The 221478-nt window shown below is 69.9% G+C and carries 222 protein-coding genes and 2 tRNA genes (2 of these 224 only partly in view); 106 read left to right on the top strand and 118 right to left on the bottom strand.

From position 1 onward, the window contains the following. From MCBMB27_RS00520 to MCBMB27_RS00530, 3 genes are all read right to left on the bottom strand, one after another. Positions 1-210, bottom strand: partial view of a hypothetical protein gene (locus MCBMB27_RS00520; protein ID WP_043755691.1) — the 5' portion only. Its footprint begins 162 nt before the window's first position; the window shows 210 of its 372 coding nt (coding positions 1-210); it begins with the start codon at positions 208-210; the stop codon falls past the left edge of the window. A gap of 106 nt (positions 211-316) precedes the next feature. After that, positions 317-550, bottom strand: coding sequence for a hypothetical protein (locus tag MCBMB27_RS00525; RefSeq protein WP_043383304.1), 234 nt, complete (start codon positions 548-550; stop codon positions 317-319). Between the two features lie 149 nt (positions 551-699). Beyond that, positions 700-1335, bottom strand: a complete 636-nt coding sequence (locus MCBMB27_RS00530; RefSeq protein ID WP_051976090.1) for a carboxymuconolactone decarboxylase family protein — start codon at positions 1333-1335, stop codon at positions 700-702. A gap of 163 nt (positions 1336-1498) precedes the next feature. On the opposite strand from MCBMB27_RS00530, the gene hrpB reads away from it, so the two are divergent. The 7 genes from hrpB to MCBMB27_RS00565 all read left to right on the top strand — a co-directional run bounded on the left by hrpB (position 1499) and on the right by MCBMB27_RS00565 (position 8785). Continuing rightward, positions 1499-3964 carry an ATP-dependent helicase HrpB gene (gene hrpB / locus MCBMB27_RS00535; RefSeq protein ID WP_075379626.1) on the top strand — a complete coding sequence of 822 codons (2466 nt, stop codon included), beginning with the start codon at positions 1499-1501 and terminating at the stop codon, positions 3962-3964. Between the two features lie 47 nt (positions 3965-4011). Further along, the gene (locus tag MCBMB27_RS00540) at positions 4012-4437 is read left to right on the top strand and encodes a PaaI family thioesterase (protein ID WP_075379627.1); all 426 of its coding nucleotides are present in this window, start codon (positions 4012-4014) and stop codon (positions 4435-4437) included. A 74-nt stretch (positions 4438-4511) separates the two neighbouring features. Further along, the gene (locus MCBMB27_RS00545) at positions 4512-5735 is read left to right on the top strand and encodes an SMP-30/gluconolactonase/LRE family protein (RefSeq protein ID WP_075381838.1); all 1224 of its coding nucleotides are present in this window, start codon (positions 4512-4514) and stop codon (positions 5733-5735) included. Between the two features lie 294 nt (positions 5736-6029). Further along, positions 6030-6614 (top strand): DUF1285 domain-containing protein, encoded by a 585-nt coding sequence (locus MCBMB27_RS00550; RefSeq protein ID WP_075379628.1) that lies wholly within the window; start codon positions 6030-6032, stop codon positions 6612-6614. Further along, positions 6611-7282, top strand: coding sequence for a CoA pyrophosphatase (locus MCBMB27_RS00555; RefSeq protein WP_043351712.1), 672 nt, complete (start codon positions 6611-6613; stop codon positions 7280-7282). Before MCBMB27_RS00550 ends, MCBMB27_RS00555 begins: the two co-directional genes overlap by 4 nt. 10 nt (positions 7283-7292) lie before the next feature. Beyond that, positions 7293-7550 carry a DUF6111 family protein gene (locus MCBMB27_RS00560; protein ID WP_043755696.1) on the top strand — a complete coding sequence of 86 codons (258 nt, stop codon included), beginning with the start codon at positions 7293-7295 and terminating at the stop codon, positions 7548-7550. Further along, on the top strand, positions 7547-8785 hold the full coding sequence (locus MCBMB27_RS00565; RefSeq protein WP_083683299.1) for a CCA tRNA nucleotidyltransferase: 1239 nt from the start codon (positions 7547-7549) through the stop codon (positions 8783-8785). Before MCBMB27_RS00560 ends, MCBMB27_RS00565 begins: the two co-directional genes overlap by 4 nt. 7 nt (positions 8786-8792) lie before the next feature. On the opposite strand, the gene MCBMB27_RS00570 is transcribed toward MCBMB27_RS00565, so the two are convergent. The 7 genes from MCBMB27_RS00570 to MCBMB27_RS00600 all read right to left on the bottom strand — a co-directional run bounded on the left by MCBMB27_RS00570 (position 8793) and on the right by MCBMB27_RS00600 (position 15666). Beyond that, positions 8793-9194 (bottom strand): F0F1 ATP synthase subunit epsilon, encoded by a 402-nt coding sequence (locus MCBMB27_RS00570; protein WP_043383318.1) that lies wholly within the window; start codon positions 9192-9194, stop codon positions 8793-8795. Positions 9195-9343: 149 nt separating this feature from the next. Beyond that, the gene (gene atpD / locus MCBMB27_RS00575) at positions 9344-10798 is read right to left on the bottom strand and encodes a F0F1 ATP synthase subunit beta (RefSeq protein WP_043383320.1); all 1455 of its coding nucleotides are present in this window, start codon (positions 10796-10798) and stop codon (positions 9344-9346) included. A 42-nt stretch (positions 10799-10840) separates the two neighbouring features. Further along, on the bottom strand, positions 10841-11731 hold the full coding sequence (locus tag MCBMB27_RS00580) for a F0F1 ATP synthase subunit gamma (protein ID WP_043351709.1): 891 nt from the start codon (positions 11729-11731) through the stop codon (positions 10841-10843). Between the two features lie 134 nt (positions 11732-11865). After that, entirely contained in the window at positions 11866-13398 is a 1533-nt protein-coding gene (atpA, locus tag MCBMB27_RS00585; RefSeq protein ID WP_043383323.1) for a F0F1 ATP synthase subunit alpha, read from the bottom strand. Positions 13399-13452: 54 nt separating this feature from the next. Then, the gene (locus MCBMB27_RS00590; RefSeq protein WP_043356492.1) at positions 13453-14025 is read right to left on the bottom strand and encodes a F0F1 ATP synthase subunit delta; all 573 of its coding nucleotides are present in this window, start codon (positions 14023-14025) and stop codon (positions 13453-13455) included. A gap of 217 nt (positions 14026-14242) precedes the next feature. Continuing rightward, positions 14243-14932, bottom strand: coding sequence for a DsbA family protein (locus tag MCBMB27_RS00595; protein ID WP_043383325.1), 690 nt, complete (start codon positions 14930-14932; stop codon positions 14243-14245). Positions 14933-15039: 107 nt separating this feature from the next. Further along, positions 15040-15666: a 2-hydroxychromene-2-carboxylate isomerase gene (locus tag MCBMB27_RS00600; RefSeq protein WP_043383327.1), complete on the bottom strand. Its 627-nt coding sequence runs from the start codon at positions 15664-15666 to the stop codon at positions 15040-15042. A gap of 201 nt (positions 15667-15867) precedes the next feature. On the opposite strand from MCBMB27_RS00600, the gene MCBMB27_RS00605 reads away from it, so the two are divergent. Next, a complete protein-coding gene (locus tag MCBMB27_RS00605; RefSeq protein WP_075379629.1) occupies positions 15868-17106 on the top strand; it encodes an argininosuccinate synthase in 1239 nt (412 codons plus the stop codon). A 32-nt stretch (positions 17107-17138) separates the two neighbouring features. Here the strand turns inward: MCBMB27_RS00605 and MCBMB27_RS00610 are convergent, their stop codons facing one another. Next, a complete protein-coding gene (locus MCBMB27_RS00610; protein ID WP_043356500.1) occupies positions 17139-17783 on the bottom strand; it encodes a hypothetical protein in 645 nt (214 codons plus the stop codon). A gap of 155 nt (positions 17784-17938) precedes the next feature. Between MCBMB27_RS00610 and MCBMB27_RS00615 the strand changes: the two genes are divergently transcribed. Beyond that, positions 17939-18172 carry a hypothetical protein gene (locus MCBMB27_RS00615; RefSeq protein ID WP_075379630.1) on the top strand — a complete coding sequence of 78 codons (234 nt, stop codon included), beginning with the start codon at positions 17939-17941 and terminating at the stop codon, positions 18170-18172. 597 nt (positions 18173-18769) lie between these two features. Here the strand turns inward: MCBMB27_RS00615 and mtgA are convergent. After that, a complete protein-coding gene (gene mtgA, locus MCBMB27_RS00620) occupies positions 18770-19414 on the bottom strand; it encodes a monofunctional biosynthetic peptidoglycan transglycosylase (protein WP_043356502.1) in 645 nt (214 codons plus the stop codon). 160 nt (positions 19415-19574) lie between these two features. On the opposite strand from mtgA, the gene MCBMB27_RS00625 reads away from it, so the two are divergent. Continuing rightward, entirely contained in the window at positions 19575-20546 is a 972-nt protein-coding gene (locus tag MCBMB27_RS00625) for a polyprenyl synthetase family protein (RefSeq protein ID WP_043356504.1), read from the top strand. 305 nt (positions 20547-20851) lie between these two features. Here MCBMB27_RS00625 and mmsB read toward each other — a convergent pair whose 3' ends face one another. The 4 genes from mmsB to MCBMB27_RS00650 form a co-directional block, all read right to left on the bottom strand. Then, positions 20852-21979, bottom strand: a complete 1128-nt coding sequence (gene mmsB / locus MCBMB27_RS00630; protein WP_236952972.1) for a multiple monosaccharide ABC transporter permease — start codon at positions 21977-21979, stop codon at positions 20852-20854. A 95-nt stretch (positions 21980-22074) separates the two neighbouring features. After that, a complete protein-coding gene (gene mmsA, locus MCBMB27_RS00635; protein ID WP_075379632.1) occupies positions 22075-23610 on the bottom strand; it encodes a multiple monosaccharide ABC transporter ATP-binding protein in 1536 nt (511 codons plus the stop codon). Between the two features lie 101 nt (positions 23611-23711). Then, positions 23712-24773, bottom strand: a complete 1062-nt coding sequence (chvE, locus tag MCBMB27_RS00640; RefSeq protein ID WP_075381840.1) for a multiple monosaccharide ABC transporter substrate-binding protein — start codon at positions 24771-24773, stop codon at positions 23712-23714. An 876-nt stretch (positions 24774-25649) separates the two neighbouring features. Beyond that, a complete protein-coding gene (locus MCBMB27_RS00650; protein WP_043383338.1) occupies positions 25650-26399 on the bottom strand; it encodes an SDR family oxidoreductase in 750 nt (249 codons plus the stop codon). Between the two features lie 216 nt (positions 26400-26615). Here MCBMB27_RS00650 and MCBMB27_RS00655 point away from each other — a divergent pair, with 216 nt between their 5' ends. From MCBMB27_RS00655 to mutS, 5 genes are all read left to right on the top strand, one after another. Beyond that, positions 26616-28349, top strand: coding sequence for a patatin-like phospholipase family protein (locus tag MCBMB27_RS00655; protein ID WP_075379634.1), 1734 nt, complete (start codon positions 26616-26618; stop codon positions 28347-28349). Between the two features lie 101 nt (positions 28350-28450). Then, positions 28451-28654, top strand: a complete 204-nt coding sequence (locus MCBMB27_RS00660; protein ID WP_043356522.1) for a hypothetical protein — start codon at positions 28451-28453, stop codon at positions 28652-28654. Between the two features lie 70 nt (positions 28655-28724). Next, positions 28725-29582, top strand: coding sequence for an alpha/beta fold hydrolase (locus tag MCBMB27_RS00665; RefSeq protein ID WP_043356524.1), 858 nt, complete (start codon positions 28725-28727; stop codon positions 29580-29582). A 249-nt stretch (positions 29583-29831) separates the two neighbouring features. Further along, positions 29832-30125 (top strand): hypothetical protein, encoded by a 294-nt coding sequence (locus tag MCBMB27_RS00670; RefSeq protein WP_043356526.1) that lies wholly within the window; start codon positions 29832-29834, stop codon positions 30123-30125. Between the two features lie 130 nt (positions 30126-30255). After that, on the top strand, positions 30256-32973 hold the full coding sequence (gene mutS / locus MCBMB27_RS00675) for a DNA mismatch repair protein MutS (protein ID WP_043356527.1): 2718 nt from the start codon (positions 30256-30258) through the stop codon (positions 32971-32973). A 37-nt stretch (positions 32974-33010) separates the two neighbouring features. Here mutS and MCBMB27_RS00680 read toward each other — a convergent pair whose 3' ends face one another. After that, positions 33011-33439, bottom strand: a complete 429-nt coding sequence (locus tag MCBMB27_RS00680) for a response regulator (RefSeq protein ID WP_043356529.1) — start codon at positions 33437-33439, stop codon at positions 33011-33013. 57 nt (positions 33440-33496) lie between these two features. Then, positions 33497-34543 carry a histidine kinase dimerization/phosphoacceptor domain -containing protein gene (locus MCBMB27_RS00685; RefSeq protein ID WP_043356531.1) on the bottom strand — a complete coding sequence of 349 codons (1047 nt, stop codon included), beginning with the start codon at positions 34541-34543 and terminating at the stop codon, positions 33497-33499. Positions 34544-34777: 234 nt separating this feature from the next. Between MCBMB27_RS00685 and MCBMB27_RS00690 the strand changes: the two genes are divergently transcribed. The 3 genes from MCBMB27_RS00690 to MCBMB27_RS00700 all read left to right on the top strand — a co-directional run bounded on the left by MCBMB27_RS00690 (position 34778) and on the right by MCBMB27_RS00700 (position 37872). After that, the gene (locus tag MCBMB27_RS00690) at positions 34778-36166 is read left to right on the top strand and encodes an AmpG family muropeptide MFS transporter (protein WP_043383348.1); all 1389 of its coding nucleotides are present in this window, start codon (positions 34778-34780) and stop codon (positions 36164-36166) included. 25 nt (positions 36167-36191) lie between these two features. Further along, positions 36192-37130 (top strand): EcsC family protein, encoded by a 939-nt coding sequence (locus tag MCBMB27_RS00695; RefSeq protein WP_043356534.1) that lies wholly within the window; start codon positions 36192-36194, stop codon positions 37128-37130. Between the two features lie 82 nt (positions 37131-37212). Then, on the top strand, positions 37213-37872 hold the full coding sequence (locus MCBMB27_RS00700; protein ID WP_083683302.1) for an MgtC/SapB family protein: 660 nt from the start codon (positions 37213-37215) through the stop codon (positions 37870-37872). A 93-nt stretch (positions 37873-37965) separates the two neighbouring features. On the opposite strand, the gene ilvA is transcribed toward MCBMB27_RS00700, so the two are convergent. The 5 genes from ilvA to MCBMB27_RS00725 form a co-directional block, all read right to left on the bottom strand. After that, positions 37966-39558 (bottom strand): threonine ammonia-lyase, biosynthetic, encoded by a 1593-nt coding sequence (gene ilvA / locus MCBMB27_RS00705; RefSeq protein ID WP_075379635.1) that lies wholly within the window; start codon positions 39556-39558, stop codon positions 37966-37968. Between the two features lie 24 nt (positions 39559-39582). Then, complete coding sequence (locus MCBMB27_RS00710; protein ID WP_043356538.1) at positions 39583-39930, bottom strand: diacylglycerol kinase; 348 nt, start codon at positions 39928-39930, stop codon at positions 39583-39585. Continuing rightward, the gene (locus tag MCBMB27_RS00715; RefSeq protein WP_043356540.1) at positions 39927-40985 is read right to left on the bottom strand and encodes an AbrB family transcriptional regulator; all 1059 of its coding nucleotides are present in this window, start codon (positions 40983-40985) and stop codon (positions 39927-39929) included. The genes MCBMB27_RS00710 and MCBMB27_RS00715 overlap by 4 nt, the downstream gene beginning before the upstream one ends. Before the next feature lie 110 nt (positions 40986-41095). After that, the gene (locus MCBMB27_RS00720; RefSeq protein ID WP_075381841.1) at positions 41096-42586 is read right to left on the bottom strand and encodes an argininosuccinate lyase; all 1491 of its coding nucleotides are present in this window, start codon (positions 42584-42586) and stop codon (positions 41096-41098) included. Between the two features lie 93 nt (positions 42587-42679). Beyond that, complete coding sequence (locus MCBMB27_RS00725) at positions 42680-43615, bottom strand: LysR substrate-binding domain-containing protein (RefSeq protein WP_053609983.1); 936 nt, start codon at positions 43613-43615, stop codon at positions 42680-42682. Between the two features lie 133 nt (positions 43616-43748). Here MCBMB27_RS00725 and MCBMB27_RS00730 point away from each other — a divergent pair, with 133 nt between their 5' ends. Then, positions 43749-45338: a catalase gene (locus MCBMB27_RS00730; RefSeq protein WP_043356544.1), complete on the top strand. Its 1590-nt coding sequence runs from the start codon at positions 43749-43751 to the stop codon at positions 45336-45338. Between the two features lie 85 nt (positions 45339-45423). Next, on the top strand, positions 45424-45900 hold the full coding sequence (locus tag MCBMB27_RS00735; protein WP_043356545.1) for a cupin domain-containing protein: 477 nt from the start codon (positions 45424-45426) through the stop codon (positions 45898-45900). Here MCBMB27_RS00735 and MCBMB27_RS00740 read toward each other — a convergent pair. From MCBMB27_RS00740 to MCBMB27_RS00770, 7 genes are all read right to left on the bottom strand, one after another. Then, on the bottom strand, positions 45852-47096 hold the full coding sequence (locus MCBMB27_RS00740; RefSeq protein ID WP_075379636.1) for an MFS transporter: 1245 nt from the start codon (positions 47094-47096) through the stop codon (positions 45852-45854). The two genes, MCBMB27_RS00735 and MCBMB27_RS00740, sit on opposite strands and share 49 nt — an antisense overlap. Further along, positions 47093-48748 (bottom strand): apolipoprotein N-acyltransferase, encoded by a 1656-nt coding sequence (lnt, locus tag MCBMB27_RS00745; protein ID WP_075379637.1) that lies wholly within the window; start codon positions 48746-48748, stop codon positions 47093-47095. Before lnt ends, MCBMB27_RS00740 begins: the two co-directional genes overlap by 4 nt. Positions 48749-48812: 64 nt before the next feature. Next, on the bottom strand, positions 48813-49946 hold the full coding sequence (locus tag MCBMB27_RS00750; RefSeq protein ID WP_043345718.1) for a hemolysin family protein: 1134 nt from the start codon (positions 49944-49946) through the stop codon (positions 48813-48815). Positions 49947-49982: 36 nt separating this feature from the next. Further along, positions 49983-50462 (bottom strand): rRNA maturation RNase YbeY, encoded by a 480-nt coding sequence (ybeY, locus tag MCBMB27_RS00755; RefSeq protein WP_043383933.1) that lies wholly within the window; start codon positions 50460-50462, stop codon positions 49983-49985. A gap of 2 nt (positions 50463-50464) precedes the next feature. Beyond that, positions 50465-51571, bottom strand: a complete 1107-nt coding sequence (locus MCBMB27_RS00760) for a PhoH family protein (protein ID WP_043345723.1) — start codon at positions 51569-51571, stop codon at positions 50465-50467. Between the two features lie 37 nt (positions 51572-51608). After that, positions 51609-52946, bottom strand: coding sequence for a tRNA (N6-isopentenyl adenosine(37)-C2)-methylthiotransferase MiaB (gene miaB, locus MCBMB27_RS00765; protein ID WP_075379638.1), 1338 nt, complete (start codon positions 52944-52946; stop codon positions 51609-51611). Between the two features lie 167 nt (positions 52947-53113). After that, positions 53114-54850 carry an L-lactate permease gene (locus MCBMB27_RS00770; RefSeq protein ID WP_075379639.1) on the bottom strand — a complete coding sequence of 579 codons (1737 nt, stop codon included), beginning with the start codon at positions 54848-54850 and terminating at the stop codon, positions 53114-53116. 262 nt (positions 54851-55112) lie between these two features. Here MCBMB27_RS00770 and MCBMB27_RS00775 point away from each other — a divergent pair, with 262 nt between their 5' ends. Then, entirely contained in the window at positions 55113-55379 is a 267-nt protein-coding gene (locus MCBMB27_RS00775; protein WP_236952859.1) for a pentapeptide MXKDX repeat protein, read from the top strand. Between the two features lie 123 nt (positions 55380-55502). Here the strand turns inward: MCBMB27_RS00775 and MCBMB27_RS00780 are convergent, their stop codons facing one another. From MCBMB27_RS00780 to MCBMB27_RS00795, 4 genes are all read right to left on the bottom strand, one after another. Then, entirely contained in the window at positions 55503-56372 is an 870-nt protein-coding gene (locus MCBMB27_RS00780) for a lysophospholipid acyltransferase family protein (RefSeq protein ID WP_075379641.1), read from the bottom strand. 4 nt (positions 56373-56376) lie between these two features. Beyond that, entirely contained in the window at positions 56377-56892 is a 516-nt protein-coding gene (locus MCBMB27_RS00785; protein ID WP_043345740.1) for a GNAT family N-acetyltransferase, read from the bottom strand. Next, positions 56889-57563, bottom strand: a complete 675-nt coding sequence (gene tsaB / locus MCBMB27_RS00790) for a tRNA (adenosine(37)-N6)-threonylcarbamoyltransferase complex dimerization subunit type 1 TsaB (RefSeq protein WP_075381842.1) — start codon at positions 57561-57563, stop codon at positions 56889-56891. Before tsaB ends, MCBMB27_RS00785 begins: the two co-directional genes overlap by 4 nt. Before the next feature lie 357 nt (positions 57564-57920). Further along, positions 57921-58487: a NifU family protein gene (locus MCBMB27_RS00795; protein WP_075379642.1), complete on the bottom strand. Its 567-nt coding sequence runs from the start codon at positions 58485-58487 to the stop codon at positions 57921-57923. 186 nt (positions 58488-58673) lie between these two features. On the opposite strand from MCBMB27_RS00795, the gene MCBMB27_RS00800 reads away from it, so the two are divergent. From MCBMB27_RS00800 to MCBMB27_RS00815, 4 genes are all read left to right on the top strand, one after another. Next, positions 58674-59132 carry an atp-dependent helicase gene (locus MCBMB27_RS00800; RefSeq protein WP_335633064.1) on the top strand — a complete coding sequence of 153 codons (459 nt, stop codon included), beginning with the start codon at positions 58674-58676 and terminating at the stop codon, positions 59130-59132. A 122-nt stretch (positions 59133-59254) separates the two neighbouring features. Next, positions 59255-59692, top strand: coding sequence for a DUF2934 domain-containing protein (locus MCBMB27_RS00805; protein ID WP_075379643.1), 438 nt, complete (start codon positions 59255-59257; stop codon positions 59690-59692). Positions 59693-59861: 169 nt separating this feature from the next. Then, entirely contained in the window at positions 59862-60527 is a 666-nt protein-coding gene (locus MCBMB27_RS00810; protein ID WP_053609976.1) for an HAD family hydrolase, read from the top strand. 190 nt (positions 60528-60717) lie between these two features. Next, on the top strand, positions 60718-60924 hold the full coding sequence (locus MCBMB27_RS00815) for a hypothetical protein (RefSeq protein ID WP_043351410.1): 207 nt from the start codon (positions 60718-60720) through the stop codon (positions 60922-60924). Positions 60925-60939: 15 nt separating this feature from the next. Here the strand turns inward: MCBMB27_RS00815 and MCBMB27_RS00820 are convergent, their stop codons facing one another. The 3 genes from MCBMB27_RS00820 to MCBMB27_RS00830 form a co-directional block, all read right to left on the bottom strand. Next, positions 60940-61227, bottom strand: coding sequence for a hypothetical protein (locus tag MCBMB27_RS00820; RefSeq protein ID WP_043383910.1), 288 nt, complete (start codon positions 61225-61227; stop codon positions 60940-60942). 109 nt (positions 61228-61336) lie between these two features. Next, positions 61337-61630: a hypothetical protein gene (locus MCBMB27_RS00825; RefSeq protein WP_053609975.1), complete on the bottom strand. Its 294-nt coding sequence runs from the start codon at positions 61628-61630 to the stop codon at positions 61337-61339. Between the two features lie 168 nt (positions 61631-61798). Then, entirely contained in the window at positions 61799-62179 is a 381-nt protein-coding gene (locus tag MCBMB27_RS00830) for a DUF6481 family protein (RefSeq protein WP_043351405.1), read from the bottom strand. An 828-nt stretch (positions 62180-63007) separates the two neighbouring features. Between MCBMB27_RS00830 and MCBMB27_RS00835 the strand changes: the two genes are divergently transcribed. From MCBMB27_RS00835 to MCBMB27_RS00880, 10 genes are all read left to right on the top strand, one after another. Beyond that, positions 63008-63202, top strand: a complete 195-nt coding sequence (locus MCBMB27_RS00835; RefSeq protein WP_075379644.1) for an AtzG-like protein — start codon at positions 63008-63010, stop codon at positions 63200-63202. Continuing rightward, entirely contained in the window at positions 63199-64596 is a 1398-nt protein-coding gene (locus tag MCBMB27_RS00840; protein ID WP_075379645.1) for an AtzE family amidohydrolase, read from the top strand. Before MCBMB27_RS00835 ends, MCBMB27_RS00840 begins: the two co-directional genes overlap by 4 nt. Beyond that, positions 64596-64979 (top strand): oxalurate catabolism protein HpxZ, encoded by a 384-nt coding sequence (gene hpxZ / locus MCBMB27_RS00845; protein WP_043351400.1) that lies wholly within the window; start codon positions 64596-64598, stop codon positions 64977-64979. The genes MCBMB27_RS00840 and hpxZ overlap by 1 nt, the downstream gene beginning before the upstream one ends. Before the next feature lie 109 nt (positions 64980-65088). Beyond that, the gene (locus MCBMB27_RS00850; protein ID WP_053609973.1) at positions 65089-66711 is read left to right on the top strand and encodes an ABC transporter substrate-binding protein; all 1623 of its coding nucleotides are present in this window, start codon (positions 65089-65091) and stop codon (positions 66709-66711) included. A gap of 258 nt (positions 66712-66969) precedes the next feature. Then, on the top strand, positions 66970-67923 hold the full coding sequence (locus tag MCBMB27_RS00855) for an ABC transporter permease (protein ID WP_043383901.1): 954 nt from the start codon (positions 66970-66972) through the stop codon (positions 67921-67923). A 14-nt stretch (positions 67924-67937) separates the two neighbouring features. Next, positions 67938-68873, top strand: a complete 936-nt coding sequence (locus MCBMB27_RS00860; RefSeq protein ID WP_043351394.1) for an ABC transporter permease — start codon at positions 67938-67940, stop codon at positions 68871-68873. Then, positions 68870-69925, top strand: a complete 1056-nt coding sequence (locus MCBMB27_RS00865) for an ABC transporter ATP-binding protein (RefSeq protein ID WP_075379646.1) — start codon at positions 68870-68872, stop codon at positions 69923-69925. Before MCBMB27_RS00860 ends, MCBMB27_RS00865 begins: the two co-directional genes overlap by 4 nt. Before the next feature lie 8 nt (positions 69926-69933). Continuing rightward, positions 69934-70983, top strand: coding sequence for an ABC transporter ATP-binding protein (locus MCBMB27_RS00870; RefSeq protein ID WP_418287721.1), 1050 nt, complete (start codon positions 69934-69936; stop codon positions 70981-70983). An 88-nt stretch (positions 70984-71071) separates the two neighbouring features. Next, the gene (locus MCBMB27_RS00875) at positions 71072-72331 is read left to right on the top strand and encodes a hypothetical protein (protein ID WP_075381844.1); all 1260 of its coding nucleotides are present in this window, start codon (positions 71072-71074) and stop codon (positions 72329-72331) included. 266 nt (positions 72332-72597) lie between these two features. Next, the gene (locus MCBMB27_RS00880) at positions 72598-72924 is read left to right on the top strand and encodes a hypothetical protein (protein ID WP_075379647.1); all 327 of its coding nucleotides are present in this window, start codon (positions 72598-72600) and stop codon (positions 72922-72924) included. Here MCBMB27_RS00880 and pdxR read toward each other — a convergent pair. Then, positions 72899-74404: a MocR-like pyridoxine biosynthesis transcription factor PdxR gene (gene pdxR, locus MCBMB27_RS00885; protein WP_075379648.1), complete on the bottom strand. Its 1506-nt coding sequence runs from the start codon at positions 74402-74404 to the stop codon at positions 72899-72901. The genes MCBMB27_RS00880 and pdxR overlap by 26 nt on opposite strands. A 98-nt stretch (positions 74405-74502) precedes the next feature. Between pdxR and MCBMB27_RS00890 the strand changes: the two genes are divergently transcribed. Together MCBMB27_RS00890 and MCBMB27_RS00895 are read left to right on the top strand one after the other, a co-directional pair. Next, positions 74503-75129, top strand: coding sequence for an FMN-binding negative transcriptional regulator (locus MCBMB27_RS00890; protein ID WP_053609969.1), 627 nt, complete (start codon positions 74503-74505; stop codon positions 75127-75129). Next, the gene (locus tag MCBMB27_RS00895; protein WP_075379649.1) at positions 75126-75842 is read left to right on the top strand and encodes a GNAT family N-acetyltransferase; all 717 of its coding nucleotides are present in this window, start codon (positions 75126-75128) and stop codon (positions 75840-75842) included. Before MCBMB27_RS00890 ends, MCBMB27_RS00895 begins: the two co-directional genes overlap by 4 nt. A gap of 7 nt (positions 75843-75849) precedes the next feature. Here MCBMB27_RS00895 and MCBMB27_RS00900 read toward each other — a convergent pair whose 3' ends face one another. Beyond that, positions 75850-77397 (bottom strand): GMC family oxidoreductase, encoded by a 1548-nt coding sequence (locus MCBMB27_RS00900; protein ID WP_075379650.1) that lies wholly within the window; start codon positions 77395-77397, stop codon positions 75850-75852. Continuing rightward, positions 77394-78842 carry an alpha/beta hydrolase gene (locus tag MCBMB27_RS00905; RefSeq protein WP_075379651.1) on the bottom strand — a complete coding sequence of 483 codons (1449 nt, stop codon included), beginning with the start codon at positions 78840-78842 and terminating at the stop codon, positions 77394-77396. Before MCBMB27_RS00905 ends, MCBMB27_RS00900 begins: the two co-directional genes overlap by 4 nt. A 125-nt stretch (positions 78843-78967) precedes the next feature. On the opposite strand from MCBMB27_RS00905, the gene MCBMB27_RS00910 reads away from it, so the two are divergent. Beyond that, complete coding sequence (locus MCBMB27_RS00910) at positions 78968-79720, top strand: GNAT family N-acetyltransferase (protein ID WP_075379652.1); 753 nt, start codon at positions 78968-78970, stop codon at positions 79718-79720. A 49-nt stretch (positions 79721-79769) separates the two neighbouring features. Here MCBMB27_RS00910 and xseA read toward each other — a convergent pair whose 3' ends face one another. The 6 genes from xseA to MCBMB27_RS00940 form a co-directional block, all read right to left on the bottom strand. Further along, a complete protein-coding gene (xseA, locus tag MCBMB27_RS00915) occupies positions 79770-81464 on the bottom strand; it encodes an exodeoxyribonuclease VII large subunit (protein ID WP_075379653.1) in 1695 nt (564 codons plus the stop codon). A gap of 80 nt (positions 81465-81544) precedes the next feature. Further along, positions 81545-83017 carry an MDR family MFS transporter gene (locus tag MCBMB27_RS00920; protein ID WP_075379654.1) on the bottom strand — a complete coding sequence of 491 codons (1473 nt, stop codon included), beginning with the start codon at positions 83015-83017 and terminating at the stop codon, positions 81545-81547. 164 nt (positions 83018-83181) lie between these two features. Continuing rightward, positions 83182-84498 (bottom strand): MFS transporter, encoded by a 1317-nt coding sequence (locus tag MCBMB27_RS00925; RefSeq protein WP_053609963.1) that lies wholly within the window; start codon positions 84496-84498, stop codon positions 83182-83184. Beyond that, entirely contained in the window at positions 84498-84704 is a 207-nt protein-coding gene (locus MCBMB27_RS00930; RefSeq protein ID WP_075379655.1) for a ribosome modulation factor, read from the bottom strand. Before MCBMB27_RS00930 ends, MCBMB27_RS00925 begins: the two co-directional genes overlap by 1 nt. Positions 84705-84771: 67 nt before the next feature. Further along, positions 84772-85029: a DUF6894 family protein gene (locus MCBMB27_RS00935; protein WP_043351991.1), complete on the bottom strand. Its 258-nt coding sequence runs from the start codon at positions 85027-85029 to the stop codon at positions 84772-84774. 109 nt (positions 85030-85138) lie between these two features. Beyond that, the gene (locus tag MCBMB27_RS00940) at positions 85139-85402 is read right to left on the bottom strand and encodes a hypothetical protein (RefSeq protein WP_043351989.1); all 264 of its coding nucleotides are present in this window, start codon (positions 85400-85402) and stop codon (positions 85139-85141) included. A gap of 539 nt (positions 85403-85941) precedes the next feature. On the opposite strand from MCBMB27_RS00940, the gene MCBMB27_RS00950 reads away from it, so the two are divergent. Together MCBMB27_RS00950 and MCBMB27_RS00955 are read left to right on the top strand one after the other, a co-directional pair. Next, entirely contained in the window at positions 85942-86958 is a 1017-nt protein-coding gene (locus tag MCBMB27_RS00950) for an NAD-dependent epimerase (protein ID WP_075379657.1), read from the top strand. 246 nt (positions 86959-87204) lie between these two features. Continuing rightward, on the top strand, positions 87205-87570 hold the full coding sequence (locus MCBMB27_RS00955) for a c-type cytochrome (RefSeq protein ID WP_024831013.1): 366 nt from the start codon (positions 87205-87207) through the stop codon (positions 87568-87570). A 66-nt stretch (positions 87571-87636) separates the two neighbouring features. Here the strand turns inward: MCBMB27_RS00955 and MCBMB27_RS00960 are convergent, their stop codons facing one another. The 3 genes from MCBMB27_RS00960 to MCBMB27_RS00970 form a co-directional block, all read right to left on the bottom strand. Continuing rightward, the gene (locus MCBMB27_RS00960) at positions 87637-88155 is read right to left on the bottom strand and encodes a MarR family winged helix-turn-helix transcriptional regulator (protein WP_043383865.1); all 519 of its coding nucleotides are present in this window, start codon (positions 88153-88155) and stop codon (positions 87637-87639) included. A 128-nt stretch (positions 88156-88283) separates the two neighbouring features. Next, positions 88284-89228, bottom strand: a complete 945-nt coding sequence (locus MCBMB27_RS00965) for a site-specific tyrosine recombinase XerD (RefSeq protein WP_091955083.1) — start codon at positions 89226-89228, stop codon at positions 88284-88286. Further along, positions 89225-89377 (bottom strand): hypothetical protein, encoded by a 153-nt coding sequence (locus MCBMB27_RS00970; protein ID WP_043351982.1) that lies wholly within the window; start codon positions 89375-89377, stop codon positions 89225-89227. The genes MCBMB27_RS00965 and MCBMB27_RS00970 overlap by 4 nt, the downstream gene beginning before the upstream one ends. 255 nt (positions 89378-89632) lie before the next feature. On the opposite strand from MCBMB27_RS00970, the gene MCBMB27_RS00975 reads away from it, so the two are divergent. From MCBMB27_RS00975 to MCBMB27_RS00995, 4 genes are all read left to right on the top strand, one after another. Then, entirely contained in the window at positions 89633-90244 is a 612-nt protein-coding gene (locus MCBMB27_RS00975; protein ID WP_051044824.1) for a shikimate kinase, read from the top strand. A gap of 19 nt (positions 90245-90263) precedes the next feature. After that, positions 90264-91409 carry a 3-dehydroquinate synthase gene (aroB, locus tag MCBMB27_RS00980; RefSeq protein WP_043755786.1) on the top strand — a complete coding sequence of 382 codons (1146 nt, stop codon included), beginning with the start codon at positions 90264-90266 and terminating at the stop codon, positions 91407-91409. A 110-nt stretch (positions 91410-91519) separates the two neighbouring features. Next, positions 91520-91595, top strand: a tRNA-Thr gene (locus MCBMB27_RS00985). An 809-nt stretch (positions 91596-92404) separates the two neighbouring features. After that, a complete protein-coding gene (locus MCBMB27_RS00995) occupies positions 92405-93883 on the top strand; it encodes a methyl-accepting chemotaxis protein (protein ID WP_075379660.1) in 1479 nt (492 codons plus the stop codon). Between the two features lie 112 nt (positions 93884-93995). Here the strand turns inward: MCBMB27_RS00995 and MCBMB27_RS01000 are convergent, their stop codons facing one another. Continuing rightward, on the bottom strand, positions 93996-94466 hold the full coding sequence (locus tag MCBMB27_RS01000; protein WP_075379661.1) for a hypothetical protein: 471 nt from the start codon (positions 94464-94466) through the stop codon (positions 93996-93998). A 345-nt stretch (positions 94467-94811) separates the two neighbouring features. Here MCBMB27_RS01000 and MCBMB27_RS01005 point away from each other — a divergent pair, with 345 nt between their 5' ends. Next, entirely contained in the window at positions 94812-95228 is a 417-nt protein-coding gene (locus MCBMB27_RS01005; protein WP_075379662.1) for a hypothetical protein, read from the top strand. Positions 95229-95236: 8 nt separating this feature from the next. On the opposite strand, the gene MCBMB27_RS01010 is transcribed toward MCBMB27_RS01005, so the two are convergent. Both MCBMB27_RS01010 and MCBMB27_RS01015 read right to left on the bottom strand, forming a co-directional pair. Beyond that, complete coding sequence (locus tag MCBMB27_RS01010) at positions 95237-95434, bottom strand: hypothetical protein (protein ID WP_043351974.1); 198 nt, start codon at positions 95432-95434, stop codon at positions 95237-95239. Positions 95435-95574: 140 nt separating this feature from the next. Continuing rightward, positions 95575-95946: a hypothetical protein gene (locus MCBMB27_RS01015; RefSeq protein ID WP_043351972.1), complete on the bottom strand. Its 372-nt coding sequence runs from the start codon at positions 95944-95946 to the stop codon at positions 95575-95577. A 165-nt stretch (positions 95947-96111) separates the two neighbouring features. Between MCBMB27_RS01015 and MCBMB27_RS01020 the strand changes: the two genes are divergently transcribed. Continuing rightward, complete coding sequence (locus tag MCBMB27_RS01020; RefSeq protein ID WP_075379663.1) at positions 96112-96312, top strand: hypothetical protein; 201 nt, start codon at positions 96112-96114, stop codon at positions 96310-96312. 311 nt (positions 96313-96623) lie between these two features. Here MCBMB27_RS01020 and MCBMB27_RS01025 read toward each other — a convergent pair whose 3' ends face one another. The 9 genes from MCBMB27_RS01025 to MCBMB27_RS01065 form a co-directional block, all read right to left on the bottom strand. Beyond that, entirely contained in the window at positions 96624-96902 is a 279-nt protein-coding gene (locus tag MCBMB27_RS01025) for a DUF6894 family protein (protein WP_043383849.1), read from the bottom strand. A gap of 467 nt (positions 96903-97369) precedes the next feature. Then, positions 97370-98083 carry a hypothetical protein gene (locus MCBMB27_RS01030; protein ID WP_091955081.1) on the bottom strand — a complete coding sequence of 238 codons (714 nt, stop codon included), beginning with the start codon at positions 98081-98083 and terminating at the stop codon, positions 97370-97372. Positions 98084-98143: 60 nt separating this feature from the next. After that, entirely contained in the window at positions 98144-99898 is a 1755-nt protein-coding gene (locus MCBMB27_RS01035) for a complex I subunit 5 family protein (RefSeq protein ID WP_043383845.1), read from the bottom strand. Then, positions 99895-100302 carry a sodium:proton antiporter gene (locus tag MCBMB27_RS01040; RefSeq protein ID WP_043351959.1) on the bottom strand — a complete coding sequence of 136 codons (408 nt, stop codon included), beginning with the start codon at positions 100300-100302 and terminating at the stop codon, positions 99895-99897. The genes MCBMB27_RS01035 and MCBMB27_RS01040 overlap by 4 nt, the downstream gene beginning before the upstream one ends. Then, complete coding sequence (locus MCBMB27_RS01045) at positions 100299-101075, bottom strand: MnhB domain-containing protein (protein ID WP_075379665.1); 777 nt, start codon at positions 101073-101075, stop codon at positions 100299-100301. Before MCBMB27_RS01045 ends, MCBMB27_RS01040 begins: the two co-directional genes overlap by 4 nt. After that, a complete protein-coding gene (locus tag MCBMB27_RS01050) occupies positions 101072-101323 on the bottom strand; it encodes a Na(+)/H(+) antiporter subunit B (RefSeq protein ID WP_043383840.1) in 252 nt (83 codons plus the stop codon). Before MCBMB27_RS01050 ends, MCBMB27_RS01045 begins: the two co-directional genes overlap by 4 nt. Next, positions 101320-101604 (bottom strand): monovalent cation/H(+) antiporter subunit G, encoded by a 285-nt coding sequence (locus MCBMB27_RS01055; protein WP_075379666.1) that lies wholly within the window; start codon positions 101602-101604, stop codon positions 101320-101322. The genes MCBMB27_RS01050 and MCBMB27_RS01055 overlap by 4 nt, the downstream gene beginning before the upstream one ends. Further along, a complete protein-coding gene (locus MCBMB27_RS01060) occupies positions 101601-101852 on the bottom strand; it encodes a monovalent cation/H+ antiporter complex subunit F (protein WP_043351953.1) in 252 nt (83 codons plus the stop codon). The genes MCBMB27_RS01055 and MCBMB27_RS01060 overlap by 4 nt, the downstream gene beginning before the upstream one ends. Next, positions 101849-102337, bottom strand: coding sequence for a hypothetical protein (locus tag MCBMB27_RS01065; protein WP_075379667.1), 489 nt, complete (start codon positions 102335-102337; stop codon positions 101849-101851). Before MCBMB27_RS01065 ends, MCBMB27_RS01060 begins: the two co-directional genes overlap by 4 nt. 131 nt (positions 102338-102468) lie before the next feature. Here MCBMB27_RS01065 and MCBMB27_RS01070 point away from each other — a divergent pair, with 131 nt between their 5' ends. Next, the gene (locus MCBMB27_RS01070; protein WP_075379668.1) at positions 102469-103038 is read left to right on the top strand and encodes an NUDIX domain-containing protein; all 570 of its coding nucleotides are present in this window, start codon (positions 102469-102471) and stop codon (positions 103036-103038) included. 202 nt (positions 103039-103240) lie between these two features. Further along, complete coding sequence (locus tag MCBMB27_RS01075; RefSeq protein WP_053609953.1) at positions 103241-104410, top strand: acetyl-CoA acetyltransferase; 1170 nt, start codon at positions 103241-103243, stop codon at positions 104408-104410. Between the two features lie 232 nt (positions 104411-104642). Here the strand turns inward: MCBMB27_RS01075 and MCBMB27_RS01080 are convergent, their stop codons facing one another. The 3 genes from MCBMB27_RS01080 to MCBMB27_RS01090 all read right to left on the bottom strand — a co-directional run bounded on the left by MCBMB27_RS01080 (position 104643) and on the right by MCBMB27_RS01090 (position 107123). After that, positions 104643-105935 (bottom strand): O-acetylhomoserine aminocarboxypropyltransferase/cysteine synthase family protein, encoded by a 1293-nt coding sequence (locus MCBMB27_RS01080; RefSeq protein ID WP_053609952.1) that lies wholly within the window; start codon positions 105933-105935, stop codon positions 104643-104645. Between the two features lie 59 nt (positions 105936-105994). Next, positions 105995-106381 (bottom strand): response regulator, encoded by a 387-nt coding sequence (locus tag MCBMB27_RS01085; protein ID WP_043351947.1) that lies wholly within the window; start codon positions 106379-106381, stop codon positions 105995-105997. 85 nt (positions 106382-106466) lie between these two features. Beyond that, positions 106467-107123 (bottom strand): alpha/beta hydrolase, encoded by a 657-nt coding sequence (locus MCBMB27_RS01090; protein WP_043351944.1) that lies wholly within the window; start codon positions 107121-107123, stop codon positions 106467-106469. A gap of 273 nt (positions 107124-107396) precedes the next feature. Here MCBMB27_RS01090 and MCBMB27_RS01095 point away from each other — a divergent pair, with 273 nt between their 5' ends. From MCBMB27_RS01095 to MCBMB27_RS01150, 12 genes are all read left to right on the top strand, one after another. Next, the gene (locus MCBMB27_RS01095; protein WP_075379669.1) at positions 107397-108566 is read left to right on the top strand and encodes a cysteine desulfurase family protein; all 1170 of its coding nucleotides are present in this window, start codon (positions 107397-107399) and stop codon (positions 108564-108566) included. 68 nt (positions 108567-108634) lie between these two features. After that, the gene (sufB, locus tag MCBMB27_RS01100; protein WP_043351940.1) at positions 108635-110104 is read left to right on the top strand and encodes a Fe-S cluster assembly protein SufB; all 1470 of its coding nucleotides are present in this window, start codon (positions 108635-108637) and stop codon (positions 110102-110104) included. A 25-nt stretch (positions 110105-110129) separates the two neighbouring features. Further along, positions 110130-110369 (top strand): cytoplasmic protein, encoded by a 240-nt coding sequence (locus MCBMB27_RS01105; protein WP_075379670.1) that lies wholly within the window; start codon positions 110130-110132, stop codon positions 110367-110369. A 15-nt stretch (positions 110370-110384) separates the two neighbouring features. Beyond that, positions 110385-111137: a Fe-S cluster assembly ATPase SufC gene (sufC, locus tag MCBMB27_RS01110; protein ID WP_043351937.1), complete on the top strand. Its 753-nt coding sequence runs from the start codon at positions 110385-110387 to the stop codon at positions 111135-111137. 3 nt (positions 111138-111140) lie between these two features. Then, positions 111141-112463: a SufB/SufD family protein gene (locus tag MCBMB27_RS01115; RefSeq protein ID WP_075379671.1), complete on the top strand. Its 1323-nt coding sequence runs from the start codon at positions 111141-111143 to the stop codon at positions 112461-112463. A gap of 187 nt (positions 112464-112650) precedes the next feature. Next, a complete protein-coding gene (locus MCBMB27_RS01120) occupies positions 112651-113895 on the top strand; it encodes a cysteine desulfurase (protein ID WP_075379672.1) in 1245 nt (414 codons plus the stop codon). A 52-nt stretch (positions 113896-113947) separates the two neighbouring features. Continuing rightward, positions 113948-114331 (top strand): SUF system Fe-S cluster assembly protein, encoded by a 384-nt coding sequence (locus MCBMB27_RS01125; protein WP_043351932.1) that lies wholly within the window; start codon positions 113948-113950, stop codon positions 114329-114331. A gap of 245 nt (positions 114332-114576) precedes the next feature. Next, positions 114577-114906, top strand: coding sequence for a hypothetical protein (locus MCBMB27_RS01130; protein WP_075379673.1), 330 nt, complete (start codon positions 114577-114579; stop codon positions 114904-114906). A 299-nt stretch (positions 114907-115205) separates the two neighbouring features. After that, positions 115206-115517, top strand: coding sequence for a hypothetical protein (locus MCBMB27_RS01135; protein ID WP_043351929.1), 312 nt, complete (start codon positions 115206-115208; stop codon positions 115515-115517). A 271-nt stretch (positions 115518-115788) separates the two neighbouring features. Beyond that, positions 115789-116040 carry a beta/alpha barrel domain-containing protein gene (locus MCBMB27_RS01140; RefSeq protein WP_043351927.1) on the top strand — a complete coding sequence of 84 codons (252 nt, stop codon included), beginning with the start codon at positions 115789-115791 and terminating at the stop codon, positions 116038-116040. Positions 116041-116216: 176 nt separating this feature from the next. Further along, on the top strand, positions 116217-117149 hold the full coding sequence (locus MCBMB27_RS01145; RefSeq protein ID WP_043351926.1) for an ABC transporter ATP-binding protein: 933 nt from the start codon (positions 116217-116219) through the stop codon (positions 117147-117149). After that, entirely contained in the window at positions 117146-117925 is a 780-nt protein-coding gene (locus tag MCBMB27_RS01150; protein WP_043351924.1) for an ABC transporter permease, read from the top strand. The genes MCBMB27_RS01145 and MCBMB27_RS01150 overlap by 4 nt, the downstream gene beginning before the upstream one ends. 4 nt (positions 117926-117929) lie before the next feature. On the opposite strand, the gene MCBMB27_RS01155 is transcribed toward MCBMB27_RS01150, so the two are convergent. Next, positions 117930-118694, bottom strand: a complete 765-nt coding sequence (locus tag MCBMB27_RS01155; protein ID WP_075379674.1) for an alpha/beta fold hydrolase — start codon at positions 118692-118694, stop codon at positions 117930-117932. 116 nt (positions 118695-118810) lie between these two features. Between MCBMB27_RS01155 and MCBMB27_RS01160 the strand changes: the two genes are divergently transcribed. Then, positions 118811-119653, top strand: coding sequence for an FkbM family methyltransferase (locus MCBMB27_RS01160; RefSeq protein ID WP_075379675.1), 843 nt, complete (start codon positions 118811-118813; stop codon positions 119651-119653). Here the strand turns inward: MCBMB27_RS01160 and sfsA are convergent. After that, positions 119640-120353, bottom strand: coding sequence for a DNA/RNA nuclease SfsA (sfsA, locus tag MCBMB27_RS01165; RefSeq protein WP_043351919.1), 714 nt, complete (start codon positions 120351-120353; stop codon positions 119640-119642). The genes MCBMB27_RS01160 and sfsA overlap by 14 nt on opposite strands. 77 nt (positions 120354-120430) lie before the next feature. Between sfsA and MCBMB27_RS01170 the strand changes: the two genes are divergently transcribed. Further along, positions 120431-121171 carry a competence/damage-inducible protein A gene (locus MCBMB27_RS01170; RefSeq protein ID WP_043755823.1) on the top strand — a complete coding sequence of 247 codons (741 nt, stop codon included), beginning with the start codon at positions 120431-120433 and terminating at the stop codon, positions 121169-121171. 50 nt (positions 121172-121221) lie between these two features. Next, positions 121222-122091, top strand: coding sequence for a formate/nitrite transporter family protein (locus MCBMB27_RS01175; protein ID WP_075379676.1), 870 nt, complete (start codon positions 121222-121224; stop codon positions 122089-122091). A gap of 206 nt (positions 122092-122297) precedes the next feature. Here the strand turns inward: MCBMB27_RS01175 and MCBMB27_RS01180 are convergent, their stop codons facing one another. The 7 genes from MCBMB27_RS01180 to MCBMB27_RS01210 form a co-directional block, all read right to left on the bottom strand. Next, positions 122298-122783: a F0F1 ATP synthase subunit B family protein gene (locus tag MCBMB27_RS01180; protein WP_170861837.1), complete on the bottom strand. Its 486-nt coding sequence runs from the start codon at positions 122781-122783 to the stop codon at positions 122298-122300. 16 nt (positions 122784-122799) lie between these two features. Then, a complete protein-coding gene (locus MCBMB27_RS01185; protein WP_043351914.1) occupies positions 122800-123378 on the bottom strand; it encodes a F0F1 ATP synthase subunit B family protein in 579 nt (192 codons plus the stop codon). 146 nt (positions 123379-123524) lie between these two features. Further along, on the bottom strand, positions 123525-123752 hold the full coding sequence (locus tag MCBMB27_RS01190) for a F0F1 ATP synthase subunit C (RefSeq protein ID WP_007566773.1): 228 nt from the start codon (positions 123750-123752) through the stop codon (positions 123525-123527). Between the two features lie 75 nt (positions 123753-123827). After that, positions 123828-124583 (bottom strand): F0F1 ATP synthase subunit A, encoded by a 756-nt coding sequence (locus MCBMB27_RS01195; protein WP_043351912.1) that lies wholly within the window; start codon positions 124581-124583, stop codon positions 123828-123830. Positions 124584-124657: 74 nt separating this feature from the next. Next, entirely contained in the window at positions 124658-125032 is a 375-nt protein-coding gene (locus MCBMB27_RS01200; RefSeq protein WP_043351911.1) for an AtpZ/AtpI family protein, read from the bottom strand. A gap of 191 nt (positions 125033-125223) precedes the next feature. Next, on the bottom strand, positions 125224-125868 hold the full coding sequence (locus MCBMB27_RS01205; RefSeq protein WP_075379677.1) for a DsbA family protein: 645 nt from the start codon (positions 125866-125868) through the stop codon (positions 125224-125226). 89 nt (positions 125869-125957) lie between these two features. Then, a complete protein-coding gene (locus MCBMB27_RS01210) occupies positions 125958-126440 on the bottom strand; it encodes a DUF721 domain-containing protein (protein ID WP_043383805.1) in 483 nt (160 codons plus the stop codon). A gap of 120 nt (positions 126441-126560) precedes the next feature. Between MCBMB27_RS01210 and mutY the strand changes: the two genes are divergently transcribed. Further along, complete coding sequence (gene mutY / locus MCBMB27_RS01215) at positions 126561-127895, top strand: A/G-specific adenine glycosylase (RefSeq protein WP_075379678.1); 1335 nt, start codon at positions 126561-126563, stop codon at positions 127893-127895. A 209-nt stretch (positions 127896-128104) separates the two neighbouring features. Here the strand turns inward: mutY and MCBMB27_RS01220 are convergent, their stop codons facing one another. After that, positions 128105-129295, bottom strand: coding sequence for a site-specific DNA-methyltransferase (locus tag MCBMB27_RS01220; protein ID WP_269466602.1), 1191 nt, complete (start codon positions 129293-129295; stop codon positions 128105-128107). 585 nt (positions 129296-129880) lie between these two features. Between MCBMB27_RS01220 and MCBMB27_RS01225 the strand changes: the two genes are divergently transcribed. The 4 genes from MCBMB27_RS01225 to MCBMB27_RS01240 all read left to right on the top strand — a co-directional run bounded on the left by MCBMB27_RS01225 (position 129881) and on the right by MCBMB27_RS01240 (position 132855). Then, entirely contained in the window at positions 129881-130231 is a 351-nt protein-coding gene (locus MCBMB27_RS01225) for a septal ring lytic transglycosylase RlpA family protein (RefSeq protein ID WP_051044822.1), read from the top strand. Between the two features lie 123 nt (positions 130232-130354). Further along, positions 130355-130669, top strand: coding sequence for a polyhydroxyalkanoic acid system family protein (locus tag MCBMB27_RS01230; RefSeq protein WP_043351901.1), 315 nt, complete (start codon positions 130355-130357; stop codon positions 130667-130669). Between the two features lie 80 nt (positions 130670-130749). After that, positions 130750-130986, top strand: a complete 237-nt coding sequence (locus MCBMB27_RS01235; RefSeq protein WP_075379679.1) for a hypothetical protein — start codon at positions 130750-130752, stop codon at positions 130984-130986. 66 nt (positions 130987-131052) lie between these two features. Further along, on the top strand, positions 131053-132855 hold the full coding sequence (locus MCBMB27_RS01240) for an ATP-binding cassette domain-containing protein (protein ID WP_043351897.1): 1803 nt from the start codon (positions 131053-131055) through the stop codon (positions 132853-132855). Between the two features lie 94 nt (positions 132856-132949). Here the strand turns inward: MCBMB27_RS01240 and MCBMB27_RS01245 are convergent, their stop codons facing one another. Further along, on the bottom strand, positions 132950-133135 hold the full coding sequence (locus MCBMB27_RS01245; RefSeq protein WP_075379680.1) for a DUF3606 domain-containing protein: 186 nt from the start codon (positions 133133-133135) through the stop codon (positions 132950-132952). 204 nt (positions 133136-133339) lie between these two features. Here MCBMB27_RS01245 and MCBMB27_RS01250 point away from each other — a divergent pair, with 204 nt between their 5' ends. Next, on the top strand, positions 133340-134839 hold the full coding sequence (locus tag MCBMB27_RS01250) for a carboxypeptidase M32 (RefSeq protein WP_075379681.1): 1500 nt from the start codon (positions 133340-133342) through the stop codon (positions 134837-134839). Positions 134840-134878: 39 nt separating this feature from the next. Here MCBMB27_RS01250 and MCBMB27_RS01255 read toward each other — a convergent pair whose 3' ends face one another. After that, a complete protein-coding gene (locus MCBMB27_RS01255; RefSeq protein WP_075379682.1) occupies positions 134879-138355 on the bottom strand; it encodes an ATP-binding protein in 3477 nt (1158 codons plus the stop codon). A 22-nt stretch (positions 138356-138377) separates the two neighbouring features. After that, entirely contained in the window at positions 138378-139616 is a 1239-nt protein-coding gene (locus tag MCBMB27_RS01260) for a metallophosphoesterase family protein (RefSeq protein WP_075379683.1), read from the bottom strand. Between the two features lie 269 nt (positions 139617-139885). Between MCBMB27_RS01260 and MCBMB27_RS01265 the strand changes: the two genes are divergently transcribed. Further along, complete coding sequence (locus tag MCBMB27_RS01265) at positions 139886-140671, top strand: endonuclease/exonuclease/phosphatase family protein (RefSeq protein ID WP_236952974.1); 786 nt, start codon at positions 139886-139888, stop codon at positions 140669-140671. On the opposite strand, the gene MCBMB27_RS01270 is transcribed toward MCBMB27_RS01265, so the two are convergent. The 4 genes from MCBMB27_RS01270 to MCBMB27_RS01285 all read right to left on the bottom strand — a co-directional run bounded on the left by MCBMB27_RS01270 (position 140589) and on the right by MCBMB27_RS01285 (position 143892). Next, entirely contained in the window at positions 140589-142025 is a 1437-nt protein-coding gene (locus MCBMB27_RS01270; RefSeq protein WP_043755835.1) for a phospholipase D-like domain-containing protein, read from the bottom strand. The genes MCBMB27_RS01265 and MCBMB27_RS01270 overlap by 83 nt on opposite strands. A gap of 66 nt (positions 142026-142091) precedes the next feature. Continuing rightward, complete coding sequence (locus MCBMB27_RS01275) at positions 142092-142403, bottom strand: hypothetical protein (protein WP_043356346.1); 312 nt, start codon at positions 142401-142403, stop codon at positions 142092-142094. A 137-nt stretch (positions 142404-142540) separates the two neighbouring features. After that, complete coding sequence (locus MCBMB27_RS01280; RefSeq protein ID WP_043383785.1) at positions 142541-143350, bottom strand: enoyl-CoA hydratase; 810 nt, start codon at positions 143348-143350, stop codon at positions 142541-142543. 176 nt (positions 143351-143526) lie between these two features. Next, positions 143527-143892: an AMP-dependent synthetase gene (locus tag MCBMB27_RS01285; RefSeq protein ID WP_236952860.1), complete on the bottom strand. Its 366-nt coding sequence runs from the start codon at positions 143890-143892 to the stop codon at positions 143527-143529. A 378-nt stretch (positions 143893-144270) separates the two neighbouring features. On the opposite strand from MCBMB27_RS01285, the gene MCBMB27_RS01290 reads away from it, so the two are divergent. Continuing rightward, entirely contained in the window at positions 144271-144696 is a 426-nt protein-coding gene (locus MCBMB27_RS01290; RefSeq protein ID WP_043353176.1) for a hypothetical protein, read from the top strand. A 15-nt stretch (positions 144697-144711) separates the two neighbouring features. Here the strand turns inward: MCBMB27_RS01290 and MCBMB27_RS01295 are convergent, their stop codons facing one another. Beyond that, positions 144712-145401 (bottom strand): uracil-DNA glycosylase, encoded by a 690-nt coding sequence (locus MCBMB27_RS01295; RefSeq protein WP_075379684.1) that lies wholly within the window; start codon positions 145399-145401, stop codon positions 144712-144714. 284 nt (positions 145402-145685) lie between these two features. Here MCBMB27_RS01295 and hemH point away from each other — a divergent pair, with 284 nt between their 5' ends. Continuing rightward, positions 145686-146768 (top strand): ferrochelatase, encoded by a 1083-nt coding sequence (hemH, locus tag MCBMB27_RS01300; RefSeq protein WP_043353172.1) that lies wholly within the window; start codon positions 145686-145688, stop codon positions 146766-146768. Between the two features lie 93 nt (positions 146769-146861). Beyond that, the gene (locus MCBMB27_RS30115) at positions 146862-147020 is read left to right on the top strand and encodes a hypothetical protein (protein WP_164706403.1); all 159 of its coding nucleotides are present in this window, start codon (positions 146862-146864) and stop codon (positions 147018-147020) included. A gap of 294 nt (positions 147021-147314) precedes the next feature. On the opposite strand, the gene MCBMB27_RS01305 is transcribed toward MCBMB27_RS30115, so the two are convergent. Then, positions 147315-148232 (bottom strand): peptidylprolyl isomerase, encoded by a 918-nt coding sequence (locus MCBMB27_RS01305; protein ID WP_043353171.1) that lies wholly within the window; start codon positions 148230-148232, stop codon positions 147315-147317. 261 nt (positions 148233-148493) lie between these two features. On the opposite strand from MCBMB27_RS01305, the gene secA reads away from it, so the two are divergent. The 7 genes from secA (at position 148494) to MCBMB27_RS01340 (ending at position 160649) form a co-directional block, all read left to right on the top strand. After that, positions 148494-151388 carry a preprotein translocase subunit SecA gene (secA, locus tag MCBMB27_RS01310; protein WP_075379685.1) on the top strand — a complete coding sequence of 965 codons (2895 nt, stop codon included), beginning with the start codon at positions 148494-148496 and terminating at the stop codon, positions 151386-151388. A gap of 7 nt (positions 151389-151395) precedes the next feature. Beyond that, complete coding sequence (bioD, locus tag MCBMB27_RS01315) at positions 151396-152067, top strand: dethiobiotin synthase (protein ID WP_043755838.1); 672 nt, start codon at positions 151396-151398, stop codon at positions 152065-152067. A 126-nt stretch (positions 152068-152193) separates the two neighbouring features. Next, positions 152194-154137, top strand: coding sequence for a potassium transporter Kup (locus tag MCBMB27_RS01320; RefSeq protein ID WP_075379686.1), 1944 nt, complete (start codon positions 152194-152196; stop codon positions 154135-154137). Between the two features lie 307 nt (positions 154138-154444). Beyond that, complete coding sequence (locus MCBMB27_RS01325) at positions 154445-154849, top strand: hypothetical protein (RefSeq protein ID WP_043353166.1); 405 nt, start codon at positions 154445-154447, stop codon at positions 154847-154849. Positions 154850-155008: 159 nt separating this feature from the next. Beyond that, positions 155009-156409, top strand: coding sequence for an adenosylhomocysteinase (gene ahcY / locus MCBMB27_RS01330; RefSeq protein WP_075379687.1), 1401 nt, complete (start codon positions 155009-155011; stop codon positions 156407-156409). Positions 156410-156784: 375 nt separating this feature from the next. Continuing rightward, on the top strand, positions 156785-159379 hold the full coding sequence (locus MCBMB27_RS01335; protein ID WP_043353163.1) for a sensor histidine kinase: 2595 nt from the start codon (positions 156785-156787) through the stop codon (positions 159377-159379). 37 nt (positions 159380-159416) lie between these two features. Beyond that, entirely contained in the window at positions 159417-160649 is a 1233-nt protein-coding gene (locus MCBMB27_RS01340) for an MFS transporter (RefSeq protein WP_075379688.1), read from the top strand. Positions 160650-160859: 210 nt separating this feature from the next. On the opposite strand, the gene tolB is transcribed toward MCBMB27_RS01340, so the two are convergent. From tolB to tolQ, 4 genes are all read right to left on the bottom strand, one after another. Beyond that, positions 160860-162197: a Tol-Pal system beta propeller repeat protein TolB gene (gene tolB / locus MCBMB27_RS01345; RefSeq protein WP_043387949.1), complete on the bottom strand. Its 1338-nt coding sequence runs from the start codon at positions 162195-162197 to the stop codon at positions 160860-160862. 66 nt (positions 162198-162263) lie between these two features. Beyond that, positions 162264-163592, bottom strand: a complete 1329-nt coding sequence (gene tolA / locus MCBMB27_RS01350; protein WP_075379689.1) for a cell envelope integrity protein TolA — start codon at positions 163590-163592, stop codon at positions 162264-162266. Positions 163593-163601: 9 nt separating this feature from the next. Beyond that, entirely contained in the window at positions 163602-164048 is a 447-nt protein-coding gene (locus MCBMB27_RS01355; protein ID WP_043349109.1) for an ExbD/TolR family protein, read from the bottom strand. Between the two features lie 27 nt (positions 164049-164075). Then, the gene (gene tolQ / locus MCBMB27_RS01360) at positions 164076-164792 is read right to left on the bottom strand and encodes a protein TolQ (protein ID WP_043349106.1); all 717 of its coding nucleotides are present in this window, start codon (positions 164790-164792) and stop codon (positions 164076-164078) included. 309 nt (positions 164793-165101) lie between these two features. Between tolQ and MCBMB27_RS01365 the strand changes: the two genes are divergently transcribed. Beyond that, entirely contained in the window at positions 165102-165890 is a 789-nt protein-coding gene (locus tag MCBMB27_RS01365) for an HpcH/HpaI aldolase family protein (protein ID WP_075379690.1), read from the top strand. 105 nt (positions 165891-165995) lie between these two features. On the opposite strand, the gene ybgC is transcribed toward MCBMB27_RS01365, so the two are convergent. From ybgC to ruvB, 4 genes are all read right to left on the bottom strand, one after another. Continuing rightward, on the bottom strand, positions 165996-166448 hold the full coding sequence (gene ybgC / locus MCBMB27_RS01370; RefSeq protein WP_170861898.1) for a tol-pal system-associated acyl-CoA thioesterase: 453 nt from the start codon (positions 166446-166448) through the stop codon (positions 165996-165998). Between the two features lie 90 nt (positions 166449-166538). Continuing rightward, positions 166539-167264: a DUF4142 domain-containing protein gene (locus MCBMB27_RS01375; protein ID WP_043755843.1), complete on the bottom strand. Its 726-nt coding sequence runs from the start codon at positions 167262-167264 to the stop codon at positions 166539-166541. A 52-nt stretch (positions 167265-167316) separates the two neighbouring features. Beyond that, entirely contained in the window at positions 167317-167457 is a 141-nt protein-coding gene (locus MCBMB27_RS29345) for a hypothetical protein (RefSeq protein ID WP_159020286.1), read from the bottom strand. A 175-nt stretch (positions 167458-167632) separates the two neighbouring features. Then, positions 167633-168688, bottom strand: a complete 1056-nt coding sequence (ruvB, locus tag MCBMB27_RS01380) for a Holliday junction branch migration DNA helicase RuvB (protein WP_043349101.1) — start codon at positions 168686-168688, stop codon at positions 167633-167635. A 235-nt stretch (positions 168689-168923) separates the two neighbouring features. On the opposite strand from ruvB, the gene MCBMB27_RS01385 reads away from it, so the two are divergent. Next, positions 168924-169154 carry a hypothetical protein gene (locus MCBMB27_RS01385; protein ID WP_075379691.1) on the top strand — a complete coding sequence of 77 codons (231 nt, stop codon included), beginning with the start codon at positions 168924-168926 and terminating at the stop codon, positions 169152-169154. A gap of 148 nt (positions 169155-169302) precedes the next feature. Further along, the gene (locus tag MCBMB27_RS01390; RefSeq protein WP_043755846.1) at positions 169303-169692 is read left to right on the top strand and encodes a hypothetical protein; all 390 of its coding nucleotides are present in this window, start codon (positions 169303-169305) and stop codon (positions 169690-169692) included. On the opposite strand, the gene MCBMB27_RS01395 is transcribed toward MCBMB27_RS01390, so the two are convergent. Next, the gene (locus MCBMB27_RS01395) at positions 169664-170020 is read right to left on the bottom strand and encodes a hypothetical protein (RefSeq protein WP_075379692.1); all 357 of its coding nucleotides are present in this window, start codon (positions 170018-170020) and stop codon (positions 169664-169666) included. The genes MCBMB27_RS01390 and MCBMB27_RS01395 overlap by 29 nt on opposite strands. Before the next feature lie 73 nt (positions 170021-170093). Here MCBMB27_RS01395 and MCBMB27_RS01400 point away from each other — a divergent pair, with 73 nt between their 5' ends. Continuing rightward, entirely contained in the window at positions 170094-170990 is an 897-nt protein-coding gene (locus MCBMB27_RS01400; RefSeq protein WP_043349093.1) for a GGDEF domain-containing protein, read from the top strand. 212 nt (positions 170991-171202) lie between these two features. Continuing rightward, the gene (locus MCBMB27_RS01405; RefSeq protein WP_043349091.1) at positions 171203-171889 is read left to right on the top strand and encodes a LuxR C-terminal-related transcriptional regulator; all 687 of its coding nucleotides are present in this window, start codon (positions 171203-171205) and stop codon (positions 171887-171889) included. 35 nt (positions 171890-171924) lie between these two features. Here the strand turns inward: MCBMB27_RS01405 and MCBMB27_RS01410 are convergent, their stop codons facing one another. Beyond that, positions 171925-173178, bottom strand: coding sequence for a DNA topoisomerase IB (locus MCBMB27_RS01410; protein ID WP_075379693.1), 1254 nt, complete (start codon positions 173176-173178; stop codon positions 171925-171927). A gap of 136 nt (positions 173179-173314) precedes the next feature. Between MCBMB27_RS01410 and MCBMB27_RS01415 the strand changes: the two genes are divergently transcribed. The 4 genes from MCBMB27_RS01415 (at position 173315) to MCBMB27_RS01430 (ending at position 176573) form a co-directional block, all read left to right on the top strand. Further along, positions 173315-174478 (top strand): glycosyltransferase, encoded by a 1164-nt coding sequence (locus MCBMB27_RS01415; RefSeq protein ID WP_075379694.1) that lies wholly within the window; start codon positions 173315-173317, stop codon positions 174476-174478. Further along, entirely contained in the window at positions 174454-175140 is a 687-nt protein-coding gene (locus MCBMB27_RS01420; protein ID WP_052083544.1) for a class I SAM-dependent methyltransferase, read from the top strand. The genes MCBMB27_RS01415 and MCBMB27_RS01420 overlap by 25 nt, the downstream gene beginning before the upstream one ends. 163 nt (positions 175141-175303) lie before the next feature. Then, on the top strand, positions 175304-175891 hold the full coding sequence (locus tag MCBMB27_RS01425) for an NAD(P)H-dependent oxidoreductase (protein WP_078947308.1): 588 nt from the start codon (positions 175304-175306) through the stop codon (positions 175889-175891). A gap of 67 nt (positions 175892-175958) precedes the next feature. After that, a complete protein-coding gene (locus tag MCBMB27_RS01430) occupies positions 175959-176573 on the top strand; it encodes a cytochrome b (protein WP_075379695.1) in 615 nt (204 codons plus the stop codon). A 51-nt stretch (positions 176574-176624) separates the two neighbouring features. Here MCBMB27_RS01430 and MCBMB27_RS01435 read toward each other — a convergent pair whose 3' ends face one another. Then, on the bottom strand, positions 176625-177512 hold the full coding sequence (locus MCBMB27_RS01435) for an AprI/Inh family metalloprotease inhibitor (RefSeq protein WP_075379696.1): 888 nt from the start codon (positions 177510-177512) through the stop codon (positions 176625-176627). Next, positions 177509-178480, bottom strand: coding sequence for a 2-hydroxyacid dehydrogenase (locus MCBMB27_RS01440; RefSeq protein WP_043354484.1), 972 nt, complete (start codon positions 178478-178480; stop codon positions 177509-177511). The genes MCBMB27_RS01435 and MCBMB27_RS01440 overlap by 4 nt, the downstream gene beginning before the upstream one ends. Positions 178481-178722: 242 nt before the next feature. Here MCBMB27_RS01440 and leuC point away from each other — a divergent pair, with 242 nt between their 5' ends. Both leuC and MCBMB27_RS01450 read left to right on the top strand, forming a co-directional pair. Next, positions 178723-180135, top strand: coding sequence for a 3-isopropylmalate dehydratase large subunit (gene leuC / locus MCBMB27_RS01445; protein ID WP_043388616.1), 1413 nt, complete (start codon positions 178723-178725; stop codon positions 180133-180135). 67 nt (positions 180136-180202) lie between these two features. Beyond that, positions 180203-180287: transfer RNA gene (locus MCBMB27_RS01450), tRNA-Leu, on the top strand. A gap of 823 nt (positions 180288-181110) precedes the next feature. Here MCBMB27_RS01450 and MCBMB27_RS01455 read toward each other — a convergent pair. Beyond that, positions 181111-183819, bottom strand: coding sequence for a bifunctional diguanylate cyclase/phosphodiesterase (locus MCBMB27_RS01455; RefSeq protein ID WP_236952861.1), 2709 nt, complete (start codon positions 183817-183819; stop codon positions 181111-181113). Between the two features lie 325 nt (positions 183820-184144). On the opposite strand from MCBMB27_RS01455, the gene MCBMB27_RS01460 reads away from it, so the two are divergent. After that, positions 184145-184447 (top strand): head-tail connector protein, encoded by a 303-nt coding sequence (locus tag MCBMB27_RS01460; RefSeq protein WP_075379698.1) that lies wholly within the window; start codon positions 184145-184147, stop codon positions 184445-184447. A gap of 189 nt (positions 184448-184636) precedes the next feature. Beyond that, the gene (locus MCBMB27_RS29350; RefSeq protein ID WP_158498440.1) at positions 184637-184792 is read left to right on the top strand and encodes a hypothetical protein; all 156 of its coding nucleotides are present in this window, start codon (positions 184637-184639) and stop codon (positions 184790-184792) included. A gap of 1001 nt (positions 184793-185793) precedes the next feature. Here MCBMB27_RS29350 and MCBMB27_RS01465 read toward each other — a convergent pair. Then, positions 185794-186183 carry a hypothetical protein gene (locus MCBMB27_RS01465; RefSeq protein WP_043388622.1) on the bottom strand — a complete coding sequence of 130 codons (390 nt, stop codon included), beginning with the start codon at positions 186181-186183 and terminating at the stop codon, positions 185794-185796. A gap of 159 nt (positions 186184-186342) precedes the next feature. Here MCBMB27_RS01465 and MCBMB27_RS01470 point away from each other — a divergent pair, with 159 nt between their 5' ends. After that, positions 186343-186957 (top strand): NIPSNAP family protein, encoded by a 615-nt coding sequence (locus MCBMB27_RS01470; RefSeq protein ID WP_075379699.1) that lies wholly within the window; start codon positions 186343-186345, stop codon positions 186955-186957. 229 nt (positions 186958-187186) lie between these two features. Here MCBMB27_RS01470 and MCBMB27_RS29355 read toward each other — a convergent pair whose 3' ends face one another. From MCBMB27_RS29355 to MCBMB27_RS01480, 4 genes are all read right to left on the bottom strand, one after another. Beyond that, entirely contained in the window at positions 187187-187576 is a 390-nt protein-coding gene (locus tag MCBMB27_RS29355) for a hypothetical protein (protein ID WP_139231583.1), read from the bottom strand. A gap of 31 nt (positions 187577-187607) precedes the next feature. Continuing rightward, complete coding sequence (locus MCBMB27_RS29360; RefSeq protein WP_139231584.1) at positions 187608-187799, bottom strand: hypothetical protein; 192 nt, start codon at positions 187797-187799, stop codon at positions 187608-187610. Next, positions 187796-188881 (bottom strand): PepSY-associated TM helix domain-containing protein, encoded by a 1086-nt coding sequence (locus MCBMB27_RS01475; protein ID WP_236952862.1) that lies wholly within the window; start codon positions 188879-188881, stop codon positions 187796-187798. The genes MCBMB27_RS29360 and MCBMB27_RS01475 overlap by 4 nt, the downstream gene beginning before the upstream one ends. A 129-nt stretch (positions 188882-189010) precedes the next feature. Next, a complete protein-coding gene (locus tag MCBMB27_RS01480; RefSeq protein WP_075379701.1) occupies positions 189011-191248 on the bottom strand; it encodes a TonB-dependent siderophore receptor in 2238 nt (745 codons plus the stop codon). A gap of 693 nt (positions 191249-191941) precedes the next feature. On the opposite strand from MCBMB27_RS01480, the gene MCBMB27_RS01485 reads away from it, so the two are divergent. Continuing rightward, the gene (locus MCBMB27_RS01485; protein WP_075379702.1) at positions 191942-192997 is read left to right on the top strand and encodes a zinc ribbon domain-containing protein; all 1056 of its coding nucleotides are present in this window, start codon (positions 191942-191944) and stop codon (positions 192995-192997) included. A gap of 112 nt (positions 192998-193109) precedes the next feature. Here the strand turns inward: MCBMB27_RS01485 and MCBMB27_RS01490 are convergent, their stop codons facing one another. After that, complete coding sequence (locus tag MCBMB27_RS01490; RefSeq protein ID WP_075379703.1) at positions 193110-194186, bottom strand: tartrate dehydrogenase; 1077 nt, start codon at positions 194184-194186, stop codon at positions 193110-193112. A gap of 256 nt (positions 194187-194442) precedes the next feature. On the opposite strand from MCBMB27_RS01490, the gene MCBMB27_RS01495 reads away from it, so the two are divergent. From MCBMB27_RS01495 to MCBMB27_RS01510, 4 genes are all read left to right on the top strand, one after another. After that, positions 194443-195177, top strand: a complete 735-nt coding sequence (locus MCBMB27_RS01495) for a response regulator (protein WP_043388629.1) — start codon at positions 194443-194445, stop codon at positions 195175-195177. Next, on the top strand, positions 195177-196550 hold the full coding sequence (locus tag MCBMB27_RS01500; protein ID WP_075379704.1) for a sensor histidine kinase: 1374 nt from the start codon (positions 195177-195179) through the stop codon (positions 196548-196550). The genes MCBMB27_RS01495 and MCBMB27_RS01500 overlap by 1 nt, the downstream gene beginning before the upstream one ends. Before the next feature lie 184 nt (positions 196551-196734). Further along, complete coding sequence (locus MCBMB27_RS01505; protein ID WP_053610959.1) at positions 196735-196998, top strand: GCG_CRPN prefix-to-repeats domain-containing protein; 264 nt, start codon at positions 196735-196737, stop codon at positions 196996-196998. Between the two features lie 69 nt (positions 196999-197067). Continuing rightward, a complete protein-coding gene (locus tag MCBMB27_RS01510; RefSeq protein ID WP_075379705.1) occupies positions 197068-197415 on the top strand; it encodes a GCG_CRPN prefix-to-repeats domain-containing protein in 348 nt (115 codons plus the stop codon). A 57-nt stretch (positions 197416-197472) separates the two neighbouring features. Here the strand turns inward: MCBMB27_RS01510 and MCBMB27_RS01515 are convergent, their stop codons facing one another. From MCBMB27_RS01515 to MCBMB27_RS01530, 4 genes are all read right to left on the bottom strand, one after another. Further along, positions 197473-198459: an inorganic phosphate transporter gene (locus MCBMB27_RS01515; protein ID WP_043350779.1), complete on the bottom strand. Its 987-nt coding sequence runs from the start codon at positions 198457-198459 to the stop codon at positions 197473-197475. Positions 198460-198474: 15 nt separating this feature from the next. Further along, entirely contained in the window at positions 198475-199116 is a 642-nt protein-coding gene (locus tag MCBMB27_RS01520) for a DUF47 domain-containing protein (RefSeq protein WP_053610957.1), read from the bottom strand. A gap of 135 nt (positions 199117-199251) precedes the next feature. After that, on the bottom strand, positions 199252-199509 hold the full coding sequence (locus tag MCBMB27_RS01525) for a hypothetical protein (protein ID WP_043350773.1): 258 nt from the start codon (positions 199507-199509) through the stop codon (positions 199252-199254). Between the two features lie 106 nt (positions 199510-199615). Beyond that, positions 199616-199828: a hypothetical protein gene (locus MCBMB27_RS01530; RefSeq protein WP_043350771.1), complete on the bottom strand. Its 213-nt coding sequence runs from the start codon at positions 199826-199828 to the stop codon at positions 199616-199618. 482 nt (positions 199829-200310) lie between these two features. Here MCBMB27_RS01530 and MCBMB27_RS01535 point away from each other — a divergent pair, with 482 nt between their 5' ends. Continuing rightward, entirely contained in the window at positions 200311-200508 is a 198-nt protein-coding gene (locus MCBMB27_RS01535) for a hypothetical protein (RefSeq protein WP_043350768.1), read from the top strand. Between the two features lie 122 nt (positions 200509-200630). Here MCBMB27_RS01535 and murI read toward each other — a convergent pair whose 3' ends face one another. Then, complete coding sequence (gene murI / locus MCBMB27_RS01540) at positions 200631-201506, bottom strand: glutamate racemase (RefSeq protein WP_043388640.1); 876 nt, start codon at positions 201504-201506, stop codon at positions 200631-200633. Positions 201507-201769: 263 nt separating this feature from the next. On the opposite strand from murI, the gene egtB reads away from it, so the two are divergent. From egtB to MCBMB27_RS01555, 3 genes are read left to right on the top strand one after another with little or no spacing between them, the layout of a single operon-like run. Beyond that, positions 201770-203038, top strand: a complete 1269-nt coding sequence (egtB, locus tag MCBMB27_RS01545) for an ergothioneine biosynthesis protein EgtB (RefSeq protein WP_075379706.1) — start codon at positions 201770-201772, stop codon at positions 203036-203038. Between the two features lie 18 nt (positions 203039-203056). Further along, the gene (gene egtD, locus MCBMB27_RS01550) at positions 203057-204031 is read left to right on the top strand and encodes an L-histidine N(alpha)-methyltransferase (RefSeq protein ID WP_075379707.1); all 975 of its coding nucleotides are present in this window, start codon (positions 203057-203059) and stop codon (positions 204029-204031) included. 21 nt (positions 204032-204052) lie between these two features. After that, positions 204053-205117 carry an adenylate/guanylate cyclase domain-containing protein gene (locus MCBMB27_RS01555; RefSeq protein WP_075379708.1) on the top strand — a complete coding sequence of 355 codons (1065 nt, stop codon included), beginning with the start codon at positions 204053-204055 and terminating at the stop codon, positions 205115-205117. Positions 205118-205168: 51 nt separating this feature from the next. On the opposite strand, the gene MCBMB27_RS01560 is transcribed toward MCBMB27_RS01555, so the two are convergent. The 5 genes from MCBMB27_RS01560 to MCBMB27_RS01580 form a co-directional block, all read right to left on the bottom strand. Next, the gene (locus MCBMB27_RS01560) at positions 205169-206467 is read right to left on the bottom strand and encodes a flavin monoamine oxidase family protein (protein ID WP_075379709.1); all 1299 of its coding nucleotides are present in this window, start codon (positions 206465-206467) and stop codon (positions 205169-205171) included. Between the two features lie 61 nt (positions 206468-206528). After that, positions 206529-206813, bottom strand: a complete 285-nt coding sequence (locus MCBMB27_RS01565) for a hypothetical protein (RefSeq protein ID WP_043350748.1) — start codon at positions 206811-206813, stop codon at positions 206529-206531. A gap of 91 nt (positions 206814-206904) precedes the next feature. After that, positions 206905-209394, bottom strand: coding sequence for an ATP-dependent Clp protease ATP-binding subunit ClpA (gene clpA / locus MCBMB27_RS01570; protein ID WP_043388654.1), 2490 nt, complete (start codon positions 209392-209394; stop codon positions 206905-206907). Between the two features lie 37 nt (positions 209395-209431). After that, positions 209432-209818: an ATP-dependent Clp protease adapter ClpS gene (gene clpS / locus MCBMB27_RS01575; protein ID WP_043352001.1), complete on the bottom strand. Its 387-nt coding sequence runs from the start codon at positions 209816-209818 to the stop codon at positions 209432-209434. A gap of 189 nt (positions 209819-210007) precedes the next feature. After that, complete coding sequence (locus MCBMB27_RS01580) at positions 210008-210280, bottom strand: phasin family protein (RefSeq protein WP_236952864.1); 273 nt, start codon at positions 210278-210280, stop codon at positions 210008-210010. Between the two features lie 413 nt (positions 210281-210693). On the opposite strand from MCBMB27_RS01580, the gene MCBMB27_RS01585 reads away from it, so the two are divergent. Then, positions 210694-212163, top strand: coding sequence for a D-alanyl-D-alanine carboxypeptidase (locus MCBMB27_RS01585; RefSeq protein ID WP_043352005.1), 1470 nt, complete (start codon positions 210694-210696; stop codon positions 212161-212163). A gap of 104 nt (positions 212164-212267) precedes the next feature. On the opposite strand, the gene MCBMB27_RS01590 is transcribed toward MCBMB27_RS01585, so the two are convergent. From MCBMB27_RS01590 to MCBMB27_RS01600, 3 genes are read right to left on the bottom strand one after another with little or no spacing between them, the layout of a single operon-like run. Next, entirely contained in the window at positions 212268-213038 is a 771-nt protein-coding gene (locus MCBMB27_RS01590; RefSeq protein WP_075379710.1) for a J domain-containing protein, read from the bottom strand. Positions 213039-213041: 3 nt separating this feature from the next. Beyond that, on the bottom strand, positions 213042-213290 hold the full coding sequence (locus tag MCBMB27_RS01595; RefSeq protein WP_043755915.1) for a hypothetical protein: 249 nt from the start codon (positions 213288-213290) through the stop codon (positions 213042-213044). After that, a complete protein-coding gene (locus tag MCBMB27_RS01600; protein WP_043352011.1) occupies positions 213287-214417 on the bottom strand; it encodes a S1C family serine protease in 1131 nt (376 codons plus the stop codon). Before MCBMB27_RS01600 ends, MCBMB27_RS01595 begins: the two co-directional genes overlap by 4 nt. 414 nt (positions 214418-214831) lie before the next feature. Between MCBMB27_RS01600 and MCBMB27_RS01605 the strand changes: the two genes are divergently transcribed. Then, positions 214832-215047 carry a hypothetical protein gene (locus tag MCBMB27_RS01605; RefSeq protein ID WP_043352013.1) on the top strand — a complete coding sequence of 72 codons (216 nt, stop codon included), beginning with the start codon at positions 214832-214834 and terminating at the stop codon, positions 215045-215047. A gap of 230 nt (positions 215048-215277) precedes the next feature. Here MCBMB27_RS01605 and MCBMB27_RS01610 read toward each other — a convergent pair whose 3' ends face one another. Further along, positions 215278-218715, bottom strand: coding sequence for an SbcC/MukB-like Walker B domain-containing protein (locus tag MCBMB27_RS01610; RefSeq protein WP_043755917.1), 3438 nt, complete (start codon positions 218713-218715; stop codon positions 215278-215280). 176 nt (positions 218716-218891) lie between these two features. Between MCBMB27_RS01610 and MCBMB27_RS01615 the strand changes: the two genes are divergently transcribed. Beyond that, entirely contained in the window at positions 218892-220568 is a 1677-nt protein-coding gene (locus MCBMB27_RS01615; RefSeq protein ID WP_075379711.1) for a methyl-accepting chemotaxis protein, read from the top strand. Between the two features lie 166 nt (positions 220569-220734). On the opposite strand, the gene MCBMB27_RS01620 is transcribed toward MCBMB27_RS01615, so the two are convergent. Further along, positions 220735-221361, bottom strand: coding sequence for a DUF4194 domain-containing protein (locus tag MCBMB27_RS01620; RefSeq protein ID WP_043345479.1), 627 nt, complete (start codon positions 221359-221361; stop codon positions 220735-220737). Then, positions 221354-221478, bottom strand: partial view of a Wadjet anti-phage system protein JetA family protein gene (locus MCBMB27_RS01625; RefSeq protein WP_075379712.1) — the end only. Its footprint extends 1246 nt past the window's final position; the window shows 125 of its 1371 coding nt (coding positions 1247-1371); its start codon lies beyond the right edge, outside the window; its stop codon occupies positions 221354-221356. Before MCBMB27_RS01625 ends, MCBMB27_RS01620 begins: the two co-directional genes overlap by 8 nt.

Below are 221478 nucleotides of genomic sequence, written 5' to 3' on the forward strand. Positions count from 1 at the left end.
CGGGGCGGGGGCGTAGCCGTAATCGGCATAGCCATAGCCGTAACCAGGCGCCGCATGGGCCTGGGTTGCGGCGCCGATCAGCGCGCCGGCCGCGAGGCCGCCGATGATGCCCGCCGCGATGGCGCCGCCGCCGCGGGCTTCGGCGGTCGTGGAGGCCAGGGAGCCCGCGCCGATCAGCGCGGCGGCCGAGAGCAGAGCGATGCGTGTCATGACCTGTCTCCAGAAAACCGGGGACCGCCTGCGGCGTCCCGGATCACGAGAGAGACAGTGCCAAACCCGCGCTGCACCGAAGCTGAAGCCGCCCTGCAGCAACTGTTCAGCTTGTCGGCGCGCCCTCCGGATCCGGGGCGGTCCGGATGTACCCGCGGGAGATCAGGCGGCTGCGCTCACGGGTGCGCCGCTCGGCCTCCATCAGGTCGGACAGAGCGTCGGCGATCGCGCACCGCAGGGCGATGCCGGCATCGCCGCCGGCAAAGCCGAGATACGCGGTGCTGATCGCCTCGACGGGGCACACGTGATCATCGCGCTGGGCCAGGACCTGGGTCAGCATCGGGTTCTCCTTCGTTGCGTCCGGGAACGAAAAGAGAACAAGCCATACGGGTTAACGTTCCGTCAACGTCGCCCCGGCGGTTCGCGCAACGCCCTCCGAACCCTGTGGAAAACACCGATTTCCCAGCTGACGGCTGTGGATAAGCCGGCTCACTCGGGCAGGCGCGGCAGGGGCTTGCCGTCCGCGGGAATCGCATAGCGCGCCGCATTCAGCTCCATGGCCAGGAACGTGTAGTAGCCCGAGATCGCCGCCAGATCGACGACACCGGGCTTGCCGAACCGGGCCTCGGCCCGCGCGAAGGTCGCGTCGGAGACGCGCTTGGTGTCCTGCAGTTCCGCGGTGAAGTCGTAGACGATGGTCTCGTCGTCGCTCATCTTCGCAGGCCGGCGGCCGTCGCGGATCGCCGCGATGATCTCGGGGGCGATACCGGCCTTCTCGGCGATCGGCGCGTGGACGTACCATTCGTAATCCTGCGTCCAGCGGCGGGCGGTCATCAGGATCACCAGTTCCGAGAGCGTGGTGCCGATCTTCGGCTTGAAGCGCAAGTAGTCGCCCATCGACCGGGCCAGCGTCATCACCTCCGGGGAATACATGAGCGGTTCGAACGGCCCGAAGGGCGGCTTGCCCCGGGCCTGCGCGAAGGCCTCGGCCGCCTGCTTCTGCTCGGGGCTGTAGTCCTTCGGCGGGATGGTCGGCAGCCGGTCCTGCGCCTGCGCGGCGGCCGTCGCCAGCGGCAGGGCCAGGGAGAGGGCGGCGAGCGTCAGCGCGCGGCGGAAGGGGTTCATCGGTTCTCTCATTCTGGGTGTTGTGCCGTCAGGCCGCACGATCGCGGCAGCGCCGTCCATATGCCAGGGTCCGCACGGCGAAGACCGTGTCGAAACCCGCGCGGCGTCACGGGCCCGCCAAGCCGGTTGCGCTCGACGCCGCGCCGCGCCATCAGCGGCCGCGATGGCCGGCTCCGCATCCATGCTGCCGATCGAGGCGGCGCTCCCCGATCTGCGTCGCGCGCTCGCCGCGCGGAATGCCGCCGTCCTGGTAGCCCCTCCCGGAGCCGGCAAGACGACCCGCGTGCCCCTGGACCTGCTGGGGGCGCCCTGGCTCGACGGGCGCAGGATCATCCTGCTCGAGCCGCGCCGCCTCGCCGCCCGGGCAGCGGCCGCCCGCATGGCGCAGACGCTCGGCGAGCCGGTCGGCGGGACCGTCGGCCTTCGGGTCCGCCTCGGCTCGAAGATCTCGGCGCGGACGCGGATCGAGGTCGTCACCGAGGGCGTCTTCACCCGCATGATCCTGGACGATCCGGAACTCTGCGGGATCGGCGCGGTCCTGTTCGACGAGTTCCACGAGCGCTCCCTGGACGCCGACCTGGGCCTCGCGCTGGCGCTCGACGCGCAGGCCGGCCTTCGGGAGGATCTGCGGATCCTCGTCATGTCGGCGACCCTCGACGGCGCCCGGGTCGCGCGGCTGCTGGACGACGCGCCCGTGGTCGCCTCCGAGGGCCGCGCCTTTCCGGTGGAGACCCGATACGCGGAGCGCGATCCGAACCGGCGGATCGAGGATTCGATCGCCGAGGTGACGCTGAGGGCCCTGCGGGCGGATCCCGGTTCGATCCTGGTGTTCCTGCCCGGACAGGCGGAGATCCGCCGGACCGTCGACCTGCTGGCCGAGAAGGTCGGACCGGACGTGCAGCTCGCGCCCCTCTACGGGGCGCTGACACCCGCCGAGCAGGACCGCGCCGTCGCCCCGGCGGCCGCCGGAACCCGGAAGGTCGTTCTCGCGACCAGTATCGCCGAGACCTCGCTGACCATCGAGGGCGTCCGGATCGTGGTCGATTCGGGACTGGCTCGGGTTCCGGTCTACGAGCCGGGCCTGGGCCTGACCCGTCTGGTCACGGCCCGTGCCTCCCGCGCCTCGGTGGACCAACGCCGCGGCCGCGCCGGCCGCACCGAGCCGGGCCTGTGCTGGCGCCTCTGGTCCGAGGCCGGCACCAACGCCCTCGAACCGTTCACGCGGCCGGAGATCCTGTCCGCCGACCTCGCCGGGCTGCTCCTCGACTGCGCCGCCTGGGGCGTGACCGATCCGGGCACGCTCGCCTTCCTCGACCCGCCCCCCGCGCCGGCCCTGACGGAGGCCCGCGCCCTGCTGACCGAACTGGGGGCGCTCGATGCCGATGGGCGCCTGACGCCGGTCGGCGCGCGCCTGCGAGCCCTGCCGCTGCCGCCGCGGCTCGCCCGTATGGTGACGGTCGCGGCCGGAAACGGCCACGCACGGGCCGCCGCCGACCTCGCCGCCGTGCTGGTGGAGCGCGGCCTCGGGGGGGACAGTCTCGACCTCGACGAGCGGGTCGAGCGGTTCCGCCGCGACCGCGGCGGACGCGCCGCCGACATGCGCCGGCTCGCCGACGGCTGGGCCCGGATCGCCGGGGCAGGAAATTCCACGCTCCCGGATGCCGGCCCGGTCGCCGCCGGCCCGCTCCTGGCGCTCGCCTATCCCGACCGGGTGGCCCGGGCGCGCGGCCGCGACGGCGAGTTCGTGATGGCGAGCGGACGGGCCGGTCGCCTCGACCCGGCGAGCCCGCTCGCCCGCGAAACCTATCTGGTGATCGCCGATCTGGCGGGATCGGCCGCGAGCGCCCGGATCCTGGCCGCGGCGGCGATCGGGGCCGAGGCGATCGAGCGCCTCTTCGTCGACCGGATCGACTCGCGCACCGAGATTGCCTTCGACCCGCAGGCCGCCGCCCTGCGGGCGCGGGCGGTCCGGCGACTCGGCGCGGTCAGTCTCGGGTCACGGCCGCTGCCGGTGCCGTCCGATCCGGAAAGCGCCGAGATCCTGGCGCGGGGCATCGCCGATCTCGGGATCGAGCGACTGCCGTGGACGCCGGCCCTGGCGCAATGGCGCGCCCGGGTGATTTTCCTCCACGCCGCCGAGGGCGACACCTGGCCGGACCTGTCGGACGCGGCGCTGGCCGGAACCGCGGAGACGTGGCTGGCGCCGTCCCTCGTGGGGCGCGCCGCCCTCGCGTCGGTCACCGCGGACGATCTCGCCGGCGCCCTCCAGAACCTGGTGCCCTGGGCGCTGCGCGCCCGGCTGGACGCGGAGGCGCCGACCCACGTGGAGGTCCCGACCGGCTCGCGCATCCCGGTGGATTACACGGCCGAGGAACCGGCCCTGGCCGTCCGGGTCCAGGAGCTCTTCGGCCTCGACCGGCATCCCCGCGCCGGTGGACGCCCGCTCGTCCTGCACCTGCTGTCGCCGGCCCAGCGGCCGATCCAGATCACCCGCGATCTGCCCGGGTTCTGGCGCGGATCCTGGGCGGCGGTGCGGTCCGAGATGCGCGGCCGCTATCCGCGCCATCCCTGGCCGGAGGATCCGCTCAGCGAGGCGCCGACCCGCCGGGCCAAGCCGCGCGGAACCTGACGGCCGCAACGCCCTTCCTCCGCATCGACACCAACGGATCGGACGCGATGACCACGGACACGACCGCTTTCGACCCCGAAGCCGCCGGCTGGGCGCTGGTGGAGGACAAGGGCTTCATCGCCCATGTCGGTCCGCTTCATGTCCGCGGCACCGACGGCGCCTACGCGTTTCGGGCCGAGCAGAAGCACGCCAACCTGATCGGCGTGGTCCATGGCGGCATGCTCATGAGCTTCGCCGACCGCGCGCTGGGCGAGACCGCGATGCAGGCCGCGGGCGGCGCCAATTGCGTGACGATCCAGCTGGAGATGAAGTTCATCGATGTCGGCCGCCTCGGCGACTGGATCGAGATCCGGCCGCAGGTGGTCAAGCGCACCGGCTCCCTCGTGTTCATGCGTGGCGACGTCCGCGACGACACGCGCCTCCTGGCCTCGGCGGACGGCGTGTGGAAGATCCTGCGCCGCCGCCCGGATTGACCATCTTAGGACATCTGTCCTAGCTTGCCGCCGCGCGTCGCGGCGTTCCGACCGAATGCGCAATGGAGGATCGCATGCGATCGTCGCAGACCGACACATCCGGCGTCGAGGCGAAGCGCGGTCCGGCTCGACCCTCCCGACGCGCGATCCTCGCGGGGTTGGCGGCCTTCGCCGCAACGCCCGACGGAGCGGAGGCGCAACCCGAGCCGCCCAGCACGGTGACCAATCCGCCGCGCGACTTCCGGCCCGGCGCGGCCCCCACCACCTACTTTACCGATCCGGACGTCGTCGCGGTCGACCCGGCCTTCGAACCCTACATCGTGCCGAACAGCGCCATCCGCCGGCTCTGGACCGGCGCCCTCTGGGCGGAGGGGCCGGCCTGGAACGCCGTCGGCCGCTACCTCGTCTGGAGCGATATCCCCAACAACCGGCAGATGCGCTGGCTGGAGGAAGACGGGCACGTCTCAGTCTTCCGGATGCCAAGCAACAACGCGAACGGCAACAGCTTCGATCATCAGGGGCGGCAGATCAGCTGCGAGCACGCCACCGGTCGGGTCGTGCGCTACGAACTCGACGGGGCGGCGACGATCCTGGCCGATGCGTTCGACGGCAAGCCGCTCAACTCGCCCAACGATGTGGTCCAGCATCCGGACGGCGCCTACTGGTTCACCGATCCGCCCTACGGCGCGCTGCTCTACGAGGGGCTGCCGGACGCGGCGGGCGGCCCGAGCAATCCGCAGGGCCATCTCGACCCGCGGCTCGGCCAGCCGGCCGGGACAGCGCCCCGGCGGCGGGTGCTGCCCAACGCGGTCTACCGCATCGACCCGTCGGGGCGGATCGACCGGGTGCTCACCGACGATGAGGTGCCCGATCCGAACGGCTTGTGCTTCTCGCCCGATCACCGGACGCTCTACGTCTGCTCCACGGGGAAGGGACCGGGGGATACGGGGCCCGGCGGCAAGGGCGAGATCTACGCCTTCGATGTCGGAGGCGGGGCCTTACTCTCGAACAAGCGCCTGTTCTCGGATTGCATCGTGGACGGCGTGAAATGCGGCCCCGACGGCCTGCGGGCCGATGTCGATGGCAATCTCTGGATCTCGAGCAATGCCGGCCGGGCCGTAGGCTACAACGGCGTCACCGTCTGGTCGCCGAAGGGCAAGCTCATCGGACGGATCCGCCTGCCGGAGGTGTGCGGGAACCTCACCTTCTGCGGCCCGAAGCGCAACCGCCTGTTCATGGCGGCCAGCCAGTCGCTCTATGCGCTGACGGTGAACACGCAGGGTGCAGGGCCGGCCTGAGGATTCGGGTGCGCCCCGCAGCGCTCCGCGGCGGCAGGCGACCCACCACTCACGCCCTCTCGCTGGGGTGCCCGCGGCAGTGGGCCTCGAACGAACAGCCCGCGTGTGATCCCAGAAGCCCTCCGTCGAGGCATCCCCGCCGGGGCCTCAGGACGAGGGCGCGGATCGGTGAGCCGGCCTTCGCGCATGCGTGCGTCGGGCCGGACAACGCGGCCCTGCGATCGGGACCGGATCCGGCGGGATCCTTCGGCCGGCCATGGCTGACGGCGCACCGGCACGCTATCTGTCATGGGTATGAGCGTGGATCCCGCCCCCGACCCGACCTTGAGCCGCCTCAGCGCGGCCCTCGGGGACCTTCCCAAGCGCGGCCTGCCGCCCGTGGAACGCTGGGACCCGCCCTTTTGCGGCGCCATCGACATCCGCATCGCCGCCGATGGAACGTGGCACCACAACGGTTCGCCGATCCGGCGGGACAAGCTGGTCAAGCTGTTCGCCAGCATCCTGCGGCGCGAGCCGGATGGCCGGACTGTCCTGGTCACGCCGGTGGAAAGCGTCGGGATCACCGTCGAGGATGCGGCCTTCGTGGCCGTCGAGATGGCCGTCGACGGCACGGGAGCGGACCGGCGCCTCTCCTTCCGTACCAATGTCGACGATCTGGTGAGCGTCGACGCGGAGCACGCCCTGCGCTTCGAGGAGGGGCCGGACGGTGCCCTGAAGCCCTACCTCCATGTCCGCCGCGGGCTGTGGGCGCTCGCGACCCGGGCGCTCACCTACGACCTTGTGGATCTCGCCGAGGAACGCCTCGTCGACGGGAGGCCCTGGCTCGGCCTGTGGGCTGGCGGCACCTTCCACACCATCGCACCGGTCGCCGCCGCGTGAGCGACCCGCTCGCCGAGTTTCTCGCCCGCGCTGCGGCCGGCCTGTCGCCGGATCCGCCGGGACCGGACGATCCGACCTCCAATCCCCGCGGCGACCACAGCCTCGATCCGGATGGCACGGCCGTGATGCCGCCGCCACCCCATCGCCGGGCCGCAGTCCTCGTCCCGGTCGTGCGCCGCGCGGACGGTCCGAGCCTCATCCTCACCATGCGGGCGGCCAACCTGCGCGACCATTCCGGACAGGTCGCGCTGCCGGGGGGCAAGATCGATCCCACCGATCCCGGCCCCGCGGATGCGGCCCTGCGGGAGGCCTTCGAGGAGATCGGGCTGCTGCCCGCGGCCGTGCGGCTGCTCGGCTATCTCGACCCGTACCTCTCGGGCACCGGATTCCTCGTGACCCCGGTGATCGGCTTGGTCGATTCCGAGGTAACCCTGACGCCGAACCCTGCCGAAGTGGCCGATGTCTTCGAGGTGCCATTCCCGATTCTTATGGATCCGGAACGCTATCGCCTGCGCTCCCGCGCCTGGCAGGGCCGCGAGCGCTGGTTCTACGCCTTGACCTACGGCGAGCGGCTGATCTGGGGTGTCACTGCCGGGATCCTGAACAATCTCCGGGAACGGCTCTATCCGGAAACGGAGTCGGGCGACGTCGGTCGCCCGGCGCGATAGGCTGCCAGGCATGCTGCGCCGCGTCCTCGAAGAGTTTGGCCTCTTCCTCGTCCCCTTCGCCCTCTTCCTGGTCTACCTGCTGCTGTCCGGCCGCAACCCTCTGCGCCGGGTGCACTGGGACCCGCACCTGTTCCGCCTCGTCCTGGCCGGGCTGGCGGTGGTGATCGGCACGCTCGTCTACGAGGGGCTGTTCTCCGAGCGTCGCCCGGCGGGCTACGTGCCCACCCACATGGAGAACGGCCGCCTCGTACCCGGTGGATTCCGGTGAACCGCGCGCTCGACCAAGCCGGTCTCATGGCCTTGCTCGACCGCCCGGGCGTGCGCCGCGTGCTCGCGGCCCTGGATGCCCCCGGTGCCGAGACCCGCCTGGTCGGCGGCTGCGTGCGCGACGCGCTGCTCGGCGTGCAGACCGCCGACATCGATATGGCGACCACCCTGCGGCCCGAGGCGGTGATGCATGCGGCGCAGCGGACGCGCGGCCTCAAGGCGGTGCCGACCGGGATCGAGCACGGGACGATCACCCTGGTGACCGAAGATGGGCCCATCGAGGTCACAACCCTGCGCGAGGACGTCGAGACCGACGGACGGTACGCCGTCGTCCGCTTCGGCACGGACTTCCTCCGCGATGCCGAGCGCCGGGACTTCACGATCAACGCGCTCTCGCTCGGTGCGGACGGAACGCCGCACGATCCGGTGGGCGGCCTGCCCGATCTCGAAGCCGGGCGGGTGCGCTTCATCGGCGATCCGGCGACCCGCATTCGCGAGGACGCCCTGCGGATCCTGCGCTTCTTCCGCTTTCAGGCGCGTTTCGGCGCCGGGGCGCCCGATGCGGCGGCGCTCGCCGCCTGTGTGGCCGCGCGGGACAGTCTGGACCGGCTCTCCCGCGAGCGCGTGCGGGCGGAGTTCCTGAAGCTGCTGGCGGCCTCCGGCGTTCCGGCCATGGTGGCGACGCTGAGTGCGACCGGCCTGCTGCAGCGGATCACCGGCGGCGTCGGTGAACTCGGGCGGCTGGAGCGCGCCGCCGCTGCGGGATTGTCTCCGGTGATGCGCCTCGCGGCCCTCTCGGTCGGGGCTCGGCACGACGCGGATCAGCTGCGCGAGCGGCTGCGTCTCTCGAAGAGCGAGCACGGACAGCTCATCGGCTACGCGGAAGCGCTGGCCGATCTCCACGGACGTGCGGTGCTGGATGGGGTCGCGGCGCGGGCGCTTGCGGCCGGGCACGGCCTGTCGCGGCTGGCAGACGTGCTGGCGATCCTGGCGGGAGAGCCGAGGCCTGCCGTAACGGAGACGGCGATCAGCGCCTTTGAAACCCTCAAGGGGGAGGGGGCGTCGCCGGCCTTTCCCCTGGCGGGGGCGGATCTGGTCGCGGCCGGCGTGGCGCCGGGTCCCGGGATCGGGCGTGGGCTGGCCACCGCGCGGAAAGTCTGGCTGGAGTTGGGCTGCCCGACGGATGCCGAGGCGCGGGCCGAACTCCTGGCGCGGGCGCTGGAGGGCGCCCGCTGAACGAGGCTCAGAGCTTCAGGAGCGCCTTGGTCTCCTGGAGCTGGACGATCTGGCCGTTCAGCTCCTCGCGCTTCTGCAGATCCTCGGTGGCGTCACGCTGCATCTCGATGGCCTCGATGTCGCGGTCGAGGGATTCGTGCGTCAGCTCCTCGATCGGCGCAGCACGCTCGGCGAGCACGGTCACGGCCGTCGGCCCGATATCGGCGAAGCCGCCGCGAACGTAGATCCGCTTGCCGCTGCCCTGGCTCTCGGTGACCACGATGACGCCGACCCGCAGGGAGGTCAGCACGGGCGCGTGGCCCGGCAGCACCGTCATCTCGCCCTCGACGCCGGGCAACTGCACGGCGCTCACCTCGCCGGAATACAGCGTCCGCTCGGGGCCGACGAAATCGAAGTGGAAGGTGGCCATCTCAGGACGATCCCGGATCCGCAACAAGCTCTCCTCCCCGTGCGGGGAGGAGTTGGAGGTGGGGGTGGTTCAGGATGGAGCGCAGCGGCTTCGCCTGCACCATCCCCACCCCCGATCCCTCCCCGCGAGGGGGAGGGGAGGGCGTCGTCTTACGCGGCCTTCATCTTCTTGGCCTTCTCCTGGGCCTCCTCGATGGTGCCGACCATGTAGAAGGCCGCCTCCGGGAGGTCGTCGTAGTCGCCGTTCACAAGGCCCTTGAAGCCCTTGATGGTGTCCTCGAGGGCGACCTGCTTGCCCGGCGAGCCGGTGAACACTTCGGCCACCGAGAAGGGCTGCGAGAAGAAGCGCTCGATCTTGCGGGCGCGGGCCACGGTCAGCTTGTCCTCCTCGGACAGCTCGTCCATGCCCAGGATCGCGATGATGTCCTGGAGGGCCTTGTAGCGCTGCAGGGTCTGCTGCACCCGGCGGGCGACGTCATAGTGCTCCTCGCCGAGGATGGTCGGCGACAGCATGCGCGAGGTCGAGTCCAGCGGGTCCACCGCCGGGTAGATGCCCTTCTCGGCGATCGAGCGCGACAGCACGGTCGTGGCGTCGAGGTGGGCGAACGAGGCGGCCGGCGCCGGGTCGGTCAGATCGTCGGCCGGCACGTAAATGGCCTGCACCGAGGTGATCGAGCCCTTGGTCGTGGTGGTGATGCGCTCCTGCAGGGCGCCCATGTCGGTGGCCAGCGTCGGCTGGTAGCCCACCGCCGACGGGATGCGGCCGAGAAGCGCCGACACCTCGGAGCCCGCCTGCGTGAAGCGGAAAATGTTGTCGACGAAGAACAGCACGTCCTGGCCGTCGTCGCGGAACTGCTCGGCGATGGTCAGGCCGGTCAGGGCGACGCGCGACCGGGCGCCGGGCGACTCGTTCATCTGGCCATAGACCAGGGCGCACTTGGAGCCCTCGGCGGAGCCATGCTCCTTCGGGTCCACGTTCACCTTGGACTCGATCATCTCGTGATAGAGATCGTTGCCCTCGCGGGTGCGCTCACCCACGCCGGCGAACACCGAGTAGCCCGAGTGCACCTTGGCGATGTTGTTGATCAGCTCCATGATCAGCACGGTCTTGCCGACGCCGGCGCCGCCGAACAGGCCGATCTTGCCGCCCTTCGCGTAGGGGGCGAGCAGGTCCACCACCTTGATGCCGGTGACGAGGATCTGCGCCTCGGTCGACTGCTCGGCATAGGAGGGGGCCGGCTGGTGGATGGCGCGGTAGGTGTCGGCCTGGACCGGACCGGCCTCGTCGATCGGCTCGCCGATGACGTTCATGATGCGGCCGAGCGTGTTCATGCCCACCGGAACCTTGATCGGCTCGCCGGTGTCCGTGCATTCCTGACCGCGGGTCAGGCCCTCGGACGTGTCCATGGCGATGCAGCGGACAGTGTGCTCGCCGAGCTGCTGGGCGACCTCGAGGACGAGGCGGGCGCCGTTGTTCTTGGTCTCGAGGGCGTTCAGGATCTCGGGCAGGTGGCCCTCGAACTGCACGTCGACCACGGGGCCGATAACCTGGGTGATCTTGCCGACCTTGTTGGAGCCGGCGCCGGGGAGTGCGGTGTTCGCCATCGTTAACCTACCCTTCAAGCTGTGCGTTCAGGTGGCGGAGCCTCAGAGGGCTTCCGCACCCGAGATAATCTCGATGAGTTCCTTGGTGATCATGGCCTGACGCGTCCGGTTGTAGATCAGCGTCTGCTTCTTGATCATCTCGCCCGCGTTGCGGGTGGCCGAATCCATGGCGCTCATGCGCGCGCCCTGCTCGGAGGCGGCGTTCTCCAGGAGCGCCCGGTAGATCTGCACCGTCAGGTTCTTCGGCAGCAGCGTCTCGAGGATCGCCTCCTCGGAGGGCTCGAACTCCAGCGCGGCGTTGCCGGCCGCAGCCTTCGCGGTCGTGTCGACCGCGGGCAGCTCCGCGGGGATCAGGCGCTGCGCGGTCGGGATCTGCGAAATGACCGAGCGGAACTCGGAGTAGAACAGGGTCGCGACGTCGAACTCGCCGTTCTCGAAGCGGGTCAGGATCTTGTCGGCGATCCCGGCCGCGAACTCGTAATCCACCGGGCGGTTGCCACGGATGTCCATGCTCTCGACGATCTGGTCGCGGTACTGCCGCCGCAGCGCGTCGAGGCCCTTCTTGCCGACCGTCATGATCTTGACGGTCTTGCCCTCGGCGGCGAGCTTCTGCGCGTATTCGCGCACCGCGAGGCGGACGATCGACGAGTTGAAGGCGCCGGCGAGGCCGCGGTCGCCCGTGCACACGACGAGCAGGTGTGTCTGCTCGGACCCGGTCCCGGACAGGAGCCGCGGGGCGCCGACGCCGCCGACGAGATTACCTGCGAGATTGCCGAGCACGGCCGACATCTTCTCGGCATAGGGACGGCCCGCCTCGGCGGCCATCTGCGCACGGCGCAGCTTGGCGGCGGCGACCATCTGCATGGCCTTGGTGATCTTCTGCGTCGCCTTCACCGAGGTGATGCGGTTGCGCAGGTCCTTCAAACTCGCCATCGGGTGAGGTCCAGGTCCGTTCTATGGGCCTCTCCTTCCCTCGGCGGGAAGGAGCCGGAAATTCGGGCGGTGCAGCGCGGATCGCAATCCCCCTGCACCACCCAAGATCCCTCCCCACGGGGAGGGGCCTCACATCAGCCGATCGACTTGGCGACGCTCTCGACGACGCTCTTCAGCTTGCCGGCGTTCTCGTCCGACAGGTCCTTGGAGGCGGCGATGGAGTCGAGCAGGTCCTTGTGCTTCGAGCGGAGCGTGCTGAGCAGCGCGTCCTCGAACGGGCGGACCTTGCTGACCGGCATCTTGTCCAGATAGCCGTTCACGCCGGCGTAAATCACCGCGACCTGCTCTTCCATCTTCAGCGGCGAGAACTGCGGCTGCTTCAGGAGCTCGGTGAGCCGCGAGCCGCGGTTCAGGAGCGCCTGGGTGGAGGCGTCGAGATCGGAGCCGAACTGCGCGAAGGCGGCCATCTCGCGGTACTGCGCGAGCTCGCCCTTGATCTTGCCGGCGACCTTCTTCATCGCCTTGGTCTGGGCCGAGGAGCCCACCCGCGACACCGAGAGGCCCACGTTCACCGCCGGGCGGATGCCCTGGTAGAACAGGTCGGTCTCGAGGAAGATCTGACCGTCGGTGATCGAGATCACGTTGGTCGGGATGTAGGCCGACACGTCGTTGGCCTGGGTCTCGATGACCGGCAGCGCGGTCAGCGAGCCGTTGCCGGCGGCGTCGCCCATCTTGGCGGCGCGCTCCAGCAGGCGGCTGTGGAGGTAGAACACGTCGCCCGGATAGGCCTCGCGGCCCGGCGGGCGGCGGAGCAGCAGCGACATCTGGCGGTAGGCCACGGCCTGTTTGGAGAGATCGTCATACACGATCACGGCGTGCATGCCGTTGTCGCGGAAGTATTCGCCCATGGCGCAGCCGGCGAACGGCGCGATGAACTGCATCGGGGCCGCGTCGGACGCCGTGGCCGCGATGACGATGGAGTATTCCAGGGCACCTTGGTCCTCCAGCACCTTCACGAACTGGGCCACCGTCGAGCGCTTCTGGCCGATGGCGACGTAGATGCAGAAGAGCTTGGCCTTCTCGTCGCCGCCGGCGGCATGGCCGGGCTTCTGGTTCAGGATCGTGTCCAAGGCGATGGCGGTCTTGCCGGTCTGGCGGTCGCCGATGATCAGCTCGCGCTGGCCGCGGCCCACCGGGATCAGGGCGTCGATCGCCTTCAGGCCCGTGGCCATCGGCTCGTGCACCGACTTGCGCGGGATGATGCCCGGAGCCTTCACGTCGACGCGGCGACGCTCGGTGGAGACGATCGGGCCCTTGCCGTCGATCGGGTTACCGAGGGCGTCGACCACGCGGCCGAGCAGGCCCTTGCCCACCGGCACGTCCACGATGGCGCCAGTCCGCTTGACGGTCTGGCCTTCCTTGATCTCGCGGTCGGAGCCGAAGATCACGATGCCGACGTTGTCCTGCTCGAGGTTCAGGGCCATGCCGCGCACGCCCGACTCGAACTCGACCATCTCGCCGGCCTGGACGTTGTCGAGGCCGTAGGCGCGGGCGATGCCGTCGCCGACGGACAGGACCTGCCCGACCTCGGAGACCTCGGCTTCCTCGCCGAAGTTCTTGATCTGCTCTTTCAGGATCGCGGAGATCTCGGCGGCGCGGATGTCCATACTCGGGCCTCTGTCGCTGATGCGTCTATGCGTGTTCGGATCGGATGGGGGCGCTTAGCGCGCGGCCCGCATCGCGAGGCGGATACCGTTGAGCTTGGTCTTGAGGGAGGCGTCGACCATGCGCGAGCCCATCTTCACGACGAGGCCGCCGATCAGGCTGGGATCGACCACGAGATCGACGTCGACCTCGGCCTTCGCGATGTCGCGCAGCGACGCCTTGATCTCCTCGATCACCGCGTCGGAGGGCTTCTCGGCCACCCGCACCTGGGCGCGGACGATCCCCTTCGAATCCTGAACCAGGCTCCGGAAGGCGCTGATCATGTCCGGGAGGGCGAAGAGCCGCCGGTTCGCGGCCGCGAGGCGGATGAAGTTGCCGGCGAGACCGCCGATTTCCGCCTTTTCGAGCACGGCGCCGATGGCGGCTGCCTGCTCCTCGGCGCTGAAGACCGGGCTGCGGATGAGGCGGCGGAGATCCGCGCTCTCCTTCAGCAGCGTGTCGAATTGATTGAGGGATTGGGCGACCGCGTCGACCTGGCGCTCGTCGCGCGCGAGCTCGAACAGGGCGGAAGCGTACCGGCCCGCCACGCCTGCGACCAGGGGACCAGCCTCGGAACCGTTCTGCGCCACCCGTCGCTCTCTTCTCTGGTTGCCCGCCCGCTCCGCGCGCTCCGGCAGGAGCGCGGTGCGTGACCGTTCGGGACGTGGGATCGTGCCGGCAACGGACAGGGTCAAGACCTGTCCTCGCGGCGCGGCGACCGCCTAGCATGCCAGCATGGCCGCACGCAACACGGCAGGCGCACCGCGCAGCGCGTGACGACGGCGGAAGTGTGACGCCGGAGCTGCCTCAGCAGGCGAGCCGGTCGCAGCGCCGGACGCTGGCGATCATCTGCGCCATGGCGCGCGCGCCCGGATGGCCCAGGATGCCGTTGTTGCCGAGCACGTAGGACGGCGTTGCGTAGAGGCCGAGATCCGCCGCCATGCGCATCTGGCTCTTGAGCGCCGCGCGCACCTCCTCGCTGTCGGCGATCGCCTCGACCTCCGCCTGGGGGATCCCCAGCGCGGCCGCGGCGGCGAGCGCCCCGGGCCCGTCGATGCGGCCGGGCTTGCCGAGCAGCGTCTGATAGAAGCGCCAGGCGGCGTCCGAGCCGAGCATGCGCTGCACGGCCAGCATCACCTTGGCGGCCTGAGCCGATTGCGGCGACAGGATCGGGTTGTGGACAAGCCCGATGCGCAGGTCCGCGTCGCCGGCGTGCAGAGCGACCACGTCGGCGGCGGCCTTCCGGCAATACGGGCAGTTGAAGTCGAAGAATTCGTAGAGCGTGGTCGCGGCGTCCCGCGGTCCCACGTAGGTGACCCCGCGCAAGGCCGGAATCTGCCCGGTGATCTCGCCCGGCAGGATCGAGTTCGCCACCGCCTTGCCGTCATCGCCCGTGACCGCGACGCGCTGGCCATAGGATTGCGCAGCCGCCCGCCCGAAACCCGAACCCAGCAGGATGCCGGCGGCGGCGAGGATCAGGCGACGGGAAACAGGCATGGGACACGTCCAGGGCATCGGGGTCCCGCTCCGGTCGCGCCGAAGCGGAGCGGGACCAGAACCAGGGAGGCGAGTCGGTTTGATGGCATATCGGCGTGACGGTGGCGCTACCGCAGCCCCTTCGGCCGGTCGCCGGTCGCCCAGGCCAGCGCCTGCTCCAGGCGGTCATTGCCCCAGAACAACTCGCCATCATCGGCCAGGAACGTGGGCGCCCCGTAGATCCCACGGGACCGCGCCTCCTCGACGCTGACCCGCAGCTTCGTCTTGTTGGCCTCCGCGGCGGCGGCGCGCACGGTCTGGGTCCCGTCGAGCCCGAGCGAATCGACGATCTGGGCCACGGCCGCGGGCTCCGCGATCGAGCGGCCCTCGGCGAAACTCGCGGTGAACACCGCCTTCGAGAACGGCACGAGCCAGTCCTGGTCCTGGCCCAGGATCGCCACCCGCACGGCACTGAGGCTGTTCTGCGGAAACTGCGCGGGGCGCGTCACTGGCGGCAGGCCGAGCCGTGCAGCTTCGCGCTCGACGTCCCGCCACATGTTCTTGCCCTTGGCCGGGTAGAGATTGAAGGGCGAGGTCGTCCAGCCCTGCGCCGCGAAGAGCGGCCCGACCAGGAACGGGCGCCACCGGATCGCCACGCCCGCCTCGGACGCCGCCGCCTCGACGCGCATCGCGGCGAGGTAGGAGTAGGTGGAGGCGAATTCGTACCAGAACTCCAAAATTGGCTGGCGCGCCATAGACTTCGCTTCTCCGATGCACTCTTGCGGCGATGACGACTGGCAACGCCCGCGCCATTTCTCGCACGGCCGCAAGGCCACCGTGAGGCGAAACGCGGCCGATCTCTCGCCATCAGAGCTACGCGCGAGACGGCGCGCCGGTTGCAGGCCGGTGACACCCGCGATAAGCCGCTGACGCCCCGCCTCAGTTCCGGAAGTCGCATGTCCGTTCCCGCGAAGAGCCCCGTGAAGAAGGTCGTGCTGGCCTATTCCGGCGGCCTCGACACATCGATCATCCTGAAGTGGCTGCAGACCACCTACGGCTGCGAGGTCGTGACCTTCACGGCCGATCTCGGCCAGGGGGAGGAGCTGGAGCCGGCCCGCCACAAGGCGGAGCTGCTGGGCATCAAGCCCGAGAACATCTTCATCGAGGATCTGCGCGAGGAGTTCGTCCGCGATTACGTCTTCCCGATGTTCCGGGCGAACGCCGTCTACGAGGGCGTCTACCTGCTCGGCACTTCGATCGCCCGGCCGCTGATCGCCAAGAAGCAGATCGAGATCGCCGAGAGGGTCGGGGCCGACGCGGTCTGCCACGGAGCGACCGGGAAGGGGAACGATCAGGTCCGCTTCGAACTCGGCTATTACGCCCTGAAGCCGGATGTGACGGTGATCGCGCCCTGGCGCGAGTGGGACCTGCGCTCCCGTGAGCAGCTCATCGCTTTCGCCGAGCAGCACCAGATCCCGATTGCCAAGGACAAGCGCGGCGAGAGCCCCTTCTCGGTGGACGCGAACCTCCTGCACGCCTCATCCGAGGGCAAGGTGCTGGAGGATCCGGCGATCGAGGTGCCGGACTACGTCTACTCGCGCACCCTCTCCCCCGAGGAGGCCCCCGACCAGCCGACCGTCGTCACGATCGGCTTCGAGCGCGGCGACGCGGTCTCGATCGACGGGGAGGCGCTGTCGCCCGCGAACCTGCTGGCGAAGCTCAACGAACTCGGCCGCGCCAACGGCATCGGCCGGCTCGACCTCGTCGAGAACCGCTTCGTCGGCATGAAGAGCCGCGGCATGTACGAGACACCGGGCGGTACGATCCTGCTGCCGGCGCACCGCGCCATCGAATCGATCACCCTCGATCGCGGCGCCGCGCACCTGAAGGACCAGCTCATGCCGCAATACGCGGAGCTGATCTACAACGGCTTCTGGTTCTCACCGGAGCGCGAGATGCTCCAGGCGCTGATCGACAAGAGCCAGGAGAAGGTCACCGGTACGGTGCGGCTGAAGCTCTACAAGGGCGGCGTCCACGTGATCGGCCGCGAGAGCCCGCACTCGCTCTACGACCAGGATCTCGTGACCTTCGAGGAAGGCGCCGTCGCCTACGATCACCGCGACGCGGCGGGCTTCATCAAGCTCAACGCGCTCCGGCTGCGCACCCTGGCACAGCGCAAGAAGCGCGAGGGCTGAGGCTCGCCGGCGCCCGCCGACGCCGCAGCGCGTCAGGCGGGCTGCCAGCCGGCAGCCGACCGCCGGAAGGCGCCGGGCCCGAGATCGGCGTAGCGCAGGAAGATCTGCAGGGCCGGCTGCAGCTCGCGATGGAGGCGCACCAGCCGCGCCTCCGAATCGTCGTCGTCGTTCGCGGCCGCCCCGGCCACCGCGGCGAGATGGCGTGTCATGGCGGCGGTGTAGGAGGCGTCTTCGCCGTAGGGCCGCTGCGGGTCGACGTGCGGAACACCCTGCGCCGCGTTCCAGCCGACGTTGAGCCGGGGGATCAAGGCAAGGTGCTCCGGAGTCACCGCGAAGGTGATGACATCCGGCGTCTCGCCGGTCGCCGCATCCCGGAAAACGTCGCCGACCGCGCCCGGATCGAGCTTCGCCAAGCCATTGTGGTACTGGTATCGACCCGGCTTCAGCTGCGCGTTCTGAACGAAGACGGCGAGGCCGTCCTCGAGCGACCGGTGCTCCTCCTCGGCGCCCTCGTCGTCCCCGGTGACGTTGGCGATGTCGCCGTCGCGATCCAGGCTGCCATAGGGCGCCGCCGGGTGAACGGTCGGCGCCCCGGGCTCGGCGCCATCCCAGGCAACGACCATCCGGCGGATCAGGGCGATGCGCTCCAGGCTCAGGTCGTAGACGGCATCGCTCATCGTGTGTGGGTCCGCGTCCTCAGGGGGTGACGCTCCTCTTACAGACCGGATTCGGCCGTTGCTACCGCTGCCGACCCCGATGCTCTTTGAGTGAGCAGGCCCGGCCGAGGGATGTACCAAGCGGCTCTCCCAACTCTGCGAAGGCGGCTCCGCGTATGATCCGCTCAACGGTCCTCACCAGCGATCGCAGCCACGCCGTTCGCCTCGTGAAAGCGGGCACAGTTCCGGCCGACGTCCATCCAGCCGATATCGTGGAGATCGGGCGTTCGCGGGCGATTGTGCCGGAGGGGCACCAGTGGAAAGATCTGTTTCGGTATGAGCCGCGCGCCGGCGACGAATCGATTACAGAACGCGAGAACCTGCCCACGGATTGGCATAAGATTTTCTGATTTTTGGGATATTTACGATACAAATATTTGCATTAAAGCCGCAATGTCATATTGCTCGCCGCATAATATCAACTCAATATAATGGCGTAGCAATTCCTTATCTTGAGCTTACGCCGGGGAAGTACCCGTACGACGCGGGAAATTCTCATGCCAAGCTGAGCGTCGGACGGCGATCACGCATTTCGTTGCGCGGCGCGAGGCAGCGCCCTTCGCCGACAAGGCAGCGGCCGATTGTGGACACGTTCGCGCCGAGCTGCAGCGGGGCGGCACGCCCCGCAACGCGTACTTTACACAAAGTGACGCGCCCGGCGCGAACCCTTCGGACTTCAGACGGGCACGCAGCGCGCCCGGATTGAAAGCGGGATCGGCTATGGTTCGATCCGCCGCCGCTGAAGACCGGATTGCGGACTCGCGCCGATTGCGGACGGCGCGGCTGTCCGGGCGCACGGCACGGACGATGCCGCAACGCTCGGTCCGGGGCTCTGGACTCAGCCGGATCCGCACGACTGAAGCTCACCCGCTGTTGGCCAGGCATCCGTCCCGTCAGCGGCGGCCCCGGGACAGCCGACGATCGCGCCCCTGACCGGGACCGGGCCGCTACCGCCGCACGCAGCCGGTGAGCCCATCGATCTGACCCATCATGGCCTGGATCCGCGCTGCGCGGCGGCGCACGCCTGGAGAGGGGCGACCGGCGCTGCGGGTGATCGGATTGGGCAGGACGGCGGCGAGGAGGGCGGCCTCGTTCCGGGTCAGCCGGCTCGCGTCCTTGCCGAACCAGTGCCGGCTCGCCGCCTGCGCCCCGTAGATACCGTCGCCCCACTCGGCGACGTTGAGGTAGATCTCCATCATCCGGCGCTTGCCCCAGAGCGTGTCGAGCGCCAGCGCCAGCGGGATCTCGACCGCCTTGCGGATGTAGGACCGGCCCGGCCACAGGAAGACGTTTTTGACCGTCTGCATGGCGATGGTCGAGGCGCCGCGGCTCGGCGAATCCTCATCGTCGACCACGTCGCGGATCGCGCCGAAATCGACGCCGTGATCGAGGCAGAAGCGCTGATCCTCGGAGGCGATCACCGCCAGCGGCAGGACGGGCGCGATGCCCGAGAGCGGGACCGGATCGCGGCTCACCGGTTGAAGCGTCAACCACCGCCCGAGCATCAGGGTCGACGGCGGCATCACCGCGCTATAGACGAGCGCCAACGTCAGCGTGAGGACGAATCCGATCGCGGGGAGCAGGAGCAGCATCCCGACGATCCGGCGGACCGGGCGGGAGCGCCGCGGGCGCGCGAGCGGAAGGTCACGACCTGCCGTCTCTCGCCTGCGTCCCGCCCCATCCACCGTGAGTTCGTTCCCGCTCAACTGACGCTCGATTGGTTTCTAAGGCCAGGACCGGACGTAGCGCCCGATGACCCCGACCCCCTCAACGCAGGCACCGACCGGTTCGGTCAAGGCAGGCACGCCAGCCGTCGATTTTACCCACAGGTTGACGGAGGTCGCCGGGAAGGTCGAGACCTTCCTGGTCGAGCGCCTCGGACCGGACGTCGGCCCCGGCGAGATCGCACGGCCGTCCCGCCTGATGGAGGCCATGCGCCACGCGGTGCTCGGCGGCGGCAAGAGGCTGCGGCCGTTCCTCGCCATCGAGACGGCGCGGATGCTGGGCGGATCCGAAGCTGCGGCCCTCGCCGCCGGGGCGGGGGTCGAGCTGATCCATTGCTACAGTCTCGTCCACGACGATCTGCCGGCTATGGACGATGACGACATGCGCCGCGGCAAACCGACGGTGCACAAGGCCTATGACGAAGCCACCGCCATCCTGGTCGGCGACGCCCTGCAGACTTTGGCCTTCGAGATCGTGGCCGATCCGACCTGGCAGCCGGAGGCGCGGATCCGCGCCGACCTCGTCCTCGGCCTTGCCCGTGCCTCGGGCCTGGGCGGCATGGTCGGCGGCCAGCTTCTCGACCTCACCGCCGAGGGCCGGTTCGGCGTTGCCAACATGGACGTGGACGACACCCTGCGGATGCAGGCGATGAAGACCGGGGCGATCCTGGCCTTCTCGGTCGAGGCCGGCGCAATCGTCGGCGGCGCCGACGAGAGCCAGCGGGCCGCCCTGCTGCGCTACGGCCTCGCCCTGGGCCAGGCCTTCCAGATCGCCGACGACATCCTCGACCGGGAGGCCTCGCCGGAGGCCATGGGCAAGGCCACCGGCAAGGACAAGGATGCCGGCAAGGCGACGCTGGTCGATCGTCTCGGCATCGACGGCGCGCGCGCCGAATGCGACCGCCTCGTCGGTGTCTGCGAGGACGCGGTCTCGTCTTGGGGCGAGGGCGCGCGCATCCTGCGGGACGCCGCCCGCTTCACGGTGGCGCGCAAAACCTGAGCGTTTCGGCAGTGCCGTCCCCTATCGGCGTCGATCCGGTGGGGGGAGGAGGAAGGCCGGACGGGTGAAGCCGCCCGGATCAGGCGCGGCGGCTTCGTGGGTCCGGTGCGCCGCCGCGAGAGCCGCAGGGCGGCGCTGGCCTGCGGGACATGGGCGCCCGCGGGGCTGCGGGCCTTGCGACCGCAGCGCATCGGCACAGATCGGCACCGTTCCATTCGGATCCGGGGGAAGCGGACCCGCGCGGGCCGATCGCCGCTTGCGCGGACGTGGTCCGGTCTCGGTCTGTCGCGGCGCAGACCGGCTGTTCAGAGCCGGTTGTTCTTGTTGTGGACATCCAGGCACACGGCGGCGAGCAGTACGACGCCCTTGATCACCTGCTGCCAGTCGACGCCGATTCCCAGGATCGACATGCCGTTGTTCATGATGCCGATGATGAACGCGCCGATCACCACGCCTGACACCTTGCCGATGCCGCCGGCCGCCGAGGCGCCGCCGATGAAGCAAGCCGCGATCACGTCGAGCTCCAAGCCGACGCCGGCCTTCGAGTTCGCTGTGTTGAGTCGGGCGACGAAGATCATGCCGGCGAGGCCGGCGAGCGCACCCATATTGGCAAAGGTCAGGAAGGTGAGGCGCTCGGTCTTGATGCCGGAGAGGCGGGCCGCCTTGATATTGCCGCCCAGCGCATAGATCCGGCGCCCGATCGTCGTCCGCGTGGTGACGAAGCCGTAGAGCATCACCAGCGCCAGCAGGACGAGCAGGACGTTGGGCAGGCCCCGATAGGCACTCATCTGCCACGCGAAGGCAAGGATGAGGACGGCGGTGACACCGTTGCGGCCGATGAAGCTCGCCACGCTCTGCGCCGCCTCTCCGGTCCTCACCTGCGCCTGCCGCCGCCGCCAGTTCAAACCGACCAGCGAGGCGACGAAGACAAGCGCGATCAGGAGGGACGTCGCGGGTCCGGCGAAGTTGGAGAGGAAGCCCTTGGCCAGCAGCTGGAACACTTCCGGAAAGGGGCCGATGGAGGTGCCCTGCAGCAGCACCTGGGTCAGGCCTCGGAACACCATCATCCCGGACAGGGTGACGATGAAGCTCGGTATGGCGAGATAGGCCACGAAGTAGCCCTGCAATCCGCCGATGACCGCGCCGACCGCGAGGCACAGAAGGGAGGCGGAGAGCGGGTCGAAACCGAAGCGGACCATCAGCAGCGCCGCGAGCGCGCCGACGAAGCCGACCACGGATCCGATCGACAGATCGATGTGGCCGGCCACGATGACGAGCAGCATCCCGAGCGCCATCACGACGACGTAGCTGTTCTGCAGGATGAGGTTCGTCAGGTTCAGCGGCTGGAACAGGACGCCGCCGGTGGCGACTTCGAAGAACACCGTGATCACCGCCAGCGCGAAGAGCAGCCCGTAGGTCCGCAATTGCGTCATCGGCAGCCGGCCGCGTCGGCCCCGCGGCTCGCTTGCGGCCGTGTCGCCGCCAACGTCGCCGCCGGGAAGCATGGACTTGCTCATCGTGATGTCGGTCATCCGTTCAGGCCCTTGGAGCGCATGATCGCGCGCATGATCGCTTCCTGGCTGGCCTCGGCGCGCGAGAACTCGGCAACGAAGCGTCCCTCGTTCATGACGTAGATGCGGTCGCAGAGGCCGAGCAGCTCCGGCATCTCCGAAGAGATCATCAGGACACCGCGCCCGTCTTCGGCCAGTTCGTTGATGATGCTGTAGATTTCGTACTTGGCGCCGACATCGATGCCCCGGGTCGGCTCGTCGAGGATCAGCACCTTGGGCTGGGTGAACAGCCACTTGCTCAGCACGACCTTCTGCTGGTTGCCGCCGGACAGATTGACGGTCTGCTGCGTCACCCCGAAGGAGCGGATGCGCATCTTGGTGCGATAGCCGCCGGCGACCCGCTGCTCGGCCTCCTCGTCGATCACCGTCGCGGTCGAGATTCCGGGAAGGTTCGCCAAAGTCGTGTTCCGGGCGATGTCTTCGCCCAGCACGAGCCCGAGCTGCTTGCGGTCCTCGGTCACATAGGCGATGCCCGCAGCGATCGCCCGGTCGATCGTCGAGACGTCGACTTCGGCGCCGTCGATCCGGACGGTGCCGCGGACGCCCTGACCGTAGGAGCGGCCGAAGAGGCTCATGGCGAGTTCCGTTCGGCCCGCGCCCATCAGGCCGGCGATCCCGACGATCTCGCCCCTGCGCAGGGTCAGGCTGACGTCGCGCACCACCGCGCGATCGCCGTGAAGCGGGTGGTGAACGGTCCAGCCGCAGACCTCCATCAGAAGGTCGCCGATCCGCGGCGTCCGCACCGGATAGCGGTTCTCCAGTGTGCGACCGACCATGGCCCGGATGATGCGGTCCTCATCGACCGCGCCGCTGCGGCAGTCCAGGGTCTCGACGGTGGTGCCGTCGCGCAGGACGGTGATCCGGTCGGCCACCTTCGCGATCTCGTTGAGCTTGTGGGAGATCAGGATCGACGCGATGCCCTGCGCCTTGAAGCGCAGCAGAAGCTGCAGCAGGGCTTCGCTGTCCGTCTCGCTGAGGCTCGCGGTCGGCTCATCGAGGATCAGCAGCTTGACCTCCTTGGAGAGCGCCTTGGCGATCTCCACGAGTTGCTGCTTGCCGACACCGAGATGGGTGACGAGGGTGTCGGGGCTCTCATCGAGGCCCACCATCGCCATCAGCTCACGCGCCCGAGCGGAAACCCGGCCCCGGTCGATGATCCCGAAGCGGGCCGGCTCGTTGCCGAGGAAGATGTTCTCGGCGATCGACAGATAGGGGACCAGGGCCAGTTCCTGGTGGATGATGACGATTCCGAGGCGCTCGCTGTCGGAGATGTTCCGGAACTGGCCGGGCCGGCCCTCATAGGTGATGCAGCCCGCGTAGGATCCGTGGGGATAGACGCCGCTCAGAACCTTCATCAGCGTCGATTTCCCGGCACCGTTCTCGCCGACGAGTGCGAGGATCTCGGCGGGCTCGACGGTGAGGTTGACGTCGTCGAGGGCCTTCACGCCGGGGAAGGTCTTGGAGATTCCCCGCATTTCGAGGACGGGCTGCATGCGACGCCTACCAGCTCGGACTGCACCTTCGGCCCCCGCGCCGGCTCGTGCGGCGCGAGGATGGGAATCGCCGGAGCCGGCGGGCTCCGGCCAGGCTTCGATCACTTGAGCTGGTCGAGGGTGTAGTAGCCCGTATCGACGAGGGCCGATTTCCAGTTGGCCTTGGTGACGATCACCGGCGTCAGCAGGTAGGACGGGACGATCTTCTTGCCGTTGTTGTAGGTCTTCACGTCGTTGACCTCGGGCTGCTGGCCAGCCTCGATGGCGTCGATCATCGCCACCGTCACTTTCGCCAGATCCCGGGTGTCCTTGAAGATCGTAGCCGTCTGCTCGCCCGCGATGATCGACTTGACCGATTGCAGCTCGGCATCCTGGCCGCTGACCACCGGCAACGTCACACCGCCGGACCCGTAGCCCACGCTCTTGACCGAGGAGAGGATGGCCGTGGAGATGCCGTCATAGGGCGACAGCACGGCATCGAGATGCGTGGTGCCGTAATAGGCCGAGAGCAGGTTATCCATCCGGGCCTGGGCAGTCGCCGGATCCCACCGCAGGATCGAGACCTTGTCCATGCCGAACTGGCCCGAGCGGACCACGAGCTTCTTCGAATCCAGGTATGGTTTCAGCACCGACAGGGCGCCGTCGTAGAAAAAGTATGCGTTATTGTCGTCGGGCGAACCGCCGAACAGCTCGATGTTGAAGGGCCCCTTGCCCTCCTTCAGCCCGAGGGCGTCGACAATCGACGTGGCCTGCTGAACGCCTACGTTATAGTTGTCGAAAGTCGCATAGTAATCAACGTTCGGCGTTCCCTTGATCAGCCGGTCATAGGCGATGACGGTGACGCCCCGTTCATGGGCCTTGGCCAGGACATCACTCAGGGTCGTGCCGTCGATGGAGGCGACCACCAAGATCTTTGCCCCCTTGGTGAGCATGTTCTCGATCTGGGCGAGCTGCGTCGGGATGTCGTCGTCCGCGTATTGCAGGTCGGGTTTGTAGCCTTTGGCCTTCAGCAATCGGACGATGTTGTTGCCGTCGTCGATCCAGCGCTGGGAGGATTTCGTCGGCATGGCGACACCGATGGGATCGCTGCCCGCGGCCTGTGTTGATGTCACGGCGAGCGCCCCCAGAAGCGCAGCACTCAGTATTGACGGTCCGGAGCGCAATTTCTTCTTGGCTATCCGGGAAATCCACTGCTTGATGATCATGATTTTCCCCCTTCTTATCGTTATATTTATCCGATCAAATTGACGATCTTGCTTTGCCGAGATCGCTAAATACGAAACCAATGAACCGTTTTATTGGTATAATCACCAATGCAAACGGTCGTACACTGTAATACAGCTGACGTATTGCGCACGAAACGGCCGCACATATCTATTCGCCGGACCCATTGAGACTTTTTGACCGGGCCTGGGGCTCTTCAAAAGGTCGCCTACCGGAACCGCCGACGTCAGCGCGCAGGACGCGCGATCTCCTCTCCTATGGGGTTGGCTGCATCCAACCCGTTTTTAGCGACCAATTTGTATGAGTTATGGATTGGGCCGTCAATCGGCCCGCTTGGCTTTGCGCGTCAAAAATACGTGGCTATGCCGGGCGCGAGAGCCATGCGCGGCAGGTCGAGTGTCAGGGCGCTGACGGCCGCCTCTCGGCCACGATCGGGCGACCATCGGACACGACAAGGTCGCCTGTCGGGGTCACCGCTTCGCTGTCGCCGTGCTGCATGGCATCCCGACCGGACAGGAGAAGATTGCGACGACGTGATCGGCCCGGCCGGCTCGCCGGATCGATTCAGGGGTCACCTTCATGCGCAACGCGCTGTGCGTGCTTCGCGCGATCAGCGAAGTTCCGGCGGCCGCGATCGCGATCCGCCACTGGAACGAGGCTCGACCATGGGGCCGCGGGGCGACCGGCGCGACCATGTCCGGTCGGTTCTGGGCATAGCGCTCAAAACGCACCGCAGGAGGCGTACCTGGACAACACCGGGCTGACCCCGGGGGCCGCCCATCGACGGCGGCCGACCGTCGCGAATCCGGGGCGGCTCAGCCGCGCCCGACGAACGGCATCTTGGTGGCCATGATCGTCATGAACTGCACGTTCGCCTCCAGCGGCAGGCTCGCCATTGAGAGCACCGCCTGACCCACATGGTCGGGATCCATCACCGCCTCGGCACGCAGGGAGCCGTCCGCCTGCGGGACACCGGCCTTCATCTTTCCGCCCATGGGCGTATCGGCATTGCCGATGTCGATCTGTCCGCAGGCGATGTCATAGGCGCGCCCATCGAGGGAAGTCGCCTTGGTCAGCCCCGTCACGGCGTGCTTGGTCGCCGTGTAGGCGATGGAATTCGGCCGGGGCGCGTGCGCCGAGATCGAGCCGTTGTTGATGATCCGGCCGCCCCGGGGATTCTGATCGCGCATGATCCGAAAGGCATGCTGCGTGCACAGGAACAGGGCGGTGAGGTTGGTATCGACCACCTGCCGCCAAGTCTCGAGCGGCAGATCCTCCAGCGGAACCGCCGGGGCGCCGATGCCGGCATTGTTGAACAGCAGGTCGAGGCGGCCGAATTCCGCCCGCGTGCGGGCGAACAGGGCGGCGATCGAGTCGGGATCGGTCACGTCGGTGGACACCGCGAGTGCCCCGTCGCCGATCTGCGCCGCGACGTCGTCCAGGGGCTCCCGACGCCGCCCCGAAAGCACGACGCGCCATCCGGCGCCGGCGAGGGCCAGGGCGGCAGCCTTGCCGACCCCCGTCCCAGCCCCGGTCACGATCGCGATTCGCTCAGCCGTCGACATGCGTTCCTCCCGGTTCCGGCGTTGCTCCGCCTGTAGCGGATGGCCGGCGCGGCGCGAAGAGATCAGCGTTTCAGATGCGCGCCGCGGTCACGGTGCGTAGCGACGGGACGCCTGCTCTATGGTGGCGCGTCGCGCGCCGGACGGGGAGGGGGACGGAACGATGGGGCTCAGTGTGTCGCCAGGGCTGCGCCAGACGATCGCCGCGGCGGTGGCAGGGTGAGCGCCCCCGAGATCCCGTTCCTGGCCGGGCTCGACGCGGCGGCGGTAGCGGCCGTTCGGGCCCGCATGGTGCCGGTTGCGGTTCCGGGTGGCCGGATCCTGTTCGAGCAGGGCGAGACCGGAAACGCCCTCTACACGCTCGTCTCCGGCGTGGTCGGCGTCTCCACCCGCGACCACGCCGGTCGGCCGACCCGGATCGCGCGCCTGCGCCCCCCCGAAACCTTCGGCGAGATGGCCCTGCTGTCGGACGCTCCGCGGGCGGCCACCGTGGTGGCCCTGCGCGATTCGCATCTCCTGCGGCTCACCCGGGATGCCTTCGAGGCGGTCATCGCCGAGCATCCGCACACGCTCCTCTACTTCGCCCGGATGCTCGCCGACCGCCTGCGGGCGATCTACGATGGCCATTCGGTCCACCATGCGCCGCGAATCTTCACGATCCTGGCCGTGACGGAGGGGCCCGATCCGGCCCATGTTGCGCGGCAACTCGCCGGCGCCTTCGACGCCCTGCTGCCCGGCGCAACCGGCTGTCTCACCGACTGGCCGGAGGGGGCTGACGAGGCCTGGTTCCAGGCCTTCGAGGGCGGCCATGCGCGCACGATCTTCGCAGCGCACGACATCGACTGCCCCTGGTGCCGGCAGAGCCAGCGGCGCGGCGACCACGTCCTGCTCCTGGCCGAGCCCGGCGCGCCGCCGCGGCCCGGCGCGGCAGCCTATCTCGACCGGGTCCGCTCCGATTGGATCCGGATGGATCTCGTCGTCCGCCAGGATCCGGCGGCCCGGCGCCCGAAGCCCCTGCATCCGGAGGTCGCCGCCCTGCCTGCAGCGATGCGAATCCAGCTTCGAGACGGCAATCGGGGCGATCTGCATCGCCTCGCCCGGCTCGCCAGCGGCGCCGCACGGGGCCTCGTCCTCGGCGGGGGCGGAGCGCGCGGGCTGGCCCATCTCGGGGTGCTGAAGGCCCTCGACGAGGTCGCCTGCACGCCGGATTTCGTCGGCGGGACCAGCATGGGCGCGATCATCGCGGCGAGCCTCGCCATGGGCTGGAACGTCGCGGAGATCCAGGCGCAGATCGAGGCGTTCTTCGCCACCAGCAATCCGATCAACGACTACACGCTGCCGCTGCACGCCCTGACCCGCGGCGCCAAGGTCGATACCGGTCTCGCGGCGCGTTACGGGGGGGTGTGCATCGAGGATCTCTGGCTGCCGTTCTTCTGCGTCTCGTCGAACCTGACCACCGGCAGCACCATGGTGCATCGCTCGGGCGACCTGCCGAAAGCCCTGCGGGCCAGCATCGCGATTCCCGGCCTCCTGCCGCCGGTGCTCTGCGACGAGGGCGTCCTGGTCGATGGCGGCATGATGAACAACCTGCCGGCGGATGTCGCCGCCGGGCTGGAGCGCGGACCGGTTCTGGCCGTCGATGTCGGGACCGACCGGGCGTTCCAGGACATGCCGCAGCGCGGCTGGAGCGGCCGGCTCGTACGCAAGCTGATCGGCTCGCCGCTGGCGATGCCGGGTCTGGCACCGCTGCTGCTGCGCGCCGCAACCGTGTCGAGCGACGCCCAGAGCCTGATGGCGGCGGCGCACGCGACCGCCGTGCTCAAGCCCCAGCTCTCCGGCATCGATCTGCGCGCCTGGTCGCGCTTCCGCGAATCGGCGGAACTCGGCTACCGGGAAACCCGCGCCGGCCTTGCGACCGGGAGGCTCGCGCGCTGGCTCGACCCGGTGCGCTGAGATGTCCGCGTGCGGCGGCGCACGCGCGGGTCCCTCGGCCCTGTAACTCCGGGCATTCGGTGACGATGTCTCCTACAGGATGTCCTTTGGAGATCAGAGCCATGCCCCACACTGCGACGCCTCCGACCGACACCGTGACCGGTTCCGAGCGGGACCGGACCGCTCCGGACGATCGCTCCGCACCGCACGCCCTGCTGCACGGGGCCGCCTTCGTCCTCCTGTGCCTCTGGACCCGGACTGCGCCGGAGCGCCTGCGCGACCAGCTCTCGCCTGAGGCGGAAACCTGCGGCGCGCTCGGCTTCTGAGCGGATCGGATCTGGACGCGGAGGCGTTTCCCGCCGCCGGCGAGGCGGGCAGGACGGAGCGCACGAGAACATGACCGTCGCGGGTGTGAGGTTGCGCCGGGTCGAGTTGCCGGAGGTGGGCCTGAACGTGGCCGAGGCGGGTCTCGAGACAGGACCGCCGACCATCCTGCTGCACGGTTTTCCCGAATTCTGGTTCGGCTGGCGCCATCAGATCGGGCCTCTCGCCGAGGCGGGTCTGCGGGTGATCGCGCCGGACCAGCGCGGCTACGGCCTCAGCGACAAGCCCGCGGGGATCGCCGCCTATCACCTGGATCGTCTGGCAGGCGACGTTCTGGCCCTGGCTGACGCCTATGGCGCTCCCACGGTCCGCCTGGTCGGCCATGATTGGGGCGGCCTCGTCGCGTGGTGGGTGGCGAGCCGCCATCCCGAGCGGATCGACCGGCTGGCGATCCTCAACGCGCCGCATCCCGCCGTGGTCGGCACCTACATGCGGCACCATCCGGGCCAGTGGCTGCGCAGCACCTATGTCGGCCTGTTCCAGATCCCGCACCTGCCCGAACGGCTGCTCACGGCCGATCGCTGCCGGGCCCTGCGCCGCGCGCTGACGACCACAAGCCGCCCCGGCGCCTTCGCGCAGGCCGACCTCGACCGCTACGTCGAGGCGTGGCTGCAGCCGGACGCGATGACCGGCATGCTGAACTGGTACCGGGCCCTGGTGCGACTTCCCCGGGCGCGGCCGCCCCGGGTCCGCGTCCCGGCGTTGATCCTCTGGGGGCGACGGGACACCGCGCTACAATCCGGCTTGGCGGAAGCCAGTCTCGCTCTCTGCGACGCGGGGCGCATCCAATGGTACGCGCAGGCCAGCCACTGGCTGGCGCATGAGGAACCCGCTTCGGTCAGCGCCGACCTCCGCACCTTCCTGTGCTGAACCCGTGTTCTGAACCACCGAGCGAACACGGCTTCTCGCCCGCCGCCCGGGCTGAGGTGAGAGCCGAAATCAATGCACGGACGGGTATCGCCGATCCCGGCACCGTCCCGCCCGGAGACGCGACGGCTGCCGCATCGGTCCGCACGCCGTCCAAAGAACGGGTATTATTTTTAACGCCCTGATCCGGAACATTACGATCACTTGTTTCTTAGCTGGTGGCTCATAGAAGCTGATCGGAGCTACTCCACGATGTCTGTTCGTTCTTTTCTAACCGCGGGTGTGGTCTTCGGTGGCCTTCTGGCCGGAACCGTCGCGTCGCAGGCCGCGCCGGCGATGGCGCAGCCCGGTCTGACGGGATCTGATATGGTCGAGACCGTTGCGATGCATCGGCATTACCGCATGCACCGCCATCACTCGGCCCGGCACCACCGCCGGATGCGGCGCATGAACACGATGCGCCACGGCGACCCGAACGCCCGCAATCCGTCGCGCCCCGGCTACCAGCAGCAGCTCGGCAACACCACGGGCGGCCCGCGCCACTGAGTTCCTAACGGCGCTCGGACCCGCGCTGCGTGCGTCGGATCCGGGCGCCATCCACCGGCGATACGCCTTCTCCCCAGCTGCGTCGGCTTGAGCGGCCTGATTCGCCGTCGACGCTCTGCTAAGAGGCGGCATGGCCCGAACCGCCGTCCGCCCCGCCGCCGATACGACGCCCACGCCCGGTCTGGACCCGGCCGGCGCCACGCCGATGATGGCGCAATACATCGAGATCAAGGCTGCGAATCCGGACTGTCTCCTGTTCTACAGGATGGGCGACTTCTACGAGCTGTTCTTCGAGGATGCGGAGATCGCGTCCCGGGCGCTCGGCATCGTCCTGACGAAGCGCGGCAAGCACGCGGGCAGCGAGATCCCGATGTGCGGCGTGCCGGTCGACCGGTCCGACGACTATCTGAATCGCCTCATCGCCCTCGGTCACCGGGTGGCGGTCTGTGAGCAGACCGAGGATCCGGCCGAGGCCAAGAAGCGTGGGCCGAAATCCGTGGTCCGCCGCGAGGTCGTGCGGCTCGTCACCCCCGGCACGATCACCGAGGATCGGCTCCTCGACCCGGCCCGGGCGAACCTGCTCCTGGCGATCGGCCGCCGGAAGACCGGTGAGGGTGCCGTCGCCTACGGCCTCGCCGCGGTGGACATCTCCACCGGCCGCTTCTCCTTGAGCGAGGTCGCGGGCGGCGACCTGTCCGGTGCCATTGCCCGGCACGACCCGCGGGAGATCGTCCTGTCGGAGGCGATCCACGCCGATCCGGCCCTCGCGCGGATCTGGCAGGAGAGCCGCGCCGCGATCGTGCCCCTGGCCCAGGCCGAGCTTGAGCCCGCGGCCGCCGAGCGGCGCCTGCGCGAGCAGTACGGGGTCTCGACCCTGGAGGGGTTCGGCCAATTCACCCGGGCCGAGATCGCGGCGGCCGGGGCCGCGCTGCTCTACATCGGCCGCACGCAGCTCGCCGCGCGACCACCGCTCACGGTTCCGACCCGCGAGGATGGCGGCGCGACCCTGGCGATCGATGCGGCGACGCGCGCCAATCTCGAACTCACCCGCACCCTGTCGGGCGAGCGGACGGGAAGCCTGCTCGCCACGATCGACCGGACCGTGACGGCAAATGGTGCCCGGCTGCTGGCCGAGCACTTGGCCGGCCCGCTCACCCATCTCGACGCCATTACCCGGCGGCACGCGGCGGTGGCCCATCTGGTCGAGGACGGCCGCCTGCGCGGCAGCCTGCGCGACGCCCTTGCGCGGGCCCCCGACCTCGCCCGGGCGCTGTCGCGAACCGGCCTCGGCCGTGCGGGACCGCGCGACCTCGCGGCCATCCGCGACGGCCTCGCCGTGGCGGCGGATCTCGGCGCCCGACTCGCTGCGATTCCCGACCTCCCGGAGGATCTCGCCCGGCTGGCCGAGCATTTGGCGGAGGCCAACCCGGACCTCATCGCCACCCTGGCGGCGGCGCTGGCCGACGATCTGCCGCTGAGCCGGCGCGACGGCGGCTTCGTGCGGGCGGGGTATCATCCGGAGATCGACGAGGCGCGGACCCTGGGTCAGGATTCCCGCAAGGTGATCGCCGCCTTGCAGGCACGCTACGCCGAGCAGACCGGCTGCCGCACCCTGCGGATCAAGCACAACAACCTCCTGGGCTTTTTCATCGAGGTTCCGCAATCCGTCGGCGAGGCCTGCCTGAAGGGTCTCCAGAGCGAGTTCGTCCACCGCCAGACCATGGTGGACGCCATGCGCTTCACCAGCGTCGAACTGGGCGAACTCGAGTCGAAGATCTCGGGCGCCTCCGACCGGGCGCTCGCCCTGGAAGCGGCCGTCTTCGACGACCTCGCGGCCCGCGTCTTGGCTCAGGCCGAGGCCATCGCCGAGGTGGCCGAGGCCCTCGCGGGTCTCGATGTGGCGGCGAGCCACGCCGAACTCGCCGTCGAACTCGACTGGCGCCGGCCCGTCGTCGATGAGTCCTTGAGCTTCGTCGTGGTCGGCGGGCGCCATCCGGTGGTCGAGGCGGCTCTGCGCCGGGCGGGCGAGCCGTTCATCGCCAATGATTGCGACCTGTCGGGCGATACCCGCGGCCGGATCCGCCTGATCACCGGCCCGAACATGGGCGGCAAATCGACCTTCCTGCGCCAGAACGCGCTGATCGCCGTGCTCGCCCAGATGGGCGCCTTCGTGCCGGCTGCGGAGGCGCGCATCGGCCGGGTCGACCGGCTGTTCTCCCGGGTCGGCGCCGCGGACGACCTCGCCCGTGGCCAGTCGACGTTCATGGTCGAGATGGTCGAGACCGCCGCGATCCTGAATCAGGCGACCCGGCGCTCCCTGGTGATCCTGGACGAGATCGGCCGCGGCACCGCGACCTTCGACGGCCTGTCGATCGCCTGGGCGTGCCTGGAGCATCTCCACGAGGTGAATGCCTGTCGGGCGCTCTTCGCGACGCATTTCCACGAGTTGACCGCCCTCGGTGACCGGCTGGCGCGGCTGGACAATGCGACCCTGAAGGTGGCCGAGCATCGGGACGGCGTCGTGTTTCTGCACGAGGTCGTGCCCGGCGTCGCCGAGCGCAGCTACGGCCTGCAGGTGGCGCGGCTCGCAGGTCTGCCGGGCAGCGTCGTGACCCGGGCCGGGGCGATCCTCAAGAGTCTCGAGAAGGCCGAGATGGGCCGCCCCGCGCGCGCGCGGATCGACGACCTGCCGCTCTTTGCCGCCCTGGCGCCACCACCGCCGCCGGAGCCGCCGCAGGAGGACCCGCTGGGCGCGCTCCTCGACGCCATCGACCCCGACGCCCTGACGCCGCGGGAAGCGCTGGATGCGCTCTACCGGTTGAAGCGCGAGCGAGCGACGCGAAGCTGAGACGGCGAAGCCCCGTAGCGACGCGCCTCGACGCGCGTCAGACGGGCGCGGGCGAGAACCCGTCCGGACAGGCCGGCCCGTGGCGACCGGCCCGGCGATCGGCCACGTAGTCGAGGGTGCTGGCCACGACGCGCTCGGAATAGGGTTTCGCGATCACGCCGATCGCCCCGGCGAAATCCGCCGGAATGCGCTTGGCGTTGGCGGTCATGAACACCACCGTGGTGCGTCGGTCGGCCGAGAGCGCCCTGGCGACGTCGATTCCGGTCGGACCGTCGACGAGGTGGATGTCCACGAGCGCAACGTCGGGCGCGGTGGAGCGGCCCATGGCGATCGCCTCGGTGGCGTTGCCGGCGACACCGACCGTGACATGCCCGAGATCGTCCAGCAGGCATTCCAGCTCGAGGGCGATCAGGGCCTCGTCCTCCACCACGAGGATGCGGAGCGCGGCGGCGTTCCCGGTCCCCATGCGTTCATCGTCCTCCGGCCCCGTGGCCGCCGAGCTTGAAGCCTGCACGTCGATTTCTCAAGCCGGCTGCTGGAGCGGGATATCGATGTCGACGGTCGTGCCCGGACCGGCATCCGCCCAGGCGATGGTCCCGCGCATCTGCCGGACCACCATCTCCACCAGATTTCGCCCGAAGCCGGCCGGATTCGGAGCCGCCGCGGCGACACCGACGCCGTCGTCGCGAATCGTCATATGCATCCCTCTCTCGGTGCGGCGGGCGACGATCGACACGCGTCCCTCCCGCTCGCCCGGGAAGGCGTGGCGCAGGGCGTTTGCCGTGAGTTCGTGGATCATCAGGGCCAGGGGCGCCGCCATCGCGGCAGCTACGGCGATCGACTCGACGTCGGCCTCGACCCGGCGCCGCTCCGGATCCAGGCCGGCATTCATGTCGGCCAGGAACTCGGCCGCGAAGTCGCCGAGGTTGAAATGCGTGCAGTCGCCCTCGGAATACAGCATCCGATGGGCTGTCGAGAGCGCGCCGATCCGCTCGGCCATGCCTTGGAGCGCGTCCCGCGCCTCGCCCTCGGGCGTTCGCCGGGCCTTCAGCAGCATCAGCGAGGAAATCACCTGAAGATTGTTCTTAACCCGGTGATCAACCTCGTGCAGCAGGGCCGTCTTCTGCTCAAGGGCGGTGGTCAGATCCTGGGTCCGCGCGTTGACGAGGCGCTCCAGCTCGTCGTTGGTGCCGCGCATCGACACTTCCATCTGGTGGACATAGGTCATGTCCGCCTGGGCGGCATAGAAGAAGGCGAGACCCTCGGCGTCGTTCACCGGCGTGATGGTCATCGCGTTCCAGAAGGTCGTCCCGTCCTTCCGGTAGTTGAGCAGCTCGACGGAGATCGGCTCCGCGGCCTGTACGGCCGAGCGGATCCGCTCGACCGTGAAACGGTCGGTGGCCGGACCCTGCAGCATCCGGCAGTTGCGCCCGACGATCTCGTCAGCGGTGTAGCCTGTCACCTGCAGGAATGCGTCGTTCGCCCAGGCGATCGGGTTGTCCGGAGCGCGGGCATCGGTGATCACCATGGGCGACGGGCTGCGCGCGAACGCGTCGACGAGCGTCGCCAACGGCGGAGCGGACTCGGATCGGAGACTCAACGCATCATTCCACGACTGGGCGGCGTGCCCGTTCGTCCGGCGGCGCCTCCAACACGCCGCGATCCGTGGGACGTGGACACCGCGTTAAGCAAGCTTCTACCAAGATTGAGGCGCAACACATCACGATCCAGCGAAAACCGGTGCGGCGTAAGGCTGCCACGATTTCGCGAGATCAAGGCCACGAAGGCTCAGGAGTTCCATGCCATGGCGAACCAGCCACAGGCGATGCGTCGCTTCCGGCTCCGCGACATCGTCGAGGACCGGCGGATCGTGCTCATGCTGGCTCTCGGATTCTCCTCGGGCCTGCCGCTGCTCCTGGTCCTCGGCACCTTCACGCTCCGCCTCGCCTTCTCGGACATCGACGTGCGGGCGATCGGCCTGTTCAGCTACGTGGCGCTGCCTTACTCGCTGAAGTTCCTCTGGGCGCCCGCGATCGACAGGCTGAACGTTCCGGTGCTGAGTGCCCGCCTCGGGCGCCGCCGGGCCTGGATGGTGACCACGCAGGCCGCGGTCGCCCTGTGCCTGACCCTGATGGCCTTCTCGGATCCGAAGACCAACCTCGCGCTCCTGGGACTCGGGGCCTTCCTGGTGGCCTTCTGCGCGGCGAGCCAGGATGTGGTGATCGACGGCTGGCGCATCGACGCCGCCGGCAGCGACTTCCAGGGTATCCTGGCGGCGACCTCGAACCTCGGTTACCGCCTCGGCCTGATCACCGCCGGCGCGGGCGCGCTGTTCATCGCCTCGGCGGGGGGCTGGACGCTGGCCTACCTGATCATGGCGGCGCTCATGCTGGTCGGGATGATCGCCGCCCTGCTGGCCCCGGCCTTCGACAGGCCTCGCACGGTTCAGGCGGAGACGCCCGGCCGCTCCCGGTTCTGGTCGATGCGCCGCGCCGTGCTGGAGCCGCTCACCGAGCTGCACGGCCGGTTCGGCGGCGCGCTCTGGGGCATCCTCCTGCTCGTGGCCTTGTTCCGGCTCCCCGATTTCCTGTCCGGCGTGATGGCGAGCCCGCTCTACCGGACGCTGGGCTTCGACCTGAAGGAGATCGCCACCGTCACCAAGCTCTACGGCATCTGGGTCGGCATCGCGGGCGGGTTCGCGGGCGGATGGGCCCTGGCCCGGCTCGGCCTGTTCCCCACGCTGCTGCTGGGCGCCTTCCTGGCCGCGTCCTCGCACCTCGCCTTCGCGTGGCTGGCGGCCGGCGCGCCCGAGATCTGGCGCCTGACGGTCGCCATCTCGATCGAGAATTTCTGCGGCTCCTTCGCCGGCATCGTGCTCATCGCCTACATGTCGAGCCTCACCAGCCCGGCCTACGCGGCGACGCAGTACGCGCTGTTCTCCTCGCTCTACGCGCTGCCGGGCAAGCTGATCGCGGGCTCGTCGGGTTTCGTGGTCGCGGCGATCGGCTATCCGGCCTTCTTCGTCATGACCTCCCTCGTGGGTATCCCGGTCCTGGTGCTCTGCGTCGCGGTCGGGCGCAGGACCGGGCAGGCGGAGGCCGCGGCGGCACCGGCGCGGGATGCGCAGGAGGCGGGGAACCGCATCCCGGGGCCCGAGCTTCCTACCACGGCGCGCGCGCCAGGGGCGGCGTGAGCACGACAGATCCAGGGATTCACGGATGAGCACGAGCGACCTCACCTTAGCCGGCGAGACGCTGCCGGCGGCGACTCCAGAAAAGACGCTGAGCGACGCGGACCTCGCCGCCCTGCGCCGCGCCGTGCAGGTGCTGGAGCGTCCGAGCCTCGCGGGGCGGCTCTCCGCGGCGGCCGGCGCGCCCCTCGACATCATCGGCCGATCGCTGCCGGCTCCGGTCACCGAAGCCGTCAGCCGCAGCACCGAGGCGGCCATGCGGGGGGCGCTGCGCGTCGCCCTGGCGACGCTGCCGCGCCGGGAACTCGTTCCGGCCGAAGGGGAGGGCCTCGGTTCCGTCGCCGCCAAGGCCGAGAGCCGGTTCGCGCAGCTCCTCGGCTCGGGCGACGCCAAGCACAAGGCGATGGCGGCACTGTCCGGCGCGGTCGGAGGCGCGTTCGGCCTCGCGACGCTGGCCGTCGAGCTTCCGGTCTCGACCACGCTGATGCTGCGCTCCATCGCCGAGATCGCCCGGGAGGAGGGCGAGGATCTCGAGACCCCCGAGGGGGCGCTCGCCTGCGTCCAGGTCTTCGCCCTCGGCGGCCGGGCCACGGCCGAGACCGAGGCGGGCGCGGCGCTCACCGAGAGCGGCTACTTCGCCGTCCGCGCGGCCCTGGCCAAGACGCTGTCGGAGGCGGCCCGCTATGCCGGCAGCAAAACGCTCCTCGACCAGTCGGCCCCGGCGCTGATCCGCTTCACCGCACAGATCGCCGCGCGCTTCGGTCTGGTCGTGTCCCAGAAGGTCGCCGCGCAGGCGGTGCCGATCCTCGGCGCCTTCGGCGGGGCGGCGGTCAACACGGCCTTCATGAACCATTTCCAGTCGACCGCCCGCGCGCATTTCACGGTGCGGCGCCTGGAGCGGTCCTACGGGGCCGCCACGGTGCGGGCCGCTTACGAAGTCGAGAAGGCGGCCCTCGGGATCGCTTGATCCGCCCACGGCAAAGCCGCAAGGATCCGCGCCATCCGCACGGGGCGGAGAAACGGAGGCGGCTCTGATCGGCAACGGCGAGATGGTGGCCCGGCTGGCGTTGGCGGCCCTGTTCGGCAGCGTGATTGGCCTGGAGCGCGAGCGCCTGCTCTGGGCCGCAGGCCTGCGGACCCACATGCTGGTCTGCGTCGGCTCCTGCCTGATCATGCTGGTCTCGGCCTTCGGATTCGCCGACGTGCTGGGCACCGCCCACGTGGTGCTCGACCCCTCCCGGATCGCCGCGCAGGTGGTCTCCGGCATCGGCTTCCTCGGAGCGGGGACGATCCTGTTGCGCGGCGAGGTGGTGAAGGGTCTCACCACGGCGGCCAGTCTCTGGGGCGTGGCGGCGATCGGGCTGGCGATCGGCAGCGGCCTCTACGTGCCGGCCCTGGCCGCGACGGCACTCATCGTCGGCATCCTGGCGGGTGTGAAGCCCTTCGAGCAGCGCTGGCGCGACCGGATGCGCGCCCAGACCCTTCGGCTGACCGCCCGAAAAGGCGCGATGTCGATCGACACCGTGCAGGCGGCGACGGGCGAGCGGGCCTCACGGGTCCGGACCTTCACGGTCCATCCGGGTCCTGATGCGGACCACGAGGAAGTGACGATCACGTTCGTGCGTCTGTCCCGGACGAGCTTCGAGGCCATCGCGGCAAAGCTTCGGGCGATGCCCGATGTCGCGTCGGTGGAGGTGGCCGAAGAATGACCGCGCCCGACGCTGCCCCTCGATCATGAGAACAGCGACGTGACTTGAAGGCGCGCGACGAGAGCCCCCAGGGACAGCCTGGGCTGAGGGGGCTCAGGCCGCCCCGGCGCCCTCGCCGTCAAGGAACAGGCGGTAGGCCGGGTTCTCGGTCTCGTCGGTGGCCGGGTAACCGAGGGCGTCGATGGCGGCGTCGAACCGGGCGCGCTCGGGCGGCGGCACCGCGATCCCGGCGAGCACCCGGCCGTAATCGGCGCCGTGGTTGCGGTAGTGGAACAGCGTGATGTCGAAATCCGGCCCGAGGGCGTCGAGGAACTTCATCAGCGCACCGGGCCGCTCCGGGAACTGGAAGCGGAACAGCCGCTCGTGCGCGACCCCGACGGCACGGCCGCCGACCATGTAGCGGACATGGACCTTGGCCATCTCGTTGTCGCTCATGTCGAGGACGCGATAGCCGGCCTCGCGCAGCGAAGCGATCAGCGCCTGCTTCTCGCGCTTGCCGCCGCTGACGTTGATGCCGACGAAGATCTGCGCCTCCGAGCCCGGCGCATGGCGGTAGTTGAATTCCGTGATCGCCCGCGGTCCGAGGGCGTTGATGAAGGCGCGGTAGGCGCCGGGGCGCTCGGGGATCGTCACGCCGATCAGGACCTCGCGCTGCTCGCCGATCTCGGCGCGCTCGGCGATGTGGCGCAGGCGGTCGAAATTCAGGTTCGCCCCCGAGGAGATGGCGATCAGCGTGCCGTCACCGCCCTCGCGCTCGGCATACAGCTTGGCGCCGGCGAGGCTCAGCGCCCCGGAGGGTTCCGACACCGCGCGGGTGTCGTCGAAGATGTCCTTGATCGCCGCGCACATGGCGTCGGTATCGACGGTGATGACCTCGTCGAGATGCGCGCGGCAGAGCCGGAAGGTCTCCTCGCCGGCCTGACGCACGGCGACGCCGTCGGCGAACAGGCCGACACTGGGCAGGCTGACCCGCGTGTCGGCCGCCAGTGCCGCGGCCATGCAGGCGGCGTCCTCCGGCTCGACACCGATCACCTTGGTGCCCGGCCGCAGATACTTCACGAAGGTGGCGACGCCGGCAGCGAGCCCGCCGCCGCCCACCGGCACGAAGATCGCCTCGATCGCGCCGGTATGCTGCTCCAGGATCTCCTTGCCGATGGTGCCCTGGCCGGCGATCACGTCGGGATCGTCGAAGGGGTGCAGGAAGGTCAGGCCCTGCTCGGCCTCGAGGGTCTTGGCCTGTGCGAGCGCCTCGTCGAAGGCGTCGCCGTGCAGAACGACCTCGGCCCCCCGGGCCCGGCAGGCATCGACCTTGATCGACGGGGTGGTGCGCGGCATCACGATCACGGCGCGCGCCCCGAGCTTGGCGGCGGCCAGCGCCACGCCCTGCGCGTGGTTGCCCGCCGAGGCGCAGACGACGCCGCGGGCGATCTGGTCCGGACTGAGGCCGGACATCTTGTTGTAGGCGCCGCGCAGCTTGAACGAGAAGACCGGCTGGAGATCCTCGCGCTTCAGCAGGACCGGCCGCCCGAGCCGCTGCGTCAGCCGGGGCATCGGGTCGAGTGGGCTCTCGATCGCCACGTCGTAGACGCGGGCGGTGAGGATCTTGCGGATGTAGTCCGTCACGGTGTGGAGTCTCGGCCGATGCGCGGGGCTGTGCCGGCCAGATAGACCCTCCGGCCCGCGGATGCGAGCGCGCCCACGCGCGGCAGGTCAGCCCAGCCGCTCGACCAGCGCCGCCACCCACACGAGCAGCGCCGCCATCTGGGCCATGAAGGTGCCGGCGGAGGCGAGGTCCTTCACCGTACCGATCATCGGGTGATGCCCCGGATGGACGTGGTCGCAGAGCTTCTCGACGGCGGTGTTGAGGAATTCGGCGGCCAGCATCAGCAGCAGGCTGACCATCAGGGCGACCCGCACCCAGAGTGTCGCGCCGAGGAACAGGGCGACCGGCACGCCGAGAGCCAGGAGCAGGAGTTCCTGCCGCACGGCCCGCTCGGTGCGCGCGCCGTGGCGCAGGCCGCGCCAGGAATTCAGAAAGGCGAGAACCAGGGCGTTCATCGGATGGCGGTCTCCGGCACGGACCGGCTGATCCACTTGGCGAGCAGCGGACCGGTGAGCAGCACTACGAACAGGCGCAGGGTCTGGACCGCCAGCACGAAGGAGACGTCCGCCTTCGAGCCGACGGCGATGATCGCCACCGAATCGAGGCCGCCGGGACTCGTGGCGAGGACTGCGGTGAGCAGGTCGATGGGCAGCAGCAGCGTCAGCCCCCAGCCCCAGGCCGCGCAGAGGGCGATGACCGAGAAGGTCGCCGCCAGGATGCCGGGCAGGGCGGTGAATGTCAGGCGCAGCGTCTCCCGGGTGAAGCGCAGGCCGACATAGATGCCGATGCAGGCATAGGCGAGTTCGAGGAGGGGCACCGGCAGCGCCATGCGCACGAGCCCGGTGGCGTGGAGGAGGCTGCCGAGCACCATCGGGCCGATCTGCGCGCCGGCCGGCACCCGCAGGGCGAGCGCCGCGCCCGCGCCCACGATGGCGACGGCCAGCGTCGCGAAGACGGAGAGTGGCCCGGTCACCTCGGCGACGCCAGCCGAGGCCCCGGGAACCGGCGTCTCCATCAGGAAGCGGGCGGCCAGCGAGGCCGAGAACACCACGGCCGCGACGCGCACGTATTGCATGAAGGCCACGAGGCGCGGATCGGCACCGAAATCCTCGGCCATGGCGACCATGGCGGAGGCGCCGCCGGGGGACGATCCCCAAGCCGCGGTGGTCCCGGGCAGCACGCGCAGGCGGGTCAGGATCCAGCCGACCAAGCCGCTGACCGCGACGGTGACCAGCACGACCGCGACGATGAGCGGCCCGTCCTCCACCAGGGTCTGGGCGATCTGCCCGGTGACCGCATGCGCCACGAGGCAGCCGATCGCCGCCTGGGAGGCCTGGAAGGCGGCCCGGGGCACGCGGAGGCGCGAACCGCCGACCCCGAACGCGATGGCCGCGATCATCGGCCCGAGCAGCAACGCGGCCGGGAACTGCGCCTGCATCAGGCCGTATGAGACGGCCGCGGACGCGGCGGCGAGGGCGGCCCAGAGGCCGAGGATGCGGAGAGGGAGCAAGGCGACCGATCGGGAGAGGCCCGCTTCAGACGGCAGGCGTCAGGCGCGCGCTATAGCGCAATATTGGCCCTGTCACGGCAGAGTTTCGACACGGCCGCCCCGCGCAATCGTCAGGGCTCGTGGGTCAGGGCGGCGAAGGCGGTGTCGAGGCGTGCCCGGGCGTCGGCCAGGCCCTTGCGGCGGTCATCGCGCCATGCCCGATCGGCCTCAAGCCGCTCCCGGGCGCGGGCCAGCATGCGCCGGACCTCCGCGGGCTGCGGGCCGCCGAGGCCCGCAGCCGCGTCGATCATGCCCCGGGCCGACAAGGCCGCCCGGAAGCGCGCCTCGTCGAGGGGCAGGTCCGGCTTCAGGCCCGTCCCGGCGGCGGCCTCGGCGTAGATCCGCCGCACCTCCGCGAACGGGAGATCGGCGGGTCGCAGATCGTGGCTGCGGCCGTAGCTCACCAGCTCGGAGGCGAAGTGGTGGCCGAGCCGGAACGGCACGTCCGCCTCGCGCTGAAGCGTGTCGGCGAGTTCTGTGGTGGTCGAATAGTCGGCGGCGACCTCCTCGGCGGCCCGCGCCCGGTCCACGACCAGCCCGTCGAGGACGCGGGTCCAGCGCCGGCACAGCTCGGCGGCCTCGGCGAGCGTCCGGCCCGGCGGCTCAGCCTGGTTACGCTTGTAGTCCGGCATCCCGGAATCGACGTTGTGCGCCATGATGACGAAGGCCTGCGCGGCCCCGACCACGTCGCTCGCCTTCATGCGCAGGCCGTACAGGGCGACGGGATTGCGCTTCTGCGGCATGATGCTGCTCGGCCCGGTCAGCGCCCCCTCCCGCAGCAGGATCCACGGCCGGGTCTGGTGATACTGGGCGTAGAGGTCCTGCGCGAAGCTGCCGGCCGTAGTGGCGAGTGTCGCGGAAAGCCCGGTCAATTCCAGGCCCATATCCATCGGCGCGAGCTGACCGGCATCGTAGCTGTTCTCCACGGGTGCATCGAACCCGAGCAGCTCGGCCAGGCGCTTGCGGTCCACCGGGAAGCTCGACGTCCCGAGGGCGGCCGCGCCCAGGGGTGACAGGTTGAGCCGCGTCCAGGCCTCGCGGAGGCGCTGCGCATCGCGGGCAAGGACGGCCGCGTAGCCGAGATAGAGGTGGCCGAGCGTCGTCGGCTGGGCCTGCACGCCGTTTGTATAGGCCGGGACGATCGTGTCGGCCTCGCGGTCGGCCACGGCCAGCAAGGCCCCCCGGGTCTCGTCCAGGGCCTGGGCGAGGGCGAGGAGGCGGTCGCGCTGCTCAAGCTTCAGCACCGTCGGGATGATGTCCTGGCGGCTGCGCCCCGAATGCATCCGGGTGGCCTCCGGGCCGGCAATGGCGGTGATCAGCGGCTCGATCCGGAGATAGTCGTCCGGCCGTTCCGCGCCGGGCTTGGCGGCGTCGGCGGCGACCTGATCGAGCGCGCGGGCGATGGTCGCGGCCAGGGGGCGCGGGACGATACCGGTCTCGGCTGTCATCACCAGGGAGGCGCGGTTGATCTGATCGATCCGGGCGAAGCTGTCCGTCGGCGCGGCGTGGGCGCCGAGGGGGGCGAGCAGCGCCAGAATTGCCCCGATCATCCTGCGCCGCATCGGCCCGTTCCCCATGCCCTGATCAGTCCTGATAGACGCGCCAAGCGCGACCGTCTTCATCACAGCGGGGCCAGGTGCCCGCGACACCGCCGCTCACGCCACAGCGTCGTCGCCCCGGCAGGCCGTGGTTCCGGGCGGCGCGTGCGCCCGGAAGAAGGCGGCGAGGTTCGCCAGTCCCGCGGCGCGGGGATCGCTCGCCCGCCAGACCAGCGCGATGGTCCGGCCGGGACCGTCGACATCGAAGGCCCGGGTGACCGTCAGGCCGCTGGGATCGGGGCTGGCGGGCACCGCGAGGGCCGGAAGCAGCGTGTAGCCGGCGCCGGCGGCCACCATCGAGCGAAGCGTCTCCAGGCTGGTGGCATGGCGGCCGACCGACGAGCCGGCGCCGCAGGCCGCGATCGTCTGGTCGCGCAGGCAGTTGCCCTCATCGAGCAGCAGCAGGTCCGGCCCTGCGATCTCGGTCGCCGAGAGCGCGCCGCCCCGGGCCAGGGCGTGCTCGGCCGGGCAGGCGAGCCAGAACGGCTCGACGAACAGCGGCGAGACCGCGAGACCGTTGGAGGGCAGCGGAAGCGAGACCAGGGCCGCGTCGATGCGGCCGTCGCGCAGGCCCTCGACGATGTCGGCGGTCCGCGATTCCGACAGAGAGAGCGTCAGCAGCGGGTACTGCTCGCGCAGCGGTCGCAGCACCAGCGGGAAGAAATAGGGACCGAGCGTCTGGATCGCCGCCAGGATGAGGCGTCCGGTGAGCGGCGAGCCGCGGCCCTCCCTGGCGAGCGCCAGAAGCCGCTGCGCCTCCGCCAGGACGACGCGTGCCTGCCGGATGATGGCTTGGCCCGCTTCGGTCAGCAGGATCCGCCGGTTCGACCGCTCGAACAAAGTCAGGCCGAGCGCGGTTTCCAGCTTGCGGACCTGCACGCTCAGCGTCGGCTGGCTGACATTGCAGCGTTCGGCGGCCCGGCCGAAATGCCCCTCGTCGGCCACCGCGACGACATATTCGAGATCCCGGAGGGAGAGGCCAGCGAGATTCATAGGCTGTATCTATCAGAACCTTTGTGACGATGCATTTGCCTCGGGGTCATGCCGGGGTCATAACCTTTTTCCAGAACGGTTCCAGGCTGGCCTCGGCCCCCGAGAGCCTTCGCTGAACGGAGAGACGATACGCATGAGCGATCAACGCCCGATCCTGACCACCCGCCAGGGCCATCCGGTCCGGGACAACCAGAGCACCCGGACGGTCGGTGAGCGCGGCCCGGCGACGCTCGAGAACTACCAGTTCATCGAGAAGATCACGCACTTCGACCGCGAGCGTATCCCCGAGCGCGTCGTCCACGCCCGCGGCGCCGGCGCCCACGGCTGGTTCGAGGCCTACGGTAAGATCGGCGACGAGCCGGCCTCCAAATACACCCGCGCCCGCGTGCTCACCGAGACCGGCGTGAAGACGCCGATGTTCGTGCGCTTCTCCACCGTCGCCGGCGCCAAGGAGAGCCCGGAGACCGAGCGCGACCCGCGCGGCTTCGCGGTGAAGTTCAAGACCGTCGACGGCAATTGGGACCTCGTGGGCAACAACCTCAAGGTCTTCTTCATCCGCGACGCGATCAAGTTCCCCGACATGATCCACGCGTTCAAGCCGGACCCGGTGACGAACCGCCAGGAGGCGTGGCGCTTCTTCGACTTCGTGGCCCAGCACCCCGAGTCGATCCACATGGTGACGCACCTGAAGTCGCCCTGGGGCATCCCGGCCAATTACCGCGAGATGGAAGGCTCGGGCGTCAACACCTACAAGCTGGTCAACGACCAGGGCGAGGCGGTGCTCTGCAAGTTCCACTGGATCCCCAAGCAGGGCGTCCGGAACCTGACCTCGCAGCAGGCCTCAGAGATCCAGGCCAAGGATGTCGGCCACGCGACCCGCGACCTGTACGACAACATCAAGGCCGGCAACTTCCCCGAGTGGGAATTCGCCGTGCAGATCATGCCGGACGGCCCGAACGACCACCTGTCGTTCGACCCGCTGGACGACACGAAGCTGTGGCCTGTGGACCAGTTCCCGCTGCTGCCGTGCGGCCGGATGGTGCTCGACCGCGTGCCGGACAACTTCTTCGCTGAGGTCGAGCAGTCGGCCTTCGGCACCGGCGTCCTCGTCGACGGCGTCGACTTCTCGGACGACAAGATGCTGCAGGGCCGGACGTTGTCCTACTCCGACACGCAGCGCTACCGCGTCGGGGCCAACTACCTCCAGCTGCCGATCAACGCGCCGCAGCCCGGCGTGAAGGTCTACTCGAACCAGCGCGACGGCCAGATGGCCTACACAGTGGACGGGACGGGCCCGAACAAGCACATCAACTACGAGCCCTCGACCCTGGCCGAAGGCCTGCGCGAGGCGCCGAAGCCCGCCAAGGACTATCACCAGCCGGTCCAGGGCAATCTCGGCCGCTACCAGACCTCGCGCACCGAGGACGACTACACGCAGGCCGGCGTGCGCTACCGCTCCTTCGCGGATTGGGAGCGCGACGACCTGATCGCCAACCTCGTCGCCGACATGAAGCAGTGCCCGGAGCCGATCCAGCTGCGGATGGTCTGGCACTTCTGGCACGCCGACGAGGATTACGGCCGCCGCGTCGCCGAGGGCGCCGGGATCGACCTAGAGAAGGCCAAGGCGCTGCCGCCGCTGCCGGGGCGCGCCGCTCCCGGCAAGCGCCTGCAGTCCGAGACCTACACGGACGGGTCGCAGGCCCACCGGGTCGCCGCGGAGTAAGCGTCGCGGGTCCGCCGCCCATCGAAGCCCCGCGCGGTCATCCGGCCGCGCGGGGTTCTTGTTTGAACCTCCGGCGGGGACGGCGATGGCGAGTGTCGTGCATCGAGGGCTTGGCCCGAACGCCGTCATCGGCGGCATGCGGATCTTCTATCTGGCGCGCAGCGACGAGACGGCCGACGCCATGGGTGTCTATCGGGTCGAGATGGATCCACGGACGCCGGGAGCCGGGCTGCACCGCCACGCCCGGTTGACCGAGACCTTCTCGGTCGAGGCGGGCCGGCTCGCCCTTCATGTCGACGGCGCGGATCACGACCTCGGACCGGGCGACTTCGCGCTGATTCCGCCCGGCATTGCCCACGCCTTCGCCAATCGCAGCGACCGGCCGGTGCGCTTCACGCTGAGCTTCGCGCCGGCGCTGGGCCGCGAAGGCTTCTTCGAGGGGCTGGCCCGGCTGGCCGCGGCGGGGCGTCTCTCGGATCGGGCGGCAATGGCCGACCTGATGGCGCGCTACGATCAGGAACCGCTGGCCGGTTTCGCGGCCTGGAGCGAGGTCAGCGGCTGAGCCGCAATGTTCCGCGCCTGGGGTTCGCCCGCGCAGACCTTGCGGTCCCGGCCGGCGGCTTGACCGATCAGGATCGCCGCGACGGCGATGGCGACGAACAGGGCACCCGGCACGCCCCAACCGCCCGTGGCCTCATGGGCCAGGCCGAAGACCAGCGGCCCCAGGCAGGCGCCCGTATAGCCGATGCCCTGCGCCATGGCCGAGAGTCCTGCGGCGCTCGCCGCGTCGGCGGCGCGTAGGACGATCAGGGTGAGACCCAGGCCGAAGCAGCCCCCGATCCCGAAGCCGAGTGCGCCGGCGGCGGGAATGCGCAAGGATTCCGCGCCGAAGGCCAAGACCAGGAACGCCACGACGGTGAGGCCCGGGATGGCGACGATCCAGGCCCGCTGATCGCGGGCGCGGGCGGCCAGCATGGCGGTCAGGAGCGCGCCGGGCGCCTGAACCAGGGTTGTCAGCGAGGCGTAAAGCCCTGCATCCAGCGGCGTGAGACCACGGCCCTGCAGCAGCAGCGGCAGCCATCCGAACAGGATGTAGGCGAGCGACGATTGCAGGCCCATGAAGCCCGTCACCCACCACGCCAGCGGGTCGCGGAGCAACCGCCCGGCGGAGGGCGCGGCGGTCGAGGTCGTCCGACGGGCGAAGGGGATCCACACGAAGGCGGCGGCGAGCGCCGGCAGGGACCAGATCGCCAGGGCGGAAGGCCAGCCGCCCCCGAGGGCGTGCTCCACCGGCACCGCCGCCCCGGCGCCCGCGGCCGCGCCGAGGCACAGGGTCATCGTGTAGAGGCCGGTCATCAGGCCGCCGCTGGCAGCGAAATCACGCTTCACCAGGGCCGGCAGCAGGACGTTGTCGAGGCCGATCCCGATGGCGGCCAGCGCCGTTCCGGCGAAGAGCGGCACGAGACCGCCCAGGCCGCGAAGCGCCAAGCCGGCGACCAGGATCGTCGAGCCCGCGAGCACGGCGAGGTCGGGCCCGATCCGGCGGATCAGAGGCGCGGCCAGCGCACAGGCGATGCCCAGGCACAGGACCGGCAGCGTGGTGAGGATGGCGGCGCCCCCGGCACCGAGGCCCGTCCCGTCCCGGATCGTCGCCAGCAGGGGGCCGACCGTGCTGAGCGCCGGACGCAGGTTGAACGCCACCAGCATCAGCGCGAGACCGAGCAGGAACCGGTTCGCGGTGGCGCGCTCCGCGCTCACGGCCGACGCCGCGCGACCACGGCACCGCCGAGGCAGGCGGCGAGCATCAGCGCGAAGGCGGCATCGCCGAACCGACCGTAAAGCGTGCCGCCGACGATGCGTGCGGGCAGATCTGCGTCGAGCCACGTCTCCTCGTCCAGCCGGGTGCGGGCGACGATGCGGCCATGCGGATCGATCACGGCGGAAATCCCGGTGTTGGCATCCCGCACGAGGGGCATTCCCTCCTCGACGGCGCGCAGGCGCGCCTGGGCGAGGTGCTGGCGCGGACCGGGCGTGTCGCCGAACCACGCGTCGTTGGTGACGTTCAGGATCAGCCCCGGCGGCTGCGGCGACGGCGCAGCACGCCCGGCCGGTAGGATCGCGCCCGGGAAGATCGCTTCGTAGCAGATGGTCGCCGCCACCGGCGGCAGACCCGGAACCGTCAGGATGCGCTGCCCGGCGAGCGTCCCGGCCGAGAACCCGCCGGGTATCGCCACGAACTGGCGCAACCCCACGGCCCGCAGGGCGGCGTCGAGGGGCGCCGGAAGGTACTCACCGAAGGGGACGAGGTGGACTTTGTCGTAGCTGTCGGAGATCTTGCCGTCGGACCCGATCACCATGACGGCGTTGAAGTAGCGCAGGCGCTCGCCCGGCAGCGGCTCCTCGGCGCGGGCCGCGCCGGTGATCAGCTCCTGCCCAGGCTTCAGCCCCGCCGCGACCTTGGCCAGGGCGTCGGGATCGCGCTGGATGAGGAACGGGAAGGCGGATTCCGGCCAGACGATGTGGGTCGGCTCCGGCGCTCCGGCCTCCGTCGGACGCTGGCTCAGCTCGATGTAGCGGTCGACGATGTCGGTCCGGTTCTCCGGCCTGAACTTGGCATCCTGGGGCAGGTTGGGCTGGACGAGTCGCAGCCGGACACCGGCCACCACCGGATCGGGCGGGCCGAGTCGCTCGGCCCCGTAGAGCGCCAGGCCGACGAGCACGATGGCGGCCGCGGCGCTCGGCCCGAACCGGCCGCGGAGCCCCCCGCCGTTGGCGAGGGTCGCGGGTGCGGCGCAGACGAGCACGGCCAGGATGCACAGGCCGTAGAGCCCGATCACGGCAGCCCATTGCATCAGCCAGAGATTCTGGGCCAGCGCCATCCCGAGGGTGTTCCAGGGAAAGCCCGTGAACACGTGGCCGCGCAGCCAGTCGGCGGCGCCGAGCCCGAAGGCGAGGGCGGCGATCCGCGCCGCGCCCCGGCTCCACAGCAGGCCCGCGGCGCCGAACCCGGCGCCGTAGAACAGGCCGAGGGCGAAGGGCAGACCGACAACGCCCAAGGGCAGGGCCCAGAGGAACTCGTCGGCCTCCACCAGGAAGGCCTGGCCCAGCCACCAGAGTCCGGCGGTGAGGTAGCCGAAGCCCCAGGCCCATCCGACCAGGAAGCAGGGCCAGAACCGCCGGAGGGTGGTCCGCCCGGAGGCGGCCCCGTCCTGCAGCCAGACCGCGACCGTCAGGGACAGGGCAAGGGCCGGCAGGATCCCGTAGGGCGGCATGGCCAGCGCGCCGAGCGCGCCCGCGAACCACGCCAGCCCGAGGCGGCGCCAGCCGGTCAGATGCGTGATCGCCAGCACAGCGCCCGGCACATGCGCGCGCTCCGGATCGGGCAGGGGATCCCGCATCGGCCCGCGCATGGATGCACCGGCCGCTGCGGGCGACCGGGCGAAACCGTCTGCCAGACCCGTCACGCCACGACCGTCACGGGTGCGGCGTCTCGGCGACCGGGGGGCTCGATGGCGGGGGCAGGGCGAGCGGCACGACGGTCCCGATCCGCGCCGCGCCCTTGTGGAACCGCAGGCGCTTCAGACGCCGCGGATCGGCGTCGAGCACCTCGAATTCGAGATCGCCCGGACCGGCGATCAGCTCGCCCCGCGACGGGACGCGGCCCGCCAGCGTCACGATCATGCCGCCCAGCGTATCGATCTCCTCGGCCATCTCGCCGACCGCCGCCACGAGGTCCACGCCCGTCACCTCGGAGACCTCGGCCAGCGGCGTGCGCGCGTCGGCCACGAAGACCTCGCCCTCGCCGTCGACGCGCTGGACGAAACTGTCCTCCGCGACGTCGTGCTCGTCCTCGATGTCGCCGACCACGACCTCGATCAGGTCCTCGATGGAGATCAGCCCGTCGGTGCCGCCATACTCGTCGATGACGAGCGCCATATGGGTGCGGGTCGCCTGCATGCGCACCAGCAGGTCGATCGCCGGCATGGAGGGCGGGACGAACAGGACCGGCCGCTGGATGCGCGTCGCCGCCAGGGTCGTCGTCAGGTCGACCTTTCCGAGGTCCAGGCCCCGCGGCACCCGCGGAGCCGGCCGGCGCGGCCGCGGTGCGGCCGCCGCATCCGCGGTACCGTCGGCCACGGTCTCCGCGGGCTTCACGACCGCGGCGGCACTGCGCCGGGCCGGCTCGGCCTTGGCGGCGATGTGATCGACGAGGTCGCGGATGTGGACCATGCCGCGGGGGTCGTCGAGGGTCTCGCCATAGACCGGCAGCCGGGAATGACCGGCCGTGCGGAACAGTTTGAGCAAGTCGCCGAGACTCGTGTCGTTCGACACGGCGACGATGTCGGCCCGGGGGACCATCACGTCGTCGACGCGCACCTTATGCAGGCCGAGGACATTCTTGAGCATGACACGCTCAAGCGGCGTGAGGCCGCTCTCGCCGGCATCCGGCTCCGCCAGCGCCTCCTCAAGACCCTCGCGCAGCGAATCGCGCGGCTTGAGATGAAGTGCCTGGAGCAGGCGGTCGTACCAGGGCTCCCGATGCGGGGATTCACCCTCGGTGGAACTGGGCGCGGCCAGGGCCGCGCCGCGACTTCGATCGTTGCTCATGTCTCTCGGGTCTGGGGTCGATCGGGCGTCGCGCGCTCAGGCATAGGGATCCGGGATGCCCAGCGTCGCGAGAGCCGCGACCTCAAGGGCTTCCATGGCATCGGCCTCGGCCTCGCCGATCTCGTGGTCCTGACCGAGACAATGCAGGATGCCATGGACGAGCAGATGGGCGAGGTGATTCTGGAGCGGCTTCGACTGCTCCGCACTTTCGCGCACCAGGGTCTCGTAAGCAAGGACCACGTCGCCGAGGGGCGTCGGAACGCCGGGATGCACCGGCTGCGGAGCGGCGGGGAAGGACAGGACGTTGGTCGGCTTGTCCTTGCCGCGCCAGGTCCGGTTGAGGTCCTGCACCGCGGCATCGTCGGCCAGCAGGATGCTGACCTCGACAGGTCCGTCCGGCCGGTCGGGGGCGATGGCGAGGCCGGCTTCCACGGCGCGCGTGACCCGGGCTTCGAGGTCCGGGATCGCCGTCTCCCAGCGCGCGTCCTCGACGGCGAGATCGATCGCGTGCGGCATGCTCACGCCAGCGGCCGTCGGCGGGGATTGGGATTGCGGTCGGCCTCGGCGCTGCCGTGGGCGGCGCGCTCGTAGGCGGTGACGATCCGGCGCACGAGGTCGTGGCGGACCACGTCGACGTCCTTGAACCGCACGCGCCCGATCCCCTCGACGCCGTCCAGGACGCCGACCGCTTCCACGAGGCCGGATTTCTGGCCCGGCGGCAAATCGATCTGGCTGGGATCGCCCGTGATGATCATGCGGGACCCCTCGCCCAAGCGGGTGAGGAACATCTTCATCTGCATGGAGGTCGTGTTCTGCGCCTCGTCGAGGAGCACCACGGCGTTGGTGAGGGTGCGGCCACGCATGAAGGCCAGCGGCGCGATCTCGATCGTGCCGGTCTGCAGGCCGCGGTCGACGTGACGCGCCTCCATGAAGTCGTAGAGGGCGTCATAGATCGGCCGCAGGTAGGGATCGACCTTCTCGCGCATGTCGCCGGGCAGGAAGCCCAGGCGCTCCCCGGCCTCGACCGCCGGACGCGACAGGATCAGCCGCTCGGCATGGCCCTGCTCCAGGAGCGATACGGCGTGGCCGACCGCGAGCCAAGTCTTGCCGGTCCCGGCGGGCCCCTCGGCGAAGACCAGCTCATTGGTGCGCAGGAGCTTGATGTACTCGTCCTGTGCCGGATTGCGGGCCCGCACGGCGCCGCGCTTGCGCGTTGCGATCTGCTCGAAATGCGGCGTGTCGGCCTCGGCGGCGATCGCCGCCGCCGGGAACAGGGTCGCCTGGGCGGTGGCTTCGCGGATGGCGCCGTCGACGTCGCCGAGGCTGAGGGTGCTGCCGCCGGTCCGCACCCGGGCGTAGAGTTTCTGGAACACCCGCCGCGCCGTCTCGACGGCGTCGGCGGGGCCCTTGATGACGAGATGGTTGCCGAGGGCCGTGGCGGTCACGTCCAGCCGGCGCTCGATATGGGCGACGTTCTGGTCGTATTGGCCGAAGACGAGGCTCGCGAGGCGGTTGTCGTCGAAAGTCAGCGGCACCTCGACCGCCTCGTCCGATCCGGCCGGCAGCGCCGCCGGGCCGCGACCCCGGAGCGCGCCGCGCGCACCCCCACCGTCCGACGCGCTCAATCCGTCATCCTCGCCATCCGTCCGACCGTTCCGATCCTCACGCCGCCGCAGCCTCCGAGACGAGTTCCCCGAACAGGCTGTTGGCGCCCGCCTCGGTGATCCGCACCGGCACCACCTGTCCGATATGGTGCGGCGCGGCGTCGAACTGGACGGCCAGCAGGTGCGGCGTCTTGCCCGCGACCTGACCCGGGTGCCGTCCCGGCTTCTCCACCAGCACGTCGAAGACCCGGCCCTCGGCCGCCCGCTGATAGGCGTGCCGCTGGCTGTCGAGGAGCGCCTGCAGCTCGGCGAGCCGCGCGGCCATCACGGCCTCAGACACCTGATCGGTGCGGTCTGCGGCCGGCGTCCCGGGACGGGGGCTGTACTTGAACGAGAATGCGCTCTCGAACCCGACGTCGCGCACGAGCCGCAAAGTCTCGGCGAAATCCGCATCGGTCTCGCCGGGGAAGCCGACGATGAAATCGGAGGACAGGGCGATGTCCGGCCGCACGGTCCGGATCCGGTCGATCAACCGGCGATAAGCATCACCGGTGTGCTTCCGGTTCATGGCGGCGAGGATCCGATCCGACCCCGACTGCACCGGCAGGTGCAGGTAGGGCATCAGGGCCGGCACCTCGGCATGGGCCCGGATCAGGGCCTCGTCGAAGTCGTTCGGATGGCTCGTCGTGTAGCGGATCCGCGCGATGCCGGGGATGCTGGCCACCGCCCGCACCAGCGCGGCAAGACCCACGGGCGCGCCGTCGGGCCCGTCGCCGTGATAGGCGTTGACGTTCTGACCGATGAGGGTGATCTCGCGTACGCCCCCTTCGGCGAGCTTCTCGGCCTCAGCGAGCACGGCCGCCACGGACCGCGAGACCTCCGCACCCCGGGTGTAGGGCACCACGCAGAAAGCGCAGAATTTGTCGCAGCCCTCCTGCACGGTCAGGAAGGCCGAGGCCCCGAGGGTCCGCCGACGGGGCAGGTGGTCGAACTTGTCCTCGACGGGAAATTCGGTGTCGACGACGCGGCGCTCGCGGGACCGTGTCAGGAGATCGGGCAGGCGGTGATAGCTCTGCGGCCCGACCACCACGTCGACAGCGGGCTGCCGCGCCTGGATCTCGGCGCCCTCGGCCTGGGCGACGCAGCCGGCTACGACGATGCGGGTGTCGAGGCCTTTCGCCTTCCGCTCACCCTTCAGGACGCGCAGCCGCCCGAGTTCGGAATAGACCTTCTCGGCAGCCTTCTCGCGGATATGGCAGGTGTTGAGGACCACGACATCGGCGTCCTCGACCGAGTCGGTCGCCGTGTAGCCCTCGGCGCCCAGGACGTCGGCCATGCGGGCCGCATCGTAGGCGTTCATCTGGCAACCGTAGGATTTGACGTAGGCCTTCTTCAACGCGCGCCGTCCTGAACCAATCCGCTTCAATCCCCACGCCCGTCCCGCGACGCGGGCCGGCGCGTGGCCTGTAGCACGGATCGCGCGGCCCGTCGCGGCGCCAAAACACGACCGGCCGCCCGAAGGCGGCCGGTGCAACGGTGCGGCGGAGGATTCCTCCGCCGGCCTCAGTGGGCCGCCGGCGCGGCGGCGGGCAGGTCGATGACCATCTGCTGGAAGAAGGGCACGTAGGCCTGCAGCATCACGAACAGGCCGACCAGGCAGGCGAGCGCGATCGAGTGCCAGAACACGAAGCGCAGGATCTTGCCTTCCTGGCCGAAATAGCCCGTGGCCGTGGAGGCGACGACGATCGACTGGGCGTCGATCATCTTGCCCATGACGCCGCCGGACGAGTTCGCCGCCGCCATCAGCACGCCGGACAGGCCGAGCTGCTCGGCCGTGATCCTCTGGAGGCCGCCGAACAGCACGTTCGAGGCCGTGTCCGACCCGGTGAGCGCCACGCCGAGCCAGCCGAGGAGCGTCCCGAAGAACGGGTAGAGGATGCCGGTTCCGGCGAAGGCGAGGCCGAGGGTCGCATCGACGCCCGCGTAGCGGGTGAGGACGCCGAGCGCGAGCATCGCCGAGATCGTGATCAGCGAGTACCGCAAGGCCCAGATGGTCTCGAAATACGCCGTCACGAGGCGCACCGGCGAGAACCGCATGATCAGGCCGGAGATGATCGCGGCGATCAGCACGCCCGTGCCGGTGTAGGACATGTAGGTGAACAGGAAGACCGCGCCCTCGGGCACCGGCTTGGCCACCACCGGGGGCACCTTCATGATCACGTTGTGCAGGCCCGGCACCTCGTACTTCCAGGTGAAGATCGGGTTGACGATGCCCTTGAACCAGCCGGTTCCCCAGATGGCGACGACCACGGACAGGATGACCCACGGCACCCAGGCCCAGAGGATATCGCCCTGGGACGCCGTGCGTGCGCCGATATGGACCGGGGGCGTGCCGGGCACGCCGGCGCCGAGCGCCACGGGGCGCGGGCCGGCCACGGCGAGCGACGGATCGTGCCCGCGCAGCGCCGGCGACGTCCAGATCTCGCGGGGCTGCCAGACCTTCAGGAACAGAACCAGGGCCAGCATCGAGGCGATCGAGGCGCCGATATCGACGATCCAGGGATTGACGTAGTTCGAGATCAGGAACTGCGCGACCGCGAAGGAGGCGCCGCAGACCAGGATCGGCGGCCACACCCGGATCATGCCGCGGAAGCCCGCGAACACCCAGATCAGCCAGAACGGCACGATCAGCGAGAACAGCGGCAGCTGCCGGCCGATCATCGCGCCGAGGATCTCCGGCGGGTAGCCGGTCACCGAGGCGAGTCCCTGGATCGGCGCGCCGAGCGCCCCGAAGGCCACCGGCGCGGTGTTGGCGATGAGCGACAGGCCCGAAGCGGCGAGCGGCGAGAAGCCGAGGCCGATCAGGATCGCGCCGGTGACGGCGACCGGGGTGCCGAAGCCGCCCGCGCCCTCGAAAAAGGCGCCGAACGCGAAGGCCACCAGCAAGAGCTGCAGGCGCCGGTCGGCCGTGATGCCAGCCACCGATTGCTGCAGGATCGCGAACCAGCCCTTCTCCACCGTCAGCCGGTAGAGGAAGATGACGTTGAGGATGATCCAGCCGATCGGGAAGAAGCCCGTGACCATCCCGAGGATGGCCGCCCGGCTGGCGAGATCGGTCGGCATGCCGAAGCCGACGATGGCCACCAGCATGGCGAGGCCGAGGGCGATGACGGCCGCAATATGGGCCTTCACGCGCCCGCTGGCGATCATGGCGAGCAGTGCGATGACCGGCACTGAAGCGGCGAGCGTCGAGAGCCAAGCGCTCCCGAACGGATCGTAAACCTGATTCCAGGTTTGCAACGGGCGTCCTCCACAAATCCCGACTGTTCCGGGTTGCGGCCTAGCTAGCAGACGGGTTCGACCCGCTCAATGCGCTGCATCATGTATTCCGGGGTCGTGCCTCTGGAGCTTCGGAGATCTGAGGCCCCAAGATCTCGCATCCCGCCTGACGTCCGCGCGGGTCCGACGCCGGAACGGGCCTGTTCGGGCGCTAACACACTCGCCCGACGAACGTTTTCTGCAGCCCCGTAACCGCGGGCCGAAGACGGCCGAACGTCCGGATGTGCTGCATGATCAGCACAGTTCGCGAGGTTTCGACATGCGCAACGGGTTACAGCTCTCCGCCGCCTTCTTCGCCGCCGCGCTGGCCGCGGCTCCGGCCGTAGCGGAGACCATGAACAAGGATGCGATGAGCAAGAATTCCATGGCCAAGGACAGCATGGCCAAGGACTCCATGCATAAGGGAGCCATGGAAAAGTCGGCTCCCATGGGAAAGACCGATGCCATGGACAAGGGTCCGATGAGCCGGAGTGACGCACCGAAGCGGTAGAGCACGGCAGACGCGCGGCGGAGACCGGCCGGGATCGGCAGATCCGTCGCGCGTCTCGAACCGCGCTAACCACGACCGCGGCGCCGGGGACCACCTGCCGAGCCCGCGGTCGAACGGCTCCGCTCAGACCGTCGCAATCTCCTGACCCTGGAGGCCGCGGTCGCTGGCCGCTGGCCGGACATTCGGCGCGGGCGCGGCCCCGTCGCCGCCCGCGCCGATGCCCCGCAGGGCCGCGCGCACCTCGGCCTCCGCGGCGGCCGTGGCGGCCTTCCGGTCGGTTGTCGCCTCGAAGACGATCGGCGCCCCCCAGACGACGTGCACGTCGATGGGGCCGCCCTGCACGAAGGCGGCGAGGTGGGGGGCCAACTCCATGTCCCCGTACCAGGCGATCTCGGCGCGCTCGGCCCGCGTCACCGGCAGGCCGTTGCGACGGGGATAGGTGATGGCCAGCGGCTGGAGGCGCACCCGGCCGCGCCCGGCCTCGGCTTGCAATGCCGCCCGGGCTGCGCCGACCAGGGAGGAGCGGAACGGCAGGAGCCGGGTTCCGTCGCCGGTGGTCCCCTCCGCGAACAGAACGACGAGCTCCCCTTCGGCCAGCCGATGACCCATGGCGGTGCTGACGGTGGCGGTTGCCCCGCGCCGCTGCCGGTCGATGTAGATCGTCCGCTGCAGCCCCGCGAGGGCGCCGATCAGCGGCCAGCCGGCGATCTCGGACTTCGCCACGAAGGAGAGCGGCCGCAGCGAGCCCACCGCGATGATATCCAGCCACGAGACGTGATTGGCGAGCACCAGGGCCGCCTCGCCGGGATCAGGGGGTGTTCCGCTCTGCATGACCCGCACGCCGAACAGGCGCAGGAAAACGCGGTGGAACAGGACCGGCGCCAGGGCCGCGCGGCGACGCAGCAGCCGCAGGGCGATCCAGTGCGGAGGCCCCAGCACCGCGAAGGCGAGGCCGAGAGCCGCGACGCGCCAAGCGATACCGAGGCGGCTCACGGCGTCACAGATCGGCGCTCATCGTCAGCGCAGTCGCCCGGCTGCCATCGGCCTTGAGATAGTAGCCCGTGCGCGAGCCCACCTGTCGGAAGCCATGGCGCGCGTAGAGCCGCAGGGCGGGGGCGTTGCCCTCGTCGACCTCCAGATGCACCCGGGCAACCCCGGCGAGGGCGAGGCTCGACAGGTGCTCGCGGAGCAGCTTGCGGCTGTGGCCGCCGCCGCGCAGCGCCGGGGACAGGACCACCGTCAGGATCTCGGCCTCGTCGGCCGCCCGGCGCGAGAGCACGAAGCCGTGGAGCGTGCCCGCACGCCACAGGGCGTGCGCCTGGGTCGAACGCTCGCAGAGCATGCGCTCGAATTCGTGGGCCTCCCAGGGGCGCGCGAAGGCGGTCGCGTGGAGCCGGGCGAGGGCAGGGGCCTGCGCCGCGTCGCGGAGCGGGGCGACGTAAGGCTCCGGGGTCAGCGCGTCCCACCACGCGAACCACCAGTCGAAGGGCCAGAAAGGCAGCGGGCGGGTCATCGCCGTGCGATCCGCGCATGATCCTGCGGCCGGGCATCCGGCCCGCGCAGGTAGAGAGGCCGTGCCAGCGCCTGCGCCGGGTCTGCGACGAGACCGAGGGAGGCTACCGACGCGATATCAGGGCCGGATACGTTGGCGACGCGCGCCGCTACGCCGCGTTCGGCGAGCGCCGTGGCCAGCATCGGTGCACCGGAGCCCGTGAGCACCACCGGGCCGGAACCCAGCTGCTCGGCCGCCGCCTCGACGGCGAGGTGCGCGGGGGCGAGGCCGTCGCCGGGACCGAGGGCCTGGACGAAGACGGCGCCGTGGCGGGCATCGATCACCGCCGCGATCGTGCCCTCGACGGTCTCCGCCAGGAGGGGAGCGAGGAGAGCCGAGAGGGTGCCGACGCCGACGACCGGCTTTCCGGTGGCGAGTCCGATGGCCCGGGCCGCCGACAGGCCGACCCGCAGCCCGGTGTAGCTGCCCGGCCCGACCGTCACGGCGACGCGGTCGATCGCCTCAAATCCGCCCTCGACCCGGGCGATTACCCGCTCGATCAGCGGCAGCAGCGATTCCGCGTGGCCGCGCGCCATCGGCAGCGCCTCGGCGGCGAGGGGCGCCTCGGATTCCTCCGCCATGACGCAGGCGGCGCAGGTGTCCAGCGCTGTGTCGATGGCCAGGATACGCACGCTCACTCCCACAGGACGGTCCGAACCGGCCGCTTCCTCCTGCGTCACGACGGACGCGAAGAGTCTCAAGCGTTAGAGCAAAACCGCCGCTTCGTCAGCGGCGGGGGAGACCGAGCCGGCTCTTCGGCGGTCGAGTGTTGCCGGCTTGCGCCGCTCGGCCTGCACACTGGGAGACCCCGAGGCCGCACCAAGGCCGCACGCCTTCTCGCTCGGCGCGCGGCGGCGGCACGGATCACGCCCTATGGTGCCGGCGACGACGCGCGTCACCCGCTTGAGACGCAGAGTCGACGGCCATGGGAAAGCTCGTGGGCGATGCCGGCCGGCAGGATCCTCGAGCTATACCGCGGAAACGGATCTTCAGATCGCCTGGACTTCGCGGATCTCCGGCAGGAAGTGCCGGAACAGGTTCTGCACGCCGTGCCGCAGGGTCGCCGTGGAGGACGGACAGCCCGAGCAGGCGCCCTTCATTTCCAAGTAGACCACGCCCTCCTTGTAGCCGCGGAAGGTGATGTCGCCGCCGTCGCCCGCCACCGCCGGGCGCACCCGGGTCTCGAGCAGGTCCTTGATGGTCACGACGGTGTCGTGGTCGGCCTCGTCGTAGAACTCGTCGCTGGGCTCGATCTCGCCGTGGCTGCCCTCGGCCATCACGGGCACGCCGGACTGGAAGTGCTCCATGATCGCACCGAGCACCGCCGGCTTCACCAGCGCCCACTCCGAGCCGTCCTCGGCCTTGGTCACGGAGATGAAGTCGTGCCCGAAATAGACGCCCGCCACACCCGGGACGGTGAACAGCGCCGCAGCCAGGGGCGAGCGGGCGGCGGCCTCGGGATCCCGCGCCTCGAAGGTCGATTCCGGAAGGACGACACGGCCGGGCAGAAACTTCAGGGTGGCCGGGTTCGGCGTGGCTTCGGTCTGGATGAACATGGTGGGATCACTCCGCTGCGCCGGTTCAAGGCCGGCCGGGACAGGCGCCGCGAGGCACCGCCTTCCATGTGGACCGGCAAGCGGATTTTCTCAACCGGTCGTGGCGTCCGCGCCCGTCGACGAGAGTGGACATTCCTGCAGCGGCGCGACAGGACGGGCGGAATCGGGATGCCAGAGGAGCCGGCAGTGGACGTGACCGCGGACCAGACCCTCGCGCAGGAATTGCTGAAGGATCTGCGCGAGACACAGATCAAGCTGGAAGCCGCGCGGACGGAGGCGGCATCGCTCAAGGTGCTGCTGGCGTTGCGCACCCATCAGCACGACCAGGCCTGGCAGGACGGGCGGCGCCTGGCGGCCGCGCTCGAAGACGCGGAGGCGCGCACGAAGGCGGCCACCGAGCAGGACGCGGCGCGGGAGAACACCGCGTCGGCCGAAGCCGTGGCGATGGCCGACGAGCGCACCGAGGCGGTCCGGACCGTGCTGTCGGCCGTCCTCGCGAGCATCGGCCAGCGCGCCCTCGACCGGCGCCGGTTCCAGGAGATGATCGCCCGGGCCGGACGCGAGGCGCCGGATCAGGGACCCGGTGCGGCTCGCCACGCGGTGCTCCTGACCGAGGCGCGGCGGGTGCTCGGGATCGCCGAATAGGCCGCGGGCACGTTCGCTCGGAGGGGGGCCGCGTCCGGCTCCCGGCCCCGGCGGGCAGGGTTAACCGACGCTTAACCCGGCTCTCCCATCGTCGATCCCGGGACGGACAGGAGATCGACTGCATGCTGATCAGCGAGCACCAGGTGCGCGAATGCGCCTACTACATCTGGGAGAACGAGGGCCGGATTCACGGCCATGCGGCCGCCCACTGGATCCGCGCAGAAGCCGAGCTGCGCGCCAACGCGATGCTGGCGGCCGGCGTCGCCTCCAAGACGGTCGAAGCTCCGAAGGCCATCAAGGCCGCCGCTGCGAAGACCGCTTCGGCCAAGCCCGCGGCCGCCAAGTCTGCGGCCGCCAAGTCTGCGGACGCCAAGCCTGCGACCACGAAGTCGGCCTCCGCTAAGCCGACCGCCGCCAAGCCGACCGCTGCCAAGCCCGCGGCCGTGAAGGCCGCCGCGAAGCCGGTGGCCCCGAAGACCGTTCGCGCGTCCAAGGCGGCGGTGACCGCCGGCCTCGCCGCCAAGGCGAAGCCTGCCCGGACCGCAGCCTCGATGCACTGACGGGCCGGCGCCGCCGCGCCGATGACGTTTCAGGAGCCCGCTTCCCGAGGGGAGGCGGGCTTCCGTCGTTCCAGCATCCGGGTCCGCGGGTCCGGTCTCAAGGAACAGGCTGGCCCCGGCCCGGTTGTCCGGCCGAACGCGGGCGCCGGGCACCGCGAGGGGGCTCGCGATGCGCGCGGCGATTTTCGACATCGACGGAACGCTGCTCGACAGCGTCGATCTGCATGCCCGGGCCTGGGTGGAGGCCTTCGCGCATTTCGGGGTGACGACCGACCCGGCGGAAGTGCGGCGACAGATCGGCAAGGGCGGCGACGAGTTGATGCCCGTCTTCCTGTCGCAAGAGCGGATCAGGCGCGAGGGCGAAGCGATCGAGGCGTACCGCTCGGACCTGTTCAAGCGGCGCTACCTGCCGGATGTGCGGCCCTTCCCCGGTGTCCGCCCGCTGTTCGAGCGCATCCACGAGGCCGGCCTGACCATCGCCCTGGCCTCGTCCGGCAAGCGTACCGAGGTGGATCGCTACACCGAGATCCTCGGGATCGGCGATCTCGTGGACGTCGCCACCAGTGCGGACGATGCCGACCGCTCGAAGCCGCATCCTGACATCTTCCAGGCCGCCTTGCGGAAGCTCGACGGCGTGGCGCCGGACGCGGCGCACGTCGTCGGCGACACGCCCTACGATGCCGAGGCCGCTGCAAAGGCGGGACTGCCCACGATCGGCCTACTCTGCGGCGGCTTCCCGGAAGCGGATCTGACCGCTGCGGGCTGCGTGGCGATCTATCGAGATCCCCAGGACCTGCTCGCCGGGTTCGCGTCCTCGCCGCTGGCCGGCACCTGAAATCGCGATCGGGCAAGCCGATTCGGACTCTCAGCCCGAGTCGTCCACACTTTACCGCCGCGCTGTTGCCCCACGGTGACGGAGACTGATGCCGGCTACGTAATCGCGCGAAAGGGGCTGGTGTCCGTCGATCGAAAGGCGTAGCGACCCGCCCGCCAATCTGGACTCTTTCGAAGGACGAGCGCCTCGCATGCCCCAGACTCATCAGGCCGGCCCGGCACCGCGCTACGTTCCGGCCGCCAAGTCCCTGCCGGAGCAGATCGCCGACGCCGTCGCGTGTCGTTCGACCCCGCTCAGCCATTTGCTGCGCCTGATGGCCGCGCTCGATGCCGAAGGTGGCAACGAAGCCCTGCGTCTCCGCCTCCGCGCGCGGATCGGCGCGCCGCTCGACGCCTGACAGCGCCGCCGCCGCTCAGCGGCGTCGGCTGCGATGCCGCCGACCACCGCGCCGGGCCGCCGGCGCGGTCACCTGTGCGACGCGCTTCATGCAGGCGAAATAGATTCGCCGCCCGATCTCCTCGAGTTCCAAACCCTGAGGGTTCGGCGTGGAGAACACCTTGGCGCGGGCCTCAAGGCGGCATGCCGCATCCTCGGGGCTCCGAATCGGAGGCTCTGCGCGGGCCGTTCCACAGCTCAGCGCCGATGCGATCCAGACCGCGGCGAACATCGACACGCGGGTGCTTTCGAGGATACGCGGCATACTGATGTTCAGGGCTCACACGCTCAAGACGTGAGAAATAGCGCGTCTTGCTGAGCCGTGAAGCTTCGCCAGAGTGCTGGCCTGACCGAAAAACGCGGGCGTGCCCGGCTTACGGGACAACCCAGAGACACCGCCCCGCATCGGCAACACTCATGCACTCGTAAGGCGCCCCGCCGATCAAGGCCCGTTGCTCGACGGCGCCGATGGCGCTGCGCGGGATGCGGCGGCAACCGGTCTCCCCAAGCGCTTGACGCTCGGCACCCGCGGCAGCATCGATCCGGCGTGCGGAGATCAGCGTCTCGCAGGCGGTCACCGTCTCCGAATCCTGCGCGTGGGCCTGTTCGGCGGCGAGGAGGATCGGCAGAGCGCCGACGATGAGGGCCAGTTTCGTCCAGGATTGCATCGCGACCTCGGCTGCGCCCGCCGAGCGAGGACGTCGCGGGTTCGACCGGCCCCAACGCGCGGGCACACGCAGCGGTTGCCGAGCGGGCATGCCCCAAAACGCGAAGACGCCCGCCTGGCGGGCGGACGTCTTCGGTTTCCGTGGCGTGAAGGAGCCGTCGGTGCGCGTTCAGCGCTTGGTCTTGACCTTTGCCTTGCGGGCCGCGTAGCGCGCATCGCGCTGGGCCTTCTTGGCAGCCAGTTCGGCCGACTTGCGCTCCTGCGCCGCGGCCAACTCGGCGGCCTCGCGGGCGAGTTGGGCGGCGAGTTCCGCCTCCTCCCGCTGACGCTTCTCTTCGGCGGCCTGCCGCTCGGCAGCGATCCGGGCCGCCTCACGCTCGCGGGAACGCTCCTCGCGGGCCTTGGCGATCTCCGCGCGGGCCTTCGCCTTGGCGATCACCTCCGGATCATCGGCCGGCGGCCGGGCCTTGAACTTGGCCAGCAAGGCGGCCTTGGCGTTCTGGGAGTTCTGACGACGGTCGTCGAAATTCCTGTAGTCGAATGCGCTCATCTGACCTTTCTCAGTTGGGTACGTCTCGCGTGTCGCGGGGACATCCGGCGGGGCCGGGCACGTACGGAGTCTGCCGGTTCCAACGCCATCCCCGCGCCCCGGAACCGCACCGATCCATCGGCTGTACCGATGGTCCGACCCGAACGCTCGGCGTGCGTCAGAACGCTCGGGTCGGACCATTGTTTCGAAGATCGCAGAGCCCTTAACCAGAGCTCCCCGTACGATGCAATCGTCGGAACCTGCGCAGGCGGGCGACAAAGCGACAATCCACGCCGTCTCTGTAAGAGTTTCGTCCGGCGATGCGGAAAAACCTCAAGCCGAGGGCTGAGCCGCAAGGTCGGCACGCCCGCGTGCGGCTCCCGTCGTCCTGCAGGTCTGACTGTGCATGATGTAGGTAGGTCGCGTGCGCGCTGAGAACAAGGATTGAACGTTCGCAATCCACCGACACATGGACAGCCGGGCCCGGACGATGCGGCCTCAGGCTATACATGCGCGGTCTTGCTTCCGGGCAGAGCATTCTTCGATCGCAAAGCAGACCTGCAAAATCGGCAGTCTATAGGAGGTCTTGGCTAGCCGGACACGTGCAACGGCCACCGAAGCCACCTCGACCGGAGGCCGGGCTCGCCAGATCCCGGTCCTGCTTACGACGCGACGCCCAAAGCGCGGGCAACTGACCGCGCCGCCCGCGGATGCCGCGTCGCGTTCGTCGATATGCTCAAAATTTAGGCACAATCGGATGCCGATCGGCAGATCTGTCGCGGCCTGCGCGGCACAAGGCCTGCTTCCCCCCCGAGACCTGCCTGAATCGACATCACACCGAAAGCAGCGATGCCCGAGACCTGCCCGCCCTTCGATCCCGAGAGCTATGCCGCCGTCACGGCAGCGCTGCTCGGCCTCCCGCTCGATCCCGCCTGGATGGGGCCGATCACGGCCAATCTCCGTGTCCTGGCCGCGGCGGCCGCGTTGGTGGAGGCGTTACCCCTCGCCGACGAGATCGATGCGGCGCCGAGGTTCGAAGCGTGAGCGCATACGAGCTTTCGACGGCCGTCGCGGTCGCCGCGGCCATCACCGACGGCCACACCACCGCACGGCAGGTCGTCACGGCGGCTCTGGACCGGATCGGGCGGCTGGACGGCCGGATCGGCGCCTTCACCGACGTGGTGGCTGCCCGCGCCCTGGCCAAGGCCGACGCCCAGGATGCCGCGCTGAGTGGCGGAGCGAAGCCGGGACCGCTGACCGGCGTGCCGTTCGCGGTGAAGAACCTGATCGACATCGCGGGCCTGCCCACCCGCGCCGGATCGAAGATCAATCGCAAGCGGCCTCCGGCCGAGCGGGACGGTGCCCTGGTGCGGCGCCTGGAGGCGGCGGGAGCCATCCTCGTGGGCGCCCTCAACATGGGCGAATACGCCTACGACTTCACAGGCGAGAACGTCCACGACGGCGACGCCCACAATCCGCACGCCCTCGATCACATGACCGGCGGCTCGTCCGGCGGCTCAGGCGCGGCCCTCGCCGCCGGCATGGTGCCCCTGACGCTGGGCTCGGACACCAACGGATCGATCCGCGTCCCCGCCGCCTTCTGCGGCTGCTTCGGCCTCAAGCCGACCTACGGCCGGCTGACCCGCGCGGGCAGCTTCCCTTTCGTGGGGAGCCTCGATCATCTCGGGCCCCTGGCCCGGAGCGTGACCGACCTCGCGCTCGCCTACGACGTGATGCAGGGCCCCGATCCGGACGATCCGGTGGCGACGCTCCGGCCGGCGGAGCCGGTCCTTCCGCATCTCGATGCGGGGATCGATGGCCTGCGCATCGCGGTGGCTGGCGGCCATTTCGCGCGCGGCGGCGACCCGGACGCCTTCGCGGCGGTTGCGCGCGCCGCCGAGGTCCTGGGTGCGCGCGGCACGGTCGAGTTGCCGGAAGCGCACCGCGCCCGCGCGGCCGCCTACCTGATCACCGCCGCGGAGGGCGCGACGCTGCACCTCGACCGCCTGCGGACGCGCCCGCAGGATTTCGATCCGGCGGTGCGGGACCGGTTGATCGCCGGGGCCATGATCCCGGCCCCCCATGTGGAGCGGGCGCAGCGGTTCCGCCGCTGGTACCGGGCGCGGGTGCTGGAGCTGTTCGAGACCGTCGACGTGATCCTGGCCCCGGCCACGCCCTGCCGGGCGCCGAAGGGCGGACAGACGCACTTCGTCCTCGACGGCGTCACGCTGCCGGTGCGTGCCAATATCGGCGTGTTCACGCAGCCGATCTCGTTCATCGGCCTGCCGGTGGTGGCGGCACCGATCCGGCTGGACGCCGGATTGCCCCTGGGGGTCCAGGTGATCGCCGCGCCCTGGCGCGAGGATCTCGTCCTGCGCGTGGCGCGTCACCTCGAACGAACCGGCGTCAGCACGGCGCCGATCGCGGAGCTTGCCTGATGATCATCGACGATCCCGCCGTGAAAGCCGAGGTCGAGGCCGCGTTCCGGGCCTACGAGACGGCACTGACGACCAACGACGTCCCGACCCTCGAGGCCCTGTTCCGGGACGATCCGCTGACCATCCGCTACGGCATCGGCGAGAATCTCTACGGCATGGACGCGATCCGCGCCTTCCGCCGGGCCCGCTCGCCGGTGGGCCTGGAGCGCACCCTGGCGCAGACGCAGATCACCACCTACGGGCGCGACTTCGCCACCGCGATGACGCTGTTCGCCCGCGCCAGCGCGCCGGGCAAGATCGGCCGCCAGAGCCAAACCTGGGCGCGCTTCCCCGAAGGCTGGCGGGTGGTCGCCGCCCATGTGAGCCTGATCGACGCGCAATAGCCACGACACGCTCCCTGCATGCAGGACGATCCGTCTGGCCGCAGGCTTGCATAAGGTCGAGCGTATCCCGGGCCCTCAGGCTCGGGCCAACGTGAGCACCCGACGCAAGATGCTGTCCCGTCTGAGAAAACTCGGCGCCCGTGCGGCGCTGGCCGGCGCCCTGGCGCTCTCCGCGAGCACCGCTGCCCTCGCGCAGGGAACGCTGCGGATCGGCATGACCGCCTCCGACATCCCTCTCACCACCGGCCAGACCGACAATGGCGGCGAGGGCATGCGGTTCATGGGCTACACGGTCTATGACGGCCTGATCAATTGGGACCTGTCGAGCGCCGAACTGGCCTCCGACCTCGTGCCGGGCCTCGCCACCAGCTGGGGCGTCGACGCCACCGACAAGACCAAGTGGACCTTCAAGCTCCGGCCGGGCGTGAAATTCCACGACGGCTCGGACTTCACCGCCGACGCGGTGGTCTGGAACCTCGACAAGCTCCTGAAGGCCGACGCGCCGCAATACGACCCGCGCCAATCCGCCCAGGGCAAGACCCGCATCCCGGCGGTGGCGAGCTACCGGGTGGTCGACCCGCTGACCGTCGAGATCACCACCAAGGCCCCCGACGCGACGCTGCCCTACCAGATCGCCTGGATCATGATGTCCTCGCCCGCCCAATGGGAGAAGCTCGGCAAGTCCTGGGACGCCTTCGCCAAGCAGCCCTCGGGCACCGGTCCGTGGAAGCTGACCCTGTTCGCCCCGCGCGAGCGCGCCGAGATGGTGCCGTTCAAGGAATACTGGGACGCGAACCGCGTCCCGAAGCTCGACAAGCTCGTGCTGATCCCGCTGCCGGAGGCCAATGCCCGGACCGCAGCGCTCCGCTCCGGTCAGGTGGACTGGATCGAGGCGCCCGCTCCGGACTCGGTGGCGTCGCTGAAGAGCGCCGGCTTCACCGTCGTCACCAACGCCTACCCGCATAACTGGACGTGGCACCTCTCGCGCGTCGAGGGCTCGCCCTGGAACGACATCCGCGTGCGCAAGGCGGCAAATCTCGCCATCGATCGCGACGGTCTGAAGGAACTGCTCGGCGGCCTCGCGATCCCCGCCAAGGGCTTCATGCCGCCCGGCCATCAATGGTTCGGCCATCCGACCTTCGATGTGAAATATGACCCCGACGCCGCCAAGAAGCTGCTCGCCGAAGCCGGCTACAGCCCCGCGAAGCCGCTGAAGCTGAAGGTGGCGATCTCGGCCTCGGGCTCGGGCCAGATGCAGCCGCTGCCGATGAACGAATTCGTCCAGCAGAACCTCGCCGACGTGGGCATCCAAGTCGATTACGAGGTGGTCGAGTGGAACACGCTCATCAACATCTGGCGGGCCGGCGCCAAGGCCGACATCTCCCGCGGCGTCTCGGCGATCAACTACTCGTACTTCATCCAGGATCCGTTCACCGGCTTCATCCGCCATCTGCAGTGCAACTTCGCCCCGCCGAACGGCACGAACTGGGGCTATTATTGCGACCCTGCGATGGACAAGCTGTTCGATCAGGTCCGCAACACCTTCGACAAGGCCGAGCAGACCAAGGTCCTGGAAAAGATCCACGAGAAGTATGTCGACGACGCGCTGTTCATCATGATCACGCACGACGTCAATCCGCGGGCGATGAGCCCCAAGGTCAAGGGCTTCGTCCAGGCGCAGAACTGGTTCCAGGACTTCTCGAAGATTACGATGGCGACGGCGGGGCGGTAGCGCCGCCGTCGTGCCTGCGAGCTATCGGAGGCACGGAGCGGGTTTTCTGGAGGGGCGAGCTCCCTCTCCCATGCGGGAGAGGGACAGGGTGCGGGGTGCGACCTCTCCGGAGGGACCTGATCCCTCACCCCAACCCTCTCCCGCACGGGAGAGGGGGGATTGTCGCGCCTCGCAAGGACCGAAGCGTGATCTTCGAAGGCTCTCCACGGCGGGGGCGACCGGACGGCGACAAAATATCGGTGGGCCAAAAGGCGAATAATGCTGCTCTACATCCTCAAACGGCTGGTCTACGTGACGCCCGTGGCGTTCGGGGTCAGCGTCGTCTGCTTCCTCCTCGTCCATCTCGCGCCGGGCGATCCCCTGAGCGCGGTCCTGCCCGCCGACGCCACCCAGGCGACCATCGACGAGATGCGGGCCGCCTACGGGTTCGATAAGCCCCTGCCGGTCCAGTACCTGATCTGGCTGTGGCACGTGCTGCACGGCGATCTCGGCACCTCCATCGCCACGGGCCGGCCGGTGCTCGGCGAGGTCAGCCGCGCCGTGGTGAACTCGCTGATCCTCGCCTCCGTGGCGACCGTGATCGGGTTCACCTTCGGCACCCTGTTCGGCTTCGTGGCGGGCTACCACCGCAACTCGCTGGCCGACCGGGCCGCCTCCGCCGTCTCGGTCTTCGGCGTGAGCGTGCCGCATTACTGGCTCGGCATGGTCCTGGTGATCGTGTTCTCGGCCAATCTCGGCTGGCTGCCGCCCACCGGCGCCGGGCCCGACGGCTCCGGCAACTGGCGGCCCGACTTCGAGCACCTGCGCTACCTGATCCTGCCGGCGATCACGATGTCGGTGATCCCGATGGGGATCATCGCCCGCACGGTCCGGGCACTGGTGGCCGACATCCTGTCCCAGGACTTCGTCGAGGCCCTGCGCGCCAAGGGCATGGATGAGCGCGGCGTGTTCCGGCATGTCGTGCGCAACGCCGCCCCGACGGCGCTGGCCATCATGGGCCTGCAGCTCGGCTACCTGCTGGGCGGCTCGATCCTGGTCGAGACCGTGTTCGCGTGGCCGGGCACCGGCTTCCTCCTCAACGCCGCGATCTTCCAGCGGGACCTGCCCCTACTGCAGGGCTCGATCCTCGTGCTGGCGATGTTCTTCGTGGCCCTCAACCTGCTGGTGGACGTGATGCAGACCGCCCTCGACCCGCGCATCGAGCGCGCCTGACCCGGAGCCCGATGATGACTGCTCCCGTCACCGCGGCCTCCGTGGCCCTCGACGGCGGCGTGCTTGCCGCCGAGGACGTGACCCACGGGCCGGAGGCCGCCTTCGCCCCGTCGCGGGGCTTCTGGGGCCATGTCGGCCACCGTCTGGTGCGCGACCCCGTCGCCATGGGCGCCGGCGCCGTGATCCTGATCGTCGTGCTCATCGCGATCCTCTCGCCATGGATCACCCCGATGGATCCCTACAAGGGCTCCATGCTGCGCCGCCTGAAGCATGTCGGCGACGCCACCTACTGGCTGGGCTCGGACGAGCTCGGCCGCGACATGATCAGCCGGCTGATGCTGGGCTCGCGGCTGTCGCTGTTCATCGGCGTCACCCCGGTGCTGATCGCCTTCGTGATCGGCTCCGGCATCGGCATCCTAGCGGGCTATGTCGGAGGCTGGACCAACACGATCCTGATGCGCACCATCGACGTCTTCTTCGCGTTTCCGTCCGTGCTCCTCGCGATCGCGCTGTCCGGGGCGCTCGGCGCCGGCATCTTCAACTCGATCGTCTCGCTGACCTGCGTTTTCGTGCCCCAGATCGCCCGGGTGGCGGAGAGCGTCACCACGGGCATCCGCAAGCGCGATTACATCGACGCCGCCAAGCTGTCGGGCGCCTCGGCCCTGACGATCATGCGCGTGCAGGTGCTGGGCAACGTCGTCGGGCCGATCTTCGTCTACGCGACCAGCCTGATCTCGGTCTCGATGATCCTGGCCTCCGGCCTGTCGTTCCTCGGCCTCGGCGTGCGCCCGCCCGAGCCCGAATGGGGCCTGATGCTGAACACCCTGCGCACCGCGATCTACGTCAACCCGGTCGTGGCCGCCCTCCCGGGCGTCTGCATCTTCATCGTCTCGATCGCCTTCAACCTGTTCTCGGACGGGCTCCGGTCCGCCATGGAGATTCGCCAGTGAGCGTCATCCCGGACGCACCCGACCCGTTCGCCCGCGACCGCGGCGGACCCGCCCAGCCGCTCCTGTCGGTCTCGGGCCTCATCAAACACTTCCCGGTCCGCAAGGCCGGCGGAAAGAAGCAGGTGGTCCGCGCCGTCGACGGCGTCGACTTCGACGTGCTCAAGGGCGAGACGCTGGGCATCGTCGGCGAATCCGGCTGCGGCAAGTCGACCACCGCCAAGCTGCTGATGGGCCTGATCGAGCGCGATTCCGGCCAGATGTTGTACGACGGTCAGGCCATCGGCGAGCGCACCATGCCGTGGCGGGCCTACCGCCGTCAGGTCCAGATGGTCTTCCAGGACAGCTACGCCTCGCTCAATCCGCGCATGACCGTGGAGCAGTCGATCGCCTTCGGCCCGAAGGTGAACGGCGTGCCCGGCCGGGAGGCGGTGGAGCGCGCCCGCGCGCTGCTCGCCCGGGTCGGCCTGGAGCCGAAACGCTTCGCCGGGCGCTACCCGCACGAGATCTCCGGCGGCCAGCGCCAGCGGGTCAACATCGCCCGCTCCCTCGCCCTGGAGCCGCGGCTCGTGCTGCTCGACGAGGCGGTCTCGGCGCTCGACAAGTCCGTGGAGGCGCAGGTCCTGAACCTGCTCCTCGACCTCAAGGCCGAGTTCGGCCTGACCTACATCTTCATCAGCCACGACCTGAACGTCGTGCGCTTCATCTCCGACCGGGTGATGGTGATGTATCTCGGCCGGGTTGCGGAGATCGGGCCGTCCGACACGGTGCTCGACGCGCCGGCGCATCCCTACACCGAGGCGCTGCTCGCCTCGATGCCGTCGCTCGATCCCGACAACCGCACCCAGGCCGCGTTGCTGGCCGGCGACCCGCCGAACCCGATCGACCCGCCCCCGGGCTGCCGCTTCCACCCGCGCTGCGCCCTGGCGGAGGGCGTGTGCAGCCAGAAGGAACCGCCCCTCGACGCGATCCGGCCCCTGCACCGTGTCGCCTGCCTCGCCCGTCAGCCCGGATCGGGCCATTCCGCGGCCCGCGCAGACGCGCTCGCCGCATGAGCATGCCCATGAGCACGCCGATGAGCACGCCGATCTCTTCCTCAGAACCCGCAGTCGTCCTCAAGGACCTGCGCGTCGCCTTCGGCAAGGTTCAGGTGGTCGACGGCGTCGACCTCACCGTGGAGCGCGGTCAGGCGATGGCGCTGATCGGCGAATCCGGTTCCGGCAAGAGCGTCACGCTCCGCGCGATCCTTCGCCTGTTCCCGGAAGGGCGCAGCCGCATCGAGGGCCGGATCCTGGCCGCCGACAGGGACGTACAGGCGCTCACCAAGCGTCAGCTCGCCGATTTCCGCGGCGGCGACGTCTCAATGATCTTCCAGGAGCCGTTGCTCGCCTTCGACCCGGTCTACACCGTGGGCCGGCAGATCACCGAGGCGATCCTGCGCCACGAAACGATCTCCAAGGACGAAGCCCGGAAGCGGGCGCTCGCCCTGTTCGAGCGGGTGCGGATCCCGAGCCCGGAGCGGCGGCTCGACAACTACCCGCACGAGATGTCGGGCGGCATGCGCCAGAGAGCGATGATCGCGCTGGCGCTGGCCTGCCGGCCGCAGGTGCTGCTCGCCGACGAGCCGACCACGGCGCTGGACGCCACGGTGCAGATCCAGGTGCTGCTGCTCCTGCGCGAGCTCCAGCGCGACCTCGGCCTGTCGATCATCATCGTCACCCACGATCTCGGCGCGGCCGTGGAGGTCGCCGACCGGATTGCCGTGATGTACGCCGGCAAGATCGTCGAGACCGGCACCGCGCATCAGGTGGTCCTGGACCCGCACCACCCCTACACGATCGGCCTTCTGCGCAGCCGGGCGGAAGGGGCGCTGGCCAAGGGCTCTCGGCTCGAGACCATCCCGGGCAGCCCGCCCGACCTCGCGAACCGCCCGCCGGGCTGCCCCTTCGCGCCGCGCTGCTTCCTGGCCGAGGAGCGCTGCCGCCGGGAGATGCCGCCGGTCGCCGAGATCGCTCCCGGCCACCGCGTCGCCTGCTGGCGGACCGAGGAGGCCTCGGCGGCCTACCGGGCCGGCCCGACGCCCGTGCGCGCCGCCGAGCCGGTCCCGGCCTGACCTCGACGCCCCCGCGCCGAGGCTTTATCCGGCTCGGCGCGGTCCCGCGGTGGCGGACCGCGTCCGATCCGGCCGCGCGGGCATCACGATGAGCCAAGTCCTCTCCGAGCCAGTCTCGTCCGAGATCCTGCTCGTTCCCCGGGGCGAGGCCGGGCACTTCCTGACGGCGGCCCTCGGCTGGCTGGGCAAGCGGATCACCGTCACGGCCCAGCCCGGCACGGCGAATCACGTCCTCTGCCTCCCCGTCCTCGATTTCGTGCGCCTCGGCTTTCCGGAGGCGAACGGCCGCCTCGACCTCCTCGAACCGGGAGACGCCGAGAACCTCCGCGCCGGGCGCGCCGCGCTCCTCCTCGATCTCTCCAACGAGGGGCCGGGCCTGCACGCGCCGACCTTCGAGGCGCTTCACCGCAACCTCGCGGGGCTCGACATCCCGCGCGATCGGGTGATCCTGGTCACGCAGAACCGGCTGCTGCGGCTCGATTACGAGCGGCTCTACGGCGAGGGCCTGCGGTTCTGGACCTTCGAGTTCTTCCCGCTCCAGGTTGCCCTCTGGCTGGACGCCGAGGCGGGTCCGAGGCTCTTCCCCCAGCATGCCCTCGATCGCACCGGCTACACGCCCTTCGCCCGCGCCTCCGGCCCGGCCCGCTTCCTCTGCCAGAACGCGGCTTTGCGCTGGCACCGGGTGCTGCTCTACCGGTGGTTCCAGCTCAACGGGCTGGACAGGGACGGGCTGATCTCCTTCCACGGCATCGGCGAGGACAACCCGAAGGCGGGCGGCATCAACGTCTTCCACGCTCCGCCTGAGATCGAGGCGGCTTTCGGCCCCCTGCTCGCCGATGTCGGCAGCTGGATCCCGCGCCGGGCGCGGCGGATCGATGCCGATCAGGGCACCGACATGGTCATGACCCTCGACACCGGCGCCTACGCGGAGTGCGACCTGACCGTCATCTCGGAGACCGACTTCTTCGAGCTGGGTGTCGAGCGCATCACCGAGAAATCCATCAAGGCGGCGGCGACGGGCCTGCCCTTCGTGATGGTGGGCGCGCCGCGCGCCGTCGAGCGGCTGTCCGAACTCGGCTTCCAGACCTTCGGCGGCCTGATCGACCACCAGTACGATTTCGCGGCCGAACCGGCCGAGCGCCTGCCGCTCGTGTTCCGGTCGATCGAGCGGGCCTGGGCGACGTGTCGGGGCGACCGGGCGCGCTGGCATCGTCTGGCCCGGGAGCAGGCTGAAGCCAATGTCGCCCATGCCCGAACCGGATTGCTGCCGCAGCTCGACCGGGTGATGGTCGCCCCGCTGATCGTGCGCCTGGCCCGGTTCATGGAAACGGGCGCGATCGTGCACTGACGGCACTCCGACCGTGACCGCAGCCCCTCTGTCGCCGGACCGCCATTGCACCACCTGCGGGCGCGGGCACTACATCGCCGTCCAGTTCTGCCCCTTCTGCGGCGCCGCCCAGGAGCCGCCGCGTTCTGGCCCGGATGACGGGCCCGTCCCCGCGGTCCACGTCCTGCTGGTGCCGTCACCGGAATTGGACCGACCGGCGCGCGCGACGGCGCCGTCCACCCCGGAAGCCCTGCTTCCCCCAGCGCCTCCATTGCATCGACCGCCGCGTGCCGCGGCCCCGCCGGGTCGTGCTGGCGCTCTTCACCATCGGCGCGCTCGCGTGGCTCGCGCAGGGCAGGCGGACGGGGCGTCCCGCGCCGGTCCGGATCACGGCTCAGGCCGGCTGGACGCCTGTGACCCTCGCGCCCTTCCGGGGCGCAAGGCTGCTGCGGGTCACGGGGGAGACCGCCTTCAGCCTGCGCATCGACGGGGAACGCATCGTGCGCGTCGCACCGGACCGCGGCGCGACTGTCCGGATGAAGGCCCTGCGGAGCCTGGACGTGCGGGCCGCCCAGGGGCGCACCGTCGTCACGCTGACACCGCGACCGGAGTGATCGGGACGGCGCGCAGGGTCTCCGCCAGGCGCAGCACGGCCGGGTCGATCGCCCGCTCCGGCACAGCGGCATAGCCGAGCAGCAAGCCCGGCTCCGCCGGCCCGGCATGATAGGCCGAGAGCGCGACCGCGGAGATTCCCGCCCGGCCGAGTGCGGCTGCGGCAGCCACGTCGGTGAGGGCTGCGCCCCAGGCTGGCCCCGGCCGGGCGATGACGTGCATCCCGCCCTCCATGGGGGCGATTGCGGCGACATCCCCGGCATGGCGGCGCGCGGCCTCGATCAGCGCCTCCTGGCGCAGGGCGTAGAGGCGTCGCGTCCGGCGGAGATGGCCGGCGAGGTGTCCGTCCTCGATGAACCGGGCCAGCGCCCACTGACCGATCCCGGGCGGGGCGGGCCCCGTCTCCGCGAGGGCCTGATTCACCGGCGCCACGAGCCCGCGCGGCAGCACGAGATAGCTCAAGCCCAGTGCGGGGAGCAGCAGCTTGGAGAAGCTGCCGACATAGATCACCCGTCCACCGCGATCGAGGGCGCGCAGGGGCGCCAGCGGACGCCCGGCATAGCGATAGGCTCCGTCGTAGTCGTCCTCGACGATCCAGCCCGAGACCGCCTCGGCCCAGGCCAGGAGGTCGAGGCGGTTCTCCAGGCTCATGGCGTACCCGAGGGGGTAATGGTGGGCCGGCGTCACCACCGCGAGCCGCGCCTCCGCCGCCGGCGCGGCGGCCAGGGCCACCGACAGGCCGCCGGGACCGACCGGGACGGGCACCGGGCGCAGGCCGGCGCTGGCGAGGGCCTGCGCGATGCCGGGGAAACCCGGCTCCTCGACCAGGGCGGTCTCGCCGGGATCGAGCAGCAGCTCGGCGAGCAGGCGCAGGCTCTGGCGGATGCCCGCCGTGACGATGACGTCCTCGGGCTCGCAGGCGACGCCGCGGGCCTGTGCCAGATAGGCGGCGATGGCGCCGCGCAGGGCCGGCGATCCGCGCGGGTCGGGCTTCTCCGTCGGACCGTGGCGCCACTCGGCCTGGAGCAGGCGAGCCCAGACCTCGAACGGGAAGGCGTCCTGCGCAGGCCGGCCGAGGGCGAAGGCGTCGGGCACGCCCGGCCCCGCCAAGTAGCGCCGTGCCGGAGCGGAGACGAGGCGGGCACCGCGGCGCGACAGGTTCGGGGCCGGCTCGGCGCCCGGTCGCCGAATCGGGCTTGGCGCGGGAAGCGCGTCGTCGGGAAGGGTCGCGGCGACGCGCGTCGCCGAGCCCGGCCGCGCCGTCAGGTAGCCCTCGGCGGTCAGCTGCTCCAGCGCCAGGACCACGGTTCCGCGCGCGCAGCCGAGATCGGCCGCCAGGACCCGCGAGGCCGGAAGCCGGGCCCCGCGCGGCAGGCGGCGGTCGAGGATCGCGGCGCGCAGGGCCTCCCGGAGCTGTGCGTGCAGCGGCGTCGAGGCAGCGGCATCCAAGGCCAGCGTCAGCGGCAGGGGGCTTCGGGACATGGCGCAAACTGGTCCAGTCGCAGTTCGAGAATTGGACCTTTTGCCTGGACCGCCGAACGGTCAAGCACGCGTGGGCATCACCGCCGCAGGACGGACCCATGTACCAGCCGCCTCACTTCCGGGACGATTCGCGCGCCGCTCAGCACGCGCTGATCCGCGCCTATCCCCTCGGCCTGCTGATCACGGCCGGCTCGGGCGGCCTGACGGCGAACCCGATCCCGTTCCTGCTGGATGAGGCCGGGCCGCACGGCGTGCTGCGGGCGCATATCGCCCGCGCCAACCCGCAGGGCCTGGATCTCGCTGCGGTGGAGGAATGCCTGATCGTGTTCCAGGGGCCGCAGGGCTACGTCACCCCGAGCTGGTACGCGAGCAAGCGCGAGCACGGCCGCGTCGTCCCGACCTGGAACTACGCCACCGTCCATGCCTGGGGCCGGCCGCAGGTGATCGAGGATGTGGAGTGGCTCGGGCGCCAGGTCGCCGACCTCACCGCCCTGCGCGAATTGCCGCGGGCCGAGCCGTGGGCGGTGGCCGACGCGCCGGAGCCCTTCGTGGCCGCCCAGGTCCGGGGAATCATCGGCATCGAGATTCCGATCACGCGGATCGAGGGGAAGTGGAAGATGAGCCAGAACAGGCCCGAGGCCGACCGACACGGGGTCATCGCGGGGTTGCGCGCCGAGGGCGAGGCGGGTCTCGCCGGGCTGGTCGCCGAGCGGAGCGGCCTGTGAGCGCGCGCCTCAACGCCTTCGGCCAACCCATCGGCCCGGCGCTGCCGGACTGGAGCCCGCGTCCGCGCCCGCCGCGGACGCCGATGGAGGGCCGCACCTGCCGGCTCGTCCCGCTCGACGCCGCCGCCCATGGCGAGGCCCTGTTCGAGACCTACAGCGCTGCCCCCGACACGCGCGGCTGGACCTACCTCGGCGACGAGATGCCAAAGAGCGCGGCGGCCTACCGGGCGCGGCTGGAAACCCAGCAGACAAGCGAGGATCCGCTGTTCTACGCGATCCTCGATCCCGCGCGCGGCGACGCGCTCGGGATCGCCTCGTATCTCCGGATCGATCCGGGTAACGGCGTGATCGAGGTCGGCCATCTCCATTTCGGGCCGCGCCTGCAGCGCTCGCCCGCCGCCACGGAGGCGATGGCGCTGATGATGACCCGGGCCTTCGACGAACTCGGCTACCGGCGCTACGAGTGGAAGTGCGACAGCCTCAACGCTCCGTCCCGGGCGGCGGCATTGCGGCTGGGCTTCACCTTCGAGGGCATCTTCCGCAACGCCGTCGTGGTGAAGGGCCGCTCCCGCGACACGGCGTGGTTCTCGATCACCGCCGCGGAGTGGCCGCGGGTCCGCGCCGGCTTCGCCGCATGGCTGGACCCGTCGAATTTCGACGGGGAGGGCCGGCAGCGGCACGGGCTCGCGGACCTGCGCGCCGCTTCGGGCTGAGGCATCCTCAGGCCCGACCGGCCAGGAACGCCTCCGCACTGCGCAGGCTGAGCGCCATGATGGTCAGCGCCGGGTTCGCCGCGAGCGAACTCGGGAAGGTCGAGCCGTCGCAGATCCACAGGTTGTCGATGTCGAAGCTGCGGCCGTGCGGATCGACGACGGCGCTCGACCCGTCGCGGCCCATCCGGCAGGTCCCGAGCGTGTGGGCGACGCGCTCCAGCACCCAGATGTCCTCGGCCCCCGCCTCCTCCCAGAGCCCGCGCATGACCTTCGTGGCATGCGCGTTCAGGCGGTCCTCGTTGGTGCCGTAGCCGAAGCTGATATGGGCCTTGCGCATCCCGTGCGCGTCGGTCTCGTCGGCGAGTGTCAGCACGTTGGCGTCGCAGGGCAGGGTCTCGCCGTTGATGCCGATGCCGGCGAGGCGGTTGTAGCGATCGAGGTAGTCGAGGAGCGGCTTCCCCCACAGGCCGCGCCCCCGCGCCACCGCATTGCCGAAGGTCACCGGCACCACGCCGAGGCTCTGGATGAGGTAACCGCCGGCGAAGTCGGCGCCGGCGCGGATGAAATCCTCGGTGATCAGCGAGGACGGATAGCCCCGGTTCATCCGGACCTCGTTGTCGAAGGTGCCCCAGACCTGGGTCGCCACGTGCCCCATGTAGTTGCGCCCGATCTGGCCGCTGGAATTGGCGAGCCCGAGATTGAGCAGCAGGCGCGGAGTCTCGACGGCCCCGGCACAGAGGAAAACGGCGCCGCACCGCTGCCGGCGATCCTCGCCATCCTGGCGGTAGACCACGCCGGTGACCCGGCCGTCGGCAGCGCGCTCCAGGCCGTGGACGAAGGCCTCGGCCCGGATCTCGGCACCGTGGGCCACCGCGTACGGCAGGTAGGTCACGTCCATGCTCGCCTTGGCGCCCGTGCGGCAGCCCTGGTGGCAGAAGCCGCAATTGATGCAGGCGTTGCGGCGGGGTCCGTCCTCGGACTGGAAATCCTGGGAGACCACGGCGGCGGGCGCGTCCGCCCACCGGATGCCGCGGGCCTCGCAGGCCCGCGCCATGATGTCGGCCGGGCCATTCCGCGGGACCGGGGGCAGGGGATAGCGCCGGCCGGCATCCCACGGATAGCTCGGCGCGCCCGACACGCCGAGAAACCGCTCCACCCGCTCGTAGAACGGAAGCAGGTCGTCGTAGGTCAGCGGCCAGTCGACGCCTTCGCCGGTCTCCGTGTGGAGCCTCAGGTCGCGGGTATCGGCCCGGGGCACGAAGGCGCCCCAGTGAAGCGTCGAGCCGCCGACACCCGTGCCGCTGTTATTCGCCCCGAAGGCCTCCGGGGTCGCGCCGCCGCTCAGCCGCTCCTCGGTCCAGTAGATCTCGTCCGCCAGCGTCTCGTCGAAGGCGAAGCGCTCCGGCGTGAAGTTCGGTCCGGCCTCCAGAGCCACGACCCTGAGGCCCGCGGCGGCGAGGCGCGCGAGGAGCGGCGCGCCGCCCGCGCCAGTCCCCACCACGACCGCATCGACGACGTCGTCCGCGCGGTAGGTCCGCATGCCCGCGAGATTCATCGTCCTGCCTCCGTCTGCAGCGCTTGGGGCTCCCAGGGTTCCGGCGCGTCGAGCCCGACCGCGTGGAAGCCCGGCAGGCCGTCGGCGATTTCTCCCGGCCGGTCGCCGCCGGCACCGATGCCCGAGAAGCCGATCCGGGCCAGCGCCGCCGGGTGGCCGAGCCAGAGCCGCACCGCGTCGGCGCGGAGATCCTCGAACCAGAACCGCATCCGGTCGCCGTCGAGCCGGCCTTCGAGGGCGTCCGGGACCGTCAGATCCCCACGCTGGCAGAGGGTGAGCAGCGCGTCCTGCCGTGGCGCGTCGAGGGTTGTGAACGGGCGGCCCTGCGCGGCCCGGGCTGCGGCATCCAGGGTGCGCAGGGCGGCGCGGTAGGCGTCCGCGTCCGGCGGCAGGGCCGAGAAGCGCCAGCCGTCGCCGGCGCCGGACGCCAGCCGCCGATCGAGGCGGGCTGCGAGATCGAGATGCGGCACCGGCATCACCCGGGCGAGGGCGGCCCGCAGGATCGCGAGTTCCACAGGGTCGAGGGCCACCGGTCGATAGGCGGGGTCGTCCGGCGCGGCGCGCTCCGCGAGCGCCTGGCGCAGGCGGCCGTTGACCCGCTCGGAGGCGATCAGCGCCGCGTAGTCCGGCGCCACCGTCGGGGCCGCCTCAACCGGTCGGCGGGGCCGGTCGTCGAAATGGGCGCGCAGCCCGTCGGCCAGGGCGGCCGGCCGCTCCAGCGGCAGGAGATGGCCGACGCCGTCGACCGTCACGAGGCGATGATGTGCGAGGTGGGGCGCCGTCAGGGCCTGCTGCGCGTCCGGTCCGAGGTCGGCGTCCTCGGATCCGGCCAGAATCAGCGCCGGGGTGCGCAGGACGCCGACGCGGCGGCACCAATCCTCGTTGGCGCCCGCCTCGAGCCAAGCCTTCCAGGCGGCCGGCGCGGCCCGCAGGACGTCGGCTACCGCCCGTTCCTCGGTCTCAGGGTCCAGCCGGTCGCCGACATTCGCGCGTACGAAGGCCTGAGCCTCGCGCCGCCGCGTCTCGGGATCCGCGTCGATCCAGGCGAGCATTTTGGCGCGCCGGTCCTCCGGGATCGGCTCCGGGCTCGGCGGCGAGCCGGAGACCAGGATGAGATCGGTGAGGCCGGTCAGGCCCGCTTCGCCATCCTCGGCCCGGCGCGCCAAGGCCAAGGCGACCTTGGCCCCCATGCTGTGACCGGCGATCCCGAACCGGGCCGGAGCCCGCGCGCGGATGGCTTCGGCCACGTGATCGGCCATCGCGGCCACGTGATCGGCCATCGCGGCGACGGAATAGCCCGGCGTGCCGGCGGCATCGCCGAAGCCCGGCAAGTCGACCGGCACACATGTCAGCGGCGTCCCCGCGAGGGCACGCGCCAAAGGCTCCCAGCTTCGGGCGCTGCCCCCCAGGAAGTGAAGGCAGAACAGGACTTCAGGTTCGGACATTGCGGAGACATCGCGCGGGGCCAGAGTGCTTCAAGCGTACGCGACGCCGCATGGCCGACGTTTTGCCCCGGACCGAACGGTCAAGCCGGGACGGCGTGCGATCAGGGCATACGGAGGAGACCGTGGTGACGGATCTTGAACAGGCTTGGCGCGTGGAAGAAGCCTGCCTCAACGCCTGGCCGAGCCCGCGCGAACTCCTGATCCACGGCTACCTGCTGCGCGCCGCGGGCGGGCGTTCGAAGCGGCAGAATTCCGTGACCCCCATGCGGGGGAGCGGCGCGCCCGGACCGGCCATCGAGGCCGCGCGCGCCATCTACGAGCGTCTGGGGCGGCGCGCGATCTTCCGGATTCCGGCGATCGCCCCGCAGATGGAGCCGCTCCTGTCCCACGCGGACTTCGCCGTCGTGGACGAGACCTGCACGCTGCTCCGCGCGCTCGATGACCTGCCGGCGGTGCCTGAGCCGGCAGCGACGGTCGCCGCCGTCCCCGGTGAGGACTGGCTGGCGGTGCGCGATGCCGTGAACCACGCGGACGCCGCAGCCGCGCAAGTCTTCCGCGACACCGTCGCCGCCCTGTCCCTGCCGCGGGCCTTCGCGGCGGCCTTGGCCGAGGGCGGGATCGGCGCGATCGCCTTCGGGGTGCTCGACGGTGGTTGTCTGGTCATCGAGGCGGTGGCCACCCCCGAACCCCTGCGCGGCCGCGGCCATGCCCGGCGCGCCGTGGCCGCGCTGCTGCGCTGGGGGAGGGCGGAGGGCGCCCGGGCGGCCTGCCTGCAGGTCGTCGCGGCGAACACGCCGGCGCGGGCGCTCTACCGCGCCCTCGGCTTCGAGCGCGAACTGTACCGCTATCACTATCGGGTCGGTCCGGAGCCCGGCTGAGACGCGAGCCGGATCGCGGCCCAGTCCCGCACCCGCTCCGGCCGTGGTCTCAGGCGTCGAAGAGCGAGCCCTGCCGCGTCGGGGCAGGGCGCGTGCCGGTCCGCCTGCCCGGCGTTGCCGGCGAGGCCGCGCCGCGACGCGCGGGCTTCGCCGACGGGGATGGATCGGACGTCCCGGACGGATCGGCCCCGTCGGGCACGGCCGTCACGGTCCCGTCGGCGAATTGCAGACTGAGGCGGGTGGCCACCGCCGCATCCGCGGCGCGGCGCATCGGCAGCCCCGCGGCATCGCGCACCAGCACGTAGCCGCGGTCGAGCACGGCGCGGTAGCTGAGCGAACCGAGCAGGCCCGCCAGCCCGTCCAGACGGTCGCGGCGGCGCTCGATGCTGCGCGCCCCGGCCTGGGCGAGGCGCTCCGACAGCGCGTGCAGGCGGTCGGTGTGGCGCGCCTGCAGCGCCCGGGCCCGTTCCAGGCCGGCCTCCCGCGCGACGACGAGGCGCCGCCCGAGCTGGATCAGGGCTTCGCCCTTGCGCTGGACGTCGTTGCGCAGGGCATTGAGCGGCCGGTGGTCGATCCGCGCCAGCCGCGCGCGGGCGTTGGCGAGGACCACGTCGGGCGAGCGCCGGGCCATCCGGTCGAGGAGGAGCTGGAGCCGCGCGCGATGGCGGCTGGCGCCCGCCGCGAGGGCCGGGGCGAGGCGCGCCTCGGCGAGGTCGAGCCGCTGGCGCTTGGCCGCCAGCAGGGCGTCGGCACTGGGCAGAGCACGCCCGAGGGCGCGCAGATCCGACCGGTCGCGGTCGATCCGGCGCCCGACCGCCCCTCTGCCGCGGGCGGAGAGGTCCGCCACCGTGGCGATCAGGTCGGCGCGGACCGGCACCGCCATCTCGGCGGCGCCCGTCGGGGTCGGCGCCCGGCGGTCGGACACGTAGTCGATCAGCGTGGTGTCGGTCTCGTGCCCGACCGCCGAGATCAGCGGGATCGCGCTCTCGAAGGCGGCGCGGACGACGCATTCCTCGTTGAAGGCCCAGAGATCCTCGATGGAGCCGCCGCCGCGAGCGACGATCAGCACGTCCGGGCGCGGGATCGCGCCGCCCGCCGGAAGTGCGTTGAAGCCGCGGATCGCGGCCGCGACCTCCTCGGCCGCGCCGTCGCCCTGGACCCGCACCGGCCAGACCAGGACGGGCCGCGGGAACCGGTCCTCCAGCCTGTGGAGGATGTCGCGGATCACCGCGCCGGTCGGCGAAGTGACGACGCCGACGACCTGCGGCAGGTAGGGGATGGGCCGCTTGTGCTCGGGGGCGAACAGCCCCTCGGCGGCGAGCAGCTTCTTGCGCTCCTCCAGAAGAGCCATCCAGGCCCCGAGACCCGCCGGCTCCAGGTTCTCGATGACGATCTGATAGGAAGACTTCCCGGGAAAGGTGGTGATGCGACCGGTGGCGACGACCTCCAGCCCCTCCTGGGGGCGCTGGCGCAGGCGGCCGAACACACCCTTCCAGACCACCGCGTCGATCCGCGCCTGCCCGTCCTTCAGGGAGAAATAGGCGTGGCCCGAGCCGTGCTGGCCGCGATAGCCCGAGATCTCGCCGCGCAGGCGGACATGGCCGAAGGCGTCCTCCAGCGTGCGTTTCAGGGCACCGGCCAGTTCGCCCACCGACCATTCGGGCTGGTTGGCATTGAGCACGCGGGTCGGCGGGATATCCGCCGCGGGCTGGGCTGCGGGGCGCGGGGGCGGCACGAGGGGCATGGCCGGACGCTAGGGGGCTCCGGCAGGACAGTCAAAGGTCCGCTGTGGAGATGCGGTCGTTCGGCCGGAGCGCTGCGACGCTACTCCACGGCGAGTTCGCGCGGACGGTCCGAGATCGCCACCCGCGGAACGAGGAGCGACAGGAGCAGCGTCAGCACCGCCACGACGAAAACCGTCCAGAACGTGCCGTGCAGGGCGTGCTGCAGCCCGTGCCGGATGGCTTCGCCGCCGGCGCCGAGGCTGCCGGGATCGTCGAGCAGGCGGCGGAGCTGGTCGGAATTCACCGCCGGGCCGCTCGACGGGTGCGCCAGCCGGTAGTTCAGCACGGCGCCCAGCACGGTGGCGCCGAGGGTCGAGCCGAGATTGCGCGAGAAGATGTTCGAGGCCGTCGCCGCCCCGCGCTGCGCCCAGGCGACGCTGTCCTGGATGATCACGATGGCGGCGGTGGACAGGAAGCCCATGCCGAGCCCCATCACCACGGAGCCGCAGGCCGCCACCACGGGGGATGTGTCCGGCCCGAGCGCCACGAAGGCGATCGCGCCGAGGGGCAGGAGGGTCGCGCCGACCAGCAGGATCGGGCGCAGGCCGAACCGCACGAAACTGCGCGCCGCCGTGGTGGCGCCGATCGGCCAGCCGAGGACCATCAGGGTCAGCGTCAGGCCGGCGATGAGGGGCGATTGCCGCAGAACGCCCTGAACGTACATCGGCAGGAACGCCGTGAGCCCGATCACCGTCATGCCGGAGAGCAGCGTCGCGGTGTTGGCCGTCGCGATGGGGCGCTGCATCCACAGGCGGATGTCGAGCATCGGATCCGGGGCGCGCCGCTCCTGGACGACGAACAGGATCGCGGCCACCACGAAGGTCAGCGCCGGCCACAGGGCGGCTTCGGCCGATTCACCGGCCTCGGTCAGCGCGAGCATCAGCGCCGCGATGGCCGCGGTGAACAGGGCCGCGCCGATCACGTCGATCTGGCGGCTGCGGCGCTCGACGCCCTCGTGGAGGAAGCGCAGGAACAGGCCGGCCGCGATCACGCCGATCGGCAGGTTGATCCAGAAGATCCACGGCCAGCTCAGATGGCCGATGATCAGGCCGCCGACCAGCGGCCCGGCCACCGACGAGATCCCCCAGACACTGGCGAGGAAGCCTTGGACCCGGCCGCGCTCGCGGGCCGAATACAGGTCCCCGACGACGGTCAGGCTCACCGGCTGGATCGCCCCCGCGCCGACGCCCTGCACGAGGCGGAACAGGATCAGCGAGGGCATCGACCACGCGAGCCCGCACAGCAGGGAGCCCGCGAGGAACACCGCGATGCCGAACAGCAGCACCGGCCGGCGCCCGTAGAGGTCCGACAGCTTGCCGAACACCACCGTGGTGGCCGTCTGGGTCAGCAGGAAAGAGGCGAACACCCAGGCGTAGAGGTGGAGGTCGCCGAGCTGTCCGGCGATCTGCGGCATCGCCGTCGAGACGATCGTCGCCTCGATGGCGATCATGAACATCGCCGCCATCACCGCGGCGAGGACCAGCGGGCGGCGCGTCTCGGAAGGCTTCGGCATGGCGCCGGTCTAGGCCCCACGAGCGTGCCGACCTAGCCTCGAAACCGGCGACCGGTTCTCGGGCCGCGAGAGCCGTGCGCGAGCGCACATACACCGGCACCTGGCCCCGCGGCCCATGCATGGGCATGGCGCCGCGATGCTCAGGGCGCATGCGGCCGGTCTGTTCAGGCCTCCGCGTCGGCGTCGAGGTCCCGCCCGCGTGTCTCCGGCAGCAGGAAGGCGGCAACGGTCCCGACGAGGCTGAACGCGGCGAGATAGTAGGCCGGCGCGAGCCGGTCGCCGGTCGTGGCGATCAACCAGTTCACCACGTAGTTGGTGCTGCCGCCGAACACCGAGACCGAGACCGCGTAGACGATCGACAGCCCGGCGCTGCGGACGGCCCGCGGCAGCGCCTCCGGAATGCCGACGATCACCGCGGCGGCGTTGATGGAAGACAGCGCCGACAGCAGGAAGGTGACCGCGTAGACGCTGGCGGCGCTCGGCGCCTGCACGACCCAGGCGAAGGCCGGAACCGCCAGGATCAGGATCAGCGCGCGCGGCCAGATCATCACCGGCCGCCGCCCGACTCGGTCGGCGAGCCAGCCGCCGAGCAGCGGGAAGATCACGGAGGCGAGCCCGAGCGCGATCGGCACCGCCGTGGCGGCCGTCTCGCTCAAGCCGAGCGTCGCGCCGGCGAAGACCGGCATGTTGGTGCCGACTGCGTTCGACACGGTGGAGGCGGCGATGACCAGGAAGGTCAGGCCCAGCAGCCGGCCATGCTCCCGCAGCAATCGACCGACCACCGCCAGAGTCGAGGCGGCCGCGTCCGGATCCTCCTCGGCGCCGGCCGTCTCCGGCAGATGACTGCGGATGACGAGGCCGACCGGCACCACGCACAGGCCGAGGGCGAACATCAGCCGCCAGCCCCATTGCGCCATGGCCTGGTCGCCGAGGACGAACGCCAGGGCGGTCGCGAAGATCCCGGCGAACAGGGCCGCACAGCCCTGGCTGGCGATCTGCCAACTTGTCACGAAGCCGCGCTTCTCCGGCGGCGCCGCCTCCAGCAGGAAGGCGGTGGACGGGCCGACCTCGCCGCCGAGGGCGAGCCCCTGCACGAGCCGTCCGGCGATGACGATCACCTGTGCCCAGCCGCCGATCGTCGCGTAGGCGGGGCAGGCGGCCAGCATCAGCATGCCGACCGCCATCAGCGCGATGGTGATCAGCATCGCGGGCTTGCGGCCGGCACGGTCCGCGAAGGCGCCGATCAGCACGCCGCCGATGGGCCGCATGACGTAGCCGATGCCGAACAGGGCGAGCGACGCCAGCAGGCTGTGGGTCGGATCGTTTGCCGGGAAGAAGGCCTCGCCGATCGGCTTGGCGAAGAAGGCGTAGACCGTGAAATCGTAGAATTCGAGAGCATTGCCCAGGACGACGGCCCCGACCGACTTGCGGTCGAGCGTAGGATGATGTGCGCCGGGATGCGGTGCGGTCCGAGCGTCCATCAGCGGGCCGACCCGTCGACCGGGTGCCTGGCGAAACCGCCGGTCACGGATTCTGCGCCATCCGCCAGGGCTTCGTCATGACCGGACAGCCGGAGCGCGGGCGCTTCCGTCTCCTCCGCGCAGGCGCGGGCTTTCGCGGCCAAGCCCTTGGCGGATGCGGCTCGGCCGAGCGCGCGGGCATCGAGATCGTTCGGGGGCGAATCCATTCGGGCGCAGCTCCGTATCGGTAGGCTGCGCCGCGATGTAGGGCGCGGATCGCGCGCGTCGTCGCTCTCAGTGACGCGTCGGATCCTCCGACGGCGGAAGCACGACGGCCTCGCTGAACGGGAATTCCAGCACGACCTCGCCGTCATCGTCCATGACCACGAGGCATGCGGTCATCAGCCGGGCCTGGTTCTGCGGATTGCGCAGGGCGGCGCGGATCGTCTCCTGGGCCATCTCCCACGCCGCGTCCGGATCGCGCAGCTCGGTCCCGGTCGGGTCGGAGACGACATCCGCGCCGATATGCGTATGGAAGAAGTACCGCGGCATGGCTTTTACCGGCTCGGAGGCGTCCGCCAGGGCGGAGCGATCCGCGATAGGTGGGGATCGCCGGTCCTTGGACCAAACCGCAGCGTAGGCCGCCCAGCCGCGCCCGTCTTCAGCCGTTCGCGGCGCGTCTGTCCGGTGCGGACGGGACCGGGCGGAGGGCCCGCACTTGGCCGGTGACGCCGGCCGCGCGGTGCTGCTTCTCCATGGCCATGAGCGGACGCAATTCCGGCTCGGCGAAGTCGAGGAGCTTGGCGTTGCGCCAGCGCGGCTTACCGGAGCCGCGGCCGAACCAGCGGGGACGCTCTTCCTCGACCAGCAACACCAGTCGCCCCGTCCAGGTCTTTCGGAACCAGAAACGCCCCGTCAGAGACATCGCTCAATCCTTGCAGCAGAGCCGCCCCCGTCTTGGTGCCTCAATAGCGAACTCGGCGGTTCGCGTACGGTTAGAAGAAGCAGAAGGCCCGACGAAATCCCGCTATCCACAGCAGCCGGCGCAGCGGCACGGCGGGGAGCGCCTACCGTGCGAAGTGCCGGAGGGAGAGTGCCAGGACGACGAGCCAGACGCCCCCCGAAACGGCGAACACGAACCCGCGGAGGATCGCTGTCTCCAGCGCCGCGTGCGCCGAGCGCCGATCCGGTGTTCGTGACACGCCGCCCCTGCGCGAAGGCTCGGGACGCGCTCCGACCGGCCGCTGCTCCGGCACGGCGAGCAGGCGCGTCAGGCTGTCCGGGAGCGGTCGCGGGTTTGTCTGCACGGCACCCGCGAACCTACAGGGCTCAGAGCCGGGGCGACAAGCCGTGCAGGGGCATCCCGGATCGCCGCTCCCGGCGCCCGCTGCGATCCGATTTGTCGGCTTCCGGCCCCATGCTACAGCGCGCGTTCGGCGGGCTTGTCCGCCCGTCGGTCCGCGGATGTCACAGCCCCCTGTCTTGATCACCGGCGTCGCCGGCTTCATCGGGAACCAGCTCGCTTTGCGTCTCCTCGAGTCCGGCCGCCAGGTCGTCGGACTCGACAGCGTCAACGCCTATTACGACGTGCGGCTCAAGGAGGCCCGGCTTTCCCGTCTCGCGGGCTTCGAGGGCCACAGCTTCACGCGGCTCGACCTCGCGGACCGGGACGGCCTCGACGCGCTGTTCCGCCGGCACGACTTCCGGACGGTGATCCACCTCGCCGCCCAGGCGGGCGTGCGTCACTCGCTCACCGATCCCCATGCCTATGCGGCGAGCAACCTCGTCGGCTTCCTGAACATTCTGGAGGCCTGCCGCCACGGGGGTGTGGAGCATCTGCTCTACGCCTCATCGAGTTCCGTCTACGGCGGCGGCACGACCATGCCGTTCTCGGTGCATCAGAACGTCGACCATCCGCTCAGCCTCTACGCCGCGACCAAGAAGGCGAACGAGCTGATGGCGCACAGCTACAGCCATCTCTACGGGCTGCCGACCACCGGCCTGCGGTTCTTCACCGTCTACGGCCCCTGGGGGCGGCCGGACATGGCCCTGTATCTGTTCACCCGCGCCATCCTGGCGGGCGAGCCGATCCGGGTGTTCAACGAAGGGCAAATGCTCCGTGACTTCACCTACATCGACGACATCGTCGCGGGGATTCGGGCTCTGACGGAACGGCCGGCCACGCCAAACCCCGCCTGGAGCGCTGCCGAGCCGGATCCGGGGACCAGCGCCGCCCCCTACCGGATCTACAACATCGGCAACAACGAGCCGGTGGCGCTTCAGGAGATGATTGCACTCCTTGAGGTGGCCCTGGGCCGCAAGGCGGAGAAGATCCTGCTGCCTATGCAGCCGGGCGATGTTCCGGCGACCTACGCCGACATCGACGATCTCGTGCACGAGACCGGATTCCGCCCCGCCACGCCGTTGAAGACGGGCATCGGGCACTTCGTCGATTGGTATCGGACCTACCACGGCGTCTGAGACAGGCGCGGTGAGCGCGCGACCGGCCGCCGGCGGCCGGACGGGGCTTCCGGCCATCCGGGGAGCCAAACCGGCCGCACCGTGTTGAGGCAGGCGGCGCGCCGGGTCGGCCGCCGATCTGAACACGGGCGACGGCTTTGCCAGACTAGGCCGTTGCGCCCGCCGGGCAGATTCATTTAGAGCTATTCCAGGCAGGCAAGCTCTGCCCGCATCGCTGCCGCAACGGTGGCCAACAGGAGGAAATCCATGCGTTCACTCGTTTTCGGCGCCGTCCTTGCCGTTGTCATGCCGCTCGCGGCACAGGCCCAGGAGGCCGGGGATGCGGCCGCCGGCGAGAAGGCGTTCGCTCCCTGCAAGGCGTGCCACAATTTCCAGAAGAACGGCGTGGGCCCTGATCTGAAGGGTGTCGTCGGCCGCAAGGCGGGCACCTACGAGGGTTACAACTACTCCGCCGCCCTGAAGAACTCGGGCATCACCTGGGACGAGGCCAACCTGCACGAGTGGCTGAAGAACCCGAAGGCGAAGGTCCCGGGCACCAAGATGATCTTCCAGGGCTATCCCGACGACAAGAAGATCAACGACGTCATCGCCTACCTCAAGACGCAGTCCTGAGAGGCGAATCCGCGCAAGCCAGAACCGGGAGCGACCGCGCGGTCGCTCCCGGGCCGGGTGCGGTCCCTAGTCGGACGCGAGACCTGCCTGAAGGCTCAACCTGAGGGTAACGAGATCGTGAAGGAGATCCTTGCGACCCTGGATGTCGAAGCCGGTCAGGCCGCCCGCCTCGTCGGGGATGCAGGCCAGTTCGTCGCGCAGGGCTAGGCCGGCCGGGGTGAGGAAGATGCTGACCTGACGCTCGTCGACCCGGTCGCGGGCACGGCGAACCCGGCCCGAGGCCTCGAGGCGCTTCAGAAGCGGCGTCAGCGTACCTGAATCCAGGAACAGACGATTGCCGATCTCCTTCACCGAAAGGCCGTCCTGCTCCCAGAGCACCAGCAGGACGATGTATTGCGGATAGGTCAGCTCGTAGCGCCCGAGAAGGTTTCTGTAGGCGCGACCGAAGGCATGCGCGGCGGCGTAGACCGCGAAGCACAGCTGATTGTCGAGGCGCTGCCGCTCCTGCTGCGAAGGCTGATCGGCACGCGTGTGCCCCGCCTGATCCAGCTCAGCGCCGATCTGCGAGGCCGAAGGGCCTGACATAGGAAAACTCTCTCTGGTAAAGGCTGGCTCGCGTACCGGTATGGCGAAAGGCCCCTCTTAGGCATTTCGCATAACCTATACAATTGGGGCGATCGACCAGGATTGCCACGCGTTCTGTGCGGTGATCCTCAGCCATCCATCAACGGATGCAGATCGCGGACCATCGCCTTCAGGCGTTCATCGAGCACGTGCGTGTAGATCTGCGTTGTCGAGATGTCGGCATGACCGAGCAGCTCTTGGACGATGCGCAGGTCGGCCCCGTTCTGCAGGAGATGGCTGGCGAAGGCGTGACGGAGCACGTGGGGGCTGACGCGGTCCGGATGCAGGCCGGACGCCGCAGCGAGCGTCTTCAGGTCGCGGGCGAAGGCCTGCCGGGTGAGATAGCCGCTGTCGCTGTCGGCGGGGAACAGCCACGCGGAGTCCTCCGGCACCGCCGGAAGATGGGCCGACATGGCGGCGCAGGCCGCCTCGGTCAGGGGGACCAAGCGCTCGCGGCCGCCCTTGCCCTTGATGAAGAGGTAGCGCTCGCGGCTCACGCCCGCCGCGCGCGGCAGCGCGACGAGCTCGGAGACGCGCAGGCCCGTGGCGTAGAGCAACTCGAGCAGGCACACCATCCGGCGTGCCCGGCGGGCCGGCCCCGGCGGCTGCTCGGCGGCGGCGGCCGCCTGCGCGGTGGCGAGCAACCGGTCGACCTCCGCGATGGAGAGCACCTTGGGCAGCGACCGTCCCCGGCGCGGTCCGGAGACCGCGACGCTGGGATCGCTCTCGGCGCCCCCCTCGGCGTACAGGAACTTGTGGAAACCGCGCACGCAGGACAGGCGCCGCGCTGCCGAGGAGGCCTTGAGGCCGCGGGTCTCGAGATCGATCAGGAAGGCCCGGAGCGTGCCGGAATCCACGGCGTCGAGCGCGGTCCCCGACCGGGCGAGGTAACCGAGATAATCCTCCAGATCGCGCCGGTAGGCGGTCAGGGTGTTGAGGCCGGCACCGCGCTCGGCGGCCAGCATGTCGAGATAGTCGGCGGCCTCGGGGCAAAGCGCCCGGCCGGCATCGCCGGAGACGTCCGACCCGCTCAACGGTTGCCGGGCTGGAGCTTCGAGGCGGGGATGGAAACAGTCATCTCCCGCGGCGTCGGCTGGACGAAATTCGCCAAGGCGAACATCGCAGCGAAAACCAGACCCGCCAGGATCGCGAGGGTGGCGAAGAAACGGAATAGGGTCGGCACGTCGGTCGAACCTCGGGCAGACGGGCGCTAGCGGCGGGAAGGGGGACGGGCGAGGGCTGTCTCCGAGCCGCCGCGGGTGCTCGGGTTCGACCACGCGAACGCGGCGCTGACAAGGCCTACAACGACACAGCGATGCGTTTCGCAGCCCGCTTGAATCGCGCTAAGAGCCTGCCGCAGGATGGAGGCAGCCCGGCGACAGGCGCTCGGGGGCCGGTGAGGAGGCGGGGACGCCACACGGATGCGATGCAGGAGTCGATGCAGGAGGCCATAAGCGAGGAGGCGGCGGGTGAACCGATCGAGGCGCGTCTGCGCCGTGCGCTCGGCCTGCGCTCGATCGTGCTCGTCGGCCTCATGGGGGCGGGCAAGAGCACCGTCGGCCGGCGCCTGGCGAGTCGCCTCGGGCTGATCTTCAAGGATGCCGACATCGAGATCGAAGCGGCGGCCGGCCTGACGATCCCCGACATCTTCGCCATCTATGGCGAGCCGAGCTTCCGCGACGGCGAGGAGCGGGTGATCTCGCGGCTTCTCCGGGCCGGCCCGCTGGTCCTGGCGACCGGCGGCGGCGCCTACCTTCGCGAGGCGACGCGCGCCCGCATCGCCGAATCCGCGGTCTCGGTGTGGCTGAAGGCCGATCTGGACGTGCTGATGCGGCGCGTGCGCAAGCGCGGCAACCGTCCGCTGCTGCAGACCGAGGACCCGGAGGCGACGATGCGGGACCTGATGGCCGTGCGCCACCCGGTCTACGCCGCCGCCGACGTGATGGTCATCTCCCGGGAGGTGTCGCACGACCGGGTCGTCCAGGATGTGCTGGAAGCGCTGGACGCCCATCTCAGCGGCGAAGGCTCCGTCCCCGTTGCCGCCCAGTGAGACCCGAGCGAACCGCCCCATGACCGAGCCGACGCCCCGTCAGGACCTCCTGACCGTCCACGTGCCCCTCGACGCCGGCCGCGCCTACGACATCCTGATCGGCCGCGGGCTGATCGACACGGCCGGCGCCGCCGTGGCCGCGCTCGGGGGACGCCGCGCCGCCATCGTGACGGACGCCACCGTCGGCGCCCTCTATGCCGCGCGGCTTCGCACCAGCCTGGAGCGCGCCGGCCTTCAGGCGGGCGTGGTGACGGTGGCACCGGGCGAGGCGTCGAAGTCCTATGCCGGCTTTGCGGAAGTCTGCGACGGCCTGCTCGCCCTCAAGGTCGAGCGCGGCGACCTTGTCGTGGCCCTGGGCGGCGGCGTGGTCGGTGACCTCGCCGGCTTCGCGGCCGCCACCCTGCGGCGGGGCGTGCGCTTCGTGCAGGTGCCGACGAGCCTCCTTGCCCAGGTCGATTCCTCGGTGGGCGGCAAGACCGGCATCAATGCGCCGCTGGGCAAGAACCTGATCGGCGCCTTCCACCAGCCGCGTCTCGTCCTGGCCGATACGGCCGCCCTCGACACCCTCTCCGAGCGCGAGATGCGCGCCGGCTATGCCGAGGTCGCCAAGTACGGGCTGATCGCCGATCCGGGCTTCTTCGACTGGTGCGAGGCGAACTGGCGCGGGATCTTCTCCGGCGGCCCGGAGCGCGAGCAGGCGGTCGCCTCCTGCTGCCGGGCCAAGGCCGCCGTCGTCACCCGGGACGAGCGGGAGGACGGGGAGCGGGCGCTGCTCAATCTCGGCCACACCTTCGGCCACGCCCTGGAGCGCCTGACGGGCTACGATTCCGCCCGGCTGGTGCATGGCGAGGGCGTGGCGATCGGGATGGCGCTCGCCTTCCGCTTCTCGGCCCGGCTCGGGCTCTGCGGCGGGCAGGATGCCGGCCGCGTCGCCAACCATCTCGCCCTCGCCGGGCTGCCGACCCGTCTGCAGGCGGTCCCGGGCGGATGCGGCACCGTCGAGTCGATTCTCGACGCGATGACGCAGGACAAGAAAGTCCGCGACGGCGCGCTGACCTTTATCCTGGCCCGCGGGATCGGCCAGAGCTTCATCGCCCCGGGCATTGACCGGGCGGCGGTGGCGGCCTTCCTGGAAGACGAACTGGCGTCGCATCGAGACCTCTGAAGTGCTCGATAGTCGGCGGTGGCCTTGCCTAACGCAGGCCGTGCCGCTATGAGCCTGCCACGTCCGGCGCCGCACACTGCGTGCGTCGGTCACGGTTCCTCGGGACCAGGGCCGCAATAGCTCAGCTGGTAGAGCACCTCATTCGTAATGAGGGGGTCGGGGGTTCGAATCCCTCTTGCGGCACCACCACTTAGCCCTGCGCTTGCTGACCGAATGACCGGCCCGGCATGCATATGGCAGGCAGCATGGCGAACAACCCAACCATCTCAGAGCTGCGCTAGGCCGCCGTTGTCAGCGGCCAGGACATCGACGCCGCCGTCGATGCGGTGCCGGCCGAGCTCGTCACCGAATCGTATCCGCTCGCGAAGGCTGGGCGCCGATCTCGTCGAGCCCCTCCGCGCGCACACCTGGGCGACCGAGGCGCTGATCGCCGACAAGCCGGCGCGCCTGGAGGCCAACGGCTCAGCCATCAGCCAGAAGCAGCGGACTGCGATCCCGGGGTGCTCCGCGAGGGCCGCTCCCGCCTCTCTTGATGCGAGCCCCGCGGCGTCATGTGGCAAGGCCGCTTTCGACCCGCCTCGGTGACACGCGGGGGAATATCAAGGCTCCGCGGGCGGCAGTTGAATGGACGCCTCGCACCACAGCGCGACCGGCGGCCGCGTAGTCGCAATCTCGCGACCTGCCGGCATCGTCATGTCTTGAGCCAGCGTATCTCAATGACTGGATCCGGCCACTGCAGACCGCGGTGATCTCGCCGAATTCGCAGGGATAGTTATCGAAATTTATCTCTCTGAGCCGCAAGCGATCGGAAATTACATGACCAGCAGCAGATGGCCAGCCGGCAGCACTACGAGAATATGAGACGAATCAACTTAAAGTAGAAAATGCGGAGTTCAATCCTTCTCGAAAAATCTACACTTAAAGAAAGTTTACTGATATTTTATTAGTTTATGAAAGAATTGGCATAGAAACGTCGATATTAAAAGCAGGTTAAGATGCTGTCTCTCCGTCCCAGCCATCACGCGAAATTGAATGCGCTCGACAGCTCCCACGCACTGATCGAATTCGATCTCGACGGAAAGGTCGTCACCGCCAACGCCAACTTCCTGTCGATCCTCGGCTACCGACTGGACGACATCAAGGGGCGGCATCACTCCATCTTCGTCGACCCGGACGAGCGCGAGAGCGCAGCCTACAAGGCGTTCTGGGACGCTCTGCGCAGCGGTGTACATCAGACATCTGAGTACAAGCGCATCGGCAAGGGCGGCCGCGAAGTCTGGATTCAGGGGAGCTATACCCCGCTCATCGGGCGCAACGGCAAACCCTACGGCGTCTTCAAATGTGCCACGGACATCACAGCGCAGAAATTGCGCAATGCCGATTTCGAGAGCAAGCTGAACGCCCTCGACCGCTCGCAAGGGATCATCGAATTCAACCTCGACGGGACGATCATCACCGCCAATGAGAACTTCCTCGCGGTGGTCGGCTACAGCCTTGACGAGGTGAAGGGCAAGCACCATGCGATGTTCGTCGATGCGGCCGACCGCGATACCGCGGCCTACCGAGCCTTCTGGGACCGGCTCCGGAGCGGCGAGTATCAGCAGGCGGAGTACAAGCGCATCGGCAAAGGCGGCCGCGAGGCCTGGATCCAGGCCACCTACAACCCGGTCCGCGACGCCGCGGGCCGCCTCGTGAAAGTGGTGAAGTTCGCCACCGACATCACCGAGGCCGTGGCCGAGCGGCTGCGACGGGCCGAAATCCACCGGGGCGTCGACCGCGACCTCGACGTGATCAGCAGCTCGATCTCTCATGCGTCGCAGCAGGCGGTGAGCGCGGCAAGCGCGGCCGCCCAGGCCTCAGGCAACACCCAGAGTGTCGCCGCCGGGTCCGAGGAGCTTGCCGCCTCGGTCGGCGAGATCAGCGCGCAGGTGAACCGCGCGCTGCAGGTCACGGGGCGGGCCGTCGAGCAGGCGGTCGCCACCTCGACAGTGGTCGCCGGCCTCGCCTCCGCCGCCCAGCGCATCGGCGAGGTGGTCGAAATGATCAACACGATCGCCGGGCAGACGAACCTGCTGGCGCTGAACGCGACGATCGAGGCCGCCCGGGCCGGCGAGGCCGGCAAGGGCTTCGCCGTGGTGGCCACCGAGGTGAAATCCCTCGCGGCCCAAACCGCGAAGGCGACCGAGAGCATCAGCAGCCAGATCGCGCAGACGCAGGACGCTGCGAATCAGGCAGCCACCGCCATCGCGGGCATCGGGCAGACGATCGGAGAGGTCAACGAGATCTCCTCGGCCATCTCGACGGCCGTCGAGCAGCAGGCTGCGGTCGCCCAGGAGATGTCCATCAACATGCAGGCCATGACCCAGGCCGTAGGGGAGATCAGCCGCAATGTGAGCGTGATCGCCGCCTCGACCCAGGAGGTCGACTCCTCAACGCGGCTGGTGCGCGAGGCGTCACGGGCCATGGTGTCTTAACACCGCCCGTCGCTGCCGCTTCTGCCTCTGCGGTCGTCCGCTCCAGCGCGGGCCGCCGTAAGGCCGTCCGTCGCGGAGCGCGCGCGTCGGTTCGACCGCGGGACCGGGAGGCTCAAGACGGTGAGGCGCCGTCGACCCGTGGCGGCACCTCACGCTTCCGCACGATCCGGGCCCGGTCCCGCAGCGTGACCTCATGGGTCGGCCATTCGCGGCAGGCAGCCTCGAACGCGGCGAGCGCCATCGACAGCGGGTAGATGGTGGCGAGGTGCAGCGCGACGTTGCCGCCGGCGTCGCGCCAGACCTCGATCGTGTAGGGCACCCCAGGCGGCACCGGCGGGATCTGCTTCGCCGGCGGCGGCAGCGTGATCGCGGCGAGGCAGAGGTGCTCGTATTTCCGCGCGGGCGTCGCCCCGGGCCGGCGCTGGTAGCGGCACGACGCCGTCAGGTGGCGGAGCAGATCCACCGTCGGGACGTCGGCGCCGTAGCGATCGATCAGGCTGGCCACGGTGTAGCGTCCCGAGCGCCTGCAGGGCGCGCAGTCGACGTAGACCCGACCAGGCTGAACGTTGCCCAGGCGCCCCATTCTGGTGCTCCTCCGCTTGCGAACGAACGCAGAACAAGCCTGAGGCGGGGGGAAGCTTCAAGGCGCCCGCGCCTCTGATCTTCGCAACCGGTGGACGAATGTGAATGGCGGCCGATTTCGGCTGTCTGGGCATCGGCTTATGAGAGAACCGCGCTCGGATGATATCGGCCCGCGCCCAGGCCATCGCCTGTCTCGGCCTGCGGACCGCCACGAAGAAGCAGCACGTGGCCGAGCATGCCGCCGACCGGCGGTCCGGCGGCCGGGGGCTCGGGGACTCTCACAGACCAGTGCGTCCGAGAACGATGCCGCCCCACGGTCGAAGGCAGCATCCAAGGAGGAGGCTCCATGAGGCAGGCTGCGAGCGATGAACGGCTCTCCCTCGACGCCGTGTCGGTCGAGGACCTGAACGCCGCCCTCCGCGTGGTCCGGCGGCTGCCCCTGGAACTGCTGGGCTTCCTCATCCTGTTGCCGATCGTCGGCATCGGCCTGTCGTGGCTCAGTACGGCCCTCGCACCACCCTATGGCCTCTCCATCTTCGGGCAAGGCCTCGTGACCTGGGGCCTGCTTCTGACGCTCGCCCTGCTGTTCGGGCTGTTCTGGTGGCGGGGACGACAGGTCGGGCTCCTCCTACACGACCCGGCCATCCTGGCGTCGCCGGTCATGAGCCTGATGTCGGTGCCCGGCGTGTTGGCCGCGCGAGCGCAGGCCTTGGGCCTGGAATGGAGCGGGTTCTACGGGCCGCTCCGCCCGCGCCGGAAGTGAGTCCGCGTCTAGATCAGGCCGCCTGACGATCCCGCGGTCAGCGTCTGGCCAGCCCGGTTCACGAGCTTCGCGAAGGCTAGCGCGGCCGCCGAGGCCTGGGTCTCGGACGGAAAGGTGCGGTCCGATTCCAGGACCGTCATCTGCGTCGCGTCGAGCAACACCCAGGTCCAGAGGTGGCGGCCGGTGGCGCGGATCTCGAAGTGCATGGCAGGCTCGTGGCGCAATGGGACATGCCCGCACCATGCGCCGCGAAAAGGCCTGACGCGTTAATGGCTTGGCCGGCGCAACAACCTGCGTCGGCTAACCACGCGGTTGCCCCCGACATCCTCGCAGATCACAGGCGGGATCAGCCGCGCCCCTTGGCCGCGAACTCCCAGACCGGCGGTCCCCAGGTCTGACCCGGCTTGGTCCGGTAGCCGGAGAAGCGGTCGAACACGACCCGGTCGGGCTCGACGCCGGTGACCCGGCTGTCGTTGACCATCAGGGCGCCGGCATATTCCACGCGCAGGAATCCGTGCTCCGGATGGACCCCGAACAGTTGCGGCGCGGTCCAGCCGAGCCGATGCGCCTCGGCGCCGAACTGGTCGAGGAAGGCCAGCGCGCTCGCCCGCATCGCTGCCCATTTCGCCGGCAGCAGATACCGGCACGGCGAGGCGTGCTCGGACAGGCGCTCGATCTGGTCGCGCCAGGAGGCGACGGCGGGCGGGAGGTCGGACATGACGGCCGGGGTAAGGGGCGCAGACTTAATAGACCGTCATCGGGCGGAGAATGGCAGACGGAGGGAGAAGAACGTCGTGATCGCGCCGCTGCGCTAACCTTGAGCTTCTGACAGGAGCTTATCGCGTGGTTTGTGCTTGGCTCGCTCGTGCGCCAGATTTGGTCGATGTCGCTCGAGGACGCCTATCGTGCTTGGCAGACCGAGCCTGCGTCGAGCTTCCGGAACCTCGATGACGTGGTACTGCGCGTCGACGTAATCAGCGATGACGGCGACCTCATCGCCGCGGGCACGGAAGGCACGATCGTCAGCATGCATGATGATGGTGCGCGCTTCGTGTGGAATTTTCCGAGCCGGACAATGTGCTGATGACAGCTCTGCGGCATCAGCTCCCGCTCGCGAACAGATCAGACGTTGAGCGCGAAGCTCATCCCGGTCATCTTCACGATCGATGGCCCGATCCCCAAGGCGATCCCGTCAGGATCCGCGCGGCCCCGCCCCGATCTGCTCACGGGACGGGGGAGTGTCCGACTTCACCAACGATGAGCCGAGCCGATACGCCGAACGGCTTGAGGCCAAGAGACTGACACCCGAGTAACAGCGCCGCCGGTGCATCGAAGCCGCGCGTGACGCTGGCGTCGGCGAGGATCAGACCGACTTCGATGCCGCCGTGGGACAGATCAAGGCGCCGGGGAAGGCCAAGGGCCGAGCGAGCTCGCAGCGTCGTTGAGCCGGACCCCCGCGAAGGTGAGCGTCGCCGTGTAGACGACGGTTCCAGCCTCATCGCGGACCAGGACAACGAAGGCTTGGTTGTCCCCGTCGCCCGGGATCGCGAACCGCGCGATCTCGGGCAGGCTTCGCATCGCAAGAGCGCGGGCCGCCTCAAAATTAGCGCAGTCGCTGCCTTCCTCGTCGCGATGGAAGCTTCGGTTGCTGATATCGAAAAAGTACCGCGGCATGGGGCGCTCCACAGTAAAGGGGCGGGAGCACGCGCTACTCTCGGCCACTGACGCCCGAATCAATCTGCCAGCGATAGGCGCATCTTTACACGGTCATGCGTGGTCGGCATTGATCTGGATCGCCGAATACCGCCTATCTCGTATGACCACACTGCATCATCGCTGACGAATAAACGCGGACCGGGCGGCCCTTCCGGGATCCGCACCCTGGGGGATGAAAAGCCGGATCCGCGGCGCGAAGCGGTCGTTGCCCTGCGCCTCGGCGCGATGTTGATCGCGTTCCGCGGCTGGAGCGCTGCCGTGAGGGCCTGCTCGATCTCGGCGATGCTCGGGATCGGCGCGGCGATACCGGCGCCGAGCCCGCGCCGCCCGTCCGGGCGGCGCCGACGATGGATCCGGTGAGGCGCACAGCGCGTCGACAACGGCGCTGGCTCCGATGCCCTCGGACGGTTTCCGGCGGAGACTCCTCACGGTCCGATCGGTTCGTCCTGAACCGCCCGACGGCGCCAAGCCGTGAGCAGAGCGGCGAGGGCGTCGGGATCCAATCCGTAGCTGTCCGGCAGCCCGGCTCCACGCCCGGTGAGCTGGCGGTTCAGGGCGACGAGGCGGCCCTCTCCGACGCGCGCATCGTCGAACACGACCATCCGCTGCATCGTGCCCTTCACGGTCACCGCTGCGAAGCCGCTGACGTCGTGCCAGGACATGCGCCGCGACCGGCCGGCCTGCACGATCGTTAAGCCCGTCCCGTCGAGATGCAGCGACGAACCCCGGATCGCCACGAGGATCAGGACCGGCAGGCCGCCCAGGAACAGCACGACGCCCGGCCAGAGCAGCACCTGCATCGTCACCGACGGCGCCTCGTGCATCAGCATCCAGACCATGACCCCGCCGAAGACGGCCGACAGGGCGGCGAGAAACAGGATCTTCTTCACCGAGGCCCGTAGAACCACCGGACCGGGATAATGCGCGAGCACGGTCTCCGCCGAGCGGGTCTCCGATTCCAGCAACCCGGGCCGCATGTGCCAGACGGAGACCGCCGCACAGACCCCGAAGAACGCTGTCGTCGCGACGCCACCGTCCGCCCCCGTGACGATCATTCCGACGCCGCCGGCGACGAGAACGAGGCTGAGGCCGAGCAGCAGCGCGTGTCGGAAACGGGAACCGCTGGCTTGGTTCGACACGGACGACCTATCCCTGATGGGCGCGGCCGATCAGGTTCGTCCGCGTCCGGTTGCGCCTGGTCACGCCAAGGCCAGCACGCCTGCGACCACCGCCACGCCGACCCCGAGCCACGCCACATAGTCGCCGATCAGGCCGCTGTGCAGCACCTCCAGCGCACGGGTCGGCGCCGATTGCGTCGCGCTCACCGGTCGGACCACCAGCGCCGGCAGGCGTCTCCGGAACAGCCCGTAGCCGGCACCCGCCAGCGCGGCGACCACGGATGCCCATGGCAACCAGCCTGGTCCCTCCGCCAGGGTCTCCACCGCCGGCCGGTGCAGGAAGGCCGACGCCGCCCGCGGAAGGGCGTGCTCGATCAGGCCCGCCGGCACACCGACGTCGAGGGCGAGCAGAACGCAGCAGGGCGCCAGCATCAGCCAGAGCGGCCGATTGGCCTTCTCGCGCTCGTCCTCGCTCGGTGCCCCGGCCTCGTCGCCGGGATCGGGCCCCAGGCCCAAGAAGATGCGTCCTGCCGCCCGGAGCACCGCCGCCCCCGTCAGGGCCGCGCCGATGGCGCCGGCCGCCAGCGCGATCCCGTGCCCCTGCTGTGCCAGCGCGCCCTGGACCAGGCGCGTGCCCTGATCGAGCACGCCGAGCGGGAGGCCGCAGAGCAGCAGCCCGGCCAGACCCATGGCGATCCCGGCGGGCCAGATCCCCCGTCCGAGCCCCCGCAGGGCGATCTCGTCGATGCTGGCCTGGGTCGCGAGCAGGATCCCGGCGATCATGAATAGGGCCCCCTTCACCAGCCCGTGGCCCACCACGTAGACCAGCATCCCGCCGGTCCCGTCCACCGAGAGGGCCCCGAGGCCGGTGAGCATGATCCCGGCATGCGAGATCGTCGAGAAGGCAAGCATCCGTTTCAGGTGGCGCTGCAGCAGGGCCATCCAGCCGCCCAATAAGGCGGTGAAGCTGCCCAGGCCGATGAGGAGCGCCGGCAGGGCGTGCCGAACCTGATCGGAGCCGCCGAACACGACGGCGCTCACCTTCGCGAGGCCGAACAGCCCGAGCGAGACCATCGCCCCCGAGAAGATCACCGAGACCGGGCTCGGCGCCACCGCGTGGGCGTCGGCGAGCCAGAACTGGAACGGCACGATCGCGCCCTTGATCATCAGGGCGGACGCCACGAGGCAGAAGGCCCCGGCCACCACCGGATCCCGGCCGCCTCGCGCCACGGCGGCCGCGATGCCCTCGAAATCGAGCGTGCCGGTCTGGGCGTAGATCAGCCCGATGCCCCCGAGCATCAAGAAGCCCGCGAGGCTGTTGACCACGGTGAAGTTGATGGCACCCGCCAGCGACGATTCCGCCAGATGGTAGGCCGTCAGCGCGAAGGCCGCGACGCTCATCACCTCGAACCACACGAACAGGTTGAACATATCGCGGGTGAAGCAGAACCCGACCATGGCGGCCAGGAACAGCAGCATCAGGATGTGGAAGTGGCCGTGGGTGCGATCGAAGAAGCCCCAGGCGAACACGAAGGTCAGGGCGTAGAGGAGGCCGATGAAGGCCGCGACCCAGCCGCTGGCCTCGTCCACCGAGAAGCCGATCCCGAGATGGACGCCGTCGCGCGGCTCCCAGCCGCCGAACCAGTAGACCAGGGGCCCGTCGGCGGCATGCACGGCGATGACGCCGCAGAGCACCGCGACGCTCAAGGCCGCCAGCGTCGCCAGGATGTCGGGGAGGCGGCCTGGCAGGAAATGGGCGGTCGCCAGCATCGCCGCGCAGATCACGAGCGGGATGGCGACCGGTAGCGGGAGGAGGGCGGCGGGAAAAGCGGTCACGAGGCTTTCCGCTCCCCATCGCCCACCCGGTTCGATCCCCGATCGCGCCCGGACTGGCCGCCCGCGCGCATCGGCCGGAGCTTCTCCGGATCCAGGCTGCCGCCGCGCTTGTAGGCCTGGATTGTCAGGACGAGGAGAAGCGCGGTGAGCGTTGCGCCGACCACGATGTCGGTGAGCACCAGCGCCTGCATCACCGGGTCGACGGCGGGCGTTCCCGGCGGGTGGTCGTAGAAGATCGGCGCGATGCTGCCCCAGCGATAGCCGAGGCCGAGCAGGAGCACGTAGGTCGCCGATTGGCAGACGCCGAGGCAACCCACGAGGTGGATGAAGTTGCGGCTCGTGGCGATGCCGTAGAGACCGATCCCGAACAGCCACGCGGCAACCGCGTAGGGGAGAACACTCACGCGGATTCCTCCCCCGGTTCCTCGGGCTCGCGCGCCTCGCGGGTCTCCTCCATGAATTCCAGGAAGAGCTGCGTGAAGCCGCCCGTCACCGCCAGGGCGACGCCGAGGTTCTCGACGAGCATCAGGCCGCCCGAGAACAGGTCGCGGAAGGTGCCGAGCGGCAGGATGTTCTGCATGAAGGCGGCGCCGGTGAGCATCGGCGCCAGCCCGCACAGGGCGAAGAGCAGCGCGCCCCCGCCCTCCAGGGCGTCGAGCCAGTGGCTGCGGATGGCGTCGCGCCAGCCGGCATAGCCTTCGCCGAGATAGATCAGCAGGGTCCCGGAGGCGAGGATGACGCCGCCCTGGAAGCCGCCGCCCGGCGTCACGGTCGCGTGCAGCACGACGTAGAGGCCGAACAGCGCGGTGAGCGGGCCGGCGATCCGGCAGGCGAGCACGACGGCCTCCGAGCGCGGGATCACGGCGCGGCCGGGCCGGCGCATGGCGCGCTCGGTGTTGCCCTCGCCGCGCCGCCCGCGCAGCAGCACCACCGTGCCGGTGATCGCCGCGAGCAGCATGAACTCCTCGCCGAGGGTGTCGAGGCCGCGCAGGTCGAAGTTGATGGCGCTGACCATGTTGGCGACGTGCCGCGCCTCGGGGGCGACCGCGTTGATGCGTTCGCCATACTGCGCGATCGTCGATCCGAAGGGCGGCAAGCCGGCGATCACCGCCGCCGCGCCGGGGAGCAGGACGAGGCCCGCGAGGGCCAGAAGGACGATCCGGGCGTTCGGGCTCACGAATCCTCCTCGGGCGGCTGGGTCTTCACCGCCATGAGCGCCACGAGGAAGAGGAGCGGGACGGCCGCGGTGCCCACCGCCAGTTCGGACAGAGCGACGTCGGGCGCCTGAAGGGCGTCGAACAGGATCGCCAGGACGAGCCCGTTGACCGCGATGGCGAAGACCTGCCGGGCGGGATCGCGCACGAGGACCACGGCTGTGCCCGAGATCGCGGCGAACAGGAACAGCAGCGGCAGGATCGCCGTCATGCCGAGCGCCCCTCGCGCATCAGCACGGCCCGGCCGGAGACGTGCGACAGCACCGCCGCCCAGGCGAGGAACACCACCATCATCACCAGGATCTTGAGCGAGCGCCCGGAGATGCCGTCGGCGAGGAACGCCGCCATGGTGACGAGGATTGAGGCCGCGACGTTGAGGAAGGCCAGCGCGTGCAGCCGGTCGAGGGCCCGCGGCAGGCGCCACAGGGCGAGCGCGGCGAGCCACGTCACCGCCACCGCGAGGGCCAGCAGGACACCGATGACGACGCTCATATCCAGCGCTCCAGGAAGACGGCGAGCAGCATCGTGCCGGGCAGGTTGAGCAGAACCAGGGTGAGGGCGAGGTCGGTGATCGAAGCCTGGTCCGTGGCGAAGGCCATGAGCGTCAGGATCAGGACCGTGACGCTGCCGGCGAGCTGGTAGGCGGCGAAGCGCTGGCCGGGCCGGCCCCGCCACGCCAAAGCCGCCGCAACGGCGAGCGGCGGCAGCAGCGCCAGGATGGCGGCCGTCCAGACCGTCATCGCGCCTCCTCCAGGCCGTGCGTCACCACCGTTCCGTGATCGCGGTCGAGGGTGAGGACGTAGCTGTCGGGGGCGAGCGAGGCGGCGAGCAGTCCGACGGCCCGCGCGGCCGGCGCCGGCGCACCGTCGGGCGTCGCCCAGGCGAAGTCGGAGGCGCTCCGCTCGCGGGTCGTCCCGCCGCCGGCGCCGCCGCGCAGGGCCCTGACCAGTTGGCCGCCCACCTGAACGGTCTCGCGGGGCAGGCCGCGCAGGGCCCGCCAGATCGGCCGCAGCGTCCCCCGGTCGAAGCGGAACCGCACGCCGCCGCGCCGGCCGACGCCCCACCACCACAGCGTCCCGAGGCTGGCGCAGACGAGGGCGGCGAGTCCCTCGTTCACGCTCACCGAGCCGGCAAAGACCATGTAGGTCAGTGCTAGGGCGACCCAGATCGCGAGGCCATCACGCCCCGAGCGCCTTCTGAGTCCGCTGATCGGTCCTGCCCGCATCGATCCTGACCGGAGCGCGCCCCGCGGAAGCGTGGCCATGCGCATGCCCGACCGAACGTCACGGCGGGCGCCCGCGTTCCCGGAACCCGAAGACACGCTTCCGTGTAGGGCGATCAGAGCTGGGAGTGCGCATGAAGGCCGAGATCCTGAACATCCGCTTCCTCCACGAGGGCTGGAGCCGGTTCGGCATCGCGCAGGTGCGCCTCGCCGACGGCGCCGTGGTCGAGCGGGAAATCGAAGATCACGGCAACTCGGTGGGGATCTTGCCCTACGACCCGGAGCGGCGGGTCGCGACGCTCGTGCGCGAGTTGCGGGTCCCGCCGCTGTTCGCGGCCGGCGAGCAGGTCCAGCTGGAAGCCCCGGCCGGCCTGATCGATGACGGCAGCCCGGAGGAGAATGCCCGCCGGGAGGCGATGGAGGAGGTGGGCCTGCGCCTGCACGCCCTGGAATTCGTCGGCGCCGCCTATTCCTGCGCGAGCCTCACCACCGAGAAGATCCACCTGTACCTCGCGATCTACGGCTTGGCGGATCGGACCGAGGCGGGCGGCGGGGCCGAGGGCGAGCACGAGAACATCCGGGTCGTCGAGATCCCGCTGGCCGAGCTCGCCGCCCGGGCCGACCGCGCCGAGATCACCGACCTGAAAACGCTCACCCTGATCCTCGCGCTCCGGGCACGCCATCCGGAGCTGTTCCACCGGTGAGGAACCGCCAGCGCGCATTCGCCCAGGGTCTGCTGACCGCGCTGGTGCTGGCTGGGGTCGCGTGGATCGCGTTCCACCTGCGCTGAAAGCGACCTGCGTGAAGGACACTCATGCGGGCAGTAAGCTCCGAAGAGCCGTCGGCACGTCTTGATCGCCGGCCACGGCGGGCCCATCGTCCGCGCAAGACTCGGGAGGTCACCGGATGACGCGCGCCTGCATCGTGGGCTGGGCCCACACACCCTTCGGCAAGCTGGAGGAGCCGGATGTCGAAGGGCTGATCGCCCGGGTCTCGGGCGAGGCGCTGGCCCATGCCGGCGTCGAGGAATCCCAGGTCGACGGCATCTATGTGGGCTCGATGAACACCGGCTTCTCGAAGCAGGGCTTCGAGGGCGCGCTGGTGGCGGTGAATCGGCCCGGCCTCGCCCACGCCCCGGCGACCCATCTGGAGAACGCCTGCGCCACCGGGTCGGCGGCCCTCTACGCGGCCCTCGACTTCGTCGACAGCGGCCGCGGCCGCGTGGCCCTTGTGATCGGCGCCGAGAAGATGACGGCCAAGACCGTCGCCGAGACCGGCGACATCCTCCTGGGCGCCTCCTACCGGAAGGAGGAGGCCGACATCGAGGGCGGCTTCGCCGGCGTGTTCGGGCGGATCGCGGCGGGCTATTTCCAGCGCTACGGCGACCGCAGCGAGGAGCTGGCCCGGATCGCCGCCAAGAACCACCGCAACGGCGTCGGCAACCCCTACGCGCAGCTGCGCAAGGATCTCGGCTTCGACTTCTGCAACCGGGTCTCGGAGAAGAACCCCTACGTGGCCGCTCCCCTGCGGCGCACCGACTGCTCGCTGATCTCGGACGGCGCGGCGGCCCTGGTTGTGGCGGATGCCGAGACGGCGGAGGGTCTGGAGCGGGCGATCGGCTTCCGCGCCCGGGCCCACGTCAACGACATCCTGCCGCTGTCCCGCCGCGACCCGGCGGAGTTCAAGGGCGCGCGGATGGCCTGGGAGAAGGCCCGCGCGCAGGCCGGGATCGCCAACGAGGACCTCTCCTTCGTGGAGACCCACGATTGCTTCACCATCGCCGAGCTGATCGAGTACGAGGCGATGGGCCTCGCAGCCCCCGGCGAGGGCTACCGCGTGGTGCGCGAGGGCCTGGCCGAGAAGGGCGGGCGGCTGCCGATCAACCCGTCCGGCGGCCTGAAGGCCAAGGGCCATCCGGTCGGCGCCACCGGCGTGTCGATGCACGTGATGGCCTGCCTCCAGCTCATGGGCGAGGCCGGCGAGATGCAGGTGCCCGGTGCGGAACTCGCCGGGATCTTCAACATGGGCGGCGCGGCGGTCGCCAACTACGTGTCGATCCTGGAACGGCGGCGCTGAGCGGAGGCTCGGCGGCCCGGCGACGATCCAGAGGGGCAGGCTTCCTCTCTGGACCGGACGAGGATCGAACGCGAGAGGTCAGGTCCTTCGGGAGGTCTCGCCGTCGCCGTCTTCGCGACCGGAGCGCGGCAATCCAGCAGGGCGATGACGGCCAGCGCGCATTGCCGTGGTTCGCTGCGGTCGCGGCGGATGAGGAGAGGGACCGCACGCCCTTCGGACGCGAGCGTCCCGCTCAGCCCAGCCGGTCCAAGGCCTGCGTGAGATCGGCGATCAGGTCGGCCTCGTCCTCCAATCCGATGGAGAGGCGAACGGTTTCGGGCCCGACCTGCGCGGCGGCCTTCTCGTGTTCCGGCAACTGCCGGTGGGTGGTCGAGGACGGGTGGATCGCCAGCGACTTGATCTCGCCGATGTTCACGAGATGCGAGATCAGCTCCAGGGCGGCGATGAACGTCAGGGCCGCCCGCTCGCCGCCCTTCAGGGCGAAGGTAAAGATCGAGCCCGGCCCGTTCGGCGTGTAGCGCCGGGCGAGGTCCTCCCCGGGCTGTCCCGGCAGCATCGGATAGCTCACCCAATCCACCGCCGGATGGTCCTTGAGGAAGGCCGCGACCGCCCGCGCATTGGCGCAGTGCCGCTCCATGCGCAACGGCAGGGTCTCGATCCCCATGAGCGTCAGGAACGCGTTCATCGGCGACAGGCCGGGCCCGAGGTCGCGCAGGCCGAAGAACCGGCAGGCTGCCGCGAACGGGGTTTCGGGGAAGGCCTTTGTCAGGACGAGGCCGTCATAGTCCGGCCAGGGCTCGGTGATCAGGTTGTAGCCGCCGGCCTTTTCCCAGTCGAAGCGGCCGGCGTCGCAGATCACGCCGCCGATGGTCTGGCCGGAACCGCTCAAGAACTTCGAGGTCGAGTGCCAGACGATGTCGGCGCCGTGCTCGATCGGTCGGATCAGGGCCGGCGAGGCCAGGGTATTGTCCACGACGAGCGGGAGATTGTGGCGCCGCGCCACCGCGGCGATCCCATCGAGGTCCACCACCGACGCGCAGGGATTCACGATCGATTCGCAGAAGATGGCCCGGCAGTCCGGGGTGATGGCCGCCTCGAAATCCTCCGGGGCCATGCCGCGTGCGAAGCGGGGCTTCAGGTCGTAGCGCCCATCGAGGCGGCGCATCAGACCGAGTGACCCGCCGAACAGGCGTGGCGAGGCGACATAGGCGTCGCCGCTCTTCATCAGCGTCATCAGGACCAGCTGCATGGCGGACTGTCCTGAAGACACCGCCACGCCGGCCTTCGCGCCCTCGAGATCGGCGATGCGACGTTCCAGCGCGGCGACGGTGGGGTTCGAGCCGCGGGAATACGAGAAGCCTGTCCGCCGGCCGGCGAAGATGTCCGCCGCCTGCTCGGTCGAGTCGAACACGAAGCCGTTGGTGAAGTAGATCGGCTGGACCCGCGCGCCCGTGGCGGGGTCCGGCGCCGCGCCGGCATGGATGGCCCGGGTCGCGAAACGGTGCGGTCGGTTCTGATCCGTCATGGCTCTCGGTCGGGTGTTCGATGCCCGGACCGGGGCGTCAGCCCGAGCGGATCCGTGCGTCACGCCGCGCGGCGGAGGAAGGCCTGCAGGGTTCGGACCAGGGTGGTCGGCTCGTAGGGCTTCGGAATGAACCGGGCGCCCTCCGGCATGTCGTTGGGACCGGGCGTGCCCATGCCCGACACCACCAGAACGGGGATCGACGGCCAGCGATACGCCACGAGGCGGGCGAGGGCGAAACCGTCCATCGAGCCCTGCGGCATGTCGACGTCGGTCATCAGGACGCCGACATCGTCACGGTTCTCCAGGACCTTCAGCGCCTTGTCGGCGTGCGTCGCCTCGACGACGGTGAAGCCCGCATCCGCAAGGGTGTCAGAGGCCTCCATCAGCAGGAGGCCGTCATCCTCCACCAGGAGCACCACGGGTTGATCGGACGGGCTATCTGACATCAGACCTGCGAAGGTGAGTCTCAATTCCGAAGTCCGCGCCCTATTCCTCCGGGGCTCCCCCCGTCAAGGCGCGGGACCGGTTCGGTCAGGCCGCCTCCTCGCGCTTGCCCAGGCGCTTGTCGAGATAGGTGTCCACCGTCTGTGTCAGTTCCTCGACCTTGCCGTCGAAGAAGTGGTTCGCGCCATCGACCATCTGGTGCTCGATGATGACGCCCTTCTGGGTCTTCACCTTCTCGATCACCGGCATGACCTCGCGGGCGGGCGCCACCCGGTCCTCGGAGCCGTGCACGAACAGGCCGGAGGAGGGGCAGGGGGCCAGGAAGGTGAAGTCGTAGCGGTTCGCCATCGCGGCGATGGAGATGAAGCCCTCGATCTCGGGGCGGCGCATCAGGAGCTGCATGCCGATCCACGAGCCGAACGACACGCCGGCGATCCAGCAGGACTTCGCCTCGGGGTTGACCGACTGCACCCAGTCGAGGGCGGCGGCGGCATCCGACAGCTCGCCCGAGCCGTGATCGAAGGAGCCCTGGCTGCGGCCGACCCCCCGGAAATTGAAACGCAGGGCTGCGAAACCGCGATTGGCGAAGGTGTAAAAAAGGTTGTACACAATTTGATTGTTCATCGTACCCCCGAACTGGGGGTGCGGGTGCAGGATGATGGCGATCGGCGCACCGCGCTTCTTGGGGGCTTGATAACGGCCTTCCAGGCGGCCGGCCGGGCCGGTGAAGATGACTTCGGGCATCGCTCGTCTCTCACTCTCGAGATCGCCCGCCGGGCGATCGGCACGGCGACGCGGCAGCCTTGACTCGTCGCGCGCGCCCCATAAAAGCAGTCTTAGAATGGTTCTAGATGATTAGAACTATTCTAAAGAAGCCGCCTGAAGCTTCCCGCCGGCTGCCACGCCGACCGGATTGGGGCGGCGGGATCTCATTCTCTCGGCGCGCCTTAGCACGGCGAGCCGGTGCGCGGGCAAGGAATTGTGACGCGCCGCAGCAGAGGACTTAACGGAACGCGGATGAGCCGGGGACGCGCCTATCTCGACTACAATGCGACAGCTCCGGTCCGTCCGGCCGTCGCCGAGGCGGTGGCGCGCGCGCTGATGCTCCCCGGTAACCCGTCCTCGATCCACGCGGAGGGGCGGGCCGCCCGGGCCGCTCTTGAAGCGGCCCGCGCCGAAGTCGCGGCCCTGGTGACGGCGCGGCCCGAACAGGTCGTCTTCACCAGCGGCGGCACCGAAGCCGCCAACGCCGCCCTGTCGGGCGCCCTGCGTCGCCGCAGCACGCCGGCTCCGACCCGGCTCCTCTACTCGGCGACGGAGCACCCCTGCGTCGCGGCGGGTCACCGGTTCCCGGAAACGGCCGCGGAGGCGTTGCCGGTCACGGCCGACGGCGTGGTCGACCTCGCCGCCCTGGGGACACGGCTCTCCGCGCTGTCCGACGAGTCCGTGCTCGTCTCGGTCCATGCCGCCAACAACGAGACCGGCGCCGTGCAGCCGCTGGCCGACATCGTCGGGTTGGCTCGCGAGCACGGCCGGACCTTGGTCCACAGCGACGCTGTGCAGGCGGCCGGGAAGATCCCCCTCGACATGGCCGGCCTCGGCCTCGACGCGCTGACCCTGTCGGGCCACAAGTTCGCGGCTCCGAAGGGTGTCGGCGCGCTGGTGCTGGCCGACGGCGTCACCCTGGAGACCGCCTTTTTGCGGGGCGGCGGGCAGGAGCGCCGGCAGCGCTGCGGCACCGAGTGCATGCCGGCCATCGTCGGCATGGGCGAGGCCGCGCGGATCGCCCGCGAGTCGCTCGACCGGGAGAGCGCGCGCCTCGGGGCGCTGCGCGACCGGATCGAGGCTGGCATCCGGGCCCTGGCGCCCGACGCGGTGGTGTTCGCCGCCGGGGCTCAGCGCCTGCCCAACACCCTCAGCTTCTCGGTCCCGGGCCTCGATGCGCCCTCGGCCCTGATCGCCCTCGACCTCGCCGGCGTGGCGGTGTCGTCGGGCTCGGCCTGCTCGTCGGGCAAGGTCGCGCGCTCGGCGACGCTCGCCGCGATGGGCGTCGGTCCTGACCTCGCCGGGGGGGCGCTGCGCGTCAGCCTCGGCTGGAACACGGTGGACGAGGAGGTGGCATGCTTCCTCGACGCCTTCGAACGGGCCTTGCAGCCCCTATATAGACGGCGAGGACAGGCGGCCTGAGGGCCGCGCCCCCGCTATCCGACAGACGCTTCCCGGCCCTTGACGCCGGAGATGCCCAGGAGACGCTGATGCCTGCCGTGCAGGAAACCATCGACCGGGTCCGCTCGATCGACCTCGACCAGTACAAGTACGGGTTTGAGACCACCATCGAGATGGAGAAGTCCGCGAAGGGCATCTCCGAGGACGTCGTGCGCTTCATCTCCGCCAAGAAGAACGAGCCCGCGTGGCTGCTGGAGTGGCGCCTCGACGCCTACAAGCGCTGGCTGACCATGAAGGAGCCGGAGTGGGCGCGGGTCTCCTACGACAAGGTCGATTACAACGACATCTACTACTATGCGGCGCCCAAGCGTCCGGCGGCGATGTCGCTCGACGAGATCGATCCTGAGATCCTGAAGACCTACGAGAAGCTCGGCATCCCGCTCCGCGAGGTCGAGGTGCTGGAGGGCATCGCGCCGGAGCGCCGCGTCGCGGTCGACGCCGTGTTCGACTCGGTCTCGGTGGCCACCACCTTCAAGAAGGAGCTGGAGAAGGCCGGCGTGATCTTCATGCCGATCTCCGAGGCCGTGCGCGAGCATCCCGAGCTGGTGAAAAAGTACCTCGGCTCGGTCGTGCCGGTGACCGACAACTTCTTCGCCACGCTCAACTCGGCCGTGTTCTCGGACGGGTCGTTCGTCTACATTCCGCCGGGCGTGCGCTGCCCGATGGAGCTGTCGACCTATTTCCGCATCAACGAGCGCGACACCGGCCAGTTCGAGCGCACGCTTATCATCGCCGACAAGGGCTCCTACGTCTCGTATCTCGAGGGCTGCACCGCCCCGAAGCGCGACGACAACCAGCTCCACGCCGCGGTGGTCGAGCTCGTCGCCCTCGACGATGCCGAGATCAAGTACTCGACGGTCCAGAACTGGTATCCGGGCGACAACGAGGGCAAGGGCGGCATCTACAACTTCGTGACCAAGCGCGGCGATTGCCGTGGCGCCCGCTCGAAGATCTCGTGGACGCAGGTCGAGACCGGCTCGGCGATCACGTGGAAGTACCCGTCCTGCATCCTGCGCGGCGACGATTCCCGCGGCGAGTTCTACTCGATCGCGGTGTCGAACGGCATGCAGCAGGTCGATTCCGGCACCAAGATGATCCATCTCGGCAAGAACACGACGAGCCGGATCATCTCGAAGGGCATCTCGGCGGGTCGGTCGCAGAACACCTACCGGGGGCTCGTCTCGGCCCACAGGAAGGCTTCCAACGCCCGGAACTTCACGAACTGCGACTCCCTGCTGATCGGCGACCAGTGCGGCGCGCACACCGTGCCCTATATCGAGTCGAAGAACGCCTCGGCGGTGTTCGAACACGAGGCGACAACCTCGAAGATCTCCGAGGACCAGAAGTTCTACTGTCAGCAGCGCGGCCTCTCCGAGGAGGAGGCGACCGCACTCATCGTCAACGGCTTCGTCCGGGACGTGCTGCAGCAGCTGCCCATGGAGTTCGCCGTCGAGGCGCAGAAGCTGATCTCGATCAGCCTGGAAGGCTCGGTGGGCTGACCGCCTGGGCGGTTTCGACGACGACGTGCTGCGGGCCGCGCATCGGCACAGCGCGCGGCACGCCGACGAGGTCAGGAGCAGCGTCCTGTGCGGATGCTTCTTCTGCCTCGAGGTTTTCGCGCCGGACGAGATCGCGGGGTGGATCGCCGATGATGGCACCGCCCTCTGTCCCCGGTGCGGCATCGACGCGGTGACCGGCGATCTCTCCGGCTACCCGGCCGGGAACCTCGCGTTCCTGAGGGCGATGCGAGACAAATGGTTTTGAAGGACTTGGACTGACATGCTGGAAATCAAGAACCTCGTCGTGCAGATCGAGGACAACCGCATCCTGAACGGCCTGAACCTGACCGTGAACGACGGCGAGGTCGCGGCGATCATGGGGCCGAACGGCTCGGGCAAGTCGACCCTGTCGTACGTCATCGCCGGCAAGGAGGACTACGAGGTCCTCGACGGTGAGATCCTGCTCGACGGGCAGAACGTGCTGGAGATGGCCGCCGACGAGCGCGCCGCGGCCGGTATCTTCCTGGCCTTCCAGTACCCGCTGGAGATCCCCGGCGTCGGCACCATGACCTTCCTCAAGGCCTGCCTCAACGCGCAGCGCAAGGCGCGCGGCGAGGCGGAGCTGTCGACCCCCGACTTCATCCGGGCGGTGAACGGCGCCGCCGACAAGCTCGAGATCAACAAGGAGATGCTCAAGCGCGCCCTCAACGTCGGTTTCTCCGGCGGCGAGAAGAAGCGCATGGAGATCCTCCAGATGGCGCTGCTGCAGCCGAAGTTCTGCGTGCTCGACGAGACCGATTCCGGCCTCGACATCGACGCCCTGCGCATCGTGTCCGAGGGCGTGAACGCGCTGCGCGACAAGAACCGCTCGTTCCTGGTCATCACCCACTACCAGCGGCTGCTCAACCACATCGTGCCCGACACCGTGCACGTCATGTCGAAGGGTCAGATCGTGAAGACCGGCGGCAAGGAGCTCGCCCTCGAACTCGAGGCCTCCGGCTACGCCGAGTATCGCACCAACGAGGCGGCCTGAACCATGGCCGGCGTCACCAACCTCCGCTCCCCCGCCGAGGCCGGCCTGTCGAAGCTGTTCGAATCGGCCCGCCAGAGCTTCGCCAGCGAGACGGCGATCGCCCGCGAGGAGGCGTTCCGCTTCTTCGAGGCGACCGGCCTGCCCAGCCGCCGGGTCGAGGCCTTCAAGTACACGGATCTGCGCGCCGCCATCACCGAGGCCGCGCCGCCGGCCGATGCGCCGAGCCTCGAGGTCGCCAAGGCGGCCGTCGCGCAGGCGAAGGGCTTCGCCGGCATCGAGGCCGCGCGCCTGACCTTCGTGAACGGACACCTCATCGGCGAACTGTCGGATCTCGATGCGATCCCCGAGGGTGTCACGGTCGTGTCGATGTCGGAGGCCCTCGCCCAGGGCCATGCCGGCCTGAAGCAGCTCGCCCCGGTCGCACAGGCCCGGGAGAACCCGGTCTACCAGCTCAACACCGCCTTCCTGGCCGATGGCGCGGTGATCACGGTCGCTGCCGGTGCGAAGCCGGTGCGGCCGCTGCATCTCCGCTTCGTGGGCACCGGCGACGCGCCGTTCTCCACGGCGACCCGCGTGCTCGTCCAGCTGGGCGAGGGCGCGGAGTTCAGCCTGCTGGAGAGCCATGAGGGAACGGACGGCCTCACCTGCCAGCCGAACGACGCCCTCGACGTGGTGGTCGGCCCGAAGGCTGCCTTCCGGCACACCCGCCTGAACATCGAGGGCGATGCCACCATCGCGCTCTCGACCCTGTCGTTGAAGGTCGAGGCGGAGGGGCAGGTGGAAACCGTGAACCTCGTGACCGGAGCGGTGCTGTCGCGCCACCAGATCTTCGTCCACATCGCGGGCGAGGACACGAACGTGGTCGTCAACGGCGCGGCCATGCTGCGCAGGGGACAGCTCGCCGACTCGACGCTGCTCGCCGACCATGCCGCCGTGGGCGGTGTCGGCCGCGAGCAGTTCAAGTGGATCATCGACGGTGACGCCACCGGCGTGTTCCAGGGCAAGATCATCGTCCGTCAGGCCGCCCAGAAGACCGACGGCAAGATGAAGTCTGACTGCCTCCTCCTCACGGACGAGGGGCAGATGATGAACAAGCCGGAGCTGGAGATCTTCGCCGACGACGTCGCCTGCGGCCACGGGGCCACCTGCGGTGCGCCGGACGACGATCTGCTGTTCTACCTGATGGCGCGCGGCCTGCCGCGCGCGATCGCCGAGAGCCTGCTCGTGCAGGCCTTCGTGGGTGAGGCGGTGGAAGCGGTCACGCATGAGGGCGCCCGCGCGGCGCTGGTCGGCGAGATCGAGGTCTGGCTGAAGGCACGGGTGTAGCGTCCGCAACCCGCTCCGTCCCGCACGCGATGCGCTCTCCTCCCCCGTGCGGGGAGGAGCCCGAGGTGGGAGCGGCGCCGGTCGAATCTCGGCGGCGCCTCATGAACCGCCCGCACCCTTACCCCTCCCCGCATGGGGGAGGGGGCCCGTCCTCTTCGAAGGGTGGGCGCTCAGTGAGTGAGAAGCGATGAACGCACCCGTCCTCACCCCCGCCTACGACGTCGAAGCGATCCGCAAGGATTTCCCGATCCTAGGCCAGCAGGTCTACGGCAAGAAGCTGGTCTACCTAGACAACGCCGCTTCGGCGCAGAAGCCCCGTCAGGTGATCGACGCGATGGTCTCCTGCATGGAGACCGGCTACGCCAACGTCCACCGCGGCCTGCACTACATGGCGAACGCCGCCACGGAGGGCTTCGAGGGCGCCCGTGAGACCACGCGGCAGTTCCTCAACGCCGCCTCCACGGACGAGATCATCTTCACCCGCAACGCCACCGAGGCCTACAACCTCGTGGCCTCGTCGATGGGCTGGGCCGGCCTGATCGGGGAGGGGGACGAGATCATCCTCTCGATCATGGAGCACCACTCCAACATCGTACCCTGGCACTTCCTGCGCGAGCGCCGGGGCGCCGTGATCAAGTGGGCACCGGTGGACGACCAGGGCAACTTCCTGGTGGAGGAATACGAGAAGCTGTTCTCGCCCCGCACCAAGATGGTGGCGATCACCCACATGTCGAACGTGCTGGGCACGGTGACGCCCGCCGCGGAAATCGTGCGTATCGCCCATGCCCACGGCGTCCCGGTTCTGCTCGACGGCGCACAGAGCGCGGTCCATCAGCCCGTCGACGTGCAGGCGCTCGATTGCGACTTCTTCGTCTTCACCGGCCACAAGGTCTACGGGCCGACCGGGATCGGCGTGCTCTACGGCAAGAAGGAATGGCTGGAGCGCCTGCCGCCCTACCAGGGCGGCGGCGAGATGATCCGGACGGTGAGCGAGGACGCGGTCACCTACAACGACCCGCCGCACAAATTCGAGGCGGGCACCCCGGCCATCATCGAGGCTGTCGGCCTCGGCGCGGCGCTGGAATACATGATGACGCTGGGACGCGACGCGATCGCCGCGCACGAGGCGAAGCTGACGGCTTACGCGCAGGAGCGGCTCGGCGCGATGAACGCCCTGCGCCTGATCGGCACGGCTGCCGGCAAGGGCGGTGTGATCGCCTTCGAGATGAAGGGCGCTCATGCCCACGACATCGCCACGGTCATCGACCGCCAGGGCGTGGCGGTCCGGGCCGGGACCCACTGCGCCATGCCGCTGCTCCAGCGGTTCGGTGTGACCTCGACCTGCCGCGCGTCCTTCGGGCTCTACAACACGACCGCCGAGATCGATGCCCTTGCCGAAGCCCTCGGCAGGGCGGAGATGCTGTTTACCTGATATCTGGATCCGAGGCTGGTCCCGTCCGCGCGGGTCCGGGGAGAGTGAAGCGATGACCACCGACGCCACCATCACGGGGGGCATGAACGCCCCCGCCGTCGAAGGCGATTCCGCGATCCCGCAGGCGGAGCTCGATCGCCTGACCGACGACATCGTCGCAGCCCTGAAGACCGTCTACGATCCCGAGATTCCGGCCGACATCTACGAACTCGGCCTGATCTACAAGGTCGATATCGGCGACGATCGGAAGGTCGCCATCGACATGACGCTGACCGCCCCGGGCTGCCCGGTGGCCGGTGAGATGCCGGGCTGGGTGGAGAACGCGGTGAGCGCCGTGCCGGGCGTCCAGTCCTGTTCGGTGACCATGGTGTTCGATCCGCCGTGGGATCAGAGCCGCATGTCGGACGAGGCGCGCGTCGCCCTCGACATGTGGTAGGGCGGATCCGCGTTCACAGGCTCCTGAACACGCATGGGCGCGTGCCGCGAGGCGCGTGACCGCGCTTGAGTTTCGCTGCTGCGACAAGGGCATAAGCCGAAACGTTGGCGTTGCGAAGGAATGGACGGCACCGGCGGACCTGCGGCGATCTACGTAGCCGTTAAGGTCTCGCTAACCATCGCGGCGCAGAGCGGAGACGGCCGCAGCAACAGCGGCAACTCCCTCGATACGGTTGGTGAAAACGGATGGCTTCGGGCTACGTGGTCGCGGCGTTCCTGGAGGCGGCCGGGCTGGTCGGCCTCGTGATCGCGGTGCTCCGGATACGGACGGAACGCCAGGCGAAGGCCGCCGAATTGCGGAGCTTTCTCCGCTCCGGGCAGATCCCGTCCGCCACCGCCGGAACGCTCCGCCGCGTGGACTTCGCGTCGCACGCGGTCGCCGTCCCGTTCACACCGGGCCGTGGCAGCGGATTGCAGGGCCGCCCTTCGGCAGCCCGCTCGGCGCTCGGACGCGCCATCGTGCGCGGCGGCCCGGCCCTGCCGCCCCACCTGACCGGTGCAATCAGCGCAGGATGATGTCGAGGCCGCTGCCGAACAGAACGACGGCGCTGAGCGTCAGCATGAACTTCAGATCTTCCAGGCGCGCGCTCATGATCGATCCTCGTTGTTCGGCTGACGGGCCGCCGCTGCGATGTCCGATCATCATCCAAAGCGTGGGATTCTCGCGAGTCCTTTCAGGTTCCGTTAGGGATTTACCGACGGTTTCTGTTTACTAACGTTACCGCTGCGTTAATTCGGGATCCGCAGGCGGCGGTTCATCTTGGTCCGATCCGATGCGGCGCTACGCACCTGCTGGAAGCAGGAAGGTTCGAGCCATGGCCCCATCACCGCCCACGACCGTCCGGCGGGCGCTCGATTGGCTGTTCCGCGACAGGAACACCGGCGCCATGACGGTGGCCCAGTGGCCCAATCTGCCGCTCTGGCTGTTTGCTGGCTTCAGTCTGGCCGCTTGGTCGGCGCAGGAGCAGGGGCCGCTCGCATCCTGGCTGTCCCTTGGGGCAGATCTTGCGCTGGCTTGGTGGGCTGCCGATGAGCTGCTGCGCGGCGTGAATCCCTGGCGTCGATTTCTCGGCGGTGCGACGATCCTGGGATTGGCCGCGCTGTTCGCCCTGCGCCACGCGGCCTAGGGCGGCATTGTCGCCACCTATAGTTGTATTTTTTGATGATGTTCCAGCGTGGAGGTTGCCTCACGCTGGCCGAATCCGGAGGCAGGCCCACCGATCTGCCTCTACGCGCCAGCCATCCGGCCTTAAGTCGCAGCCCTCTTCCGAGGTAGAGCCATAACGGTAGGTTGCACCCGCCGCGAGAGTGTGAATGGTAGAGCCGCGCCGCGCGAACGGCGCGTGTGTGGGACCCCGTGCATTCGCGCTCGGCTGAAGGATTGGTTTCGAAGAGATCATGACGGACGCGGGCGGATTCGATCTCGACGGCGCGGCCCAGTCGGCTCGTGAGCGGGACAAGCTGCTTCGAGACATCGCCCGCATGTTGAACGTTCCGGAATCCACATTCCGGAGGCCGCCAGCCTCCGGGGGAACCCGCGGCCCGAGCGCCGCGGAATGTGCCGCGCTGCTGACGGCATTCTCGCGCATCGAGGACCCGGATCTCCGGAAGGAGTGCGTGGCGCTGGCGGAGCGCTACGGCCGCACGTGAGGGACGCGGCGTCCTCGCGGTGCGGTGGCACACACGGGGTCTGTCAGCACCGTGATTGCCGCGTGCTATAGGGGCGCCCGCTACCGAAGACGGTCCGATCGGTCGGCCCACCGCGTTTCCGGTGCCGGCCTCATGGCTGCCGGCACCGCGCATGCCCCAGCTCGTTCCAGGCCCCGATGCCGATCATCTCCATCTCGAAGCTGTCGAAGACCTACACGTCCGGCTTCACCGCCCTGCGCGACATCGACCTCGCCATCGAGCGGGGGGAGATCTTCGCGTTGCTGGGTCCGAACGGTGCCGGCAAGTCGACGCTCATCAACATCGTCTGCGGCATCGTCACCGCCAGTTCGGGAAGCGTTCTGGTCGACGGCCACGACATCGTGGCGGATTACCGCGCCGCGCGCCGGGCGATCGGCCTCGTGCCGCAGGAACTGACTACCGACGCCTTCGAGACGGTGCTGAACACCGTGAGCTTCTCCCGCGGTCTGTTCGGGATGAAGCCCGATGCCGGGCATATCGAGCGGATCCTGCGGGCGCTGTCCCTCTGGGACAAGCGCGACAGCCGGCTGATGACCCTGTCGGGTGGGATGAAGCGGCGGGTGCTCATCGCCAAGGCGCTGTCGCACGAGCCCCGGGTGCTGTTCCTCGACGAGCCCACCGCAGGCGTCGACGTGGAGCTGCGCCAGGATATGTGGCGCCTCGTGCGCGACCTGCGCCAGCAGGGCGTCACCGTCATTCTCACCACCCATTACATCGAAGAGGCCGAGGAAATGGCCGACCGCATCGGCGTGATCCGCCGGGGCGAGATCATTCTGGTCGAGGAGAAGGCCGCGCTGATGCACAAGCTCGGGCGCAAGCGGCTGACCCTGCATCTCCAGCAGCCGATCACCGCGGTGCCGCCGGAACTCGCCGATTACGGCCTGGCGCTCTCCGGGGAGGGGAGCGAGCTGGTCTATACCTATGACACCCGCGCCGAGCGGACCGGCATCACGGGGCTTCTCACCGGCCTGGCGGCGGCGGGCATCCGCTTCAAGGACCTTCACACCGAACAGAGTTCGCTGGAGGACATCTTCGTGGGCCTCGTGCGCGAGGAGAGGGCACAGGCATGAGCGCGGCGTTCACCCTGAACTGGCCGGCGGTCCGGGCCATCTACCGGTTCGAGATGGGCCGCTTCTGGCGCACCGCCGGGCAGAGCATCCTGGCTCCGGTCATCTCGACCACCCTGTACTTCGTGGTGTTCGGCGCCGCGATCGGCTCCCGGGTCTCGGCGGTCGACGGCGTGCCCTACGGGCTGTTCATCGTGCCCGGCCTGATCATGCTCTCGCTGCTCACGCAGAGCATCTCGAACGCCTCCTTCGGCATCTACTTCCCGCGCTTCGCCGGTACGATCTACGAGATCCTGTCGGCGCCGATCTCGCCGCTCGAGGTGGTGCTGGGCTTCGTCGGCGCGGCGGCCTCCAAATCGATCCTGATCGGGCTGATCATCCTGGCGACGTCGGCCCTGTTCGTGCCGCTGCGGATCGATCACCCGCTCTGGATGCTGGGCTTCCTGCTCCTCACCGCGGTGACCTTCAGCCTGTTCGGCTTCGTCATCGGCCTGTGGGCGGACGGCTTCGAAAAGCTGCAGCTGGTGCCGCTCCTCGTCGTGACCCCGCTCACCTTCCTGGGCGGCAGCTTCTACGCGATCTCCATGCTGCCGCCCTTCTGGCACGCGGTGAGCCTGCTCAACCCGGTCGTGTACCTGATCAGCGGTTTCCGCTGGGCGTTCTTCGGCAAGGCGGACGTGAACATCGCGATCAGCCTCGGCATGACCGCGCTGTTCCTGGTGATCTGCCTCGGCCTCGTCACCTACATCTTCCGGACGGGCTACCGGCTGAAGAGCTGAGGCTTCAGGGCTGCGCGGCCAGGAAGGCCAGCACCCCGTCCCGGTGCGGCTTGGCACCGACCGCGGTGGAGTGGTCCTTGCCCTCGATCTCGAGGGCCCGGGCGTCCGGGATCAGGGCGGCGAGCCCCGGGCCGGAGCCCGCGACCGTATCGAGGGTCCCGACCGAGACCAGAACCGGGACCTCGATCTGCGCGAGTTCCCCCCGGCTCAGCGTCTGACGTGAGCCGCGCATGCACGCGGCCAGCGCCCGCAGGTCGCTGCGGGTCTGCTCCGCGAAGGTGCGGAAGGCTGCGGCCGTCGGGTTGGGCGCCGGCGTCCCGCCGGGCGCCTCCAGGGCCTCGGCGATGCCCGAGGGCAAACCCTTGCCTTCGATGAGGTGCATCCCGAGGCCGCCGATCAGGGCCGAGCGAACCCGGTCCGCATGGTCCAGGGCAATATGGGCGGTGATCCGCCCGCCCATCGAGTAGCCCATGACGTGAGCGCGCTCGATGCCGAGATGGTCGAGAAGCCGGATCGCGTCGTTGGCCATCGCGTCGGAGCTGTAGGCGGCCGGATCGTAGAGCTTCTCGCTCTCGCCGTGACCGCGGTTGTCGAGCGCGATCGCGCGGTAGCCGGCCTGGGTCAGGGCGCGCACCCACTGGGTATTGACCCAATTGACCGCATGGTTCGACGCGAAACCATGGATCAGAAGGATCGGCTTCCCGGCCCCGTCCGCGGGCGGGACGTCGATATAGGCGATCCGCACGCCGTCGGAATTAAAGGACTCCATGCCGCGCAACCCGTGTTCATCAAGCTCGGCCACGGCTTAGACCACCGGAGCGCGCCGGAGCAACGTGGATCGATCCGCTTGCGGCTCGGGGCGCCGGCTGGCAAACCGCCCCGGTCATGACCGACATCCAGCCCTACGGCACCTATGAACCGTCCGGTCTCGTCGCGGCGATCACCCGCCGCACGAACCGGATCCCGGCCGAATCCTGGTACGGGCGGCGCCTCGCGTTGTTCCTGCGCCGGATCGCCATCGCGCGGCTCGGGGGCAAGCCCCTCGACGTGACCCGCTACGGCGCGCGGATGCGGCTGCACCCCTACAACAACAACTGCGAGAAGAAGGTGCTCTTCACCCCGCAGTTCTTCGATCCGGAAGAGCGCGCGCTGCTCCAGGAGCACCTGCCGAGGGACTGCGTGTTCCTCGACATCGGAGCCAATGTCGGCGCCTACGCCCTGTGCGTGGCCGCCTTCTCGGGCCCGGGCGCACGGATCGTCGCGGTCGAGCCCCAGCCCGACGTGTTCGACCGCCTGACCTACAACATCGCCCAGAACCCGTTCCACACCGTGAAGGCGGTCGCCTGCGCGGTGGCCGACAAGGCGGGCGAGCTGACCCTGTTCATCGATCCGCGCAACCGCGGCGAGTCGAGCCTGCGCATCGTCGGCACTAACGAGGGTGCGCGGATCACCGTCCCGGCGGTGACGCTCCTCGATCTCCTGCGGAGCGAGGGCCTCACCCGGGTCGATGCGGTCAAGCTAGACGTCGAGGGCGCCGAGGACCTCATCCTGGAGCCGTTCCTGCGCGAGGCGCCGGACGCGCTCCTGCCGCGGATCCTGCTGATCGAGAACGGCACCGGGCAGTGGCAGCTCGACCTGCTGCAGCATCTGGCGCGCTACGGCTATCGCGAGATCGCCCGCTCCCGGCTGAACCTGATGTTCGAGCGCAGCACCGTCAGGGCGGCGTGACCACCGGAATCTCCCCGGCGAGGACGACGCCCTCCGGCCCGACGGCGCATCGGTAGGCCCGGACCGCCACACCCGCCGCTCGCGCCTCCCGGAACGCCCGGTCGAAGGTGGGGTCGATGTCGCGGGCGACGTCGAACGCCTCGGCCTTCATCTGCACGACGATGACCACCAGCGCCCGGCCCCCCTCGGCCACGACCTGAGCCAGGTCGCGCATGTGCCGGGCGCTGCGAGCGGCTTTGCAATCGGGGAATTCCGCGAGGCCCGCCCGACGCATCATGTGGCAGTTCTTCACCTCGACGTGGCAGGGGCCGGCCACCGCGCCGCTCGCCAGAAAATCGACCCGGCTGGCCTCGGCATAGCGGACCTCCGGCTTCAGCGTATCGTGGCCGGCGAGCGCCGTGATCGCGCCGGCGCGAAAGGCCTCGGCCACGAGGGCGTTCGGGCGCAGGGTGTTGATGCCGACCCATTGCAGCCCCCCGGGCAGGTCGGCCTCCACCAGCTCCCAGGTCAGCGGCAGCTTGCGTGCCGGATTGGTCGAGCGCGACAGCAGCACCCGGGCGCCGGGCGTGTTCAGCCCGAGCATCGCTCCGGGATTGGGACAGTGCACCGTGACCCGTCCCTCATCGGTATCGATGTCGGCCAGGAAGCGCTTGTAGCGTTGCACGAGCCGTCCCGGCACGAGCGGCGCGGCGAACTGCATCGGATCCTCGGGGTTCACGTAGTCGCGGGCAGCGGTTGCGCTATCTGCCTGCAGGCCCCGCCCGACGCCAGAGTTCCATGCCCCAGCCTTCCGAATCCGTCACCGCCGCGATCCTCGTCATCGGCGATGAGATCCTCTCGGGTCGCACCAAGGACAAGAACATCGGCACGATCGCCGACTTCCTCACCGCCGCCGGCATCGACCTGCGCGAGGTGCGGATCGTGCCCGACGAGGCCGCCATGATCGTCGAGGCGGTCAACGCCCTGCGTGCCCGCTACACCTATCTGTTCACCACCGGCGGGATCGGCCCGACCCACGACGACATCACCGCCGATTGCGTGGCCGAGGCCTTCGGGGTCGGCATCGATGTCGATGAGCGGGCGCGTGCGATGCTGCTGGAGCGGCACAAGCCCGAGGACCTGAACGCGGCGCGCCTGCGCATGGCGCGGATTCCGTTCGGAGCCGACCTGATCGCCAACCCGGTCTCGAAAGCGCCGGGCTTCCGCCTCGGCAATGTCCACGTGATGGCCGGCGTGCCCGGCATCATGCAGGCCATGCTGGATTCGATCGCCCCGACGCTGACAGGCGGCGCCGCGATGCTGTCCGAGACGATCGAGGCGGCCGGCCTGCCGGAGGGCAACTACGCGGGCGACCTCGGCGAGATCGCCAAGGCGCGGCCGGCCGTCTCCATCGGCTCGTATCCCGCGATGACTCCGGACGGTTTTCGCAACCGGATCGTCGTGCGCAGCCGGGACGCGCAGGCGCTCGCGGAGGCGCGGAGCGCGGTCGAGGCGCTGGTGGCGCGTCTCTCGGCCTGACGGACTATCCTGCATCCGATCGGATCGAGTTGCGTTGCGGAGCTGGGCGGATGGTTCGGGACAAGAATAAGCGCGGCGATCCGGAGGCTCGCCGCGACGCGTTGCTGAAGGAAGTCTCCGAGATCGTACGGCCCGATGCCTACGTCCTGCACGAGGTCATCCGGCTCGGCGGCGACGAGGAGCTGCGGCGCCACGGCCTCGCCCTGTTCCTCTCGGCCTTCGCCGCCGGCCTGAGCATCGCCCTGTCCCTAATCGTGCCGGGGGTTCTGCGGAGCCACCTGCCCGAGACCGATTGGGCCAAGATCGTAAGTTCGATGGGCTATGCGGTGGGATTTCTGGTCGTCGTCCTCGGGCGCCAGCAGCTCTTCACCGAGAACACGATCACGCCGATCCTGCCGCTGCTGCACGACCGCTCGGTGAAGACGGGCCTCCGGGTCATCCGGCTCTGGACCATCGTGCTGTCGGGCAACATCCTGGGAACCCTGGCGATCGCGACGCTGCTCGCACATTCGGGCGCCTTCGAGCCGCTGGTCCTCAAGGCTTTCGCGGAGATTAGCCACGATGCCATCGCGCACGGCTTCTGGGCGACGTTCATCAAGGCGGTCTTCGCCGGCTGGATGATCGCCCTGATGGTCTGGTTCCTCCCCGCCACGGCCAGCGCGGCGCCGTTCGTGATCCTGCTGATGACGTGGCTGGTGGCGCTCTGCAGCCTCGCCCACATCGTCGCCGGCTCCGTGGAGGCCTTCTACTTGGTCGTTACGGGGGCGGCCTCAATGGGCGATTACGGGCTGAAGTTCTTCCTCCCCACGCTCCTCGGCAACACCTTCGGCGGCGTGGCGCTGGTGGCGGTGCTGAATTACGGGCAGGTCGCTCCGGAGGTGGAAGAGACCAAGGCCGTCGAGGGAGAGCGGGCGGATTAGACCCGGACGCCCGGTCCAGAACCGGTCCTGCCACCGCGCGGATCGAGCGCGGTCCGCCCCGACGCGGCCCTGAGCCGATGCGGCGACGGCCGGACGGCTGGCACAGACCGAGACCACGACCGGCGTCGCCGTGCAGACGCCTCGCAGTTCCCGAAACGAAAAAAGCCGCCCGAAGGCGGCTTCTCATTGCGGCGATGCCGGTGCGGTCAGGACCGCATGCGGGTCCGGACCTCGCCGAGGCTCGCACGGATCAGGCCCTGCGCCGCCTCGCCCTGCATCCGCTCGCGCAGGATGGTCTCCGATACCTTCACCGCAGCCTCCGCGGCAGCGGCGCGGACCTGGGCCTCGGCCTGCGCTTCGGCCTGGGCGATCTTCGTCTCGGCAGCCTTGGTGCGGCGGGCGAGGAAGTCATCGAGCTTGCGGTGACCCTCCTCGGCGGCGCGCGCGGCCTCCTCGCGGGCACCGGCGACGATCGACTCGGCCTCCTTCTCGGCCTCGGCGCGGCGGCGCTTGTAGTCGGCGAGTACGGCGGCCGCTTCCTCGCGCAGGCGCTTGGCCTCGTCGAGTTCGTGGCGGACGCGGTTGGCGCGGCCGTCCAGACCCTTGGTCATCGTCGAGAAGGCACCGGCCTTCCAGGCGATACCCATGAAGATGACGAACGCGACGGCGACCCAGAATTCGGCTTCGAGCAGCATCGTGGGATCCCGTTCAGTGTGCGGTGGCGTCGAGGGCGCGGTCGAGGGTGGCCCGGTCGGGGGCCTGACCCGTCAGACGCTCGACGATCGCCGAAGCGGCCTCGCCCGCGATGGAGCGGACGTTGCCCATGGCGGCTTCGGTCCGCGTGCGGATCGTCGCCTCGGCAGCGACGAGCTTGGCGTTCAGCTCCGCCTCCAGCGCCTTGCGCTTGGTCTCGGCCTCGGCGGCCAGCGTGTTCCGGGTGGTCTGCGCGATGTCGCGCGCCTTGCCCTGGGCATCCCGGAGGCCGGTCTCGAAGGCCACGCCGGCGGCATCCGCCTCGGCCTTCATCGCCTGCGCCTGGTCCAGGTCGGCACGCAGGCGCTCGGCGCGGGCGTGCAGGATCGACTGGATCCGCGGCAGCGCGATCTTGTCCATCAGGTAGTAGAGGAGCCCGAAGGCCAGGGCGAGCCAGATCAGCTGCGCCAGGAAGCCCGACGTCTCGAAGGGCGGGAAGGCGCCCGAATGCGCTTCCGTATGTTCGACATGGCCCGGCACGACCTTCGTGTCGGCGCCCGGGGGCGGCGTGGTGAGGGGATTGGGCTGCGCCATGAGACCGCTACACTGACACCGTTCGGTGAGGCCACCGCCGGCGCGGTGACGGACGAAGGCGGACGCCCCGTCGCGGGAGCGTCCACCCGTTCATCGGGCCGGAGCCCGGGAGGAGACCGCGGGGACCGCGGCCTCCGGGGCGCCGATCAGACGGCGAAGAGCAGCAGCAGGGCGATCAGCAGCGAGAAGATGCCGAGCGCCTCGGTGAGGGCGAAGCCCAGGAGCAGGGTGGCGCGCTGGCCGTCGGCCGCAGACGGGTTGCGAAGGGCGCCGGCGAGGAACTGACCGAACAGGTTGCCGAGGCCGATGCCCGCACCCGCCATGCCGAGGCAAGCGAGGCCGGCGCCGATGTACTTCGCAGCGACGGGATCCATGGTAACTCCTGAGGTCTCTTCAGATCGAAACGTGCAGTGACGTTTGCGGCGGGTGGAGCCGGCCAGGTCTGACGACTAGTGGCCGGGGTGAAGGGCGTCGTTGAGGTAGATCGCCGTCAGCGTCGCGAAGACGTAAGCCTGAAGCGCCGCAACGAGGAACTCGAGAGCGGTCAGCGCGATCGTCAGGAACAGCGGGAGCGGCGATAGCACGCTCCAGGCGCCTGCGAGAAGAAGCTGGACCACGAAGAAGGCGAAGATCTTCATCGCGATGTGGCCGGCCAGCATGTTGGCGAACAGACGGACCGACAGGCTGATCGGGCGCGAGATGAACGAGATCACCTCGATCGGCACCAGGATCGCGAGAAGCGGCTTCGGCACGCCCGACGGCACGAACAGGCCGAAGAAATGGGTGCCGTGCTTCATCACACCGAAGATCACCACGGTGGAGATCACCAGCGCCGCGAGGCCGAAGGTGATGATCAGGTGGCTGGTCACCGCGAAGGCGTAGGGGATCATCCCGAAGAGGTTCAGGACGAGCACGAACATGAACAGCGAGAACACCAGCGGCAGGAACCGCTTGCCGCCGTCGCCGGTCGCCTGATGCACGGTATCGGCGATGAATTCGTAGAAGATCTCGGCCAGGGCCTGCATGCGGCCCGGCACGACCGAGCGCGACGCCGTCGCCACGATGGTGATCAGCGCGATCACCCCGACAGCCGCGAACATGTAGAGGGCGGACTGTGTGAACGCGAGCTGCTGATGGCCGATATGGCCCAGCGAAACGAGCGGCTTCAGCTCGAACTGATGAATCGGGTCGATCGTGACCGCCATTCCCGCTTCCGCCCTTCTTGTCCGGCACGCCGACGGGTGTCGGCCGCCCCACATTCCCTACCGATCGGCGCGCCTTATGGCTCCTGCCGATCGCGCCGTCCCGGACGCGCGCCGGCGAAACCCGACACCCGCATCACGTTGTAGATCCCCGCGACGAACCCCAGCATCAGGAGGACGATCAGGCCCCAGGGCTTCGTCCCGAAGACATGATCGACGATCCAGCCGAGTATGCCCCCTGCGATCACGCCCGCGACGAACTCCGTGGAGATCGTCATGGCCTGGCCCAGCGAGGATGGCCCGCCGTTCCGAGGGCGCGTCGATGGATCGGGAGCAGCCTGCGGCCGCTTCCGTTCGATCTGCGTCTCGAGACGTCTGAGCCTCGCGGAGAGTTCGCTGTCCGTCGGCGTCTGCTGGGTCCCTTTCCCGTCCCTCTGGTCGTCGCCGTTCACGGCTCAAAACTCATCGGGCAGGAGGATCTGGAACCCGCTGGACACCCCCAGCAAGCGGGGCGCACCATAGTTTCGCCTATCTTGAGTGTCAAGGCGAACCCCATACACAGTAAGTCTTTGATTTTGAGTTGGAATTCCAGCTTCAAGCGACGCGCCGGAGCCGCGTTGCGCACAAGGCTCCGGCAGGGCTCTCAGGCCCCGATCAGCGGCTTGATCACCTTCTCCATCCCCTCGACGGTCATCTCGCCGGTATAGCGCTCGCCGTTGATGAAGAAGGTCGGGGTCGAATCGACCTTAAACACGTCGAGGCCGCGCTGCTTCACGGCGTTGACGGCGCTGTAGATCTTCTGGTCCTTCAGGCAGGCCTCGAAGGTCTGCTTGTTGTAGCCGGCCTGCCGGAGCATCTGCTCCAGGGCGTCCACAGGCTTGGGCGTGAAGGCCCAGGCCGGCTGCTGGTCGAACAGCAGGTCGGTGATCGGGTAATACTTGGAATCGCCCTGGCATCGCGCCAGCATGAAAGCCGCCGTCGCCAGCGGGTCGAGGGGGAACTCGCGGAGCGTGAACCGCACCTTGCCGGTGTCGATGTAGCGCTCCTTGAGGGTCGGCCAGGTGTTCCGGTGGAAGGCCGCGCAGTGCGAGCAGGTCATCGACGCGTATTCGATGATCGTGCACTTGGCGTCCGCCGGGCCGAGCCAGACATCGCCGAGGGGACCCGGCTGCAGCAGCGCGGCCATCTCGGAATTCTGCGCCCGGGCCGGCCGCACGAGATAGGGCAGGGCGAGACCGGCGCCGAGGGCGAGGCCGGAGAATTTGAGAGCGTCGCGTCGCGTCGTCATCGGGCAGGCTCCGCCGGATTGAACAGTCGTGGCGTTCCGAAGCCGGTACTCGGGCGCGACCGTCCTGGCAAGGTGACCGAATCGACCGCTCACCGGTCCGGGCGCGTCGCCACCGCGGCGATGCCGAGGCGATCGAGGGCGGCGCGCAGGCCGTCATCGGCGATCCCCGCTACGGCGCGCTGCACCTCGACGGCGGCGGCCGGATCGATGCGGGCGGGGGAGGGCGCTCGGGCGCCGCGCCCGACCCGGTCCTGCTGCAGAACGATCCGCGAGACGCAGGCCCAGCCGTAATGGGCGTTGATCCGCTGGATCACCACCGGCGCGAGATGCTGCAGCTCGAGGGCGAAGACGCCCTCGACGCGCACCACCAGCGTCCCGGATTCGGGCGTGCCGGCATCCTTCCGGCGGCGCTTGGGCCATTCGAGCTTGGAAGGCCGGCAATATCGCGCGAGCCGTTCGCCGACGATCTCCGGCCAGGCGGCCAGGATGTCGGTCGACGCGAAGCCCTGCGCCGCGAAGGCAGGTCCGATGCAGCTCTCGATCAGCTCGGCCAGCGGTTTGACGCGCGCCATGATGGTTCCGGCCCTGTGGATCCGCGAAGGTTAGCGCAGGATGGTTGACGAAGGGAGCACGGGGCCGCGCTGTCATCGCCCTATGATCGCCGCCGACCTGCGGCTATGCAGCCTGAACGCATGCCGACCCGCACCGCCACGGATCCCAAGCCCGGCCCCGAACCGCGCGCCGACGAGCTGCTCGCCTGGTACGACCGGCATCGGCGGGTGCTGCCCTGGCGGGCGCTCGCCGGCGAGGTGCCCGATCCCTACCGGGTCTGGCTGTCCGAGGTCATGCTGCAGCAGACCACGATCGCGGCGGTTCGGCCGTATTTCGAGCGCTTCCTGACGCGCTTCCCCGATGTCGTCGCCCTGGCCGACGCCCCCGAGGAGGCGGTGATGTCGGCCTGGGCCGGCCTCGGCTATTATTCACGCGCCCGCAACCTCCATGCCTGCGCCAAGGCGGTCGCGGCGGCTGGCGGGCGCTTTCCCGACACGGCGGACGCCCTGCGCAAGCTGCCGGGAATCGGCGCCTACACGGCCGGGGCCATCGCGGCGATCGCCTTCGACCGGCCGGAGGCCGCCGTCGACGGCAATGTCGAGCGGGTCCTGAGCCGGGCCTACGCGGTGGAGACGCCCCTCCCGGGCAGCCGGCCGGAGATCCGCCGCCTGACGCAGGCGCTGGTCCCGGCGGACCGGCCCGGCGACTTCGCCCAGGCGCTCATGGATCTCGGCGCGACGATCTGCACGCCCAAGCGCCCCGCCTGCGCCCTCTGCCCGTGGATGCTGCCCTGCCGCGCCCGGTCGCTCGGCACCCAGCAGACGTTCCCGCGCAAGATCAAGGTCGCCAAGGGCGCGCTCCGCCGCGGTGCGGCCTTCGTGGTGATCCGCAGTGGCGACGAGGCGGTGCTGCTGCGGACGCGCGCGCCGGAGGGGCTGCTCGGCAACATGGCCGAGCCGCCGGGCAGCGCCTGGGAGCCGGACTACGACGTCGCCGCCGCCCTCCTGGACGCGCCGCTGGATGCCCGGTGGAAGCGGCTTCCGGGGCTCGTGCGCCACGGCTTCACGCATTTTCCGCTGGAGCTGACGGTCTTCGTGGCCCGTGTCGCGCTCGCGACACCGGTTCCGGCCGGCATGCGCTTCACCCCGCGCAGCGCCCTCGACGACGAGCCGCTCCCCGGCCTGATGCGCAAGGTCCTGGCCCACGCCTTCGATCCGAAGCCGGAGCCCGAGGCGAAGCCGCGCGGACGCCCCCGGAAGGAGCCGCCGCCGATGCCGCTCCTCGCGGCGATGGAGGCGCCGGTGTCGATGCCGGATCCGGTTCCGCGCCCGCGCGTGCGGGCCGTTCCGAAGCCCCAGCCGAGGCCGGCGCCCGCGCCACCGCCCGAAGCGGACGATCTGCATGAGGGCGAGGTGGAGCCGCCCGCGACACCGACCTCGCCGCGGCGCCGGGGCCCGGCCCGAAGACGGCCCTGACCCGGTCGCACCGCACGTATGGGGCTGCCAGCAGGCGCGAGCCCCGGAATCCAGCGACCCTGCCGGTCCGGGACGGTGCCTTTAAGCTCAGTGCCGGCGCGGTTCCGGATTCCGGGCGCAGCGACGGGGCCCAGGGCAGGGCGACATCCGACAGCGTCATGCCAGCCTGGATGGCGTCGCTCCGCCCGCGCGGACGGCCGCGACGTTCGTCAGCCGTTCGCCATCGCCTGCCGCAGGCCTGCCCGGTAGGTGTCGATCACCACCGGCTTGCCGCCGCGCTCCACGTGCCAGAAGGTCCAGCCATTGCAGGCCGGCAGGCCCTGGACCAGGGCGCCAATCTTGTGGATCGAGCCGATGACGAGGCCGTTGTCGAGCTGGCCGTCGGGGCGGACCGTGGCGCGGAAGCGGCGGCGCTCGTCCGTGACGGTCTCGCCGGGGCGGATATGGCCCGCCTCGATCACCGACAGGAACGGCACCCGCGGCTCGGCGCGCTTGGTCGGCGCCACCATGAGGGCGGCCTTCGACAGGGTCTCGACGGCGGCGATCCGCTCACGGGCGGCCGCCGCGTAGGTCTCCTCGCGCTCGATGCCGATGAAGCGGCGGCCGAGGCGCTTGGCGACGGCGCCGGTGGTGCCGGTGCCGAAGAACGGGTCGAGGACCACGTCGCCGGGATTGGTCGCCGCCAACAGCGTCCGGGCGAGCAGGGCCTCGGGCTTCTGGGTCGGATGAACCTTGCGCCCGTCCGCATCCTTCAGCCGCTCCTCGCCGGTGCAGAGGGGGATGAACCAGTCGGAGCGCATCTGGAGGTCCTCGTTGCCTCCTTTCAGCGCCTCGTAGTGGAAGGTGTAGCCCTTCGAGTCCGCCGAGCGCGAGGCCCAGATCAGGGTCTCGTGCGCATTGGTGAAGCGCTTGCCGCGGAAGTTCGGCATCGGGTTGGCCTTGCGCCAGACGATGTCGTTGAGGATCCAGTAACCGAGATCCTGCAACGCGCTCCCGACCCGGAAGATGTTGTGGTACGAACCGATCACCCAGAGGGTCGCGTTCGGCTTCATCACGCGGCGGCAGGCGGCGAGCCAGTCCCGGGTGAAGGCGTCGTAGGCCTCGAAGGTGGCGAACTTGTCCCAATCGTCGTCGACGGCGTCGACGCGGCTCTGGTCCGGACGCAGCAGCCCGGCCTCGCCGAGCTGGAGGTTGTAGGGCGGATCGGCGAACACGCAGTCGACGCTCGACGCCGGCAGAGCGTTCATGGCCGCGATACAATCCCCGACGAGAACCTGGTCGAGGGGTAGGGAACGCTGGGCGGGTACGAGACCCATCCGTGGCGCCGACGCGGGCCGCCCGGCACGCGAGACCTGTTTCCGGGCGACGGCGTCGGCAGCCACGGTACGCGGGGAAGCCATGGCAAACACCGGTTACGCGACTGACCGGCAGACCATGCCTCCGGTACGGTAAAGGTCACGTTGTCGAATTCGGCGGCGCCGCGTCCCGTTCTGGGGCTGCAGATTTTGCCGACCCCGCTCTCGGACAATCCTGCGACAGATTAAGCAACGGTTACCCGGCGGTCCCGGGCGCCGTTTACGCGGCGATGACCCGTCACATCTGCGGGCGTCCGGCCCTAGCGCAGGGCCTGGACTGTCCGAACCGCCGGGCATGCCGGGCGGCGGCCATAAGGTCTGGTTTCCGCGTCCGCTTCCAGCTCAGCGGGATGCAGGGTCACAGCCGATGCAGGGCTTAGGAAAATCAGCCCATTTCGGCGCGCCGTAGGGTGGCCTGGACAGTACTTTCCGAATACGCGAAAGATCCAAACAATGCATTCTCCGCGAAACAAATGGAAACAAACCGTAATAAACCTCCATGTAATAATCATGATCAGGACGAAATCGGCCAAAATGTGACAGAATCGGCCCGCAAATGCCTGCCATAATCCGGCCGATTTCGGACACGACTGGCGCCGCCCCGACAACAACAAAGGGAATGCGTCGAGAATGTCGTTTGGTTTCGGTAAGCTCGTTGTCTCACTTGGAATGCTGTCCACCGTCGTCGGAACAAGCCTCCCGGCCGCCGCGCAGAGCGGAGCGGCCTCCTGGTATGGAAGCGGTCATCGCACCGCGAACGGCGAGCGTTTCAACCCCAACGGACTGACCGCCGCCCATCGCAGCCTGCCGTTCGGCACCCGGGTCCGCGTCGAGAACAGGCGGACCGGCCGCTCGGTGGTCGTTCGCATCAACGATCGCGGTCCCTTCGTGCGCGGCCGCATCATCGATCTGTCGCGTGGCTCCGCCCGCGCTCTGGGCATGGGCGGCACGACCTACGTGTCGCTGCAAGTCGTGCACTGATCCCTCACGGGCGCCGCACGCGCCGGGCCGCCGCCCGTCCGAGAGGGCGGGGCGGCTCCCCGGGCGTTGTCTGCCGCGCCCGGACGCCCCATCTGCAGCCGGGTTCAGCTCGGATCAGTGCCCATGCCCAAGCCCCTCATCGTCGACATCCCGCACGACCTCGGCCGCGATGAGGCCAAGCGTCGCCTGGAGCACGGCACGGATCAGGCGCGGGCCTTCCTGGCCAAGAGCGGCATCACCGTGGACCAGCTCGCCTGGACGGGGGACCGACTCGATTTCGGCGTGTCGGCGATGACCCAGAAAGTCGCCGGGACGATCGACGTGGGCGCCGAGAGCGTCCGCCTGGAGGTGAAGCTGCCGTTCCTGCTCGCCCTGTTCGCCGAGAAGATCCAGAAGGTCGCGAGCAAGGAGGGCAACCTCCTGCTGACGAAGAAGTAGCGCTCCGGAACCGGATCGGCCGGTCTCTGTTTCCGCGGGACCGGTGCCGAAGTGCGCCGTCAGTCTCGTGGAGGATTACGGTGCCCGATTACACCCTCGCCGATCCGGGGCAGGTCCCCGAGGTCCCGCCGCAGCCGGCTCCGGTGCCGGACCGACCCTACGATCCGCCGCAGGCCCCGACGCAGCCGCCCGGACCGGAGATCCCGGGGAACACCCCGGCCGAGGCGCCGGGCGTCCATCCGCCGGAGATCCCGGTCAACGATCCGGGCGCGCCCGGGATCAGCCCGCCGACGGGACCGGCCAATCCGATCGCCTGACCCGCCGACGAGGTCGGGGGGCGGCGCCGTTTGAACAGGCCGCCCCACACTGCCATAAGCCGGCCCATGGCCGCTCCCCCGCTCCTCACCCTCCAGGACGTCGCCCTGACTTTCGGCGGCACGCCCCTGATCACCCGTGCCGACATCGCCATCGCGCCGGGTGAGCGCACCTGCCTCGTCGGTCGGAACGGGTCGGGCAAGTCGACGCTCATGAAGATCGCCGCGGGACTCGTCGATCCCGACAAGGGGCGCCGTTTCGTCCAACCCGGCACCACGATCCGCTACCTCGCCCAGGAACCCGACTTCACGGGCTTCGACACCACCCTCGATTTCGTCGAGGCCGGGCTGCCGCCTGGCGAATCGACCCACCGCGCCCGTTACCTGCTGGAGAGCCTCGGCCTCACGGGTGCCGAGGATCCAACCAAGCTCTCCGGCGGCGAGGGGCGGCGCACCGCATTGGCGCAGGCGCTCGCCCCCGAGCCCGACGTTCTGCTTCTCGACGAGCCCACCAACCACCTCGACCTGCCGGCGATCGAGTGGCTCGAGGCCGAGCTGAAGGGCACCCGCGCGGCCCTCGTGCTGATCAGCCACGACCGGCGCTTCCTCTCGGCCCTGTCGCGGGCCACGATCTGGCTCGACCGGGGCGAGACGCGCCGGATCGACCAGGGCTTCTCCAGCTTCGAGGCGTGGCGCGACGCCTTCTTCGAGGAGGAGGAGCGGGACCAGCACAAGCTCGACCGCAAGATCGCCGCCGAGGAGCACTGGCTGCGCTACGGGGTCACCGCCCGGCGCAAGCGCAACGTCCGCCGCCTCGGCAACCTGCACGAGCTGCGCCAGAACCGGCGCGAGGTGCGCCGCCCGGTGGGCAGCGTCAGCATGCAGGCCTCCGATGCCGAATCCTCGGGGAGCCTCGTGGTCGAGGCCCGCGACATCGCCAAGAGCTACGGGGAGCGCAAGATCGTCGACGGGCTGTCCCTTCGGGTGATGCGCGGGGACCGGCTCGGCATCGTCGGGGCGAACGGCGCCGGCAAGAGTACCCTGATCAACCTGCTCATGGGCCGGCTCGCGCCCGATTCCGGGCAGGTCGTCCTCGGGACCAACCTGCTGCCGGTGGTGCTCGATCAGGCCCGCGCCGTGCTGGAGCCCGGGATGACCGTCACCGACGTGCTCACCGGCGGCCGTGGCGACAGCGTCGTGGTGAACGGCCAGAGCCGCCACGTGATCGGCTACCTGAAGGACTTCCTGTTCACCCCCGAGCAGGCCCGCACGCCCGTTTCGGTCCTGTCCGGCGGCGAGCGCAACCGCTTGCTGATCGCCCGGGCCCTGGCCCAGCCGGCGAATCTCCTCGTCCTCGATGAGCCCACGAACGACCTCGACCTCGAGACCCTCGACCTGCTCCAGGAGATGCTGGGCGACTACCAGGGGACGCTGATCCTGGTGAGCCACGACCGCGACTTCCTCGACCGCGTGGCGGGCAGCGTGCTGGTGTCCGAGGGCGCCGGCCGCTGGGTCGAGTATGCCGGCGGCTACAGCGACATGCTGGTCCAGCGGGGTCAGGGCGTCGAGGCGCGGACCGTCGCGCCGAAGGCGAAGGAGCCGCGCGAGCGCAACGCCGCACCGGCGGCCCAGCCCGCGGGCAAGCCCAAGCTCGGCTTCAAGGACCAGCACGAGTTGAAGACGCTGCCGGCCCGCATCGAGAAGCTGGAGGCGGCGATCGCCCAGCTCAAAACGATCCTGGCCGACCCCGAACTGTACGCCCGCGATCCGGCCCGGTTCGACAAGGCTTCGACCATGCTGGCGCAGGCCGAGACCGAGCTGTCGCAGGCGGAGGATCGCTGGCTCGAGTTAGAGATGCTGCAGGCAGGGTAATGGCCCCGTCGACGTAGATGCTCCTGAGCACCTGCTCCGATCAACAACTCAGTACGCTCATCTCAGCATGCCCATCCGCGCAACCACGCGAGAGCTAGGGCCAGGTTTTGCCGAGATGCTTGGCGACGTCTTTGGTTTGCACGCCAACCCGCCTGACCGCATCCTTGATCTGTTCTTTCGTGACCCCAAACTTTCTGGCCCAATAATCAAGCTCCCAGTCCTCATGGACGTTGATCTTGAATTTGTCTTCCGGCTCCCGCCGATTGAGATTGTCAGTCACTTCAGGTTTCCCTTATGGCAACGAAGTCAACCTAAGCGATGTTTCGGATTTGGCAAGCGGGCCAGGGCGCTTTCGACCGGGATTTGCATCGCGGGCGTGGGGGCTTCGAATGTCACGCTTGCGGCGATCGAGCATAAGACGTTGAAAATGAGAGGGACCTTCAGTCCGCCCGTTTTTTCCGCAGCTTGAGAAGGCTCTGCCTGCATGACCGCCTACCAGATTCTCGAACAGCGCTTCGCCCGGCTCGCGGCCCTCGAGGGCGCGGCCGGGATCCTCGGCTGGGACGCGCAGACCCTGATGCCGGACGGCGCCGCCGAGGCCCGCGGGGACCAGCTCGCGATTCTGCGCGGGCTCGCCCACGGGATGCTCACCGCTCCCGAGGCCGCCGAGGAACTGGCGGCCGCCGAGCAGGGCGGCGACCTCGAACCCTGGGCCGCCGCCAACCTGCGGGAGATGCGCCGCACCCAGGCCCATGCCACGGCCGTCCCCCGCGACCTCGTCGAGGCCAGCTCCCGCGCCGTGTCCCGCTCGGAGATGGTGTGGCGCGAGGCGCGGCGCGACGCCGACTTCGCCCGCCTCGAGCCCCACCTCGCCGAGGTGCTGCGGCTCCAGCGGGAGATCGGCCAGGCGAAGGGCGCGGCCCTCGGGCTCGACCCCTACGACGCGCTCCTCGACGGCTACGATCCCGGCATGCGCCGGGCGACGATCGATCCGCTCTTCGCGGATCTGACCGGCTGGCTGCCGGACCTGATCGCCCGCGCGCGCGAGATCCAGGCGTCCCGTCCGGCGCCGCTCCCGCTCGCCGGCCCGTTCGACGTGGCGGTGCAGCGCGATCTCGGCCTCAGGCTGATGGAGGCGGTGGGATTCGACTTCACCCGCGGCCGGCTCGACATCAGTCTGCATCCGTTCTGCGGCGGCGCCACCGACGACGTCCGTATCACCACCCGCTACGACGCGGCCGATTTCGGGCGGGCCCTGATGGGCGTTCTCCACGAGACCGGACACGCCCTCTACGAGCAGGGCCGGCCGGCCGCGTGGCGGAACCAGCCGGTGGGCGCGGCGCGGGGGATGAGCCTGCACGAGAGCCAGTCGCTCATCGTCGAGATGCAGGCCTGCCGGAGCCGGGACTTCTTCACCTTCCTGGCGCCGCTCCTGCAGGCGGCCTTCGGGCGTTCCGGACCGGAATGGTCGCCGGAGAATCTGCACGCGCTCAACATTCGGGTGGCGCCGGGCTTCATCCGGGTGGATGCCGACGAGGCGACCTACCCGGCCCATATCCTCCTGCGCTACCGTCTGGAGACGGCGATGATCGCGGGCGACCTCGCGGTGCGCGATCTGCCGGGGGCGTTCAACGACGGCCTGCGCGATCTCCTCGGCCTCACCGTACCAGACGACCGGGTCGGTTGCCTCCAGGATATCCACTGGCCGAGTGGCGCCTTTGGCTATTTCCCGACCTACACCCTCGGCGCCCTGGCCGCCGCGCAGCTGTTCCGCGCCGCCCGATCGGCCGAGCCGGCCTTACCGGACCGCCTCGCGCAGGGCGATTTCGGTCCCTTGCGGGACTGGCTCCGGACGAACGTCCACGCGGTCGGAAGCCTGCTGGACACCGACGCGCTGCTCACCCGCGCCACCGGGACGCCACTCGGCACGGAAGCGTTCCGGGCGCATCTTGAGGCACGCTATCTCGGGGGCTCGGGCGCCTGAGGAGGGCCGCGCGCCGGGACGGGGCGCTTCCAGCCCCTTCTACAGCGCCACCACGTCCACCGCTTCGCCGAGCCTGTCACGGGCGATGTCCGCCACGTGGCGGTGGTGCGTGAACAGGATCGGCTGGACCCGTTCCCCGATCGCCGCCAGTGCGTCCAGACCGTAGCCGGTCCGGGTCTCGTCGAAGGTCGAGAACAGGTCGTCGCCGATGAAGGGCGCCGGCTCGGCGCGTTCGGCGTAGTCTTCCAGGTAGGCCAGCCGCAGGGCGAGGTAGAGCTGGTCGCGGGTGCCCTCGCTCATGCCCTCGATCGCCACCGTGCCGCCCCCGGCGCGCTGCCCCGCGAGCTTCGGGGTGTCGGCCTCGTCGTAGATCTGGGCAAGGCCGGAGAACGCGCCGCCGGTGAGGGCCCGGAACAGCGCGCCCGCCCGGGCGACGAGGGGATCCTGCTGCCCCGCGCGATGGCGGGCCACCGCCTGCCCCAGCATCAGACCGGCGAGCCGCAGCACGGCCCAGGAGCGCGCCGCCGCCTGGAGATCCGCCTCCGCCGCCTTGCGCTCGGCGAGGGCCAGTTCGGCGCCGGTGCCGCCCTCCAGTTCCGCCCGGCGCCGCTCGGCGCGGTCGCGGTCGGCGAAGATCACCTGCCCGCGTTCGGCCTGCTCTTCGGCCTCGAGTGCCAGACGCGCCAGTTCGGCCTCGATGGCCTCTGGGGGCAGGGTCTCGAGACCGGCGCGCAGCTCGGCCTCGGGAAGCCCGTCCGCTGCGCCCGCGAGGCTGCCGCGGAGCCGCAGACGCTCGGCGCGCAGCAGCTCCCGGGCGCTCAAGCGGCCGAACAGACGATCGATCTCCGCAGTCGGGGCAGCGGCGAGGTCCGGCATCGCCTCGGCCACCAGCCGGACGAGGGTCGCCCGGGCCGCCTCGTGCGATTCCGCGGCATCGCGATGCGCCAACTCGGCCTCCTCGCGGCGGCGGTCGAGCTCGGCACGCCGCGCTTCCCGGGCCTGTGCGGCGACGAGACGGCTGTGGAGGGTCCGGATCGCACCGGCGGGCGGCGCCTGCGCGAGATCGGGCGCCAGGGCCTCGACCAGGGTGGCCACCGTGACCCGGAACGCCTCCATGTCCCGCCGGATGCCGGTGGACCGGCGCTGCAGGGCGGCCCGCTCCGCCAACCGGTCCGGCACGCTCCGCCATGCCTCCAGCGCGCCCTCGGCCTCTTCGGGCCCAGCCGCACCGTCGAGCCCGAGGGGCAGCAATGCCGCCGCCCAATCGGCCTGCCACGCGGCGCGCCGAGCGGCGGTCTCGGCGAGGGCCCGCTCCAGCCGCTCAACCGAAAGTCCGGCGGCGCGCACCAGACCGGCAGTCTGAAGATTGGCTTCCCAGCGGCTTGCCAGGGTGGCGACCCGCGCTTCCAGACCGTCCAGCGCGGCAGCGATCTCGAGGTCCGGTGCGGCGTCGAGCCCGGCGCGGTTGCGCAGATCGGTCAGCGGCGCCCGGGCGGCCTCGATCCGCACCCGGAGGCGATCCGCCTCGATCCGCTGCGCGGCGAGCCGCTGCTCCGCTTCGATCAGGCTCTCCACCTCGGCGAGCCACGCCGCCATCTCGGCCGGCGGGCCGGGCACGAGGGCGGCGGGCCGCCAGGCCTCCTGCCAGGCCGCCTCGCCCGCGGCGAGCTCGGCGGCGAGGGCGGCGAGGACCTCATCGGCCTGCGTGGCCTCCGCCTCCTCGGTGGCGAGGCGCTCCAGGTCGGCGGCGTGGGCCGCGACCCGGGCCGCATCGGAGGCCCGCTCGTCGGCGACGCGGTCGGCCGACAGGAGCGCGCGCTCGAAGGCTGCGATCTCGGCGATCCCGGCCGGGCGCCCTTCCGCCAGGGCATCGCGGAGAAACGCGAAGGCGGCATCGCGGGTCGCCCGCAGCGCGTCGAGCCGCTCCCGGGTGGCGACGGGCCGGCCGGCCTCGCGCTCACGCAGCCGCGCCTGGGTGGCGGCGACCTGCCGGCGGGCGGTGTCGCGACGGTCGGCGGCCCGCTCGTGCTCGCGGGTCTTGGTCTCCAGACGCTGACGGTAACGCGCCACCGTATCGGGAGCGGGCAGAGGCGTCCGGACGAGGACGGCGAGGTCGGCCACCGGAGGCGACAGCCGCCCCGCCTGGTTGTGCAGCAGCGCCGCCTCTCGGCAAATGGCGGCGTCGAGGGTCTCGCGGGCGGCGATCCATTCGTGCAGGCGGGCGAGGGGCTTCAACGCTTCCCGAAGGGGGGTCGGATCCCGGGCCGCATCCGCCGCCTCCATCTCCCGGGCGAGGCGCTCCCGCTCGGCGCGGGCGGCGGCGAGGTCACGGGCGAGCTGATCCTCCGCGGCCGCGAAGGTCCGGCCCTCGCGGATCAGGCGCTCGATCCGCGCGCGCGCGGCGTCCGGAGGCTGCCCAGCCTCGAGCGCGGCGAGATCGGGGGCGCCGATCCGGCCACGCAGCCGCTCAAGCTCCAGCCCGACCTTGTAGGCGTCGCCCTCGATCCGGGGCAGGTCGGTGCCGCCCTTCTCGAACTCCTTGGTGCCGCTGAACGCCGCCAGGATCTCGTCGGCCCGGTGGGTCAGCGCCGGCTCGACCGGTACCGCCTCGGCCTCGCTCCGGGCCCGGTCGCGCGCGGCTTCGGCCCGCACCGCCTCGGCTTCCGCGGCGCGGCACGCGTCAAGGGCGGCCCCGAAACGGGCGATCCAGGCGGGATCCGCATCGGCGAGGTCGGTCTCGGCGGCGATGCGCTCCTCCAGCGCGTCGATCTCGGCGATGATCGGCCGGACGCGCTTGAGCCGCTCCAGCCGGGCGCGCGCCACCGCGATGGCCTTCTGCTCAGCCCGCAACGCCTCGAGCTGCGCGGCCGCCGCCGCGATCTCGTCGTTGAGCGCCCGCCAGTCGCCGGCGCGCAGGCCCCGCTCGCGGATCGCCCGCCGTGCCGTCTCGTGACGCTCCAGGGCTTGGTAGAAGGTCCGGTGCTTGGCTTGGCGCGGGGCGAAGATGGCGTCGGCCTCCGCATCGAGTGTCGTCTGCAGCTCCGTGAGTCCGCGCAGGCCCGAACCCGCCGCGAACAGGCTCGCGCCAACCTCGCCCTCCACGTCGACCATCTCGCGCCCGCCGGCCCGGAGGCTCGCCGCGTCGAGGCCGAAGGCCCGGCAGAAGACCGGCCGGGACAGTCCGCCGAGGAACGGCGCCAGCGCGTCGTCGGGGAGCGGCGCCTCGGCGGCGTCGATGAGGGTCCGGCTGTTGCCCTTCCGGCGCCGGAAGGACAGACGGCGGCCGTCGGCGGCGGCGATCTCCGCGCCGAGGCGCAGCTGCGGCATGTCGTGCAGGAAGGCGTAGGGGGTGGATTTCCCGAAGCCGAACAGCAGATCGGTGACCGCCGCCAGCGCGGTGCTCTTGCCGGCCTCATTGGCGCCCAGCACCACGTGAAGGCGCGCATCCGGCCGGAATTCGACCGTGCGGTCCGTGAAGGCGCCGTAGCGCTCCAGGGCGAGGCGGATCAGGCGCATCGGGCCTCCATGGGCGATCGCCTCAGCAGGGCCGGCCGCCGAGGCGCCCGAGGACCAGCGCCTCCGCCTCGGCACAGAGGGCGTCGAATTCCGCGTCGAAGTCGGCTTCCGCTGCGGCGGTCACCGGGATCCGGCCACCGATCTCGGCCAGGGCCGCCTTGGCCCTTGTGCGGAAATCGGGGTCGCGGTCGAGCTCGGCCAGCAGCGCGGCGGGGTCGATGGCGGCGCCGGAGGGCTCCACCGCGGCGCGCGGGCGGCACGTCTCGATCTTCAGGCGCTCCAGCCAGATATCTTCGTGCAGCCGGTGCGCGGCCGCCTGGATCTCGGCCGTCAGGGTCTCCCGGTCGGCCGCCAGGGCGTCGTGGGCGCGGGTGGTGCCGACGAGGTGGACGCGGACCAGGAGCAGCCGGCGGGCCGCGACGGCGGCGAGCGGCCTCAGGGCCGCCTCGACGGCCTCCACGGCGCCGCGCGGGTCGGCCGCCGCCGCGAGGTCGACCGCGATCCGCTCGAACCGGGCTCGGTCGAGGGGCAGGCGGCTGACGCCCGTCACCCGCCCGTCGGCGACGTCCACCACGACCGCCCCCTTCTCGCCGCACTCGCGCACGCTCCGGCCCTGGAGATTGCCGGGGAACACGATCCAGGGATCCCGGGACAGCTCCGCGTATTCGTGGATGTGGCCGAGCGCCCAGTACTCGTAGCCCCGGGCCGCGAGGTCGGCGACCGAGCAGGGGGCATAGGTTTCGTGGGCGGCGTGGCCGGTGCAGGAGGTGTGCAGGACCCCGAGATTGAACCAGCCCGGCACGGCCGCCGGGTAGGTGAGCGACAGGTTCTCTTCGACGGCCCGACCCTGGAAGCTGCGGCCGTGGATCGCGACCCGCAGCGCGTCGAGGCGCAGGGTGCCGGCGCGGGCCGCCGGGAAGACATGCACGGAGTCCGGCAGCGTGATCGAGCGCGTGATGACGCTCTCGGCGTCGTGGTTGCCGCGCACGAGGATCGTCGGGATGCCGGCACGGTCGAGGCGCGCCACCTGCCGGGCGAAGAACAGGCCGATCGTGGTGTCGGCCCAGTCGCCGTCGTAGACGTCGCCGGCCACCACCACGAAGGCGACCGACCGCTCGATCGCTTGGCTCACCAGGTCCTCGAAGGCCTGCCGCCCGGCCGAGGCGAGGCGCCGGGCGAGATCCGCGTCACGCGTGGCGAGGCCCGAGAGCGGGCTGCCGAGATGCAGATCCGCCGCGTGGATGAAGCTGAACGCAGTCATCGGTCTCCGGGAGGGATCGGTGGCGAGCCGGGGCGCGATCGCGCGCAGCCGTCGGCATCACAATGCGGGCTCTTAGGCCGCCGACAGGGGTCGCCTCAAGCGGCGGCATGCGACGAGCTGTGGGGCACGTCGCCGGGGACGGCCTCTGTTGCTCGTCGATCGGGCCCTTCCGCGGCGTCGGTGCGAATCCGGTCGAACGTCCCGGCCCCGGGCGCGTTAGAGCGTGGCGGTGACGGGAGAGCCGCGCGATGAGGTACGAGACCGGCCCGATGAATCCTGCTGCACGCCCGGCCCGCCTCACCGCCGCATCGTCGCACGCCCTGCCGATTTACCCCGCCGATCGGCCGCATCAGCCCTTCAAGATCGTGAGCTGGAACCTGCTGCGGCGCACCGGCGCGGCGGTTGACGACGTGGCCGCCCTCGTCGCCCAGGAGAAGCCCGACCTGCTGCTGATGCAGGAGGCGACCCGGGCCATCGGCTTCCTGCTGGACCGGATCGGCGGCCACTACGCCTGGGCACCCCTGCCGGGCCGGATCCACGGGCTGGCCATGTGGAGCCCCAGGCCCTGGCCGGCGCCGCCCCGGGTCATCGCGCTGCCCTCGGGGGCGCTGGTGCACCGGGTCTGCCAGATCCTGGACCTCGGCGAGTTCGGCGTGGCCAACGTCCACCTGTCGCATGGGCAGATGCTCAACCGCCGCCAGCTGCGCCGCATCGTCAGCGAGCTGCCGCCCCGGGCCGCGGTTCTCGGCGATTACAACATTGTCGGCCCCGCGATGATCCCGGGTTTTCGCGATGTCGGACCGCGTCAGTCGACGCACGCGATGGTCGAGGTGCTGCCCCTGCGGCTCGACCGCTGCCTCGCCCGCGGCCTCGTCTGCCACGCCCATGCGGTGCTGCCGCGGGGGCCCTCCGATCACCGGCCGATCATCGTCCATCTCGGCCCGGCCCCCGAGGCGCATGCCCCGGGACGCTTCAAAGGTATGGCAGCAGCAGTCGCACGCCTGCGTCGCGCAAACGGACCGGCAGGCCGCGCGCGGCGAGATCCTCCCGCCTGAGCTGCGTCTCCATCTTGCCGCGCATGAACCGGTCGAGCGCGGCCGCGCAATCCGCGTCGATGATCTCGACGTTCAGCTCGAAGTTGAGCCGGAAGCTGCGCATGTCCCAGTTGGCGCTGCCGACGAAGCACCAGATGTCGTCAACCACCATCGCCTTGGAATGGTCGAAGGGCGGCTCGTCGAGCCACACCTGCACCCCGGCCCGCAGCAGCGGCTCGAGATGCGCCCGGGTCGCCCAGTCGATGAACGGATGGTCGCTGACCCGCGGGATGATCACGTCGACGGTGATGCCCCGCATCGCGGCCTGGGCCAGAGCGCCGGTCACCAGTTCGTCGGGCAGGAAGTAAGGCGTTACGAACCGGACCTTCCGGCGCGCGCAGGCGAGCGTCTGAAGGATGACCTGCTCGATCTTCTCGACGTCCGCATCCGGGCCGGAGGTGACGGCCCGGGCGACGCTGGGCCCGCACGGCTCGAGATCGACGAACCACGGTTCGCCGTCGAGGATCTCGCCGTCCACGAAGGCCCAATCCGCCGCGAAGGCGGCGGCGAGTTGCTCGACCACGGGCCCGGTCATACGGAAATGCGTGTCCCGGATCGGATGCTCGGGCTTCAGCGCGACGCGATTCGCGTGCGAGATGTTGAGACCGCCCGTGAAGGCGATGCGCCCGTCGAGGATCAGCAGCTTCTTGTGGGAGCGCAGGTTGAGGAACGGCATCCGCCAGGGAAGGGCCGAGTGCATGAACAGGGCCACCGGCACCCCGGCCGCCGTCAGCCGGCGGTAGACGGGCGTCCGGAAGTAGCCGCCGCCGATCCCGTCGATGATGACGCGCACCTTCACGCCGCGGTTCTGCGCCTCGACGAGGGCGTCGCAGAATTCGCGGCCGGTGGCATCGTCCCGGAAGATGTAGCTCGACAGGCCGATGCTGGCCTGCGCCTCGCGGATCGCCGCCAGCATCACCGGATAGGCCGCGTCGCCGTTTCGGAACATCTCCACCGCATTGCCCGCGAAGGCCGGCAGGCTGGTAATCCGCCGGATCGCCCGGTCGAGGGGCCAGAGCGTCTCCGGCACCACGGCGTCGTCGGTGTCGGGCAGCTGCGTCGCATCGGAGGGCTTGGTCCGCAGCCGCCGGGCGCGGCGCGAGACCCGGTTGATGCCGAAAGTCAGGTACAGGGCGGTCCCGAAGATCGGCGACAGCCACGCGAGACCAATCCAGCCGACCGCCACGCTCACCCGGCGCTTGCGCAGCAGGGCATGCAGGGTGACGCCGATCGCCAGCGCGACGCCGATCAAGGCCTCGACATCCGCCCGCATCAATGCGGTCGACTGAACCCAGCGGAAGAGCGCGTTTTCCAAGGTCTCGGTATCCGGGTTCGCGTCGGGAGGCACCGGATTGGCCCAAGGCCCGTGCGGCGGGCGGGATTAATCCGCCGGCTTGGCCGGATGCGCAATGGCGGCGGTCCCGGCGGGCCGCTCGCAGCGATAGGGGCCGCTGCCGTCCAGCGCCCCATACAGGACCCGGCCGCCGGAGGCGATGCAGCGCGCCTTGGCTTCGGCGTAGGGCCGGTGGAAGCTCCAGATGGTGATCATGGGACCGATCGTGGCGAGGCAGATGCCCCCGAAGATCACGGCGGCGGCCCAGGTCGCGCCGTTGCGATCCGGCCGCGGCGGTCGCGGCGGCGGCATCGCCCCGTAGAAGGCCAGCGTCAGTCCGAACAGGTCGATGGTGCTCATCAGCCGTTCCGCGTTGCGGCGCCGCATCCGACAGGATCGGGTGTGCCGAACCACCTAGGGCAGGGCGCGTCGTTACCTATAAGCGCGGCGCCGACCGGCCTGCGTCGTATCGCGCCACCGCGCGCGATCTCGCGGCCTCACGGCTCCCAGCGCGGCGGCCTCTTGCCCAGGAAGGCGTCGATGCCCTCCTGGGCGTCGGCCATCATCATGTTCCGCGTCATCACCTCGGCGGCGTAGCCGTAGGCGTCCTCGAGACCCATCTCGAGCTGGCGACCGAACGCCTCCTTGCCGATCGCCAGGACACGCCGGGCCTTCCCGGCGATCCGCGTCGCCAGGGCGCCGACCGCCGCGTCGAGTTCCGCCTCCGGGACCACCCGGTTGACGAGGCCGATCCGCAGGGCCTCCGCGGCGTCGATCGGCTCGCCCACCAGAAGCATCTCCAGCGCGGCCTTGCGCGAGACGGCGCGCGACAGGGCGACCATCGGGGTCGAGCAGAACAGGCCGATCTGCACCCCCGGCGTGGCGAAACGGGCCGTCTCGGTGCAGACGGCGAGGTCGCAGGTGGCGACGAGCTGGCAGCCGGCGGCGGTGGCGATCCCGTGAACCCGGGCGATCACCGGCTGCGGCAGGCGCGTCAGGCTCAGCATCAGCCGGGCGCAGGTGCGGAACACCGCCTCTGTCGCCGCGCGGGAGGGATCGGTCCGCATCTCCTTGAGATCGTGCCCGGCGCAGAAGGCGGGCCCCGCCCCCTGGAGAATCACGACCCGGACCGCCGGATCCGCGCGGATGGCGTCGAGCTGATCCTGGAGGGCGCCCATGAGGGCCATCGACAGGGCGTTGCGCGCCTGGGGCCGGTTGAGCGTCAGGGTCGCGACCCCGTCGGCGTCGCTGCGCAGCAGTACCGGCGCCTCCGGAGCTGTCGCGGCGTGGGCCGTGGCTGAGGTCATCGCGGCGTCTCCCGGTGCCGGCCTCCCTGGCACGGGGCCGATCTCGTCAAGCGAGGTTAGCACGCCGGCTCCGGCTCCGCGATGCCGGCGCGGCGAGCCGCGCCGTCGGCCGTCCTCGAACCAACCCGGCGGCGCGCGGTGCGCGGGCACCGGTCCCGGACCGGGTGGGCTGCCCGTCAGGCCTGCTCGGCGAGGGCGAGGTCGAGGCTGGCGTAGTCGGCGCCCGGGCCGTTCCACCAGACGGCGGGATAGCTGGCGAGCCGACCCATCAGCCCGGCATAGACATCGGCAAGGTTTGTATCGACGACGACCAGCGCGGCATCCGACTGGGACAGGCTATCGGCGAGGGCCTGGCCGCGGCCGGCGCAGTCCAGGCAAACCACGCGCAGGCCGAGGCGGACGAGGCCGAGCCGCATGGCCTCGGCCTGACCGAGATCCTGCACCAGGAGCGCCACGGTCTGACCGGCGCGCAGGCCCTCGCTCCAGGCCCAGCGGGAAAAACGGTGCGGGCAGATCGCGGCGGCGGGTCCGGACGGTGCCACGCGACGATCCGCGTTGGCCCCTCCCGCATCGCCTGTCCGGACGCGCCGGTCGGCGTCCCGCGCCGGGACTGGAAGGAATGCCGCAGGAGGATGGACGCCGTACATGCGATGCGGACCGCCTGAATCTGGACAAATTGCAGGCTCTGGCGTGACGCGAGCAGGTTAACACTCTCTCACGCGCCGGCGTTCCACCGAAAAACGACGCCGTTTTCGTCGGCGTGCCGGTCAGGGACTGCCCCTATGGCCAACAGGCCGTGAAAGTAGATGCGCGGATTGCCGGCAAATTCCGTCGCATTGGCGTGCGCACCGGACCGGCCTATGTCCCGGTGCCAGACGTGGCCCGCAAGAGGCCCCGCTCGATCGAGGAAACTACCGCGCATGCGCCCGACCACGACCCGGATCGCCCTCCTCGCCGCCGCCGCGCTGACGGCATTGCCGGCACAGGCGCAGATCCGCAACGCGCCGTCGCCGCGCGCCCTGGAGTTCGCCTCCTACATCTTCGCCGCCTCCAATGTCTGCGGCTACCGGATCGGCAGCGCGCAGTTCGAGGCCCTCCTGGCGAAGCAGAATGTTCAGATCGCCGACGTTCAGCCGCGGGGGCCGTTCGGCAACCGTGTGCAAACCATGTTCACGCTGATGTCGAACCAGATGGCGCAGAACCGCGACCAAGCCTGTCTCGCCGTCGCTGGCGAGTACGGGCCAGAGGGCACGGTGGCCAAGAACGTGCTCCTGCCGGCGGGCCAGGAGCCGGGCGCCCCGACCAAGACGCCTGCGGAGCCGGCCGAACCCGCCAAGCCGCAATAGAGATCGGCGACGGCGTCAGCCGAGGCGCCAGTCGATCGGGCGGCGCCCCTGCGCGGCGAGCCAGCGGTTGGCCCGGCCGAACGGGTCGGAACCGGGGAAGTCCCGGGCGCGGTTGAGCGGGGAGGGGTGACCGCTCTCGAACACGCCGTGGCGGTCCGCGTCGATCAGCGCGGCCCTGGCCCGCGCCTGCGCGCCCCAGAGCAGGAACACCGCCGGCTCCGGGCGGTCCGAGACCGCGCGCACCGCCTCGTCGGTGAGTGCGGCCCAGCCATAGCGCAGATGCGCTCCGGCCTTGCCGGCCTCGACGGTGAGGGCGCTGTTGAGCAGGAAGACGCCCTGCCGTGCCCAGGGCGTCAGGTCGCCGCCGGCGGCGCGGTCGGATCCGGCCTCCGCCAGGATCACCCGCAACGACGCGGGCAGGCGCCCCGCCCCGACGAACGAGAAGGCGAGGCCGTTGGCGTCGCCCGGGGTCGGGTAGGGATCCTGTCCGAGAATCACCGCCTTGACGTCGTGCAGCGGCGTCTCCCTCAAGGCGCGGAAGATCCGGTCCGGCGCCGGCAGCACCTGGGCCCCCGCGGCGATTCGTCCGTCGACACGGGCCGCCACGACGTCGGCCTGACCATCGGCGAAGAACGGCAGCGTCAGCCAGGACGAGCCGGAGGCGCGGAAGGCTTCGAGGGCATCGGCCACAGGCGTATCGGTCATGGTCTCTCGCGGGTCGGATCGGGGCCGAGATAGCGGGCAGCCGGGCGCCGTCATCCGGGCAGCGGTTGCGGCCCAAGGCCCCGCGTGTTTAGGGACATGGGTCGAGCGTGCCGCATATCGCGGTGCGGCATGTGGCGTCCGGTCTTCGCCGGGCGGCTTCGCACCCTACATGGAAGCACACCCCACGGGGAATTGAGCCCCCGGCCAGGTTCAGGCGTCCGCGCCGGCGGCCGGGTATCGGAAACCAGAAGAAGGATCTCGGCGCGCGGCGCCGGAACGCTGCCATGAACGAACGCGTCGAACCCGCCGCGCTGGCGAATGGCCGGCCCCTCGCACCGCTCAAGCCCGCGGCCGACACCCTGCCGGCGGATCACCCGAAGGTGGCCTGGGGTCGCGTGGGCGTGCTCCTGATGAATCTCGGGACGCCTGAGGGCACGTCCTACTGGCCGATGCGCCGGTACCTCAAGGAATTCCTGTCGGACCGGCGCGTGATCGAGGTGCCGCGGCTGATCTGGTGGCCGCTCCTCAACCTCATCATCCTGACGAAGCGCCCCGGGCCGAAGGGCCGCGACTATGCCAGCGTGTGGAACAACGCCCTGAACGAGGGGCCGTTGAAGACCATCACCCGCGGCCAGAGCGAGCGCCTCCAGGCCGCCATGGGCGAGTCCGTGGTGGTCGACTGGGCGATGCGCTACGGCAAGCCCGAGGTCGCCGGGCGGATCCAGGCGCTCCTCGACCAGGGCTGCGACCGCATCCTCCTGGTCCCGCTCTATCCGCAATACGCGGCGGCGACCTCGGCCACCGCCTGCGATCAGGCCTTCCGGGCGCTGATGGACATGCGCTGGCAGCCCACGGTGCGCGTCTCGCCGCCCTATCACGACGACCCGGTCTACATCGCCGCCATGGCCGATTCGATCCGCGAGGGCCTCGCGAAGCTCGATTTCGAACCGGAGGTGATCCTCACCTCGTTCCACGGGGTGCCGCGGAGCTACCTGCTCAAGGGCGACCCCTACCATTGCCAGTGCCACAAGACCGGGCGGCTGATCCGCGAGGCCCTGGGCCTGTCGCCGGACAAGATGCGCGTGACCTTCCAGTCGCGCTTCGGCAACGAGGAGTGGCTGAAGCCTTACACCGACGAGACGGTGATGGACCTCGCGAAGTCGGGCGTGAAGCGGATGGCGATCGTCGCCCCGGGCTTCACGGCGGACTGCCTCGAAACCCTCGAAGAGCTCGACGGCGAGAACCGCCATTACTTCGAAGAGAATGGCGGCGAGCGCTTCGCCTACATTCCATGCCTGAACGACAGCGACCTCGGCATGCGGGTGATCGAGCACGTGGTACGCCGCGAGCTTCAGGGCTGGGTCTGAGATCGGCGCCGGGTTGCCGCTTGCGGCGCGGCCCGGCCCCCCTATTATTTTCCTAAGCTGAACGGGCGCATCGGTTCGGCACGGGAGGATCTCATGGCGTTCTTCATCGGCATCGCGTGTCCGTGGCTCCTGATCGCGGTGCTCGACAGGATCGCCGAGGGGCGCCGGAGCGCCGAACTCGCGGCCCTCGGGCTCACGCCACAGCCGGCCCCGGCACAATCCAGCTACCTCGTCCCCGATCGGCCGTATTGAGGCCCGGCTGGGGCGTGACCCAGCCGGAACCTCGCCCCACGTCGGGCGGGCCCCGCATTGCCGTCACAGGCCGAGCGACGTGACCCAGGACAGCGCCGCTCTAGGACAGCGCGACGCCCGGTAGCGTGCCGTCACACGGATCGCTTCCGGGCGGTCGAAAATATGGCGGCGTTTCCGGTCCGTAGAACCGGACGACCGTTTCGCTGCGGGCCCGGTGCCGCGCGGACCGACCCATCATCTCTTCACAGGGCTGGACCGAATCAGAACCCGGCCCGGCCCTCTGTCGCATCCGGCTTACGGCTTCTTCGGCTCCGACTCCGGCTGAGCGGCCGGCGGCGCGTCGGTGCGCTCGATCTTGGCCTCCGAGCGGAGCTTCAGGATCATGTCCTGCTGCGCCTTGCGGATCAGGTGCTGGTCGATCTGTTCCTTCAGCTCGTCGAAGGTCGGCTGCGGCTTCGTCCGCTTCTCCTCCACCTTGATCACGTGCCAGCCGAACTGGGTCTTGATCGGGTCAGAGACCTGTCCGGGCTTCATCGCGAACGCGGCGTTGGCGAAATCCGGGACCATCCGTTCCTTCGTGAACCAGCCGAGATCGCCGCCCTCGGTCTTCGAGCCCGGATCCTTGGAGGCCTCGGCGGCGACCTTGGCGAAATCCTCGCCGCCCTTGATGCGCGCGGCGATCTTCTTGGCCTCGGCCTCGTTGTCCACGAGGATGTGGCGCGCGTGCACCTCCTCCTCGGGCTTCATCAGCTTGACGGTCTGGTCGTAGATCGCGTGCTCCGCCTCAGGCGTGACCGCGCGCTTGGCCTCCTGCTCCAGATAGTCGTCGAGCAGCAGCTTGTCGCGGAAATAGGCGAGCTTGCGCTTGAATTCCGGCGTGTCGCCGATCTTGGCGGACTCGGCGGCCTGCGCACCGACGCGGAGATCGACCATGTAGTCGACGAGCAGGTTCTTCTTCTGCGCCTCGTCGACGCCCGGCAGCGACAGGGCGGGATCGTCCGCCGCGATGGCGAGGTCGCCCTGCGTGATCGGCTTGCCGTTCACGCTCGCCACGACCGAATCCGCGCTCGGCGCGGCGGCCGGCGTGTTAGCGGCCGGTGTGTTAGCCGCCGGTGTCGGAGCCTTCTGGGGGGCCTGGGCCAGCGCCAGTCCCGGCATCGCGATCATGACGGCGAGCGCGCTGGCGCGCCGGAGAAGGGCGGTGTTCGGCATACGGGCGAAGTCCTCGGCTCACGTCTTGGCGCCGCACCGGATCGGCCGGGCGGCAGGCCGCGGCACAGGTGGGCCGCGTCGGGCGAGAAGGCAAGCGCGGCCATTTCGCCGGTGCCGGAACCGTGACCGTACCGGCATGCGTTGAGGGCTGCCCCTTCCAGGTGCGCCGGGCGATGTTTACCTCTATAAGCCCGGCCAACTCCGTCCAGGCCGGCCCGCCACGCTCACCCGTGTGCGGGCTCGCGCGTCCGCAGGTCAACGATGCTCGGCTCCTTCGCCAAGAAGATTTTCGGCTCCTCGAACGACCGCCGCGTCAAGGGCTATCGCCCGCGCGTGGCGCAGATCAATGCGCTGGAACCGGAGATCCAGGCCCTCTCCGACGAGGCCCTGCGCGCCCGCACCGATATGCTGAAGGCGGAACTCGCCAACGGCAAGAGCCTCGACGACATCCTCGTGCCGGCCTTCGCCACGGTGCGCGAGGCGGCCAAGCGCGTCTTCGGCCAGCGCCACTTCGACGTGCAGCTCATCGGCGGCATGGTGCTCCACGAGGGCGGCATCGCCGAGATGAAGACCGGCGAGGGCAAGACCCTGGTGGCGACGCTTCCGGTTTACCTGAACGCCCTGGAAGGCAAGGGCGTCCACGTCGTCACGGTGAACGACTACCTCGCCTCGCGCGACGCCGAGTGGATGGGGCAGGTCTACCGATTCCTGGGCCTCAGCGTCGGCACCATCGTGCACGGGCTCGACGATGCGCAGCGCAAGGAGGCGTATGCCTGCGACATCACCTACGGCACCAACAACGAGTACGGGTTCGACTACCTGCGCGACAACATGAAGTACGAGATGTCCCAGCTGGCGCAGCGGGGCCATAATTTCGCGATCGTCGACGAGGTCGATTCGATCCTGATCGACGAGGCGCGGACGCCGCTGATCATCTCGGGCCCGGTGGACGACCGTTCGGAACTCTACGTGGCGGTGGACGCGCTGATGCCGCGCCTGCGCAAGGAGTTCTACGACCTCGACGAGAAGCAGCGCACCGTCTCGCTCACCGAGGAGGGGAACGAGTTCATCGAGGAGGCGATGCGGGAGGCGGGCCTCCTCAAGGAGGGCGACCTCTACGACGCCCACAACGTCACGCTGGTCCACCACGTGAACCAGGCCCTGCGCGCCCACACGCTGTTCACCCGCGACAAGGACTACATCGTCAAGAACGACGAGGTGGTGATCATCGACGAGTTCACCGGCCGCATGATGCAGGGCCGGCGCTACTCGGAGGGCCTGCATCAGGCGCTGGAGGCGAAGGAGCGGGTCACGATCCAGCCCGAGAACCAGACGCTGGCCTCGATCACCTTCCAGAACTACTTCCGTCTGTACAAGAAGCTCGCCGGCATGACCGGCACCGCCTCCACCGAGGCCGACGAGTTCGCCGAGATCTACAAGCTCGACGTGGTCGACATCCCGACCAACAAGGAGGTCGAGCGCGTCGACGAGGACGACGAGGTCTACCGCACCGTCGCCGAGAAGTACGAAGGCATCATCGCCGAGATCGACAAGGCGCATACCCGCCACCAGCCGATCCTGGTCGGCACCGGCTCGATCGAGAAGTCGGAGCACCTCGCCGAGATGCTCAAGAAGGCCGGCTACACCCTGCTCGACTATTCCGACCCGAACGCGCTCACCGACGTCTACGCCGCCGCCCGTGAGGGCCGGGTGACCAAGCGGTTTGCCGTGTTGAATGCCCGCTTCCACGAGCAGGAAGCCTACATCGTGGCCGAGGCGGGTGTCCCCGGCGCGATCACTATCGCCACCAACATGGCGGGCCGCGGCACCGACATCAAACTCGGCGGCAATCTCGAGATGCGCATCGAGAAGGAGCTGGGCCACCTCGCGGACGGTCCGGAACGCGCGTCCGCCATCGAGGCGATCAAGGCCGAGATCGCCGAGAACCGCGCCAAGGTGCTGGCCTCGGGCGAGCCGGCCGATCCCGCGGCGGGGCGCAAGACGGACCTGCCGGGCGGCCTCTACATCATCGGCACCGAGCGCCACGAATCGCGGCGCATCGACAACCAGCTCCGCGGCCGCTCCGGCCGCCAGGGCGATCCCGGCCGCTCGAAGTTCTACCTGTCGCTTCAGGACGACCTGATGCGCATCTTCGGCTCCGACCGCATGGACGGGATGCTGCAGAAGCTCGGCCTGGAGCAGGGCGAGGCGATCATCCACCCCTGGATCAACAAGGCCATCGAGAAGGCGCAGCAGAAGGTCGAGGCGCGCAACTTCGACATGCGCAAGAACGTGCTCAAGTACGACAACGTCATGAACGACCAGCGCAAGGTCGTCTTCGAGCAGCGCCGCGACTTCATGGGGCAGGAGAGCGTCCGCGAGACCGTGGACGAGATGCGTGAGGGCGTGATCGACGACCTCGTCGCCCGCCACATCCCGGAAAACGCCTATGCCGAGCAGTGGGACGTCGCCGGCCTGCGCGAGCAGGTGAAGGAGATCCTGAATCTCGACGTGCCGGTCGAGGACTGGGCCAAGGAAGAGGGCATCGCCGACGAGGAGATGCGCGAGCGGCTGATGAAGGCCGCCGAGACCGCCTATGCCGAGCGGACCGAGAAGAACGGCGCCGAGGTCACCGCCTATATCGAGAAGCAGGTCCTGCTCCAAACCCTGGACCACCTGTGGCGCGAGCACCTCGTGACCCTGGACCACCTCCGGCAGGTGATCGGCTGGCGCGGCTTCGCCCAGCGCGACCCGCTCAACGAATACAAGTCCGAGGCCTTCGATCTGTTCGGCGGTCTCGTGACCGCCCTCCGCGAGCAGGTGACCGCCCAGCTGTCGCGGGTGGAGATCATGTTCCAGGAACAGCAGGAGGGTGAATTCCCGACGGCGCCTCCGGAACTGCCGCCGATGTTCGCCCAGCATCTCGACCCGGTCACCGGCGAGAACGAGATGGACCATGCCGGCTTCGGCTCGGGCAGCGACGGCGGCGGGGGGCCGGCCTACGGCTACGCGGCGCAAGGCCTGGCGGCGGACGGGGCCGTGCTGGAGCGCGACCCGAACGACGCGAGCACCTGGGGCCGCGTCGGCCGCAACGAGCCCTGCCCCTGCGGCTCGGGCAAGAAATACAAGCACTGCCACGGCAGCCTCCAGGCCTGAGGCCGGGATGCCCGCGCGGGCGCTCTTCATCGCCGGGGCCGGAACCGAGATCGGCAAGACCTACGTCACCGCCGCCCTGACCCGCCGCCTGCGGGCGCAGGGCCGGGCGGTCCGGACCGTGAAGCCGCTCGCGAGCGGCGTCCCGTCCCTCGGCGATCCCGGCTTCATCGAGAGCGACACCGCCCGTCTTCTGGACGCGCAAGGCATCGCCCTCGACGCGGAGGCCGTGGAGTCCTGCTCGCCCTGGCGGTTCTCGGCGCCGCTCTCGCCCGATCAGGCGGCCGTGCTGGAAGGGCGGTCCCTGGACCTCACCGACCTCGTCGGCTGGTGCCGCGCAGAGATCGCCCGCACGGAAGGCACGCTGCTCATCGAGGGCGTCGGCGGCCTCATGAGTCCGGTCACCGCGGTTGCCACCGGCCTCGACTGGCTCCGGGCGCTCGGCGTGCCGGCGCTGCTCGTCTCCGGGAGCTATCTCGGGGCGATCAGCCACGCGCTCACCGCCTGCGAGACCCTGCGCCTCCACGATGTGCCGTTGCGCGCCGTGGCGGTCAGCGAGAGCCCGGGTGCACCAGCCCCCGCCGCGACCGTCGCCGCCGCGATCGCCCGGCATGCCGGCGCCCCCGTGTTCTGCCTGCGCCGCGGCGAGACCTGCCCGGAGGATCTGGCCGGCCTGATCTGATCGCGGCCGGTGTCCGTTGCTGGACGGCGCGGCCGCAGCCGCTAGCTTTATCGTTGCGGCATCACACCCGGCGCCGGAACGCGATGTCCGGATGTCGAGACCGGGTGGCCCTCGGGGAATCCTGCATTGAGCCAGACCCTTGCCCCGGCGGCGAAGACCCGGCCCGAGACCGGCACGACCGACGCGGATGCGGCGCGCGGCCGGCTCCGACCCGCCCTGGTCCTGGGCGCGCTGGGCGTCGTGTATGGCGACATCGGCACGAGCCCGCTCTACGCGTTCAAGGAAGCCGTGAAGGCGGCGACCGCCGGCGGGGCGTCGGTGCCGGCGGCGGCCACGGGGGCGGTGTCGCTGATCCTGTGGTCGCTGATCCTGATCGTGTCGCTGAAATACGCGGTGCTGATCCTGCGCGCCGACAACCGCGGCGAGGGCGGCATCGTCGCCATGCTGGCGCTGCTCGGCGCCCGGCAGGCCCGGCCGGGCACGGGGAAGGCGCTGCTTCTGGTGGTCGGTCTGGTGGGGGCGGCGCTGCTCTACGGCGACGGCGCGATCACCCCGGCGATCTCGGTCCTCTCGGCGATCGAGGGCGTGAAGGTCGATGCGCCGGCGCTCGGCCCGTACGTGGTGCCGATCACGCTCGTCATCCTGGTCGGGCTGTTCCTGGTCCAGCACAAGGGCGTGGCCGCCATCGGCCGCGTGTTCGGGCCCGTGATGCTCGTCTGGTTCCTGGTGCTGGGGCTGCTCGGGATCGCCGGCATCATCGCCAAGCCCGAGATCCTGGCGGCGGCCAACCCGTTGCGGGCGGTGGACTTCCTGGTCCATGCCGGCTGGCATGTCAGCTTCCTGATGCTGGGCGCGGCCTTCCTGGCGGTGACCGGCGGCGAGGCGATGTATGCCGATCTCGGCCATTTCGGCGCCCTGCCGATCCGCATCGCATGGTTCGCGCTGGTGCTCCCGGCGCTCATGCTCAATTACTTCGGCCAGGGCGCCCTGCTGATCGCCGCGCCCGACGCCCTCGAGAACCCGTTCTTCCGCCTCTGCCCGGATTGGGGACACCTGCCGCTGGTCGCCCTGGCCACGATGGCGACCATCATCGCCTCGCAGGCGATCATCTCGGGCGTGTTCTCGCTGACCCAGCAATCGATCCAGCTCGGCTTCCTGCCGGCGATGCGCATCGTGCAGACGGCGCACGAGGAGCGCGGCCAGATCTACGTGCCGGCGGTGAACTGGCTGCTGGCCGCAGCGACCCTCACGGCGGTGGTGGTGTTCGGCTCCTCCGACGCCCTCGCCGGGGCCTACGGGATCGCGGTGTCGATGCTGATGGGCATCACCACGCTGCTCGCCGCGCTCATCGCGCTGCGCTGGGGCTACAATCCGATCCTGGTCTTCGCGGTCAACGGCGCCTTCCTCGCCCTCGACGCCGTGTTCTTCGCCGCCAACAGCGTGAAGCTGTTCGAGGGCGGCTGGTTTCCCCTCGTGCTCGCCGGTCTCGTCGCCCTGATGATGCTGACCTGGAAGAAGGGCAACGAGCTGGTCGAGGAGGCGCGGGCCGCCCTGCGCCTGCCGGAAGACGTATTTCTGACCGGCCTCCAGCACCGCGATCTTCTGCGCCTGCCGGGCACGGCCGCGTTCCTCTCGGCCGCGGAGCACGGGATCCCGCTGCACCTCTCGCGCTTCGTGGAGCGCAACCGCGCCCTGATGGAGCGGATCCTGATCATCACGGCACTTTATGAGGAGACGCCCACCGTCCCACGGGATCAGCGCGCCCATGTGACGATCCTGGCGCCGGACTTCTACCGGGTGATCCTGCGCTACGGCTTCATGGAGGAGGCCTCGATCCCGGAAGGCCTCGCATGCGCGGTCGAATCCCGCCATCTGCCGCAGCACATCCTCGACGACATGACCATCTTCGTCGGACACGAGACGATCATCCCGCGGAACGACAAGCGGGGCATGGCGCCCTGGCGGGAGAACCTGTTCGCCTTCATGCAGCGCAATGCCGAGCGCACCGGCGCGTTCTTCGGCGTGCCGACCCGGCAGGTCGTGGAGGTCGGCACCGAGATCGAGATCTAGCCCGGCGCCCGAGACGTTCCCGCTGCCCGGACAGTCACCGTCGCGACGCGCGGCAGCAGAGGCCGAGTCGTACCGAGAGATCGACGGACCAGCGGCCCGTCGATATGCACCGATCGGGCCCCGGGGATTGGCGCGACCGCCGTCCTGTGCTCCCCGCCGATCCGGACCTGCTTCCGGCGTGCGTGCGCCGAAGCACGGAAACTTGAAGCCGCTCCGCCCCACCGCGGGGAACCGGAGCCGTCCGCCGTCGTTCCGCCCCGACACAGGCGACGCGCCCCCTTTGGGCGCGCCCGATCGGAGAGACAGCATGAACAGGGATCATCTCGAAGGCGGCGTCCGCCATCTGCGCGGTCGGGTCAAGACGGCCGCGGGCGCGGTTCGCGGCCGGGCCGGCGACCAGTTCGAGGGCGCTTACGATCAGGCGGCCGGCGCCGCTCAGTACGCCTACGGCGAGGCCCGGGACACGGTGCGCGACCTGCGCCACGGGGGCGAGCACCTCGTCGAGGAGGGGCGCGCCCGGTTCCGTGAGGTCAGCGATCGCGGGCACGCCCTGGCCGACGAGGCGATCGAACGCGGTCATCATTACCGCGATCGCGCGGTGCACCACGGCCGCAGCCTCGCGGCGCGTGCGGACGAGAACCGCGGCGCGACCCTCGCCCTCGTGGCCGCCGTGGCTTTCGGCCTCGGATGGCTGGCGCGGCCGAGCCGCTGAGCGGCCGCATCGACCCTGATCCGGAACGGGGCGGGCACACGCGTGGCCGCCCCGCCGATCAGAACGCATAAAGACATCTTTATGTCTTGATTGCTTCGTAGGTCGCGGGATGGTAGGGGATTGCCCCGACCCGCAACGCGAACACGGAGCCATCGACTCATGGCCAAGGATTACATCGTCAAGGATATCGGGCTGGCCGATTACGGCCGGAAGGAAATCTCGATCGCCGAGACGGAGATGCCGGGCCTGATGGCGGTCCGCGAGGAGTACGGCGCGTCGCAGCCCCTGAAGGGCGCGAAGATCGCCGGCTCGCTCCACATGACGATCCAGACCGCCGTGCTGATCGAGACCCTGAAGGCGCTCGGCGCCGACATCCGCTGGGTCTCCTGCAACATCTACTCGACCCAGGATCACGCCGCCGCCGCGATCGCCGCCGCCGGCATCCCGGTCTTCGCCGTCAAGGGCGAGACCCTGGAGGAGTACTGGGACTACACCTCGCGCCTGTTCGACTGGCATGACGGCGGCATGCCGAACATGATCCTCGATGACGGCGGCGACGCGACCATGTTCGTCCATCTCGGCCTGCGCGCCGAGAACGGCGATACCGCCTTCCTCGACAAGCCGGAGAGCGAGGAGGAGGAGGTCTTCTTCGCGCTCCTCAAGCGGAAGCTCGCCGAGAAGCCGAAGGGCTGGTTCGCGGGCCTCGCCGACAGCATCAAGGGCGTCTCCGAGGAGACCACCACGGGCGTGCATCGCCTCTACGTGCTCGCCAAGGAAGGCAAGCTGCTCTTCCCGGCGATCAACGTGAACGACTCGGTCACCAAGTCGAAGTTCGACAACCTCTACGGCTGCAAGGAGTCGCTGGTCGACGGCATCCGTCGCGGCACCGACGTGATGATGGCCGGCAAGGTGGCCATGGTCGCGGGCTTCGGCGACGTGGGCAAGGGCTCGGCCGCCTCCCTGCGCAACGCCGGCTGCCGCGTGCTCGTGTCGGAGATCGACCCGATCTGCGCGCTTCAGGCCGCCATGGAGGGCTACGAGGTCGTGACCATGGAGGATGCGGCCCCGCGCGCCGACATCTTCGTCACCGCCACGGGCAACAAGGACATCATCACCATCGAGCACATGCGGGCGATGAAGGACCGCGCCATCGTCTGCAACATCGGCCACTTCGACAATGAGATCCAGGTCGCCGGCCTGAAGAACCTCAAGTGGTCGAACATCAAGCCGCAGGTGGACGAGATCACCTTCGCGGACGGCCACCGCATCATCCTCCTGTCGGAGGGGCGCCTGGTGAACCTCGGCAACGCCACCGGTCACCCGTCCTTCGTGATGTCGGCCTCGTTCACCAACCAGACGCTGGCCCAGATCGAGCTGTGGTCCAACCCGGGCAAGTACCAGAAGCAGGTCTACACCCTGCCGAAGACGCTCGACGAGAAGGTGGCGGCCCTGCACCTGGAGAAGATCGGCGTGAAGCTCTCGAAGCTCCGCCCCGATCAGGCGGCCTATATCGGCGTCGCCGAGAACGGCCCCTTCAAGTCCGAGCACTACCGCTACTGAGCCCGGCGTTCCGGGCGGCGCGCACGGCCCCGATCGCGGGTCGAGCGGCGCGCCGTCCGGTCCCGGCACGCGGCCAGTTCGGCAGGAATCCTGGAGGCCCGGCGCGCTGCGCCGGGCCTTCTCGTTTGTCAAGCACTCGATGCCGATTCGAACTGTGTCTTCTGTGTGTCGTTAACGAGTGATTATGCCGACATCGTCAAAGGCCACGCTTCGTTCCCCTTCCGGGTCGAATCCGCCCCACTGTAGAGTGTGGGCGAATCTTAGATCGGCGGGGCTGCGGCGGTTCGGGAGAATCACTGCAGGAACGGTGCGTTCCGCGCCGCGCGGTGACGCGCGCCGGCCGGACCGCCATCGGGCGCGAGGGCGGGGCGAAGCATGGGTGTCGGTCGTGCGACGCACGTTCGGATCGGCGTGGGCGCACTTGCCCTGATGACGGCGAGCGCGGCGCTCGCCGAGCTGCCGGAGGCCGCCGCGGCGCATCCTGCGCGGGAGATCCACAGCGTGGCCGCCCTGGCGATCCTGGGCGGCCTCGTAGCCTTCGCGGTGATCCTGTCGCTCCTCCACCTGTACGAGCGCGGGCGGTGGACCCGTCGCGAGCGCGAACTCGCCGCGACCCTCGATGTCCTGCGCGGCGCCCACGACCGGGCCGAGATGCTCCTCAACGCCGAGCGCCAGATCATCGTGACCTGGGATCAGCGCAGCGAACCGGTGGTGGAGGGCGACATCAGCCTTGCGATCCACGGCGAACGGCCGGCCTCGGGCTATGCCCGCCGGGTGCTGGCCTTCGGGACCTGGCTCGTCGCCGCCGACGCGACCGCAGTCGAGGCCGCCGTGGAAACCCTGCGGACGCGGGGCACGAGCTTCGCGCTGAGCCTGCGCAGTCAGACAGGCCGGAACATCGAGGCTCACGGGCAGGCCGTGGCGGGACGGGCGCTCCTGCGCCTGCGCGAGACAAGCCAGGAGCGCTGCGAGATCGCCGACCTGCGGGCGACCCTGGACGAGACCCGCCGGGGGCTGTCGGCCCTGTCGGGTCTCCTCGACGCGATCCCGCAGCCGGTCTGGCGGCGCAACCGGGACGGCGGCCTGAGCTGGGTCAACGCCGCCTACGTGGCGGCGGTCGAGGCGGAGAGCCGCGAGGCGGCCCTCGATGCCGGCCTGGAGCTGTTCGACCGGCCGGCGCGGGAGACCATCGCCCGCGAGGAGGCGGCCCGGTTCGCCGGCCTGACCCGAAGCGTTCCGCGCCTCTCGGCCATCGTGGCCGGCAACCGGCGCATGCTCGACGTGTTCGAGACGGGCCTCGAGACCGGCCGGGTCGGCATCGCCATCGACGTGTCGGAACTCGAGAGCGTGCGCGCCGACCTGCAGCGGCAGATGAACGCCAACGTCCGCACCCTCGACCAGTTGCCGACCGCCGTGGCGATGTTCGACGTCTCGCAGCGCCTGATCTTCCACAACGCCGCCTACCGTCAGCTCTGGGACCTCGATCAGGCCTTCCTGGACGGCCGCCCGTCGGACGGCGAGATCCTCGATCACCTCAGGGCAGAGCGGAAGCTCGAGGAGCATGCGGATTTCCGCGGCTGGAAGCAGGGCGTGCTGTCCGCCTACCGGGCCGCGGAGGCGAACCAGACGTGGTGGTACCTGCCCGACGGCCGGACGCTGCGCGTCGTCGCGGATCCCAACCCGCAGGGCGGCCTGACCTACCTGTTCGACGACGTCTCGGATCGCCTGAACGCCGAGTCGCGCTACAACGCCCTCCGGCGGCTGCAGGCCGAGACCCTGGACACGCTGGCCGAGCCGGTGGCCGTGTTCGGCGCGGACGGGCGCCTGACCCTCGCCAACCGGGCCTTCTGCACCGTGTGGCGGCTCGACCCGGCCATGGTCGAGGACCGCCCGCACGTGGACGCCGTCATCGCCGCCTGCCGCACCCTGGCGCCCGCCGAGGAGCCGTGGCTCGATATCCGTGATGCGGTGGTCGGCCTCGAGTCGCGCACCGCCCGCGCGTGCCGGCTTGAGGTGGTGGACGGCACCGTCCTCGACTGCGCGGCGCAGCCGCTCCCGGAGGGCGCGACGCTCCTCACCCTGATCGACGTCACGGCGAGCGTGAACGTCGAGCGGGCCCTCACCGAGAAGAACGACGCCCTGGAGAAGGCCGCGCAGCTGCGCGACACCTTCGTGCACCACGTCTCCTACGAGTTGCGCTCGCCGCTCACCAACATCATCGGCTTCACCCAGCTCCTGGGCGACGAGACCGTGGGCGCGCTCAACGAGCGGCAGCGCGAATATGCCGACCACATCATGCGCTCCTCGGCGGCGCTGCTCGTCATCATCAACGACATCCTCGACCTCGCCTCGATCGATGCCGGCTCGCTGGAGCTGCAGCGGGAAGAGGTAGACGTCCAGGCGACGATCGAGGCCGCCGTGCGCGGCATCGAGGATCGGCTGGCGGAATCGCACATCACCCTGGCACTCGACGTGCCGGAGGATATCGGCAGCGTCCATGCGGACGGGAAGCGGGTCCGCCAGATCCTGTTCAACCTGCTGTCCAACGCCGTCGGCTTCTCGGATGCGGGCCAGCGCGTCGAGGTCCATGCCCGCCGCACCGCGCAGGAACTTCTCCTCAGCGTCCGGGACCACGGCCGCGGCATGCCGCCCGAGATCGCCGATTCGGTGTTCAACCGCTTCGAGAGCCACACCCTCGGCACCCGCCATCGCGGTGTCGGTCTCGGCCTGTCGATCGTCCGGTCCTTCGTCGAGCTGCATGGCGGCCGGGTCCTGCTGGAGACCGCTCCGGGGAACGGCACCCGCGTGACCTGCACCTTCCCCACCGATCTCGCGGGGCACCCCCGGCGCGAGCCGATCCCCGAATCGCGCCCCCCGGTCCCGCCACAGGCGCCGCCGCGCAAGCCCGGTCTGAGCGTGGCCTCGAGCCGGCTCGAGGCTGCGACATCCGACCGGCGCACGTCGCCGTAGCGCTTGCTTCTTCCGGCGGTCCCGCGCAGCAGGAAGCATGTCCGCACACGATCGTTCCGGCTGGGCCGTCTTCGGCATCGGCGATTTCCGCCTGTTCGGCGCGGCCCGTTTCCTGACGGGCCTCGCCTATCAGATGCAGGCCGTGGCGATCGGCTGGTTCGTCTACGATGTGACCCATTCCGCCCTGGCGCTGGGCCTCGTGGGCCTCGCGGGCTTCCTTCCGGCGGTGCTCTGCGCGCTGATCACCGGCCATGTCGCGGATGCCTACGATCGCCGCCTCGTCAGCGCCGCCGCCTTCGCCCTCCAAAGTCTGGCGAGCTTCGGCCTCCTCGCCTGCGCGCTCTCAGGCGTGCACGCCGTCTGGCCCATCTACGCCCTCGTCATCCTCGTGGGCACCGCCAGGGCCTTCGCCAACCCGGCCCTCCAGGCGCTGCTGCCGACCCTGGTGCCGGGACCGCTTTTCAGCTCGGCCATCGCGTGGAACGCGTCCCTGTGGCAGAGCGCCTCCGTGATGGGACCGGCTTTGGGCGGCTTCCTCTACGCCCTCGGGCCCGCCGTGGTGTTCGGCGGAGCCGGGGCCAGCTTTGCCGTGGCCAGCATCCTGACCCTGCTGATCCGCTTCCGGCCGGCGGCGGTGAGCGAGCGGCCGCCGATCACCTGGGCGGCCCTCTCGGCCGGCATCGCCTACATCCGCTCGCAGCCCGTTGTGCTCGGGGCGATCAGCCTCGACCTGTTCACCGTGCTGCTCGGCGGCGCCACGGCGCTGCTGCCGATCTATGCCGACGAGGTGCTGCATGTCGGCCCACTCGGGCTCGGGGCGCTCCGGAGCATGCCGGCCTTCGGCGCGGTCGCCATGGCGGTGCTGCTGGCGAATTACCCCCTGCGGCGCCATGCCGGGCTGCGCATGCTCCGGGCCGCCGCCGTGTTCGGCGCCGCCACGGTCGCCTTCGGGCTCTCGACGTCGCTGCCGCTTTCGATGGCCTGCCTGTTCGTCACGGGCGCCGCCGACATGATCTCGGTCTACGTGCGCCAGACCTTCGTGCAGGGGGAGACGCCGGACGCCATGCGCGGCCGCGTCTCGGCGGTGAACACGGTCTTCATCGGGGCTTCGAACGAACTCGGCGAGTTCGAATCCGGGCTGCTGGCCGCCGCCATCGGGGCGGTCCCGGCGGTGGTGGTCGGGGGCGCCGCGACGATCGGCGTGGCGCTGCTCTGGGGCCGGCTGTTCCCGGCCCTCAAGGCGCGCGACCGGCTGATGGTGCAGGGGTGACGAGATCGGGACGCGGCCGGAGATGCCTCGGCGTCGTCCGCGATGGCCCGCGTCGCCGCCGTGTTCGCGCGCCGAGCGCTGCGCTCCAGGCCGGCGCCACGCATGCGGACCTGACGCGGCCCTGGGTCACCGCACGGCACGCGCGATGACGGGCGGAGCCGCGGCGTCCGACACCACCGGACGCCGCGGATCGGGAGAGGTGGCTGCCGCTCAGCGGCCCGCCAGCAGCGGCGACCATGTGGGATCCGACGCGTAGGCGGGCGTCGGGACCGGCTGCTCGACCTTGCCGGTGATGTCGACCATGAACAGCTTGCCGCCGCCCTGACCGCCCGGATCGCGGAAGAACAGCACGTACTGGCCGTTCGGCGCGAAGGTCGGGCCCTCGTTGTGGAAGCCCTCGGTGAGGACGCGCTCGCCGGACCCGTCGGGCTTCGCCACGCAGATGGCGAACCCGCCGTTGCGCTGCCGGGTATAGGCGATCAGGTCGCCCCGGGGCGACCAGGCCGGCTGGGAGGCCGAGCCGGCGCCGAAGGTGATGCGGTGCGGGTTCGAGCCGTCCGCCCCCATCACGTAGACCTGCTGCGAGCCGCCGCGGTCGGACTCGAAGGCGATCTGCGCGCCATCCGGCGAGTAGGTCGGCGAGGTATCGATCGCCATGCCGTTGGTGATCGACCGCTGGGCCTTCGAGGCGATGTCCATGGTCACGATGTCGGCGTTGCCGCCCTGCTGGACGCTCATCACGATCTTGCGCCCGTCCGGGGAGAAGCGCGGGCTCGCGCTCATCGAGTCGACATTGCCGAGCGCCTGGCGCGATCCGGTCTCCAGGTTGATGACCTGGACCCGCGGCTGGTGGCCGGTGGCCTGCGCCATGAAGGCGATGTCCTGCGTGGCCGGCGAGTAGCGCGGCGCCACAATGGACATCTCGCCGGTGGTGATGGCCCGGACGTTGGCGCCGTCCTGGTCCATGACCATCAGGCGCTTCCGGCGGTTCTCCTTCGGACCGGTCTCGTCCACGAAGGCGATGCGGCTGTCGAACCAGGGGCCGAGGCCGGTGATCTTGGTGTAGACCGCATCGGAGATCAGGTGGCCGGTGCGCCGGACGTTGGCGGCGTCCGTGCCGTATTGCTGGCCGGTCATCTGCTGGCCGGAGGTCACGTCCCAGAGCCGGAACTCGACCTTGACCCGGCCGGCCTCTCGGACGACGCGGCCGGTGACGAGCCCCTGGACGCCGGTGGCGCGCCACTTCTCGAAATTCGGCGCGGCATCGAAGTTCGGCTGCTCCGGGAAGCGGGCGTGTTCGAGGGGCGTGAAATAGCCGGAGCGGCGCAGGTTGTTGGTGACCACGCCGGAGACGAGGCCGCCGAGGCTCGGGTCGCCGCCGAAATCCGCGATGGCGATGGGCATCGGCTGGAAGTTGCCGCCGCCGATGCGCAGCTGCAGCTGCGCCTGGGCGGGCCCCGCCAGGAAGCCCGTCAGCATCACGAGAAGCGCGATCAGGCGCGCGGCATAGGACGTCGGGAGACGCCCGACGAAGGGGAGGTGCAGCATGATGGGTCGGATCCGAGTGACGATCAGACGAGGACGCGGGGACGGCGGTACGCGGGCTGGAAGACCTCAGGTCGCCGTGAACTCGAACTCCGCGTTGATGGCCTTCCAGTCGTTGTAATACGGCGCATAGGTGGCCGGAATGTTGTACGGCGCGCAACGGCGCACCGCCCGGAGCGCGGCCTGCGCGATCGACTGATCCACCGCGCTCGACCCGCCGCGCATGATCCGCGGCTCGGTGCTGAGCGAGCCGTTCGGGTTCAGGCGGATGTCGAGCACCGGCAGGACCACGCCCTGGGCCGCGCCGGGAGGCGCCGAGTAGCAGCGCTCGATCTGCTGCTGGAGCAGGCCGACCAGGGCGTCGCGCAGCGACGGCGACAGACGCTGCGCCGTGCCGGTCGCGGCGCCCAGCGCCGCCACCTTCTGGACCGTGTGACCGGTGGCGCCGGTGGATTGCGACGGCGCCTTCGAAGCCAGCATCGAACGGATATCGCCAGCATTGAACTTGTCGGCGAGTTCGGCCTGCTTGCGCGCCTTGGCCTCGGCGTCGGCCTTCGCCTTCGCATCCGCCATGGCCTTCGCCTTCGCTTTGGCAGCAGCCTCCGCCTTGGCCTTCGCGGCGGCTTCCGCCTTCTCGCGCTCCGCATCGGCCTTGGCCTCGGCGATCTCCTTCTGGCGCTCGGCCTCCGCCTCGGCCTTCGCCTTGGCGTCCGCGGCCTTCTTGGCGGCTTCCTTCGCAGCTTCCTTCGCGGCTTCCTTGGCCGCTTCGGCCTTGGCGGCGGCCTCGGCCTTGGCCTTCGCGGCGGCCTTCTGCGCGGCGGCCTCGGCTTCGGCCTCCTGCTTCTCGATCAGCTTCTCGAGCTGTTCGCGCTTCTCGGCCTCGGCCTTGGCAGCGGCGGCCTCGGACTTGGCCTTTGCCTCGGCCTTGGCGGCCTTGTCGGCCGCAGCCTTCTCCGCGGCGGCCTTCTCCGCGGCCTTCTCCGCAGCCTTGGCGGCTGCCTTCTCGGCGTCGCGCTTCTCCTGCGCCGCCTTCGCGGCCTCCTGCGGATCCGGCTCGCCGCGGAGCGGCATCTCCTCCGCGTTGGCGAGCTTCATCTCGGCGGTGCGGGTGGGGGCGGTGGGGGCGTCGGTCTTGGCGTTCTCGGGCTCGCGATCCTCGAACTTCTCGGCCTTGCGGTCCGCCCGCGACGTCGCGTTCGGCATCGGCTTGTCGGCCTGCCGCTCACCCTTGGTGATCTCGGAGAACTGGTTCTCGGTGATCACCTCGACGGGCACGCCCTCCTGGGCCTCCGGCAGGGCCGGGGCCGCAACGCTGACGAGCGCCAGCGCGAGCAGCGCGACATGGGTGCCGGCGGAGATCCAGACACCCGGTTCCTTGCGGTCGAAGCGGAACTCCACGGGACGGCCCTACTGATGCTCAGGCTCGGTGACGAGGGCGACCTTCTTGAAGCCGCCGCCGGTCACGATCGCCATCACCTGCGCCACGCGGCCGTAATCGACCCGCTTGTCGCCGCGCACGAAGACGCGCTCCTCGGTCCCGGTCTTGGCGGTCTCCATGAGCTTCGGCACGATCGTGTCGTCCGTCAGTTCGTCCTCGCCCAGGAAGACTTGGCCGGTCTGGCGGATCGACAGGGTGATCGGCTTCACGTCGGAATTCAGCGGGGAGGCCTTGGATTGTGGCAGATCCAGGGGAACGCCCACGGTCATCATCGGCGCCGCGACCATGAAGATGATCAGGAGAACGAGCACGACGTCGATGAACGGCGTCATGTTGATCTCGTTGATGGGACCGCCGCGGCGGCCCCGGCGCCGGCGGCGCTTGCCGCCCTGCGATGCGCCCGCTGCCATGCCCATGGATCATTCTCCTCTGGATCAGCCGGGTCAGGCGGCGAGCGGCAGCCGCTCGTCGATCTGGCGGGAGAGGATGGCGGAGAACTCGTCGGCGAAGCCCTCGAGGCGCGACTGCGCCTTGGTCACCTCGGCCTGGAGCTTGTTGTAGGCGAGCACCGCCGGGATCGCGGCGAACAGGCCGATGGCGGTGGCGAACAGCGCCTCGGCGATGCCGGGAGCGACGACCGCGAGCGACGTGTTCTTCGAGGCCGCGATCGACGTGAAGGCGGTCATGATGCCCCAGACCGTGCCGAACAGGCCGATATACGGGCCGGCCGAACCGATCGAAGCGAGGAACAGGAGCCGCGACTCAAGCCGCTCGACCTCGCGGTGGATGGTGACGTCGAGCTGCTTCTCGATGCGTTGCGAGAGCGACTGAATCTGCCGGCCGGATCCCTCGAAGGAGCGCTTCCACTCCCGCATGGCGGCGACGAAGACGGCGGCGAGGCCGGTGGCCGGACGGTCGTTGAACGAGCGGAACAGCTCCTCCAGGGAGCGGCCGGACCAGAACGCGTCCTCGAACGCGTCCATCTCGGCCTTCGTCCGGCGGAACAGAAGTGTCTTGTCGACGATGATCGACCAGCACCAGATCGAGGCGCTGAGCAGCCCGATCATCACGATCTTCACGACGAAGTGGGCCTGCAGGAACAGGCCGAGCAGCGTCATGTCGGCGACAGGCGCGGCCTGCATCGCGTCGGCTGGGTTCATCCGTCGAGATCTCCTGCTCCGGATCGCGATGCGCCGGGCGAGGCCCGCGTCCGCCGGATCCGTGAGCGATATCAACGCTGTCGCCCGCGAATCTGTCGAAAGTAAGGGCCGTCGGCGGCCCCGCGCCCCGCCGTGGCATCGCCTCCGTTAAGGGCGCGGCAGGGTTAAGGATCGGTTTCGATCCAGGCGATCCTGAGGCACCGGACGCGGGCTTCCGCGCCGTTCGGGCTGGACCTGCCGAAAGAGCCTCCCGTATGGTCGCCGCCAGCGGCGCCGAGTCGAGAGCCCTGAGATCCACGCAGGACGCGCATGACCCTCCCCGTTCCCAGCTTGCCCGACCTTCTGCCCACCGGCCCGGCCCGGTTCCTGGGCTGGTCCATGATCGCGGACCCGATGGTGGCCGGCTTCCTGGCGCGCGCGGGTTTCGATGCGGTGCTCCTGGATCAACAGCACGGCACCCACGATTACAAATCTTGTTGTGCGGCGATCACGGAAGTGGCGCTGGCCGGCAAATCGACGCTGGTGCGGGTGCCGGTGGGCGACTTCGCCATGGTCTCGCGGATGCTCGATGCCGGCGCCGCCGGCGTCGTGGCGCCGATGATCAACACCGTGGCGGACGCCGAGGCCTTCGCCGCCGCCGCGAAATTCCCGCCGGTGGGCCAGCGGAGTTGGGGGCCGGACCGGGCCATGTGGCTGTCGGGGCTTCGGAACGGGGCGGATTACCTTGCAGGCGCCAACGACCGAGCCCTCACGATCGCCATGTGCGAGACCCAGGCGGCGATCGCCGACCTGGAGGCGATTCTTGCCGTACCGGGCATCGACGGGATCCTGGTCGGCCCCGCCGACCTGTCGATCGCCCTGTCGCAGGGGACCGTCATCGACCCCCTGGGACCGGCGGTGACGGCAGCCCTCAGCGAGATCGCGCGCAAGACCCGGGCGGCCGGCAAGATCCCCTGCGCCTTCGCGCCATCTCCTGCGCGGGCGCGGGAAATGGTCGGGATGGGCTACCAGCTGGTCTCGATCGAGTATGACGCGATGACCATCGTCAACGCCTTCGCCCGCGTGCTGTGCGAGGCCGATCCATCCCGGGCGGGCTGAGCTCCAGGCAGGCTTGCGTTGGCAAGCCGACGCATGATCCGCTCATGGCGCTGGCTGATGCCGGGTATCCGCCGCAGAGCCGGCGGCCGCTTTTGCAAAATCTGGTCAGGCGGCCTCTCCCGGCGCGAGACGCCGCCGGAGCGCGTCCGGGAGGCGCACGGCGCGCCCGTCCCGGACGCAAGCGACTGTCACATCGGCTGAAACCAGAACGGCATCGCCCCGCCGGACGTCCTGGGTCAGGTGCATCGATGCGCCGCGCAGGGCGCGGGTCCGGGTGACGACGGTCAGGAGATCATCCATCCGGGCCGGCCGAATGAAATCGAGGCTCATGCGCCGCACGACGAAGACGAGACCCCGGGCGTCGCGGTGCAGATCGGACTGATCGCCGGCGAGTTCCCGCAGGAGTTCCGTGCGGCCGCGCTCCAGGAAGCGCAGATAGCTCGCATGATACACGAAGCCCGAGAAATCGGTGTCCTCGTAGTAGACCCGCACGCCAAGCCGGTGGCCCTGGCCATCGACCTCGGCCGTTTCGTGCATGGGGGGCTCGATCGCGCTCATGCGCTCCTTTAGCGACGGCCTGAGCGACGGCGCAACACGACGAGGGCCGCCCGGGGGCGGCCCTCGCACAGATCAGAGATGACGCGCGGCTCAGCCGCCGATGCGGGCCGCGAGGCTCGCCGAATGGGCGTGCTCGTCGGCGATGTAGGGCAGCGCCTCGGTGGCGAACTTGCGGCCCTGGGCGTTGTCGCCGGACTTGGCGTAGGCGTCGTAGAGCGCCAGGGTGCGGGCGTCAGAGCGGGCCTGCTGGTCGATATAGGTCCGGTCGAAGGCCCGGCCGCTGCGCGCCGCCTGGAGCTGCGCCAGACGCGCCTGGCCGCGGTCACCGAGGGCCACGCGGCGGCCCGGCTCGGCCGGGTTGTTGTCGACGAGCCCGACCGCGCCGAGAGCGCCGCCGACGATGCCGGTGCCGATATTGGCAGCCACCGTGACCGGGGCGAGCACGAGGCCGACCGGGTTGCTCAGGTCGGTGCGGATACCCTGGTTGTCGGACACGACCGAGCCGCTGCGCGACAGCGAGGTGTTCGGCGGCAGCAGCGCGTCGGTGGTCGCCTTGCGCTCGACGAGGACGCGGTTGGCGTAGTTGCGGACCTGCGGGTTCCGCGACCGCTGAAGGGCCATGCGGCTCGCCTCGATGCTGGCGGCATCCGAGCGGAGCGCCTCGGCCCGGAAGGCGGGCGTCTCGGTCGCAGCGGCGCCGACGCCGTCCTGATTGGCGAAGGGCAGCACGCGGATCGGAAGGGCGTCCTGCGCGAAGGCCGGCGCAGAGATGGCGGCGACGGACAGGCCGAGCACGGCGAGCGTAAGCTTCTTCATGGCGGAAGTTTATCCCTGACGTTGTTTTTGAGATCTCGAAGATCTGTCGCGATCAGAGAGACAGGGCCTCGATCCCAACAGGCTTGCCGGCGCCCAGCAGACTGAGCGCGGTCGCCTCCACAACTGTCGCGTTAGAGCGCTGTTCCATGAGATCCGTCACTTTTTTCGTGCAGATCATCAGCAAAGTCGGCATCTAAGCTTAGCAATATTGCTTGAGCGCCGTCGCCAAAAGGGCTTGCACCGCAGCGACTTACTGATGGTGCGCCGCAAAACCTCTTCGCGGGAGCCTCGGTTTTCGGGGCAACCGGCGCATGAGCCGCGGGAAATGCTGATCCGAACTCCATGCATGGGCAGGTCGGCGGCGGGCCTTACGGCGCGTCGTCTCCGAAGAAGCCGAACTGTCCCGGCGTCTCGCGCTTCGGCTCCGGCAGCTGCATGTGGCGGTAGGCGTGCCGGGTGAGGACGCGGCCGCGGGGGGTGCGCTGCACGAAGCCGCGCTGGATGAGATACGGCTCGATGATGTCCTCGATCGCGTCGCGCGGCTCCGACAGGGCCGCCCCGATCGTCTCGATCCCCACGGGGCCGCCCCCGAAGGAGCGCGCGATCAGGCTCAGGTACTTGCGGTCCATCACGTCGAGCCCGGCCGCGTCCACGTCGAGCAGCTGCAGCGCCCGGTCGGCGATCGCCCGCGTCACCGTCTCGGCCTCCGCCACAACGGCGAAGTCCCGCACCCGCCGCAGGAGACGCCCGGCGATCCGCGGCGTGCCCCGCGCCCGCCGGGCGATCTCGTTGGCCCCCTCCGCCGACATCCCCAGGCCCAGGACCCGCGCCCCGCGCGCCACGATCTGCTCCAGCTCGTCGATCTCGTAGAATTCCAGCCGGATCGGGATCCCGAACCGGTCGCGCAGCGGCGTGGTCAGCAGCCCCGCCCGGGTCGTGGCGCCCACCAGCGTGAACTTCGGCAGCTCGATCTTGACCGAGCGCGCCGCCGGGCCCTCGCCGATGATCAGGTCGAGCTGGTAATCCTCCATGGCCGGGTAGAGGATCTCCTCCACCGCCGGGTTGAGCCGGTGGATCTCGTCGATGAACAGGACGTCGCGCTCCTCCAGGTTGGTGAGCTGCGCGGCCAGGTCCCCGGCCTTGGCGATCACCGGGCCGGAGGTCGAGCGGAAGTTCACGCCGAGTTCGCGCGCCACGATCTGGGCGAGCGTCGTCTTGCCCAGACCCGGCGGGCCGACGAACAGCACGTGGTCCAGCGCCTGGCCGGTCTTCCGCGCCGCCTCGATGAACACCTGCATGTTCGCCCGCGCCGCACGCTGCCCGATGAATTCGGACAGGCTCAGAGGGCGGATCGTCTGATCCACATCTTCGGCACGCTTCTCCGGCGTCAGTAGCGCGTTGGTCGGGGGCTTCGGCTTGCTCATGAACCCTTGCTTCGTGGACCGAGCCGCGCAGCCCGCGATCAGGGACCTCGCAGGACGTCAGGACACCGGCGCGTCCGGTTTTGTTCTTCCTTACTCGCGAATGCCGGGAAATCTAAGCGCCGCGCCCGCGGATGTGAGAGGGCGCACGGCTCACCGCAGCGGATGCAACCGAACCGCCGGCCCGTGCATTCCTGAAGCGAATCCCCAAGCACGGCCGCAGAGCGCGTTTCCCGCCATGAAGATCCGTTTGATTGCCGCCGGCGCAGCCGGCGCCGCATTGTTCCTCATGCCGCTCGCGGCTCAGGCCGCACCCACCCCTGTCGAAACCAAGGTCGCCGAAGCCGATCCGCAGGTTCACGGCGCGACCGTGGAGCGGGACGACGACGTCACCTGCAGCCGGGCCCGTCGCCGCCTGTGGATCGAAGGGGAGGGCTGGGTGGTCCGGCGGATCACCACCTGCCGGTGAGTGTGCCGCATCCGAGCGTCGATCGTGCCGGCATGAGGGGTTATTCAGCACTCTCCGCGGCTGGAAACGCGGAACGGCGGATGATCCGGTCTGTTGGCCCCGCATCCGGCGCGGACCGAGCGCGCCGCCCCCCATCGGAGCCGGCCTCATGACAAACCGGATGGTCCTGACAGTGATCGCCCTGGCGGCGGCTGCGCCCGCGTCCGCGCAGACCTTCCGAAGCATCGAGCCCTACGCGCCGGTCTCGTACGGTTCGGGCTATGCCGGCGATCCGAGCTTCGCCGGCGAATTCGTGCGCGGAACCTATATCGGCGCTCCGCTGACCCGCGTGCCGCGCCCGAGCCAGATCGTGCCCGCCCCGTGGAGCTACGGCACTTACGGCATCCCGACGGTGACGGGGATTCCGGCCGCTCCGGCGGCCCAGCCGACCCTAACGGTGATCAACGCCGCGCCCAAGGCTCGGCGCCACGAGCGCGCGGTCGGCGCAGACCCGGTGGCCGGGGCACGGGTCATCGCGGTTCAGGTTCCCCGGCGGTGAGCGCCGCAAACCACGGCGCGTAGGGCGTGTTGCGGACGAGGTGCCGGTTCAGGTCTGGCGCGCCGTCCGTCCACCAGACCGGCCCGCGCTCGCCGAGGGCGATCTTGGCCGCGTCGTCCGCGGCCCTGGCGGCCGTCAGCGCTTCCGCGGCCCCCGCTTCGCCGGCCCGCTCAGCCTGCTTGGCGTGTTTGACGTCCCGGCGCGCCGTCATCAGGCGCTTCACCAGCGCCTCCCTGCAGGCCTCTGACAAATCCGGGTTGGCGCAGCGCCACAGGCGTTCCCGAACAACGATATAGCGCCGATCCGGAGTGGTAATCGCCACGCTCATGCTGAAATCAGCTCCGTTGGGGGGGAGTTAAGCCTTCCAGCTTAAACCGCGGATCTCAGTTGCGGGTCACGCCATGCAGATTGTCATCGTCGACTCGAGCCGCGTCGTGCTGCAGATCATCACGTCGCTGATCGAGCCTCGGGGCCACGCGGTGCACGCCTTCACGGATTCCGAGCAGGCGCTGCAATTCCTGGCGGCGACGCCCGCGGTTCGCGTCCTGATCACCAGCCTGGAGGTCCGGCCGCTCTGTGGGCTGGAGCTCTGCTGGTCGGCCCGGCTGCTCGCGGAATCCCGGGGGCCGCTGCACGTCATCACCATGTCGTCGGCGCGGAACGTCCGCAGCCTGGCCGAGGCCCTCGACAGCGGCGCCGACGACTTCATCGAGAAGCCGCCGAGCGCCGAGGAACTGAATGCGCGGCTGCGTGCGGCGGAGCGCCTGACGACCCTGCAAGAGGAATTGATCCGCCTCGCCGAAACGGACCCGTTGACCGGCTCCTACAACCGGCGCGCCTTCTTCAACCGGGCGCGCATCGCCGTGGAGCAGCACCGGACCCCGCCCGCGATCTCGGCGATCCTGCTCGACATCGACCATTTCAAACGCATCAACGACGAGCACGGTCACGATGTCGGCGACGTGGCGATCAAAGCCGTGGCCGAGACGATCTCCGGGGAGGGGATCGCCGGACGCCTCGGCGGGGAAGAATTCGCCGTGATCCTGCCGGGCTGCAGCCTTCTGAGGGCGGTGGCGCATGCCGAATATCTTCGTATCGGCGTCCAGGCCCTGAAGATCCGCGGGACCAAGGGGCCGGTGGGCTTGAGCTGCAGCTTCGGCGTCAGCACGTGGCGCGACGGCGACAGCATCGAGGCCCTGGTCAAGCGGGCGGACATCGCCCTCTACGCCGCCAAGGGAAGCGGCCGGAACCGGGTGGTGCCGGACCGGGGCGAGGGGGCCCGGGCCGTCGCAGGTTGAGACGGCGGGGCAGGCCCAAATCGGCACAGTCTGTCGAGCAGTGTTCGGACGTCGTCCCAGATCGGCGCATCGATCCGCCGAGTATCCGCCAGAGCGGCGCGATTCCGCCAATATAAAGCTTAATATTCATCAACCGTTATTGGAACGGATCTTGGAACTTCGCCTTCGATCCCGGCCGCCTGTATCAAGCTGGGAGAGCGAGGTGCGAGGTCATGAGTACGGCCGTTGGCGTCCTGATCCTGGATGAGCCGGAGGACCTGAGCGCGACGGTGCGCGCCACACTGGAACACATGCCGGAGTTCCACACCGTTGGGGAAGCCGATCTGGACCGCGCTGACGCCGGCAGCATCGTCGCCCTGGTCTTTCTCGACGAGATCCGGCTGGCCGACGGCATTGCCCGCATCGTCGCGCTGAAGGAGCGGCAGCCGAACCTCCGCACGCTGGTCGCCTTCGGCGCCCTCACGGCGGACGACCTGCGCGCCCTGCTGGCCGCGGGCGCAGACGCCTTCGTGGCGCGGTCCAAGTCGCCGCGGGAACTCGGCGCCGCGTTGCTCGCTCTCGCCGAGGGCTCCGATTGCCTTGTTCCCCCGGAGCAACCGGTGGCGCTACCGGCCGAGGCGGGGGACGGCCTCGGGCTCACGCCCCGGGAGGCCGAGGTGCTGCGCTTCCTCAGCTCCGGGTTCAGCAACAAGGAGGTCGCGCGGCGGCTGGCGCTCAGCGTCCGCACCGTGGAGACTCACCGGCTCAACCTGCGGCGCAAGACCCAGACCGGACGGCTGAAGGATCTGGTCTCTCTCGCCCGGCAGCTCGGACTTGCGCCCGTCGTCGAGAGCGGGGAGCAGGTCCGGCGCGGGACCGACAGCCGGTCGTCCGGCAACGACAACCAGTCCCGGCACTGAGCGGGGCTCCGGGCGATCCCGCCGGGACCGCCCCCCTAAGCAGCCGCAGCCTTCCTGCGGACCCGGGAGGCCCGTTTGGCCTTCGGCGCGGTCTCGGCCATGCCGGACGTCTTGGAACCGGTCGTCGGCGCCGCAACCTTATCCCGCGGCTTCTTCGAGCTCCGCATGCGCGTTCCCGCCGGCCTGACCCGCGCCCCGGCCCGGACGCTCTCCCCGGCCGCGGACAGCCGCGCCTGGAGCAGACCCAGCACCGCCGCCTCCTCCGGCCGCAGCCGCGAGAGATCCTCGCTCAGCTCGGACTCGACCGCGCCCTTCACCTGCAGGAGCAGGTCACCCTCTAGATAGCAGTCGAGGATCTGCGGGTGGATGTAGCACTTGCGGCAGATCGTCGGGGTGTTTCCGAGGCGGCCGGCGACGCTCTCGATGGCCGCACGGATGTTGCGCTTGGCCCCCGCCTCGCTGTCGAAGCTCTCGAACTCGCGCAGCGCCAGCGCCGCCAGCACCGTACCGGCCCAGGTCCGGAAATCCTTGGCGGTGAAGTCCTCGCCGGTGATCTCCCGCAGATACGCGTTCACGTCCGAGGAGGTGACGTCGCGCTGCGTGCCGTCCGGATCGAGGTACTGGAACAGCTCCTGTCCAGGCAGGTCCTGGCAGGCCTTCACGATCCGGGCGACGCGCCGGTCCTTGAGCGACACGTCCCAGATCTTGCCGCTCTTGCCCTTGAACCGGAACGACAGGGCCGAACCCGCGATCCGCACATGGGGATCGCGCAGGGTCGTCAGGCCGTAGCTCTTGTTGGTCCGCGCGTAATCGTCGTTGCCGACGCGGATCAGCGTGGTCTCGAGCAGGTGGACCACGGTGGCCAGCACCTTCTCGCGGGGCAGGCCCGGCCGCTTCATGTCGGCATCGACCCGCCGGCGGATGCCCGGCAGGGCGTCCGCGAAGGCCATGATCCGCGAGAACTTGTTGGCCTCTCGCGCCTGCCGGAAATCCGGGTGGTAGCGGTACTGCTTGCGGCCCTTGGCATCGCGGCCGGTCGCCTGGATGTGGCCGTTGCTGCGGGGGCAGATCCAGACATCCGTGTAGGCCGGAGGGATCGCCAGCGCGCGGATGCGGGCGAGCTTCGCCTTGTCGCGCACCGGGGCGCCCTTCGCGTCGAGGTAGCGGAAGCCGGAGCCGCTGCGGCGGCGCGACAGGCCCGGCCGGCCATCATCGACGTAGACGAGGCCGGCCTCCGCCGCCGCCGCACGGAGGTCTCCGCCGTTTTCCGCCGTCTCGACACCCGCCATGCGCCACCCCTCCCATCTACGCCGCCCGGCTGACCGCCCGGCGGGAAGGCCTCGATCAACTGGCATCCCCGGATCGCCGTTCCGGGGCAGCACATCCCTCGCAGGACGATCCGCGCCGACGTGCTAGAGGGATCGGATGCAGTCCAAAGCCACCCCCGGGAACAGGCCCGTTCCGATGCGCCGTCTGGTCTTCGTGGTGACCGAGGACTGGTTCTTCGCCTCGCATTTCCTGCCGATGGCCCGCGCGGCGATCGCCATGGGCCTCGCGGTCGCGGTGGTGACGCGGGTCCGGGCCCATCGCGCCGTCATCGAGGCGACCGGCGCGCAAGTCGTGCCCCTGGAAGCCGAGCGGGCGAGCCTCAACCCGATGGCCGCGGGTTACGCGGCCGGGCAGCTCGCGGCCATCCTCAAGGCCCTCAAGGCCGACATCGTCCACTGCATCGCCCTCCGCGGGATCCTGGTCGGCGGCACCGCCGCCGCCATGGCGGGCATCCCGTCCCGGGTCTACGCGCTGACCGGCCTCGGCCTCGTCGGGGCCCGGGGCGACCGGCTGGGGCGGGCGGCCCGCCTCGCCCTGCGGACACTGATCCGCGGCCCACTGGCCTCGTCCCGAACCCGCTTCCTGTTCGAGAACCCGGACGATGCCCGGGCCCTGGGTCTCGATCCGCTGGAGCAGTCCGTGACCGTGGTGGGCGGCGCCGGCGTCGATCCGGCCGCGTTCGTCCCGCGCCCGCTGCCGCCCATGCCGCCGCTCCGGGTGGCCGTGGTCGCCCGCATGCTCTGGTCGAAGGGGATCGACGTCGCCGTCGAGGCGGTCCGCCTCGCCCGGGCCCAGGGCGCGCCGGTCGAGCTGGCGCTGTATGGTGCGCCGGACCCATCGAACCGGCGGGCGATCGACGAGGGGACCCTGCGTGCGTGGAGCCGCGACGGCATCGTCTGGCACGGGCCGACGACCGACGTGGCGGCGGTCTGGGCCGGCCACCATGTCGCCTGCCTGCCGTCTCGCGGCGGCGAGGGCTTGCCGCGGACGCTGCTGGAAGCGGCCTCCTGCGGCCGGGCCCTGGTCGCGTCCGACGTCCCGGGCTGCCGCAGCCTCGTGCGCGATGGCGTCGAGGGCCTGCTGGTTCCTCCGAACGACGCGCCGGCCCTGGCCGCCGCCCTCGCGCGCCTGAGCGGGGATGCCGGCCTCGTCGCCGGCCTGGGCGCGGCCGCACGAACCCGGATCGAGACCGGGGGCTTCACCGAGGCTGCGGTGACCGACCATGTCCGCGCCATATGGCGCGACCTGCTGGAGGCCTGATCGTGCGCGCACCGGACGATCCCGCCGGATTCATCCGGGCGAACACCCGTCTGCTGCCCGTGCCCCATGCACCCGAGATCCATCTGCACGTCGCCGACGAGGCGACGGACCTCTGGCAGCGGACCGAGGAGGAGTTGCAGGAGATCGGGCTGCCGCCGCCGTTCTGGGCCTTCGCCTGGGCCGGCGGGCAAGCGCTCGCCCGGTACGTCCTCGACCACCCCGACGTCGCGGACGGGGCCCGCGTCCTGGATTTTGCCTCGGGATCCGGCTTGGTGGCGATCGCCGCCGCGCTCGCCGGGGCGGAGCACGTCGTGGCCAGCGACCTCGATCCTTTCGCCAAGGCGGCGATCCGCCTCAACGCCGAGGCCAACGGGGTCGGCGGACGGATCACCCCGGTCTGCGACGACCTCCTCGGCCGCGATCCGCAGGTCGACCTCGTCCTGGCCGCCGACGTCTTCTACGAGCGCGACCTCGCCGGGGCCGTGACCGCCTGGCTCTCCGGTTTGCAGGCGCGGGGCGTCACGGTGCTGATCGGCGATCCGGGCCGCACGTACCTGCCGCGCGACCGCCTCGATTGCCTCGCCACCTATGCGGTTCCGGTCTCGCGTTCGCTGGAGGATGCCGAGATCAAGCGCAGCCATGTCTGGCGGCTGCGCGGATGAGGGGCGGCTCGAGACGGTCGCGTCGGACCGCCGCCCATGCGGCCCCGCCGAGGGTTTATACGGCGCGGGAATGCGCTACCGTCAAAACCACTCGTGTCGCGTGCCGCGCATGCGCCAGAGTTTGCGAAGGCCCGGATCGGGGCATGCTGCGGCGGAAGGTTTCGTGGTGAGTGTCGAGTCGAGTGTGAAGCCCAGCGTTGCCCGCATCGTCGCCTTCTCGGGGAGCGCCAAGCGGCCCTCGCGCACCCGCATCCTGGTCGAGGCGCTCGGCGCCGAACTCGGACGCCTCCGCGGGATCGATCTCGCCGTCTACGACCTGATGGATGCCGGCCCGGGCCTCGGCGCCACGCAGCGGGACGCGCTGTCGGCACCGGCCCTGCGCCTGGTCGAGGCGATCGAAGGAGCGGACGCCCTCATCGTCGGGACGCCGGTCTATCAGGGCGGCTATGCCGGGCTGTTCAAGCACGTGTTCGACTTCGTCGATCCCGCCCGGATGATCGGCATGCCGGTGGCCCTCACCGCCACGGGCGGCGGCCTTCGCCACGCCCTGGTGGTCGAGCACGGGCTCAGGCCGCTGTTCGGCTTCTTTGCCGCGCATGTCGCGCCGACCTCCGTCTATGCCGGATCCGACGACCTGGTGGATGGCCGCATCGTCGACGAGACCGTGGCGGCCCGGATCCGCGCCGCGGCTGCGGAGCTTGCCGCCCTGCTCGACGTGGCACGGACGGCCGCACCCGGCGCATCCGACTGACGCGAGACTCCCCCGGCCTGCCGCGGGCCCTAGATCGAAGGCGGACCACGCTCACCCGCGAGGGATCATGTCAGGTTCTCCGATCACGGCCGGCAAGGCGGCGACAGCGCTGCCCGCAACCTACGTCACGGCCTCCGGCCTACCGCGCTACCATCCGGTGTCGCAGGCGCTGCACTGGCTGAGCGCGGCCCTTGTCCTGGCGGTCCTGCCGCTCGCCTGGGTCGCGATCAGCCTGCCGCCGACGCCGGCCAAGGGCAGCATGTTCGTGCTGCACAAATCGGTCGGCCTCACGATCCTGGCGATCGTGGTCCTGCGGATCGTCTGGCGGATGATCCGGCCGGCGCCGCCGGATCCGCAGGCGCCCCGGCTCCTGACGCTGATCGGCCGCGTCAATCACCATCTTTTGTACGCGATCTTCCTGATCATGCCGATCAGCGGGTACCTGCTCAGCGCGCTGTCCGGTCGCGACACGCCGTATTTCTGGCTGTTCACGGTCCCGGGGCTGCCGAAGGACGATGCGGCCCAGAAGATCTTCGAGGCGATCCACGTCTTCGGCCAGTGGCTTGTCTACGCCCTGGTCCTGCTGCATGTCGCCGGGACGGTGTGGCACCTGATCATCCGGCGGGACGGACTCCTGGAGCGGATGCTGCCGGTACAGGACGGTCGCGGGTCGTCCCGCTGACGCATCGCCGGTCGCTCGCGTGGCCTCTCTGACGGAAACCCCGCGGCGCGCTCAGTCGACGCGGCGCAGGACGAAGGCGGTGCCGACCTCCGGTTCGCGCCGCCAGCGTCCGTCGCCACTCGGCACGAGGTCGATGCTGTGGCCGCGCTTGGCGGTCAGCGTCATCCGCCCGTTCGCGTAGCGCCAGCGGACCGGATCGAACACCTCCAGGCCGCTGTCGTGGCAGCCCGGGACGATGTGCACGCCGCCGCCGGTGCCATCGAGGGTGATCCGGCAGGTGTCGCGCTGCTGGAACCGGTCGAGGGCATAGAGACCCGGTGCGGGGGCCGCCGAAGCAGTCGCCGCCGGCTGCAGTTCGGCCGGAACCGGGGCGGCGGCCTGGAGCGGGGCGGGGTTCGGGCTGGCTGCCACGGCCGGCTCGGACTCGGGCGAGCCTGCGGCGCCGGCCGGACGCATGGCCACGATGTCGAGGGGGACGAGGCTGTAGCGGTTACCGTCCTCGGCCAGCGCGACGAGGCTGCGCTGGTCCGGCCGCCGGGTGAATTCGAGGACGGGGCGGACATTGCGGTCCACGAAGCGGACGTTCCCTTCGACGAACAGCCAGCCGGCGACGCCGTTCAGGACGGGCAGGGCCCGGCGGCATCCGGCCGGGAAGCGCAACTTTTGGCCCGCATCGCCGCTGTCCAGCACCAGGGTCATGACGCAGCGGCGGTTGGTGCCGTCACGGGACAGGTCCCACGTCCCCGGCGCCTGACCGAGCCTTTCGGGCAGGCTGGGCGGCGCGGACGGGACGGGCGGCGCGGCGAGCGTCTCCGCGGCCGGCGGAGCACCCGGTTCGACGGTCGCGGCCGGCACGTCCTGCGCGGCGGCAGGCTGGGCGACCGCGCCCATTGCGATGAGGGCGGATGCGGCCAGTCGGGCGGCCTGTGCCGGTGTCACGCGTTCGGTCTCCAGGGTGTCTCGGCGACGGGCGTCAGCGGGCCCCGTCCCTCGAACCACGAGACGACGTTGTCGACGACGAGCTGGGCCATCGCCGCGCGGGTGTGCTCGGAGGCCGACCCGACATGCGGCAGCAGGACCGTATTGTCGAGGGCGGCGAGGTCCGCCGGGACGTGCGGCTCGTTCTCGAACACGTCGAGGCCGGCGCCCAGGATCGTGCCCGCCGTCAGCGCTGCGGTCAGCGCCGCCTCGTCGACGAGCGTCCCCCGGGCGACGTTGATCAGGATGCCCTCCGGGCCGAGCGCCTCCAAAACGTCGGCGTTCACGAGATTGCGCGTCTCGGGCCCGCCGGGCGCCACCACGATCAGGATATGGACCGCGTGGGCGAGGCCGATCAGGGTGTCGTGATAGGTGTAGGGAACGTCCGCCCGTCGGCTGCGGCCGTGATAGTCGATCGCGACGCCGAAGCTCTCCAAGCGGTGGGCGATCGCCCGCCCGATCCGGCCGAGACCGAGGATGCCGACCCGCCGCCCGCGCAAGGAGGCCGTGAGCGGGAAGGGGGCCTTGGGCCAGTGGCCGGCGCGCAGGTAGCGGTCGGCCTGGGGGATCTTCCGCAGGGTCGCGAGGACGAGGCCGAGGGCGAGGTCGGCGACCTCGTCGGTGAGAACGTCCGGCGTGTTGGTGACGATGATTCCGCGCCGATGCGCCGCCACGGCGTCGACGGCATCGTAGCCCACCCCGAAATTCGCGATGAGTTCCAGGTTCGGCAGCCGGTCCATCAGCGCCCCGTCCACGCTGACGTGACCGCCGACGCAGAGCGCGCGGACCCGCGGGCCGATCTCGGCCAGCAGGGCCTCGGGATCCGCGGCCTCCGACAGCCTGTGGACCCTGTGCCGCCCCTCGAAGGCCGCCTCGACGAGCGGATGCATCTTCCGGAGCAACAGGATCTCGACCGGGGCCTCAGCCATCGTTCACTCCCATGTTCGGCCGTTCGTCCGCGCCGGCCCCCGCCATCGTCCCGGCATAGAGCCTGTGCGGGGTCGCGCGCCAGCGCGCCGGGCCGCCCGCGGTGACAACCGCACGGATCAGCCGGGTGGCCAATCGACCGGGACAGGGCTCGCCTCTTTCGAAAACCGCGCGCGATGCCTACTAAGGACCACGCATCATCGCGAGAGTTCTGAACCGATCCCATCTCCGAAGACGAAGACCGATGACCAGCCCGCGCACCCTCTACGACAAGATCTGGGACGACCACGTCGTCGATGTTCAGCCGGACGGCTCCAGCCTCCTCTACATCGACCGTCACCTCGTTCACGAAGTGACGAGCCCGCAGGCGTTCGAGGGTCTCCGCGTGGCCGGCCGGAAGGTGCGCCACCCGGAAAAGACGCTCGCCGTGGTGGACCACAACGTCCAGACATCGGACCGCACGCAGGGCATCGACGACCCTGAGAGCCGCACGCAGCTCGAGGCGCTCGCCGAGAACGTCCGCGATTTCGGGATCGAGTTCTACGACGCCCTCGACCGGCGCCAGGGCATCGTCCACATCATCGGCCCCGAGCAGGGCTTCACGCTGCCCGGGCAGACGATCGTCTGCGGCGATTCGCACACCTCGACGCACGGGGCCTTCGGGGCGCTGGCCCACGGCATCGGCACCTCGGAGGTCGAGCACGTGCTGGCCACCCAGACGCTGGTGCAGCGCAAGGCCCGGAACATGCGCGTCTCCGTCGACGGGACGCTGCCGCCGGGCGTGACCGCGAAGGACATCATCCTGGCGATCATCGGCGAGATCGGGACGGCTGGCGGCACCGGCCACGTCATCGAGTATGCCGGCGAGGCGATCCGCGCCCTCTCGATGGAAGGCCGGATGACGATCTGCAACATGTCGATCGAGGGCGGTGCCCGCGCCGGCATGGTGGCTCCCGACGCGACGACCTTCGCATACGTGAAGGACAGGCCGAAGGCACCCAAGGGAGCGGCCTTCGACGCGGCGCGGCGGTACTGGGAGAGCCTCGTCACGGACGACGGCGCCCATTTCGACCGCGAGGTGCGCCTCGACGCGGCCGCCCTCCCGCCGCTGGTGAGCTGGGGCACGAGCCCCGAGGACGTGATCTCGATCCAGGGTCGCGTGCCGGACCCGTCCGAGATCGCCGACGAGAACAAGCGGCAGTCGAAGGAGAAGGCGCTCGCCTATATGGGCCTGACGCCGGGCACCAAGATCACCGACATCACCCTGGACCGGATCTTCATCGGATCCTGCACGAACGGCCGCATCGAGGATCTGCGCGAGGTCGCGCGGGTCGTCGGCGACCGCAAGGTGCACGAGGGCGTCTCGGCGATGATCGTGCCGGGCTCTGGCCTCGTGAAGGCGCAGGCGGAGGCGGAAGGGCTCGACAAGATCCTCAAGGCCGCGGGCTTCGACTGGCGCGAGCCGGGTTGCTCCATGTGCCTCGGGATGAACCCGGACAAGCTGCGTCCGGGCGAGCGCTGCGCGTCGACGTCGAACCGCAACTTCGAGGGCCGCCAGGGTCCGCGCGGGCGGACGCACCTCGTGTCCCCGGCCATGGCGGCGGCCGCGGCGGTGGCCGGTCGCTTCGTCGATATCCGGGAATGGCCGCAGGGCTGAAATCCCGATTGACGGCGGCGGCTCGGTTGCCTAAACGGAGCCGTCGCCGGCCGATGGCCGACGGCAAGCCCAGGTGGCGGAATTGGTAGACGCGCTGGTTTCAGGTACCAGTCTCGCGAGAGGTGAAGGTTCGAGTCCTTTCCTGGGCACCAAATGCCTGACAGCAGCCCGCCAACGCATTGGCGGGCTTTGTTGTTTCTGAGGTACGGAATTCCTGGGCCCAGGGGGCGAGAGTTCTGCGCGCCTCGCGGGCCATCCGAGCCCGGTTGGTCGTCCGCGTGTAGGTTGCGCTCTCCCGACTTCCGTCGGCCCAATCGAACAGGGCTTCGAGCTGCGCCTCTGTCGCCCCATCCTCGGCGGCGCGACGCGCTCCGGCCTTCCGCAGCCCATGAGCCGGACCCGGGCATTGGGCCTCGCGGCAGACCTTCCCGACCCACGTGCCGAATGATTCCTTGGTGGACGGCCCTCCGCGCTCGGTGCAGATGAACGACGGATCGCCCGTCGGCCCCGCGGCGTTCGACGCGGCGAGGGCCGGCAGGATCGGCGCGATCACCACCATCCGGGTCTTTCGGTGCGGATGGGGAATTCACCGTTCCGGACGTGCTGACAGCCGAGCCGAACCGCGTCGCCCCGGCGCAGGCCGGTGTAGAGCAGCAGATCGAAGGCGAGGCGCTGCGGGTGCCGACCGGCCAGCAGGCCTCGAACCGCGCCAATTCCTCTCCGGTCCAGGCGTGGAAGCCGCCCGCATCGTTCCGGCCCGAGAGGAGCGACACGCCCAGGGTCGGATCGGACGGCACCAGCCGGCGCGCTACGGGGCCGTCCCCACGGCTGCGATCCGATGTGTCGCCCGGGGGCCGCTCTGACCGGAAGGGACAAATGATGGTCGGACCGCTCACCGGCCGCGCATCGAGTGAACGGAGATCTGAGGGGTGCAGGAGCAATGATGAATCGCGCCCGGAGCAGGGGCAAAGGTCGCTAAGCGACCTCAAGGTCACGATCGAGATCGACGAGCGCGCGGTAGGAGGCGATCGGCTGCGGCTTGCCGCGCAGATAGCCTTGTATCTCTGCACACCCGTGCTGCCGCAGAAACGTGAGCTGCGCCTCTGTCTCGACGCCCTCCGCAATGACCGGAATGTCCAAGCTCTCACCGAGACTGAGGATTGCCCGGACGATCGCGCCGCCTTTGCTCGTCACGCCGATCTGCCACACGAACGACCGATCGATCTTGATCTTGTCGAACGGAAAAGCCTCCAACGTCGCCAGGGATGAGTATCCCGTTCCGAAATCATCCATCGAGAGGCGCACACCGAGCGCCTTCAGGTCGCGCAGTGTCTCCTGCGCGCGTGCCGAACCCTTCAGAAAGAGGCTCTCGGTCACCTCGAGTTCGAGACGGTCGGCCTTCAGTCCGGTCTCCTCGAGCACCGCACCGACGACATCGCACAGGTCGGCTTGCTGGAGCTGCGCGATCGAGAGATTGACGGCGATGCCGAGGGGCAAGGCCCAACGCGCAGCCTCGCGGCAAGCCTCACGGAGCACCCACTCGCCGAGCGGGAGGATCGCCCCGGTCTCCTCTGCCAGCGGTATGAACTGCGCAGGCGAAATCGTCCCACGGGTCGGATGAGTCCATCGCAGGAGCGCTTCGAAGCCGCAGGCGCGATCCGAGGCGACTCTGAACTGGGGCTGGTAGTGCAGCGCGAATTGTCCAGTGCCGATCGCCGCGCGCAGGTCCAGAGCCAACCGGTGCCGCTCGAACGCTGCCTTATCCATCTCCGCCTCGAAAAAGCGGTAGGTTCCCTTGCCTTCCTTCTTGGCGCGCACCAGCGCCATATCGGAAGCGGATAGCAGGGCGTCGTAGGTGGCGCCATCGTGGGGGAAGAGAGCGATCCCGACACTGCAACTGACGGAATACCGCAGCTCGCCGTCGGCGTAGGGCGCAGAGATCGCCTCGATGATCGCCTGGGCCCTCGCGGCAGCGTGCCCGGTGGCGGCGAGATCTGTCGCCAGCACCGCGAATTCGTCGCCGCCGAGGCGCGCGACCGCGCCGCGCGCGCCGATCAATCCCTTCAAGCGCGCGGCGACCTCGATCAGCAGGCGGTCTCCGGCCGGATGGCCGAACAGATCGTTGACCTGCTTGAAGCCGTCGAGGTCGAGACAGAGAAGGGCCACATCCTCGGCCCGATCGGCGCTTGCCGCCAGTTCGAGTTCGACGACCTCCTCGAAATGCAGGCGATTCGGCAATTGGGTCAGGACGTCGTGCCGCGCCAGGAAGCGCAAACGCGCTTCACTCCGACGGCGCTCCGTGATGTCCTCGTGCGTCGCTATCCAGCCTCCGTCCGGAAGGAGCACGCGGAGGACGCTGATGTCCCGATCGTCGGTGAGATGCATGACGCTCGCCGTGTCCGAAGGCACCCGGGGCAATGGCGGCGTCAGCACGGCTTCCCAGGGACCTCCTGAGCCGCGGTGCTGCGCCAGCACGAACCTGCGGAGATCCTCGGCTTTCGTGCCGGGTTGCCGAAGGTGATCGGGGATTGCGTAGAGACTGGCGAAGCGCGCGTTCAGGATGACGAGCCGCTCGTCGGCGTCGAACAGGCAGAGCCCCTGAACCATGTTGTCGAGAGCGACGCCGAACCGCTCGTAATGGGCGCGTAAGTCACGCTCGCTGCGGGCGCGTTCTTCGGCGCTCGCGATCCGCCGCTCGGCGCTCGCCCCCCGAAGAAAGAGCCGAAACAGGGCCGCGATGCACACCAGAAGGAGTGCCGTTGCTGCACCGACCGCGAGCGCCTGCCGGCGGAAGGGGGCCAGGCACGCTTGCGTCGTGCGACTGATGCTCAGAATGAGCGGGTAGCCGGCGAGAGCCTTCGTCGCGATGATGCGTTCTTGATCATCGACGGGGCTCACGTTGCGCATCACGCCGCCCAGAGGACTCGTCTGGGCGATCCGCGCGGCCCCCGTGGTCGGCAGGATCTTGCCGATCACGTTATCCCGATAGGGATGACGGACGAGCAGCATCCCGTCGTTGCGGAAGACCGAGACAACAGCGTCGTCGGTCGGTGCGATCTGCCGGTACAGTCGTTCGAAATAGCCGAGCTCGATCGCGCCGAGCACGAGGCCGAGGAACGTTCCGTCGGGCGCCGTGACCTTCCGGGCGATGTAGATCGTCCAAGCGCCGTCGCCGCGGTTCTGCACCGGTTGGCTGATGAAGCGTTGCAGCTTCGGGTCCGCAGCGAGTGCCTTGAAGTAATCCCGATCTGCGATGTTGACGTTCGGGATCGGCCAGAAGCGGCTGAAGTTCAGGAGCTGGCCGGCGTGATCGATGATCGTGACCGCGTTGACCTGTGGCAATGCCGCGACGCGCGCTTTGAGTGCCTCATGTAAGTCGCGCCGGCTCGCCGCCGCCGCGTACTCCGCGGGAGTCGAGACCTTTGCGCCGGCCATATCCTCGATGATGGCTTCTTGAACGATCTCGAGGGCCTGGAGCGAGCGATCGGCCTGATCAGCGAGGATCGTGGAGAGTCCGATGAGGTTGCGTTCGGTATCCTGCAGCGCCTGACCGTACATGTCGGCGATGAAGACGATCGCGCCTGACACAATCGCAAAGGCCAGAACGACCAGTAGCGTAACGGGAGCAGCGTACGATCGAACAGGTGATGCGAACATCAATGGAACCTTGGCACTGATGCTCAACTTTATTTAGCCCGGAAGCAAAAGGCAGAAACGTCGATCGAGGCGGTTAGTCCATGGCACGCGCGGCTCGCAGCCCTCGGCGGTCGTTCAGGGTCCTGCCGTCGCGCGTGTCGAGCTTGGCGGACCTAGCCGGGTCGGGACATGGAGCATGGTGATCGTTCAGGGCAGGTGACCGGCGAAGCCTCTCCGCTGACGCCTGGCGCACCTCTGGACAAGCCGATCGCACACAACCGACTAAGACATCGTTGCCAGGACGAGACGCCCGTTTTCGGGACCTGCCGATAACGGCTCGGACGGCTGGCCCGGGCGTTCGCTCGGCGAGCAGGTGCTCGAAACCGCCTTCCCGGCCGACCTCGACCCCGATGACCGGGTCTATCCGTGCCCGCCCGCCACGTGCCTCGTGAACGAGACGCCGGACCAGGAATCCGGCACCGTCACGGTGTGCTACCGAGCCGGCTACCCTGTGGTGGACGGACGCAGCACGGTCCCGGCGCCGATCCGGCACGCGATCCTGCTGATGGTCGGGCACCTGCGCGACCTGCGCAAGATCGGCTGGGGGCTGGCCTCGGCGGTGCTGCTGGCCTTCGGGGGGATCATCCTGGCGAAGATCGGGCTGGCGGGGCGCTGAGCCCGATCGGAGACTCGAAACCGCGCCGTCTGCCCGCGCGCAGACCGGGCCTCGACATGCCCCGAAAAGACCACCGTGAACCGCCCGGCTCCGGCCGCGGCGGTTTATTTGCGGACTCAAGCGCAGCCGTCGGAACGACCCTCCGCCAGATCCCATTGTCCCCATACATGCCTTTCAGGGGGCCATGACATGCTGAAGGTCACCTACATCGACTTCCACGAGAAACCGGGCAGCACCGTTCACAGCGGCTGGTACATTACCGACGAGAACGGGGCGATGATCGGCGGGGCGCATCGCTACGCGGACCAAATCAGCGGACTGCGGGCCCTGCTCGCGCTCAGCTGATTTCACCCCTTGGAAGATCCCGGCCCGCCCGGTCCGCCGGCGCGGGCCTTTTCGTGTCGGCTGGCCCGCGGCTTGCGCTGGCCCAACACGCCACCCAAAGATTCACGCAGCCCCGCCGGCACCGCCGCGCGGGGCTTTTTCATCCGCCGTCGGCTTGCACTCTCGAGCGCTCGAACACAACCACGGGTCGAAAAATCGACCCAACCAATCAGCCGGGCTCACGTTCAGACGGATAAGAAAACTCTGGATTTTCCGAGTTCAGAGATGCCGCGTATGCCAGGCTCGCGAAGAATTTTCGGACCTTGTAGGGTGCACAATTATACAATTCACCGCGCCCAGGGTAGACCATGCCATACAGGGCCTGGCCTGGGTCGCCGATCTTGTCAGCATTTGCAGACCTGCAAACCATACGGAACTCTTTAAATCCTGCGAGGACCGGGCCGGTAAGATCGCTGACACGCACGTTCCACCCCCTCAATCGTACTCGGGCTCAATGACTCCATCCCGTTGCGATCCGCAAATATAGGCCATCACTCCGCAGGTCAATAAACCGAGCGCGGATTGGCTCCGACTCCGTATTCGATATCTGATTTGCGCGCGGTCTGTGTCGGTGCTGATGTCAATAAGGTGCGGTCGCCCAGACTCGATGATGAACGACGTCGCGTTTTGCGGCCCCGCCTGCGCCGTCCGTGAGGCAATGAGCCCACCGCTTGCGACGCTCTGCCCGCCTCTTCCCGGACCAATCTTCAGCCTCGCCGCCGCCGCGCTGGGCTGCTTCGTGTCCCGATACCCGGCGCGGTACCATCCTAAGCCCGGCCGGTATGGCCCGGTGACCGCCGCGGACTTCCTGAGCCCGAGCCACCTTAAGTATCGGCCCGGCCCAGACGTTGGTGAGATCAGGCGTTCCCCCGCCCCGTGAGCAGCTCGGGGCGGGGCCGAGCGGCCAATTCCCGTCGATGGCGCCCGCGCCACACGGGGCGGCGTGACGATTTCGGAGCCCGTTATCGACCCTTGCGCGTCAGCGTGCCCTGGAATTCACACGAGGCGCCGTGCCACGCCAGGCAGCCGTCCTCCTCCAGAGCGACCGATCGAAGGTCGGGGCTGTAACGGGCCATGATCCGGCAAGTCTGCCCGTTCTCGGTCTTGCTGAAGAGGATCGTACGAGGCCCGGTCGATCGGCCCTTCATGGTCACACCACCACCGCAGCCTCTGGACCCGACCGAGAACTCGGCGACATAGCCGGACGCACCGGACGCCTTCACAACGACGCCCTGCTCGTATCCATCTTCCTTGCGCTCGAAGGTGCCGGTCGCCTGCCGTCCAGGGCCGGCGGCCTGAACTGGAAAAGCGAAGAGGGTCAATGCAATCAGGATCTGGAGCCGGTGGCACATCAGACGGCAACCCTGCCAGCGTGAGCGTACAGGCAGAAATCAAAGATCTTGCCCGGCAGCCATGGCGCTTTTCGCGCTTCCGACCCGTGGCAGGTGCAGATCAGACCCATTGAAACGAACGGCGCTCTCTCGGTTTGAAGGTGCAACGCCGAGGTCCCCATGCTCTACGAACTCGCTACCCTTTCGTGCCCGTTGCTCGCAGTCGATCGAGCATCCGACGGGGTTTATGACTGGGTGAACGACGCGGAGGCCAAGGGTGAACTGTTCGGCTGCTGGCGGACCGAGATAGGGACACTCGGTCGCCTGATCGTGCTGCGCGGGTTCGAGGCACCGGAAGATATGACCGCCGAGCGCCGCCGGGCGCTTCTGAGTGCTAACCCGTTCAATGCGGGGAGCGTGGTGACGGCGCTGGAAATGGACAGCTATGCGCCGTTCGCCTTTCTGCCGCCGATCCGGACCGGGGACCGTGGCGGGGTGTACGAGTTCCGGACCTACCGCCTGAAGCCCGGCGGGCTGCCGCCAACGCTCGCGGGTTGGGAAGCGGCTATCGCACCCGCACGTGAATATACCGAGCATCTCGTCGCGAACATGTACGCTCTCGATGGAGCACCGCGGATCACACACATTTGGGGCTTCACAAGCTTGAAGGAACGGACCGAGTTACGCTCTTGGGCTTATGGTGCCGCTGTCTGGCCGCCCGAGGGAGGCCCGGAGCAGATTGCCGAAGCAACTTCGACTATTGCGCTTCCACAGGGGCCATCTCCCCTGGCCTGAATCATCCTTCGTCTCCGCTCTCAAACGACCCTGAGGGTGGCTCGCAGATGACTGCTTTCGGGTTGCGTTGGCGACCTTCCGTATGACCGGCAGGGGTCGAAAGCGGGAAGGCCGCCTGGGTTGGTTTCCCGCCTGTCCGCTGACCAGAACTGCTGCCGCAAAAACGGACGTGCGGAGATTGGGGTGGTCGGCGGACTTGCGCCCCTCTCGATAATCCGAGGCACCTCGGTCAATTCTCGGCAGCAGACGTCGAGCGCGACAAACGACCAGCAGTACCCTCCGCCCAACTCCACGATATGCGTTGAAAGACGGCGCCTCCAGCTTCGGCCTCCTCGACACCGCGTGGCCCAGATTTTCGAGTCTGTTGTGGGAGCGCGATTGCGCCGTGGTTGATCATGGTGGACAGAAGATTTTCCGCTGCGTCTAAGTCCAAGCTGTAGTCGTCGCCAGCGATGATTTCATTTTGACTGTTGAGCAGGGCGAAGCCGCCGCGGTTCCGGATATACGGCTGGTGCCAGCGCGACCGCGTCAGCTTGAGGCCTTGCCGTTTCGCCCGCCTCCTGAGACGTATGAGGCGCATAGCCTCTTGGTAGGTCGGTGTCGGATTGATCTCTCGCATGGCAGACTTTGCCGTTCACGATTGCTGGCAGCTAACGTCCGTTCTCACGCAAGCGCAGCCCCGCAGCGAGCACGTAGAGGGACATGACGAGCAGAAGGAGCGCAGCAAGCCGGTCCCAGATGCCGTCCGCGACGAGCGCACCGACGAGGCTGATCAGCGTCCCGGCCGCGATCATCGCCGGGATCGGCCAAATGCGATGTGGGGCACCTCTCGTGGCCGTCATTCACCCGGCTCCGCCGTCGTGAGCGTCCGGCTCGCCGTCAGGCGAGGCAGCGCCGAGCGCCTGCGAACGAGCCAGAGATAGACACCCGAGGCGAGGACGACGATCGTCGCCACGTCCAGCACCGCCCATATGATTTTGAGCGGCAGGCCACCATAATCGCCGAAGTGCAGGGGCTGGGACAGGAATAGCGCCTGGATATACCAAGGCATCGCGCGCATGTCCGTGAGCTGTCCGGTCCCGGCATCAATCAGCGCCGGCATGAGCAGACGCGCGGTCAGCGGCGTGCTCCCGGCCATGAACACGGCGTAGTGATTGTTGCTGCTGAAGCCCGTACCCGGGAAGGCGACCAGCCGAGGCGTCATCGTCCCGGCCGCGGTCCGCGCCGTCGACATCGCGGCATCGAGGGAGACGAGCGTCAGGGGGCGCGGCACGTCGCGATAGGGAGCCGTCATCTCGGCGAGCTGGCCGCCCTGCCACATCTTGAGCATCAGGTCGGCCCAGGTGTTGACCGTACCGGTCGTGCCAACGACGAGGACCCAGGCCAGCGTCGAGATACCAATCAGATTATGCCAATCGAGCCACTTGATCCGACTTGACCGCTTTCGCCGGACCGTACCGAAGTCGAGCTTCTTCATGAAAGGCCCGTAGAGCACGATCCCGGAGATGATCGCAGCGGCAAACACGAGACCCATTGCCCCGAGGAACAGCTTGCCGGGCAGACCGAGAAACATGTCGGTATGCAGCTGAAGCAGGAAGCCGATCGGCCCGGCGCCGGGCTTGTCGTCGGCTAGAACCTGCGCCGTGCGCCTGTCGAGAACGACGAAGCTGTCGCTCGGGGCCGTCTTGAGGGTCTTACTCAAGCCGGCGAGAACGGTGTTCGTCTCGTCAGGGTCGAAGTAGAGGAATTGCAGGATCTCGCCGGGCTTGTGCGCGATCGCTGCGGCGGCGATCCGATCGAGCGGGACGAACGGAGTTCCCGGAGCCAGGTCCGGCACCGCGGCCTCGTAGCCGAGGGCATGGTTGAGCTCATGGTGGAAGATCAACGGCAATCCGGTCAGGCACAGCAGCAACAGGAACGCCATGCTGACGAGGCTTGTCCATGTATGGATCAGCGACCATAGCCGGAATGCGCGGAGACGCCGGGCCGCGCCGAGCGAGATGCTAATCATCGCGCGCCCGTGACGAAGGTTGCACGCCAGTGCAATGCAGCTCTACCATCGGTAGATCAAGCTGCCGATCACCGTCGCGGGCGCACCGCGATAGCAGAAGCCGGCCTGGCAGTTCGTGTAGTCGCGGTCGAAGATGTTCTGTGCGTTGATCTGCGCGCGGAAGCCTTTGTACTTCGGGTCGAGCGCCGCGAAATCGTAGGCGAGCACCGCGTCGAACAGCGTCACGGTCGGGTTGCGCACCGTGTTCTCGTCATCGGCGTAGCTGGTGCCGGCGAAGCGGACGCCGCCGCCGACCTGAAGGCCGGAGAGTATCGAGCCCGGCGGGAACAGGTAAGTCGCGAAGGCTGTGAAGGTGTTGCCCGGGATGCCAGACAGGCTGTTGCCGTCGATCGGCTGTCCCGTGACCAGCGAGGTCTGGCGCAGGAAGCGCACGTCGAGATGCGTGTAAGCCAGCGTCAGGTTGGTGCCCGGCGCGAAGCTCGCTGTCATTTCGGCCTCGAAGCCCTTGGATTCGACCGAGCCGGTGGCGACCTGATTGGCGATGTTGGTCGGGTCCTGGCGCAGGATCGAGGTCTGGACGATGTCGAAGCCGGCGAACGATCCGGTGATGTTGGTGTTGGGGATCGCGACCTTCACGCCGGCCTCGATCTGGTCACCGGTAGCGGGCTTGAAGGGGCGGCCATTGGAATCGACACCGACCTGCGGCGTGAAAGTCGTGGCGTAGCTCGCGTAGGGCACGAAGGCGGGTGTCAGGAGGTAGTTGAGGCCGACCCGGCCGGTGAAGGCTCCGTCATTCTGGTCCCGCGGCGTGCCGGGCACGAGGTTCGTGAAGCTCGACGTGCTCTGGAAGACCCAGTCGTGCCGCCCCGTCAGCGTCAGGACGAAGCGGTCCCATTTCGCCTGCTCCTGCAGGTAGACACCGATCTGGTCCTGGCTCTGGCCAGAACCGCTCGTCAGTGGCGGGCGTGCAATGAACGTCCGGTAGCGGAAGTTCGAAAAATCGGTCACGCCCGCAAGGTTGAGGTCGGGCACGTTGAAGTTCAAGCCGTAGCGGCGATCATAGTCGTAATGGGCGTAGTCGACGCCACCGATCACCGTGTGGGCGACCGGGCCCGTCCAGAAGTGACCCTCAAGCTGGGTGTCGACGACGGCGGATTTGATCTTGTCCTTGTATAGGCCGGCATAGCGTTGTGCCGTCAATCCAGTCACGCCGGTGAAGGCGGTGAACGGAAAGCTGACCGCCGCATCCTGATACCGGAAATTCTGTCGAAAGATCAGATCGGGCGAGAATTTGTGCTCGAAGGCGTAGCCGATGCGGTACTGCTGCTGGCTCGTCTTGTTGAACCCCGCATCGCCGCCGTAGAGCCGCGTCACCTTGAAGCCCGGCTCGTTGTAGAAGAACGCGGTGCCGGGAAGATTGGTGTGCAGGTACTCGCTGAGCAGGGTGAAGCTCGTGTCGGAGTCGGGGCGCCACGTGAATGAAGGCGCGATCATCTGGCGGTCGTCGACGGCGCCGGGCAGGAAGGTGTCGGACTGGCGCACGATGCCGGTCAACCGGTAAGCCATGGTGCCATTCGAGCCCTCGACCGGGCCGCCGACGTCGAAATTGCCCTGGTAGCGGTCGAAGTTGCCGCCCTGGAACCAGACCTCGCCGAAGGGGACGAAGACAGGGCGCTTCGAGGTGATGTCGACGATGCCGCCGGGGGAGCCCAGGCCGTAGAGGCCGGAGGCCGGCCCGCGCAGGATGGTCAGCGCCTCGTATCCGTAGGGCTCGGTGCGCGGTATGATCAGACCGACGCCCGGCTGGCGCAAGCCGTCGCGATAGACGCCATCGTAATACTCCGCAAAGCCGCGCACGTAGAAGGCGTCGTTGCGCGGGTCGAAGCCGAACACGTTGGCGGAAACGCCCGGCACGTAGGACAGCGCCTGATTGAGATCCTGCACGTTCCGGTCGTTGAGCTGCTCGCGGGTCACCACCGAGACAGATTGCGGCGTCTCGATCAACGGCGTGTTGGTCTTGGTGGCGGTGGGGCTTACGCGAGCGACGTAGCCACTCACACCGGACGGTCCACCACCGCCGCCACTGGTGGCCGCACTGTTGCCGTCACCGCCGCTGACGTTAGCACCGCCAAGCCCGGCACCTGCCGCGTTGACGGTAGCCGGGCGGGCAGCCTCTACCGAAATCTCGTTGAGCTGTACGGCGGCATCTTGCGCCACTGCAGCGTTGGTGATCGCGGTCGACGCGACGAGAAGGCTTAGGAGCGAGGAGCGGTTGACCATAGATCACGCAGAGACGCATCGAGAGCAGGCTCCGCGATGTTGATCTTGGATTGAAGTGCTTAGCAATCCGAGAATGTGTCAAAAATCACACGTTTAGAGTGTTTCAAATTTGGATCGATTCTGAACTTTAAAACTCTCGTCGCTCGATCCAGCATCGCGGTCGAAGAAATTCCTGACAGGCAATATTTCCCGCGTCGGATCCGATCCGCATACTGAAAGAATTTCTTCTAATATTTCGCGACAGGTAACGTGGTAAAGTCAGTTTTTCCAAATTGATGTCCGGGAGCGATTGGGCCGCAATCGGCGAATCCTTCATTCTTGGACAAGCCGCGGTCCGCTTTCAGGTCGGCGTCGCAGGAGCCTGCGCGGCCGGTTGGGTCGAAAGCCGCCCTTCACCGAACCGGTTACCGATGAAGCATCCCGGCCAATCCGCCGAAGTCGGCACGGGACAGTTCGACGAAAAAGTTTGCGCCTCAAAGGCTAGGCTTCTATCGCAACAAGCCACATGAACCTTGTTTTTACTCAGTTATTTCACTTCTTTCCTGGGCACCAAATGCCTGACAGCAGCCCGCCGACGCATGGGCGGGCTTTGTTGTTTCTGAGGTCTGCCGATCCCGAGCGTCCCGCCCGCATATCCCGCCGGCCGCCGCACGCTATAAAGCCCCGCTTGGGTTTTCGGCGAGGGCGATTCGCGTGCGGTCCGGTTCAAGACTCTCCGAACGCTGGTTCACGCTGGCGCTCTGGCTCGTCGCGGTGGTCTTCGCGTGGTTTCTCATCGGGCTGGGATCGCTGGTCGTCGGCGATCTGCCGCAGGTCGAGCACCGCTATACCCTCGAGCAGTTCCTCGATACCGATCAGGCCAGAGCCTCGGCCGAGGCCCTGACGCAGATCCGTCGGGAGCAGGACGACAACCGGCGGCAGGTCGAGCAGGATCGGCTCGCCCTCGAGGCCGCCCAGTCCGCCTCGGAGGGGGCGCGCGAGACCTTCGCCAACTGGCTGAAGACCCGGGACGCCACGCAGCGGGTCGACCAGGATCCCGGCCTGATCGCGCGCACGCAGCAACTCGACGCCCTCAAGGCCGCCGAGCGCACCATCGAGGAGCGCCTCGCGGCCCGGGCGCAGGCGGGACTCGACCAGTCCGAGCGGGAGGCGACGCGGCTGCGGATGGACGACGAGCTGCGCGCGGCGGCGCAGAAGCAGCTCGACGCGGCCGAGCGCGGCCAGGAGTTGCGCGTCTTCGCCTACCGGCTCGCCCTGACGCTGCCGCTGCTGGCCCTGGCCGGATGGCTCCTGCTCAAACGGCGGCATACCCGCAACTGGCCGTTCGTCTGGGGCTTCGCCCTGGCGGCGGCCTTCGCCTTCTTCGTCGAACTCGTGCCGTACATGCCGAGCTACGGCGGCTACGTGCAGTACGGCGTCGGCGTGATCGTGACCCTGGTCGCGGGCCGCGCTGCGATCAATGCCCTGCACGCCTACCGCGCGCGACAGGCCGTCGTGGAGGCGCGACCGGACGCCGAGCGGCGGACCGAGATCGCCACCGACCAAGCCCTGGCCCGTCTCGCCAAGAAGGTCTGCCCCGGCTGCGAGCGGCCGCTCGCCCTCGACGATGCGAGCACGAATTATTGCCCCCATTGCGGGCTCGGCATCTTCGCACAGTGCCCGTCCTGCACGCATCGCAAGAGCACCTTCGAGCGCTTCTGCCGGGCCTGCGGCACCCCGAGCCCGGATCTCGCGACCCCGATCCCGTAGCGGGCGCGCCGCCGCCCGCCCGGACCATCGCACTGCATCGCGGATCGACGATGTGCCGCCGGATCGTCCCCGCAGGCGCGACGCGGAACGCGGCGATCCGGCCCGGCACCCCTCAGGCGTTGTCGCCCCGGATCGCCGCGATGACCGCGTCGGTGACCTGTCGCGTCGTCGCCCGTCCACCCAGATCGGGGGTGTGCAGGCTCGGATCCGCGGTGACGCGCTCCACCGCACGCATCAGCCGCTCGGCCGCCGGCTTCTCGCCGAGGTGCTCCAGCATCTGACACGCCGTCCAGAAGGTCGCGACCGGATTGGCGATTCCCTGGCCGGCGATGTCGAAGGCCGAGCCGTGGATCGGCTCGAACATGGACGGGAAAGTGCGCTCCGGGTTGATGTTGGCGGTCGGCGCGATGCCGAGGGACCCGGCGAGCGCCGCCGCGAGGTCCGATAGGATGTCGGCGTGCAGGTTCGTCGCCACGATCGTGTCGAGGGTCTCAGGCTTCATCACCATGCGCATCGTCATGGCGTCGACCAGCATCTTGTCCCAGGTGATGTCGGGAAAGTCCCGGGCAACCTCGGCGGCGATCTCGTCCCACATCACCATGGCGTGGCGCTGGGCGTTGGACTTGGTGACCACCGTGAGCCGCTTGCGCGGGCGGGAGCGGGCGAGTTCGAAGGCGTAGCGGATGATCCGGTCGACGCCCGAGCGGGTCATCATCGAGACATCGGTGGCGACCTCGTTGGGATGGCCCTGGTGGACCCGGCCGCCGACGCCCGCATACTCGCCCTCCGAGTTCTCCCGAACGATCACCCAGTCGAGCTCCGGCCCCGAGACGTGACGCAGCGGGCTGGTGATGCCCGGAAGGATCCGGGTCGGGCGGACATTGGCGTACTGGTCGAAGGGCTGGCAGATCGCGAGGCGCAGCCCCCACAGGCTGATGTGATCGGGCACGTCCGGCGCGCCCACAGCGCCGAAGAAGATCGCGTCGTGGTTCCGGATCTGTGCGCGGCCGTCGGCCGGCATCATCACGCCGTGCGTCTTGTAATAGTCCGAGCCCCAATCGAAGTGGTCGAAGCGGAACCGGAACGTTCCGGCCTTCTCGGCGAGGGTGTCGAGCACCGCGATGCCGGCGGCGATGACCTCCACGCCGATGCCGTCCGCAGGAATGGCGGCGATGGTGTAGGTCTTCATGAGGGATCTCCGAGCGTATCGGGGAGATCTGGCGCCGCTTCCGATCCCGTCGAGACGAGGGATCGCAGTTCGGCGATCCGCCGGGCCCGTCGCATCCTCGCGACGCGCCCACACGCGCGGTGGCCGCACCGGTCGCGTCCAGCGCCCGACGGGCAACGCCTGGAACGCCCCGGCCGCTCCCGACGGCCCATGTAACGTTTTGTGACACCGTGCAGTTTCGCGTTGCCGTCCCGCCGGCCGCGCCTATGCTCGGCCCATGCACGAGGGCACCACCATCGCCATCGTCGAGGACGATCCCGACATCCGCGCCCTCCTCGCCGGCTACCTGGAGGGCGAGGGGTTTCGCGCCGTCGCCCTCGACGGCGGCACCGCACTCGACCGGCTGCTCGCATCTGGCCCCGCGCCGGACCTCATCGTCCTCGACTGGATGCTGCCGGGCGAGGACGGCCTGTCCATCTGCCGCCGCCTGCGCGAGGCGGATGGCCCGCCCATCGTCATGCTGACCGCGAAGGACGAGGATATCGACCGGGTCCTCGGCCTGGAGATGGGCGCCGACGACTACGTCTCGAAACCGTTCAACCCACGGGTCCTGCTCGCCCGGATCCGCGCCGTCCTGCGCCGGGCCAACGGCGCCGGCGCCCCGGCCCCCGAGGCCGCGCCCGAGCGGCTGAGCGTCGCCGACCTCATCGTCGATCTCGCGGCCCGCACGGTGATGATCGGCGACCCGGCCTCCGAGGTCCCTCTGACCAGCGCCGAGTACGACCTGCTGCACTGCTTCGTCACCCGGCCGCAGCGGGTGCTCTCGCGCGACCAGCTTCTCGACTGGACCCGCGGCCGAACCGCCGATGCCTTCGACCGGACCATCGACGTTCAGGTCAGCCGCCTGCGGCACAAGCTCGACGCCGCCGGCAGCCAGGCCGCGGCCCTCCTCAAGACCGTGCGCAACGCCGGCTACATCCTGGCCGCCCCGGTCCGCTCCGGAACGCCGTGATGGGCCGCGTCGGCCTCCTCGGACGCATCATGCTGCTCCTGCTGGGCGCGCTCTCCCTGCTCGTCCTCGCCACGGTGGCCCTCGATCACTGGCAGCGCCGACAGGAGCGTTGGCCCTACGCCACGCGGTTTCCGCGCGTCGATCAGGCCGCCGGCATCATGACGTTGCTGCGCGACGCCGATCCGGCCCAGAGGCCGGCCATCCTGAAGGCCGTGAGCGGCGAAGCGCTGCAAACGGAGATCGTCGATGCGCAACCCGACCGGGCCGACCTGATCCGCGAGCCCCGCCTCGAAGCCCGTCTGCGCCGGATGACGGCCGAATCCGCCGACCGCGTCCAGGCCTATACCGACACCGCCCTGCTGCGCCGCGGCGTCGATCCGGCCGATATCGACAAGGCAGAGCGGGCCGGACCGATCGGGCGCCTCGCGATGGCGACCTATCGGTTGCCCGATGGCCGCTACGCGGTGATCCATGCCACCGAACGCCGCCGCTCGCTCATGCCGTGGCTGTTCGGCCAGCCCCTGAGCCTCTGGGTCGCGGTGCTGGGCGCGGCGGCGGCCGGTCTCGTCCTGGTCGGCACGCGGCACGAGCTCGCGCCGCTGCGGCGCCTGACGGACGCGGTCTCCCGCTTCGACGGCCGCGCCCCGGAACGGATGAGCGCGCCCACGGGCGCCCCCGAGATCCGGCGTCTCGCCCAGGCGGTGCAGGGCATGCAGGAGCGGATCGCCGGCCTCATGGCCGAGCGCTCCTTGCTGATCGGAGCCATCTCGCACGACCTCAAGACCTACCTGACGCGGCTGCGCCTGCGCGCCGAGGCGGTGGCCGAGCCGGCGCTCCGGGAGAAGCTGGTGGCCGATCTCGACGCCATGACCGCGCTGATCGAGGCGTCCCTGGGATTTGCCCGGGGCACCGCCGTCGAGGCGACCCGCGCGCCGGTGGATCTCGCCGATCTCGTCGCCGTCGAGGTCGCCGAGCACGCGGCCCAGGGCGCGCCCATCAGCCTGACCGGCGAGGAGGTGCGGGACGCCACGGTGGCCGGCGACGCGGTCGCCCTGCGCCGCGTCGTGGCCAACCTGATCGGGAACGCCGTCAAGTTCGGGCGCTCGTCGGTGTCGGTGGCGGTGAGCCGGGCCGGGACGGTCTGCCGGATCGTTGTCGAGGATGACGGGCCGGGCATCCCCGAGGCGGAGCGGACGGCGGTGTTCAGCCCCTATTACCGGGTCGAGCGGTCGCGGAGCCGGCAGACCGGCGGGACAGGCCTCGGTCTCGCCATCAGCCGCCAGATCGCGGAGGCCCATGGCGGCACGGTGGTGGCGGAAGCCGGCGCCAACGGCGGCGCACGCCTCGTCGTGACCCTGCCGGGCCTGTCCTGAGCGGCCCGCGGCAACGGCCGCGCAACCGGCGGTTACACAACGTTACAGGACGGCGCATCCCGGTCACATCCGGGAAGCGCGCAGGGACGAACCTTCGCTCATACGCCGCGGCCAATACCCCGCCCCGGCGCGGGCCGTCGGCCGTGAGGCCGCGCCAGCCCGATCGAGCAGAAGGAGATCATCGATGTTGAAGAGCCTCGCCCCGGCCGCCTTCCTGGCCAGCCTCGCGGTGCCCGCCTCGGCGCTGCCCCTGGTCCAGGACGCGGTCGCCACCGGCTTCGACGGCGCCCGGATCATCCAGGTCTACGGCGGCTGCGGCCCCTACGGGCATCGCGGCCCCTACGGCGGCTGCCGGACCGGCGGGCAATGGGGCGGCTATGTCCGCGGCCGCTCCTGCCCGGCCGGTTTCCACATCGGTCCCTACGGCCGCCGCTGCTGGCCGAACTGAGCCGCCGCATCGCCTGATCGCACCCTGTCCCTCGTCCGGCCTTGCGGCCGGACGCCCATGGAGTGAGTCATGATCCGTACCCTCGTCATGCCCGTGGCGCTCGCCGCGGGAGTCCTGATGGCCGGTTCGAGCGCCGAGGCGCGCGACGGCTGCGGGCCCGGTTTTCACCGCAACATCTACGGCTGGTGCCGGCCGAATCTCGGCTACGGTCCGGTGGTCTACGTCCCGGCCTATCGGCGCGTCGGCTACCGGTGGCATTACGGCTACCGCTACGGCTGGCACCGCCGGTTCGCATGGCACGGTGGCTCCCGCTGGGGCGGCTTCCGCCGTGTCGGCTGGCATGGCGGCTGGCATGGTGGCTGGCGCGGTGGCTGGCATGGCGGCTGGCATCACGGCGGCTGGCATCACCGCTGGTGACCCCGCGCCGGATCCGGCCCCGCCCGTCGCGGGGCCGCGACCGGTTCGCGGGCCGTCCTACGGCAGCACGAGGCCCGATGCCGCGTAGGTCAGGGCCGCGACCAGGGCCGCGGCCGGCATCGTGATCACCCAGGCGATCACGATGCCCTGCGCCACGTTCCAGCGGACCGCCGAGACCCGGCGCGCAGCCCCGACGCCGACGATGGCGCCGGTGATCGTGTGGGTGGTCGAGACCGGGATGCCGAAGGCCGTTGCGGCGAACAGGGTCGCGGCGCCTCCGGTCTCGGCGCAGAAGCCCTGCAGGGGCGTCAGGCGCGTGATCTTCGAGCCCATCGTGTGGACGATGCGCCAGCCGCCCAGAAGGGTGCCGAGCGCCATGGCGCCCTGACAGGACAGCACGACCCAGAGCGGCACATGAAAGGCCCCGCTCTCGCCGTGGGCGTAGAGCAGGGCGGCGATGATGCCCATGGTCTTCTGGGCGTCGTTGCCGCCGTGGCCGAGGGAGTAGAGCGAGGCCGAGACGAATTGCAGGCCTCGGAACAGCCCGTCCACCGCGTGCGGCGTCGAGCGGATGAAGATCCACGAGACCGCCAGCATCAGCACCAGGCCGAGGGCGAAGCCGAGGGCCGGCGACAGGACGATGGCGGCGCTGGTGGCGATCACGCCGGGCCAGACGATCACGCCCATCCCCGCCTTGGCGATGCCGGCGCCGAGCAGGCCGCCGATCAGGGCGTGCGAGCTCGAGGACGGGATGCCGGCATACCACGTGATCAGGTTCCAGCTGATCGCCCCGCCGAGCGCGCCGAGAATCACCCGGTCGTCCACCGCCGCGACGTCGATGATGCCCGAACCCACGGTTCCGGCGACGTGGAGCCCGAACACCAGGAAGGCCACGAAGTTGAAGAACGCCGCCCAGAACACGGCGTAGCGGGGCGCCAGCACCCGCGTCGACACGATGGTGGCGATGGAATTCGCGGCATCGTGCAACCCGTTCAGGAAATCGAAGACCAGCGCGAGGGCAATGAGGACGATGAGGAATGTCACGCGGCGGCCTGCAGCTTAAACGTGTTCGACGACGATGCTGCTGATCTGGTTCGCCACGTCCTCGAACCGATCCATGACCTTCTCCAGGTGGCCGTAGAGTTCCGACCCGACGATGAAGGCCATGGGGTCCTGTCCCGACGCCTTGAACAGGGCCTTCAACCCGTCATTGTGCAGGTCGTCGGCGCGCCCCTCCAGCTCGATGACGCGCTCGGTCAGGCCGTTCAGCGCAGTGGCATTCTCGCCGAGCGCCCGCAGCTTCGGCAGGGCCTCGGCGGTGACCTGCGCGGCCTCCTGAATGACCGCCCCCATCTCGCGCATGGCCGGCTCGAAGGTGGTCACCTCGAAGAGCTGGACCGCCTTGGCGGTCTTGAGCATCTGGTCGATGGCGTCGTCGAGGGACCCGACCAGGGCCTGAATATCGCTGCGGTCGAAGGGTGTGATGAAGGTCCGGCGGACCGCCAGAAGCGCCTCCCGGGTGATCGCGTCCGCGGCATCCTCATGAGCCGCGATCGCCGCGTAGGCCGCCGGTACGGCTTGCGTGCCGTCGAGGAGCGACCGAAGCGCTGCGGCGCCGTCCGTGAGCGTCGCGGCATGACGCTCGAACAGGTCGAAGAACCGGTCCTCTCGCGGCATCAGGGCACGAAACCAAGCCAGCATGTCGTGTCCGGGTCGAGAGGTCGGCGGTATCCGCCGGGCGCGAAAACGCCCGGCAGGCACAACGGGCGAAAGCGCCGGCCGATCCGGCGGCCGGGATACAATCGACCGTTGCTGATCGCCCTCCGGCCGCGCGGCTCAGCAGGCTTGTCCCGTGGAGGCGTGAAGCCAGCCGAAATCCACCGGGTAACCGAGGCCATGCAGCATCTTCACCCGCTTCCAGGAGGCCGACCGCGCCAAGGCTGCGTCCTGTCCGGCCTCGATCTCGGCGCTCTCCATTTCCTGAAGCTCGCGGCTCAGCGCCTCGCGCAGGCCCGCGTCCTTCATGTTGCCGAGGGCGGCAGTGAAGGCCTGCTCGGCAATCCGAACCTGATCACAAATCTGACGCACGCTCATCAGTCCCCAACCCTCCCGCGCGGCGTGAACACTGCGATCCCGCAGTCCATCAGAGTTTATCATGCGCATGGTCGCCGGGAGATGTACGTCTTTGGTGCAGCGGCCCTCACCGCATCGGGAGCGGCCCGATGCGCCGTGCCACCCGCGGCGGACGCCGCCACCGGCGCTTGCGTCCGAAGGTCCGGCGCGGATCCGGCACGCGCGGATCCACCTCGTTCCTCCGGCTAAGGCCCGGCTGGAAGCTCGCCCCGATCGCCACGATCGCGGCCGACCCGATCAGCGCGACGAGCGCCGCGCCCCAAAACATGCTCTCGAACATCAGGCACTCCCGGAGCGGAGCCCCGCCGCAGGCCGCTCGGATCCGCGGGCGATCACGAATCAAGCTAAACCATACTCTCGAATGCGATCAACGCCCAGTATCGAGCTGTATTCAGCTTTCGACATCTGATCGAAGCCCGCCATTGGCCCAAATCGTCTCTGAACGTGCCGGCGCCGTCGGCGCGCTGCGGCCGACGGACCGGCTCCTCCGTCTGTGCGGTGACGCACCGCGCATGCGCCGCGGCCGTCCACCTGTCGCCCCATTCCGGTGCGACACGGCGATCATCCGCTTTCCGGTCGAACGCACCATCATCGTCTTCACGGCGAAGACGATTCTGACCCGCGCCCCGGACCGGACCCGGCTGACGCAGCCGGCCCCGGCCTTCGGCAACGGATCGGACGAGGCGATCGAGGGCGGAGTTTACGGGGCGTTCATCCTCCGGGTGTCCGATCCGGATGGTCAGAGGCGGAGAAGCGGAAGCGATGCCGAGCGAAACCAACAGGCCGCACCAGGATGCGCCCGCTCAGGAGCCGATCCTCGAACTCTGGCGGATCATCGCCCTCGCGCTGATCGTCGCCGCCGGCATGCTGTTCGTCCACCTGATCGTTCCGACCGAAGCCGATGCGTCCGCAGCCCCGTCGACGACCATGCCGCGTGCCGCCGGCCTCAGCGCCTCCTGAGGGGCGCGTGGGCCGGACACGGCACTGAGGGCCGGGCCCGGCGGCGCTCACGCGAGCGGGCGGGCGGATGCGCATCCCAGGGCTCAGGCGCCCGTTGTGGCGCCCGGGATCGCCGCGCCCGTCTACTGCATCGGCAACGGGATCGACTCCACGCCGACCTCACCGATTCCGCGGGCCGCGAGGGCTGTGCGCAGGGCGTCGGTCAGGCAGCTTCCGGCCGTGAAGGCGCCGAGCGCGGAGCCGTGCCGGTCCGCCTCGCGCGGGAGCGGGCCGATCAGCTGCACGACGCGCCGGGCGATGGCGGGGGCCGGGTCGATCCAAGTCACCGGCCAGGGCGCCACGGCCTGCAGGCGCGGAAGCAGCAGGGGATAGTGGGTGCAGGCGAGGCAGATCACGTCGGTGCGCCGGCCGTCCGCCTCGGTGACGAAGCAGGGGGCGATCTCCGCGGCGAGGGCGGCATCGTCCACCGGCGCGCCGGCGAGCTCGGCTTCCGCGTAGCCGGCGAGATTCTGCGAGCCGATCCGCGTGACCGCGCAGGCGCCGGCATAGGTCGCGATCAGGTCGCTCGTGTAGGAGCGCGCCACCGTGCCGGGCGTCGCCAGCAGGGTTATCATCCGGGAGCGCGTCACCTCGGCCGCGGGCTTGATCGGCGGCACCACGCCCACGAAGGGCGTCGTGAAGCGCTGCCGGAGCGCCGGAAGCACCAGCGTCGAGGCGGTGTTGCAGGCGATCACGACGAGATCAGGCCTGTGGGTCGCGACGAGCCGCTCCATCACGGTGAGGACGCGGGCGACGAGGGGCGCCTCCCCGAGCCGGCCATAGGGGAAGGCGGCATCGTCGCCGACATAGACGTAACGGGCATCCGGGCGGGCGCGCCGCACGGCGTCGAGGACGGTGAGGCCGCCGAGCCCGGAATCGAAGACCAGGATGGTCGGCTCGGCGGCACTGCGCAGCGCCGCGGCGGACAGGCTGGCCCCGGCCATCAGATCGATCCGCATGAGAACCCGGACTCCTCGAAGAGCGTCCCAAAATCTCGGCCGTGAGGGTTAAGGCGATCTCACTGCGGCGAGAGAAAGATCCGCGATCCCCAACCCGTTCCGTTAACCGCCACGCGTCCGCGGCGAAGTGCCCCCAGACCGGCTGCGCCGAGCCGATGCTCGTCGGAGAGGTTGTCGGACCACAACCGGGACATATCTTCTGCCGGCCGGCCCGGAATCGAGGAAATGGTTCTCGGTGCGGCAGGATTAAGGGGATCATCGTCATGGCAGCGACGGCCGCACTGCGTCCGGACGAGACGCACGACCCCCGGGCACCGGACTTTCCGCCGCCGCCCGTCACCGCACGACCGATCGATCGCGCCGCGTGGATCGCGGCCTTCCGGCAGGTCCGGAACGAGACCGAGCGCCGCGCCGCACCGCTCTCGCCCGAGGACCAGCAGGTCCAGTCCATGGCGGATGCGAGCCCGACCAAGTGGCACCGGGCGCATGTCACGTGGTTCTTCGAGCAGTTCCTGCTGCGGGAGCATCTGCCGGGCTACGCCATCTACGACGCGCGGCTACACTACCTCTTCAACTCGTACTACGTGGCGGCCGGCCCGCGGCAGCCGCGCATCCAGCGGGGCATGATCACCCGCCCGACCATGGCCGAGGTCGCTGCTTACCGGGCCCATGTCGACCGCGCCGTCGAGACCCTGCTGAGCCAAGCCTCCGATCGCGCCCTGGAGATGGTGCTGCCGATCCTGGAGATCGGCCTCTATCACGAGCAGCAGCACCAGGAATTGCTCCTCACCGACATCCTCCACGCCTTCGCGCAGAATCCGCTCAATCCCGCCTACGATCCGGACTGGCGCTTCCCGGACGCAGCCGCGCAGCGCGGTCAGGTCGAGCTCCGCCGGGAGATCGCCTGGATCGGCCACACGGGAGAGGGGTTCTCGTTCGACAACGAATCCCCCCGCCACGAGACGCTGATCCCGGCCGGCCGCATCGACCGGGCGCTGGTGACCAACCGCCAGTGGCTCGGCTTCATGGAGGACGGCGGCTATGCCAAGCCCGAGCTGTGGCTCTCGGACGGCTGGTATGCCGGTCCGGCGGAGGGCTGGGAGGCGCCCGGCTACTGGCGCCGGGACGGGGAGGGGTGGGCGACCATGACCCTCGGCGGCCAGCGGCCTGTGGATCTCGACGCGCCCGTCACCCACATCAGCTACTACGAGGCCGACGCCTATGCCCGCTGGGCCGGCCGGTTCCTGCCGACCGAGTTCGAGTGGGAGGTCGCGGCCCGGGACAATACTCTGCCGGACGCCTTCGGCCTCGTCTGGCAATGGACCCGCAGCGCCTACATGCCCTACCCGGGCTACCGGCCGCTCCCGGGGGCCCTCGGCGAGTACAACGGCAAGTTCATGGCCAACCAGTTCGTGCTGCGCGGCTCGTCGGTGGCGACACCCGAGGGTCATGCCCGGCTGCCGTACCGCAATTTCTTCTATCCGCACCAGCGCTGGCAATTCACGGGCCTGCGCCTGGCCGATGCCGCCTGACGCCCTCCGGAGCTGCCCTTGACCATCAAGCCCACCTTCCCCGACGCGACGCCGGTCACGCTGGACGCGGCGCCCCTGTCGTTCCTCGACGACGTCCGGACGGGCCTGTCGAAACCCCAGAAGGCGCTCTCGCCGAAGTACTTCTACGACGCGGCCGGATCCGCTCTGTTCGAAGAGATCACCCAGCTTCCGGAATATTATCCGACCCGTACGGAGATCGGCATCCTGGAGGCCAGCGGCCCGGAGATGGCGACGTTGCTGCCCGCGCATGCGGCGCTGGTCGAGTTCGGCAGCGGCTCGACCGTCAAGCTCCGTCGCTTGCTCGGCCATCTCGACACGCTCGCGGCCTATGTGCCCGTGGACGTCTCGGGCGAGTTCCTGCGGGCGCAGGCCGAGGGGCTCCGGGGCGACTTTCCGCATCTGCGGGTCGAACCGGTGGTCGCTGACTTCACCCAGGACTTCAACCTGCCGGACAGTCTCGACGGCCTCCCGCGGGCCGGCTTCTTCCCGGGCTCGACCATCGGCAATTTCGATCCGCACGAGGCCGAGGGTTTGCTGCACCGCTTCGGACGGATCCTCGGCCCGGGCGCCCACATGATCGTCGGCGTCGACCTCGTGAAGGATGCCGCGGTTCTGGAGAATGCCTACGACGACGCCCAGGGCGTCACGGCGGCCTTCAACCTCAACCTCCTGACGCGGATCAACCGGGAACTCGCGGGCCGCTTCGAGCCGGACGCGTTCAGCCACCGGGCGGTGTTCAACCCCAACGCCTCGCGGATCGAGATGCACCTCGTGGCCCGTGACGCGCAGGCCGTGCGGGTCGGCAGCGACACCTTCGCCTTTGCGGCAGGCGAGACGATCCACACGGAAAGCAGCTACAAGTACACAGTGGCCACGTTCCGCGCCCTCACCGAGCGGGCCGGCTGGACATGGCTGAAGGTCTGGACGGATCCGGACCAGCTCTTCTCGGTCCACGCCCTCCGGCTGGACTGAGGACAAGGCCGGGGCCGCCCCATGCGTATCGGGCCGCCCTGGTTCCTCCTGGTGGCGCCTGGATTGGGGGCGCTCGCGGGGCTGCTCTACGGGACGCTTTTCGACGTCGGTCCCCTGACCGGCGCGGCGATCCGCGGCGCGATCATCGGCATGCCGATCCTGCTCTACGAGCGCAGGCTGCTGGCCCCGCGCCTGCGCGACCGCATCCGCGCCCTCGCGACGCCGCTGTTCCTGATCGCCACGGTGGCCCTCTATATCGGGCTGATCGTGATCGGGAATGCGGTCGCCAGCACCGTTCTGAACAAGCTGTTCCGCTTCATGTACAGCGCGCGGAACGCGATGCTGATGACCGATACAGGCCTCCTCTACGCGCTCGGCATCTCGGCCCTCGTGGTGTTCGTGTTCCGCGTCCGCGACCTGATCGGTCCCGGCGTGTTCGCCAACCTGCTGATCGGGCGCTATCACCGGCCGATCAGCGAGGAGCGCATCTTCCTGTTCCTCGACGTGATGGGCTCGACGCACTTCGCCGACCGCTACGGCGACCGGGAGGCCCAGGCCTATCTCGGCCAAGTGTTCAACGCCCTGGCGCTGCCGGTGTCGCGCGCCCGCGGCTCCATCGACGATTACATCGGCGATCTGGCGCTGGTGACTTGGCCGCTGGACCGGGGGTTGCGCGATGCGGCCTGCCTGCGCTGCGTCTTCGACTTCGAGGCGCGTCTGGCCGCGGAGGCTGCAAGCTGGCGCAGCCGCTTCGGCCAAGTCCCGCAATTCCGCGCCGCCCTGCATTGCGGCCCGGTGGTCACCGCCGAGATCGGGCTGGAGCGGCACAAGATCGCGTATTTCGGCGACGTCGTGAACACGACCGCGCGGCTCGAGGCCCTGTCGAAGACCCTCGGGGTGCACGTGCTGGTTTCCGCCGATCTCCTCGACCGGATCGGAGAACTGCCCGACGACCTGATTGCGGACGATCTCGGTGCCCATGCCCTGCGGGGGCGCGCCGAACACCTCGCGGTGGCGGCGATCCGGCGACGGTCCTCCCGCGCGGCACCGGTCGTGCCGCTTTCGAGCCGCGCCGCGACGGGCTGAGGCCGGGCGGTCCCGTCCGGCCTCCAGGGCAGAGACGGCGCGCGCGCCCTCTCAGGTCGACAGCGCCTTCAGAACGTCGCGGGCGGCGCGCGCGCCGTCCAGCGTGGCCCCGCCCACCGTCATGGCCCCGCCGCCGGCCAGCGCCTCTCCGGCGAAGAACACGCGTCCCCCCACCGGGTCACGCAGGCGGTCCCGGGCCTCCGCGTGGCCGGGGGCGACGATCGCGTACGATCCGAGGGCGTACGGATCCGTCCACCAGCCGGCGAGCCGCCCCGCCACGACCGCGTCCCGGGCGTCCGCGCCGAGGATCGCGACCAGGCGCTCTGTGGCCAGCGCCACGGCCGCCGCCTCGCCGGCGCGGCACAGGTCGCGGGCGAGATCGCCCCCGAGATTGGCCACCGTCAAGGACCGACCGAACGGCTTCATCTCGAAGTAGATCGTCGGTCCGCCCTTTGCCAGCGACACCGCATCACCCACGGTCGCCGGATCGAGCTTCGCCGGGTCGAGGCGCAGGCCGATCTTGGTGTAGGCGCCCATGCGCAATCCATCGAGAGCCGCCTGTGTGCTGGCCGGCAGGGCCGGGGTGAAGGCCACGCGACCGGCCTTCAGCACGCCCACCGGCACCGTCACGATCACCGCGGCTGCCGTGAGGGTGCCACACCCCGTCTCGATGCGGACGTCCTGTCCGGACCAGTCGATCGCGTGAACCGGGCAGCCGAGCCGCACCGGCAGGTCGGCGAAATGGTGCGCCACCAGGGCGCCGTAGCCGTCGACCCAGAGGTCTGTGCCGGACCAGAGCCGGTCGTAATCCATGGCCGAGACGCGCTCGGGATCCTCGCCGAGCGAGAGCCGGCTGAGGCCGGCCGCGGCCTGCACGGCCATCGGGCCGCCGATTCCGGCCGCTTCCGCCAACGAGATGTCGGCCGCCTTCGGAACGAGGAGCGCGTCGAGGCCCGAGAAGCCGGCACGCCGGTTCGCCATCTCGGCTTCGGTGGCGGGGCGACCGTCGATCACGAGCTTGCGCGCCCAGCCTTCCTCGCCGGCGAAGCGGGCCTTGGCGGCCCGGGCGATGGGCGCCCAGGGATTGCGCTCGGCCCAATGGATATACTCGGCGCCGGCATCGAACGGGTACGCCGCACCGAGCGCCGTGTCGGTGAAGGCGCGTCCGCCGATACGGTCCCGTGCCTCGACCAGGATGAAGCTACGTCCGGCGCTCCGCAGCGCCGATGCCGCCGCCAGCCCCGCCGCCCCGGCACCGACGATGACCACCGGGCCGGTGCGGGCCCAGGCGCGCAGTGCCGGGGCCGCTACGAGGGCGGAGGTGAGGACTGTGCGTCGGGTCGGTCTCATGGCGCACCCGCTCGGAGTCATCCAGGCTCCAGTCCACGGCGCGCGGACCGAAAGCGGTGCGCTAGCCGCGCGCCCCCGGGCTGCCCGAGCGCTTCTCCATCATGGCCTTGACCTGCATCAGCTGGTCCCAGACCTGGCCGGGCGATGTGCCGAAGAAGTCGAAACCGGCGCTGATGCCCAGGTAGATGCCGACGCAGATCAGCGGCACGAGCACCCAGGCAAGCACCTCCTCGCCGCGCCGACGCCGCTGACGACGCCGCCGCCGCTCCTCGCGCCGGGTCAGCTTCTTGGGGGGCGCCGGCTGCGCGACGGGGGACAGGGGTCCCTCGTGCAGGTTGTCTGTCATCGGGCGCCTCCTCGCCGCGGCGCTTTCGCGTCGCGGCGGTCATAGACCGGCGGCCCCTAGTCCGGAAGGCCGCCAGCCGGCATGCACACCATTAGGCGCGCACGAGTGGCACCTTCGGCACGGTCCGGACGCCGCCGCCCGAGCTGCCGCCGCCGCCCTTGTTGTCCTTCGGCGTCTTCTTGCGCGCCGCGGCGCGGGGCTTGGCCCGCTTGTGGCGCTTGGCGGCGTTGGTCACGTCCTTCTCGGGCTTGGGCGTGACGGGGCCGGCTGGGAAATCGAAGCCCAGGCTGTCCTTGGCGCCCGACTTGGCCTCGGCATCCTCCGGCTTGCGCACGACCACGCGGACCGCACCGCCATCCTTCAGCTTGCCGAACAGAACCTCGTCGGCGAGGGGCGTCTTGATGGTCGACTGGATCAGCCGAGCCATCGGGCGGGCGCCCATCGCGTCGTCGTAGCCATGCTCCACCAGCCAGTCGCGGGCCTCGTCCGAGAGCTCGATCGTGACGTTGCGGTCGGCGAGCTGCGCCTCGAGCTGGAGGACGAACTTGTCGACCACCTTGGCCACCACCTCCTTCGGCAGGTGGCCGAACGAGATGATCGCGTCGAGGCGGTTGCGGAATTCCGGCGCGAACAGCCGGTTGATCGCCTCCACGTCGTCGCCGGAACGCTTCGACTGGGTGAAGCCGTAGGCCGCCTTCGCCAGATCCGAAGCACCCGCATTCGACGTCATGATGATGATGACGTTGCGGAAATCGACCTGCTTGCCGTTGTGGTCGGTCAGCTTCCCGTGGTCCATGACCTGCAACAGGATGTTGAACAAGTCCGGGTGCGCCTTCTCGATCTCGTCGAGCAGCAGCACGCAATGCGGGTGCTGGTCGATCCCGTCGGTGAGCAGGCCGCCCTGGTCGAAGCCCACGTAGCCGGGGGGCGCGCCGATCAGGCGGCTCACCGTGTGGCGCTCCATGTATTCCGACATGTCGAAGCGCAGCATCTCGACGCCCAGCGACGCGGCGAGCTGCTTGGCGGCCTCGGTCTTGCCGACGCCGGTCGGTCCCGCGAACAGATACGAGCCGATCGGCTTGTCCGGGTCGCGCAGCCCGGCCCGGGCCAGCTTGATCGCCGAGGTCAGGGCCTCGATGGCGTTCGGCTGACCGTAGACCACGCGCTTCAGGTTCTCGGTCAGGTGCTGGAGCACCACCGCGTCGTCCTTCGAGACGGTCTTCGGCGGGATCCGGGCCATCGTGGCGATGGTCGCCTCGATCTCCTTGATGCCGATGGTGCGCTTGCGGCGGGCCTCCGGCACGAGCATCTGCGAGGCCCCCGTCTCGTCGATCACGTCGATCGCCTTGTCGGGCAGCTTGCGGTCGTTGATGTAGCGCGCCGACAGCTCCACCGCGGCCTTCACGGCCTCGGTCGTGTACTTGAGCTTGTGGAACTCCTCGAAATACGGGCGCAGGCCCTTCACGATCTCGATCGTGTCGGGGATCGACGGCTCGTTGACGTCGATCTTCTGGAACCGGCGCACCAGGGCGCGGTCCTTCTCGAAGTACTGGCGGTACTCCTTGTAGGTGGTCGAGCCGATGCAGCGCAGCGTGCCCGAGGCCAGCGCCGGCTTGAGCAGGTTCGACGCGTCCATGGCCCCGCCCGAGGTCGCACCGGCACCGATCACCGTGTGGATCTCGTCGATGAACATGATGGCGTTCGGGTGCGCCTCGATCTCCTTCATCACCTGCTTGAGGCGCTCCTCGAAGTCGCCCCGGTAGCGGGTGCCGGCGAGCAGCGTGCCCATGTCGAGGGAGAAGACGGTCGCGTCGGCCAGGACCTCCGGCACCTCGTGCTGGATGATCTTGCGGGCCAGCCCCTCGGCGATGGCGGTCTTGCCGACGCCCGGGTCACCCACGAGCAGCGGGTTGTTCTTCTGCCGGCGGCACAGGACCTGGATGGTCCGCTGGACCTCGGTCTCGCGGCCGATCAGCGGGTCGATCTTGCCGTCGCGGGCCTTCTTGTTGAGGTTGACGCAGTAGGCGTCGAGCGCGTCGCCCTTCTTCTTCGCGCCGCCGCGGGGATCCCCCTCGTCGCTCGGGCGCTCGGCGGCACCCTCGTCCTCGGCACCGCGCACGGGCTTCGCCTCGGAGGCGCCCGGGCGCTTGGCGATGCCGTGGCTGATGTAGTTGACCGCGTCGTAGCGGGTCATGTCCTGCTCCTGCAGGAAGTAGGCGGCGTGGCTCTCGCGCTCGGCGAAGATCGCCACGAGCACGTTGGCGCCGGTCACCTCCTCGCGACCGGAGGACTGGACGTGGATCACCGCCCGCTGGATCACGCGCTGGAAGCCCGCCGTGGGCTTGGCGTCCTGCCGTCCGTCCCCGGTGAGGTTGGAGAGTTCCGTGTCGACATAGTCGACCAGGCTGCGCTTGAGCGTGTCGATCTCGACGTTGCAGGCACGCATGACCGCGGCCGCATCCTGATCGTCCACGAGGGCGAGCAGGAGATGCTCCAGCGTCGCGTATTCGTGCCGGCGTTCTCCGGCCAGCGCCAGGGCGCGGTGGAGAGCTTGTTCTAGGCTGCGTGAGAAGCTTGGCAAAGCTGGCCTCTGTGTGGGTGCCTACCGCGAGCGGCGCCTATTTCTTTTCCATAACGCACTGGAGAGGATGTTGGTGTTTGCGCGCGAAGTCCATGACCTGCGTCACCTTGGTCTCCGCCACCTCGTAGGTGAAGACGCCGCACTCGCCGACCCCGTTCTGATGCACGTGCATCATGATGTGGTAGGCGTCCTCGTGGCTCTTGTTGAAGAACCGCTCGACCACCAGGACCACGAACTCCATCGGCGTATAGTCGTCGTTCAGAAGGAGTACCCGGTACAGGCTCGGCCGCTTGGTCCGCGGCTTGGTGCGGGTGATGATCGCCGTGTTGGACCGGTCGTCGCCGCCAGGGGCGCGCGAGCCGGACGCCGTGACCGCTTTGCGCGCCGGCCAGTGAACCTTCGTCGAACTCGCGGTGCCCTGCATGGGGACCTGTGTCATGTGCGTCGAACCGATCCCTCGTTTGGAGCGGGCGCCGCCGGCCCTGACGGCCGATCCAGTCCTGGCCTGCCGGGAGCAGCGCTCGGCTCCACGGCCGTTAATCTACAGACGGTGAGCCGACTTCGCCAGACGCCTGTGCGCACTTGTCCGCCTCGCTGATCATGCGCCAGCGGCTCACGTCTGCGCCGATCCGGGACGGGGCGCGCCTTCGAGCGCTGCCTTCGGCCGCAGAAATGCGCCGGTGAGGCCGAGGATCATGTCGCCGGCCGCGGCAGAGCGGGCCGTGGCGCGCGCCCCGGCCCGGTTCAGATATGCGGCCTGAACCGCCACGAGTTCGGCCGGGCCGCGGGCCGCCGCCAGCGCCCGCGAGGTAGCCCCGAGATCGTCGAACGCCGTCTTGAACGAGTCGGCATACGTGATCCCGAGGGTCTGGGCCGCCCGACTCACGATCCCGAACCGATGAAGGGGCGTTCTGAACCCGGAGACGACCGGGCTCAACGGAAGGGCAGGGGGCCTCTGCATCGCCGATCTCCAGACCGCCGCCGAACCTGCCGGCCACCCGTGACCGACCTCTTCGGATCGGCGCGAGAGTGTGCGGCGCGACAGCCAGCGTCAAGCTCGAGCGGGTAAGACCCGTCGGCCGCAACCGGCATGGGTTGGCAGGCCGGTGACGGTCCGCGAGCGATCGACCGTAAACGATGGCCGGAACGACACGATCCGGCATTCGCCGCGATCGCATTAACGGGCCTGTAACTGCACCTGCCTAACTCTCCACTGATGCAGCGGGGCCACGCGATCGGCGGGAGGCTCTGCAGGGGATACGACCGGCCAGATCCGGTCTCGCGAGGCAATCAGGCGTGATGCGTAGCGTAGTAGGCCGCTCCCGGACGATTCCAGCGCTCCCGGCCGCGATCCTGGCCGCCGCGGTCCTGACGGCCCTGGCCTCGCCGGCCGAGGCCCGGCGCGGCCGGCACCAACACCATGCCCGGGCCACCGGCGGCTACAACCCGCCCTACGCCGCGATGGTCGTGGACGTGAAAAGCGGCAAGACCCTGCACGCGGTCAACGAGGACGCCCTGCGGCACCCGGCCTCGATCACCAAGGTGATGACGCTCTACATGCTGTTCGAGCAGATGGAGCGCGGCAAGTTCGCCCTCGATTCCGAACTGACCATCTCGGCCCACGCCGCCGCCCAGGCGCCGTCGAAGCTCGGCCTGCGGCCGGGCCAGACCATCACGGTCGAGGATGCCATCAAGGCGATCGTGACGAAGTCGGCGAACGACGTGGCCTGCGCCATCGGCGAGAACATCGCCGGCTCCGAGGAGCGCTTCGCCCAGATGATGACCGCCAAGGCCCATGCCCTGGGCATGAGCCGGACGCGCTACGCCAACGCCTCGGGCCTGCCCGACCCGGACCAGCTCACCACCGCCCGCGACCTGACCGTCCTCGCCCAGGCGATCCAGGACCGGTTTCCGCGCTATTACCGTTACTTCCAGACCCGGTCCTTCGCGTTCCGCGGCCGGGTGATCGGCAACCACAACCACCTGCTGGGCAACGTCCAGGGCGTCGACGGGATCAAGACCGGCTACACCCGGGATTCCGGCTTCAACCTGATGACCGCCGCGAAGTCCGACGGCCGCCAGATCGTGGCGATCGTGCTCGGCGGCAAGTCCGGCGCGAGCCGCGACCGGATCATGGCCGACCTCGTCCGGTCCAGCCTGCCGCGGGCCTATGCCGGCGCCCGGGTCGCGCCCGCCGTCACCGAAGTGGCCGAGCGCGCCCGCCCGGCAGTCGTCGCCGACGCGGTCTCGCGGACCCGCACGCAGGTCGCCTCCGCCGACGACGAGGATGTCGAGACCACCGGCACCACCGGCGAGCCCCTCGACCTGTCGCCCTCGAAGACGACGACGCCGGGCGGCACCTGGAAGCCCGGGCCGCAGGGAATCCCGAAGGCGGCCCAGGCCTATGCCGGCGGCGGAAATGCCCAGCCGCCCTTCCCGGGGGCGTCCAAATCCACGGCCCGGGTCGCCTCCCTCGAGCGCGACGAGCCGCCGAAGGCGGTCTCCGGCGCCCGCGTCGTCCCCACCGCCTGGGTGATCCAGCTCGGGGCCATGGACGACGAGGGCAAGGCCCGGTCGATGCTCTCTGAGGCGCGCGCCAAGGTGGGGGGCAGCCTCTCCAAGGCCGCACCCTACACCGTCAAGGTCGAGCACGGCGGCACCACGCTGTTCCGGGCCCGCTTCTCGGGCTTCGCCGAGCAGGATTCCGCCCAGGAGGCCTGCTCGGCCCTGAAGCGCAGCGGCTTCAGCTGCTTCGCCACCCGGAGCTGAGGCTCCGGAGACCGGCCGGCGCGCCCGCGCGCCGACACGGAACGGCCGCGATCGAGTTCGTCCGCGGCCGACGATCGGTATCTCTCTGACAACGCGCGTGGAGTTCAGCGATGTCGGTTCAGAAGCCTGTCCCGGGCCGCGTTGACGCGCGCCGCCCGCTCGGCGCTGCCTCCCTGGTCGGGGTGAGCCCGCTTCATGAGAGACCGGTGGGCCGACCGGATCTCCTCAGCGGTCGCCCCGCGCTGAAGCCCCAGGACCTGGTACGCCTCCTCCTGCGTCATCGTCCCTGGGTTCGCCGGACGGCGCGGCCGCGGGTCGCGATCGCGCTCAGCGTCTACACGCCATCCGGGCGCCCGGCGGTCGAGATACGGCTCTAACAGGGCGGCGCCCGCGGCGTCGCGAAGGCGGCAGAGCCGGAGCAGCTCGACCACGGCACCGGTCGGCATGGCGTCGAGCGACGTGCCGGCGCTTGGCCCGGCGATGACCCGGCCGGTGCGCAGGCTGCCGTCCGGGCGCAGGAGCGCGTCGATCAGGGTCGTGCGGAAGCGGCGATCCGCAGGATCGCGGGGCCCCTGACCGGGGTCCGGCCGGATCAGGCGACGGAGCCGCGCGGTCATCGCGGCCTGCCCCTCGATCAACCAGACGCCGCTGAGCCCGAGCAGCGCCGCCAGGACGAAGTTCCCGCGCAGGAGCAGGAACCCGGCGGCGAGCAGCGCGAAGGCGCCGAAGGTCGGCAGCCGCATCCGTCCCATGGCTGAGCCGAAGGCTGAGCCGAGGCCAGCCCCGAGGCCGCGTCTGATCCGTCGGCCGAGGCCGCCGTTCTTGGACAGCCACCACAGGGTCAGGCAGGCGAGCAGGCCGGCAAACAGCACCATCGCTCAGCGCCGCACGCCATAGGTGGCGGAGGCGCTCCCGCCGATCTGGATGCTGGTCCCGTCGCCCAGGTCGAAGAAGCCGGGACGGCGCGGCTTCGGCGGGCGGATGTCGGCGTCGCAGCCGGGCTGCGGCGGGAGACGCACGCCCTCGGGCAGATTCTCCGGGCAGAGGCGCGCGCGCGCAGGCGGCTCGCCGGCCTGCGCCGCACCGGCGAGGAGGATGACGGGGAGGGCCAGGCGCAGGCGCGTCATTGCCGGTTCTCCGCAACGTCAGCCGTGGTGACGCGGACCTGCCGGATCCGGCTGTCGCGCACCACCTTCAGGGTCACGCCGGCGCCGAGGCCGGCTTCCTCGATGGCCGCCGTCAGGTCCGCGAGCCGATGGACCGGGCGGCCGTTGGCCTCGACGATCACGTCGCCGATATCCCCGGTCTGCGGGTCGACGCCGCGCAGCCCGGCCTGCGCGGCGGGGGAGCCGGGCAGCACCCGCACGATCACAACGCCGTCGATGCCGAGCCGCGCGGTGGCCGCCTCCTGGGCGGCGATGATGCCGATGCCGGGATTGCGCACCCGGCCGGCCTTGATCAGCTCCGGCACGATGCGGTTGACGACATCGACGGGGATCGCGAAGCCGATCCCGGCGCTGGCGCCGGACGGCGAGACGATGGCGGTGTTGACGCCGATCAGCCGGCCCGCGGAATCGAGGAGGGGCCCGCCGGAATTGCCGGGATTGATCGCCGCGTCCGTCTGGATCACGCCGGACAATTCGCGCCCCTCGCTGGTCGGCATGCGCCGCCGCACGGCGCTGATCACGCCGGTGGTCAGGGTGTGGTCGAGGCCGAACGGGTTGCCGATGGCGAAGGCCGATTGCCCGACCTTCAGATCCGCCGAGGTGCCGATCGCCAGCGGCGGCGGCATGTGCCGCACCCGCCCGAGCTGCAGGACGGCGAGGTCGTAGGACGGCGCCAGGCCGACGAGGGTCGCGGGGACCACCTCGCCGTCGCCGAGCCGGACGGAGACCGATCCGCCGCTCTGCGCGGCGTTCTGCACGACATGGGTGTTGGTGACGATGTGGCCGGCGCCGTCCCAGACGAAGCCGGTGCCGGTCTGCGTCCCGCCCTGGTCGCCACCCTGGTCGTCGAGGTCGAGCAGGTCTCGGTTCTGCGCCGCCCCCTGCGCGAAAACGTGAACGACGGACGGGCTCGCGCGCTCGAACAGTGCGACGGTCGAGGTCTCGGCCGGCGCCAGATCGCCGCGGGCCATCACCGCCCGCGGCGTGTCGGCGGAGTAGAGCAGCGGTTGCAGGTAGGGTTGGGCGACGTAGAGCGCCAGCAGGACCAGGACCGCGGCGAGGACGATGCGCACGGTACGATCCGGCACGGGTGTCTCCGAAAGAAGCGCGAAGGCAGGCCCTCGACGGGCGAAGCCTTAAGTGCGCGTTCAGGATCGGGGCGTCAACACAGAGAGGCGCCGCCGCCGACAGGCTCCTGACGTGTTCTGGCGCACGTCGGCGACCGGTGCAGACTGGCTAACGGAATGGTCACCATTCAGGAGCCACAATTCTCGCAAGTCCAGGGCAGCTCAGCTGTGCTCAATACGGACATGGAACACCGAACCCCGCCCACGCTCGTGCCTCGGCACCGGGTGCTGGCTTCGAAAACCGCCCGAATTGATCGCAAAGCTGCCGCAGAGATGCTTGCATTGACGCTCAGACCCTCGATCGCCACCGCTCCTCGGCCCAGCCCGGCGGCGGCGATCTGAACGGTCCAAAACGGTTCGGAAGGACGAGTACCCATGGAAACCGAAGCTCTGGAACGGCCCGCGGATCTGACGATCTGGCGCACGGCCCCGGCGAGCGCCCCGCTCGCGCAGCCCGAGCGCTACGACACCCTGCGCGAGGCGATCGCGGCCGCGGCCGGTGCCCTGGCCGACCCGGCCAAGCAGCCCTGGATCATCACCGAAGAGGGCGAGATCCTCTCGCCGAACTGGATCCGCACCTACCTGAACTGACGCCCGGCGCGACGAAGAACGGGGATACCGGGGATGGCGGCGCGAGCCCCGCCCCGGCCCTGCGCGGGCTCGGTGAGCCCTCCCGGTGATGGCGTCGGCGCCGCTGTCCTGGCACGCGGCGCGCAGCAACCGCGAGCACCACGTTTCCGAACGTCCCGAAGGCAAGGGTCGCGACGCGCGTCACGACCGTGAGGGCTCTGATCGCCCGAAGGCGCCGACCCCGGCGCCGATCACTCCGCCGCGTCCGGCTGGCGAAACCCCTCGATCCCGATCTGGTCGGGGTTGATCGCGTGCAGCGCCCGCCGGGCCGCCTCGAGGGGATGTTCGGCCTCGATCCGCACCGAGGTGAGATCCGGGCTCTTATAGACCGTCACGATCGTATCCATCACCTCGGTCAGCGTGGTGCGCTTGTCCTCGGGGGCGGCGATCAGGAGCTGCAGCCCCCAGGCCCGGTACAGATCGACCAGCGCCTGGCTGTTGCGCACGTCGAGCTTCGAGAAGGCCTCGTCGAGCAGGCACAGGCCCAAGCCCGGATTCTCGTCGCCCGGCCGGTCGCCCGGATAGTAGGCGCTGGCCAGCGAGGCGGCGATCGCCACGTAGAACGGCGCCTGGGCCTCGCCGCCGGAGCCGCGCAGCGCTCGGGCCGACATCGTGGTGCGGTTGCCCGCCCGGTCGCGCATGCCGATCTCGTAGACGAAGTAGTTGCGGTAATCGGCGAGCCGCGCCGCATCCTCCTCGCCGGCGATCAGCGCGGTGATCTCCTCGAGCGCCGCCGCCATCTGCCCCTCCGCCTCGCCGGCGAGCAGCGCCTGCGCGGCCTCGGGTGAGCGGGCGGTCTCGGTGGCGAGCGCGTGCACGGCGGCGTAGCGGCGATCCACCGCCGCCTCGAACGCGTAGGTCTGGCCGGTGAAGCTGCGCGCCGAGAGCCGCTCGTTGAGGGCGGCGAGCCGGGCATGGACCCGCTCGAACCGGTCGGCGAGGCGCGTCAGCAGATCCTCGGTCATCAGGCGGCGCATCTCGACCTCGGCCCGCTCGGCCTGCGCCCTGTAGCGGCGGAGTTCGTGCCCCTCCACGGCCTCGTATTCCCGCCGCACCCAGGCGAAGCCGTCGATCGCCGGGGCGTCCCCGGAGGCGAGCGGGTTCTCCACCCGCCAGGCGGCGCAGGCCTCCGCCAGCTCCCGCTCGGCGATCCGCCCGTGGGAGCGGGCGGCCTCGGCGGACTCCCGGGCGAGGCCGCGCTCGGCGGTCACCCGGGTCCCGGCCGCCTTGGCATCGAGGCCGGCCAGCGCCCGCCGCGCCTCGGCGACCACGCCGAGGTCGAAGGGCTCGCCGCGGGCGAGGCGCACCCGCGCGGCGTCGCCGGCACTGAGCTGGCGCAGGGCCGCGCGGCGGGCCGACAGAGCGGCGCGGACGGCCTCGCGCACCGGTCCCATCCGGGCGCGCAGCGCCGCCTCGTCGGCGAGCAGGCGGTCGAGCTTGGGCTCCAGCTCCTCCGACAATTCCCGCAGGTAGCCGACCCGCTCGGTGGTCAGCGCGGCGATCTCGGCGGCGAGCCCGGCCGTGTCACGCTTCTCGATACCCTCCCGCTCGGTCTGGAGCGTGCGCCGCCGCCCGTCGAGCCCGTCGAGCTCGGCCCGGAGCGCCTCCACGTCGTCGAGGCCCCGGGCGACGCGGGCCCGGATCGCGGCCGCCGTCCGGGCGGCCTCGCGCAGGACCGCGGCCTCGCCGCGCAGGCGCCGCGCCTCGGCGACGGCGATCTCGTGGGCGCGGCGGCTGTCGGCGGTGGGCCCGCGATGGCCGCGGGTCATCAGCAGGTCGACGCTGCGGGTGACCGAATAGGCCATCCCGGCCGTGGTCCGGCCGCTCGGGGCGACCGCCCGGGCGAGGCGGGCCAGTTCGGCGTCGTCCCGGGCGAGGTCGTAGCCGCCGAGCCGCACGCCGAGGAACGCCTCCGCGTGCGGGTCGCTGGTCTCGATCACGGTGAGCGGACCGTCGTCGTAGCGGCGGGACCGCTGCTTGGCGGTGTCGGTGGTCTTCACCAGGATGCAGCGGTGGAACCGGTCGCGGCCGGATTGCAGGACGCCGAGCGCCTCGTTCAGCCGGTCCGGGGGAACCACCAGGGCCTCGCGGGCGCGCCCCAGCAGGCCTTCGAGGGCCGGCCCCCAGGTCGGGTCGACGATCTCGGCCAGTTCGCAGATCGGCACCGCGTCGATGCCGCGGCGCTCCAGCTCGCCGCGGAACGCCACCGTGTCGGAGGACAGGCGCGCGGTCGGGCCGCCGCCGGTGCGCGGCGCCGTGCGCTCGGCCTCGCTCTCCTGGGCGCGGGCCTTCAGCGCCGCGTCCTCGGCGGCCCGCTCCAGCGCCTCGTCGAAATCGGGCAGGCGCACCAGCCCGTCGGCCAATTCGGCGAGCGGCCCCTCGGGGCGCAGGATCTCCTCGGGGGAGGATTCCCGACGCAGGCCCGCCCGGGCGCAGGCCTCGGCGAGGCGGGCCGCCTGCGGGCAGCTCTGGCGCAGGATCGGGGCGACCGGCTGGAGCTTGGCCATCTGCCCGACGAGGCCGACGAGATCGCCGATCCGGCCGATCAGCTCCTTCCGGTCGCGCTCCAGCATGGAGAGGCCCAGCGTCGAGGCGGCGAGCCGGCCCTCGGCGGCGCTCGCGGTGGCCAGCGCCTTCTTCTCGGCGATCTCGCCGTCGATCTCGCGGACGTAGCCGCGGCTCGCCGCGACGCGCTCGCGGGCGATGCGCAGGGTGTCGGCGCCTTCCCGGAGCCGGGACCGGACGGCGATGAGGTCGAGGCTCCGGCGGCGCAGCTCGGCGCTCGCCGCGCGCAGCTCGTGCGTCGCGGCAGCGAGGACCGCCTCACCCCAGGCTTCGTAGCGGTCGCGCAGGCGCCGCAGGCGTCCGAGGCGGCTCTCCAGCTCGGCGATGGTCTCCAGAAGCCGACGCCAGTTGGCGATGGAGTGGCGCACGCGCTCGACGTCCAGGGGCTCCGGGTCGAGCACGAAGGCGCGCACGAAGGCGCTGGTGTCGAAGATCGGCTTGAACGCCACCGCGTTGGCGAAGCTGCGCAGGAAGTGGCGCGGCTCCGGCGACGGCGCCCCCTCGCGCAGGGTGGCGAGGACATCGGCCGTGAAGCGTTCGCCGGAGGTCCGGTACTCGGTGAAGCTCGCCGCGCGGGCCCGCAGGTCCGCGGCGATCTCGCTCCAGGGCGCCGTGTAGGTGCCGCCGGGGGCGGTGCGGGCGTAGTCGGAGACCTCGAACCGGTGCCCGACCGCGATGAAGCGCGAGAGCACCGTCTCCTTGGGCTCCACGGCCCGAGCGGCCAGGGCGAGGCCGACCGAGACCACGCGGCCGGAATCGGGATTCTCGAAGACCAGGACCAGCACGGTCTCGCAGGATTCCCGGGTCGGGCGGCCGCCTTCCGCCGGGTCGCTGATCCAGCCCAAGCAATAGTCGCGCACGGTTCGGGCGCTGCGCCCGGAGGCCGAGGCGTTGAGGGCGAGGCGGCTGGCGTTGTTGCCGGCCAGCACCGTGCCGACCGCATCGAAGATCGTCGATTTCCCGGCCCCCGTCGGCCCGACCAGCGCGGCGGCACCGCGCAGCCGGATCTGCTCGCGGCGGATCAGGTACCAGTTGGAGATGGCGATGTCGGTGAGGACGTACACGATGTGGGTGGGTCGGGCCGGTGGCGAGGAATGTTCGGCCCAGTTGGCCGGACTCGGCCGCGTATGCAAGCCGACACGCGCGAACCTCTGAAGCCCGATCCTACCTCAGGTTATGACACTATTAGCACAACCTGTTCATGTCCTGCCGGTCTCGTCCGCACGACCGGAACCGACCGATGCGTCTCAGTCTCAAAGCAAAGCTCAGCGGCCTCTTCGCCCTCCTGCTCCTGGCGGCGCTGGTTCAGGGCGGCGTGACTCTCTACAAGATGCAGGCGGTCGACCAGCGGCTCGCGGAGCTGATCGACAACGCCGTGCCGTCGATCAACGAGGCCCAGGCGATCAACGCCCTCGTGATGCGCTCGCGACTGTGGCAGTTCCGCTACGTGACGGCGGATACCGAATCGGAGCGCGCGACCAGCCTGAAGAGCGCGGACGAGATGATGCGGAACCGTCAGGCGAAGGCCGAGGCCTACCGCACCCTGGTGGCGTCGAAGGAGGAGCAGGCGATCTACGACGACCTGCTCGCCAAGCTCGCGGTGCAGCAGGCCGACTGGACCCGTCTGCGCGCCTTCCCGGGCGATCAGCACGATCAGGCGCTCGCCTATTTCCGCGGGCCGATGAACGCCAACTATCTCGCGGCCTCGACCGCGACCCGCGCTCTGGCCGACCTGAACATCAGGAACGGCGAGGCGGCCGGGCGCACGGCCCGCGACAGCCAAGCGGACGCGGTCCGGACCACCATCGTGAGCCTGCTCGTCAGCTTCGTCATCGCGCTGGGCGCCATGCTGTACGCCTTCACGGGCGTGTCGCGGCCGCTCGCGGGGATGACGCGGTCCATGCGGCGCCTCGCCGACGGCGACACGCAGGCCGAGATCCCCTACGCGGCGCGGCGGGACGAGATCGGCGCCATGTCGGCGACCGTCGCGGTCTTCCGGGAGAACCTGCTGCACGCCCGCGCCCTCGAGGCCGAGACCGCGCAGGCCCGGGCCGGCGCCGAGGCCCAGCGCCGGCAGGCGACGCGCGAACTCGCCGACCGGTTCGAGTCGGCCATCGGCGGTATCGTCGGCTCGGTGACGTCGGCAGCGACGCAGCTCCAATCCACGGCCCAGAGCCTCACCGCGACGGCGACGCAGACGGCCGGCCAGTCGACCAGCGCGGCGGCCGCCGCCGAGGAGGCCTCCAGCAACGTGACCACGGTCGCGGCGGCCGCCGAGGAACTGGGCTCCTCGGTCAACGAGATCGGCCGTCAGGTCGGCTCCTCGGCGGATCTGGCGCAGGCCGCCGTCCGCGAGGCGGCCGCCACGGCCGATCTCGTCCAGGCCCTGAGCACCGGCGCGCGCCGGGTCGGGGAGGTGGTGGACCTGATCTCGGCCATCGCCAGTCAGACCAACCTGCTGGCGCTGAACGCCACGATCGAGGCCGCCCGGGCCGGCGCCGCGGGACGCGGCTTCGCGGTCGTCGCCACCGAGGTGAAGGCGCTGGCCGACCAGACCGCCAAGGCCACGGCCGAGATCTCGGCCCAGATCGCGCAGATCCAGGGCTCGACCGGCCAGGCCGTCCAGGCCATCGACGGCATCGCGGGCCGCATCCGCGAGATCAGCGGCATGGCGACGTCGATCGCCGCCGCGGTGGAGGAGCAGGGCGCGGCCACCCAGGAGATCGTCCGCAACGTCGCCGAGGCGGCGACCGGGACCGAATCCGTCACCGCCAATGTCAGCGGCGTCGCGGGCGCCGCCGAGGAGACCGGGGCGGCCGCCGCGCAGGTCCTGGCTTCGGCCTCCGAGATGGCCCGGCAGGCGGCCCATCTCGGCAGCGAGGTGGAGCACTTCCTGGCGACCGTCCGGGCGGCCTGACCGGATCCCGGCCGGCCGGAGGCGTCCGGGCGATGAGCCCGGTCGCCGCCCGTCGTCACGGGCGCCACGCCTGACCCCGGTCTGCGGGACATCGTCGAGCGGGCCGCCGCCGGGACGCTTCGCTCCGTCCGCGAAGACGACACCCCCTCAAGGACGGACGTCGGCCTCAGGCCTCCCCGGCCTCCGACCACGCCCGAAGGCGTTCCATCCAGGCGTCGGAAGCCAGCACCGTCAGCCCCGGCAGGAGCGAGAGCGGGGTGACCCGCTCGACCCGGTCGCGCTCGCCGAGGCGCAGGCCGCCGCGCTTCGCGTAGAGGCGCAGGATGTCGGCGAGCCGCCCCTCCTCGGGAGGCTCGTTGCGCGCCACGGTGCGGATCTTCTCGACGATCTCGTCGGTGGTGCAGTCGACGATCCCGTCAGTCCCGGCCCGGTGGTCGCGCAGGCCCTCCTCGTAGAGGAGCCGGAGCGCCAGGAGCACCAGCGTCTCGTCCTTGCGCAGGCGCTCCGAGACGATGTCGTGGCGGGGCGCGTCGGCGGCCGGGCTCAGCGAGACCATCTGGTCGCGATGCGAGACCGTGAGCGCGTAGCCGAGGCAGGCGAAGTAGTCGGTGAAGAACGGGGCGTAGTGCCGGGCGAGCTCGTAGGAGCGGCCGATCCCCTGGGTCTCGGCGTAGATCACCTGCCCCTTCAGAAGCACCTGGAGGGCACGGCTCAGCTCTTCGGCATCCGGCGCCCTTGCACCGGGCGGCGGCGGCTCGTCGCCGTCGATGATCGCACGGAAGCCCTCAAGCATAGGGGCGGCGCTCCAGAAGGAAATCCGGGCAGTCGAGCCAGCCATTGGCCACCCGCTCGGGCAGCCGGGTGACGGCGTAGCGCTCGCCGAGCTTGGCGTCGAACAGCACGTCGATCT

It is taken from the genome of Methylobacterium phyllosphaerae (genome assembly GCF_001936175.1).
GTDB lineage: Bacteria > Pseudomonadota > Alphaproteobacteria > Rhizobiales > Beijerinckiaceae > Methylobacterium > Methylobacterium fujisawaense.

What these genes read in the sequence shown, in the direction of transcription:
- MCBMB27_RS01260 (WP_075379683.1), bottom strand. Translation starts at nt 139,616, where the DNA reads ATGACTGCGTTCAGCTTCATCCACGCGGCGGATCTGCATCTCGGCAGC.
- MCBMB27_RS00545 (WP_075381838.1), top strand. Translation starts at nt 4,512, where the DNA reads ATGCGATCGTCGCAGACCGACACATCCGGCGTCGAGGCGAAGCGCGGT.
- MCBMB27_RS01375 (WP_043755843.1), bottom strand. Translation starts at nt 167,264, where the DNA reads ATGAAGAAGCTTACGCTCGCCGTGCTCGGCCTGTCCGTCGCCGCCATC.
- MCBMB27_RS00595 (WP_043383325.1), bottom strand. Translation starts at nt 14,932, where the DNA reads ATGCCTGTTTCCCGTCGCCTGATCCTCGCCGCCGCCGGCATCCTGCTG.
- xseA (WP_075379653.1), bottom strand. Translation starts at nt 81,464, where the DNA reads ATGCCCCTCGTGCCGCCCCCGCGCCCCGCAGCCCAGCCCGCGGCGGAT.
- MCBMB27_RS01145 (WP_043351926.1), top strand. Translation starts at nt 116,217, where the DNA reads ATGCCGATCATCTCCATCTCGAAGCTGTCGAAGACCTACACGTCCGGC.
- MCBMB27_RS01070 (WP_075379668.1), top strand. Translation starts at nt 102,469, where the DNA reads ATGAAGGCCGAGATCCTGAACATCCGCTTCCTCCACGAGGGCTGGAGC.
- MCBMB27_RS01025 (WP_043383849.1), bottom strand. Translation starts at nt 96,902, where the DNA reads ATGCCGCGGTACTTTTTCGATATCAGCAACCGAAGCTTCCATCGCGAC.
- MCBMB27_RS00795 (WP_075379642.1), bottom strand. Translation starts at nt 58,487, where the DNA reads ATGTTCATCCAGACCGAAGCCACGCCGAACCCGGCCACCCTGAAGTTT.
- MCBMB27_RS00835 (WP_075379644.1), top strand. Translation starts at nt 63,008, where the DNA reads ATGCCCGAGACCTGCCCGCCCTTCGATCCCGAGAGCTATGCCGCCGTC.
- mmsB (WP_236952972.1), bottom strand. Translation starts at nt 21,979, where the DNA reads ATGACGCAATTGCGGACCTACGGGCTGCTCTTCGCGCTGGCGGTGATC.
- MCBMB27_RS01405 (WP_043349091.1), top strand. Translation starts at nt 171,203, where the DNA reads ATGAGTACGGCCGTTGGCGTCCTGATCCTGGATGAGCCGGAGGACCTG.
- MCBMB27_RS01195 (WP_043351912.1), bottom strand. Translation starts at nt 124,583, where the DNA reads ATGGCGGTCACGATCGACCCGATTCATCAGTTCGAGCTGAAGCCGCTC.
- MCBMB27_RS01335 (WP_043353163.1), top strand. Translation starts at nt 156,785, where the DNA reads ATGGGTGTCGGTCGTGCGACGCACGTTCGGATCGGCGTGGGCGCACTT.
- MCBMB27_RS01495 (WP_043388629.1), top strand. Translation starts at nt 194,443, where the DNA reads ATGCACGAGGGCACCACCATCGCCATCGTCGAGGACGATCCCGACATC.
- aroB (WP_043755786.1), top strand. Translation starts at nt 90,264, where the DNA reads ATGACCGAGCCGACGCCCCGTCAGGACCTCCTGACCGTCCACGTGCCC.
- MCBMB27_RS01075 (WP_053609953.1), top strand. Translation starts at nt 103,241, where the DNA reads ATGACGCGCGCCTGCATCGTGGGCTGGGCCCACACACCCTTCGGCAAG.
- MCBMB27_RS01205 (WP_075379677.1), bottom strand. Translation starts at nt 125,868, where the DNA reads ATGACGACGCGACGCGACGCTCTCAAATTCTCCGGCCTCGCCCTCGGC.
- MCBMB27_RS01560 (WP_075379709.1), bottom strand. Translation starts at nt 206,467, where the DNA reads ATGAGACCGACCCGACGCACAGTCCTCACCTCCGCCCTCGTAGCGGCC.
- MCBMB27_RS00810 (WP_053609976.1), top strand. Translation starts at nt 59,862, where the DNA reads ATGCGCGCGGCGATTTTCGACATCGACGGAACGCTGCTCGACAGCGTC.
- MCBMB27_RS00695 (WP_043356534.1), top strand. Translation starts at nt 36,192, where the DNA reads ATGAGCACGAGCGACCTCACCTTAGCCGGCGAGACGCTGCCGGCGGCG.
- MCBMB27_RS01525 (WP_043350773.1), bottom strand. Translation starts at nt 199,509, where the DNA reads ATGAGCGTGCGTCAGATTTGTGATCAGGTTCGGATTGCCGAGCAGGCC.
- hpxZ (WP_043351400.1), top strand. Translation starts at nt 64,596, where the DNA reads ATGATCATCGACGATCCCGCCGTGAAAGCCGAGGTCGAGGCCGCGTTC.
- MCBMB27_RS00700 (WP_083683302.1), top strand. Translation starts at nt 37,213, where the DNA reads ATGGTGGCCCGGCTGGCGTTGGCGGCCCTGTTCGGCAGCGTGATTGGC.
- bioD (WP_043755838.1), top strand. Translation starts at nt 151,396, where the DNA reads ATGCCCGCGCGGGCGCTCTTCATCGCCGGGGCCGGAACCGAGATCGGC.
- MCBMB27_RS01395 (WP_075379692.1), bottom strand. Translation starts at nt 170,020, where the DNA reads ATGAGCGTGGCGATTACCACTCCGGATCGGCGCTATATCGTTGTTCGG.
- MCBMB27_RS01210 (WP_043383805.1), bottom strand. Translation starts at nt 126,440, where the DNA reads ATGGCGCGCGTCAAACCGCTGGCCGAGCTGATCGAGAGCTGCATCGGA.
- mmsA (WP_075379632.1), bottom strand. Translation starts at nt 23,610, where the DNA reads ATGCAGCCCGTCCTCGAAATGCGGGGAATCTCCAAGACCTTCCCCGGC.
- MCBMB27_RS00610 (WP_043356500.1), bottom strand. Translation starts at nt 17,783, where the DNA reads ATGAGCGATGCCGTCTACGACCTGAGCCTGGAGCGCATCGCCCTGATC.
- MCBMB27_RS00785 (WP_043345740.1), bottom strand. Translation starts at nt 56,892, where the DNA reads ATGACCCGCCCGCTGCCTTTCTGGCCCTTCGACTGGTGGTTCGCGTGG.
- MCBMB27_RS00530 (WP_051976090.1), bottom strand. Translation starts at nt 1,335, where the DNA reads ATGAACCCCTTCCGCCGCGCGCTGACGCTCGCCGCCCTCTCCCTGGCC.
- MCBMB27_RS01170 (WP_043755823.1), top strand. Translation starts at nt 120,431, where the DNA reads ATGCCCCAGCCTTCCGAATCCGTCACCGCCGCGATCCTCGTCATCGGC.
- MCBMB27_RS01535 (WP_043350768.1), top strand. Translation starts at nt 200,311, where the DNA reads ATGCCGAGCGAAACCAACAGGCCGCACCAGGATGCGCCCGCTCAGGAG.
- MCBMB27_RS01355 (WP_043349109.1), bottom strand. Translation starts at nt 164,048, where the DNA reads ATGGGCATGGCAGCGGGCGCATCGCAGGGCGGCAAGCGCCGCCGGCGC.
- MCBMB27_RS00890 (WP_053609969.1), top strand. Translation starts at nt 74,503, where the DNA reads ATGTACCAGCCGCCTCACTTCCGGGACGATTCGCGCGCCGCTCAGCAC.
- MCBMB27_RS00540 (WP_075379627.1), top strand. Translation starts at nt 4,012, where the DNA reads ATGACCACGGACACGACCGCTTTCGACCCCGAAGCCGCCGGCTGGGCG.
- MCBMB27_RS00820 (WP_043383910.1), bottom strand. Translation starts at nt 61,227, where the DNA reads ATGCCGCGTATCCTCGAAAGCACCCGCGTGTCGATGTTCGCCGCGGTC.
- MCBMB27_RS00665 (WP_043356524.1), top strand. Translation starts at nt 28,725, where the DNA reads ATGACCGTCGCGGGTGTGAGGTTGCGCCGGGTCGAGTTGCCGGAGGTG.
- MCBMB27_RS01530 (WP_043350771.1), bottom strand. Translation starts at nt 199,828, where the DNA reads ATGTTCGAGAGCATGTTTTGGGGCGCGGCGCTCGTCGCGCTGATCGGG.
- MCBMB27_RS01125 (WP_043351932.1), top strand. Translation starts at nt 113,948, where the DNA reads ATGACCACCGACGCCACCATCACGGGGGGCATGAACGCCCCCGCCGTC.
- MCBMB27_RS01275 (WP_043356346.1), bottom strand. Translation starts at nt 142,403, where the DNA reads ATGAGCACCATCGACCTGTTCGGACTGACGCTGGCCTTCTACGGGGCG.
- MCBMB27_RS01000 (WP_075379661.1), bottom strand. Translation starts at nt 94,466, where the DNA reads ATGGGGCGCCTGGGCAACGTTCAGCCTGGTCGGGTCTACGTCGACTGC.
- MCBMB27_RS00525 (WP_043383304.1), bottom strand. Translation starts at nt 550, where the DNA reads ATGCTGACCCAGGTCCTGGCCCAGCGCGATGATCACGTGTGCCCCGTC.
- mtgA (WP_043356502.1), bottom strand. Translation starts at nt 19,414, where the DNA reads ATGCTGCTCCTGCTCCCCGCGATCGGATTCGTCCTCACGCTGACGTTG.
- MCBMB27_RS01490 (WP_075379703.1), bottom strand. Translation starts at nt 194,186, where the DNA reads ATGAAGACCTACACCATCGCCGCCATTCCTGCGGACGGCATCGGCGTG.
- MCBMB27_RS00930 (WP_075379655.1), bottom strand. Translation starts at nt 84,704, where the DNA reads ATGGATTCGCCCCCGAACGATCTCGATGCCCGCGCGCTCGGCCGAGCC.
- MCBMB27_RS01280 (WP_043383785.1), bottom strand. Translation starts at nt 143,350, where the DNA reads ATGACCTCAGCCACGGCCCACGCCGCGACAGCTCCGGAGGCGCCGGTA.
- MCBMB27_RS00870 (WP_418287721.1), top strand. Translation starts at nt 69,934, where the DNA reads ATGAGCACGCCGATGAGCACGCCGATCTCTTCCTCAGAACCCGCAGTC.
- MCBMB27_RS01090 (WP_043351944.1), bottom strand. Translation starts at nt 107,123, where the DNA reads ATGCCCGAAGTCATCTTCACCGGCCCGGCCGGCCGCCTGGAAGGCCGT.
- MCBMB27_RS00650 (WP_043383338.1), bottom strand. Translation starts at nt 26,399, where the DNA reads ATGTCGACGGCTGAGCGAATCGCGATCGTGACCGGGGCTGGGACGGGG.
- leuC (WP_043388616.1), top strand. Translation starts at nt 178,723, where the DNA reads ATGACCAGCCCGCGCACCCTCTACGACAAGATCTGGGACGACCACGTC.
- MCBMB27_RS01605 (WP_043352013.1), top strand. Translation starts at nt 214,832, where the DNA reads ATGGAAACCGAAGCTCTGGAACGGCCCGCGGATCTGACGATCTGGCGC.
- MCBMB27_RS01385 (WP_075379691.1), top strand. Translation starts at nt 168,924, where the DNA reads ATGAAGATCCGTTTGATTGCCGCCGGCGCAGCCGGCGCCGCATTGTTC.
- MCBMB27_RS01185 (WP_043351914.1), bottom strand. Translation starts at nt 123,378, where the DNA reads ATGGCGCAGCCCAATCCCCTCACCACGCCGCCCCCGGGCGCCGACACG.
- MCBMB27_RS29360 (WP_139231584.1), bottom strand. Translation starts at nt 187,799, where the DNA reads ATGACGGCCACGAGAGGTGCCCCACATCGCATTTGGCCGATCCCGGCG.
- MCBMB27_RS01160 (WP_075379675.1), top strand. Translation starts at nt 118,811, where the DNA reads ATGACCGACATCCAGCCCTACGGCACCTATGAACCGTCCGGTCTCGTC.
- clpS (WP_043352001.1), bottom strand. Translation starts at nt 209,818, where the DNA reads ATGCAGGGCACCGCGAGTTCGACGAAGGTTCACTGGCCGGCGCGCAAA.
- MCBMB27_RS01085 (WP_043351947.1), bottom strand. Translation starts at nt 106,381, where the DNA reads ATGTCAGATAGCCCGTCCGATCAACCCGTGGTGCTCCTGGTGGAGGAT.
- MCBMB27_RS00940 (WP_043351989.1), bottom strand. Translation starts at nt 85,402, where the DNA reads ATGTCTCTGACGGGGCGTTTCTGGTTCCGAAAGACCTGGACGGGGCGA.
- MCBMB27_RS00750 (WP_043345718.1), bottom strand. Translation starts at nt 49,946, where the DNA reads ATGAGCAACGATCGAAGTCGCGGCGCGGCCCTGGCCGCGCCCAGTTCC.
- MCBMB27_RS01365 (WP_075379690.1), top strand. Translation starts at nt 165,102, where the DNA reads ATGACCCTCCCCGTTCCCAGCTTGCCCGACCTTCTGCCCACCGGCCCG.
- MCBMB27_RS00615 (WP_075379630.1), top strand. Translation starts at nt 17,939, where the DNA reads ATGATCCGCTCAACGGTCCTCACCAGCGATCGCAGCCACGCCGTTCGC.
- MCBMB27_RS01410 (WP_075379693.1), bottom strand. Translation starts at nt 173,178, where the DNA reads ATGGCGGGTGTCGAGACGGCGGAAAACGGCGGAGACCTCCGTGCGGCG.
- atpA (WP_043383323.1), bottom strand. Translation starts at nt 13,398, where the DNA reads ATGGACATCCGCGCCGCCGAGATCTCCGCGATCCTGAAAGAGCAGATC.
- MCBMB27_RS01470 (WP_075379699.1), top strand. Translation starts at nt 186,343, where the DNA reads ATGCTCTACGAACTCGCTACCCTTTCGTGCCCGTTGCTCGCAGTCGAT.
- MCBMB27_RS01615 (WP_075379711.1), top strand. Translation starts at nt 218,892, where the DNA reads ATGCGTCTCAGTCTCAAAGCAAAGCTCAGCGGCCTCTTCGCCCTCCTG.
- MCBMB27_RS29350 (WP_158498440.1), top strand. Translation starts at nt 184,637, where the DNA reads ATGCTGAAGGTCACCTACATCGACTTCCACGAGAAACCGGGCAGCACC.
- pdxR (WP_075379648.1), bottom strand. Translation starts at nt 74,404, where the DNA reads ATGTCCCGAAGCCCCCTGCCGCTGACGCTGGCCTTGGATGCCGCTGCC.
- MCBMB27_RS01500 (WP_075379704.1), top strand. Translation starts at nt 195,177, where the DNA reads ATGGGCCGCGTCGGCCTCCTCGGACGCATCATGCTGCTCCTGCTGGGC.
- MCBMB27_RS00735 (WP_043356545.1), top strand. Translation starts at nt 45,424, where the DNA reads ATGGCGAGTGTCGTGCATCGAGGGCTTGGCCCGAACGCCGTCATCGGC.
- MCBMB27_RS30115 (WP_164706403.1), top strand. Translation starts at nt 146,862, where the DNA reads ATGGCGTTCTTCATCGGCATCGCGTGTCCGTGGCTCCTGATCGCGGTG.
- mutS (WP_043356527.1), top strand. Translation starts at nt 30,256, where the DNA reads ATGGCCCGAACCGCCGTCCGCCCCGCCGCCGATACGACGCCCACGCCC.
- MCBMB27_RS00875 (WP_075381844.1), top strand. Translation starts at nt 71,072, where the DNA reads ATGAGCCAAGTCCTCTCCGAGCCAGTCTCGTCCGAGATCCTGCTCGTT.
- MCBMB27_RS01250 (WP_075379681.1), top strand. Translation starts at nt 133,340, where the DNA reads ATGACCGCCTACCAGATTCTCGAACAGCGCTTCGCCCGGCTCGCGGCC.
- MCBMB27_RS01060 (WP_043351953.1), bottom strand. Translation starts at nt 101,852, where the DNA reads ATGACGGTCTGGACGGCCGCCATCCTGGCGCTGCTGCCGCCGCTCGCC.
- MCBMB27_RS01440 (WP_043354484.1), bottom strand. Translation starts at nt 178,480, where the DNA reads ATGGCTGAGGCCCCGGTCGAGATCCTGTTGCTCCGGAAGATGCATCCG.
- sfsA (WP_043351919.1), bottom strand. Translation starts at nt 120,353, where the DNA reads ATGCAGTTCGCCGCGCCGCTCGTGCCGGGACGGCTCGTGCAACGCTAC.
- MCBMB27_RS01175 (WP_075379676.1), top strand. Translation starts at nt 121,222, where the DNA reads ATGGTTCGGGACAAGAATAAGCGCGGCGATCCGGAGGCTCGCCGCGAC.
- tolB (WP_043387949.1), bottom strand. Translation starts at nt 162,197, where the DNA reads ATGCTGCACCTCCCCTTCGTCGGGCGTCTCCCGACGTCCTATGCCGCG.
- MCBMB27_RS00830 (WP_043351405.1), bottom strand. Translation starts at nt 62,179, where the DNA reads ATGAGCGCATTCGACTACAGGAATTTCGACGACCGTCGTCAGAACTCC.
- MCBMB27_RS01420 (WP_052083544.1), top strand. Translation starts at nt 174,454, where the DNA reads ATGGCGCGACCTGCTGGAGGCCTGATCGTGCGCGCACCGGACGATCCC.
- MCBMB27_RS01020 (WP_075379663.1), top strand. Translation starts at nt 96,112, where the DNA reads ATGTCGCTCGAGGACGCCTATCGTGCTTGGCAGACCGAGCCTGCGTCG.
- MCBMB27_RS00550 (WP_075379628.1), top strand. Translation starts at nt 6,030, where the DNA reads ATGAGCGTGGATCCCGCCCCCGACCCGACCTTGAGCCGCCTCAGCGCG.
- MCBMB27_RS00560 (WP_043755696.1), top strand. Translation starts at nt 7,293, where the DNA reads ATGCTGCGCCGCGTCCTCGAAGAGTTTGGCCTCTTCCTCGTCCCCTTC.
- MCBMB27_RS01225 (WP_051044822.1), top strand. Translation starts at nt 129,881, where the DNA reads ATGTCGTTTGGTTTCGGTAAGCTCGTTGTCTCACTTGGAATGCTGTCC.
- MCBMB27_RS01005 (WP_075379662.1), top strand. Translation starts at nt 94,812, where the DNA reads ATGAGGCAGGCTGCGAGCGATGAACGGCTCTCCCTCGACGCCGTGTCG.
- lnt (WP_075379637.1), bottom strand. Translation starts at nt 48,748, where the DNA reads ATGCGCGGGCCGATGCGGGATCCCCTGCCCGATCCGGAGCGCGCGCAT.
- MCBMB27_RS00960 (WP_043383865.1), bottom strand. Translation starts at nt 88,155, where the DNA reads ATGTCAGGCCCTTCGGCCTCGCAGATCGGCGCTGAGCTGGATCAGGCG.
- atpD (WP_043383320.1), bottom strand. Translation starts at nt 10,798, where the DNA reads ATGGCGAACACCGCACTCCCCGGCGCCGGCTCCAACAAGGTCGGCAAG.
- MCBMB27_RS01050 (WP_043383840.1), bottom strand. Translation starts at nt 101,323, where the DNA reads ATGACGGCGATCCTGCCGCTGCTGTTCCTGTTCGCCGCGATCTCGGGC.
- MCBMB27_RS00625 (WP_043356504.1), top strand. Translation starts at nt 19,575, where the DNA reads ATGACCCCGACCCCCTCAACGCAGGCACCGACCGGTTCGGTCAAGGCA.
- MCBMB27_RS29345 (WP_159020286.1), bottom strand. Translation starts at nt 167,457, where the DNA reads ATGCCGACTTTGCTGATGATCTGCACGAAAAAAGTGACGGATCTCATG.
- MCBMB27_RS01555 (WP_075379708.1), top strand. Translation starts at nt 204,053, where the DNA reads ATGCGTATCGGGCCGCCCTGGTTCCTCCTGGTGGCGCCTGGATTGGGG.
- MCBMB27_RS00925 (WP_053609963.1), bottom strand. Translation starts at nt 84,498, where the DNA reads ATGGACGCTCGGACCGCACCGCATCCCGGCGCACATCATCCTACGCTC.
- MCBMB27_RS01325 (WP_043353166.1), top strand. Translation starts at nt 154,445, where the DNA reads ATGAACAGGGATCATCTCGAAGGCGGCGTCCGCCATCTGCGCGGTCGG.
- MCBMB27_RS01255 (WP_075379682.1), bottom strand. Translation starts at nt 138,355, where the DNA reads ATGCGCCTGATCCGCCTCGCCCTGGAGCGCTACGGCGCCTTCACGGAC.
- MCBMB27_RS01510 (WP_075379705.1), top strand. Translation starts at nt 197,068, where the DNA reads ATGATCCGTACCCTCGTCATGCCCGTGGCGCTCGCCGCGGGAGTCCTG.
- MCBMB27_RS01505 (WP_053610959.1), top strand. Translation starts at nt 196,735, where the DNA reads ATGTTGAAGAGCCTCGCCCCGGCCGCCTTCCTGGCCAGCCTCGCGGTG.
- MCBMB27_RS00815 (WP_043351410.1), top strand. Translation starts at nt 60,718, where the DNA reads ATGCCCCAGACTCATCAGGCCGGCCCGGCACCGCGCTACGTTCCGGCC.
- MCBMB27_RS00900 (WP_075379650.1), bottom strand. Translation starts at nt 77,397, where the DNA reads ATGAATCTCGCGGGCATGCGGACCTACCGCGCGGACGACGTCGTCGAT.
- tolQ (WP_043349106.1), bottom strand. Translation starts at nt 164,792, where the DNA reads ATGAACCCAGCCGACGCGATGCAGGCCGCGCCTGTCGCCGACATGACG.
- MCBMB27_RS01240 (WP_043351897.1), top strand. Translation starts at nt 131,053, where the DNA reads ATGGCCGCTCCCCCGCTCCTCACCCTCCAGGACGTCGCCCTGACTTTC.
- MCBMB27_RS01430 (WP_075379695.1), top strand. Translation starts at nt 175,959, where the DNA reads ATGTCAGGTTCTCCGATCACGGCCGGCAAGGCGGCGACAGCGCTGCCC.
- MCBMB27_RS01565 (WP_043350748.1), bottom strand. Translation starts at nt 206,813, where the DNA reads ATGACAGACAACCTGCACGAGGGACCCCTGTCCCCCGTCGCGCAGCCG.
- MCBMB27_RS00580 (WP_043351709.1), bottom strand. Translation starts at nt 11,731, where the DNA reads ATGGCGAGTTTGAAGGACCTGCGCAACCGCATCACCTCGGTGAAGGCG.
- murI (WP_043388640.1), bottom strand. Translation starts at nt 201,506, where the DNA reads ATGCGGATCGATCTGATGGCCGGGGCCAGCCTGTCCGCCGCGGCGCTG.
- MCBMB27_RS00660 (WP_043356522.1), top strand. Translation starts at nt 28,451, where the DNA reads ATGCCCCACACTGCGACGCCTCCGACCGACACCGTGACCGGTTCCGAG.
- MCBMB27_RS01140 (WP_043351927.1), top strand. Translation starts at nt 115,789, where the DNA reads ATGACGGACGCGGGCGGATTCGATCTCGACGGCGCGGCCCAGTCGGCT.
- MCBMB27_RS01065 (WP_075379667.1), bottom strand. Translation starts at nt 102,337, where the DNA reads ATGCGGGCAGGACCGATCAGCGGACTCAGAAGGCGCTCGGGGCGTGAT.
- MCBMB27_RS01150 (WP_043351924.1), top strand. Translation starts at nt 117,146, where the DNA reads ATGAGCGCGGCGTTCACCCTGAACTGGCCGGCGGTCCGGGCCATCTAC.
- ruvB (WP_043349101.1), bottom strand. Translation starts at nt 168,688, where the DNA reads ATGAGCAAGCCGAAGCCCCCGACCAACGCGCTACTGACGCCGGAGAAG.
- MCBMB27_RS29355 (WP_139231583.1), bottom strand. Translation starts at nt 187,576, where the DNA reads ATGCGAGAGATCAATCCGACACCGACCTACCAAGAGGCTATGCGCCTC.
- MCBMB27_RS01595 (WP_043755915.1), bottom strand. Translation starts at nt 213,290, where the DNA reads ATGACGCGCCTGCGCCTGGCCCTCCCCGTCATCCTCCTCGCCGGTGCG.
- MCBMB27_RS00680 (WP_043356529.1), bottom strand. Translation starts at nt 33,439, where the DNA reads ATGGGGACCGGGAACGCCGCCGCGCTCCGCATCCTCGTGGTGGAGGAC.
- MCBMB27_RS00805 (WP_075379643.1), top strand. Translation starts at nt 59,255, where the DNA reads ATGCTGATCAGCGAGCACCAGGTGCGCGAATGCGCCTACTACATCTGG.
- MCBMB27_RS01290 (WP_043353176.1), top strand. Translation starts at nt 144,271, where the DNA reads ATGCGCCCGACCACGACCCGGATCGCCCTCCTCGCCGCCGCCGCGCTG.
- MCBMB27_RS00600 (WP_043383327.1), bottom strand. Translation starts at nt 15,666, where the DNA reads ATGGCGCGCCAGCCAATTTTGGAGTTCTGGTACGAATTCGCCTCCACC.
- MCBMB27_RS01115 (WP_075379671.1), top strand. Translation starts at nt 111,141, where the DNA reads ATGGCCGGCGTCACCAACCTCCGCTCCCCCGCCGAGGCCGGCCTGTCG.
- MCBMB27_RS01010 (WP_043351974.1), bottom strand. Translation starts at nt 95,434, where the DNA reads ATGCACTTCGAGATCCGCGCCACCGGCCGCCACCTCTGGACCTGGGTG.
- hemH (WP_043353172.1), top strand. Translation starts at nt 145,686, where the DNA reads ATGAACGAACGCGTCGAACCCGCCGCGCTGGCGAATGGCCGGCCCCTC.
- MCBMB27_RS01220 (WP_269466602.1), bottom strand. Translation starts at nt 129,295, where the DNA reads ATGGCTTCCCCGCGTACCGTGGCTGCCGACGCCGTCGCCCGGAAACAG.
- MCBMB27_RS01475 (WP_236952862.1), bottom strand. Translation starts at nt 188,881, where the DNA reads ATGGCGTTCCTGTTGCTGCTGTGCCTGACCGGATTGCCGTTGATCTTC.
- MCBMB27_RS01340 (WP_075379688.1), top strand. Translation starts at nt 159,417, where the DNA reads ATGTCCGCACACGATCGTTCCGGCTGGGCCGTCTTCGGCATCGGCGAT.
- MCBMB27_RS00935 (WP_043351991.1), bottom strand. Translation starts at nt 85,029, where the DNA reads ATGCCGCGGTACTTCTTCCATACGCATATCGGCGCGGATGTCGTCTCC.
- MCBMB27_RS01080 (WP_053609952.1), bottom strand. Translation starts at nt 105,935, where the DNA reads ATGACGGATCAGAACCGACCGCACCGTTTCGCGACCCGGGCCATCCAT.
- MCBMB27_RS01480 (WP_075379701.1), bottom strand. Translation starts at nt 191,248, where the DNA reads ATGGTCAACCGCTCCTCGCTCCTAAGCCTTCTCGTCGCGTCGACCGCG.
- MCBMB27_RS01590 (WP_075379710.1), bottom strand. Translation starts at nt 213,038, where the DNA reads ATGGTGCTGTTTGCCGGCCTGCTCGCCTGCCTGACCCTGTGGTGGCTG.
- MCBMB27_RS00975 (WP_051044824.1), top strand. Translation starts at nt 89,633, where the DNA reads ATGCAGGAGGCCATAAGCGAGGAGGCGGCGGGTGAACCGATCGAGGCG.
- ybgC (WP_170861898.1), bottom strand. Translation starts at nt 166,448, where the DNA reads ATGAGCGCGATCGAGCCCCCCATGCACGAAACGGCCGAGGTCGATGGC.
- MCBMB27_RS01585 (WP_043352005.1), top strand. Translation starts at nt 210,694, where the DNA reads ATGCGTAGCGTAGTAGGCCGCTCCCGGACGATTCCAGCGCTCCCGGCC.
- MCBMB27_RS01155 (WP_075379674.1), bottom strand. Translation starts at nt 118,694, where the DNA reads ATGGAGTCCTTTAATTCCGACGGCGTGCGGATCGCCTATATCGACGTC.
- MCBMB27_RS00955 (WP_024831013.1), top strand. Translation starts at nt 87,205, where the DNA reads ATGCGTTCACTCGTTTTCGGCGCCGTCCTTGCCGTTGTCATGCCGCTC.
- MCBMB27_RS00825 (WP_053609975.1), bottom strand. Translation starts at nt 61,630, where the DNA reads ATGCAATCCTGGACGAAACTGGCCCTCATCGTCGGCGCTCTGCCGATC.
- MCBMB27_RS01265 (WP_236952974.1), top strand. Translation starts at nt 139,886, where the DNA reads ATGAATCCTGCTGCACGCCCGGCCCGCCTCACCGCCGCATCGTCGCAC.
- MCBMB27_RS01520 (WP_053610957.1), bottom strand. Translation starts at nt 199,116, where the DNA reads ATGCTGGCTTGGTTTCGTGCCCTGATGCCGCGAGAGGACCGGTTCTTC.
- secA (WP_075379685.1), top strand. Translation starts at nt 148,494, where the DNA reads ATGCTCGGCTCCTTCGCCAAGAAGATTTTCGGCTCCTCGAACGACCGC.
- MCBMB27_RS01305 (WP_043353171.1), bottom strand. Translation starts at nt 148,232, where the DNA reads ATGCCGAACACCGCCCTTCTCCGGCGCGCCAGCGCGCTCGCCGTCATG.
- MCBMB27_RS00720 (WP_075381841.1), bottom strand. Translation starts at nt 42,586, where the DNA reads ATGCGGCGCAGGATGATCGGGGCAATTCTGGCGCTGCTCGCCCCCCTC.
- MCBMB27_RS01095 (WP_075379669.1), top strand. Translation starts at nt 107,397, where the DNA reads ATGAGCCGGGGACGCGCCTATCTCGACTACAATGCGACAGCTCCGGTC.
- sufB (WP_043351940.1), top strand. Translation starts at nt 108,635, where the DNA reads ATGCCTGCCGTGCAGGAAACCATCGACCGGGTCCGCTCGATCGACCTC.
- MCBMB27_RS01015 (WP_043351972.1), bottom strand. Translation starts at nt 95,946, where the DNA reads ATGTCCGACCTCCCGCCCGCCGTCGCCTCCTGGCGCGACCAGATCGAG.
- MCBMB27_RS01400 (WP_043349093.1), top strand. Translation starts at nt 170,094, where the DNA reads ATGCAGATTGTCATCGTCGACTCGAGCCGCGTCGTGCTGCAGATCATC.
- MCBMB27_RS00920 (WP_075379654.1), bottom strand. Translation starts at nt 83,017, where the DNA reads ATGCCGAAGCCTTCCGAGACGCGCCGCCCGCTGGTCCTCGCCGCGGTG.
- ybeY (WP_043383933.1), bottom strand. Translation starts at nt 50,462, where the DNA reads ATGCCGCACGCGATCGATCTCGCCGTCGAGGACGCGCGCTGGGAGACG.
- MCBMB27_RS01120 (WP_075379672.1), top strand. Translation starts at nt 112,651, where the DNA reads ATGAACGCACCCGTCCTCACCCCCGCCTACGACGTCGAAGCGATCCGC.
- MCBMB27_RS01135 (WP_043351929.1), top strand. Translation starts at nt 115,206, where the DNA reads ATGGCCCCATCACCGCCCACGACCGTCCGGCGGGCGCTCGATTGGCTG.
- MCBMB27_RS01465 (WP_043388622.1), bottom strand. Translation starts at nt 186,183, where the DNA reads ATGTGCCACCGGCTCCAGATCCTGATTGCATTGACCCTCTTCGCTTTT.
- ahcY (WP_075379687.1), top strand. Translation starts at nt 155,009, where the DNA reads ATGGCCAAGGATTACATCGTCAAGGATATCGGGCTGGCCGATTACGGC.
- MCBMB27_RS01415 (WP_075379694.1), top strand. Translation starts at nt 173,315, where the DNA reads ATGCAGTCCAAAGCCACCCCCGGGAACAGGCCCGTTCCGATGCGCCGT.
- MCBMB27_RS00730 (WP_043356544.1), top strand. Translation starts at nt 43,749, where the DNA reads ATGAGCGATCAACGCCCGATCCTGACCACCCGCCAGGGCCATCCGGTC.
- MCBMB27_RS00995 (WP_075379660.1), top strand. Translation starts at nt 92,405, where the DNA reads ATGCTGTCTCTCCGTCCCAGCCATCACGCGAAATTGAATGCGCTCGAC.
- MCBMB27_RS01130 (WP_075379673.1), top strand. Translation starts at nt 114,577, where the DNA reads ATGGCTTCGGGCTACGTGGTCGCGGCGTTCCTGGAGGCGGCCGGGCTG.
- MCBMB27_RS00850 (WP_053609973.1), top strand. Translation starts at nt 65,089, where the DNA reads ATGCTGTCCCGTCTGAGAAAACTCGGCGCCCGTGCGGCGCTGGCCGGC.
- MCBMB27_RS00605 (WP_075379629.1), top strand. Translation starts at nt 15,868, where the DNA reads ATGTCCGTTCCCGCGAAGAGCCCCGTGAAGAAGGTCGTGCTGGCCTAT.
- MCBMB27_RS01295 (WP_075379684.1), bottom strand. Translation starts at nt 145,401, where the DNA reads ATGACCGATACGCCTGTGGCCGATGCCCTCGAAGCCTTCCGCGCCTCC.
- MCBMB27_RS01190 (WP_007566773.1), bottom strand. Translation starts at nt 123,752, where the DNA reads ATGGATCCCGTCGCTGCGAAGTACATCGGCGCCGGCCTCGCTTGCCTC.
- MCBMB27_RS00950 (WP_075379657.1), top strand. Translation starts at nt 85,942, where the DNA reads ATGTCACAGCCCCCTGTCTTGATCACCGGCGTCGCCGGCTTCATCGGG.
- egtB (WP_075379706.1), top strand. Translation starts at nt 201,770, where the DNA reads ATGGCAGCGACGGCCGCACTGCGTCCGGACGAGACGCACGACCCCCGG.
- MCBMB27_RS01055 (WP_075379666.1), bottom strand. Translation starts at nt 101,604, where the DNA reads ATGAGCGTCGTCATCGGTGTCCTGCTGGCCCTCGCGGTGGCGGTGACG.
- MCBMB27_RS00860 (WP_043351394.1), top strand. Translation starts at nt 67,938, where the DNA reads ATGACTGCTCCCGTCACCGCGGCCTCCGTGGCCCTCGACGGCGGCGTG.
- sufC (WP_043351937.1), top strand. Translation starts at nt 110,385, where the DNA reads ATGCTGGAAATCAAGAACCTCGTCGTGCAGATCGAGGACAACCGCATC.
- MCBMB27_RS00570 (WP_043383318.1), bottom strand. Translation starts at nt 9,194, where the DNA reads ATGGCCACCTTCCACTTCGATTTCGTCGGCCCCGAGCGGACGCTGTAT.
- MCBMB27_RS00710 (WP_043356538.1), bottom strand. Translation starts at nt 39,930, where the DNA reads ATGAACGCCCTGGTTCTCGCCTTTCTGAATTCCTGGCGCGGCCTGCGC.
- MCBMB27_RS00690 (WP_043383348.1), top strand. Translation starts at nt 34,778, where the DNA reads ATGGCGAACCAGCCACAGGCGATGCGTCGCTTCCGGCTCCGCGACATC.
- MCBMB27_RS01620 (WP_043345479.1), bottom strand. Translation starts at nt 221,361, where the DNA reads ATGCTTGAGGGCTTCCGTGCGATCATCGACGGCGACGAGCCGCCGCCG.
- MCBMB27_RS00670 (WP_043356526.1), top strand. Translation starts at nt 29,832, where the DNA reads ATGTCTGTTCGTTCTTTTCTAACCGCGGGTGTGGTCTTCGGTGGCCTT.
- MCBMB27_RS00855 (WP_043383901.1), top strand. Translation starts at nt 66,970, where the DNA reads ATGCTGCTCTACATCCTCAAACGGCTGGTCTACGTGACGCCCGTGGCG.
- MCBMB27_RS01230 (WP_043351901.1), top strand. Translation starts at nt 130,355, where the DNA reads ATGCCCAAGCCCCTCATCGTCGACATCCCGCACGACCTCGGCCGCGAT.
- hrpB (WP_075379626.1), top strand. Translation starts at nt 1,499, where the DNA reads ATGGCCGGCTCCGCATCCATGCTGCCGATCGAGGCGGCGCTCCCCGAT.
- mutY (WP_075379678.1), top strand. Translation starts at nt 126,561, where the DNA reads ATGCCGACCCGCACCGCCACGGATCCCAAGCCCGGCCCCGAACCGCGC.
- MCBMB27_RS01390 (WP_043755846.1), top strand. Translation starts at nt 169,303, where the DNA reads ATGACAAACCGGATGGTCCTGACAGTGATCGCCCTGGCGGCGGCTGCG.
- MCBMB27_RS00905 (WP_075379651.1), bottom strand. Translation starts at nt 78,842, where the DNA reads ATGTCCGAACCTGAAGTCCTGTTCTGCCTTCACTTCCTGGGGGGCAGC.
- MCBMB27_RS00725 (WP_053609983.1), bottom strand. Translation starts at nt 43,615, where the DNA reads ATGAATCTCGCTGGCCTCTCCCTCCGGGATCTCGAATATGTCGTCGCG.